Source organism: Spongiivirga citrea (assembly GCF_010671565.1).
In the GTDB taxonomy this organism is placed as follows: Bacteria; Bacteroidota; Bacteroidia; order Flavobacteriales; family Flavobacteriaceae; genus Spongiivirga; species Spongiivirga citrea.
The window spans coordinates 288358-519043 of record NZ_JAABOQ010000005.1 but is presented as its reverse complement, the minus strand read 5'-3'; the positions used below and the strand labels follow the sequence as shown (position 1 = coordinate 519043).

Below are 230686 nucleotides of genomic sequence, written 5' to 3'. Positions count from 1 at the left end.
TTTGGCAAGCGAAAGTTGTTTGAGCGCATTTCACCTAAAAAAACAGTAGAAGGCTTTTTAGGCGGTCTTATTTTTAGCTGTATAGCAAGTTATTTTATTGCTAACTTTACGGAGACCTTAACCGTTAATCTTTGGTTAGTAATTGCTGTTATCATGAGTGTTTTTGGTACAGTAGGCGATCTTATTCAATCAAAATTTAAGCGTCAGGCTAATGTAAAAGATAGTGGTAATATTATGCCTGGTCATGGTGGTGTTTATGATAGGCTAGATAGTGTTATTTTTGCAGCGCCGTTTATTTATTTATTTCTTCATATCTGGATATATGTTTCATAAAGAAGGTTACAAAATTATTTTCATTACCATGCTCATCGTTGCAGGAATCATTTTTACTGCGGATGCGTTTATTGATATATTTTGGCTCCAGAAAACGCTTCAAGTTGCTGGATTAGTATTATTGATATTGATTCTTCAATTCTTCAGAAACCCGAAAAGAAATACCCAGCTTAACGAAGCTCATATTATTGCTCCCGTAGATGGTAAAGTCGTTGTGATCGAAGAGGTTTTTGAAAAGGAATATTTTAAAGACCAGCGATTACAAGTATCTATTTTCATGTCGCCAATAAACGTTCATGTAACACGTTATCCAATTAGTGGTGAGGTAAAATTTAGTAAATACCATCCAGGAAAATATTTGGTTGCTTGGCATCCAAAAGCTTCTGAAGAAAATGAACGCACTACGATTGTAGTTGAAAATGAAACTGTAGGTCCGATTTTGTATAGACAAATCGCCGGTGCACTAGCAAGGCGAATAGTTAACTATGCAGAGGAAGGCAGGCAAGTAGTCCAAGGCACTGATGCTGGTTTTATTAAATTCGGATCTAGAGTTGATGTTTTTCTACCTGTAGGCACCAAAGTGAATATGCAGCTTAATCAAACCGTAAAAGGAGGCGAAGATATTGTTGCAATAATTGAAGGTTGATTATTCCAAACCGAATTTTGAATAGTGATACGTTAAATACCGAATTTTTAAATGCTGTGGAAGCACTAAATAATAGTGAAGGTCCATTTCCTGCAGACTTTTTGTTACGTGCGTATGCATATTACAAACGTGCGACTCAAAATCAAGATCGTCCAGGCAGTAAAAAACCTTTAGTCAACGCTTTCAAAGCAAATGCGATGCTTCAAATTAAAGACATGAGCGAAGATGAAGCAAAACAAGCTTATATTGAATTGGTTGGTGAATATCTTAAAAAGAAATAGCTTTTTTCTCCTCTACTTACTCCTTCTTTCTTCTTGTGATGAAGGTACTAGAACCACCAACCAAAAAACATCCTATTCAAATTGGTATACCGCAAGTTTTGAGAATGACTCCATTCCAGGAATTGGATTAACTAAGGCATATACACTCCTCAAAAAAAGTACTGATCCTGTTATTGTAGCCGTAATTGATACTCCAGTTGATTTAAACCACCCAGTTTTCAGTAACCGACTCTATATTAATCATGATGAAATACCAGGAAACAATCTTGATGACGATAACAACGGTTATGTTGACGACATAAACGGATGGAATTTTGTCGGTTATGACAAAAACAAATCGGTTTACTTTACTAGCTATGAAATCGTTCGGCTTATTCGTCATTTGGAAAATCAAGACGAGCTTGATTCACTTCAACTAAAAAAATTAATTGAGGCCCATCAACTTCAAAGAGAAACAGCTCAAAAACGTTTGACGAAATCCAATAATGACTTGAAGGCCTTTTACAATGCTAAGAAGGTTTTTCCGCATGCTATTAGATCAAATGGAACTATTGATACTGTTGCTTCAAAAGAAATAAATCCGAAAGACGAGGAAGAAACTAAACTAAAGAAATTTCTAACCAGATATGGCAGAATCGGACTTTACGAAAAACAACTAATTCAATTTAAAATAGGAGGAGAAGGCGAAATAAGTAAATCGCTCAATTTACAATATGATGATCGGAGTATTGCAAAAGGCCATGCCATTATAAATGATATTGAGAATATGTCTCAACATGCTACTCAGGTTGGCGGATTAATTGCAGAAGCAACTAACGGAGTAAATTTTAACCGACCCGATATTATTGATATAAAATTGATGTTTTTAAGCGTTTCTGGAGTTGGAGATTATCACAATAATGATCTTGCAGCTGCTATTCGGTATGCAGTTGATAATGGAGCTAGTGTCATCAATTTTAGCGACAGTAAACCTTATTCTGTTGGTGAAGAAAAAGTAACTCAAGCAATAAAATATGCCGCTAAAAACAATGTCCTTATGGTCACCTCGGCAGGAAATAACAATCTAAACACTGATGATAATAAGTGGTATCCGCTAGATTATCGAGATGACTTCAATGAATTTTTAGACAATTTATTAGTAGTTGGTGCTAGCACCAATAAAATAGATAAGCTAAAAGGGAGTTTTTCTAATTATGGACAACAAACAGTAGATATTTTTGCCCCTGGATCAAAAATAACCATCCCAAACGGAGAAGTTGATGTCCCCTATATCCGGTTAGGAGGCACTTCTTTGGCCTCAGCTTTAACGTCGGCATCGGCAGCTATTATAATAAGTCAGTATCCTGACTTAAAAGCAGGAGAAATAAAAGAACTCCTTCTTCAAAGTTCAACCAACATTGAAGAAGATACGTTTAAGTCATACTCCAAATCAGGTAAGGTCTTAGATGTATATAAAGTCTTAGAAAAGCTGAAAAATCGACACACGAAGCATTAAAAAACCTACAAGGTTCTGAAAACCTCGCAGGTTAGAAGTAGGAATTTAATTCCAATTATTGTAATCCAGCCAAACTCGACTTTATCGTCTCGATTTTAGCAAGGGCATCCGCTTCCTTTTTCTTCTCGCTAGCAACAACTGAATCCGGCGCATTATTTACAAAACGCTCATTAGACAGTTTCTTTTGAACCGATTTCAAGAATCCCTCTGTATAATTCAACTCCTCAGTAAGTTTTGCTATTTCATCTTCAACATTAACAGCTCCCGCCATTGGAATGAAGTATTCGTTGGAACGTATAATAAATGATAATGAGGCTTCAACTGGATTAGTAACATAACTTATGCCACTCAAATTACCCAGTTTAATGATTACCGAATCAAAATCTCTAGTAACATTCTTGTGTTCTATTATTGACAGATCGATAGACTCTTTAAACGATATATTCTTGTCTTTTCTTATTTTACGTATTCCGGATATAACCTCCGAAGCATAATCAAAATCTGATATTATTGAGAAATCTTTTTCTTCAATTTTCGGCCAATCAGCTATTATTAAGGCCTGACTTGGCGTTCGTTCTTCAATTAACTGCCAAATCTCCTCAGTTAAGAAAGGCATAAAGGGATGCAAAATTCTCAATATGTTCTCAAAGATAGAAATAGCACCATTATAAGTTTCTTGATCAATAGGTTCTCCATAATTTGGCTTAATCATTTCGAGTAACCATGAACAGAAATTATCCCATATTAGCTTATATGTGGTCATCAAAGCGTCACTAATTCTATATTTGGAAAAGTGATCATCTATCTGAACTAAATCTCTTTGAAATTCTGCATTAAACCACTCTAATGAGATTTTACTTGATTCAGGCTGTTTAATCGTATCACTTACCTCCCAGCCTTTTATCAACCTAAAGGCATTCCATATTTTATTAGCGAATTGCTTTCCTTGCTGGCACAAAGCTTCATCAAACATAAGGTCATTTCCTGCGGCTGAACTTAACAACAAGCCAACTCGAACACCATCAGCACCAAACTCTTCAATAAGTTTTAGAGCATCAGGGGAATTCCCAAGAGATTTTGACATTTTGCGGCGTTGCTTATCCCGTACAAGTCCAGTAAGATATACATTGTTAAAAGGTTTTTCTCCCTTAAATTCATATCCAGCAACTATCATTCTGGCTACCCAGAAAAACAAAATATCCGGACCTGTTACCAAGTCATTTGTTGGGTAGTAGTATTTCGCCTCTTCATTATCAGGGTTTCGGATTCCGTCGAATAGACTAATTGGCCATAACCAAGCCGAAAACCAAGTATCTACAACATCTTCATCTTGCTTAAGGTCACCTATTGTCAAACTTGCGTTTCCGCTTTTTGCTTGCGCTAGCTTCAAAGCTTCTTCCGCAGTTTCTGCAACTACAAAATCTTCTTTAGCATCACCGTAGTAATAGGCTGGTATTTGCTGACCCCACCACAATTGACGTGAAATATTCCAATCACGAACATTTTCCATCCAATGACGGTAGGTGTTATTAAAGCGTTTTGGAAATAACTTTACATCTTCTGTCTCTAAAACTGCTTCTAGGGCTGGTTTTGCCAGGCCTTTCATGCTTAGAAACCACTGATCAGAGAGCCTTGGCTCGATCACAGCCTTTGTTCGCTCTGATGTACCTACCTTATTAAGGTGATTTTCAGTTTTTATAAGAATCCCTAAAGATTCTAATTCCTTTGCAACATTTTTTCTCGCAACAAATCGATCTTGACCTTCAAATTGCAATCCGTAGCTATTTAAGCTTGCATCGTCATTAAAAATATCAATTACTTCAAGTTGATGTTTATCACCTAAAACTTTATCATTTTCATCATGTGCTGGTGTTACTTTTAAACAACCTGTACCGAACTCAACATCTACATATTCATCTTCAATAATAGGCACTACCCTATTACAAATAGGAACAATAGCCTTTTTACCTTTTAAATGAGAGAAACGTTCATCAGTTGGATTGATGCAAATTGCAGTATCCCCAAATATTGTTTCAGGTCGTGTGGTAGCAATTGTTAATGTCTCATCACTACCCTCAATTTTATATGATATGTAGAATAACTTTCCCTGTTTTTCTTCATAATTCACCTCTTCGTCAGACAATGTTGTCTTTGCCTCTGGATCCCAATTTACCATACGGTAACCACGATAAATCAATCCTTTTTTGTACAAGTCAACAAAAACCTTGATCACAGCCTCTGACATATCGTCATCTAGCGTAAATTTAGTCCGATCCCAATCACAAGAGGCACCTAACTTTTTTAACTGTTCTAATATGATACCACCGTGCTTATCAGTCCAATCCCAAGCGTGTTTTAAGAACTCTTCTCTCGTAAGATCACTTTTGTTAATGCCTTCATCCTTTAACTTAGCAACAACCTTAGCCTCTGTTGCTATACTAGCATGGTCCATACCTGGTACCCAGCAAGCGTTATATCCCTTTAAACGGGCACGTCGTATTAGTACATCTTGAATGGTATTATTCAACATATGCCCCATATGTAGCACTCCAGTCACATTTGGTGGCGGAATTACAATCGTATATGGCTCTTTTTCATTGGGAACTGAATGAAAATAATTATGCTTCATCCAGTAGCTATACCACTTATCTTCAACACTTAACGCATCGTATTTTGCAGGGATTTCCATAGTTTGGAACAGTTTTTGTCCTAAGAATGGCAAAAGTACTTATTATCCATAAAACTGTGAAAGAAAACGAATATTTTGCAGATTGGGTTAAAAGTACCTAAATTTGAAATTCACCTAAATCTGTTAGAAGATGAAAAAGTATGTAGCTTTTATGCTAATCGCCTTTGTTGCTTTTGCAGCAAATGCACAAGAAAAGATGGCCAAGATCGAGTTTAAAACGGAAGTAATCGATTATGGCGATATTGCAAAAGGAAGTGATGGACTTCGCACTTTTGAGTTTACTAATACGGGTAATGCGCCATTAGTAGTTACCAAAGTAATTTCAAGCTGCGGATGCACAATTCCTAAAAAACCGGAAGCGCCTATCGCACCAGGAGACACTGGTGTAATTGAGGTTAAGTACAACACTCAAAAAGTAGGGCCAATACGAAGAACAATTACTGTTTTATCAAATGCTGACGAACCAACGAAGGCATTAAAAATTAAAGGAAAAGTTCTTCCTGCTGAAGGAGAAACGAATAAGAGTTAAGAATTAATTTTCTGAAAATAGAAGACCCTGACATAAATTGTCGGGGTTTTTTTATATCAAAGATTTAAGCACTAGGTCAAAACGCAATTTAACACCGTTACGCTCAACCAACAATCTGACTTTTTTACCAGCCTTACCTTGAAGCATATTGGTGACCTCTTGCAAGTTGTATTGATGAGTAGACCGATTATTCACTTTTAAAATGATATCTCCCTCTTGAAGTCCTGCAAAATCGGCTGGAGACCCTTTTCTTAGGTCTACAACTTTAAAATTAGGCACTTGATTTAACCGAAGTACATCTCTAAAATGAACAGTGATTCCTTCACTTCCCTTATCAGAACGTTGCGGAGCTCGAGCCAAGGCAGAAGTAATTTCTTGAATAAGTCGGCTGCCTCGATATTCAATTTCAATGCCGCTCATATTGTACTGAAAAGGCTTATTAAAAAGGCCATTCTTCCTCAAAGTAAGTGTACCACCTTGGTAGTCATAAACCAAATTAAAACGTTTTAACACTTCGCCGCCCACGCTACCATTTCTTTTAATATTTGTGCGCATTAAGGTAGTGGTAGCCGAGTCAGGAAATGCCACTTTTGCACCATGTAACTTGCTTCCTGCTAAGTTTAAGTAAGTAAGCTTTGCTCGCTCACCATAGATAGAGCCGCCCAGCCCCTTACCCAAAAAGTCTGTGTATTTTTTTTGTGGTACGTTTATATTCTTTCCTTTATCCTTAAATAACCAAACTGCGTCACTACTGCCAGTATCTACTAACAGATGCGCTGGCACTTCTTCGCTATTTTCAATAACTACCTTAGTATCTACATAAGGCTTATTCTTGAACAGGGTGAGTGGAATTTCTTCGCATTTTCGGCATTTTTTAGACTTGTATGTTTCTCGATTATGGAACTTCAATCTTTTTCTTGAATAATTCACCTCAACGATAAAATCTTTGAACAAGTCGTAACCAATAATACCATGAATGGTCATTCCTAATCGAGCTGAAAAATTAATACTCTCGTCTAAAACAACGTAAAGTTCCTGACTAGGATTATATAGCCCTTTTAGTTCAAACGTATTATTAAACGACTTAAGAGCCTCCACTGGTTTGTCGCTACCCAACCCTCTAATGCTAATTGGTGTTATATCATTAATTTGGATAGAATCTTTATCATTTAAATTAAAAAGAATTGGCTTACTAACTCCTGTATCAAGGATAAAGGACAAGCTGGTACCATTCACTTCAACAGGTATAACGATAAGATTATTTATTAATTGAAAAGGTACAGTCGTACTTTTTTGATTTTGGGTAATACCGAATTGAGTTTGGGCACTGATTGAAAAGAAACAAAGCAATCCTACAAATAGAAAAATGCGCCTGTAAAACCGATAATTTTTCATGATTATAGCTGTTTGATTCCTTTTAAAGTTAGGAAATACCCTTCTTCCCTGCAATAATTTAACACGAGCTAAAGAAATCGGGGATTCATTATTGATATTTTAGGTGGGGATTATTAATATATTTCGCAATTTTGCGTACATAAAAATTAAGTAATGCCACGATTATCTAATAAAGGCCTACAAATGCCTGAGTCGCCTATTCGTAAGCTGGTTCCTTTCGCTGAAGCTGCAAAAAAATTAGGCCGCACCGTGTATCATCTAAACATTGGTCAACCCGATATTAAAACTCCAGAAATTGCCTTAAATGCGGTAAAAAATAGTACAATCGATGTACTTGCTTACAGTCGATCAGAAGGTTCTGAAGTATATAGATCAAAAATTGCAAACTACTATAAATCGCATAATTTACATGTTGATGCTGATGATATTATTGTAACAACCGGCGGTAGTGAAGCATTGTTATTCGCTATGGGAAGCATTACTGATCCGGGAGATGAAGTTATCATTCCAGAACCATTTTATGCCAATTATAACGGATTTGCCACGGCATCGGGTGTTAAGGTAGTCCCTGTTGTTTCAAAATTTGAAGACAACTTTGCCTTACCTCCTATCGAGGAATTTGAGAAGTTAATTACTCCAAAAACGAAGGCAATTTTAATCTGTAATCCAGGAAATCCGACAGGGTACTTATATACAGAAGATGAGATGGCCAAATTATCAGCCATCGTAAAAGAACATGACCTATTTTTAATTTCAGATGAAGTTTATCGTGAATTTGCCTATGACGGATTACAACATCATTCCGTTTTAAAAGATGACACTTTAAAAGACAATGCAATTGTAATCGATTCAGTTTCGAAACGTTATAGTATGTGTGGTGCTAGAATTGGGTGTATTGTTTCTAGGAATAAGAATTTAATTCAAACGGCATTAAAATTTGCACAAGCGCGTCTAAGTCCACCAACATTGGCTCAAATTGCTAGTGAAGCAGCATTAGAAACACCACAAAGCTATTTTGATGACGTTAAAAGTGAATATACTGATCGTAGAAATACATTGGTTAGCGAGTTAGAAAAAATAGAAGGTGTAAAAGTAGCTAAGCCCAAAGGGGCATTTTATTGCATTGCGCAATTGCCAGTTGATAATGCTGAGGATTTTGCACGCTGGATTCTGGAAGACTTTCATCATAACAATGAAACCATCATGGTAGCGCCAGCTGCTGGATTCTATTCCTCAAAGGGAATGGGAAAAAATGAAGTGCGCATTGCTTATGTTTTAAAAGAAGCTGATTTAGTAAGGGCGGCTGAGATATTGAAGGTGGCTTTGGAGGAATACCCTAATTAAATAAAAGCAGTACTAGGGAAAAACGTACATTTGAAATGGCATTATTTGCTAATTAACACCCTCACCCAACCTCTCCCTCAAGGGAGAGGAGTTTTACTTTTAATCTCACATACTATTGGAATTGAACATCCAACAAAATATATCCCTAAAAAATTATAACACTTTCGGCATCGATGTGCTAGCTAAGCATTTTGTTTCTGCACAAAGCGTTGACGAACTTCAAGAGGTTTTAAAACTCACAGACTACTCAGACAAATTTATTCTTGGTGGCGGTAGCAATATGCTTCTAACCAAGGATATTGATGCTTTAGTTGTACATATAGATATCAAAGGAAAAGACATTGTAAAACAAGATGCAAATCATATTGAAGTGCAATGCATGGCAGGCGAAAACTGGCATGAATTTGTATTGTGGTGTATCGATCATGATTTAGGTGGATTAGAAAACATGTCGCTCATTCCCGGAAATGTAGGTACAGCTCCTATTCAAAATATCGGAGCTTATGGCGTGGAGCTAAAAGACACCTTTGTAAGCTGCGATGCGATTGAGGTTAGCACAGGCAAAATCAAAACCTTTACTAAAGAAGATTGTGGTTTCGACTATCGAAATTCTGTTTTTAAAAACGAACTAAAAGGCAAGCACATCATTATTTCAGTTAACTTCAAACTGACAACAAGTAACCATAAGATAAAAACATCATATGGTGCCATTAAAACGGAGCTTGCCGAAAATGGCATTGTAAATCCTTCTATAAAAGAGGTAAGTGATGCCGTAATCGCGATTCGTCAATCAAAACTACCGGACCCAAAAGAACTTGGGAATAGTGGCAGCTTTTTTAAAAACCCCATAGTTTCTAAAGAAGAATTCGATGCATTCTACAAATCAAATCCTAATGCACCTCACTATATAGTATCTGATACGGAGGTGAAAATTCCGGCTGGATGGTTAATAGAACAAGCTGGTTTTAAGGGAAAGCGATTTGGTGATGCCGGCGTGCATAAAAATCAGGCTTTGGTATTGGTTAATTATGATAATGCTTCCGGGACTGAAATTTGGGAATTAGCTGTGCAGATTCAAAAAACGGTTAAAGAACAATTTGGAATTTTGATTGAACCCGAGGTGAATGTGATTTGATTTTTTGAATATGAATAAATACATCTTCTTTATAGCTTTAATTTTCGGAATCAATTCTTGTAAAGAAGTCGAAAAAACAAAAGCTAAATCTCAGCAAATAAAAGAAATCTCAACTGATCTTCAGGTTGATCATTTAAACATTTGGGTTGAAAATCCTGAACTAACAAAAAAGAAATTAAACGAAATTGGATTCACTTCGCTTCCAGATTCTCTTTCTCCAATTCATCATGGCCAAGGAACAACAGGAAGGTATTTTAATTTTTTAAATAGTTATCTGGAACTTATTTTCGTTTACAATCAAAATGAGCTAGAAGAGAATAACAATAAAAACAAGGACCTGGATTTTACCGTAAGGGCTGGAAACAGAATTAATGGAGCCTCACCATTCAGTATTGCATTAAAAGTAAAAGATTACCAAGTTGATAAAATCCCTTTTCAAACAGTCTTATATCATCAAGACTGGATGGAGGAAAACATGAATATACATTCCGCTAAAAGTTCTAAAACCAATATTCAAGAACCATCTGTTTTTGTAGTATATCCTAAAATAGAATCAGATCAGTTTGAGACTCTGGCTGACTTAAAAAATATTCCGGAAGAGTATGCGATTTATCGGGAATTCTTCAAGCATAAAAATGAAGTAAAAAAACTAACAAACATTGTAATCACCTCAACAGATAAGGAGTTAGGTACTGATACGATAAAGGCTTGTAATAAAATTCAAAATCTTACTATTGAAAGCGGACCAGAACATTTAATGGAGTTGTTTTTTGATAATCAAGTGCAAGGAAAAACATTTGATTTAAGACCTGAATTGCCACTTGTGATTTATTTATGAAAGGAACAAAACTTCTCACATCAATCACTTATAAGTTTTGGACATAAATAAAAATCCCCACCAAAAGGCGGGGATTTTCCAACTAAACTAACCTAAAACAAATTATTCTGGAAGAACAACTGCGTCGATGACGTGAATTACTCCGTTAGAAGCAACCACATCTGTTTTGGTAATGATGGCCTTACCACCTTTGGTATCGGTTAACACTGCATTCCCATTTTCAAGAGAAATGCTTAGCGATTGTCCGTTTACCGTCATGATATTATAGACACCATTATTATCTTCTAAAGCTTTGACCAAATTAACAGCGAGCACTTTTGTTGATACTACATGATAGTTAAGTACCTTTCTAAGTTGCTGTTTATTCTCTTGCTTTAATAAATTCTCTACTGTACCAGCTGGCAATTTGCCAAAACCGCTATTTAGGGGAGCAAAAACCGTAAATGGACCTTTCCCTTTCAAGGTTTTATCCAATCCACTTGTTTTTAAAGCGGTAACTAGTGTACTAAACTCATCGATGTTTGAAGCAATATCTACAATATCTAAATCTCGTTTTACCGGATACACCATTGCAAGATCAGTACTCTCAACATCATTATAATCTATCTGTGCCGATAAAGGCACACTGAAAACGAAAGACATAGCCACTATCAAAAAAGCCCTTACTTTCATAATATTAGGTTTTTAATTAATAAATTTGGCTAATACTCGTTTATATAGATACGTCTGAGAAAACGTATTTGGATTTTTCACGAGGTATTAATTTTTTGTTAAGATGTTTTTTGATCATCTTTTAACCAGAACAAGTGCTTGGCATTGGAGAATATCAGTTATTTTTAAGCACTTTTAATATATAGACATTTTAAATATGAGCACATTTTTAGAAGCTCACATTGTACAACTTTTAGGTGAAGAAGACGAGCGTGCTGTCGGACTTATCTATGATAATTATGCCGATACTTTATACGGTGTTGCTTATAAGATTACCAAAGACGATGCGCTTGCCCAAGATGCGTTGCAAGAAAGCTTTGTGAAAATCTGGAAAAAAGCAGCTTCTTATGATGCAAAAAAAGCAAAACTTTTCACTTGGTTATTCAGAATTACTCGCAATACAGCCATAGATAAACTACGAAGTGCAAATTTACGCGATGATCGGGAGATCCAGATTGATATTTCGGACGTATATAATTTAGGTACAACCAGCCTTAAACCAGAACATTTAGATGTGAAAGACCACATCGGCAATCTTGATGAGAAGTATCAAGAGGTGTTAAATGCCTTATTTTTTGAAGGCATGACGCACCAAGAAGCTAGTGAAGCACTTGACGTGCCATTGGGTACAGTTAAGTCTAGACTAAAAATTGGATTAAGAGAACTTAGAAAAGTTTTTAACTGTTTTGTATTATTAATAATACTTGTATTATGAAAGAAAATATTACTACATTTTTGGCGAGTGACGCCTTAGAAAAATATATGTTAGGCACCTGCACCGAAGCAGAGGCCAAACAAACCGAGCATTATATTGATACCTACCCAGAGGTAAGAGATCATTATAACAGTATGCAAGAAAGCCTTGAAAGCTTCGCACAAATGCATGCAATGGAGGCTCCTGCTGACCTACGTGAAAAAGTATTAAGTGATATTCCTGTTATTAAGGTTGTAAAGAAAACCTACTGGATGCAAATAGCAGTTGCTGCTAGTGTCATTTTTGCAGCTTTATCAGTATTCTTCTTTGTTAAGCAAAACAATTTGCTACAAGAAAACAATACTATTTCTCAGGAAATGAGAGATCTTAAACTTTCTATTGAGCAAAACAATTCGCAAATAAGCTCATTGCAAAATGAGTTAAACATGCTTAACAATCCTGATACTAGAAAGTATGTCTTAAACGGGAATGAAAAGGCACGTGAACTTCAAACAGTTGCTTATATAAATACTAAAGAACGTTTATCTTTAATTAACGTCTTAGATTTACCAGATCTTCCTGAAGAAAAATGCTACCAGATGTGGGCAAATGTCGATGGTGAAATGGTAAGCTTAGGTATTTTAGAGATCAATAATAATAAGTTGCTTAATCTACCTTATAAAGAGAATGCACTTAGCTACAATATTACGATCGAACCTAAAGGAGGTAACAAGAAACCTACTGAGGGAAGTACCGTAGCTAACATTGCTTTTTAAGACATAATTAGCGAAAACATTATTGCTGTTTTAGTACCTTTGCATCAAATTATCGGAAGATGAAGTTACTTTTAATTACAACTGTATTACTAGGTCTTGCTTTTGCAGGAATAGCTATAAAAATTTGGGCAAAAAAAGACGGCAAATTTGCTGGTACTTGCGCTAGTCAAAATCCTTTTTTAAATAAAGAAGGAGAATCATGTTCGTTTTGTGGTAAATCTCCTGATGAATTTGATAGTTGTGCAAAGCCTCAACATAATTAGTTAGAAAACATTTTAATAAACCATAAATAAACCCTGATTCCTCAGGGTTTTTGTTTGCAATATTATTTCATCTATTTAGTTATCTTTAACCACTTACGAGGGTAAATTAAAACTATTGGAAGTAACCAAAGCTATTAAAGACGCAAAAAAAGGTGACCAGATCGCCTTTAATTTTCTCCTAGATTCCTATTGGAATAGCGTATACAATTATCAGCTAAAGCGCATTAAAAATGAAAATGATGCCGAGGATGTAACCATCCGAACATTTTCAAAAGCTTTTGATCGCATCGAGACGTTTGATGAGCGCTATAAGTTTGAAACTTGGCTGATTACGATTTCTAAAAATGTGCATATCGATCTTCTGAGAAAGCAGAACGCTTCCATCAATATCGAAACTACGGAAGAGCAGGAACTTAAAGCCTTAGAGGTTATCGATGGCTCCCCTACTCCCGAAGATAAATTGATCACCGAACAGAATCTTGCTCAACTACTTCAATTTATTAAGCAATTAAAACCTGCATATCAGCGTATTATTAATCTTCGTTATTTTCAAGAGCGCAGCTACAAAGAAATTGCTGAGATCTTGAACGAACCGATGAACAATGTAAAAGTGAAATTACTAAGGTCTAAAAAATTACTAGCCGAGATTATCAATAATCAAAAAAATGATTAATCAATTAAAGAAGCTTGGCCCAGGATTACTTTTTGCCGGTGCAGCCATCGGGGTATCCCATTTAGTCCAATCTACTAGAGCAGGTGCCGATTTTGGTTTTGGTTTAATTTGGGCATTGTTACTAGTCAACTTATTTAAATATCCTTTTTTTCAATTCGGTCCACGTTATGCAATGGCGACGGGTGAAAGTTTATTAGATGGTTATAAAAAACTAGGCCGCCCAACACTTATAGCCTATGCATTACTCACTTTAGGAACCATGTTTACAATACAAACAGCAGTCACCATTGTGACGGCTGGCATTGCTGTAAATTTATTTGGTTTTGGTAACCCTGTACTGTGGAGTGTAATCATTACATGTATTTGCATGGCTATCTTACTAATAGGAAAATATAAGCTACTGGATAGCGCTATTAAAGTCATCATTATTACACTAACAATAAGTACGATCATTGCCGTTGCAGCGGCATTAATAAAAAATGACTCTCCCATTTCTGTAACACAAATTTTTCCAGCAGAAGAGGCTGGTATCATATTTCTTATTGCATTTATGGGCTGGATGCCCGCCCCACTTGACATTTCTATTTGGCATTCATTGTGGGCTGTAGAAAAGAAAAAAGATCAATCCGACTTCTCGCCTAAAAATGCCTTATTCGATTTTAATTTGGGCTATATCGCCACAGTCATCTTAGGAATTGGTTTTGTTTCCCTGGGCGCATTAGTAATGTACGGTAGTGGTGAAACATTCTCAGATAAGGGAGGTGTTTTCGCTGGTCAGCTCATCAACCTATACACTGAAAATTTAGGAAGCGGACTCTACATAGTAATAGCTATTGCGGCATTTACTACAATGTTCAGCACTACGCTAACGACTTTGGATGCTTCACCAAGAGCAATGAATAAAGCAATTAGTTTGTTATCAAACAAAAGCTTTAAAAAAGGATATTTGTTTTGGATAGTTGTTCTTGCTGGAGGCACAAGTGTTATTCTTAGCTTATTTTTATCCGATTTGCTTGTCTTAGTAAAGATTGCTACCGTTCTATCATTTATCACTGCACCATTTTATGCCATTGTTAATTTCATTTTAATTAGCGGAAAACACACCCCAAAAGAATGGCGACCTTCATTGTTAATTAAAGTATTGAGTTATTCCGGTATTGCCTTTTTGATAGGATTTAGTATTTGGTATACAACGACCATCTGATATTTCTCTTTTCGATTAAAGTGATTATAGTTCCCATTCCGAATTCCTTATCTTTGTAGTATAAAAATTGTTGTATGAGTACTGATACACTTCAAAGTGTTGCACCACCAAAAGGGAAACCGAAATGGCTACGTGTAAAACTTCCAACAGGAAAGAAATATACTGAGCTTCGTGGACTTGTTGATAAATACAATCTACATACTATATGTACTTCTGGTAGCTGCCCAAATATGGGAGAATGCTGGGGTGAAGGTACTGCAACCTTTATGATCTTGGGTAATGTTTGTACCCGTTCATGCGGTTTTTGTGGAGTCAAAACAGGAAGACCTGATACCGTAGATTGGGACGAACCGGAAAAAGTAGCTCGATCAATTAAAATCATGAATATCAAGCACGCAGTAGTCACTTCCGTAGATCGTGATGATATTAAAGACATGGGATCGATTATGTGGGCAGAAACGGTGAAGGCGATTCGACGTATGAACCCTGAAACTACTTTAGAAACTCTTATTCCAGATTTTCAAGGTGTAGAACGAAATATCGATCGAATCGTCGAAGTAGCTCCCGAAGTGGTTTCTCATAATATGGAAACTGTTAGAAGATTAACCCGCGAGGTTCGTATTCAGGCGAAATATGATCGTAGTTTAGGTGTACTTAAATACTTAAAAGATCAAGGCGTGAATAGAACGAAGTCTGGAATTATGTTAGGTTTAGGAGAACAGGAAAAAGAAGTAATCCAAACATTACATGACCTAAAAGATGCGAACGTTGACGTAGTTACGATTGGTCAATATTTGCAACCTACTAAAAAACACTTGCCTGTAAAGCAATTTATCTTACCCGAACAATTTGAAAAATATAAAGAGATTGGGTTAGATCTCGGATTCCGTCATGTTGAAAGCGGAGCTTTGGTTAGATCATCATACAAGGCACAGAAGCATATTTTATAAGCTGTTTTATTTTCCTCCTTCAAACTGTAAACTTCAATTTTGCAATAATTAAGTATGGGCACTCCTATTACAATTGCTATTAATGGTTTTGGTCGCATAGGTCGCACACTGTTTAGAATTCTTCAACAACATTCTGAAATTGAAGTTGTCGCGATTAATGATCTAGCAGATACGAAGACCATGGCGCATTTATTAAAATACGATAGTATACATGGTGTTCTAGATGCGGATATATCTCACGACGAAAATCACATCATCGTAGAAGGAAAAAGTATTCCGCATTTGAATCAAGCTTATCTTACATCATTAGATTGGAGCCAATATGATGTAGATATTGTTGTTGAAAGTACAGGAAAATTCAAAACAAGAGAAGCTCTTCAAAATCACATAAAAAACGGAGCGAAAAAGGTGATTTTATCAGTACCACCAGCTGATAATTCTATAAAAATGATTGTTCTGGGTGTAAATGAAGACATTTTAACTGGTGATGAAACAATCATTTCCAACGCGTCATGTACCACAAATAATGCGGCACCAATGATCCAGATCATTAACGAACTCTGTGGCATTGACCAAGCATATATAACCACTATTCACTCATACACGACTGATCAGAGCTTGCATGACCAACCCCATCGCGATTTAAGACGAGCACGAGCCGCTAGTCAATCTATCGTTCCTACGACAACTGGGGCCGCTAAGGCATTAACTACTGTATTTCCTGATCTTGCTAAAGTTATTGGCGGCTGTGGCATACGAGTTCCCGTTCCTGATGGTTCGTTAACTGATATTACTTTTAATGTAAAACGTCCTGCAAGCATTCAACAAATAAATGAGGCATTTAGAAAAGCTTCCCAGAGTTCTTATAAAGGAATAATTAGTTATACAGAAGACCCTATTGTCTCTATTGATGTAGTAGGTAATTCGCATTCTTGCGTTTTTGATGCGGGAATGACATCATCAATTGGCACTATGGTCAAGATCATTGGGTGGTATGATAATGAGTTTGGCTATTCATCTAGAATTGTTGATTTAATCAATTTAGTTTCAAAGAAATAATTATATTAGACGATTATTGTAGTGCAAATGCGGGCCCTTGTAATAAAAATCTTTATTGTCTTGTCTCTTTTATCTTACAGTTTAGGATTGAGTCAAGAAGTAACTGTTGCTGATAGTATCGACGTGCTTATTCAAAATGCGTATGAACTCAAAAATCAGTCATATGACAGTAAAGCGTTCCGTGCCATAGATCAAGCGAAAGAGCAAGCAGAACGTGCTAATGACGAACTCAGACTAGCGATTTGTTACAACCTCTATGCATCTTTGTACCTTACCTATGATGAAAATCTAAATAAAGTCCCCGATTTACTTCAAGTTGCTTCTGATCTTCTTTTTAAAGTAAAAGATAAGGGCAATCTAATTATCAATGATCGTTTATGGGCTGAATATTACCTTAAACTTGGTAAATACGAACAGGCGGACACCTATATTGAAGACGCAGCAACACATATTGCAAACGATAGTTTGACAGATTTTCTTGGGGGCGTCAAACTTGCCCGTGGTCAATATTATCTTGAAAAACAAGAATATGATGAGACAATAGAGACGTTAAAAAATGCCCTTCCCATTATCGATCCTTACGAGGGTGGGTTCTTAAATGCGCTAGCCCATGTAAGTATGGCTTCAGCATATAATGCGCTAAAAAAAACAGGGGAGGCTGAGCAACATGCAAAAAAAGCGTTGCAAATGGCAAGTCGTGATGCTGACTATCCTTTGATAAAAATTGAAGCTAATAAATTACTAGGTGATATTGCCAAAACCCAAAATAATCTAGTCGATGCTGTCTTTTTTCTTGAGAAGCATTATTCTCTCAAAGATTCCATTCTAACCATAGAAAAAGCCCAGGCGGTTAATCGTGCTGCCAATCGTTCTGCTCTTGATTTGGCGGACACCCAGTTAAAACAGAAGGATGAAGAATTAGAAAAAAGTAAAGAAACTACCGACCGGCAGAACATGACTATTATTCTCAGTTCTGCACTGTTGATCATTATCTCATTATTGACGATTTCCTTATACCGAAACAACGTTATAAAAATTAAAACCAATAAGCTACTTCTTAAGAAAAATAGCGAATTAGTGTTGGCAAAAGACGAAGCTGAAGCTGCTTTAAAAGCAAAAGCTAATTTCCTTTCTACCGTAAGTCATGAATTGCGAACACCCCTCTATGCCGTAACTGGGTTAACTCGATTGCTTATGGAGGAAGATCCTAAAGAACATCAAAAAGAATATTTAAAATCACTGAAATTTTCAGGCGATTATCTATTGGCGTTAATAAATGACATCTTACAGTTAAATAAGATGGAAGCGCAAAAACTAACGGTTTATCAAGAAGACATTAGTTTACGCGAAGTGGTAAAGGAAGTTAGTGATAGTATGGCGCAAACTTCAACGCAAAATAGAAACAAAATCACCATTAATATTGATGATGCAGTACCGGAGTTTGTTGTGGGTGATAAGATAAAACTATCTCAGGTTCTTATTAATCTAGTTGGTAATGCACTCAAGTTTACCAAAGATGGCGAAGTACAGGTCAATCTTAAATATCTAGAAGAAGGCAAACGCTCACATACCATTTATTTTGAGGTACGTGATGATGGTATCGGAATTTCAGAAGAGAAGCAGAAAACGATTTTTGAAAGCTTTTCTCAAGGTTCTAAACAAATCAACAGAAAATATGGTGGTACTGGCCTAGGGCTATCAATAGTAAAGAGTTTACTTGAGTTAGTTAATAGTAATATCAACCTTGAAAGTGAGCTAGGTAAAGGGAGTGCTTTTTCTTTTAGTATTAAGTTCAAAAAATCTAAAAAACAGACGGTGACAGCTACACCCAAAATAGAATTTAAACCGTCAATAAACCCAGCCTCTATAGATAACGAAAGCTATCAGGGAATGCATATTTTATTGGTAGAGGACAACAAGATCAATCAGGTTATCACTAAGAAAATGATAACCAAAAAAGGGATGACTTGTGATATTGCCAATAATGGTTTTGAGGCCATAGATCTTATTAAGGCAAACCATTACGAATTGGTTTTAATGGATATCCATATGCCAGGAATGGGTGGCGTAGAAGCAACCACTAAGGTACGCGAGTTTAACAAAGAGTTACCAATTATTGCACTTACCGCAGTCGCAATCGACGAGAATATGGAGGAATTTATGGATGTTGGTTTCAGCGATGTAATTAGCAAGCCATTTAAACCTGAGGACTTTTATCGAAGTGTCAATACCTTCTTGATTAAGGACGTTTCTTAGTACTTTCTACATATTTTTTTAGCGAATCATCAAAAATTTTGGCATCTCGACCTAGAAATTCTGTTTTAATCTCAAGATAAAAAAGGCTTGCTATTTCATTTTTCAAACGAACAAAATCTTTCTCTGTAGTTAATAAAACATACTCTTTATTCAATTCCTTAAGCGAGCTAATCTCCGTCTCAGAAAAATGATGATGATCTGGATAATTGAGGTGTTGTTTTATAGTGATTTTCTGTTCTTTCAAAAATTCAACTAGCGGTTTAGGATTTGCAATTCCTGTAATTAGTACAACTTCTTTTTGCCCTAATTCAAACAAACTAAATTCTTCATCGAGCGCGTTTGTTACTTTATTACTATATATTATCGCACTAAATACTAGTTGTTGATTAGGATTAACATGTAATGATTTTATAATTTCCTCTCGTTTGTTTTTCGAAAGGCCTTGAGGACATTTGGTTACCACGATTATATCGGCTCGTTTAGCACCACTTCTTGGCTCTCTTAAATCCCCTGTTGGGAGCAAAATGTCATTACTATATAAATTTCCATAAGCAGTCAATAAGATATTAAACCCGCCGTGCACCTTTCTATGCTGATAGGCGTCGTCCAACACAACCACTTCTGGTTTAATTTCACCTTTAAGTAATCGGCTAATTCCATTTACCCGGTCGGCATCTACAGCAACCAATACTTCACTAAATTTGTTGTAAAACTGAAAAGGCTCATCACCCAAGGTTTTAGCAGAATCATTTTCCGTTGCTAGGATAAATCCATGTGTTTCTCGTTTATAACCCCTGCTCAAGATTGCGAGCTGGGCATTATTTTTCAACAATCGTACAACATACTCAACCATTGGAGATTTACCCGTACCACCAACATTTAAATTACCTACTACAATTGTCGGAACATCGAAGTGCGTACTTTTCAAAATTCCTATATCATACATCCAATTTCTCATCCAAGTAATCAGGTAGTAAATAGGCACAAAAGGCAGTAGTAATTTTCTAAATAGCCGCATACGGGCGAAATTATACTATTTTTATCTTTATAAAAAATAAGGACTAATGACCATTAAAGAGGTTAGTACAATTATAGAAATACTTGCACCCCTGCCATACGCCGAAGATTTTGATAATGTAGGTTTATTAGTTGGCCAATATCAGACAGAAGTCACTGGTATTCTGGTTGCACACGACGCATTAGAAAGTGTCGTAGACGAAGCCATTGCTACAAACTGCAATCTTATTGTTAGCTTTCATCCAATCGTATTTAAAGGCATCAAAAAGTTTAATGGCACCGATTATGTGCAACGTGTGGTCATGAAAGCCATTAAGAACGATATCGCTATCTATGCAATACATACAGCACTTGACAACTGTATTGAAGGTGTAAACGCAGCTATATGCAATGCACTTGGATTAAACGATAGACAAATACTTATTCCACAAAAAAACACTGTCAAGAAATTAATTACTTATGTTCCCGTTTCAAAAGCGGCTGACCTGCGAAAGGCTTTATTTGATAATGGTGCTGGAGCAATTGGTAATTATGACGAATGCAGTTTTAACGTTCAAGGTATTGGTACCTTTAACGGGAACGAAGCCTCGAACCCGACAGTTGGTGAAAAAGGAACTACCCAATATGAAGATGAAATTCAACTTGGCATTACTTTTCACAAACACTTAGAATCTAAGATCATTAAAACTTTAATAGAAGAGCACCCTTACGAAGAGGTTGCATATGAAATTACTACCCTAGAAAACACCAATCAACATATTGGTATGGGCATGACAGGTTTACTTGACGTAGAAATGGATGAAAGCACCTTTTTAAGCCATGTAAAAAAATGCCTTCCCACAGGATGTATTCGACACAGCGCTTTGCTAAACAAAGCGATTAAAAAAGTCGCTGTTTTAGGAGGATCAGGTAGTTTTGCAATAGCCAATGCAAAACGTTCTGGTGCACAAGCATTTATTACTGCCGACTTAAAATATCACGATTTTTATCAAGCTGAAAATGATATTCTTTTAGTTGATGTAGGCCATTATGAAAGTGAACAATTTACAAAAACGATTTTAGCTGAGCATCTTACCAAAAAAATTGCTAATTTTGCACCTGCCTTAGCGGAAGGCAAGATTATTATTTCAAAGCAAAACACCAATCCGGTCAAGTATTTTTAGAGTATGGCAAAAAAAGAAGTTACTGTTGAAGAGAAATTACGTGCACTGTTTGATTTACAGCTCATTGATTCTCGTGTTGATGAAATTAAAAATGTTCGTGGTGAACTTCCTTTAGAAGTTGAAGATCTAGAAGATGAAGTTGCAGGACTAAATACTAGAATGGAAAAGTTGAACGATGATCTTTCTCAAATTGATGATAATATCAAAGGGAAAAAGATTTTGATCGAAGAGGCAAAGACCTTGATCAAAAAATACAACGATCAGCAAAAAAATGTTCGAAATAATCGTGAATTCAATTCACTATCTAAAGAAGTAGAATTCCAAGAGCTAGAAATTCAATTAGCTGAAAAGCACATAAAAGAATTTAAAGCGCAAATCGAGCAGAAGAAAGAAGTAATTAGCGAAACAAAAGAGAAGTTAACTGAGCGCCAGACGCACTTAAAGCATAAAAAATCTGAGCTTGACGATATTTTAAAGGAAACTGAGAAAGAAGAGCAAGCTTTGATCGCAAAGTCTGAGGAATTTGAAAAACAAATTGAAGAACGTTTAGTAAATGCATATAAGCGTATTCGTGGTAGTGTGAAAAACGGACTAGCAGTAGTACCAATCGAACGTGGTGCAAGTGGTGGTTCTTACTTTACTATTCCGCCTCAAGTACAAATGGAAATTGCTGCAAGAAAAAAGATTATCACTGATGAACATAGTGGCCGTATTCTAGTAGATCCTAACCTTGCGAACGAAGAACGTGAAAAAATGGCAAAAATATTTAGTAAGATTTAATCTTATCAAAATAGTTCATATCAAAACCCGCTCGAAAAGCGGGTTTTTTGTTTTAAGACAACTTTAACAGCGCCTACATTGTAATAAAATCCAAAGTAGTTCGTCTAAACGTATATAAGGTATCCAATCCGCTATATGCGTCTATATATTCTCACCGGCCTCTTGCTCTAGTAAGGGGCTTTTTTATTTCTTTATAGGAATATCACTAATTTGTAAGGACTCATTAAAAAAAAGACCAATCTTTCATGACGAAAGAATTTAACCAATTTACCACTGATGCTATTTTTAAATTAGGAGATGAAACCTTGCTACAAAGTTTTAAAAAAAGTCAAAAACTTCCACTCTTTACATTTATACGTACAAAAGAAAAGCAAGCTTCGCTCTATATTGATGACGTTATTACCACTATCCCACCCAATAGTATTTTGTCATTAACTCCTAATCATTTTATTAAAGTTGTCGACTTACGCAACGTCATTATATATCAATTCAATAGGGAGTTCTACTGCATAAAGGACCATGATAAAGAAGTGAGCTGTGTAGGGGTTTTGTTTTATGGCCATCACCAAAAACCAATTATTGAACTAAATAAAACTGAACTGAAAAAATTTAATGTCTTACATGATATTTTTTTAGATGAAATGGAAACTGAAGATACTATTCAAGCAGAAATGTTGCGAATGTTAATGACTCGCTTTATCATTAAAACGACTCGGCTTTACAAACAAGGCAATCAATTACCTGAGACAGAAAAAATCGATCTTTTAAGGCATTTTAATGTTCTAGTAGAAGATCATTTTAGAAACGAGCATTCTGTAAAGTTTTATGCTGACAAGCTCTTTAAGTCTCCAAAAACGCTATCTAATAGTTTTGCTAAATATGATCGATCTCCACTACAGATCATACATGATCGAATTGTTTTAGAGGCAAAACGCCTATTACATTATACTGATAAAAGCGCTAAACAAATAGCTTTCGACCTTGGTTTTGAAGACCCCTCGCATTTAAGTAGATTGTTTAAAAAACATACTGGACAAAGCCCATCGACAATTAGAGGAAGTAAGTAGCGCAATTACTTTTTCAATTTCAGTATGTTGTATCTTTAAGCTACAAATAAAGCTGAAGTGTCATATAACAAATTAATAATTGAAGAACGAAGTCGCGATATTGGTGATTTCTTAGTAGGAAGATTAATCCCATTTCGAAAAAAACGAATGGTTGGTCCATTCGCATTTATTGATCATATGGGTCCTTCCGAAATAGGAAATGGAAAATTCTTAGATGTAGATCAACATCCACATATCGGATTAGCTACATTAACTTATTTGTTAGAAGGGCAAATTCATCATAATGACAGTATTGGCACTTCGCAAATTATTACACCCGAATCTGTAAACTGGATGGTCGCTGGAAAAGGTTGCTCGCATACGGAGCGAACTCCAGAAGCACTTCGTGAAAATGGGAATCACAAATTACATGGTTATCAAATTTGGATTGCACTTCCCAAACAACTAGAAGATATCGATCCTGAATTTCATCATATAAAAGCAAACCAATTACCCAACTGGAGCGATGGAAGCACCAGTTTTAAATTAATTGCTGGAAAAGGGTTTGGCAAAGAATCCCCTGTACCCGTTCACTCACCTCTTTTTATGGTAGAGATTAAAACTAAAGAAGCCTATCGTTTTTCAGCAAAAGGAAAACTTCAAGGTGAAATTGGAATATGTATTGTTTCCGGAGGTATAAAAGCGTGTGATGAAAGCATCAAGGAAGGTAATATGCTTATTAGTAAAACCGAAGACATTTGCGACATACTCATTCAACCCGATACCCATTTATTGCTTTTTGGCGGTGAGCCATTTCCGGAAGAACGCCATATATTTTGGAATTTCGTATCCCATTCCAAGGAAAAAATAGAAGAGGCTAAGACAAATTGGGAAAATAGAAATTGGCCGAAAGTTAAGGGAGACGAAACTTATGTACCGCTCCCGAAACCTCCTCAATTTAAATAACTCGTTACTGGTTTTAAGCGATTTGAGTCAGGTATTTACTCAAACCTTCAAATACACCGCCCCAACCGTTCATGGCGCCCATATCAAGTTGTTGCTTTGCATATTCGGGTGTAGGGTGAACAACTTTAAATGTAAATTCAGTTTTATCACCCGCTTCCATAAAGTCGGCAACCAAAGTCACTCCATCGGTCATAGGCAAAAAACTTGCTGTTGTAACGATTCGATTTTTAGGACTGATTTCAACATATCTACCTTTGGCGATAAATTCATTTCCATTATCCATCATCATACTATATTCCCAGTCACCTTCTACTTCAAAATCAAACTTTTTAATGTCCATAGTCATTGGTCCAGGTGACCACCAGTTGGCTATATGTTCCGGCTTCGTCCAAGCTTCCCAAACTAGATCTAGAGGTGCATCAAAGGCTCTCTCAATTGTTAGCACACAATTAGCAGGTGCATTTTTATAATCCATAATTTATTGATTTTTACGTTTAAGTTCTTCTAGATAATTCTCGAAATTATCCAGTTTATTATCCCATAATTTTCTATACTTCTCTAGCCAGTCAGCCACCGTCATTAATTGCTTGGGCACAATCGTACAAATTCGTGCCCGCCCATCCTTTTTAATATGAATCACCTCACATTCATTTAAGATCTTAAGGTGCTTCGAAATAGCTGGTCGACTTATTTCAAAATTCTCTGCCACCTCATTTACAGTCATATCCTCTTTACTCAACAACTCAATGATATCTCTCCTAACCGGATCGGCAATGGCCTGAAAAACATCTCTTCTCATAATCATGTAACTAATCGGTTACAAATATATGTGTAATCATTCGGTTACACAAATTTATTTAATAAAACCATCAGTTTAGGTATTAAATACAGTATCCCTACGTACACATACCGTATGCGAACCCATCTCCCACTAATTTTCTTCATAGGATGAAGACTCCGGTATACATTCGCAGTCAATAATCAATAAATCATATTTAATAATGAAGATCAATTTAAGAACTACAGTAGGCTTACTTTTTCTTTTTGCGGCAATGTTTCAGGTTACAGCCCAAAACAAACTACATACGCTAAGTTTTAAAAAGGGAGAAGTGCTTGATATTTTATTACTATCAAACAACCCTGATATCAACACTTTATTTGACAGATACAAGAAGACTGCCTTTCCTGTAGCTTCAAAATATTCTTATCAACCAATGCCTGGTTTTAGAATTAAAAATACCACTAAGGGAAATAACGAAGCCAATACTTTTGTATTTGGTAAATGGAACTCTCTTGAAAAAAGAGAAGCCTTTTTAGATGCTATTGTTCCAGCTGTTCCAGATTTTCATGAACAGCGTAAAGCAATTTTCAAATATTTTGTGCTTGCATATCACGAAATGCCCGCCAATACAACATTCACAATAGATCGTAATAAGTATAATGTTGTGACTTCCTATTGGAGCAAGAGCAAAAAGGAAAAGCAGTTTCTAAAAAATCAAAAATCGAACATCGCTAATTATGGCGGAAAACTAATTTTAGTTCTGCAAAACGGAAAAACCCCAGAAGGATATGAGTACGATCCTACAGTTACCATCATTACACAATGGGAAAGTCAAAAGGCATTTGAAAGATACCAGAAAAAAACTGAGAAATCGTTGTTAAAGAGTATAAAAAACACCCATCAATTCGTCTTGAATTAGCTAATTTGACCGTTTAAACAATTCTATGCAAACCTTATTCAATCAACTAGTATATTTTGCATTTTTCCAATGCCTTTTGCTATTGGGTGTCTTCTTATTCTCAAAAAAGAATAGACGAAACATCAATGCATTTCTAGCTATTTTAGTTATAGCATTATTCCTAGGGTTGAGTGGAAGGGTATTATATGCCGCCGGAGTTTTTGGAGGAAACTGGCGCTTAAATTCTGTATCGGAATGGGCAGCAATGCTTTTTGGTACTACGTTGTATTTATTAACTAGGTCATCTTTACAAAACAGAAAACTGAACACTCAAGATCTATTGCATTATATACCGAGTATAGGATATATGACTTTTATACTTATCTATTTTGTCCTAGCTAGTGATACAGTGGTGACAAATCGTATTCAAACGGGTGAACTCAAACGAGTAGTTTGGGCCTGTCATGCGCTGGGTTTAATAGTTAATATAACTTATTGGGGAATGAGCTTGAAAGTCTTAACCGATTTCAAAAAGCAAATCAAAAACGAGCTTTCATATACTTTAAAAACTAATTTCTTCAAATACCTTCATATTATTATGGGGTTAGGTTTTTTAGTGTGGCTCACCTTATATATGATTAGTTTATTTGGCTATGATATGATCGAACGTGATGCGCGGCCATCAATTTGGATGGCAATGGCGTTTATAGTCTTGTTTATAACCTATTATGGTATGATTTCTCCTGAAGTCTACCGGATTACACAATTAGAAATTATCCAAAAATATGCTCAATCTAAACTTTCAACAACGGATCTTGATTTAATGAAAAAACAACTCGATCAGCTAATGGAAGAGAAGAAACCATATTTGAATAACAAACTGCTTAAGGCTGAACTTGCCGAAATGCTCGGCACCAGTAATCCTGAATTAGCACGATTGTTAAACGAGAATATTGGCATGAACTTTTTTGAATATGTAAACTATTATCGGATTAAGGAATTCGTAGCACTAGCCCGAACAGAAAAAGCCCAAAATCTCACTTTTTATGGTCTTGCTCAAGAAGCAGGTTTCAATTCAAAAACCACATTTAATAAATCATTTAAAAAACTGATGGGTGTCTCGCCCTCAGAATATTTTAATAATCAAAATATAACATCATGAAATTAAAACTATATGCACTAGTGCTTGCTCTTTTCATAGGATCACTTTCTGTACAAGCACAATTAAGAACACCTGCACTAAGCCCCGGATCGACGGTAAAACAAACAGTTGGTTTGACCGATATTGAAATTACTTATTCGCGTCCAGCGGTAAAAGGAAGAACGATTTTCGGTAAAGATGGCATTGTACCCTATGGAAAGTTTTGGCGTACCGGGGCGAATGCAGCAACAAAAATTAGTTTTACCAGCGATCTTTCATTTGGTGAGGCAAATTTGCCTAAAGGTGATTACACGATTTTAACTAAACCTAGTAGCACTTCTTGGGAGGTATTTATTTACAAATACGATAGTACCAATTGGTCTTCTTATGTTGAAAAAGATCCAATTGCTATCTTAGATATTTCTATTCAACAACTAAATGCACCAATAGAATCATTAGAATATGCAATTCAAAATGTCACGATGGATGGTGCAGATTTGGAAATAAGTTGGAATCGAACCAGCATTCAAATTCCAATACAAATAGACACAAAAGCTCAAGTTCTTAAAAACATAGATCACGCAATGGCTGGCCCAAGCATTTTTGAAAATTTCAATGCGGCCCTGTATTTACACGAAAATAAGATTGAATTACCTAAGGCATTAACGTATATTCAAAATGCTACTAAAAGTAAAAATGCCCAGTTTTTTATGGTGTATAGAGAAGCATTAATTCTAAAAGACCTGGGAAGAAAGAATGAAGCACTTACAGCTGCCAAACGATCTCTTGAGCTTTCAGAGAAGGCAAAAAACGACGATTTCATCAGATTCAGTAAAAAGCTAATAGCGGAATTATAGCGAGCCTTATCAATCTTTATTCGATACTACAAATGCAAGAATCTTCTTTTAAAGAATGTTCTTGCGTTTATCTTACTACGCTAGTTTTTTCTTGGTAATCTTGTAGAATGCATCATTTGCAATTTCCAACCACTATCCGTTTTTATTGCGATGACACTTTCTAACCACTGCATTTTAGATTCGCCTTGACTACCTTTAAATGTCGCATAGTTGTGGTATGCCATCCAGATGCGATCGGCCGTTTTTTCTGTTTTAAAAAAATCAAAACTATTAATTCGCTCAACGCCTTGATCTCGTTTGGCCGCACGCACACACCAGTCGGCAATTGTATCATTCGTCCACACCTCGCCATGTTCTAATATGATAAAATCTTTGGTATGATACTTATTAAGTGTTTCTTTTTTATAGTCAGACCAAACATCATCAAATACATCTTGCACTAATTGCTGTACTGCCTTGATATCAGGATCAGTTGTTGTTTGTGCCTTGGAAAAATTGACACCAAATAAGATAATTACTAAAACTGTTATTCTTTTCATTTTCTATTGTTTAATTGATTGATAAAATCCTCATTTACGCAGCCAGGTATCTGGATCTAAATAAAACATTTTTCTATATCCTTGAATGGCTTCCGGATCCCGTAACCACCAATAAGGAAATGGAGTGATAATAGCATAATGTAAATGTGATGGTGTATTAATGGCATTCCCTGTATTTCCGACAGTCCCTAATTTGGTGCCAGCCTTGACTGGTTGCAAGGGAAAAGCATCAATTTCGTTTAGATGCGCATAATAATGAAAACGCCATTTCGGACCGAGAACCATTACACTCTTTCCTCCTTTTCCGCCTTCATAGGTATAAATGACAATTCCGTGCGTTGATGCTATAACATCAGTCCCTTTTTCCTTAAAAATATCAACTCCCTTATGAGTAATAGAACTCCCCCATGGATAGGCCCAAAACGAATTATCATCCCAATCGGCTGTAGTTGCCCCCTTTACAGGAATAATCATTTTTTGTGGAAGCAGAAAGCCTATAATTATTATAACTAGCGGTACTAAAGTATACTTTCGGGTTCTTCTGTCTCTAAAGAGTCGACCCATCCAGCCAAAAAGCCAAACTAAAAATCGTTCTGTAGTGCGTGTAATCATTCGATCTTAAAGATACAAATTCATAAAAAAGTATCATTAGGGAAAAATTGACATGCACTAAGGAAATACAACCATTCTCTAAGGTCTATTTCAAACGCATCTTTGCACTGTTATTAATCATCAAGTTGATTTTTTCAATTTGAACAAAAAAAGGAAATTATGAACAAGTCCATATTTAATTTAATAGACATCTTTAGAAGAGGAAATAGAAAAATTTTGAATACGATTTCTCCAAAATCGCATTGTTCACAAAAAGGTCATCATGATTTCTATTGTGATGCTGAAAAACCATTTATCACCAAAGAAAATATCATTTAGGAAAAATTGACATGCACTAAGGAAGATTGTTCATCGTATTGCACGAAAGCACATCCGACATTTGCATAAGAATTTATAAATCACACAAACCTCCATATTAACGGAAAATAAAAATTAAAATTATGAGCACATTTAACGTACCAAACAGAGAAGAAGTTAGCAGTAACAATCAAGCTATTTTTGACAAACTTAAAAACCAACTTGGTTTTGTACCTAATTTATTTGCAACCTATGCGCATTCAGAAAATGCACTAGGAAATTATCTAACACTTTCAGGAGCAAAGACGTCACTAAGCGCTAAAGAAAAAGAAGTAGTCAACCTTGCTGTAAGTCAAGTTAACAATTGTGCATATTGTTTAGCCGCACATACTGCAATAGGAAAAATGAATGGATTCAATGACGAACAAATCCTAGAAATAAGATCTGGTGCGGCAACATTCGACACTAAGCTGAATGCCCTAGCAGCATTGGCCAAGAACATTACTGAAAATAGAGGTGAGACTGATGAAACTGTAGTTAACAATTTCTTCAAAGCTGGATATACTAAAGAGAATTTGGTAGATACAATCGTTCTTGTAGGCGATAAAACAATCTCAAACTACTTGCATCGAACAACTCAAGTCCCAGTAGATTTTCCAGCTGCATTGGCTTTAGAAACAGTAGAAATTTAATCAATAAATAGTAATTAACATTAAACAAGTATCCGTCTAAGCGGAAGCAAAAATTCAAATTATGAAAAAAGTAATCTCAGTATTCGTATTAGTATTCGCAGTAGCATTTTCAACAAACGCTCAAGAGAAAATGATGAAAGACGCTGCTACTAAAACCATTGCATTAGAACAAACAAAAGGTGAGTTCACTCAAAAACAAATTACTGTAGCGCCTGGTTCCTACATTTTTGAGATCTCAAACAATGCCGTAGGACACAATGTAGGTTTTGTTTTAGTAAAAAAAGGGCAGGATATATCAAAACCCGAAAATCATATTAAAACAGCCTATGTAACCCAAGCGGTTGCAACAGGCACCTCGCAAAAGTCAAATGTTGTTTCCTTAGAAAAAGGAGAATACGTATACTTTTGCCCCCTGAACCCTACCTCGACAGACAATACTCTTATTGTCAAGTAAGTCGAACCTATGGGTAAGCCGAGGCCTCCAGAAATGGAGGCCTTTTTTTGCTGAAAGTGGTCTTCGACTGCGCTCAGACTGACATTTTAATATTGTTTAACCGCATTCAACTCCTCAAAAAAGAAATCGTCATTGGGTACTTCAAACTCAATACCTTTTACTTTATGGTTATTATCGGCCGTAAATTGAACAGTACCAAACGAAAACCATGGCTGATCTTTTTCCCAATGTATTTGATAAGTATCATAATGCCAATGAGAAAGTGTCGCTTTTAAATCTGGTGATCTTGTAAAATCAAGTACTAATTTCCCATTTTCCTCAGATACTTTAATCTCCCCATAACCGTCTGCTATGTAAGTCCCCGAAATATCATTCTTGGTAAATGAAGCTTCTGTGTCGGGTACTCTTTTTGCCTTTAGGTCTGCTATTCTGGTATCTCCGTTATAAAATCTATCGCTCCCGACTTTAAAGAAAGAAGACCAATCTTTTTCAGCTCTACCCAAATACCGATCAAAAACATAATACGCAATTGCACTAGTAGGAACCTTCACGCCATTAGTAAGCACCACTACTCCCAAATCAAGATCGGGCAATAGATTTACTGTCGATATCATCCCGTCATAACCGCCACCATGGCGCACCATATATTTACCTTGGTAATCTCCCAAAAACCAACCGAGGCCATATCCGGCCCAACGATTTCCAAAATCATTCTTGCCAACATGATTTCTTGTCATTGTGGTATGTGGCTTCCACATTTGATTACGACTTGCTTTACTAAAAAGTGTATCGTTCTTAATCACACCATGATTTAGGTTTGCCGCAATCCAAAGTCCCATGTCATGAACACTTGACAGCAGCCCTCCAGTTGCTTGTACATTATCCCAAGAAACCCAGGGCGTCGGTCGGTGCTTACCATTATCCCATTTATGTGGATTGGCATAATTACCTTTCGAATCTAGCTTTGCAACACTGGCAATTGTTCTGGTCATTCCAACTCGGTCTAATAAGCGTTCTTGAACATTTTCCTCCCAGCTTTTTCCCGTAACCTCTTCAATCACTTTTCCAGCCGTAATGAACATTAAATTAGAATAGCCGTAACCACTTCTAAATGGATAGGTTTGTCGAACATGCTTAATGTTTTTGATGATTTCCTCTGAAGTGAAATCACTTCGATACCATGTTACATCACCATAAAAAGTGCCTAAACCAACTCGATGACTCAGCAGATCCCTAATGGTCACCATACCTGAAACTGTCGGATCATACACTTCAAAATATGAAATATACTTTTGTACGGGATCATCCCATTTTAGCTTTCCTTCCTCTACTAACTGTGCCACCATAGCACTAGTAAATGCCTTTGTATTGCTTGCTATTGCATACAAGGTATGTTCATCATTCTTCTCAGGTTCCCCGAGTTCCTTCACTCCATATCCCTTTTCAAAAACGATTTCACCATCTTTCACAATGGCAACGCTAAGCCCAGGAACACCCCATTCCTCAACAGCGTTTTCAATGTATTTATCTAACTTTTTGAGATTAACCTTTTGTGCCTGAACTCCAGATAAAACAAGCAGACAACAAATGGAAATTATAACTCGTATCATATTAATTGTATTAAAAAAGAAAGGCTCCCGAATTGGAAGCCTTTCTATATCTTTTCTTGATTTATTCCAGAATACCATCAACAATACCGTATTCAACAGATTCTTGAGCATCCATCCAGTAATCACGATTAAAGTCTTTCATAACTTTTTCGAAAGACTGTCCGCAATTATCCGCTAATATTCGAGCACTAAGCTCTTTGGTTTTGATAATCTCTTTTGCCTGAATCTCGATGTTAGATGCTTGCCCTTGTGCACCACCGCTAGGTTGGTGAATCATTACTTTGGCATGAGGTTGAATAAAACGTCTCCCTTTTTTTCCAACAGACAACATTATTGAGCCCATAGAAGCGGCCAAACCTGTACAAATGGTAGACACTGGACTTTTCAAGCTTTTAACAGTATCATACATTGCAAAACCAGAAGTAACATATCCACCTGGACTATTAATGTATAATTGAATTTCCTCATTACTCACACTATCCAAATACATCAAACGCTCTACCACATGTTTTGCAGATTTATCATCTACCATTCCCCATAAAAATACCTTGCGTTCTTCCAGCATTTTTAAGTCAATAAGATCCTGTATTTTATTCTTTTTTTCTTTCATTAGTATCAATCGTATTTTACTGTATAAAAATAAGCAATATTCAACTACTACACTATTAGCACATGCATTGGTAAATTCTTATTTTTATTGTCTCAAGTAAGAAAGCATTACAATGAAAAAAATAGCTGTTATCCTCTTAAGTATTAGTTTATTTGTCGCTTGTAAATCAAATAAAAAAGACGAAGCAAATCCTGAAACTGCCATTGACGAGCGAAGTGTTCAGGAAAAAATTGCCGATGCCTACGGAATAAAAAACTGGCATAAGGTTGAAGAGATTCGGTTTACATTTAATGTTGATAGACCTGACAATCATTATGAACGCGCGTGGTCATGGAAACCAAAAACTTCTGATGTTACTGTGCAAACTGAAGAGGGAGATGTTAGTTTTAACACCAAAAATTTAGCTGAGGGAGATCAAGTTTCTGATCAACGCTTTATAAATGATAAATATTGGCTACTTGCACCCTTTCAGTTAATCTGGGATAGCACGGCCAACATAACCACTAAGGACAGTATTCAATCTCCTATTGGCGGAGAACTACTAGGAAAATTGACCATTACCTACCCTGCTGAAGGAGGATATACACCAGGAGATGCATATGATCTTTATTATGATCAGGATTATTTAATAAAGGAATGGGTTTTTAGAAAAGGAAATGCATCAGAACCAAGTATGATAACCACCTGGGAAAAGAATGAGGACTTTAATGGCATTACACTATCCACAAGTCACTATTCTCCCGATCGTGAATTGCAATTGTATTTTACCAATGTGGAAGTGATTATGAATTAGCCTATTGGGCTCAATGCTAATAAAACTGTATTTAAATTGGATTAAACTGAGAAACACCTCACCCCCGCCTCTCCTCAAGAAGAAGAGCCTTACCTTAAAAAGTGGAAAAAATCTATTTCTGCATTCTTGCTTCTAAAATATCAATCAATCACCTTAGTAATAGGCTGACCAGTGGCACCATTGGGAAATGCAATTCCTAACAAACTTGAAATTGTTGGCGCTATATCGGTAATACTTGTTTTATGTGTGGTGCTTCCTTGATTAATACCTTGCCCAAAAAATAATAGTGGTACATGGGTGTCATAAGTCATACCAGTCCCATGGGTTGAACCCGTTCGCGAATATAAAATTACTGCAGGATTCATCACATAAATAACATCTCCGGATCGCATTTGATTATATCCATTCTTAAGTGATACTTCTAACCCTTCGGTAAAGTCTCCTTCCATTAAATTTTCAGCACTATAGGCATTATGAATAAAATCATACTGCAAAATATGACGTACTAAAGCTTCTTGAATTTTTTCCTCATCAAGTCCCATTTCATCCACCAGATCATGATCTAAAAACAACTGATTGTTCGACATATTGATGAGTAGTTTTTCTGAACCGAACTTAGTTTTTAAAAACTCTTTGATCCTATTTCGAAAATCGGTGTTATTATAATACCCAGCTGGTATTTTTAGCGACTGCAAATAAGAAGGTACATGTACAGCACCATGATCCGCAGTTAAAAATACTGTGTATTTTCCTTTGCCCACTTTTTTGTCTAGCTCTTTAAAGATACGTTCTAAATCCTTATCCAAGCGTAAATAGGTATCCTCTATTTCAACGGAATTCACCCCAAAATTATGTCCTACATAGTCAGTACTAGAATAACTCACTACCAAAAAATCGGTTTCACTATCCATACCCAATTCTTCTTTATCTAATGCTTCAAGAGCAAAGTCAGTCGTTAGACTATTACCAAAAGGTGTAGCCCTTAAAATACCATAATTCCCATTTTCCTTACTTAACTTTTTAAGATTGTAAGGAAACGTAGCACTCTCTTTTCCTTTAAAACCGCCTTCAAAATTATTTTTGTCAGCACCACTAGCGGTATAGGTTTTCAAATCATATAAGGTCTCCCAAGTATCAAGGTATTTTTCTAAACTGTGTTTTTTGTTAAATTTCTTCACCCAATCTGGCAACTCTTGCATATAATACGTACTAGTAATCCAATTGCCTTCATCCCCACCAGTAAACCAATAGGCCGCATTAGCAGAATGTCCCGCAGGCAATATCGAGCCCCGGTCTTTAATTGCAACCCCAATTGTTTTGCCACGCATCTGGGTATGAAGTCTATTTTGATCTGCCACCGTAGTGGTAAGCATTCGGTGCGGGCTCATTTTACCTGCATCAGTTTTAGAACCAACACTATTATAACGATCATCTCCTGCACAATAAACCATTTTATCATTACGCTTATCATAAAAGTTATTGCTAATCACCCCGTGAACACTTGGTGTAGTACCTGTATGCACCGATGCATGTCCAGGACCAGTATAGGTAGGCACATAGTTAAAGTGATTGTTTTTACAATTGAATCCCTCGTTGACCATACGTTTAAATCCACCATCTCCGTAACGATCCCAAAAGCGAGTTAGGTAATCATACCGCATTTGGTCAACTACAATTCCTACTACCAATTTAGGGTTTTCAAAAGGAGCTTTTTCTGATTGACCCTTAATAGATATACTTCCAAAAACCAACAATACTGCCAACAAATTCTTAACCATGATGTCTGATATAATTTTGTATTTCAAAAATAATGCATTTTGGTTGACGGGTGATGATTATAATTAAAGTGATTGTTATCATTTTGCTTTTGTCTATTCAATTTCTAGATGATAAACCCTATTTTTATCCTATGATTTATATTGAAAATCTAGGCCGCTATTTTGCTATGCTCCGAAAAGTTTTCAGCAAGCCTGTAAAGTGGTTAATTTTAAAGGATCTTATCCTCAAAGAAATGAATGATCTTATCAATAACTCCTTAGGTATTGTTGCATTTATTTCTTTTTTCGTTGGTGGTGTAGTCACTATACAAACGGCACTAAATATTGACAACCCGTTCATTCCTAAATATCTTATAGGTTTTGCAACAAGGCAGTCTATCATATTAGAGTTTGCACCCACTTTTGTATCCATCATCATGGCAGGAAAAGTTGGCTCGTTTATCACATCGAGTATAGGCACAATGCGAGTTACGGAACAAATAGATGCACTAGACGTAATGGGTGTAAATTCACTAAACTATCTTGTTTTTCCTAAGATAGTCGCTATGTCTTTGTATCCCTTTTTAATAGCAATAGGAATGTTTTTAGGCATTTTAGGAGGTTGGACAGCAGGCGTTGTCGGTGGATTAACTTCTAGCGAGGCTTTTACGACTGGACTGCAAATGGACTTCAAGACCTATCATATAGCATATGCTTTTATTAAAACAGTAGTTTTCTCATTTGTACTAGCCACAGTTCCTGCTTTTTATGGCTATTATATGAAAGGTGGCGCCTTAGAAGTAGGCCGCGCAAGTACAACCGCTTTTGTTTGGACAAGTATCGTAATCATCGTGCTTAATTTTATACTAACACAATTAATACTTGGTTAATGATAGAGGTCAATAATTTACATAAATCGTTTGGCGATAATCATGTTTTAAAAGGAATCTCTACCACTTTTGAAAAAGGAAAAACAAACTTGATAATTGGTCAAAGTGGCTCGGGAAAAACGGTTTTTCTAAAGTCTTTACTCGGTATTTTCGAACCAGATGAAGGAACTATCTCATTTGATGGAAAGATATATTCTGAATTAGAGGAGAATGAAAAAAGAGAATTACGTACAGAGCTAGGAATGGTATTTCAGGGTAGTGCGTTATTTGATAGTATGACGGTTGAAGAGAATGTAATGTTCCCGCTAAAAATGTTTTCCAATCAAAGTAAAAGCGAGATGGCAGATCGGGTTGACTTTGTATTAAAGCGTGTGAACTTGTTAGATGCGGAAAAGCGTTATCCATCGGAAATATCTGGAGGAATGCAAAAAAGGGTTGCCATTGCTAGAGCAATTGTTATGAACCCTAAATATTTGTTTTGTGATGAACCTAATAGTGGTCTAGACCCTAAAACGGCCATTTTAATTGACAATTTAATACAGGAAATTACTGACGAATATCAAATCATTACGGTAATTAATTCGCATGACATGAATTCGGTAATGGAAATTGGCGAAAAGATCGTGTTTTTAAAAGATGGAATAAAGGCTTGGGAAGGCACCAACAAAGAGATCTTTAAAACCGATAATGAGGCAGTCACTGATTTTGTATACTCATCCAATCTATTCAAAAAAGTAAGACAGGCCTATATAGACGAGAATTGATTATTGGATTTAAGTTTTTCTGAAGAATTCGAAATGCCTTTAAAAGGAGTCCAATATCATTTTACGACAAACACTTGGCAACATGATGCTCCTGGGGGTTGGTTTTTTGTAAGCATCCCGAAAGAAATTTCAAATGAAATAAGAACAATGTTCAAAAATGAAGAGGAAGGATGGGGACGATTAAAAGCTACAGCACAAATTGGAAAAACAGAATGGAAAACGGCAATTTGGTTTGATTCAAAATCCAATGTCTATCTGCTTCCGCTAAAAGCAGAAATCCGAAAAAAGGAAGGTATTTCAATTGATCAAGAAGTAGCTGCTCGTATTTGGATTTAAGGAAATCACATTTTCCTTTTCAAGCTTCAATTTATCCTTTAGCGAACTCTCCAAAATGCCATAAAATTCCGCTTGGATCATACAAGAAACACTCTCGTCCCCAATCATTATTATGAATATGTGTTAGCCTAACTCCATCGTATTTTTGATCCAGCTGTAACTCGGATAATTCTTTATGATAACGATCGACATCATCAACCTCTACAAATACCATAGTATTATCAACCCAGTCTTTTGTGTAATAATCCTGAAGGTAAAAGCCGAAGCCATCATTTCCGAAATACGACATTTTACCAAGTCTTACTTCTTCAAAACCGAGATCCTTATAGAAGCCTCTTGAAAGGTCAAAATTCTTAGCCCCGATAAAGGCTCTTATGGATTTGATGTCATGCTTCATCTATTCTAATCTCTTTGAATTACAATACTATCTTTTTTCAAACGGGTTTCGAGCCATTTTTTTAGTTTACGTTGCTCTGCAAAAGATTTTGAAATATCCATAGAATCTTTCCATTTTACTGTAAATAGCAACGTAGTGTCCATTTTACTAAAATTAGATTTTACTAAGCGAGCATAACCCATTTCTTTTAGGTCTTCATAATTGATCTTTGCCTCTGATATAACTGCTTCAAAGTCGACCTCATCTTTCAATTTACTCAACTCTGCAACCTCATCTTCCAGTAATTGGATTTGCGCTTCTTTTGAGGAAAGCTGTGCTTTTTTGTCCTGATATAATTCAGTTATATATTCAAGCCTCTCTTGATTATCATCTCTACCGCCTTGAAAAATTGTTAATTTTGCTTTGGACAATGCACCATTACTTGACTGCGCTATTTGCGACTTCCATGTATCTTCGACAGTTTCAGGAATACCTTCATTTCCAACAAACACAAGTTCTATTATTGGTTCACCTCCATTGTAATCTTTTTCGCTTAAATCATCAACATAGCGGCCACCTTTGGAAAATTTATAGGTTTTTACGTAATCATTAATAAACGTATTCAAGGCACTATCAAATCTAGATTCTTGTAATGCGTTATAAAAAATATATCCAGCTGGAATCATCATGACCAAACCGACTAAAGATGCTACTCTAGCAATAAATCTTCTTTTCGCAGAGTTTGCATAACGAACCATCGGGAAACGAAGTAATTTGAGAACCAAAAAAGTAGCCAATCCGATAAAAATAGTATTGATTAGAAATAAATACATTGCTCCAATGGCGAAGTCAAAACGACCGATTGCCAAACCAAACCCCACAGTACACAAAGGTGGCATTAAAGCTGTAGCAATCGCCACACCAAAAATAACTGAAGCAATGGTTCCTTTTTTAGCACGAGCAATTACCAAAGCAAGTCCCCCAAAAAAAGCAATCAAAACATCACGAATATCCGGTTTCGTTCTTGCCAGAAGTTCAGAAGGATTATCACCAATTACCGGAAATACATAAAAAAACAAAAAGGCAGTAAGTATACTTAACACTACCATCACCAAGAAGTTCTTAACGGATCTTCGTAAGGTATCAATATCATTAATAGCCAAAGACATACCCATTCCTAAAATGGGACCCATTAATGGTGAAATTAACATCGCCCCAATTACCACTGCCGTACTATTGGCATTTAAACCAACAGATGCAATAAAAATGGAACAGACTAGAATCCAAGAAGTATGCCCTTTAAACGGGATGTCCGCCACAATAGCTTCAATAGTTGCTTTTTGGTCTGTGTTACTCCGAATATCCAGTAACTCGCGCAAGAATTTTTTTAAACTCCCCCAGGCATCGCCAAACTCTTTTTTTACTTCGTCTTTTGAAACTTCTTCGTTTAGGTCTTCGTTTTGGTTAGGTGTGGTGTTCTCCATAAATTATCCGTAATGTTCTCCAAAAGTGTCTTTAACTTGATTCAGTACTTTTTTAATATCCTGCTCTTTCTTTTTAGGATATATTAATAAAACTTCCTCTTTGTCAACTACAATATAATCATTTAGTCCATCAACAACCACCAGTTTTCCTTTGGAAGTTCTAATCATATTATTTTCAGCGTTTAACAGCAAGGTTTTTCCGTTAACTATCGCATTATCAGATACATCCTTATCCAACTTATCATAAAGCGACCCCCAAGTACCTAGGTCATTCCAGTCGAAAGTTGCTGGCAACACCTTAACATTGGTCGACTTTTCCATGATTCCGTAATCAATAGAAACATTCTCTGCCTTTGGATAATTTTCCAGGATAAAAGCTGATTCTTCACTTGTGTTGTAGCTGTCCATTCCTTTATCAAAAAGATCGAACATAGCAGGTGATAAATTTTGAAACGCTTTTACAATGCTATTTACAGACCAAATAAAAATGCCCGCGTTCCACAAGTAATTTCCTTGATCTAAAAACGATTTGGCTGTTTCGTAATCTGGTTTTTCAGTGAATTGTGCTACCATTTTTACATCACTTTTCGTTCCTTTTTCATATTGAATATAGCCATAACCTGTATTTGGAAAACTCGGTTTTATACCCAGAGTCATTAAAACATCTTCGCCTTCACAAGTATCAAAAGCTGTTTGGATATTGTTGGTAAACGCTTGTTCATCCTCAATCCAATGATCGCTTGGTGCTACGACCATCACAGCATCGGGATTCTCTTTCTGAATTTTTAGAGCTGCATATAAAATACAAGGTGCCGTGTTTCGCATGGCCGGTTCTAACACTACTTGTCGTTGTGTAATACCGCCTAATTGTTCGAAAACAAGGTCATTGTATCGCTCATTCGTTAGAATGAAAATATTTTTAGCTGGAACAATCTTCGAAAGTCGGCTAAAGGTTTTTTGAATCAGGGTCTCCCCTGTCCCTAACATATCGTGAAACTGTTTCGGGAAGCTACTTGTACTTACTGGCCAAAAACGCGATCCTACTCCTCCTGCCATTAGTATGGCGTAATAGTTTTTATTCATTTTTTAAATTTTTATTTAATCGAATGTCAGTTCGAGTGATTGTATGTAACCCTAAGGGAACATAGAATTGTATCGAGAACCTTTACCTCACTATTAATATGACAGTATACTTAATACGACCACTTTTGTAAAGTGGGGTCTCGATACTATTTTTTCTTCGTGCCTCAAAAAAATCACTCGACCTGACATTTTGGGCTAACTCAACAACTCCACCTCCACATTGGGATTAAAAAGGTATATTTTTCCTGTTTTCACCTCAACGCATTCGTACCGTTTTACTCTTTTATTTCCTTTTTTAAAAATGCGACCGTTGTGTATTCTAAATAATTGACCATCTCTAATTTCAAAAACATAGTTTTTATCATTTTCTGGGTCATATTTTTTGAGTGCTACCGATAAGTGTGCGTCAGTATCACTACTGGCTTTTGGGTTTCGAAAATGCTTGGCAATTATCGGCAATAAATTTGATGGAAAAATAGTGGGATTTATAAATGGAACCATCAACTTCTGAAAGGTCATTTTCCACTCGATACCATGAGGCTTAATTCTTCTACCAAATTTTTCAAAAGCTAATAAGTGCGCTATCTCATGAATCAGGGTAATTAAAAACCGATATTTATTCAAACTGGCATTTACGGTAATTTGATGTTGCCCATTTGGCATTCTCCGATAGTCACCATGTCGTGTAACGCGCTCGCGAACAATTTTAAGGTGAATTTCGTTCAACTTTATCAACTCAAAAACTGGTTCAATTGCCCTTTCAGGAATGTATTGTGCTAAGATATCCTTCACTGTTTCAAAAATAATGGATTTACCAAATAAGAAGTGCCTCATCCTCTCCCTTTTTATTACAGTTTATTCAACAAAAAACGAAAATTGTAACTTCACTTCTCCAACTAAACCAACAGACTAATGAAAAATCGAATTCAATCGATCGATATTTTAAGAGGCCTTACCATCTTTTTAATGATCGTGGTCAATACACCAGGGTCATGGTCCCATGTATATGCACCCCTTTTACACGCTAAATGGCATGGCACTACTCCAACTGATCTGGTTTTTCCTAGCTTCTTATTTATCGTTGGTATGTCAATGTTTATCTCTTTCAAAAAGGCGAGTTCAAGTAATAAATTACTCTTTGGTAAAGTATTAAAACGAGGGCTACTCATTCTTTTAATTGGACTCGCTTTAAACTGGTTTCCTTTTTATCATCAGAATATTGTTGATTTAAGAATTTTTGGTGTGCTGCAGCGCATCGCTCTAGCATTTTTGTTGGCAGGTTTTATTTTGAGTTTTATTAAAAAGAGAAATCATATTATAATCGCATTTGTCGTATTACTTCTTGCTCATTGGGGAATACTGTATTTCTTTCCGGTTGGAGCTGATCCTTTTGCGCTAGATGGAAATATTAGCGGTCCTTTAGATATTATATTAGTCGGCGAAAAACATGTGTATGGCGGTTTCGGAATCCCATTTGACCCAGAAGGATTGCTAGGAACCTTATCATCAGCGGGGCAGGTTTTATTGGGCTACTTAGTCTGTCGATATTTTATGGAATCGAATGCTTTGGTAAACGGTAAAACACGAAATCTACTGTTTTTCGGAATTACTGCTATCGGTCTGGGATTACTATGGAACATAATCTATCCAATAAACAAGCCTCTATGGACTGGCTCTTATGTCTTTTTTACCTCAGGAATCATCACTTTAGTCTGGGCGCTCTTAATTTGGGTCATCGATATTATGAAACTTGACAAATGGGCTTTTGTTTTCAAAGTATTCGGCAGGAATCCGCTGATTAGTTATGTACTATCTATAGTTGTTGTAAAAATATTGATGCGCATTATAAAAATCGAAGAGAGTAACGGATATGCGCTTTTGTATCAAAAGGTATTTCAACCTATTGGCGATAAATTAGGCAGTCTTTTATTTGCATTGAGCATTACAATGTTGGTTTGGCTGTTTGCTTATTGGTTGTACAAGAAAGGGAAAGTTATTCGGGTTTGAATCTTGGGTTAAGGGTAAAGGTTAGTGGTTGATTCTCAATCTCTATTGCCCTTTATCAAATTACCAATTAGAGCTTGAAAAATTCTCATTCCGGTTTCTAGAATTTCCTCTGGAAAATCGTAATCCGCATGATGTAAAGCCGGGGTATTTAAGCCAGAACCTAATCCGAACATTCCGGTTTTATAGTCTTTTGTAAACCAGCCAAAATCTTCACCAAATTTAAATGGATATGGTCGATGTTGGATATTGAAACCGCTTTGTTCAGCAGCCTTTTTGATTTGATTTACACAATCGGCATCATTTTTTGAAGCGGGGAAGTGCTCAAACCAATTGATTTTGTATTCAAGCTGATGCGCACTTGCTATTGTTTTGACAGTCTTGATAATTTCAGCTTTTAAACCATCCATCATCGCTGTATTCCAAGTTCGAATGGTATAATGAAGTTCTCCTTCTGCAGGAGAAATACCATAAGCTTTCTCGCCCATCGTAAGATGAACAGGAGTCAGAACAGCAAAATCATTATCATTCGGATTATTATTATTCATTTGTGTTAAAGCTGACAATAATTCCGAAATGGCTTTGGCAGGGTTTATGGCATTTTCAGGCTCTGCTGCATGGGCTTCCTTTCCTTTTAAGTGAATTGACAAGCTTTGAACTTCTGCTGAAAAATTAGAATCCATGACAATAATTTCATGCATTGGCTCCCCGGGAATATTATGTAAGGCAAATACATAGTCAGGATTTAATGATTGAAAACGTTTGTCCTGTAAAACGGCATAAGCCCCTTTTCCAGTTTCTTCGGCTGGTTGAAAAAGCAGTACAATCTTACCTCTGTCAAAATTCTGCTCTTTAATCCAAAAAATAAGCCCTGCGACGATTGCCATATGACCATCATGTCCGCATTTGTGCGAAACACCGTCAATGTTGGATCGATAATCAATCGTATTAGTTTCTCGAATAGGTAATGCATCCAGCTCGCATCGTATAACTATTGTAGGTCCTTTATCTGAAAAATCATATACGGCTGCAAGTCCACCATTTCCTCCCAATTTATCGATTATGAAAGTGGGTTCATGATGTTTAGTTATGAAGTCTTTAATTCTTGTTGAAGTTTGATTTTCAAAACCAGATAGTTCTGGATGTTGATGAAGTTCTTTGCGTAAAGTTTTAATTTCTTCAATCATAAAAAGGGAAACAACATAATTATAAATTCAAGTTAAGACATTTCTAATAGTTGCAAGGCACGCTATTGTTTTATATGTTTAAGAAATAACTAATACGACAACCATGAAAAAAGCAGCTTTAGCGATCAGTTTTTTACTGATTTCATTTATTTCGCAAGCCCAATATGAAATCAAATCGATTGAAGGATACTCACCAAATATTGGAGTACTTATTACAATGTTAGATGACCTGAAGGAACGTGTCACTTCATCGGTTAGAGATCTTAATCAGGAGCAAACTGATTTTCTATTAGATGACAATGCCAACCGAATTGGCGCAATGATTTATCATTTAGCGGCGACTGAAAAATATTATCAGTTATACACTTTTGAAGGAAGACAGTTTAATGCAGAAGAGCAAAAAACCTGGGGCCTGGCTTTAGGCTTAGGTGAAAGCGGTAGAGATTCTAAATTATTAAAAGGAAAACCAATTAAGTACTATCTAGACATATGGGATGACGTGCGTGCTGACACTAAAAAGATGCTTAAGACTAAGGATGATGCTTGGTTAAACACCAAAGCTAGCAGAATGAACTATCACTGGGCATGGTATCATGTGATGGAGCATCAAGCGAATCATATGGGGCAAATTCGCCTGATTCAGAAACGAGCTGGATAACGGTTTAGAAAACTAAAGTAATTTATCAAGTAGGTCGGTTATTTGTCGCTTTGCTGATACATTCCCGCTAACAAATTGAATGACGCCATCTTTATCTAATATGATGTTCATTGGGTAGGCATTAACTTGCATTTCATCTAATTGAGTTCGTGCATCAGTAATATGAGTAAAATCGAAATCTTTGATTTTTAAAAATTGTTTAACCTTTTCCTGGGTATCAAAAGTGATTGCCAGAAAATTCACCTGATCTCCATATGCTTTTTTTACCTCATTAAATAGAGGTATTTCTTTTATACACGGAGGGCATTTAATAAACCACATATTAATAAAGGTTGGTTTTCCAGCGATATCAGTCTTGTCATAGAAGCTTCCATTCGGTTTTTTGAACATACTAATATCAAAATGTTCACCTATCTTTTCCTTATGCTTAGTAAAAGGATCAAAAGAAGATTTTTTGGTGGATGTACTAGTTAATTTAGCTTTTCCTTTTTTTAATTCTAATATTTCTACAATATTGATGATTGAATCTTTTTTTACGATTCTCTCTTTGATTTTCATTTCAAAGACACCTTCGTTTTTGAATTTTTTATCAAATATATCGAACACCTGTTTCGAAAAAATTTGGTTGTCAGGCATTTTATAATAGGTCTTTTGCGCGCTACATACAATTGGAAGGAATGCAAGTAAATAAAGAAATGATTTCATTGAATAAAAATTATAGTGTTTTATTAAAGACGTCATAAATAACCCACTGTGACAATGATTTAAATGTAAAATTGAGTAATAGTAGTTTTACTAGAAGTAGGTGTTTTTCAAGATGCTTTAATTTAAAAGCTATGTTACCTAACTATTTCAACTAGATATACAATTCCAAAAATCCAACCCATATATAAGATGGTATAGCTCAGCGCATACATCGCTGAAACACCAATATCTCCAGCTGTTTCCTTTGACTTGCTAAAAACCAATTTTAATGCACGAAAGAAAACCCAGTACAAAGTAGCAAGTAGAATAAAAATTGAAATCCAAAATAGGGCTTCAAGTAGTAGAAACAACAAGAAAAAAAGAATCGTCATTCCTATCCACAATAAAACAGAAATAACAACTCCTTCGCAGCCATCTCCCACATCTGTTGTAATATCAATATTTGTGCTATCTGGGGTAAAAATATCTGGTAGTAGATCACCCCTCTTGAACAACTTAAACTTCGGATAGTCATCTTGCAATCCTAAGCCAACGTATAACCCATAGGTCATAAACAAAAAAAGTAACGATCCAATGATTGACAGAGACCAATAAAAGTTAGCAGTAATCGAACGATGTGATTCTATTCCAGTAAAATAAACAGTCAATGAAGTCGTAACGATTACAAGAATGGAGACTATGAAAACTGATTTTCCTTTAAGGTATGGCGGTTTTGGTTTCAAATGGAAAAATTCATTTATTTCTTTATTTCATAACTCAACTCCACCATCCCATCTTTAAAGGCGGTGATATCCTTTAAATGCAAAGGCAATTCTTTACCAACATAATCAAAAAACAATATTCCATCACCCAGAATAATGGGTATGATTGATTGCACGATTTCATCAGCAAGATTTAATCGAAGGAATTCTTTGGTGGTCTTCGATCCTCCCACCATCCAGATATTTTTGTAATTGGATTTTAATTGTCCGTTTACCAACTCAGTAAGATCTCCTGAATAAAAATTGACAGTTTCTTTATCTTTTTTATGTGCTTTATGACTTAGCACTACAACAGGTTTATCTCCATAAGGCCAACCCAGTTCTAGGGCATGTTCATAGGTACGTGCGCCCATAACATAACAATCAATCGATTTTAAAAATTCAGCGATATATTCTTGGGTAAGAGCTTTACCAGCTGCATAGGTATCATTGGATTGCATCCAAGAAACACTCCTGTCTTTTTTGGCTATAAAGCCATCAAGACTGGATACCATATGGATTGTTATTTTGGAATTCACTACTTACAACGAAAATTGAAAGTTGTTAAGTTAAGTATTTATTGCGGAAATAAAATGAGCAGAATTTAGTTATGGACACTAATAAACAAGTCTATTTATAGCCTCTTCAATATTCCAAATCCAACATTTAAAGTCCGAAATCCAAAATCGGAATCCTTTAAGACTTTTGAAATGCTTCTATTGTGATCAACTTTAAGTTGCAGAGCTAGTCGCTGACTAAAATTATATTCAACTCCAGCTCCAAGTTTTAATCCGAGTACGTAGTTATTTACTCTTGCATCAAGTTCAAGATTATTCAAGGCGAACAGGCTGTTAAGTCCGGCTTCACCAAATAATCGAGTTTTATTTGGAAGGAAATAGTACTTCATTGTCATGGGAACTTCAATATATCTAAAGTCTGAAGTTTCTGGGTTTGGTGGTTGGATAAAATCACATACGAAGCAAAAGTATGTACCTGTAAAGTCTTTATTGGAATAGTTAATTGCAGTATTAATTGTAAAGTTGCTATTCAAAAAATACTCTAAATCAGCGCCAATCCTATAATTAAACTTATCATAATCAGCAGAGAATCCAGTAACATCGCTAAAAAAGATCATTTCTGAACTCAAATTACTTTCTAAACTTGCGGATATTCCAATCCTAATTTTGCTTGGGTCAGCATCCTGTGCCCGAAGTATTTTTGAGTTTAAAAACAGGCATGTAAAAAGCAAAATCAGTAGCGAATTTTTCATGAGTTCTAAGATATTATCCGATTTTAAGATGTGTGCATTTTAAATACGTTGCGTCTTAAAAAAACTCGTTCTAATCTTTAACATTAAATTGCACCTAAACCCCTTTATATAATTATCTCGACGTCTTCAGAAAGTTTTATTGCTCTTGATGAAGTACCCACTTGTATACGATATATTCCTTTCTCCAATTCCCATTTTGATGTAGTCTCTGACCAATAACTCAGTTCCAAAACAGGAATCTGAAAATTCAAATTAATTGATTCACCAGCATTAAGGTTTTTAGTTTTAGTGAATGTCCGCAATTCTTTTACAGGGCGATCGATAGTTGCATTTGGTTTAGAAGTATAGACTTGCACCACCTCTTTCCCTGCGAGATCACCCGAGTTTGTAATATTAACTGATATAGAAATCGTATCATTTTCTATCTGAACATTCAAATCACTATAATTGAAGTTAGTATATGACAAACCATAACCAAAGGGATAAGACACTTTTAATTCTGCCTTATCAAAATGGCGATATCCCACATAAATACCTTCTTCATAATTTGTATAATCCTTGTTTTTTATTTGTTCATCTTCCGGCTTTTCTTCCTTGCTAGCTGTAAGCATTTTAATAAAGTCGATTGGTTCCCCATCTAGTGGAAAGTTCGCATTAGAAGCATGATCATTTAAATTTACAGGAAAAGTCATTGGTAATTTCCCGCTTGGGTTGACTTTACCACTCAAAATATCAGCAACGGAGTTACCGCCTTCCTGTCCCCCTTGCCAAGCCAATAAAATGGCATTGGGCTGAGCTTTCCAAGAAGCTGTTTCAATGACACCGCCTACATTCATAACCACCACTACTTTTTTACCAGCTTCTCTAAATGCCGAGCATACATCGCTTATCATTTTTTGCTCGGTATCTGATAATAGAAAATCATCTTTTTCTACACGGTCGCCACCCTCTCCACTATTTCTTCCAATAGTGATTATACCCACATCAGCGCTTTTGACAATATCAGCTAAATCTTCCTTAGAATAGGCCATTCTTGGCGGAAAGTATGGATTGGTCATCGCATCTAAGCCTTCCGGTTTGACAAACGCTTCTTCGTTAGTTGCTTTATGTGATTCAAAGAGATCTTTTGCTTTTTTATTGATAGTGTAACCAGCATTTTCAAGTCCTTGTTCTAATGAGATCGTGTATGCTTCATTCACATCGCCCGAACCCGTACCGCCGGCAATAAAGTCGTATGAGGTTACCCCCAATAATGCGATATTTTCGGCATTCGCAATTGGTAATACCTGCTCATTTTTTAACAGTACCATTCCTTCTGCGGCAGACTGACGTGTAATCTTCGCATGCGCATCTAAATCGGGATTGTTAACATATTTATAGTTCTGCATCTTTTTAGATTGCATCACCAACTTCAGAATGCGTCTAGTTGCGGTATTAATTGCCGTTTCAGAAAGTGTTCCCTCTTCAGCAGCTTCTTCCAAAGCTTTCCATTGCTTTTTTGTACCTGGTTCTAACAAGTCATTTCCTGCTGCAATCATTGCAGCCGCATCATCGCCACCAAACCAATCAGTCATTACAAGGCCTTCAAATTTCCAATTATCTCGGAGAATATCGGTTAAAAGATCTTTACTTTCGGGTACATAAGTCCCATTTATCTTGTTGTAAGAGGACATGATGGTCCAGGGTTGCGATTTATTTACGATAATCTCAAAGCCTTTCAAATAAATCTCGCGCATGGCTCTGTCAGAAACAATGGCATTATTAAAATTGCGATCAGTTTCCTGATTGTTCGCCACAAAATGTTTTACTGCAGTACCGATGCCCTGAGACTCAATACCGTTAATCATTGCAGCACCAATAAAGCCCGTTAGTACTGGGTCTTCAGAATAGTATTCAAAATTTCGGCCACATAATGGATGGCGATGGATGTTTGCACCCGGACCCAAAATCACATCTATTCCATATTCTTTAGCCTCTGTACCCATAGCAGTCCCTACTTGGTTGACTAAATCAGTATTCCAAGTAGAAGATAATAAAGTGCCTATTGGAAAAGCCGTGCAATAATAGGTACGCTCTTCTCCTTCGCGCTTAGGAGCAATTCGCAATCCTGCCGGACCATCGGATAAATAAATCGTTGGTAAGCCCAAACGCGGTGTTGGAACAATTGTTCCTACCGCACCTGGCACAGCAGTGTCGCCTCTACCTAGAGCGGAGTTAATTCCCGAACCTTTAAGAAGGTGTATTTTTTCTTCTAAGGTCATTTGCGATAGTGCATCAGCTACCCTTTCATCTGTGGACTTTCGGTTATCTTCATAAATATCCAATTTCTCATTTCCGTTTCTATCTAAAAAGGTATGACCGTCGATGGTTAATTCGTTGAACACAGTTTTTTCTGCATAATCCTTTTCAAAATTTAGGAAGGTCGAATTGACATACCACCAGCCTACTAGGGCTAATAGTATTAATAAAAGAATAAGGATACCGATTGCTTTTAAGGATACTCGAACTGCTTTTTTCATCTATTCTAACATTAGAGTGGCTAGTTATCATAAATATACGATAATGAGCAATCAATTGTTAGCCTAGGTTATAGATGGAAGAGCCATAAACGGGTTATGAATGACTACTGCAACTGAAAAAAATACTTCTCTAGAAAATAAGAATTGGCTCTAGGGTATGTTTTAATTCAACATAGCTGGCAAAATAAACGCCTGCAAAATATCTCTAGGTTGGTTACCTTTTCTATTTCTAAAGTTTCCGGATGTAATAACAACTACTGATTCTAACTCCGGAATTATGAAAATAAACTGCCCACCAGCGCCCCTAGCTTCAATAGTCTCAATCGATTTTCCATTCACCTCATAGGTGTCGTGCCACCACAAATAGCCATATTGATTTTTATCTCTTACATCTTGTAACTGCATGTGTTTTTGAAAGGACTCTTCTACCCATTTTTCAGAAATAACCTGGTTACCCTTCCAATTGCCTTTATTTAAAAACAACTGCCCGAATTTGAGTAGATCCCGAGAGGTTAACAACATACCGCCACCAAAATAAGGTGTGGTTTCAGAATCGTCTGTCTGATTGATATAATTGGTAATACCCAAAGGAGCAAAGAGTTTTTCGTGCATATACTGTTCGAGCGGTATGTTTAAGCGTTCGTTTAAATATACACCCAATAAAAAGGGATTTGCAGAGCCATAATCGGCATAGGTTCCTGGAGTTTGTATCATTGGGGCTTCTAGCACACTTTGAAGCCATTTTTTACCCTTGTTTGTATTAGGGTTTTGATAATAGTCCTCAGAAGCTAAATTGTTAACGTCAAGCCCGGAGCTCATAGTCAGTAAATCTTTAAGCTTGATATTCGCCTTTTTTTCGTCTTTAGTATATTGATAGGCAGCAGGTATAAAATCATATAACTTCTCATCAACATCCTTAATTATTTTATCATCGATTGCAATACCAATCATAGCTGATGAAATACTTTTGGAAGCCGAACGTAAATCGTGGGGAATTTTGGCGTTATGCCCATCAAAGTACGCCTCAAAAACCAACTTATTCTCTTTGGCAATAAGTACACTGTGTGTATTGACCAATTTGTTGGCTTTAACACTATCTATTAATTTGTTTAGTCCTTTTTCATTAATTCCCAATTCATCAATATTGGCTGTTGTCCAGCCATCATTTAATTCCTTTGGTGTGCTTGTGTTTTGTTGCTGTTTTATGGGATTTTGATTGTATTCCCATCCATTATCAGTATGTGTTAAGCTTGTTTTTGCAATTAAAACATCAGACAAGAACATCTCGAGTTCTATACTACTATCTAATAATGCAGCGCGAAAATTAAGTCCGGTCATGCTATCCCGAAACAACAATGTTTCTCCTTCTTTTTTAAATTCACCAGTCCACATTCCTCTAAATCGTTGATCGCCAAAAAAGGGATAGGCCACCATCCCGCCATCATCAGTATGCTCTACATACAGATTAATATCGTCAGATTGCAAACCATTATCTACCATAAACGGATTCCATACGCCAACAAACGCACCATCAGCTGTTTTAGGAAAGTTAACATGGTATATCAATTTTCCAGTTTTAATAAATCCGCTAATTAGCTGTTTATTAGCATCATATTTCAAATTGAAAAACAACTGTTCATCAACACTAAAAACAATGCCTTCATCGCTCGAAGATGCCAATTGCTCATCAATAACTACTTTATCATTGGCAATGGTAAGATGATATGTATTCGATTCTAATTTTTCTATTGAAACTCCAAAGTTGAAACTGTTTTTATTGGGTAAAAAGCCTATCCATTCCCCTGAATAATCTTGCTTGTTACGTTGTGCACAACTTGTAAATGTATTGATAGTGATTAATAGTAGAATTACGAGGTATTTATGCATTATTTATAAGATTTAGAAGCAAAGATATCAGGTCAATAGCATCAAAAATTGTATGAGATTAACATTAAGCGTTCTTATTAATCATTTTTCGATACTGACTAGGATTGATATTAAAATGAGATTTAAAAACCCGATTAAAATGGCTTTGGTCAGAAAATCCGACTTGATAGCCAATTTCAGTTAGCGAAATTGATGAATCTAATAATAGGGGAAGAACGTTTTTGAGTTTCTGTTTTCTAATATAATTACCAAGACTCATCGAGAGGTATTTTGGCGCGGCCCTAGATATATGAACCGGATGTACATTCAGCTCTTTAGATAAATACTCTAAACTTAAAGTAGCTGTATCGTAATGTAGTAGTTCTTTTAAATGATCAACCCAAATAGGATAGTCAAGTGAACCTATCTTCTTTACATCGCTTAGAGTGTCACATATTTGAAGTAATAAAAGCTCGACTGACAGCGTGCTAAAACTATCAGAAAGTACAAATTCGCGATACAAATTTGCAAAAAGAACATGTAATTGGGGATTATGAATAAGCTGACTCCCTTCCCATAAATTCAAGGAGATTCCCTTTTCTTTAAGCCATTTTTTTTCAAATTCTAAATGGAAGCCGCTAGCGTTTTCTGAATGTTTAGACCCGTAATGTGGCTCTTGCCAATTATTAAACATCAAGCTACCTGACGGACACAGTGTTTCAACTTTCGTATTGCAGTCCTTCATATTGCCCTGCAAGACATACATAAAATATGGGTTTTCATGATAATGCCAATCCGTTCTCTCTGCGGTGTAGGTGTACTGCGATAGCAAGACACCATTGAAAGCGTTTTCTGAATTTTGATTTCCGTAATACTCTCCTCGAGATAAGATCTTCATCTTTTAGTATGATTGTGTATTGCTCTAGAATATTTAGCTATGAAAAATCAACTAATCCTATTTGAAAGCCTTTCAATATTAAAGTTTTTTAAAAGATATTCTAAAAAGTTAAGTAAGCCAAGGTATTTCGAAGAGTTATTTACTTCCGAAAATTAATTGTTTGAAGTGCCCTTGGCGCAATTTCTATATTATGGGTTTTAGATTTTAAAGTTAGTTGCAGTTCCAGGGGATCTACAGTGCTATTAAAAACAACTGCAGTAATAGACCCATCTGTGTTCATTGCAGCCGTGTAGGTTACACCCTCCAGTTCATCACCCTCAACTCCTATTCTGTTTGCTCCAGGTCGTATAAACTTACTAAAGTGGCTTAAAAGATAATAAAGAGGGGTATAAGTCACTTCGTCAGTAACTGGGTTAATAAGTACCGGTGCGCTATTAAAATTGTCGTACGGATTTGGTTGCCCTTTATTACTAAGGGTCATACACCACTCAATGTAACCTTGGGCTCCGTGGTTCATATCTGTGATTATATCATAGGCGTAAGTGTCGAAAGGAACAAAAACGCCTGCATAATCCGTACTTTCCCTCCAATATTGACCTATCGGATCGTCAGCATCAATATCAATACTCGATTCAGTATGAATCATTCCTTTTCCGGGCCAAGTTGTTTTCAAGGTATCCAGCGCTTCAGCATACCAATTGTTTTCTTCAAGTCCAGAGCTAGCGTACCAATGAAAAGCTGTACCCCATGTATATTTGGCAGCCTCAGGATCGTTATATGTAGCCTTGACGTAGTCGTTCATTGTAGACTTATTATGGTCATAGATTAACACGCGCAAGCCAGCGTTTAAATCATCAAGATTCAGGTGACCATCTTCGACAAGTTGAGGCCCTAAATGATCTCTTAAAAAGTCACGCCCCTGATCAGGAGTAAACCCATTGCTATCCCAACGAGCATCATGTGCATGTAGCGGTTCATTTTGTGGTGTAATTCCCCAAAGATCTATACCTTGATAAGCATAGGCGCTTACGTATTTTGAAAGATATTTTGCCCAAACACCATAGTATTGAGGGAGTAAAGTACCATTGGTCATTTCTGAAGTTTCTCCCGTTTTCATCCAGGAAGGCGGACTCCAAGGTGAGGCAATGATATTAAAATCTGCTCCAGGAATACTATAGGCTTCTTGTATCATTGGGATGATGTCATAGCCAGGTGTTAGCAATTCAACTCCCCTTACCTGATCATTTTCGTCTCCAGTAAAACCTTTCATGTCTTCCTGTATACTGAAGCTGGAAAGACTCTCATCTCCTGATTCAACATAGGTATAATGACCATTCGAATAATCACTGCTATTGATATGCGTTCTCATAAGGGAAAATCCTGCACCTTCGGTTGGGCTGAAAAGCTGTGTTAGTACTTCCTTACGCAATGGTTCTGGAATAGTCGCTAAGTTCCATGCAGAGGACTCGGTAAAAGAAGCCCCAAAACCGACATACTCTTGGAATTTTTGGTCAGGATTTAGCTGCAACCTAAGTTTTTTACTTTTGACTGCCGATAGTTCAGTTGAGCTTATGGAAATCAGTTTGAGATTGTCTCCAGATTGTGAAGTTTGATATATATCGACTACAGAATAATCATTTTTAGGAGCACAGGAAGCAACTAAAATTGATATAATTAGAATTTGTAAACGTATACTATTCTGTTTCGATAGTCTAAACATTGATTGTTAGTTTATAATTACTGTTCAAGGTAACTAATTGGCTGTAAAAGCCAGTTTGGAGATTAATGTTCTTACTTATTGGGTTAAAACTGGTACTAGCAATTGTGACTAACAGTTTACTGTCTTTGGTAACTTCTATTTTTGCTTATTTCGTTTCCTTTCAAATTCCTCCGTTCGCTTTATTTGCTCTTCGAGATTCCACTCAAAATCAAATCTATTTTTAAGAAATTCGGCAATTGGCCCAAGTCCGATTTCAGCTCTTCTTTTGTCAACATTTACAGGGTCAAATACTGGCCATACATTAAAACTTTTTGTTTCAGGATAATACTTCATTTGTCCACCATAAATTTGTGGTTCTCCTTTTTCAGTGGCAATTCTATCTTCTGCTCTTACTAAAAATCGAGGCTCCAATTTTTTCTCTTTTACAGCTTGTCTCATTAAAGGAAGATATTGTATTCGCGTTTCATTATCTGAATGTTGTATAACATTGCAAATCGTTAAATTGCCTTGTTCTCCAATCATCTCTTTAGTTGGCCACCCATATTTGTCTAAAATGTTTTTTACTTTCTTTTCATTGACGATATGGTTTTTCTTGTAGATTGCTTGCTGTTCCTTCACTAATTCGGCTTCCGCACCGTATAGTTTCATAAGCGAATCTCTTAATGTAATTGGCCTTTGTTCCGTTTCCCAAACGGTATCAAGAACTGCAATGAGGTTTTCAGAGCTTTGGGTGGTCGTCAATGTTTCTTTTGACTTGTTCGTATTTGAACAACTTATAGCTATTAGAAAACTGAATAATAAAATGTATTTCATTCTTTGGTGAATTTCAGCTTTTACTCTATATCGGGTGGAATTACTACCAACAGTATCTTAAATGATTTATTTTCAGAACCTTCCACAAGGACCTTTTCGTATTAACCGAAGATAAGGAAATACTAGAATTCTTTTAGAAACAAATAAGTTCGAAGTTGCAAACTTAGAAAAGCTGGGCATGAAATTAATATTTAGTTTATCTTTTCATAAGCCTCACCGTTAAAATAAACTGATGTAATTTGTTGATTCGAGTCTAATAAAATGGCTAATTTCTGTTCCCCGTAAGGACAGTCTGCTCCAGTCCAGAGTTCCCCATCAATTATTGTAAGAGACCAACTAACTCCCGCATCATTTTGCCAACGTAATAGATCATTATTAAGCACTATTTCAACTTCATGCCATTGGTTTTGTATTGGCCGTCGTTCATATTGGCCAACGACGATAGATGGGTCTGTAATTTCAAAATCTCCTTGATTGCTCGCCTTTAATCCCGCTGCAAGTGTGGGAGATGCGGTAAGTAACCTTTTATTTATAGATTCGATGTAGTAGTCAGATTCCCATTTTCCAATAAAATCTGATGGCCAAGTTGACCGATCAAACCATTGATGTCCAGCATCTTCCAGGCCAAATTCATTCCATTTCCTATATAAATGGTGCATAAATTCATGTTGAAACCATTGGGGTTGATAAGCTCTTATTTCAACTTCATGATATGTACCAATACCTAGGTGTTCAGGCTTACGAATAAACCAAGCATCATCTGATAAAAATAAAGGTAAACCTGCACCATAGCCGCCCATACCACCGGTAATAAAAAATCTATCATAACCTGCTCCGTTACCAGGCACTCCCGAAGGAGCAATTACCCACCAGAAGTCAGTATCTTTTGCAATATCATTGGGTACAGCATCGATCATAGACTGAGCATCTGGATAGCTTACGATTACGTCTCCATAATCTGTGTAATCTACAGTAGTACATTGGTTTAAGATATGAACTCTCAAGTTTACTTTTACCCCACCTGTGATAGCTTGAACCCATCTTCGAAACAAAGCAGTAGAAACATGTAAAAGTTGCCCATTATTTTCTGTAATTTCTGGTGCGATATTTAAATTAACCGTCTCAGGAGTGTAATTTGGTAACGTAGGACGATTTACTTCTGCACACGGTGCTATTACAGCTGTCATTGTAAGCGATTCAGAACCTTCAGGGTCGCCCAGTGCAACAATTTGTTCTAACATTCTAAGCCCATAATAAGCCGTAGGACTACCAAAATTAAATGAACAACTGGAACAGTGAGAATTCGAAGAAATATCCTCCCAATTAGAATCAGAAAACGGCATTTGAGTAAAAATGCTATCAATCTTTTCTTGAGCTTCTTCTAACCTTCCTGCTTCTATATCCTCTTGACTCAGTAATAATGTTTCCAAAGCCATTAGCTGATTAGATGAAAATGCGCTTTCGCCTCCATTTTCATTAATAAAGGATTTCAGGAGTTCATCAGCCGTTGATTCTTCATTAGTTGACCCCTCATCAATTGGCGCTTCATCAGTTGGTACTTCATCAGTTGGCACCTCTTCTGCTGATACTTCATCAAAAGATTCTTCATTACAAGAAATAATTAATGAAATAAAAACTAAACAAGCGTAATAAATAAAAGAATGGCTTGATTTGTGTGACATTATTGTAAGTTTAATAATTTTTTCTATTTGGTTATAATTACCCTCAACAAGTTTGTATCAAGAACTAAACTTCATTAAGCCCAAAAATAATCCGAGATAGCAGCATTTTTTTTATGTTCTAAAATACCGATAACAAGAATACTACCAACGAGAATTCGATAGGTGCGGTATTTAATCGGTGTAGTGATGTAGTTGTCAGTTGATAGTTGTTAGCTGGAAAATCTCACTATTGACTTAGATTAAACAAGTCGCAATGGATGTTATACTATGTTGGCGGCTAAATTTATACTGTTTGTACTTTGTATTAACAAAAAGCTTAGAAGAGCTGGAAAATTTATCCCTTTTGTAGTTTGTACCAAAAAAAGCTTCGAAGTTATAAACTTCGAAGAGCAAGGGAGTCATTGTTGTAAAACGCTTTTTATTCAGTTCCAATTACTACAGATATTTTGACAGCATAGCTGTTAGCTTAAACAAAATCCTAGATAATAAAAAAGCACCTCGATTAAGGTGCTTGGTGGTAAGTACATAATCTAATTTTTCTAGAAAATTTGATTTATTCCATTTGTAGGAACTCGAAATGTAAAAGACCAACCTCGTATATTAAAATTAAAATTTCCAGATGATATACGACCTTCATAGACTCTAAAAGAAGCACTACTTCTTCTATGCCTTCCAACAAATGAATATCTTCCACCACCACCTGATGGCACATGAGCGCGAATCCATGTACTTTGACCGACTTTTCTAAATTCAGTATAATTACTAATTGAGCTAATTAAATCATATCTAGTAACAGGGTATGGGTAAAACCTGTTTCCAACTCTTGCCCAAGTAATGAATCGACTAAAATAATCATACCTCCACCACCAATTAGAGCGATTTCTTGCTCTTCCAGCATCATATGATACCAAAAAGAAATTATACCTGTAACCTATTATTCTTATAACACTCCTCGGATATGTAGGATTACTATTTCTTGAAGTGAATTGATTAAATGCTTCTTCATAATTAGGACTATCTGTTGTGTATTCATTTACATCAACTAATTTGCCATCAATTTCCAACTCTCCTTTAGAACTAATTAATTCAGCCATAGGCTCTTCAAAAATAGTATGTACACCAAAACTCGACTTTGTCAGATATTCTTGATACATATTAGTCAAACTACTTGCCTTTTTCGGATCAATAAGCTCTAAACTATTTATTTCATCCGCAATGCTTTGAATACTCGTAAAACCTAATGCGCTTCTCAATTCATAAACACTAGTCAATAATTCTTTATGAAACTCTGTTACACTAGCTTTTACAGCCTCGGCAGTATCAATAACTTGTAATGATCTAAAGTTAATTTGATCATTTAGTTTCTCTTTAGAAAAGAATTCCACAGTAGCAATTTGATTATACTTTTCTTTTAAGGCTAGAATTTCGTCAATCTTTTTACCCGCTTCCTCTACTGTAGATAATCTTAGATAATTTAGCTCAGTGGAGTTTGTTCCATCCCCAAAAGATTCATCAATATCCGAACAGCCTAAATAAAGTATGGGTACTATAAAAACAAATAATAATCTTTTCATTGTTTTGATTTTTAGGTTATTACGTTCAAGTTACAAAACTTTTTTTGCTTACCACTATGTCAAAGAACTTTTATCTTTTTTTATAGTAGAGCAATTAACTATAGGAATTTGTAATTTAACTTCTTCTTCATTCACCCAAGCAGGATACCATTCGGTTAATTCAATCAGTAACTCCTTGTACTTGATTTTGAATTTCATATTCTACAAAATTTCCCTCAATCTTAACTTTTTGTCCGAAAGCAAAATTTACTATATCAGTACTATAACTCGAATTCTTAATGTTCGGTACAAATGTTTTACAACGGGATTGGCTATGAACCGTTGCGCTTTTTGAGACGGATCGTGTTCACTTGGTTTTTCCACTTAACCTTTGCCATTGGTAAGCATTTAGAAAACAGATAAGAAAACTACCCGCCCGGAAACGCAAAGTTTCTAGCTTGTTAATTAGTTTAAAAGTAAGAAAAGTTTTGATTTTTACTGATTCAGTTGTAATCGTTTATAGGTGTTGTTAGGAAAAGTTATTTATAATTTATTGTTTCATTAAATCCCACTGATTTAGCGCCAGCAATTATCATTTTTTGAATACTTGAAATTATTAAGGTGGCTCCAAAGTCACATAAGTCAATTAGTTTCAAGTTATAATCGTCAATATAATCTTCTCTCAGGAACTTATCACCACCAAGTCGCATGATTTCCATATCTCCATGGACGAACTTGCTCCTGTAATCGTAAAATTCATTAATCTTCTTGTTTACTTTTTTTGGTTGCGATGTTTGTCCTAAATGCAGAAAAATTCTATTTTTTAAAGCTTTAATAATCGAATCATTGGATGAAATGCCATAGAAAGATTCTAATGCCTGAATAATCCATACTATTAATGTTGGATTATATCCAGAATATGTGTCATGGCAAAAATATAGGGCTGAAAATAATGCTCTCTCCATATTATTTTCTGCTTTGATTTTCAAACCAACTTTTAGTGAATCATACCATTCGACAACATATTTTATTGGAATTATTCTAATTTCAGGCCAGCCACCAAACTTGTGAGAAACTGTGGTTGCACACTCAAAATAAACACCAGTAAGATTAATTTCTTCTATAGATCTATCATTTAACTCAATTGAAGAGCGAATATTCATCGAGCCAGGATATGCAAAATTCATGCATAAAAATAAAACGTCAATATAGCCTAAAATGATGAAATTTTCTATGTTTTTAGTGCTATTGGAATTGTTGCAAGAAATTTTCATTTCGATGATTCCTCCCCAAAATGAACCTTTATTTTCTGCTTTCGTAAAAATGTCGCTGAAATCAGAGTTTACAGTATAAGTAGAGTCTTGATAATCAAATTTGTATGATTTGAATATTTCACTCGCTTCTCTCCAATGTTTGATTAAATCAATATCATTTGGGGAATGTTCAAAAACAAGAGAATCTATTTCTAATTTAAAAGTGATATTTTAATCTTTAAGGTTAATTTTTGTAACATGTTATATCAACACTAAAAGTTCTGTTATCACGAAAAATAATCCAGAATAACAGCACCTTTATTCCTTTGTAAAATACAGATAACAAGAATACTATATTGTAGAATCCGACAGTTGTAGTATTTATTCGTTGTAGTGAGAAGATGAGTAAAGGGTGATGGGTGATGGGTGATGGCAAAAAAATAAATTTGGTTTAATTGCCAGCAAAAGGTGTCCCGAAAATACCTACACTCAATTCAGCCCATATTAGAAATAACACTATTATAATTAAGGCAATAATTGCAATCTTGCGATATTTTCTTTGCTTTAAGTTTCCCATTTATGCGTTCCTATTTAGATTACTACTTCTCCCTAATTCTAAAACTACCAATACTACTAAAAAAATACTCGGTAATCCAATTACCATAAACTAAGGAAAAAACGCATCAAATAGCTGCAGGATTTTTAATTGCTATTCTAAAACGGGCTTCCCATCGACACATGATACAGTTGAAGGTTGAGGAAGAATTGAACAGTCACTGATGACTCCCCACTTTTCGTTAAATTGTCGTTGTGCGGTTTTATGCGCTGCTATTTTTTCAAGAAAAAGAGCGGTATCAATGGTTGTTGGATATGCTATATAACCACTAGGACCTCCGCAAGCTTTGCTTCCATAGTCTGTAAAAGTCCATTCTGATGCATCAGTACAATCTACGCTAGCTACCAAACCTTCTATTTCAGTAAACATTAGAAGTAGGTTTTGGGCTTCTTGTTCCTGAGTTAATTCATCATCATCATTACAAGAAAAGCATACAAGGCTTAAGAGTACGATCGCCACAAATTTCAAATGTTTCATAATTATCTTTTTCGTATGATGCAAGAATTTCATTTTGGCTGCGTCTTGTTTTACAAAAAGATTGAACTAACAATCTTATTTTGCAGCCGTTTTAAAGTCGATAACATAGGAATGCAACATATCGTCATTATCGGTACGGTAGCCATTTTCTAGCATGATTTGATAACGCTTGTTGGGCTCTAACTTCACCTTGTAGGTAACCGACATCGCATCCTCAGCAAAGTCGATACTTTCTACTTTCGGGAAATAATCTTTTCCCAATTCACCAAAACCGGTTGACCGTATTCCTGTATTCATTTTCATGGAAAAGACCGCGGTGATTGTAGTTAGTTTAGGACTCACCGTTTGGCTACCATTTTCAAATTCTTTAATCGCCACCACTTTCGGTCTACCCGCTTGGTAGCGTTCAAAAATTTCGTCAACAGAGCCGGATAAATAGTTCGTGCCATCAATAAGTGCCTCGACCTGATCTTCGTTGTTATAATCCAATTCGATCAATTCTTTTATGGCTAGCGTTTTATCATCCGCCTTATCGTAATGTGCCTGTGCGATATTATAGCCCACTTGATAACCAACATCACTCACCCCAAATTGGTTGTCGGCACTATTCCAACGCCATTCCCGGCCTTTTCTAAAATTAAAAACCTGTTTTTCAAATAAGGCTTTCACTTTCGGCTCATTATTCTTTACATAATTTACATAGGCAAAAGGACTTTCTTTACCTGTTGCTTTAGTCGCCGCGAAATCAGCGATGCCTTCAAATAACACTTCTGATAAAATGTTGTTTACAATCTCTTTTTGCTGGGTATGTACATACTCATGAACATTCAAGAATTGGATATTCTCCGTCGGGTTGGTCTTGTAATAGGTTTTGATATGATTGTAACGTTCAGGAAACTCTGAGCTGTTGGTGTTTACATCACCTAAAGCAAATTCACTGCCTATTAACACCAGATCATCGAAACCAGTCCCCGGTGTTCTAAATACGCCCATCGTATAATAAATGGTCGACTGGGTCAAATCTGGATAAACAGCTCGTAGCTTGTTGACACCTTCTTTCATTTCGTCATTAAAATCGGCCGTATTTAAGGTGTTTTCTCGTATGGAATTCCAAAATTTAGGATAGTTAGTAATCGCTTCTATATATTCTTCTGGCTGGTAGCGTCGGTTTTCAAAAAGGGCCTTTTGACCTCTAGAGGCTTTATTAATAAATAACTCATCCAGGTGTTTTCGTTGGGTAGCGCTGTCCTTTGTAGCCTGTATTTTGTCATACGCTTCCCAAAAATTAGCAATGTCTTGTGATACAATTTCTTGGGGAATTGATTCCGTTTTTTTACAGCTTTGTAAACTAAAAATAACAGCAGCAAGCAACAAAAGTAGCTTGCCTACTGGTCGAAGCGCTTTAATAGCCATTGATTAGCCTTTTGATTGAACTCTAAAGTACTAAAAACAAATTGCTTGGTCAGAAAGTCTTGATTTCTCAAGACAGTTTAATCGTATCCGACTTCCTTTTAATCCCGAGATCGCTCTCTAGCGTCATTTGGTATTTAAAGAATATAAGGACATCCTTTACTAAAACACTTCCTTCACCTTTACTAATTTCATCGGAATGTCTGGAAATCTCCAATTTTCTTGAGATGTGATCATACAATTCTCCACTCAATTCATTTGAAAATGCCTTCTCGTCTAACAACACATCATCCCGATAAAAATTGAAGGCGCCATACTCAGCAAATGTCCATTTCACGATGAGCGCATGTTCTTTTAAAAGATTAGTTATATAGGATTCTAATTGCGGACTTACATCACTTATCTCTATTTCATAAGCCTCTACGCTGCCAAATTGCTCATGGGTTTTATTGTATTTAATATTGATTCCGCTAGAAGCGCTTCGTGGATCATAACTTGCTTCGATGGTTCCCCATAAAAAATCACGTTGCGTACCTAGTTGGTCTGTAAGCCAATTATTAAATGTTATTGCTTTTTGTTTTTCGCCTTCTTCATTAAAATTATCCCAGCCTTCATTTTCATCGGCTAGTGTTGATCGAAATACGAAAGAAACGAGCTCTAATTGATCTTTAAAAAACCCAAAAGAAAACCGAAAATGATAATCCCTAATTTTTATGTATGCTAGCCTAAGCCATTTCCATCCCGTCTCCATATCATCAATATGATAGGCGCTCCCGAACTTAAGGGCCGTTACCGAATTTAGCGAACAACCCGGAGGAATGACTATTTTGTCAAACTGAATGAATCCATTTTTTTTATCGATCATTTTAAATACAAGTTAAAAAGGATTCCTCCTGATTCTTCTAAGGCGTGGAAGAAGATACCTGTAGCATTTTACCGTTATAATATTTATTTCCGGTTGTAGCAAAATTAAATATGTAGTCTGCCATTTCTTTAGGACTTAACGGAGCTTGAAAACCAGGGAAGGCTTCTTCTAACATTTCGGTTTGCACGGCACCTAATGCAAGGGTGTTAAAAGAAGGTCCGCTTTCTTTGTATTCTTCCGCTAACAATTCCGTCAATGTGATGACAGCGCCTTTGCTAGAGCTATAGGCTGCAAGTCCTGGGAATTTCATACTTCCCTGCACTCCGCCCATACTACTTATGGTCACTACATGACCGTTTTTAGGCATAAAAGGAAGTATACGACGTGTCATTTCAGCAACACCAAACACATTAACCTTGTAGATATGTTCAAAGTCGGCTATGGTAGTATCGGCAAATGGTTTATTCAATAAAGCGCCAGCATTATTGATTAGGATATGGACTTTTCCATCCCATTCCGCAGCAACAAAATCGGTAACTCGATCGAGATCTGCTTCATCACAAATATCAAAAGGAAAAGCAGTGATTTGCTCGTTGTTAAGGTTTTCTACTGGTTTGCTATTACGAGACAGTGCTAGTACTTTATGTCCTTTTTCCGCAAAAATTTGTGCGGTTTCGAAGCCTATACCTCGGCTGGTTCCTGTGATGATTATGTTCATAGTTGCCCTCACCCCCGGCCCCTCTCCCTCAGGAGAGGGGAATTGGAGTATTTTTAATTTATTTTATTTCTTTAGTCGGTGTATTAAACATCGTTGCAAGTACTGGGATCATCTCATTGACTACTTTGGTCATATGAGGAATATCCATTTGTGATACTTCGTCATCTACATGGTGGTAGTAGTCGAAATTGGTAAAGTCGAAAGTACAAACCGTATGCGACGGCACTTTAAATTGATTGTAGAATGGATAATTGTCCGACCGCTGAAACAAATTATAACCTGCTGCTGTAGGTAAATATCCAATTAATTTTTTACCCGCATAAGCATTCATAGCATCGGCCATATTGCTCTTTTTATATCCAGTGATATAGGCTAGATAATCCTTTCCTTTCATCGGTACTCCGATCATTTCAAAATTGACCATGGTGTACAGATTGATATTCTGTTGCTTTAGTCTCTTAGCTAAATGTACTGAGCCTAGAAGGCCTTTTTCTTCAGCAGAAAACAGTGCGAAAATGATACTGCGTTTGTTGTTTTTTACCTGTGAGAAATATCGGACTAGTTCTAATACTGCAGTCGTTCCCGCGGCATTATCATTAGCACCATTGGCAACAGTATCCCCATTGACTGATTTTCCCTTTCCAATATGATCGTAATGTGCACCGATTAGGATGTATTCATTTTTCAATTTTGCATCGGTTCCCGGTAACATCCCTACCATATTAAATGCTCCGTTAAAATTAGATAGGTCATCGCGATAGGATGAGAAATAGGGTACAATTCCGTTTGATTTGAATATGCCTTCGATGTATTGAGCGGCTTTTTCAATTCCCGGAGAGCCGGCTTCGCGACCTTGAAGTTCATCAGACGCCAAATAAGTGATCGTCTTTTTCACATCCGCTTCTTTAGCAAAGTAAGCGGATACTATTTTTTCAGGGGTTTTGGTAAAAGTGGTATTTTCTGAATTACCATTGGTCCCGTTGTTGTTAGATCTGTCAATATCGACTACCGTAACCGTCGGTTCTTGTTGTGACGCTTTTTTGGCTGCCTCTTCGTTAGTGCTGACTACTTGAGTTGATCCGCAAGAAGCCATTAAAAATGCCAATGCTACTACTAGGTAAATTCTTTGTATCATGTTTTGAAATAGTTGAATTTTCAAATTCTGGTTATAAAATACTAAGGTAAAAAAAGCATACATACCTTATGAAATAAAAAACCAGCATTCTTTAAATAAAAGAATGCTGGTTGCCTATGCTAAACCTATATAATAAGTCTAAATACTTCTTAGTTGCTACTGATTAAACAATAGTAGCACTTTATACATAATGAATACTACGCCAATCAAACCTGCTAACAAGAATAGTACTCTCACAAATTCTTGCGCAGAATAATTACTGTTGTTTGTTACATTTTTCATATTTACTGTTTTGCCCGTTTATTTAAAATCGTGGTTAAGTGAAAAAAAGTATATCATTAACATTGAATTAATACTATTTAACTTTTTCTAAAACTAGATGTAGGAAATACGAAATCGTTGCCTGCTTAAGATGTTAAAAAATAAAAAAGCAGCATATAATCCCATATGCTGCCTTTGACTACTAATCTAAAAACTCAATCAATAAACACCAAATTACTTTGCTACGCAAGAACTTAAGGCCCACCTAGAAAACTAATTATTCCTGTTTCTAATAAAATAATTACCATCCCAAATAGCACCAAACAAAGAAGTAATACTAATAAAGGCATGTAATATTTGTTTCTAGAAGATTGCATTGCCAAATACATACATAATATAGCATAGCCAAAAGACTAATGCCATGGCCGTTATGATCGACATCAGATCGAAAACGGCATGAATAATCTTATCTTTTTTAATTCTTGATTCCATTATAAGTTAAATCGAAGCAGTACCTCATGAGATCCTCTGCTATAGTCACCTATGTTGGTGGTTGCTCTGTCATAAGCATAGCCAAAGGCCATCCAATCAGCCATCTTTACAAAGGCTAGTCCACTCACTGATTCATTCAATCGGTAGTTCAGTCCTAATTCTATTCTGTTGTAGATATCAAAAGTCCCTGTTAGATCGATTGTAGTCGGACTGCCTGATACCATTCTCACCATGGTCGATGGTGTGAACTGTAGATTGTCATTCAGGCTTATGTGATAACCACCACCTGCAAAGAAGTGTAACTCATCCGTCGCCTCGGTTGCAATACCTGCTTCCTTTTCATATCTGTCGCTCTTTAAGAGCTGTGGAGCAGAAAGTGTAATGTAATAATTGTTTGTTCTTAGTAAGGCTCCGATACCGATATTGGGATTAAACGTACTCACGTTTTCTGTGAATAATGGATCGTTTGTGATTTGTAGCGAGTTTAAGTCAATGTCTACAAAAGAGCCTCCCGCTTTTAGTCCTAAGTATAGCTTGGTGTTGTCTGTTAATTGTAGCTTGTAGGAGAAGTCGATATACGCATCAGTCTCATTCAGGACAAACACTCGGTCGTTTACTACCGATGCTCCTATACCTATCTTATTATTAATCGGAATGCCTAAGGATAGGCTTTGGGTCTCTGGGGCGCCTTGTAAGCCCACCCATTGACTCCGAAAGTTTACATTGAGTTGAGTTTGTTCTGTGCTCCCTGCAAAAGCCGGATTGATCACATTCATATTGTAATTATACAAGGTATAACTAGGGTCTTGTTGGGCTATTGTTGTTCCGGGTAGTCCTACCAATAGCAATACTAATAGGCTGATATATCGTAATTCTTTCATCTTTATCTTTTCTTATCGATTTGTTTTTTAGTTGATATTTTTTGATTCAAGCATAAGACACAGCCAAGCCCTTACAACCATGATGTTTCTCTTTAGAGAAAAAACCATTTACCCAGCTGCGCCTTCTTTGTATGGGGATTGATTAATAGTTAATGTATATCCACCCTTGTTTAGGTGGGAAGTCAGGATCGTTTAGTTCTATTACATATAGATAACTACCCGCTGGTAAGCGGTTACCACTTCCTGCTTCTGTAGAAGTACCATCCCAATCATTCTGATAATTATTAGCCTCAAACACCTTTTGACCCCAGCGGTTGTAAACTGTCACCTTGCTATTTGGAAAGTCATCGATATTCTCGATCACCCAAGTATCGTTGATGGTATCTCCATTAGGAGAAAAACCTTGTGGAGTCACTATCTCTTTACTCTCACAATCATCTGCAACACCATTGTTATCTTCATCTGTTGCAGTAATGGTTACAGTGGCTGTTCCTGTGGCTGTGTTACCTTCATTATCGGTGACTGTTAGGGTCACTGTTACATCACCTAAACCGGGACAATCAAAATCAGTAATATCCAAACTTGTTGATGCAATACCACTACAATCATCTGTAGAACCATTATCAATATCGGCTGCAGTGATACTGGCTTGTCCATTTGTATCTAATGAAACAGTGATGTCTTGAGTCACTACCGTTGGGGCTACGTCTTCTGTTACCGTTACAGTAGCTGTTCCTGTTGATGTGTTTCCTTCTGCATCCGCGACCGTTAGTGTTACCGTATTGGCTCCTAGATTAGAACAATCAAAAGTGGTCGTATCTAATGCATAGATCAAATCAGCATCGGCTGTACAATTATCTGTAGAACCGTTATTTATATCAGATGGAGCAATGCTCCCATCACCATTGGCATCTAAAGTCACCGTAATATCTTGAGTGGTCACTGTTGGAGCTAGGGTGTCTTCGACTGTTACCGTAGCAGTGGCGATGCTTGAATTACCAGAGTCATCGGTCGCAGTAAGAGTCACTGTGTTAGCTCCTAAAGCAGAACAGTCAAAAGTGCTGGTATCGACTGTAAAAGTCAATGTACAATTATCAGTACTTCCATTATCAAGATCTGAGCCCTGTATGGTAACCTGTCCGTTTGTATCCAACTGCACCGTTATATTTTGAGCAATAGCAGTTGGGGTACTGTTGTCCTCCACTGTTACCGTGGCGGTGGCTGTATCTGTATTTCCGCTAGCATCTTCCACTGTTAAGGTTACGGTGTTCGCTCCAAGATCTGTACAACTAAATGTTGTCGTATCGAGACTTCTATTTGTAACTGAGCAATTATCTGTTGATCCATTATCTATTTGAGCAGCTGTAATGCTAGCATTACCCATTCCGTCTAGTTGAACCGTTATATCTTGAGCGAGTGCTGTTGGAGCAACTGTTTCTGAAACCGTTACTATAGCAGTTGCTGCACCTACATTGCCTTCGGTATCTGTAACTGTTAGTGTAACAGTATTGGCTCCTATATTTGAACAATCAAAACTGGTGATATCTAATGTTTGGGTGGCTATACCACAATTATCACTGCTACCATTATCAATATCGGCTGCTGTAATACTGGCCTGACCGTTGGTGTCTAATTGAATAGCTATATCTTGAGTGACTACTGTGGGATTTAAACTGTCTTCGACCGTTACAATAGCAGTAGCTGTTTCTGTATTTGGGCCTTCTGTGACTGTTAGTGTTACCGTATTCTGGCCAATGTTTGAACAATCAAAATTTGTTGTATCCAGACTTAAAGTGATATTACCGCATCCACTTCCTGAGCCATTGTCGACATCTTGTGGTGCAATGGTCGCTTGACCATTAGCATCCAATTGTACAGTAATGTTTTGAGCAACCGCGGTTAATGGCTGATTATCTTCTATGGTCACAATCGCTGTGGCCGTATCAGTATTACCACTGGGGTCAGTTGCTGTTAAAGTAACTGTATTAGCTCCCAAATTAGAACAATCAAAGGTCGATTGGCTTAATGATAAGGCCACACTACAATTATCTGAACTACCATTATTGATATCTTGTGCAGTGATTGTTGCTTGGCCGTTAGCCCCTAACTGTATAGTGATATCTTGCGCAATAGCTATTGGGTCGTTATCATCTTCCACAGTCACTATAGCTGTAGTAGTATTTATATTTCCAGAGGTATCCGTAACTGTCAATATTACCGTGTTGGTTCCAATTTCAGTGCAATTAAAAGTTGTTTTGTCTACTGTTACATTTGCAATCCCACAGTTGTCAGTACTCCCATTATCTATGTCAGCCCCTGTAATTATAGCTATGTCATTCCCGCGTCCTCCTAATTGTACCGTAATATCCTGACTAAGAGCTATAGGATCAACATCATCTACAGTTGCAATAGTCACTTGGGTTGCCGCTGAGTTTGGAGCGTTAGAACCATCTATCATTACATTAGCTGGCACATCTATGGTAATGTTCGTACCGCAAATAGAAACAGGTGTAATTAAAGCTTCATACTCATCAGGACCACTAATAGCCGTAAAACCACTTATACTGGCATTGGTTAACACTACGTCACTAGCAGTAAAACCGGTTACGTCTCTATCAATATTAAACGTTACTGTAAATGGACCAGAAGTTGATGCAGGTGCGTTATTTATAGCAATAGAAGGTCCGCATGAAAGTGCATAATTTGCTGTAGCATCTTTAGTCCAATTGGTATTGGCATTAGCCACTGCAACATCACTGACTATAATACAGGATAAATTTGTATTCCCAGAAGTATTTATAGTTGTAGAATTGGTTAAATTAGAAAGATTTAACTCTGCTAAGTTGCCATTCCCAACACTTAAATACGTTAAATTAGTATTTGATGATACATCTAAACTGGTAACCCTAGAAAAGTCTAAATCTAATTCTTGCAAGCCTGTATACAAAGAAGTATCTAAGCTAGTTAACCGAAAACCACCCAAATATAATCTCGTAAGGGTATTTGTTGCTGGAACATCAAAACTGGTTAAGGGGTTAGCATTTGCAAATACATCAATTATTGAAGAAGAAGTGATATTAAGACTGGTAATAGTATTATTGGTACAGTCCAAATCTTCTAAGTTGGTAAACCCAGATACATCAAGAGATGTTAAGCTATTGTCGCTTACGTTTAGTACTCTTAACGTTGAACTAGATGGTAATATTAAATTTGAACTTGTTAAGCTATTATTACTCGCATCTAAAACCTCTAATAAAGAAAGTGCAGATACATCTAACGTATTCAATGCAGGGTTGTCCTTTATGGTTAAATTTCTTAGCGACGTAAAATTTTCGATACCAGTAGCGTCACTAATATTTGCATTAAGCAAACCTAATGAGGTTACTCTTGCAGCTTCATTAAATTGTACTTCTCCGTCACCGTTTATATCTATCCCTGGATTAATAATTACAGCCGCTTTCATATTGGCATCTGGAAAATTTATAAAAGGGCTACATGGGTTGGTGTCCGAATAGGTTGTAAAAGCATCTTTTGTAAAATTTGTATTGGCTGCGGCTGCGGCTGCGTCATCCACCTGAATACAAACTAAATTCGGGTTGTTAGAGGCAAACATTGCATTAAAGTTTGAATTGTTCCCATTCTTTATGTTTAAACTAAACAAATCATTATCCATACAATCTAGGCTGGAAAGCAAGGAAAGTGAAGAAATATCTAAAGATGTGAGTGCATTTCCACCGCATGCGAGATTCTGTAGATTGGAATTAACTGCAAAACTCAAATTTGTTAAGTTATTATCTCCGCATTGAAGCACCTGTAGTGCTGCATTTGATGATACATCTAGGCTTGTTAGCGCATTACTGGTACAAACTAAAGCTGTTAATGCCGTATTTGAAGAAACATCCAGACTTGTTAATCCTCCTCCAGTCAAACTAAAAGCAATCAAATTTGTATAAGGCGTAAGATTAATACTCGTAAGTAATGTATTATCTCTTCCAGATATACTTATCAAATTAGATCCTGAAGAGGGAAGAGTTACTGATGATAAATTAGTGCAATCTGCAAAGAAAAGACTCTCCAAAGCCGTATTGTCAAAGACATTTAAAGTAGTAATGGGGTTTGCGGTTACTGCAAGAAGCCTCAAAGCTGTATTGGATGAAACATCAATACTAGTTAGGTTGTTTCCATTAAATCTAAGCGTAGTTAGCGATGTAAAGAATTCGATTCCTGTGGCATCGGCAATGTTTTGATTACTTAAATCCAATGCGGTAGGTACCAGCGCTTCGCTTTGCTGTATTTCGCCATCAGTATTGGTATCCACCCCTAAAGCAATTAATCTTGCCTTAAAATTAGCATCCGGAAAATTAATGATTTGGGAATAGCCATAAGAACTGCATAGCAGTATAAACGCAATTAAAAGTCGTTTCATAATTTATTTGGTTAAATGTTCAAGCCAAATGTAATTATGCCACTATGTTAGTTGGACTACATGAATGATGTAGATTTTAAAGAATACTATTAGATGTTGTAGTTGAGATACTAGCAATAGCTAATTCCAGAGGAAGAAGTTAACAGTTAAATAAGCCTTTGATCATTTGCCTTTTTAATGGCATCTTCACGACTACAAACCTGCAACTTATCGTAAATGTTTTTTACATGAAAGCGAATAGTATTAACGCTAATAAACATGGTGTCTGCAACACTCTTATAGCTCTTTCCAGATGCCAATAAACTAAGTACTTCAGTTTCACGATCGGACAAAATACTTTCAGGTGCTTTTCGAAATGATTGTACCACCATTTTTGCTATATGTATACTCATGGGTGCTCCCCCCTTCATAACCTCATCTAAAGCATTGGTAATTTGTTGTGGAGTTGCATTTTTAGTTAAGTAACCAGAAGCTCCAGCGCAAAGCGCATTAAAAACGGTTTCTGAATTTTCATAAACCGTAACAATAAGAATGTTGATATTTGGATATTTTGCCTTGATCTTTTTTGTTCCTTCAACTCCATTCATTCCAGGCAATTCAATATCCATTAAAACAATTACTGGTTTGTCTACTTTTAGGTTTAACAAAGCATCTTCACAGTTATCATAGATGTTTACCACCTCATAATCGTCTGTTTTATCAATATGCTTTTTAAAACCCTTGCTAAGTGGCACATTATCTTCTACTATTATAATTCGGTGCATCATGAGTTTTGGTTATGCCAAAAATAATTGTTACCACAATTAGTTGTACTACACTACTAGTGTAGTTTTTCCATTAAAGGTTACTGAGGTTCCTTTTTCTTTTAGAGAGTGAATCAATAACTCCCCTCCAATTTTATTTGCTCTCCGTTTCATATTATTTATTCCGCGACTTGAACCTAATAATTCTTCGTGAATACCAATACCATTGTCCTCGCACTTTATAATCAATCTATCCGATTTAAAGCTAAAACTTAATTCAATTTTAGAGCACTTCGCATGCTTAGCAACGTTGGTCATTGCTTCCTTAAAAATAAAGATCAACTGCTTACTCCAATAGTAGGGAAGTTTGGTGTTTTTAGCGATGCGTTTGTTAACAACAAAGTCGATATTAAACTGTCTAAAATAATCTTCGCCAAAATCTGATAGATAAGTAATGACTTCTTCTAAATAATCACTTTCTGATTTTAAGGAGAAAATAAAATCACGGGTGCCCTTGTATAAATAATCAGCATCGGTATTAATCTGACCAATTAATTCTTGATCACCTTCATCTATATCATTATTATTGGCTGAAAGTAGATTTGAAAAAATAGAAATACGTGCTAATCGATTACCAAGATCATCATGAAAATCTCTTGCCACGTTTTCGCGAACATTACTCAGTTCTTTTTCTAATTCTTCCTTGCGTTCAATAGTCAATTGAAGAGACTTATTGCGTTGTTTAGTTTTTTGAAGCTGTTTGCTAACAATGGTAATTACACCAATGAATACGATACTAGTAAGCAGTAAGATATATCGCCAATCTTTCTGCCACGGAAGGGTAACCGAAAACGTATAGCTTTTAGAATACTTCCAAGCCCCGTCTTGTTTCTTTGCTCGCAATTTAAATGAATGATCCCCTGTACCAAGTTTGCTAAAATCGAGTACTCCCTTTTTCTCTAAGACCCTAGTCCATGTCTCATTGTCTATTTGATACTCAGTAACTAATGAATTTGATCTGTTATAAGAAATCACATTGTAACTAAACGAATTCTTCATTTGCTCAATGATTAGTCGTGGAGGTGATTGCAACTTTAGTCTAGTTTTATTGTTAATTATTGTAACTCCCTTATTACCCCCTATCCAGATATTGTGATCTGAATCTTCAAGCAAGGTTTCTACATATGGCGATAGTAGTCCGGTGGCTTCAGTAATATTAACACACTTGTTTTCTTTAAGTATGGAAATTCCTTTTTGTGTACCAATCCAAAGATCTTTTCTATGATCAATTAATAAAGTATTTACTTGATTATCGATCAATCCGTTTTTTGTGGTAAAGGATTTTAATCTATTTTCAAATAGCAAATCAAGTCCTTTTGTTGTCGCAATCCACAGGCTATCATTTTGCTTCAAAAACTTTTTTATTTGTTTACTTGACAATGTTTTTCCATTGATAGTCTTGTTAATTAAGCTATTGGTTTTATAATCATAGTAACTAGGTCCAGTACTTGTTGCGAACCAAAGTGTATCTCTAAAAAACACAGCATCAAACAATATCCTATTCTCATAAATTGCCTTTGTTTTAAGAGAAGGGATTTTAAGACTATCGGCCTGTATTATATAATCAAGGGAATCGACCATAAATGATTTATAACTCTGATTTTCTATCAAAAATGGGTGTCCTGAATTACTTCCTTTACCTAAGAAATTAATGGATATTTTGTCGCCATCTAGTTTAAGCAGATGTTTACCCATTCCTTTTAAATTGATCTCACTTTCTTTTTCAAAATTTCTAAATGAGAAAAGGTGGTTGGCGGTTAAAACAAAGATTTCTCCATTTAACTCAACAATTCCTTTGATATTAGTGGCATCCCGTAAATGGGAATCATCTAAATAAGTGAAGTCTACATCTTGGTTAATAACACAGTAGACCCCATCACCATGCGTCGTTAACCAAACATTTCCTTCGTGGTCCTTAAGAATATCAGAAATTGGAGCACTTATGGAAAGGCCTATGGACAAATCAACCGTAGTATCTTTCACCAAATTGTAATGAAATGCCCTTTTAAAACCATTCCCTCCTTTTGTAAGCAAAAGGTATTCATTGTCTCTAGTTTTAATGATTTTTTTAATAATCCTACCACCGGTCGGAATTACTTCTGTATGCTCTATGGACTCTCTATTAAAAAAGTATACTGTATCGCGTTGACTGGCCACGAACTCATTTAGTCCTACTTTTGAAACTGAATGAATAATTTTATCATTTAAAAAAGGAAATAATTCTGTGGTTTTTCTGTCAACATCCACGCTGTATATGCCATATAATTTTTCGTCATTAAACTCAACAAAATAAGAACCATTAAACAATACCATCTTTCCGTCTAAGGTCCCGATTTTACCATTTGGTCTTTCAAAATCTTCTGGTCTTTCGAGTATATATTTACCATCATTGGCCATTTTTGCGATTAAAGTTTCACGGTGATAACCTCCATTTGTTTTATGATAAACATAATTACCACTTGAATTTTCCACCAGAATCATTTCCTTATGAAAATCAATATTGTTTATCTTCTCTAAAGAATCATTTGGTATTTTGGGAAGTAAAACCGAGTCGTTTTTTATTAAATGTACTCCACCTCCCCAGGAAGCTATGCCCAGAGTACCGTTTTCGTTCTGCGCTATGTCAATAACATAGTTCGTTCGGAGTCCTTCATTGGTTGTAAATACCTTGAATTTCTGCCCATCAAACTTGGCTAAACCATTGTCTGTACCGATCCATAAATATCCTTCCGTATCCTGATAAATACCATACGTGATATCATGAGGTAAACCATCAGCTGTAGTATAATGGATTCCCTTTTCCTGGGAAAACACTATAAAAAAGGAAAAAAGAAAAGGATAAATTAAATGTCTCAACGGCAAACAATATGAGTTGGAATATACAAAAAGACATAAAACCACTACCTACATAGATCATGTAGGTATTTTACTGGGGAAAAAGAAACCCCAAGCATCAACTTGGGGTTTATAAAACCTAAGAGAAGGTTTATATTTTTTTATAAGCCAGAAATTACACCAACATCGTCACCGGATTCTCAATATACGACTTTAATGTTTGTAAGAACTGTGCTCCTGTTGCACCATCAACAGTTCGATGGTCGCAAGCAAGTGTAACTTTCATTGTATTTCCAACTACAATTTCGCCGTCTTTTACAACTGGCTTTTGTACGATCGTACCTACCGATAAAATCGCCGAGTTTGGCTGATTGATAATTGAAGTAAATTCTGTAATACCAAACATACCAAGATTAGAAACCGTAAAAGTACTGCCTTGCATTTCTTCAAGTGACAACTTCTTATCTCTTGCTTTTCCCGCTAGATCTTTTACTTGTGCACCAATTTGACTTAATGTAAGGTGATCAGTAAACTTCACTACTGGAACAACTAATCCGTCGGGTACTGCTACTGCAACACCTATACTAATATGCTTAGCATATTTGGTAGCATCATCAGCCCATACTGTATTTACTTGCGGGTGTTTTCTTAATGCCATTGCGCATGCTTTAACCACCATATCATTGAATGATATTTTAGTATCCGGCAATGCATTCATTTGCTTTCTAGAGGCCATTGCATTGGTCATATCTAACTCTACCGTCAAATAATACTCTGGCGCAGTGAATTTTGATGCGGATAAGCTTTTTGCAATAGCCTTGCGCATTTGTGAATTTTTCACCTCTTCGAAAGACTCCTCGCCTGCTGGAACAAATGTGCCTATACCTGAAGCGCTTCCAGATGAAACCGGAGCAGCACTTGAGGGTGTGAAGTTCTCTATATCTGCCTTTATAATTCGTCCATGATCCCCTGTACCTTGAACTTCAGCAAGATTAATGCCTTTTTCTTCGGCTAATTTCTTAGCTAATGGCGATGCAAAAATGCGTCCGTTTGAAGAGACTGTTGCAACTGGTGCTGATCTTTTTTCTTCTGTTTTTGCTGGTGTAGTTTCTACAACTGGAGCAGCTCCTGCTTTTGGTGCTTCTGCTTCTTTTCCGTTTGAAACTCCATGACCTCCTTTAGAAAAATTAGCTGCTATTCCAGAAACATCAGTGCCTGCAGGACCAATTATTGCTAAAACGCTATCAACTGGTGCAGTCTCACCCTCCTTTAATCCAACGAATAATAAAGTACCTTCATTAAAGGACTCAAATTCCATTGTCGCTTTATCGGTCTCTATTTCGGCAAGGATATCTCCTTCTTCAACCTTATCTCCAACTTTTTTTAACCAAGTGGCCACAGTACCTTCTTCCATAGTATCAGAAAGTCGAGGCATTGTGATCACTTTTACACCTTCGGGTAATTCCGAAGAACCAGAACTTGCTACTGGAGCAGTTTCTTCTTTAGTTTCTTGTTTTGGAGCTTCTTTAGCTGGAGCAGCTTCTGCTTTTCCGTTTGCAGCACCGCCGCTTAGCAATGCCGAAATATCTTCTCCCTTATCTCCCAAAATGGCCAACAGTGTATCTACGGGTGCCGTTTCTCCCTCTTGAACGCCAATGTGCAATAACACACCTTCATTAAAAGATTCGAACTCCATCGTCGCCTTGTCAGTTTCAATTTCCGCAAGGATGTCTCCTTCTTCAACCTTATCTCCGACTTTTTTTAACCACTTAGCAACAACACCTTCTTCCATGGTGTCACTTAGTCTGGGCATATTTACTATCTGTGCCATTTAATTAGAGTTTATGAGGTATAAATGGATAATCTTTTTGTTCGTATACTGCATCGTACATCAACTCCTTTTCTGGGAATGGTGAATCTTCAGCAAATTGCTCGCATTCTTTTACCAAAGCCTTTACTCTAGCATCAATTTCATCAATCTGCTTTTGAGTTGCATATTTTTTTGATTTAATCACATCTAAAACTTGAGTGATCGGATCTATTTTCTTGTATTCTTCAACCTCATCTTTTGTACGATACTTTTGCGCATCGGACATTGAGTGCCCTCTATATCTATAGGTTTTCATTTCTAGGAAAGTTGGCCCACCACCTTTTCGTGCTCTCGAAATGGCTTTATCCATTGCTTTGGCAACCGCAACAGGATCCATTCCATCACAAGGTTCGCTAGGCATTTCATATCCAAGACCTAGCTTCCAAATATCTTCATGGTTTGCAGTACGAGCAACAGAAGTACCCATGGCATAACCATTGTTTTCACAAATAAATACTACAGGCAAGTTCCATAACATCGCCAAGTTGAACGACTCATGTAATGAACCTTGTCTTGCCGCACCGTCACCAAAATAACACAAGGTAACCGCATCACTATTATTATACTTATCACCAAATGCCATACCAGCACCTAACGGAATTTGTCCACCAACGATACCGTGACCACCGTGAAAACGTTTTTCTTTTGAAAAAATATGCATCGACCCACCAAGACCATGAGAAGTACCTGTTGCCTTGCCATATAACTCAGCCATTACTCGACGAGGATCGACCCCCATACCAATTGGCTGAACGTGATTACGGTAGGCTGTAATCATACGATCTTTACCCAATTCCATTGCATGTAAAGCCCCTGCAAGAACTGCTTCCTGACCATTATATAAATGCAGAAATCCGCGTACTTTTTGTTGTATATAAACTGCTGCTAGCTTGTCTTCAAATTTCCTCCATAACAACATATCCTCGTACCATTTCAGATATGTTTGTTTCGTAATTTTTTTCATTCAGTTGATCGATTTTGTACTTGTCAATTTGTGAAAAGTGCGAATAACAAAAATACTATATAATTGATTAACCAAAAAAGGGTAGTTCGGTTTTGTTAGATTGATAAAAAAGGTCGTTTTAATTTCATATTTCTCAATGAGAATTCGAATAGGGTGAGTTCTGTTTAATTAAGAATAGCTCCCTAAATCCCTCTTCAAAAGACTGTTTTCCAAAAAATAGCAGCTTGCTCCCTTCCCTAGAGGGAAGGGTTGGGGATGGGTGTCCGATCTAGACCTAAAACCTCGCTATTTAAGTAGGTTAAATTCAATTCATGGTGAACACCCCTCTAAATCTCCCCTCAAGAGGAGACTTTTCTTACTCTTTTTATAAATTCGAAAATCTCCTTTAAGGGATAAGTTCGGGCCAGATCTATGCTGCCCGACTATTCGGCAAAAGGACAAAAAGTTAGTTGTCAAAAGCTTTCATTTATTCAAAACGAATTCAACTATGGACGTCTAAATTCATTCAACAAAATAGATGTCGCCATTGCTACATTTAAACTTTCGGTTTGCTGTAATTTTCCAAAGCGTGGTATGGTGACTAGGTGCGTTGATTTTTGTTGAATTTCAGAGGAAATTCCATTCGCTTCATTGCCCATTATTAGAATTGCGTCTTCTGGCAAATCGCCTTTATAAATAGACTCTCCGTTCATTACAGATGCATATATGGGTCGACTTTCTGCTTCTAAAAACTGAGGAAGATTCGTATATATGACATCTACTCTAGCAATCGAACCCATAGTTGCTTGTACTACTTTCGGGTTGTAACAATCAACAGTATTATCACTGCAAACAAGTTGCTTAATACCAAACCAGTCGCAAAGGCGAATAATTGTTCCTAAATTACCTGGATCCCGCACATCGTCAAGCACTAACGTAAGTCCTTTCGTATCGATTTTAGCTTCCTGGGGAATTTCAAAAACAGCCAGTGCCTTATTTGGAGTTTTCAAAAAGCTTATTTTTCGCAACTCAGCATCGGTGATTTCAAAAATTTCATCAGCATTAAAATCTAAATCATCAACAACTGTAGTACATATATAAGAGAGCTTATATCGCGATCGTATCAACTCATTAATTACCTTTAAACCCTCGGCTACGAAAAGCCCATTTTTAGTTCGGTACTTTTTTTGCTGTAAACTCGCTATTAACTTATACCGGCTTTTGGGTAACATACAAATAGTGTATTTTTGAACGGGTTATTTCTTTTACGTAAAATATTGAAGCTAGGCATCACAAAAATAGGAGTATTAATTGTAATTAGTATCCTATTCTTTTCTTGTAATACCATTAAAAAAGTTGGTGAGGAAGAACTACTCCTTACTGATAATACCATTATAGAAAATGGTAAAAAAATAAAAGACGATGCCATTGAAAGTCTTTTCTACCAAACACCAAATAGTAAATTACTTGGTACACCTGTTCGACTTCACATTTTTAATCTAGCGCGTGACAATCGTGATTCTATTTTCAAAGCTTGGGTTAACAGTAACGAAAAGCGCAAAAAAAGATTGTTTAGACGTTACTCTAAAAAACAGATTAATGAAATTGGCAATTATGCAATGGGGTTTAATCGCTGGCTGCGAGAAACCGGAGAAGCGCCTGCTATTATAGACGAATCAAAAACAGAGAAAACAAGAAAAAAGATAAAATCTTACTATGATAGTAATGGCTACTTTAATAATGTAGTGACCGACTCTTTAATAAAAGGAAAGAAACCGCAGCGTGCTGAAATCTTTTATAGTATAACTACTGGAAACCCATATTTTATAGATTCTATCACAGTTACTATTGAATCGCAGCAGCTTGATTCCGTTTATCAATTACACAAAGACAAAGCCTTTGTACAACAAGGCAAACAATATAAAAACAGTGATTTTGTTAGAGAGCAATCCCGATTGAATGAGCTTTTTAGAAATAGTGGTTTTTTTACTTTTCAGAAAAACTCTATCCACTTTTACCCTGAACGTGATACCATACCTGAACACGATGATTATTTAATGCCAACAGAATTATATATTTCTGATGGCTCGGTTAGGGATGCCGCAGATGGAGAAACAAGGCCTTACAAAGTACACACTATAAGGCGAGTGAATATTTTTACCGACAATAAATCGATAAGCGAACGAGAAACAGCAAGTGACAGCATTGTCAACAGTAATTATCATGTATATTCTTCAGGCGAATTAAAATTTAGACCCAAAGCACTTACTGACGCTACCTTTATTATACCTAATGATATTTATAGTGATAAGGCTAGGGTACAAACTAACAGATCGTTTAATAAATTACAGACCTTTCGCTATCCTAATATTGAGTATGAATATATAGGTGATTCTGACACCGATCTTGAGGCAAATATTTTTCTTATTCCTAGAAAACGATTTTCTATAAGACCTAAAATTGAATTTTCGCATTCTGACATTCAGGATTTTGGTATTTCGGCCGGACTCGATTTTACGGCACGAAATGTTTTTCGAGGGGCAGAAACACTCCAATTATCGCTAAGCGGAACCTTAGGATCGACTAATGATCCTGCAAACAATGACAATCGGTTTTTTAATATATCGGAAGTTGGTGGTGACTTGAAATTAGATTTTCCGAGATTCTTTTTTCCCTTTAATACCGAAAAGATCATCCCTAAATATATGTTGCCAACTACACAAATATCTCTGGGTGTTAGTTTGCAAGAGAATATTGGGCTAGACCGACAAAATTTTACAGGTATATTAAGGTATAACTGGGAGGCCTCGACCATAAAATCACACGCGCTCGACCTTATTAATATTCAGTTTGTAAATAACAAGAATATTAATAATTATTTTGAAGTATATCGAAATTCATATAATGAGCTAAATGGCATTGCGCAGGATAATATTGGCTTGGTAAATCCAGATCAATTAAATACTGATGGTAATTTGATCATCCCATCGGGTACCGATAGTTTTATTGATGATGTTGTTAATGGCAGTACTGCACTTTCAGTGGCAGAAGAAAATGATGTACGAAACATCTTAGAGCGTAAAGAGCGTCTTACGCAAAACAACTTGATTTTCGCCTCGAGCTACACCTTCACCAAAAACAATCGACAAGGATTTTTAGACAATAACTTTTCTCAGTTTAGAACGAAGATAGAGTTCGCTGGAAACTTACTCTCTGCAGTTTCAGGGGCCTTCAATTTTGAAAAAGATGGCGACCAAGCAAAGGTATTTGATGTTGCTTTCACCCAATATGCAAAAACAGAAATAGATTATATAAAATATTGGCAATTATCAGCAAATGATGCATTAGCTTTTAGAACTTTTGCTGGTGTAGCAATTCCATACGGAAATTCGTCTAACATCCCATTCGCTAGAAGTTATTTTGGTGGTGGTTCAAATGATAATCGTGCGTGGCAGGCCTACTCACTAGGACCAGGTAGTTCTGGTAGCCCGAATGAGTTTAACGAAGCAAACTTAAAACTCGCTGCTAACTTAGAATATCGTTTTAAACTATTTGGAAAAGTGAATGGTGCATTTTTTGCGGATGCCGGAAACATCTGGAATGTTTTTGACGATACTCCTGATGAAGCTGCACAATTTAACGGCTTCTCATCTCTTAAAGACCTCGCCTTGGGTAGCGGATTTGGGATACGTTATGATTTTGGGTTTTTAGTACTGCGATTAGATACCGGCTTTAAAACTTACGACCCAGCGCTGCCAGAAAACGACCGCTGGTTTCGCAACTTCAATTTTAGCAATGCGGTATATAATATTGGTATTAACTATCCATTTTAGGGTGATTATTATTACATTTGTCCTCTTATAACAACCACAAAAAACTTTAAATGGGGCACAACATTAAACCCGGAGTAGCAACCGGAGATCAGGTTCAAGAAATTTTCAAACTTGCCAAAGAAAAACAATTCGCATTACCAGCAGTCAATGTTATTGGTTCAGACACTATCAATGGTGTTTTAGAAACTGCAGCAGCTTTAAATTCTCCCGTAATTATTCAATTCTCTAACGGAGGTGCTCAATTTAACGCAGGTAAAGGCTTATCAAACGAAGATCAGAAAGCGGCTATTGCTGGATCCGTAGCTGGCGCGCACCATGTTCACTTGTTAGCCAAAGAATATGGCGTTCCTGTTATTTTGCATACAGACCACTGCGCAAAAAAATTATTGCCTTGGATTGATGGTTTGTTAGATGCAAGTGAGGCGTTTTACAAGCAAAACGGAATTCCTTTATATAGTTCTCACATGATCGACCTTTCGGAAGAGCCATTAGAAGAGAATATTGAAATTTGCAAGCGCTATTTAGAGCGTATGAGCAAAATGGATATGACATTAGAAATCGAGTTAGGTATTACTGGAGGCGAAGAAGATGGTGTAGATAATACCGATGTTGATGACTCAAAACTATACACACAACCAGAAGAGGTAGCATACGCATATGAGGAGCTAATGAAGGTTAGTCCTAAATTTACTATTGCTGCTGCTTTTGGAAACGTTCATGGTGTTTATAAGCCAGGGAATGTAAAATTGACTCCGAAGATTTTAAAGAATTCTCAAGAATTTATTTCAGAAAAGTATGGTGTACCACATAACTCTATAGATTTCGTTTTTCACGGTGGGTCCGGTTCTACAGTTGAAGAAATTAGAGAAGCTATTGGTTACGGTGTAATCAAAATGAATATTGATACTGATATGCAGTACGCATTTATGTCGGGTGTAAGAGATTATATGGGCAGCAAAGCGGACTACTTAACAAAGCAAATTGGCAATCCTGATGGGGACGATGTGCCGAACAAGAAATATTACGATCCGCGCGTTTGGCTACGTGAAGGAGAAAAGACATTTGTAGAGCGTTTAAAAAAGGCATTTGAAGACCTTAATAACGTGAATACATTATAAAGTAATACTATTAAAAGCTGATGTTTTAAACAACGTCAGCTTTAATTTTTTTTATATGGCTTGGTTTAAACGAAAAGAAAAAGGTATACAAACAGCGACCGAGGACAAAAAAGATGTCCCTGAAGGTCTGTGGTACAAATCGCCAACAGGTAAGGTAGTCGATTCAGAAGAGCTGGCAAAGAATTTTTATGTTAGTCCTGAAGATGGTTACCATGTTCGCATTGGTAGTAAAGAGTATTTTGAAATCTTATTTGACGACAATAAGTTTAAAGAGTTAGATGAGAAACTGTATTCCAAAGATCCGTTGAAGTTTACCGACACTAAAAAATATACAGATCGTTTAAAAGCAGCAAAAGACAAAACCAACTTAAATGATGCGGTTCGTTGCGCTGTAGGAAAATCAAAAGGGCGGGATGTTGTCATCGCTTGTATGGATTTTGCATTTATTGGTGGATCGATGGGATCGGTAGTTGGAGAAAAGATTGCTCGTGCTGCAGATCACTCATTAAAAAATAACATTCCGTTAATTATTATATCAAAATCTGGAGGTGCCCGAATGATGGAAGCGGCATTGTCTTTAATGCAGTTGGCAAAAACTTCGGCCAAGTTAGCACAATTAGCAGATGCTAAAATTCCTTATATCTCGTTGTGTACTGATCCTACTACAGGCGGTACAACAGCTTCATTTGCGATGTTAGGTGATATTAATATTGCTGAGCCTGGAGCATTAATTGGTTTTGCAGGACCTCGTGTAGTAAAAGACACTACAGGTCAAGACCTACCAGACGGATTTCAAACATCGGAGTTTTTGTTAGAACATGGCTTCTTAGATTTCATATCACATAGAAAGGAATTAAAAAATAAGATCAATCAGTATATTGACTTAATCGGAAATCTACCTCTTCGTGAGTAAGTTATAATTCTGACTTTATAGAAAAAACCTCAACTGTATAAGTTGAGGTTTTTCGCATTATATCCTAATGTTAATTTTTATGTTTTTTATCGATTATTTAATACTTTTTATCTATTAATCGAATTAATTATATATTTTAGCGTTATCAAAATAGCTAACCCGAAACACAAATTAATTTGATATGAAGACGCATTATAGCTTGTTGCTATAGTCATGTTGTTTAGTAGAAAGTCCACCTTAGGTCAAGGTGGACTTTTTTATTCTCAATGTCAGCAAAGGCATAACCACAATTGCAGCAATGCCTTTTGACTAACAAAGAGCGGACTTGCCTCGGTTTATAATACCATTCATAAAGTCAACTTAAAAATGATACGAACAATCACCCTTCTTAATTCCCGAGGTTAAATCGTCTTAATCTTACTTCTTCGCTAGTACCGTCAGGATATGTAAGTGTTCCAAAAGCATCGCAAGTGCCGTCTCCAAAATCTAAATTAGCTGATTGATCCTGACGCGTAATTTGCAATACCCCACTTACAATAAATCGGCAAGCCCATTCTCTTCGCAAAGGCGTAAGTACTTCTTTTTCATATGTAAACCCGTTGCGATTGGTAAAGGTCCAATTACCCGTAATTAAGAACACATTATCACCCCAAAATCCGGTTCCAAATCCTTCTATCCATTCACGAGTTTTCGATCCGCCTAAAACTGCCGATGTTCCATCTGGCCAAGTCGCAGTAATATCTCTGGTTACATTTCCTTGCGGATTTCCATTTTCGTTACTTCTAACCCTAGTTACTACTTTACTTCCCTCAATCGCAACATCATTAAAAGTGAAATTTTCAAATGCAACACTCATTGTCTTCGATGCGGCTGTCAGGTCTTTTGAATAACTAAGATTAATAATACCGGCTAGTACGTTTCCTCCACGAAGTTCACAACCATCACCAAAATCGATGGTTTTTTCAATGCTTGTGCTGGTTTCAACCGTTGTTACAGTTACACAATCAGGTAAAAAATCCGAAATATAGCCTTTTCCTGTAGCTGCGGCCTCATCAGAAGCATACACATCGTCTACTACATTTAAGACATCTTCCGACATGGCATCTGCTTCGTCACTAAGACTTACTTCTTCAATGGTTAGTTTTTCAACCGATAATTCATCGGTAACTGTTTCGTCTTTGTTACAACTTGTAACCAATAGCATACTTCCTATGACCCATAAGTAAGCATGCATTTTTAGATTTGATCTCATAATTAAAAGGTTTAATGTTAATGCTACTATGACTTGACAGAAATAAAAAGGTTTAATATTGTGTTAAAAAAAATGAATTTAGTTACAAACTTGATGCTTTTATTAAGGTGCTTTGCCAATTGTTGCAATGACTATTTTCGCGTTAGGGATTGCAGTGGTTACCCCACAGGGGTTACCATAAGCAAGACCGAGAAGTATGAACTTAAAGCCCGACCCTCTGGAGCTTAAAGTGCAACGAAAAGCCAAGGAGGGAAGCACCCAAATCATTTTTTTTAATTCTTATTTTTTAATTCTTATTTATAATGATATCTTTGCACGCTGGTACGAAAAACGTATCAATACATAATAATCATTTACATAAATATTAGCATGTACTTAACAAAAGAAGTAAAAGAAGAGATTTTCGCAAAGCACGGAAAGTCAGGAAGTGACACCGGTTCGGCAGAAGGTCAAATTGCGTTATTTACGCACAGAATTAATCACTTAACTGGACACTTGAAAAAAAATCATAAAGATTTTAATACTGAGCGTTCGTTAGTAAAGCTAGTAGGTAAGCGTCGCTCATTGCTAGATTACTTGGCAAAGAAAGATATCATGAGATATCGTGCCATAGTGAAAGAATTAGGATTAAGAAAATAAGAAAAAAGAGGCCTCGCTGCCTCTTTTTTTATTTTATATAGTTGCCCAACTTAGGTTAGGTATTTTTAAGGAAAAAGCTTTTTTCGAGTTTTTCATTGGTCTCGCGACGAGTTCGCACACAACTACAACACAACCCTGCCCGTCCAGGAAAGGCGGAGACCAAAGTTTAACACAGTCTTGTTATGGACTGTAATTAATTATTTATGATTCCACAAACTTATAAAGAGGTCATTGACCTTGGAGACGGTAGAGAAATTTCTATCGAAACCGGAAAACTAGCAAAACAGGCACATGGATCTGTTGTGGTGCAATCAGGAAAATGTATGCTTTTGTGTACGGTTGTATCAAATTACAAACAAGCAGATGTTGATTTTTTACCACTTACGGTAGACTATCGTGAGAAATTTGCTGCTGCAGGTCGTTATCCTGGAGGTTTCTTTAAAAGAGAGGCCCGCCCAAGTGATGGAGAAGTATTGACCATGCGTTTGGTTGATCGCGTATTACGCCCATTATTCCCGAAAGATTATCACTCTGAAACACAAGTGATGATACAATTAATGTCTCATGACGACGATGTAATGCCAGATGCAATGGCAGGATTGGCAGCTTCTGCGGCTATCCAATTATCCGATTTCCCATTTGAATGTGCGATTTCTGAGGCACGTGTAGGACGTGTAAATGGTGAGTTCGTTATTAATCCATCAAGAGCACAGCTTGCCGAATCTGACATAGATATGATGATTGGTGCATCTGCAGACTCTGTAATGATGGTTGAAGGTGAGATGGACGAAATCTCTGAAGAAGAGATGACAGAAGCTATTAAATTTGCTCACGAAGCGATTAAAGTACAGTGTGCTGCACAAGAGCGTCTAGCCGCTGCCGTTGGAAAAAAAGAAGTTCGTGAATACGAACCAGAAAGAGAAGATGAAGATCTTGCGAAGAAAATTCATGATATGGCATATGATAAAGTATACGCCGTAGCAAAAGGAGGTTCATCCAAACAAGAACGTGGTGCTGCTTTCGGAGAAATTAAGGAAGAAATTCTCGCTACTTTTTCTGAAGAAGAATTAGAAGATATTGGTGATCTAGTATCTAAATATTACCGCAAAACGGAAAAAGAGGCTGTACGTGATCTTACCTTAAACGAAGGCCTTCGTTTAGATGGTCGCCAAACAACTGATATTCGCCCAATATGGTGTGAAATAGATTACTTACCATCAGTACATGGTTCATCTGTTTTTACACGTGGAGAAACACAAGCACTTGCAACAGTAACATTAGGTACATCGCGTGAAGCCAATCAAATAGATATGCCGTCGCACGAAGGAGAAGAGACATTCTATCTTCACTACAACTTCCCACCGTTTTGTACAGGAGAAGCACGACCAATTCGTGGAACTTCTCGTCGTGAGGTAGGACATGGTAACCTAGCACAGCGTGCACTTAAAGGAATGGTTCCTGATGATTGCCCATATACAGTTCGTATAGTATCTGAAGTATTAGAATCAAACGGATCATCATCAATGGCGACTGTTTGTGCGGGTACAATGGCAATGATGGATGCTGGTGTTCAAATGAAAAAGCCAGTTTCTGGTATTGCAATGGGATTAATTTCTGATGCCGATTCTGGAAAATATGCAGTTCTATCTGATATTTTAGGAGATGAAGATCACCTTGGTGATATGGACTTTAAAGTAACCGGTACTGCCGATGGTATTACTGCTTGCCAGATGGATATTAAGGTAAAAGGTCTTTCATATGAGATTCTTGTAAATGCATTACAGCAAGCGAGAGATGGCCGTTTACATATTCTTGAAAAACTAACTGATACAATTGAAGCACCACGTGAAGATGTAAAAGATTACGCTCCGAAAATGGTAACTACACGTATCGCGAATGACTACATTGGTGCTCTTATCGGTCCTGGTGGAAAAGTGATACAAGAGCTTCAAAAGGAAACCAATACGACCATCGTTATTAACGAAGATCCTGTTACTGAAGAAGGAATTGTTGAAATTTTAGGTACAGGACAAGAAGGTATTGATGCTGTTCTTGCTAAAATCGATTCGATTACATTTAAGCCAGAAGTTGGAAGCGTATACGAAGTAAAAGTAATCAAGATGTTAGATTTTGGTGCTGTTGTTGAGTATTTAGAAGCTCCTGGAAATGAAGTATTATTACACGTATCTGAGCTTGCTTGGGAGCGTACTGAAAATGTATCTGATGTGGTAAACATGGGAGATGTATTTGATGTGAAGTACTTTGGTATTGACAAACGCACTCGTAAAGAGAAAGTTTCTAGAAAAGCAATTCTTCCTAAACCGGAAGGTTATGTTGAGCGTGCGCCACGTGAGCGCAATGACAGAAACGATCGAGGCAGAGATAACCGTGGTAGAGACAATAGAAACCGTGGTGACAGAAAGCCAAGAGAAAATAGAGACTAATTGTTTTTATTTACAATAATCAAAAACCCGGCAAAATAGCCGGGTTTTTTAGTTTGTATCGGTAATTAATCCCCCCGCCACGTATTGCCATCTAGATCATCAAACCCAATGAACCCGTATTTCTTATCATAATATATAACATTCACGTTTCTATCTAATCCAAACCAACTTCCCGCTATTTCATTTTTAGGCGAGTTAAAGGTTAAAACATCACTATATTCCTTTACATTAATTACCATCTTAGAGGTGATTGCCTCAAAATCAATATTAATTCTCTCCGGAAGGTTAGAAGACTCATCCAATGGCTTGTTCCAAAGCTCAAAGTAAATACTCCCAACCAACGAATTCGTTCTTGTTTTCGAAATGTCTATTACAAAGGTTGCAAAGGGGTCTGGAACAGCTACAAATTCCATCTCCACGCGTTGCGTATCAAAATGATATAACAAATAACCTCCGCCACCAGAAAAAGTTCCGCGCGTATATGCACCCTCCCTCCCGTTCTTGCTCATTTGCACCCTTAGTGATATGATCTCCTCATTTTGATTTTTAAAAACAACAATATCATTTGTTTCGGGTACTTTTACGAGTAATTGGTCTGTATCTAATTCATTGAATTGAAAGTACTCATAACCTTCTATTTCTGATTGCCTATCTGAGCATCCAACAAAAAGCAACAGCAGTATTGGTACTATTTTAAAAAACAGATTTTTCATAATTTATTTCTTTAAAAAATTAAAATCGTTTTCCAAGGGTGACTCCCACTCTTGGTACAAATTCAAATAGATCATTATTACCAAAATTTCTACCAATTCCTCCGTAAACTTCAGCTACAAAACCTTTTCGTGATAAAAATTTGCCTCCTATCGAAAAGCCAAGCGCAAAACTATCTTGAACAGGTGGCTCAACAGGCATCCCTCCTAGTCCAATATCGAAAAAATCATTGTCTTGAAGCCGATTATACATGGCGAAGCCTTCAACAAAAAAACCTGCAGCTGGTTTTTCACCAAAATACAGTCTGTAGTATGGCGTTATTAATAATCTCAGGAATTCTTCTTCCTCTACTGCAAAAGCTAATGAAACTCCTATCGCAGATTCTTCATTGAGCAAGCGCTCATAGCCAAGTTCAGCCACACCAGCAATAAGGTATGCTGCGTTTGCTTTAAATTCATTTTTCTTTGTTGGGGAAAACGATTGTTCTTGACTGTAAACCATTGCAGTCAATAGCATGATGACCATGCCCATTGTTTTCTTCATAATAAATGTATTTAAATGTTGTGCTTTCTAAATTAGTCGAGAACCTGGATTATTAGTCCCATTTTAGTTGATTTGGATAATCTCGGATTCTTTTTAATCAAGTTTTAACACCTCAATATATGCTCTTGAAAACAAAAAAGCCTTCCCAAATTAATGAGAAGGCTAAAGTTTGTTAATCCGTATAATATGACATTTGGCTAATTAGAAAGCTAATGATCAATTACATGGTTTTCGATTAACAAACCCCCCAACAATACGCCGATGTTTTGATCACAGTCAGCAAGCTATTGAAATCTTCAAAAGCAATACTAAAAGTGAAACAACGACGCAATAAATGTAGGATTCCTCTTAACTATGAGTGTCCGAGATTATCCAAATTCTTAAAACTCGGACAAATTAACTATTCACGTTTGCCCTATAAATAGTGGGTGTCTGCCCAGTAAACTTCTTAAATGCAGCATAAAAGGTAGAACGTGAGTTAAATCCACATTCTAAACCAATAGAAAGAATTGTGTATTGTTTGAACTGCGTATCCGTTAGTAGCTTCTTTGCCTGATTAACGCGATAATTATTTATATAGTCAGAAAAATTAAAGTCGCTAAACATATTAATATGAAGCGATAATTGACTTGTACTCATGCTCAATTCTTCCGCCAATAATTCTTGATTCAATTTTGGATTCAAATAACATCTACTATCCTTAACAAAATCATTAATTCTTTTAAACACAGATTTCTGCGTTTCTGTAGCCTCGACTTGCTTCTCTGCGATAATCGAAGTACTTGCCTCTTTAGCGACCAACTTCTTGATACTATCACTAACCGATATTCTTTTACGAAGCGCCATACGATCACGAGTAAGAATGTATCTAAACATTCCCTGATAGCCAATCCAATACAACAAAATAGAACTACCTAAACGCAACGGATAATATGAATGAGGCGCACTAATACCACTTACTGTATTATTCATAACAATAGCCAATAACCAGGCGCCAACGATCACCCCGCCAAGCTTAACAAAATTCTTAATCCATTTTATGTCGTCATATTCTAAAATATGCTGGTATAGGTTTTGTTTCTTAAAAACTACTGTCAGCGCCTTGATAAAAATGAAAACACAAAAGATTGCGTTAATAATTTCCTCGACATTGTTGTACTGTTTCATTAACGATGCGGCGCCTTGCTCATCACTAAAATTATATAAATAGGTAATTACTGAGAACCGAACGACCAACTCTATCGCAAAAAGTGTCATTGTAAATATTAAAAAGGTTTTCAATTTCTTTTCAATATTGAGGTAGTTTAATAAAAAGACATAAAACATTGGAAACATTGGCATATACCAAGGCACCAATAAGTACTTAATAAAAAAGTTAGAAGATACATAGCCGCTTTCGATAAGCCATGCTTGTAAATTGTTTAGAGATAGAAAAAAAACGACTAGATTAAGGTATAAAACCGTCTTACCACTCTTCTTATCTGAAAAGAAAGAAGCGATATTAAATATAAAGCCCTGAACAGCTCCCGCTATTAGTAAAAATTTAAAAAAGGTCGTTCCCACAGTTAGTTTAAGGCAATAAATGTAAGTTTTTTTATATCATATTCTAACAACTATCATTTTTAAAATGAAACATTTCACAAAATATTAGACTGTTTATACACGTATTTTTATAATCGACACCTAATAAAAATTAGGATATCAATTCGTTAATAGAAAATATAACCTATAAGGTTAAACGCATTAATCTAAGCTTTGATTAAATAGCATCACTCCTAACCATAATAATGAGTAATTCTCGATAAATAGCACTCGCTCAAGAACAAACCAACAAAACCCAGTTAAGCCACTATAGTCTAATTATAAAAAGAATTATAGCCGAAAAATTTCAGACACCTGATTTTTATTTGCAACCTTTTACTTTTTTCAGGTCTTATAAATAAAACAGGAGCTTACCTATCATGAAAAATGCAAAAAATCACCTATCTGTATATGTTTTATACCTATTCATATTCAGTATTTCAGGATGTAATCAAGACAGCACAGAACAACCACTAGATAGTAAATTTTTAATAGGAGAAACTGGTCCTGGGGGAGGAATAATTTTTTATGACAAAGGTGAGATCTCCAGAGGATGGAGATACATCGAAGTTGCTCCTTCGAATTTAAGAATATCAGAATGGGGATGCTTCAGCGCGCCAATTACCGATGCCCGAAATCTAGAACTGGGAACAGGTCTTGCCAATACCGAGGCAATTGTCCTTTTTCACGATGCATTAAATGATTTTTACAATAATCCTTCGGTATGCAGCGAAGAAAGCAACGGTACCGTAGCTGCAAAACTATGCCAAGAATACAGCAACAATGGCTTCAATGATTGGTTTTTGCCCTCTGAAGAAGAATCTTTTTTAATGTACAAGAACTTACATTTAAACGGAATAGGAGGATTTGAAGATAATTTGTATTGGACCTCTTCTGAACACGACTTTAATACCGCCACGGCCACCGATTTTAGCAATGGTGACCAAGGCTGGCTCTGTAAACAGTGTGGCATAGCAATTGTAAGGCCCGTACGGTATTTTTAAAACAAACCATAAGCTTAATTTCTAATTGAATAATAAAAACCATAATCATGTTTAAAACAAAGCACCAATTTTTAATATATAGCACTATTCTATTTTGTCTGTCTTTTTTGGTTTCTTGTAACAATGACGACACCATTGAACCACGGGCGGAAGAAGTTTGCGATCTTGCTGAGATTGCAGCATACCCAGGCACCAGTTGTTGCCCTGCAGGTTTTACGGAAGCCCGACCAAATGAAGAACTTAACTATTCGATTCATACCAATATCACTAACCCAGAGTTTACATGGTCGGTAGTATCGGGGTCCATAATACTGATAGAAGGGCAAAATACAGAAAACGCTGTTTTTAGATTTGGCAGTGGTTTTACTGGTGGTATAATTAGAATAAGTAGCTCTGGAGATGATAAAGTTTGTTCAACAACTATCTCGATTGTCAGAATATAAGAATTACCTATTTTACCTAAAAAACAATCAGGACCATCCTGTATGTTTTTATAAAACCATCCAAACAAAGCTTTGCTTTTGACAATAGAAAAATTAATTTCTGAGTGTAAAAAAAATAACCCAAAGGCACAGGAATCCCTGTTCGTGAAATACAAACAGGCATTATTTAACCTTTGTCTTAAATATGCCAAAAATCAAGCTGAGGCAGAAGATATTTTACAGGACACTTTCCTAACCATTTTTAAAAAAATAAAAACCTATAAAGGTCAAGGTTCATTTGAGGGTTGGATGAAAAGAATAGCAATAAACAAATCCATAGATCGATACAAAAAAGACCTATTTGTATTTACTGATATCAAAGAGGAAATAACAGATGACACAGCAATCGACCAAAATGAGGTTTTGGGCATGTCTCTGGATACCATATTGGGTTTTGTACAAGCCTTACCCTCTAAATATAGGTTAACCTTCAATATGTATGAGTTGGATGATTACTCGCATAAGGAAATAGCCAAGATATTATCAATTTCTGAGGGCACCTCAAAATCTAATCTTCACAGGGCTAAGGTAATGCTCAAGGAAATGATAATGAACAACAAAGAAAGCAAAACAGTGAGATGATGGAGAAGAAAAAAGATTTAGGGTCTATTTTCAAGCAGCATTTATCCGCTTTGGATAAATCACCTAGTGAATTCGTTTGGAAAAATATTCTTAAGGAGAAAAAAAGAAAAAAAAGAAGATTTTTCTTCTTACTTTTTTCTGGTATTACCGCAGTTATTATAATGATGTCATTTATTGGAATACAGCTTAACCAAAAAGACGCCGAGTATGAATTACCAACTATTAATACTGTTACAACCAAGGATGATAATTGTATTGATGCTATACCTGAAAGTGAAGATAAAATAGTTAATATAGAAGATGTAACGGATAATGCGAACAGCGTTGCACCTACAAAAGATATCGATATACGTACTATTAAAACAAAGCAGGACGATGCGGGCTTAAATCAGAAAAATACGATCCCTGTACCTAACAGCTCAACACGTCAAAGCCCTTTTAAATCAAATAAGAAGAAAATTACCCAGACATTAAATAATACTATAAATAGTGATACTGATAACATTTCCAAAGACGCTTCGGAAGCTACTTACATAAATAGCCCTTCTACTGAACAATCAATACACAAAACCAACAGCATTACAAATGACAATGAACCACATGAGAATGGCATAAATAAAATCGTAGAACAAGATTCTCTGCAACAAGAAACCGAACTCCCAATCAAAAAAATAAAAAGTGAATTAGAACCCAAGAAAAAAGAAGAGGAAGAAATAAAAAGACCGTTTAGGATCTTTGTGCATGCTTCTCCAACATATTATAATGCTTTCAGCAATTATTCTATTATTGATCAAAGTTTAGATGAAAACACCAAAAATGGCGGTATATCCTTGAGTTATGGTGTGTACCTAACCTACCAGCTATCAAATAAAACGAGTCTCAGACTTGGTGTAAACATGTTAAATGCTGTTTATAACACCAACCAGGTCATATCTAATTCACCCAATACATTATTGAATTACTCCTTTATTGACTACGCAAGCCAAATACCATCAGCCCAACTCAATACAATTTTTGAAAACAATACTAAAATAACGTTGAAACAAACCATAAAAAGTGTGGAGATCCCTATTGAAATGAGTAACAAAATCTATTTCAACAATCGCTTTAAGGTTAATATCATTTCAGGAATTAGCTTGTCTCGTCTAACAGATTCTTCTGTAGCGGTTATCCAAAACGATTTACCTTCGATACTACTTGGTCAAACAACCCAATACCCAAGAGTTTTCTTTACCGTCAATGTTGGTATCGGACTGCAGTATGGGCTGACAAAAAATATAAGGTTTCAGGCAGAGCCAATCTTCAAATACCAAATGAACTCATTAAATAACCGTCCGAGAAATTTCAATCCCTACTTTATTGGTATACAATCTGGAATTAGCTTCATCATAAAGTAAACCAATCTTGGATGCATAAACCCCCTCTATACGCTAGGGGGTTTTGTTTTGCAGTAACAGCGAATAACAAGCTCACTATCAGATATACAAAAATATATTTCTTATTTAATGTAACATTTAGGTAACATTGTACGTATAATATATTGCCGACATAATCTTCACAACGATTTTGCCGTGCTTAACCCAAAATAATAGGAGAAAAAATTCATGAGACAGCTTAAAATTACAAAGCAGGTTACCAACCGTGAAACCGCGTCCTTAGACAAATACTTACAAGAAATTGGTAAAGTTGATCTAATTACTGCTGATGAAGAGGTAGAATTAGCACAGCGTATTAAAGCTGGTGATCAAATTGCCTTAGAAAAACTTACAAAAGCGAACCTACGTTTCGTAGTATCTGTTGCAAAACAGTACCAAAACCAAGGTTTAACATTACCAGATCTTATTAATGAAGGTAATTTAGGTTTGATAAAAGCGGCACAACGTTTTGACGAAACTCGTGGATTTAAATTTATCTCCTACGCTGTATGGTGGATTCGTCAATCTATTCTTCAAGCATTAGCAGAGCAATCACGTATTGTTCGTTTGCCATTGAATAAGATTGGATCTATCAATAAGATTAATAAAACATTTGCTTTCCTTGAGCAATCTCATGAACGCGCACCAAGTGCCGAAGAGATTGCAAAGGAATTAGATATGACTGTGAATGACGTAAAGGAGTCTATGAAGAACTCTGGACGTCATGTATCGATGGATGCCCCTCTTGTTGAAGGTGAAGACTCAAACCTTTATGACGTTTTACGTTCAGGTGAATCACCAAATCCTGATAAAGACCTTTTACATGAGTCTTTGCGTACTGAAATTGAGCGTGCTTTAGAAACATTAACTCCTCGTGAGGCAGATGTAATTCGTTTGTACTTTGGTTTAGGTGATCAACACCCAATGACCTTAGAAGAGATTGGCGAAACCTTCGATTTGACTCGTGAACGTGTGCGACAAATCAAAGAAAAGGCAATTCGTCGATTAAAACATACATCTCGCAGTAAAATATTAAAAACATATTTGGGATAAACCAAAAAGTCGGTTATATTTACCTGATTACAATTTAGAAAATTGTTAGGTTCATTTTTTAGAACCGACTATTATAGTAACAACAGTTTACATAACTGTTCGTTTTTTGATTGATGAAAGAAAACCCCGGCTGATTACCGGGGTTTTTGTTTAATTAATAAACAAAAAGAATGAAGTGAGTTCTAAATCTTGTAAGCAACTAATATAATACCCCCCTGAAGATGATACATTCTTTATGTTATTTTAGTACAGCCGATTCTTCTCTTGGCACCAATGATTTCGAAGAACTATTTGAATATGTTGTTACAAAAAACACTTCCCAAGAAATTACGGGCGTATTAGTCTATGGTCAAGGCAATTTCATGCAAATTATGGAGGGCCCTAAAAAAAAGATAATCTCTATTTTTAATCGTATTAAGGAAGACAATCGCCATCATAATGTCATTAAAGTAATTGAAAAGGATTACCCAGACCGAATTTTCGGAAAGTATGATTACGGTTTTAAAGTAGTCAAAGATCTAACTAGTCTTAAAGAACTCAAAAACTATATTACATTACTTAATAATAATCCTTCAAAACATACGTCTAAATTTATTAGTCTAATTGAACATTTCCTTAAAAACACATAAACCCTAATTATACACTCACCAGGCCCTGTAGTTATGCTAAATTCGATTTTGAAAAATAACTTTCATTCGATTCTTTTTTTGATTTTTGTTCTAATTTTGGCTGGATGCAGCTCATCTAAGTTTAAATCTAAATGGCTCCAAACAGAATCTCCTCAATATTTTAAAGCCGTTTTTACAACCACTAGAGGTGATTTTGAGATCAAGTCTTACCGCAAGTGGTCTCCTCAAGGAGTAGATAGGTTATATCAACTCATTACGTACGGTTATTTCGATTCAGTTCCTGTATATAGAATGATTCCTAATTACGTTGCCCAATTTGGAAAGCCTGATAGTATTATTAATTCGCAATGGGGTCAGAAAAAGGTATTAGATGAACCTGTGATCGAAAAAAATGTTTTTGGTACTATGGCGTTTGCCAGAGATACAATAAATACTAGAGGATTACAGCTTTTCATAAATCTAAAAAACAATTCTCCACGCTTAGATACGATTCATTATTCCGGAGTAACAGGGTTTCCCGTTATAGCAAAAGTCACTTCTGGAATGAAGAATGTAAAAGCCTTTTTCTCTTATGGAGCGAAGCCAATGAATGACTATGACTCCATTTCAAAGGACAATCTTTTTATAAGAAGAAAATACCCAAAAATCGATTATATTTTGAAGGCCGAGATAACTACAGTAAAGGAAAAATAATGAAACTATTTCTTACCCCCCTTTTCCCTCAAAACCAAAAATCCATTTACAAAAATCCAGCAAATCAAAATATCTAGGGTTAAGTTTTCAGGAAACCAACCCCAATTAGTATCAGGGCAATCTACAATAAACTCATGATAGTATCTAAAAGGAAAACCAATCGCTAATTCACCGTCATTATCATAACCAGTAATCGGGGAATTAACAGAATTAAGAACCGTTATAAATGAAATAGTAGCAAATAGGAAAACGGAATAAATTGTACCTTTTAACAATGTTTTTCTCATCTAATACACCTTATACAACCAAACCCTAGAAACAACTAAAACCCCAATAAGCATCACATTAATCAACATAATAACAAAAGGATCTTTATGTGCAGCATGCGCGACTATCGCTGTCACAAAAAATAAGAATACTCCAGCATACGCCCAATCTTTAGCTACTAATGGAATTTGTGGGATAAGAATAATTAGAACAGCAATCACTTTTAAAACAGCTAGCTGAACTCTAAAAAAATCAGGAAAGCCCAATTCCTTAACACCATCTATTGTCGTCTTGCTAAATATATAGGTATAAGCACTCCACAATAAAAACAAACAAAGTAGTGCTGTTGAAATCCAGTAAACTGTCTTCATATTAGTTAATCTCAGGCGTATCCAATTGAGCCAACGAGGCCTCAATCTCTTCCTTGGTTATCTCATGTTTTACAATCTTACCTGCAAAATAATCTTCGTAAGCCTTCATATCAAAATTACCATGACCACATAGGTTGAATAATATGGTTTTAGAAACACCTTCTTCTTTACATTTTTTAGCTTCAGCTATTGCAGTTGCTATACCATGGGTAGCTTCTGGTGCAGGAACAATACCTTCTGATCTAGCAAATAGCACTCCAGCTTCAAAAACCTCTAGATTATCGTGGGCTACTGCCTCTATCAATTTATCTCGTAACAACTGGCTCACAATTACACCTGCCCCATGATAGCGTAAACCACCTGCATGAATTGGTGCTGGAACAAAGTTATGCCCCAATGTGTACATTGGCAATAAAGGGGTCATTCCCACGGTATCCCCAAAATCGTATCGAAAAACACCACGGGTAAGTTTCGGACAGGAAGTAGGCTCACTAGCTATACAGCGGATATTTCGACCTTCCTCAAAATTAAGTCGTAAAAATGGGAATGAAAGTCCAGCAAAATTTGACCCACCACCAAAAGGAGCAATTACAATATCAGGCATGTCTCCCGCTTTTTCCATTTGTTTTATGGCTTCCTGACCAACAATTGTTTGATGCAGTTTTACATGATTTAGCACACTACCTAATGCATATTTTGTGTCCTCATTAGTCGCAGCTCGTTCTATTGCTTCAGAAATTGCAATCCCTAAAGATCCAGTAGTATTAGGATCCTGTGCCAATATCTTTCGGCCGGCTTCTGTTGCATCAGAGGGCGAAGGAAATACTTTTGCGCCCCAAGTATTCATCATTGTTTTTCGATAAGGCTTATGATCGTAAGACAACCTTACCATATACACCTCACAATCCAATCCGAAATGGTTACAAGCAAAACTCAATGCGCTACCCCATTGTCCCGCTCCAGTTTCTGTGGTAATTCTCTTTACCCCTTCTTTCATATTATAATATGCCTGTGGCACTGCCGTATTTGGCTTATGCGAACCTGATGGACTCGTACCTTCATATTTATAATAGATTTTGGCTGGAGTATCTAATGCCTTTTCTAGTCCATAAGCACGGTATAAGGGTGTTGGCCTCCACAATGAATATATATTACGAACCTCATCAGGAATTTCAACCCACTTATCCGTTGTTACTTCTTGCTTAATTAATTCCATAGGAAACAATGGCGCTAGAGCATCTGGCCCAATAGGTTCTTTTGTTCCAGGATGCAAAGGCGGAAGAGGCTTATTAGGCATATCAGCTATGACATTATACCATTTTTCTGGAATTTCTTTTTCAGTTAGAAGGATTTTTCTGGTTTTCATATAGTAGTAAGTTATTTTTCAGTCTGATTCAACACCCCATTTCAATGGTCTTTTGAATCATTAAATTGCCAAAGAACGTTTACAATTTGCCACTTTCCGTTTAATTTGACAATATGCATATAATCAATCCAATCGTCTGCTATCAACTTAACCGAAGCGGTTTTATCGAATACATCAAGTATAATCACTTCTTTCTTTGGATTCTCAGGAAATTTATCTCCTTTTATATTATAGGATTCCGCAAGTAGAATCATTGCGTCTGTAAAAGTTTCTCTTAGGTATTCCTTTTTGGTTTTCTTATTGGTCCAAAAAGTTCTTTTTACCATTCGCGGGTGTGCCGAACGCTCAAACTTCTCCGGCTTTACCTCATGTTGCGACTCAATGTAATCTAATGCAGCCCGTTTTATTGCTAAAGAATCTTGTCGAGATTGGGCACTAATAGCGCAAGAAAAGACACAAATCAAGATAACAATTAAAGATTTCATAATGATGAAACAAATGGAATGATAGATTACATAAATATAACCATATCCGACTTAAATTCCTTTGCGAATAAAAATTCTAAGTTCTCATCAAACCAATTATCTTTGTAAAAAACCTATTAAATGAGTTCTACCATGATTGCCCCTTCCGTTTTAGCAGCCGATTTTGCCAACCTACAACGCGATATCGAAATGGTTAATGAAAGCCAAGCCGATTGGTTTCATATTGATATTATGGATGGTGTTTTCGTCCCCAATATCTCATTCGGAATGCCAGTCTTAAAAGCAATAAGTGAACACGCCAACAAAACAATCGATACTCATTTGATGATCGTAGATCCGGACAGATATATTAAAACATTTGCTGAACTAGGCAGTAATATCTTGACTGTTCATTATGAAGCATGCACGCATTTGCACCGAACATTACAAGCCATTAAAGCAGAAGGCATGAAGGCTGGAGTCGCACTTAATCCGCATACAAGTATCACTGTATTAGAGGATGTTATCCGAGATATTGATATGGTGTGTTTAATGAGTGTGAATCCTGGTTTTGGTGGACAAAAATTTATAGAACAGACCTATGAAAAAGTTCGTAAACTAAGAAGAATGATCAATGACAATGATGCGAACACCATGATAGAAATAGATGGAGGAGTAACTGATGTGAATGCAAAAAACTTAGTTGACGCTGGAGCGGATGTTCTAGTTGCGGGAAGTTTTGTCTTTAAAAGTGCCGACCCGCTTACTACTATTGCCGATCTTAAAACCATTTCTAATTTATGAGTTACGACCTCATTATTGTTGGTGGTGGCCCAATAGGTATAGCCTGCGGATTAGAAGCTCAAAAACAAGGTCTAAATTATCTAATCATTGAGAAAGGTTGTATTGTAAATTCATTGTACAATTATCCTGAGGGGATGACCTTTTTCTCGACTTCTGATAAGTTAGAAATAGATGATATTCCATTTATTAGCAAAAATGCAAAACCCTATAAGGACGAGGCGCTAGAATACTATCGTCGCATTGTGACTAACAAATCACTGAATATTAATCTTTTTGAAAAGGTACTTTTATTAAAGAAGGAAAATGAGCTTTTTGAAGTAACAACCGAAAAAGATTCATATTCCGCAAACAACCTAGTGCTATCAACGGGATTTTATGACATTCCTAATCTACTAAAGGTGCCTGGAGAAGATCTGCCTAAAGTGAAGCATTACTATGACAATGCTCACTACTATGCACAACAGAAAGTTATTGTTGTTGGTGCAAATAATAGCGCAGTAGATGCCGCTTTAGAAATTTATCGAAAAGGTGGTGATGTCACGATGATTATTCGAGGTGAAGGTGTTGGAAAACGAGTGAAGTATTGGGCAAAACCAGATATTGAAAATCGGATAAAAGAAGGAAGCATCAAAGCTTTTTACAATAGTACAATTAAGGAAATAAGAGAGAAAGATTTGGTAATTACTACCGATAAAGGTGAAGTAGTTCTAGAGAATGATTATGTATTAGCACTTACTGGATATCAGCCAAACTTCTCATTTTTAGAATCGATTGGGGTCTCATTATCTGAAGACGGAAAACGAATTCCACAATACAATCCGGATACTATGGAAACCAATATAAGCGGACTTTTCCTAGCCGGTGTTGTTTGCGGAGGTATGGAAACCCATAAATGGTTTATTGAGAATTCTCGTATTCATCCTGGCATGATCATGAATACAATCTTAAAAAGCGATCACAAGTGAATTCACAGATTATGAAATCAAAAAAAGTAATTTGCATATTTCTTTTGATGATAGGCTTCAATTTTAGTTGTCAAAATTCAAAGAAAACGGATACCAATACAACTGCAGAAAAAACTCTAGTTGTAGAACGAGGTGCTTTTCATTATGACGTCTTCACTATTAAAAATGACTCTATCTTTTTTGAACCAAAACAGATTAGAGAAGGTGCAACTTCAAGGTATTATACCCCTTTTGGAAAAAAATTATCTAAAGAACGTCTAGATGCATTTTTTAGCTTGTTAGATAGCGATAGTTTTATGATGTTGAATGATCATTACGACAGCAACAAATCAGATAATAGCATTCTTGTAGTTACTTACACGTTTGGTGATAATAGTAAAACCATTACCTGTGAAGATTTTGAAAGAAATTGCCCTAATGTAATGCAATATATCGAGCAGCATATGATTCGACTTTCGGGCAAAGATTTAAAACGTATCAATTTACCAGGTTAATTATGCCGATTGTAGATTTTTGCCATATCCAAATTCAGCATCAATCGCACGCGATCATATAATTCTGGAAGTTTTTGCTTAAACTCCTGCGGCGTTTCAAAAAAGCACTCAAAAACTACCGACAAAAACTCGTACTGATTTTCGAAAGCATAGTCACGAAAATATCCCAATTTAATTACCCGATCTTTAATCTCTGGCTGCGCCAAGGTTTGAAGTAAATTAGTAAACTGTCTCGCAAAAAGCTGACAACTTATTGTTTCATTAATTTTACAACTAAAAAACAAGGCGTGGGTAAATTCGTGAACGCCAAGATTTCTATTATCATCAATTATCTCAATTCCTTTTTTAAAATCCTTCCAGGATAACACTACTACTCTGGCCGCTGGATTGTGTTCTCCTTTATGATATTTTTCAGTGATATTTGAAAAATATTCGTCGGGATTAACAATAATACTGTCTACACTATCATATAAATAACCTCGCATACCAAACGTTAGCATTACCGGTATTGTCGCGATCAAAACCTTCTTATCATGCGACATTTCGATGTTATTACCGATAAATCGATGGTTCTTAATAAACCGTTTTAGGCGATAATCAAAAAAACGCTTTTCGCTCGCCGTTAGTTTTGAATAAAATAAGCTGTTTTGTGCAATAAAAATCTTCCATCGTTTGGGGAGCACTTCAGGGGTATATGGAAAATGAACAAAAAACGGCTTGTTAAAAATTCGAATATAAATTCGCTCCAAGAACAAGGGAGAAATTAGTACAATTGAAGCTCCAATTAACCAAGAAACAGCGGATATTTCCATACTTGCAGAAAGATAGAAAAAATGAAATACTAATAGCTATATTTAGTAATCTTTAAAATCACACGGATGAATCTTTCAATGAGTATTCCAGCATTATTATTTCCTGCAATCTCGCTAACAATGCTGGCATATAATGCACGTTATTTGGCAATAGCGGCTTTAATAAGACAACTTCACAATGAATATCAACAGGAGCTATCGGCTAATGTCGGGTTACAAATTAAAAATTTACGTAAACGACTAAGGCTTATTAAAAATATGCAGGCTGTGGCCATTATCAGTTTTCTAACTAGTGTTATCACAATGTTCCTATTATATGTTGAGAGTATGGATCTAGCCAATATTGTTTTTGGGATTAGTCTTATCTGCTTAATGGTCTCATTATTCTTATCCTTGGTTGAAGTACAGATATCAACCAAGGCTTTGTCCATACGCTTAGACCGTATTGAGGAAAGAAAGTAATTTCTTCTTATATTCAACTAACAAATAACCAGACCTATAGTCGTCCTATCGGTATTTTATGAATAAAACCGTTTTTGTCATTTTATCCATTCTATCAATAATTAGTTATATAATTGCTGGAATACTACTTACCATTTATTTCACAGAAGAAAGTCCTGGCATGATCATGATTTTTTTAATCCCCACATTACTTGCTGGGCTTGTATTTGGTGTTATTGCTTTCTTTTTAAAAAGGAATAAGAAGTTTATAACCAATCCCTTTTTAAATGGATTATACTATTTGAATATTGCACTTATGGTCGTAGGACTGGCTGCACTTGTATATACATTTTTAAACTGATACTATAAAACCCTTTTAGTGTTCCTGGCAGGAGTTATATATCCTTTGGAGTACAGGGTTCCAAATAAGAAACCATACAAAACTACCAGACGGTAGCCTTGTGTTTCAAAATCGCTTATAAAAGCTTGACTTTGGATTATTTGTATTGGGCAGGATTACATATCCTTTGAAGTACAATGTTGCAAATAAGAAACCATACAATGCCTACGCATTGAGGTTTTGCGTTTCAAATCGCTTACAAAAGTTGGCACTTTTGACGCTCTTTGAAACACAAAACCATGCTTCTTCGAAGCATGGTTTCTTGAGTGTCGTGACCCCGGCAGGATTCAAACCTGCAACCCTCAGAGCCGAAATCTGATATTCTATTCAGTTGAACTACGGGGCCGATTTCGCGACTAGGTGCGAATCCTATTTAATTAGAAAGCTTTGCTTTCACAATGTTTGATATGGTCTTTCCATCGGCTTGGCCAGCTAGTTCTTTATTAACCAGTCCCATTACCTTACCCATATCTTTCATGCCTGTTGCTCCTACTTCATCGATAGTCGCGACAACTACACTTTCTATTTCTTCTTCTGTTAATTGTTGTGGTAAAAACTGCTCTATCACACCAGCTTGTGCTAGTTCAGGATCAGCAAGATCTTCACGACCTTGTTCGCTAAAAATAACAGCACTATCCTTACGCTGCTTTACCAACTTTTGCAATAACTGAATCTCTTGAGCTTCTGATAACTCTTCCTTAGCACCACTTTCTGTTTGTGCTAACAAAATAGCCGACTTTACAGCACGAAGTGCAGCTAAAGCCGTCTGGTCTTTCGCCTTCATTGCCTCCTTCATCTTTGCCATGATATCTTGTTGTAAGCTCATTTCTTTAAATTTTAATGAGTGCGAAGATAGTATTTTGAGTGGGAAAGTTCAAAAGAATGGTTAAGACAATTATATCAATATGGAAGAAGGGTCTCGATACAATTTTTGTAATTCAGATTTCATCTTCATTACAAAAATCACTCGACCTGACATTTTGATTTACAGTTGTCAGGTCGAGTGGTTTTTAGATGAACGATAGTGAAGCTAAAAATTGTATCGAGACCCTTTTTACATACAAAAAAACCCGGAACAAAAAAGTGGCTGGTTCCGGGTTTTACATCAATAAACTAACTACTAACTAATCGACATTGTCGTGCAAGAACGAGTTGTTAGAACGCAATTGAAGATCATCGTTTTCATCGGTTCCTAAGGTCGTTCTTGACGGGCTAGGGTCTTCATCAGATGGCACTGAATCGTCAAGATCAACCCCCATACGTTTATAGGCCGGAATTTTTTCAATATCATCAATTTTCGATGCATTGGTCCGGAACTTATAATTAAAGTCTTTCATTGTTTTTTTGCGCTCGTTAGCGCGCTCCTTCATCAAATCAGAAATCGAACTGTTAAATGGATCAACTTCGTCAGTTTCTGACGCTTCCTCTTCAATTTGTTCAGCAACAACTTTCTTTTGTATTGCTAGCTCCTGATCTACTTCTTCTTGAGTCACCTCAGCCGACGCACTATTTAAAGTCGACTCCACTTCCATATAATCTTCAAGACTATACCTAGTTTCATCTCCTACTTGAACAGGTTGGGCTACGACTTCTTCAGCATCTACCACATCCATATCTTTTACCTCTTCTGACAAATCAAATCGAAGTACTTCTTCCTCTGAATCGTCGCTAGCTGCGGTATCAGATAATGGTAAATCAAATGTCAAGGTGAATTGTTCTTCATCCCCTAACACCTTCGGCTCATTCACTTCAATCTCATTGACTACTGGTGTGATAATAAAATCATCTTCCTCTTCAGCAATAGGCTCTGGTGTTTCGAATGTGATTTCTTCCTCTACTTCCTGAACTGCTTCTTCTGCAACAACATCAATTACTTCTTCATAAACCACATCTATATTTCGAATAAGCTCAGTGGTCGGGATCAAATCCATTTTTGATTTCGTCGACTCAGCAGGCTCAGGCTCTTCATCTTCTTCCAACAATACGTGACGCACTATTTTAGGCGTCTCTTCTTTTACTTCATTAGCTTCAGAAGGCGATGTTAATGGCTTAGGATCGAATGTCTTTTTAGGATTTAAATCCTGAATAGCTCCTTGCTCAGCACCTAAAGTATGAATGATCTTTTTTGACTCAGTATTTACAATCTCATCTTGTTGCTCTGCATTAAACCCTGTTGCAATAATCGTTACAGAAATGGCATTATCTAACTCTACATCCTCGCCAACACCCATGATGATATTCGCGCTATGTCCAGCTTCCGTTTGAATATGATCGTTAATTTCACCAATCTCATCAATCGTGATTTCCTCAGTGCCAGAAACAATTAGTAACAAGACATTTTTAGCGCCTTTTATCTTATTGTCATTTAGTAAAGGTGAATCTAAAGCTTTCATAATAGCTTCGTTCGCACGGTTAGAACCTGACGAACTAGCAGATCCCATGATCGCAGTACCACTATTAGAAAGCACTGTTTTAGCATCACGTAAATCAATATTCTGAGTGTAATGATGTGTTATTACTTCAGCAATTCCTCGTGATGCAGTTGCCAATACTTCATCAGCCTTAGCAAAACCAGCTTTAAAGCCAAGGTTACCGTATACTTCTCTTAGTTTATTATTATTGATTACGATTAAAGAATCAACATGCTGGCGTAAGTTCTCAACGCCCAACTGCGCTTGTTCATTTCGCATTTTTCCTTCAAACTGAAATGGAATAGTAACAATACCTACCGTTAAAATGTCCATCTCCTTTGCCATTTTTGCAATTATCGGTGCAGCACCTGTACCCGTACCACCGCCCATACCGGCCGTGATAAAGATCATTTTGGTATTTGTGCTCAACATTGCTTTAATGTCTTCATAACTCTCCACCGCCGAACGCTCTCCTATTTCAGGATTTGCACCCGCGCCTAATCCTTCAGTAAGGGATACTCCTAACTGAATTTTATTTGGAATCGAGCTATTTTCTAATGCCTGAGCATCGGTATTACAGATCACAAAATCGACCCCTTTAATACCTAACTGAAACATATAGTTAATTGCATTGCTACCACCCCCGCCAACACCAATAACCTTAATGACGTTAGATTGGTTCTTCGGGAGATCGAAATCGATGTTATTTTCGAATTCTGTAGTGCTCATATTGTTGCTTTACTGGTTTTTGTTGTTTTTACTTTAATCTTACTGTCACTTCGAGTGATTTTGATTGATCCCGAGAATTCGGGAGAAATCAAAATAGTATCGAGAAGCTTCTGGATGCCTTAAATGATCTCGATACAATTCCTCATTCTTCGGAATCACTCGATCTGACATTGGCTGCATCCCTACTCCGCGTTATCCAAAAAGTCCTTCAACTTTTCAGACCATTTATCTAAAATCGACTTACGTTCTGTTTTTAGACGTGTTGTCGATGGTGCTTCTTTTCGTTCTTCGTTTCCTTCTATTCCCTCAGAAACTTCTGACTCCATTTCATCATATATCTCATCCTCTGCAAATGCTCTGGACTTCTTTTCCAAGGCATTCATGAGTAACCCTACAGCAGTAGCATACATAGGACTAGCTGTATCTGTATCAGAATCTCCCGCCAAATGCTCGTTAGGATAACCAATACGTGTATCCATTCCCGTGATATATTCTACCAACTGCTTCAAGTGCTTTAATTGAGAACCTCCTCCGGTTAAAACAATTCCTGCTATTAGCTTCTTTTTTTGTTCCTCGTGACCATAATTTTTAATCTCTAAGAATACCTGCTCAATGATCTCTACAACTCTTGCATGAATGATCTTTGACAAGTTTTTCAGTGTGATCTCTTTCGGCTCTCTTCCTCGTAATCCGGGAATTGAAACGATTTCATTGTCCTTATTTTCTCCTGGCCATGCAGATCCGAACTTAATCTTCAAAAGCTCCGCCTGCTTTTCAATAATCGAGCAACCTTCTTTAATATCCTCGGTTACTACATTGCCTCCAAAAGGAATTACCGCAGTATGTCGGATAATCCCATCTTTAAAAATTGCAAGATCGGTCGTCCCACCACCTATATCGATTAACGCAACACCCGCTTCTTTTTCTTCCTGACTTAGCACAGCATCGGCAGAAGCAAGTGGCTCTAGCGTAATTCCACCAAGCTCTAAACCTGCGCTTTTAATGCACCGACCAATGTTTCTAATTGAAGAAACCTGACCTACAACCACATGAAAATTCGCTTCCAAACGGCCGCCATACATTCCAATTGGTTCAGATATTTCGGCCTGACCGTCTACCCTATATTCTTGTGGCAACACATGAATGATTTCTTCACCCGGAAGCATCACCAATTTATATACTTGGTTGATTAACTTCTCGATATCATCTTCATCGATAACCTCATCTGCGTTCGGTCTAGTGATATAATCACTGTGTTGTAAACTGCGAATATGCTGGCCAGCGATACCAACAACTGCTTCGTCGATACTAAAATCCGAAACGCTTTCCGCTTCTTGAACAGCTTGTTGAATTGACTGAATTGTCTGCGTGATATTATTCACAACACCCCTGTGTACACCTAAACTTTTCGATTTTCCAATACCAAGCACCTCCACCTTACCGTAATCATTTTTACGACCTATCATTGCCACAATTTTTGTGGTTCCAATATCTAATCCAACAGCCACGTTCGTTTTTTCCATGATCTATTTTTTGGTACAGACTACCTGGTTTTCGAATCTAAGATCTACTTTGTTGTAGGTAACCAGCATACTATCTTTTAATGCTTTTTTATAAAAAGCCTTTAAATTTTTAATTTTTCTATCCAACTTATCAGTATCTCCAAAAACCACTCTCAATTCATTAGTTCGAAATCTAAATTCGAAACCATGCAACGCATTTTTGTCGATAGTGATTACTTCTTTCTTCAAAAAATCATCTTCTCTCACTTTCATCGCCGCTGTATAGAGTGATTCTATATCTGACTCCAAGATATTTCCACTAATCAATGGTACTCTTGCTGAATATTCGGGTGACAATGGCATTTTTTGCCCTTGTATATCGATGTAATATGATCCATTTTCAACAACTCTAGCAATCGGTGTTCGTTGCTCAACTTTTGCCTTAAGTATACCATTTACTGACACATAGACTTCTGCATTTTGAATCATTTTGTCAGCGATCAAATTCGCCTCCATCTTACCCAAAACTAACCTATCTTTAAACATACTCGTAAGCCCTTGTTCATTTTGTATCAACAATTTATTAACGGTCGTTTCAGATATAAAAAGATTATCATGCTTCTCATCAAATGAGACTTTTACATCGCCTATTTTTTGGGAATCATGTCTGATAGAAGTAAAAGCGTACAAACTTGAAACCACCATAACCATTAGGATTATCCGTATGTTCACCCAATTAAACTTCATTTAATATCGCTTCTTTTATTTTTGGAACTTCAACACCGATGTCTCCTGCACCTAATGTCATTACGATCCGTGCGTCGCTACTCATTACTTCATTTATTAACCAACTTTTGGGTATTAATTGCTTGCGCTGATTTTTGATTTTTGAAAGCAACCAACTCGATGTTATTCCGGGAATAGGCTCTTCCCTTGCTGGATAAATATCTAACAATAACAGCTCATCAAACTTGGATAAACTGACAGCAAAATCATCAGCAAAATCCTTGGTACGACTGAATAAATGTGGCTGAAAAATTGCCAGCACTTTTTCATCAGGATACATCTCCCTCACTGCCTGGTGCGCCGCATTAATTTCCGTTGGATGGTGAGCATAATCGTCGATAAAAACACGCTCTTTTCTATTTACTTGATAAGAGAATCGTCGATAAATTCCTTTAAAGTTTTTTAATCCTTTCTTTAGAATCTCAACATCCACTCCATAATGATATGACATCGAAAAAGCGGCAAGGGCATTTAATAAATTATGTCTTCCTGGTAGGCTTAACTTGAAATTTGAAAAGGTCTCCTCAGGTGTTTTAATATCGAATACATAAGAACCATTATCAACACGAATATTAAGTGCCTGATAATCCGATTTATCTTCTAGGCCATATGTCAAAATTTGTATATGACCAGGATTACCAATAGGGAAATCAAGTCCATATCTAAGAAAAAGCACGCCACCATTAACTATCTTATTAGCAAATTCCTTAAATGAATCTTGTAAACTTTCTGCATTTCCGTAAATATCTAAATGATCAGCATCCATAGAAGTAATGCAAGCGCTATCTGGGAAGAGCCTTAAAAAAGAACGATCAAACTCATCAGCCTCTACTACCGAAATATCATTTCCTTTTAAAATAAGATTGGAATTGTAATTTTCAGCTATACCACCTAAAAAAGCAGTCATTTTTAGATCAGTTTCAGCCAATAAATGCCCCAATATTGTACTTGTCGTTGTTTTGCCATGAGTTCCGGCAATCGCCATGCAAAAGGTGTCTTTGGTAATAAAACCTAATACTTCTGATCGTTTATAAACTCCAAAAGCATTTTCTATGAAATAACATAGTTCAGAATGTGAAGCTGGGACAGCAGGTGTATAGACCACCAAAGTATTCTCTTTATCAAGAAACGAATCAGAAATAAGATTTACATCGTCTTCAAAGTGAATGGCAACATCTAAATCTTCAAGTTCCGATGTTATTTTAGAAGGTGTTTTGTCATAGCCGGCTACCTCTTTACCTAACATCTTGAAGTACCGCGCAAGTGCACTCATACCGATGCCACCAATACCTATAAAATAGACGTTATGTACCTTATTAATTTCCAATTTTTCTTTTATTCACCCATTTTGCAACTTACACCCCTCTTAATCTCCCCTCAAGGGGAGAAACTTTACTTACTAATTCCTAATTTCAACAACTTCTCAACCTCATCAACTATATCACTTGTCGCATTGGCCAATGCCAATTTCTTAATATTAGATTCTAGCTCTTTTTGCTTTTCTTCAGATGAAAGCAGGCTTTTAAACTCATTTTCAAACCTATCGTCTAGTTCATTTTCTCTAATCAAAATCGCAGCGTTTTCCTTTGCAATTGACTGCGCATTTTTTGTTTGATGATCTTCAGCTACATTGGGGCTTGGAATGAAAATTACTGGCTTACCCACTACACATAATTCTGACACTGAACTTGCTCCTGAACGAGAAATTATGACATCAGCAGCTGCGTATGCCAAATCCATTCTGTCTAAAAAAGTATGGACTTGCACGCCTTCATTCTCAGTATATCTGCTATATTCCTCAATATATAATTTACCGCATTGCCAAATTAACTGTACATCATTCTGTGAGAAGAAATCTAATTTCGATTCAACAAATCGGTTGATGGCTCTTGCTCCTAAACTTCCTCCTAGCACCAGAACTGTTTTCTTGTTAACATCCAGCTTAAAAAACGAAGCTGCCTCATTGCGCTTACTGTCAATTGTCAATAAGTCTTGACGTATTGGATTACCCGTTTTTATAATCTTTTCTTTAGGAAAAAAGCGTTCCAAACCATCATAAGCAACACAAATAGCCTGCACCTTTTTACTTAATAACTTATTTGTGATTCCCGGAAACGAGTTTTGTTCTTGTATTAAGCTAGGAACCTGCTTTCGTACCGCCATTTGCAATAGTGGACCACTAGCAAAACCACCAGTGCCAATTGCAACATCAGGTTTAAATTTGCGAACAATACGTCTCGCTTTCCATAAACTAGAAATCAACTTAAAAGGAAATAGTAAATTTTTTAGGGTCAGCTTACGTTGCAGTCCAGCTATCCACAAACCCTCAATCTTATAACCAGCCTTTGGCACCTTTTCCATCTCCATACGATCACTGGCACCCACAAATAAGAATTCAGTGGTTGGATATCTCAATTTTAATTCATTTGCAATCGCAATGGCCGGATAAATATGTCCGCCTGTTCCACCGCCTGATATAATAACTTTATACTGCTTCACTTAACACCGCCAACGGATTTTCGTTTCCGTCTTCATCATATAGTTCTAATTCCTTAATCTCTTCTCTTTTTGCACTTACGCTTAGCACAATTCCCAATGCCAAACAGGTCATCCAGATAGAACTACCACCCGAACTTATAAGGGGTAATGTTTGGCCCGTTACTGGAAATAATTCTACAGCAACCGCCATATTAATAAGCGCTTGAAATACAATCGGCAGCCCTACGCCAATCACCAATAATTTCCCAAACACAGTCGGAGCTTTTAAGGCCGCTATAACTAATCGAAAAAGCAGCATCATATATAGAAATATGATTGTAAATGCGCCTAACAACCCCCATTCCTCAACAATTATTGCGAAAATAAAATCAGATATAGACTGCGGTAAAAAGTTCTTCTGTACGCTTTTGCCGGGGCCTTTACCAAGTGGCCCTCCTGTAGCGATTGCTATTTTAGCTTTTTCAATTTGATAATCGGCTTCAGTATCTTCACCATCAACAAAATTATCGATACGACTTATCCATGTATCGACACGATTTGGAAAGAGATCCGGAAATGCTTTAGCCGTAAGCAGAAATAAGCTCAGCCCTAATAAACCAGCTCCCAGAATAATTCCTAAATATTTAATGGGATATCCTCCTAAAAAAGTTAACATCAAGACCATTGCAAAAACAATAGCTGTAGTAGAAAAGTTAGCTGGTAGTATAAGTGCCAAAATCACAAAAACGGGTAACCATAGAGGCACCAAGGTCTCTTTAAAGGTTACTATTTTATCTTTTATTTTGGATAAATACCTCGCTACATAAATCATAAGCACTACCGATGCCAAAGATGACGTTTGGAACGTCATCCCGACGAAAGGAACACGAATCCATCTACTTGCATTTGCCCCTCCAATTGTGTTGCCTTGTGCCATTGTATAAATAAGCAACACCACGACTACAGGAAGCATCAAAACCGATAAACCCGAAAAATAATGATAGGGTACTTTATGAATAGCATATATAACAATAAAGCCCAGTAACAGTAAAACACCGTGCTTTATTAAATGACCCATTGTGGTACCGTTGCCAACTACGTATACCAAATTGGTGCTTGCGCTATAAACTGGCATAAATGAGATAACAGCGAGTAGTCCGACTACCGCCCATATCACTTTATCACCTTTTATATTTTGAAAAATACTATTCACTACTTCCTATTACAAATTGCGTACTGCTTCTTTAAATTGATTGCCTCGATCTTCATAATTGTCAAACAAATCGAAACTTGCGCATGCAGGTGACAACAATACATTATCTCCTTTTTCAGCAAACTCATAAGCAGCTCGCACGGCTTCCCTCATGGTTTGTGTCTCAACCATGATGTCAACCACACGACCAAAATTTTCAATGATTTTGTCATTGTCAACACCAATACAAATAATGGCTTTTACTTTTTCGTGTACCAGCGGAAAAAGTGGCGTGTAGTCATTACCTTTATCAACACCGCCAATAATCCAAACAGTTGGAGCTGACATACTTTCTAAAGCATAAAAGGCCGCATTAACGTTGGTTGCCTTTGAATCGTTAATGTAGGTTACATTTTGAATTTTGAGCACTTTTTCCATACGGTGTGGTACCGCCTGAAAATTAGAGAGCGACTCTCTAATAGTTTCTTTTCTGATACGGGTAAGCTGTGCTACGGTGGAGGATGCCATCGCGTTTTTGATGTTGTGCTTTCCGTCTAATGAAATAATGTCTGTTGGCATTGTAAATTGTTGTTTGTGTACTGTTATTACTATTTGATTGTTTTCTAAATATGCGCCTTGATCTACTTTTTTTGTAAGCGAAAAAGGCAATAATTGTGATTTTACAGGATGCTTTTGAAGCCAGTCCTCAATGATCGGATCATCTGCATCGTAAATGAGATAATCCTCCTCTGTTTGATTCATCGCTATCCGAAATTTGGATGCGGTATAATTTTCTAGTTTATAATCATATCGATCTAAATGATCTGGTGTGATATTGGTCAATACAGCGATGTGCGGTTTGAAATCTACAATACCATCTAACTGAAAACTACTGATCTCCAAAACATAGAAATCATGATTCTTTTCCGACACCATTTTTGCAAAGCTGTCACCAATATTCCCAGCCATTCCTACGTTAAATCCTCCTGCTTTAAGAATATGATTAGTTAACTCTGTTGTAGTGGTCTTGCCATTACTTCCCGTTATTCCAATGATTGTTGCATCTGTATACCCAGCCGCAAATTCAATTTCCGATATCACCGGAATTCCTTTTTCAACCAGCTGTTTTACCAATGGTACTGTATCTGGAATTCCAGGGCTTTTCATCACTACATCTGCATCCAATATCTTAGCTTCGGTATGTTTACCTTCTTCCCATAAAATCTCAAAATGTTCAAGAACGTCTTTGTACTTTTTTGCTATTTGCCCCTTATCAGATACAAATACTTCGTAGCCTTTTTGTTTTCCTAGAACCGCAGTTCCAACTCCACTTTCTCCTCCACCAAGTATGACCAGCTTTTTCATTTCTGATACTTATCTCAGTTTTAAAGTGACCACTGTTAGGATCGCCAAAAGAATTCCAATAATCCAAAAGCGCGCTACTATTTTACTTTCGTGATATCCCTTTTTCTGATAATGGTGATGCAAGGGCGACATTAAAAAAATGCGTCTTCCTTCACCGTATTTTTTTCTGGTGTATTTAAACCAGCTTACTTGCATTATTACGGATACGTTTTCTGCTAAAAAGATTCCACATAAAATGGGAATCAACCATTCTTTTCTTACTGCGACTGCCAGTACTGCAATTATCCCGCCGATGGTAAGACTTCCTGTGTCTCCCATAAATACTTGCGCTGGGTAGGTGTTATACCATAAGAATCCGATTAAAGCTCCCGTAAAAGCAGCGATATAAATCGTAGTCTCACCCACATTAGGGATATACATGATATTGAGATAATCGGAGAAAATAATGTTACCCGAAACGAAAGCAAATATGCCTAGAGTCAACACCGCTATAGCCGATGTACCAGCCGCGAGACCGTCGATACCATCAGTTAAATTGGCGCCATTTGATACTGCCGTAATAATGACAATGACAATTGGAATAAAAATTAACCAAGCGTACTTTTCATAACCATCGCCTGCCCACGTAATAAGATCAGCATAATCAAACTCATTATTTTTAGTAAATGGAATAGTAGTTTTAGTAGACTTTTCATCCGACTGAAACTCCCTTGCCGCAGGGCCATTTACTACAATCTCTTGATTAGAATTCGGAGATTTAAGCTCTTGCCGAATAGTAATATCCTCATGAAAAAACATCGTTGCACCAACTAGAATGCCAAGTCCTATTTGACCAAGAACTTTGAATCGTCCTTTTAACCCCTCCTTATCTTTCTTGAATACTTTTATATAATCATCAACGAAACCGATAATACCCATCCAAACAGTAGAGGCCAAAAGCATGATGATGTAGATATTATCTAGCTTAGCAAATAGCAGTACAGGTATTAAAGTTGCGAGAATAATAATCACACCACCCATCGTCGGTGTACCAGCTTTTTCGTTTTGACCTTTCAGCCCTAAATCACGAACCGTTTCGCCAACTTGTTTTGCTTGTAAATAGTTGATGATACGACGACCATAGATCATTGAGATCAGCAATGAAAACAGCACAGCCATTGCCGCCCGGAAAGTAATAAACTGGAAAAGCCCAGCTCCAGGGAATTGGTAATGTTGTTCTAAATATTCAAATAAATAATATAACATATGCCTTTTATTTCTCCTCCTCTATCGAAGAGGAAGCCAAGCTTATTTCTTTAACTTTTCCATTAATTCTTGTGCGATTTTGAAATCATCAAAATCGGTTCGTTCTCCTTTTATTTCCTGATAAGTTTCATGACCTTTTCCCGCAATGAGAATAATATCATTTGCCTGAGCTAATTGAATTGCCGTTTTTATCGCTTGCCTTCTATCTGTAATTGAAAGAGTTTTTTTATAATTCTGAGGTTCGACACCAGCTTCCATTTCGGCTATAATCGTATCAGGATCTTCACTTCGCGGATTGTCGCTAGTAAAAATTGCCTTCGTACTTAAAGCTGATGCTATATGCGCCATTTTAGGACGCTTGGTCTTATCTCGGTCTCCACCACAGCCCACAACAGTTATTAATTCCTCATTTTTCGTGCGGATATCATTAATCGTTTCCAATACATTCTTAAGGGCATCAGGTGTATGAGAGTAGTCGACTATGGTCGTTATCTTATCGTGATTTACGAAGTATTGAAAGCGACCTGAAACACTTTCTAATCCGCTAATTATTTGAAGGATTTCAATGGACTCTAATCCAAGTAATTCTGCAGTTGCGTAAATAGCAACCAGATTGTAGGCATTAAAACTCCCTATAAGTGTTGACCACAATTCTTGATCATTCAGTTTTAACAGCAATCCGCTAAACTGATTTTCTAACACCTGCCCTTTATAATCAGCATAGGTTTTTAATGCGTAGGTATATTTTTTAGCCCCAGTATTCTGAAGCATATATAGTCCGTTTTTATCATCAATGTTTGACAATGCAAAAGCCGACTTAGGAAGCTCATCAAAAAACACTTTTTTCACATCGCGATACTCAGCGAATGAATTGTGATAGTCGAGATGATCATGCGATAGATTGGTGAAAATTCCGCCAGCAAATGTCAATCCAGCAGTTCTTTTTTGATGAATGCCATGTGAGCTGACTTCCATAAAACAGAACTCAACCCCTTCCTCACTCATTTCTTTCAAATACCGATTAATCGTCAAGGAATCTGGAGTGGTATGCGTTGCTTGGTGAACTTTATCGTTAACCAATACATGTACTGTAGATAACAACCCTACCTTAAAACCAGCATCTTTAAACAGCTGATACAACAGAGATGCAATCGTGGTTTTTCCATTTGTGCCGGTAACACCTACAAGCTTTAGGTTCTCAGAAGGCACCTCATAGTAGTTAGAAGCCATTAAAGCCAGTGCCTGATTACAATCATTGACCTTTACATAAGTTACACCATTCACCAAATTATCAGGAAGCTTTTCACAGATAACAGCCAAAGCGCCCTGGGCAACAGCTTTTTCTATATAGTCATGTCCATCGACCTGCGTTCCCCTTATTGCTACAAAGGCATCATTTAAAGAAACTTTTCTAGAGTCAAAACAAATATTATTTATAACAATAGTTGTGCTACCCACTATTGAGTCCAGAGATACCCTATATAATATGTCCTTTAGTTGTAGCACTTTAATTGTTATTTTAACTTTTCAATTCGACCAGTTTTACTCCTTCAAGCTTTACTCCTGGTTTTATCGATTGATTTTTGATCTTTCCCGTTCCGGTAAAATTTACTTTTAGCCCCATATTTTCTAAAAGAGCTACAGCATCCATCACCACCATTCCTTTTACATTTGGCATTGTTTTTTGATCTCCCTGCGCTTTTTCATAATACTCCTCAAAATCTTCACTACTCATTACATTATCGACCACCAAGTTTTCAATCTCATCAACTGAAGGGGTTTCAGCATATATTTTCATAGCAATATCCTTGAAAACTGGCGCAGCAACATCGGCACCGTAATAACCAATCTCCTTATCAGGTTGATGAATTACTACTACACATGAGTATTTTGGCTCATCGGCTGGAAAATAGCCTGCAAATGAGGAAATGTATCGACCAGACTCTATCCAATAATTATATTGACAAGTCCCGGTTTTACCTGCCATCGAAAAGTTAGAATCATATATATTCTTAGCAGTACCACGACGCACCACATTCTTCATCATCTGCTGCGCTTTAAGTGCCGTTTCTTTGCTACAAATAGCTGCGTCAATGACCTCTGTTTTGTATGATTTGTAAGATTTATTCCAGGCACGCACCTCTTTTATAAATCGAGGTTTTACCATTTTACCATCATTGGCGATGGCATTATAAAATGTTAGTGTTTGCAAAGCAGTCATCGAAACTCCATATCCATGCGTCATCCAAGGCAATGAAGTTCCTGACCAATATTTATCAGTAGGATGCGGAATACTCGGATTGCCTTCACCTAAAATGGGAAGTCCTAGCTTTTCATTCAACCCCATATTATATAGACGGTTGACAAAACGCTCTGGCTTTTGCTTGTATTTTTCATCAATTATTCTGGCAAATGCGACATTTGATGACAGCTCAAATGCTTCGGCCATTGAGATTTTTCCGAATCCGCCCCATTTTGAATCTCGCACGGTGCGATCATAAAATTTGTAGCGACCATTTCCCGTATCGACCATATCACTGGTATCAATAACTCGATCTTCTAAAGCGGCGACCATGGTCATTAACTTAAAAGTTGAGCCAGGTTCATGCGATTCACCTACTGCATAATTTAAGCGCTCATAATACCCGCCTGCTTTAGCCTTTCCTAAATTAGAAATGGCTTTAATCTCGCCAGTTTTGGTTTCCATCACCACCACCGTTCCGTGATCAGCCTTATAATATTCCAGTTGTTTTAGTAATGATTGATGTGCGATATCTTGCATGTTCACATCAATAGTAGTCACTACATCATATCCGTCCTTTGGCTCAACCTCATTTGCATTATCGATCGGTTTCCACTGACCTTTTGCTATTTTTTGTTTGAGCTGATAACCTTCACTACCTCTTAAAAATTCACGAAAAGCACCTTCAATACCAACTCTACTATAATACCCTTCTTCGTCTTTTCGGTCATGGCCAATCGTACGCTCCGCCATTTTACCAATCGGGTGCTCGCGAATCGTTCTTTGCTCAACAATAAGTCCGCCTTTGTAGGCCCCTAAGTTGAACATTGGAAAGCTCTTTATACGCATATATTCAGCATAACCCAAACCTCTCGTTATCAATAGATATCTATTTTTTGTACTGCGAGCTTTCCTCAATTTCTGTTGGTAGTAAGATGATGGTTTACCCAGCATTACAGAAAGAGAATCTGAAAGTGGCTTTAAGTTTTCATTAAAATTTCCCAGAGATACGGGTGCCATTACATCAACCCGGATATCGTATTTAGGCATAGAAGTGGCCAGCAAACTACCATCAGCCGCATAAATATTACCCCGATTAGCGACAATAGTATCACTCTTGAAATTGCTTATTTGTGCAAGTTCCTTATATTTCTTCCCCTCTGAAACTTGAATATTGACAAGCTTAACGGCCACTCCAATAGCGAAGAGGAACATACATCCTGCTACAAAATACAATCGGTTCAATATGTTCTTTTCGTTAACTGGCAACCTAACTTGTTATTCGTTTTTAACTTTAATTTTTACTGGTGGGGTTTCTGAAGGAAAAACCTCCCGATACACCATATGTTTTGCGATCTGAGATTCCATTTTAAGCACCATTAGGCTTTTATGTAAATCGATATATTCTGATCGTAACTCTTTAACTTCAGCGCTCAATCGCGCTATTTCATGTACTTTTTTTTCTGCTCTGTGCGAACTGGCAATCATTATCAGCGCCAATAGCGCTGCAAATAGGATAAAACGCCAATTTTTAAAGGCATCTTCGTTTATCAAAAACTTGCCTTTTAGTATATCGTATATCCCTTTTTTAATCATTATAACTTTTTAGCTATTCGAAGTTTTGCACTTCTTGCTCTGTTATTTTCTTTTATTTCTTCTGCCGATGGAACAATCAATCCCCCAACTTTTTTAAGTGGGACATCAACATTACCGAACATATCTTTTTCAGGTTCTCCTTCAAACATTCCACTTCGAATAAATCGTTTTACCAATCTATCTTCAAGGGAGTGATATGAAATAACAGACAATCGCCCATCCTTTGACAACACTTTAGGAACCTGTTCTAAAAACTCTTTTAGCACTTCAATTTCCTGATTTACTTCAATACGAATTGCTTGATAAATCTGCGCTAACAACTTATGCTGTTTATGCTGCGGCAAATGCTTTTTTAAAACAGTCTTTAGCTGCTCGCTGGTTTTTATCGTCGCATCTGCTCGACCAATTACAATGGTTGAAGCCAATTGCCTTGCATTTCTCAATTCACCATATTGAAAGAACATACTTCTAAGCGCTTCCTCATCATATTCATTAATGACATTGTAGGCGCTTAAAGCCCCTGTTTGATCCATTCGCATATCAAGATCTCCTTCAAATCGAGTAGAAAAACCCCGACTTCCTTCATCAAATTGATGCGATGAAACACCAAAATCTCCCAAAATACCATCAACCTCCTTTACACCGTAAAACTTCAGATATCGTTGAAGAAATCGAAAGTTCTGATTGATAAGCGTAAAACGATCATCATCTATATCATTTTCTAAAGCGTCTTTATCCTGATCAAAAGCATATAACTTTCCTTTCGGACCAAGTCGGCTTAATATTTCTTTAGCATGACCTCCACCACCAAAAGTGACATCGACATAAATTCCATCCTCATTAATCGCCAGACCATCAACTGTCTCCTTTAGTAAAACCGGATTATGATACATCTTCTTCATCATTTCCCATTACCTCTTCTGCCAACTCCGCAAAATCCAGAGCAGCATCGTCAATAGCTTTTTCATAGCGATCCTTATCCCATATCTCAATGATATTTACCGCTGATGACAGGACTAAGTTTTTGCTAATTCCTGCAAAAGCGACAAGGTCTTTCGGAATCTGAAGTCTTCCCGTACTATCAAGTTCTACTGGCTTAACCCCTGCAGAAAAACGACGGATGAAGTCATTATTCTTTGGCTTAAACCTGTTTAACTTTCCAACTTTTTGCATCATCTTCTCCCATTCATCAATTGGATACAACTCTAAACACGGCTGGAACACAGCTCGTTTTACCACAAAACCTTTTTCAATGATCGGACTCAATTGCTTTTTCATGGCAACTGGCAACATGACGCGACCTTTCGCATCAACCTTACACTCGTATGTTCCTATCAATGAGTTCATCACAAAATGACTTGGGGCATTTGTTTAAAAACCAAATATATCGAAAAATATACCACATTTTACCACTTTATACCACTTTGTTGATAAGTTCTACTACTCGATCCCAAAAAACTCCATTTCTTTCGACCACCTACAAAACTTTATTCTTTAATTTTCAAGCAAAAAAAACACAAGAAAAAACCTATAAAACCTGAGTTTTAAGGCTTTAATTTTAAACAAGATTGATAATTCCTAAATGCCTATATTTGCGGTTGATATTTGCGAATCCCACGAATGAAAAACCACATAAAGAAGGAAGGAAAATTCAGTTATTTAGAACTAGGTGAAGGAACACCAATTATCATCCTACATGGTTTGATGGGCGGGCTAAGCAACTTTGACGGTGTCACCAATTTCTTCGCTCCGAAAGGCTATAAAATTGTAATTCCAGAACTTCCTATTTACGATATGTCGCTTATAAAAACGACCGTAAAAAGTTTTGCTACTTATCTTGAAGAATTTATCGAGCATAAAGGTTTTGATCAAGTTATTTTATTAGGAAACTCTCTTGGAGGTCACATTGGACTTTTGCATACGAAGCTTTTTCCTGAAAAGGTAAAAGGCCTGGTAATTACAGGTAGCTCTGGTCTTTACGAAAGTGCAATGGGCGATAGTTACCCAAGACGTGGAGATTATGAATTTGTGAAGAAAAAAGCGCAGGATGTTTTTTACAATCCTGAGGTTGCTACAAAAGATATCGTTGATGAAGTCTTTGCGACTATTAACGACAGAAATAAGCTGGTTAAAACCCTAGCTATTTCTAAAAGTGCCATTCGTCATAATATGTCGAAAGATCTACCAGATATGCATACTCCAACATGTATTATTTGGGGAAAAAATGACACTGTAACGCCACCAGAAGTCGCGGTAGAGTTTGAAAACTTATTACCAGATGCCGATTTGTACTGGATTGAAGAATGTGGTCATGCACCAATGATGGAGGATCCAGATACTTTTAACGAGCATTTAAATGCTTGGCTAACCAAGAGAGGTTTTTAAAACACTTAGATCGCTACGTCTCTTTGACCAGAAGTAGGGCGTTATTAATTTTCGAGAAAAAATGAAGATCACTTCAGCCAATTTTGTGATAAGCAATAGTGAGGTTAGTAAATGTCCTACAAATAAGCTGCCCGAATATGCTTTTATAGGCCGCTCTAATGTAGGTAAGTCCTCATTGATAAATATGCTGACTAACCGAAAGAATCTGGCAAAGACTTCAGGAAGACCTGGAAAAACTCAGCTTATTAATCATTTTATCATTAACAATAATTGGTATTTAGTTGATTTACCTGGCTATGGGTATGCACGTGTATCTAAAAGTGCTAAAAAAGTATTCCAAAAATTTATTACTGAATATTTTGAACAACGTGCACAGCTAGTTTCGGCATTTGTATTAATTGACATCCGTCATGAACCGCAAAAAGTTGATATGGAGTTCATGCAGTGGATGGGCGAACATCAAATACCATTTTCCATTGTTTTTACTAAGGCTGACAAATTAAAACCAAAAGCTATTGAGCGAAATGTAGCGGACTATAAAGCTAAAATGCTTGAAGATACCTGGGAAGAAATGCCAAATTACTTTATTACCTCCTCATCTTCGGGGATTGGTAAAGATGAGCTACTTAGTTATATTGGAGAAATTAATATGGAGATTAACAAAAACGCTTAAATCCGTTTCTTAAGAGCGTTTATTAACTCATCTACATTTTTTAGCGATCTTAACTGCTCATCATTTAATAAAACAGAAAAATATCCTTCCGATTCTGCTGCTACGATGGGATAAGAAAATTTATCCTCAAGCTGCTCATACTCTTCTTCAAACTCGTCGATATGTAGAAACTCAAATTCAATTGACGAACTTTCTCGAAACTGCCTCCATACCCCTCGCTCTTTAAAGGCACCATGCGTCAAGCTGCATAACGAGCACTGATATGTTTGCGGGCTTAGTAATTTATGACCAGCATCAAAAAGCCCGTGTATAAAGCCTGATTTCGCATTATATACCAATATAATTTTCTCCACCTTCGTTTCCATAAACTAAAAGTCGATCAATTAGCATCAACTTACAAGTTTGTACCAATTATAATTATCTTGCGCCTCGTAAAATTTTTCATTCATAATGATTGGTCGTATCAAAAAAGTCATTTTTAAGCTCTTTCAAAACCAGCTTTTCCCTGGCTCTAAAGATTATTGGGAAAAACGTTATTCTAAAAAAGGGAATTCTGGCCCTGGATCATATAATCGTCTTGCCACTTTCAAAGCTGAAGTATTAAATGATTTTTTAGCTAAAAACAACATACAATCTGTCATGGAATTTGGATGCGGAGATGGCAATCAGCTTACCCTTGCCAAATATCCGTCATATTTAGGCATTGATGTTTCAACTACCGCAATCTCATTATGCAAAGAGCTATTTACAGAAGATTCAACTAAAGAATTCTTCACCTATACTGATACAGAATTTAGATCGAAAAAGGTAGACCTCACTTTATCGCTTGATGTTATTTATCATTTAATTGAAGACGCAGTTTTTAATGCACATATGAGTGATCTTTTTAATCATAGTTCAGCATATGTGATCATCTACTCAAGTAATTTTGACAAAAAACAGACGTTTCACGAGCGTGACCGAAAGTTTAGCAACTGGATCGATCAGCACCAACCAGAGTGGAAATTAGTTGAAACTGTTAAGAACAAATTCCCATTTGACCCAACAGATCCTGATAACACCTCTAAAGCGGATTTCTTTATTTATAAAAAGTCATAAAAAGAAAAAGCCGCTTTTAGCGGCTTTCCTTTCCTAACAACGGATATTATTTAATTAATAACAACCTTCTTTTTAATCGCCATTCCGCTTTTCGGCTCGTCTATAGTAATTATATAAATTCCTGAAGGAATATTACGCACATTAAGATTTGCTGAATCGCCTTTTGGCACTTCTTTGCTAATAACAACATTACCAGTAAGGTCATACAAACGCACACTAGCATTACTTGATAATTGTCTGTCGAACTTCACGTTTAATGTTGCTGATGCTGGGATTGGAAACATTTTCGCACTCATACGCCCTGTAGCTTCAACGCGTTCTACGGTAATAGAATTTGATAAATCAAAACAACCTTGTAGATCATTTGCATTAGCATCTACCGCTAATCCACTAATCTCGCCATAGTAACGAATATACCAGATTAAGCATGTACCAGGGCCTGCTGCATCAAAATTCACCCCACGCGCATCATCCAGTGTTGGTGGCAGACCTAGTATTTTTCCGTCTAAATCAGTAACGATATAGCTAAAGCTCTCTCCACGACGCTCACCAGTAATATCTAGTCCTGAAGCGAAATCAGCTGTACCATCAACAGTAAAAGTATACGGCCCACCAGTTAAAGTCCCAGCCAGTGGCTCTTGTCTATACACTCGAATGTTATTTGAAAGATCAAAATCTCCTTGAAGATCATTGGCATTTTGTCCAACTTCAAGTCCACTGATATCGCCATTGTAACTCAAGTGCCAGATTAAACAAACTCCTGGGCCTGCACCGTCAAAGTTCACTGCCTCCGGGGTTGGTGGTAAACCAAGGATTTTTCCTTGCTCATCAGTTACCACATATTGACTATTGACTCCTGCATTACCAGATAGAGTAACACCCGATACATTATCAGCCTGACCATCGCCTACACAAAAGGTATACGGACCACCTGTTAAAGTACCTCCATTAGCTACAACTGGTGTTCTTTCAATTAAAATAGAATTAGAAAGATCGAAACAACCTTGTAAGTCGCCCGCATTAGCTCCTTCTTCTAAGCCAGTAATATCTCCGTAATAGCGTACATACCAGATCAAACAGTTTCCGCCTCCAGCTCCATCAAAATCAACATTCCTTGCAGCCTCTAAAGTTGGTGGTAATCCAAGAATATTGTTATCCGCATCAGTAACAATATAACTGAAACCATCACCTCTTCGTTCTCCGGTAATATCTAATCCAGAAGCCATATCAGCAATACCATCGCCTACCGTGAACCAATATGGCCCACCTGTTAAGGTTCCTGCTTCTGGTTCTTGTCGATACACTCTTATATTATTCGATAAGCTAAAGTCATCGCCTTGTAAATCGTTTGCATTAGCACCAGCTTCAAGTCCACTAATATTACCATTGTAACTTAGGTGCCAAATCAAACAAACACCCGGACCTGCACCATCAAAATCAACTGCACTTGGCATTGGTGGTAAACCAAGAATATTTCCTTGTTCATCAGTCACAATCCATTGGCTATTCACCCCTGTATTTCCTGATAAAGTAATACCTGATACATTATCAGCCTGACCGTCCCCTGCACAGAATGTAAATGGACCACCATCAATAGTTCCGCCATTTGCCACCGTTGGAGTTCTTTCAATTAAAATAGAATTAGAAAGATCGAAACAACCTTGTAAGTCGCCTGCATTGGCGCCTTCTTCTAATCCAGCAATCTCTCCATAGTAACGTACATACCAGATCAAACAGTTTCCGCCGCCAGCTCCATCGAAGTCAACATTTCTTGCAGCCTCCAGTGTCGGCGGCAAGCCTAGGATTTTTCCATCGGCATCCGTAACAATATAGCTGAAACCATCGCCTCGACGTTCTCCAGTAATATCTAATCCTGTAGCCATATCGGCAACTCCATCACCAACCATAAACCAATATGGCCCGCCTGTTAAGGTTCCTGCTAGTGGTTCTTGTCTATATACTCGTATGTTATTCGACAATTCAAAATCTCCTTGAAGATCGTTTGCGTTTTGACCTGCTTCCAACCCGGTGATATCGCCGTTATAACTCAAATGCCAGATTAAACATACCCCTGGACCTGCTCCATCGAAATTAACTGCACTTGGCATTGGTGGTAAACCTAAGATTTTACCCTGCTCATCTGTCACTACCCACTGGCTTGTTTGGCCAGAGTTTCCACTTAAAGTAATATCAGAAACAAAATCATCTTCGCCATCACCTGCGCAGAATGTAAATGGACCTCCATCTAATGTTCCCCCAACGACAGGAGGTAAGTTTCTTGTTACTGTAATCGCATTTGATAAATCAAAACAACCTTTAAGATCGTTTGCATTTGCATCTGCTTCCAGTCCAATGATATCTCCATAGTAACGGATGTACCAGATTAGACAAACACCTGCTCCCGCTCCGTCAAAATCTACATTTCTAGCAGCCTCTAAAGTAGGAGGCAAACCAAGAATCTTACCATCACTATCGGTAATGATATAGCTGAAGTTGTCTCCACGACGTTCTCCTTCAATATCTAGTCCGGATGCCATATCTGGTGTGCCGTCTACGGTAAATGTATAAGGGCCTCCTATTAAGGTTCCTGCTAGTGGTTCTTGTCTATATACTCGTATGCTATTTGATAATTCGAAATCTCCTTGAAGGTTATTCGCATTTTGTCCTGCTTCCAATCCTGTGATGTCGCCATTATAACTCAAATGCCAGATTAAGCATACACCTGGACCAGCACCATCGAAGTTTACTGCTTCTGGAGTTGGTGGTAAACCAAGGATATTTCCTTGTTCATCAGTTACTACATATTGACTGTTTTGTCCTGAATTGCCACTTACAGCAACTCCTGACACATTATCAGCCTCGCCATCACCTACACAAAATGTAAATGGCCCACCACTTAATGTACCGCCTACTACAGGTGGCAAGTTTCTAGTTACTGAAATGGGATTTGAAAGATCATAACAGCCCGCAAAATCGTGTGTGTTTTCACCTGGAGTTAAGCCTGTTAAACCGTCTTCATATCTAAGATACCAAATCAAGCAAACGCCTGCTCCCGCTCCGTCAAAATCAACTCCTTCAACGTCACTAATTGTAGGAGGTAAACCTAAAATATTTCCTTTGTCATCAGTAATTACAAACGTAGCATTTGTCCCACTACGATCTCTACTAAGCGATATTCCTGAAACAAAATCAGGTGTACCATCAACCGTAAAGGTAAATGGCCCGCCGCTCAATAAGCCTGCATCAGGCTGGTTGCGATATACTCGAATGTTATTAGATAAGTCAAACGTACCAAAAAGGTCAGTAAGTGCATTATTACCTACTTCAAGTCCGATACAATCATCTTCAAAACTCAAGTGCCAGATCAAACAAACTCCCGCACCTGCGCCGTCAAAGTCGACAGCTTCTGGTGTAGGAGGCAAGCCTAGAATTTTTCCTGTTTCATCGGTTACTACCCATTGCGAAAGACTTCCGCTTTCGCCTTCAAGAGTAATCCCCGATACATTATCAGCTTGGCCATCACCAACACAAAAAGTAAATGGTCCTCCTGAAATAGTTCCACCATCAACCGCTGCCCCGGGGTTATTGGTGTTAGGTTCAATGGCATATGTAAATACAGCCATTAGCATTAGCGCCAATCTCAGCAAATTAATGCTAATGCCACGCCAGTAATACGAAGATGCATTCGCAAATCGTAGAGATGTTTTCATTTTAATGGAATTTAGTTAATAATCAAAAAATTGATTGGTAAAACTAAACCCAGAGCATAAAAAAAAGTGTTAGCCAGCTAACACTTTTAATATATGTAATAAGGTATATTTATTCTTTTAAATTATTTCAATTCTAATTTCTCTGCGAAGTACTCGCAAAAATCTTTCATTGTTTCAGTCATTTTCTCATCTTGAGTAGCACGATGAAAAGTATCTGTCATAGATACCATTGTTTGATAAAAAAACATTTTCATATCATCAACTGGCATATCTTTCGTCCACAAATCAATTCGTAAGCTCTCTTTTTCTTTAGCGTCCCAGACAGAAAGCATCATTGCTTTTGCTTCTTCTTGGTTTACCCCACCATCTTCAGCGGACCAAAATAGCTTTTCGGGCACTCGGTTTTCATCTAAGCCAACCTTAATTCTAATTTCACTTTCTTTTACTTTAGCCATTACTTTTTTTTCGGTTTGTAATTTGAGTTTTTAAAGATTTCATCAGCAGGAGTGATCATTAACTCCTGTAACGAAACCTCGTTAGTATTCATGTACGCTCGTACAATTTGCCAACCTAGCCATTGCCCGATTCGGCCAGGTGATTCTTGGTCTATTTCTTTAAAAAATTTTGAAAAAGGTGCATTTAGTAAAAAACGCCTTACCAATTCCTTATCTGTACTAAATAACATTTCATTATCAATAAAATAACGCCAAACTTCCTCTTCATTTACCTCGCACCATTCAATTTGACTTGTATCATATCCTATTTTCACTTCATCTGTAGCACATGGTATTAGTTTATCTTTTAGATAAAGTCGTTTACCAAAATATAACATTTGCGCGATGAATGTTCGATTTTTGGGCGAACTAATATATGGCTTCGAAAACTCATTAATAACATCCGGTATTAGCTGTGTTTTATTTAAATTATTGCGCTCAAACTTAGAAATACCTTGATAAAGTTTATTTTCTTTTCCTAAATAGGTGTCGACCGCTATTGCCAATAAGGTATCAGAATAAAAGACCTTGTTATTTCTATCAACATCCGAAATTGCGGTAACTACCTTAGGGATTTTTGCTTTGGGAAAATAATACTTAATGTGTTTAAAAAGATTCCTTAGTTCAACTGACTCTTTTTCAAAATCGGGAAACACTAGGTTTACCTCTGCCATTATTTCTTGACGCAAAGTATCATTCATCCGAGCAATCCAAACGCTATCCGGAAGTTGTTGCTGAAACATATATGGATATTTCATCTTTAAAGATGAAAAGTCACTCGGGTTAGTCTTGTCAAATTCTTGATCGAATCTGTCAATAGTCAAAGTCAACGATATTTCTGCAATCTCTGGAGCAACTTCCTCACAATTCTTTTCTTCATTGCAGCTCAAAAGGCTGATTATGAGAAAGGAAAAACATAGCAATTTTCTAATCATAGGTTATTTAAAACGTCAGTTTTGTGTATATTTTACATCACAAAACGAAAGCTTATCTTTGTGACAAAGATACATTTTTACATTATAATTGGACACCCACTATGCAAACTGAAAAAGTAATCGATCATATTGTTAATTGGTTAAAAGACTATACCGAAAAAGCCCGAGTAAATGGTTTTGTTGTGGGTGTTTCTGGAGGAATTGATTCTGCAGTTACCTCAACCCTGTGTGCTAAAACTGGTTTACCGACGCTATGTATTGAAATGCCTATTCATCAAGCAGCTAGTCATGTTAGTCGTGCGCAAGAGCATATTGCTCAACTAAAAGATAGATTCGAAAATGTATTAGACACACGGGTTGATCTAACTCCTGTTTTTGATCAAATGACCCAGCAAGTTTCTATAAAGGGTGATGCCGATCGTGACGAACTTGCTTGGGCCAATACACGAGCGCGATTACGCATGAGCACCTTGTATTACCATGCAGGATTATTAAATAAATTAGTCGCTGGAACTGGAAATAAGGTGGAAGATTTTGGGGTAGGTTTTTATACCAAATATGGTGATGGCGGTGTTGATTTAAGTCCGATAGCAGATTTGATGAAAAGTGAAGTATATGCCATTGGGAAAACGCTACAGGTTCCCGATAGTATAATGGTAGCGGCGCCGTCCGATGGTTTATGGGGTGATACACGAAGCGATGAAGACCAAATTGGCGCTTCATACCCAGAGTTAGAGTGGGCGATGAATATGGAAGATGAAGGAAAAAGTGTTTCTGATTTTGATGGCAGAAAAAAAGAAGTTTTTGAGATTTACCAGAAATTTAACAGGGCCAACAAACATAAAATGATACCAATTCCCGTTTGTGATATACCAGCCAACTTAAAGTTATAAACTACTATTTATATAATAGTAAAAAGTGCTTTCTGGGCATTTTTCGGTTTTTTTGCTTACTTTTACCAACAGCCTAACTGTCTGTTTATTAAGCAGTACAGGTACACATTGCCCCGAATAACCTAATACACTTTGAGACCCGGTTTTAACCACTCAAAACAATAAAAAACATGCTATGATTAAAGTTGTTATTGCTGACAGCCATCCTATTATTCAATTCGCAATTGAACATCTTTTTAGATCATCATCTGAAATTAATATCGTTGCTCAGGTGAGTAATACAACCCAACTATTTGAATTTTTAGAAAGAGAGACAGCACATTTGGTGTTGTTAGAAATGGATATTCCTGAAGTAAATGGAATAACTGCGCTTCGTAAGATGAAAAAAGAGCATCCCGATGTAAAGACCATTATGTTTAGCGGCCAGCCTGAAGATGTATATGCTATTAGCGCATTAAAGGCAGGAGCCGCAGGCTATTTGTCAAAAACTGTCGATCCTAAAATCATTAGTGAAGCTATTTTGAAAATCGCAAAAGGCGGTATTTATATAAGTAATGAACTAGCCCAGCGATTGGCTTTTGATGAAAGCACCAATAGACCAAGGCGATTTTTTAGACGTTTATCAACCCGAGAGGTTGAAGTACTAAAACTAATGTCAACCGGAAAACGAAATAAACATATTGCCGAAGAGCTTGGTCTCAATGAAAAAACCGTAAGTACATACAAGGCAAGGTTAATGAGAAAATTGAATGTTGATAATTTAGTGGATTTATTACAGCAAGCTAAGGCATTAGAATTGTATTAGCTATCGAAATCAAACCTCATAATACCACAAAAAATGTTGATACGAGCCACTAGACTGGCTTGTTGTAATACTAACTATTTCTAACTTATTGGCATTTGCATTTGCAAATTCAAGTAAGTGTTTTTTTCGGCTAAACTCCGTTACTTTCAATTCTTTCTTCATAAACTATATTCATTTCTTACAACTAAACAACCCGATTCAATTTCCTAGCTAACAACATTTTTAGACTATAATAGTTCATCACTTCTTCAAGTACTTCTTTATTATCATCTTTTTTATCGACCGTTTCTTGTTGTAATTCTGATACTTTTTGCTGAATTAAAAAACAACGCAGACTTAAAATCGTTTCGCTCGCTAGTTGGGCAACGGTTTTGTCTTTAGCTTTTACGTAAATGTCTTTTTCATCCCATTTGGCGAGTTGGTATTTTTCATCATCCATTAAAATACTAGTGACTATTGACGATAACTCAGAATTTAAGGTATTTACATACTGATCAATCTTAAATTCTTCTTGTTCATTCAGCGCTTCTATTAATGAATAATAAACTGCTTTAAACTGTTCATTAGCCAACTCTATTTCATCTTGTTGTAGGTCGAGATAAATTTTTTCGAAGACCTTAGCCTTATGAATTTCAGGCTCTAAAATCAACTCCCCTTCCTCATTTTCTTTTAACACTAGATCTTCAAAATCTTCTTCTTGATGTCCGTACAGCAACAATATCTGAATGATTTTTTGCTCGAGCTCGAATAAGGCATCAACCTTTTGAGTGGCCTCAGGAGTTTTTACAACAGTAAAAGCTTGTTCCTTTTGCTGTTGTTTGTACTTTTTGTTTGCATCCGCCAGCTCTTTCTTCCCCATTTGGGCCAATGTGCTGAACAATACATCTTCGGAAACATCCATAATTCGCGAACACTCACGAATATATATTTCAGTCTTAATCCTATCAGGAATTTTAGAAATACTAGTCACCATATCGCGAACCAATTCCGCCTTTTTAATCGGATCTGACTTCGCGTCCTCCATCAATAAAGAGGCTTTGAATTGTATGAAATCTTTGGCGTTTTCTTTCAGATAATCCGAAAGCTCTTCTAAACTATTATTCTTAGCAAAACTGTCTGGATCTTCACCATCAGGAAAGGTGCAAACCTTTACATTCATTCCTTGTTCTAAGATCAAATCAATTCCTCGAAGAGAGGCTCGCAATCCCGCTGCATCCCCATCGAATAAAACAGTTATGTTTTTTGTAAGTCGATTAATCAAACGAATTTGATCTGGCGTTAAGGCAGTTCCTGAAGACGAGACTACATTTTTAATTCCGGTTTGATGAAACTGAATAACATCCGTATATCCCTCAACCAAATAGCAGTTATCTTCCTTAGCAATGCTTTGTTTCGCATGATAAATACCGTAAAGCACTTTGCTTTTATGGTAAATATCACTTTCAGGGGAATTTAGGTATTTGGCTGCTTTTTTATCATTGGTCAAAATCCGACCACCAAAGCCCAAAACCCGACCTGACATACTAAGAATCGGAAACATAACCCGACTTTTAAATCGGTCAAACTTCTTTTCTTCCTTTACAATAGTAAGTCCGGTGCTTTCTAAAAATTCTAGTTGATATCCTTTCTTAACTGCCTCATCAGTAAAAGCAGTCCATTGATCAGGCGAATAGCCTAATCCGAATTTTTTTATGGTTTCGTCAGTAAAACCGCGCTCCTTAAAATAACTAAGACCAATAGCTTTTCCTAGCTCAGTTTTTGTGAGTTGATTTACGAAATAATCCTTAGCAAACTCAGATACTAGATACATACTTTCACGAGCAGATGCTTCTTCTTTTTGCTCATCAGTCTGCTCGGTCTCTTCAATCTCTATATTGTATTTTTTCGCGAGGTATTTAATAGCTTCAGGATAGCTAAAATGCTCATGTTCCATTAAAAAAGCAACCACATTACCGCCTTTCCCACTACTAAAATCCTTCCAGATTTGCTTTACAGGCGAAACCATAAAACTTGGTGTTCGCTCATCGCTAAACGGGCTCAAACCCTTAAAGTTGCTACCCGACTTTTTAAGCTGCACAAAATCACCAATCACCTCTTCGAGACGTGCGGTTTCATAAACTTGATCTATGGTGGTTTTGTGTATCAACTAATTAAAATTTATATGGCGGATAAAGATAAAATAAAAAGTCTTCAGTCCGCAGTATCCAGTTTGCAGTATAACTGAATACTGCTGACTGGCTAGTGCTAACTTTTTCCACTACCTTTGCACATTATTTTTTTGATATGACATTTACTGAACTACAGCCTGCAGTTTTAGCTATTTTAAATAAAAAAGAACGCTCATTAAACGAACGCCTTTATGAGATTTGCAATTTACTACGCGAGGAAATTGCTCATTATGACTGGGTCGGATTTTACTTTAGCAATGCTAACAAAAAAGAATTGTATTTGGGCCCTTATGTTGGTGCACCAACCGATCATACCGTAATTCCTTTTGGGCGTGGCATTTGTGGCCAAGTGGCAGTTTCAAATGAGAATTTTGTAGTTCCCGATGTGCATGCCCAAGACAATTATATTGCTTGTAGCATTACTGTAAAATCTGAAGTCGTTATCCCATTATTTGTCGACGGAGAAAATATCGGGCAAATCGATATTGACTCCAATACGATTGACGCTTTTAATGAAAAAGACGAGCAGTTTTTGACCTTCGTCAATGCAGAAATCGCTAAACGCTGGGAACGTTAATAAACGGTTAACTACTTCAGTTAAAATTCCACACTTTTTTTCATCAAAAAAATTACATTTGCGCTAAGTGCGATGTCGTACTTATTACAAACAACAACACAACGCAAATGAGTTCATCTAAAAAAGCCCAATCGGCTTTAATTTCTGTTTTTAATAAAGACGGATTAGCACCTATTGTAAAAAAGTTAGACGCACTAGGCGTTACTATTTATTCTACCGGAGGTACCGAAAAATTTATCAAAGAACAAGGTATTAATGTGGTTCCTGTTGAGGATATCACTTCCTACCCTTCTATTTTAGGCGGGCGAGTAAAAACACTTCATCCAAAAGTATTTGGCGGCATTTTAAATCGTCAAAACGTCGAAAGCGACGTTGCTGAATTGGCTGAATATGAAATTCCACAATTAGATATTGTAATCGTCGATTTGTACCCTTTTGAAAAGACCGTTGCAAGCGGTGCTTCAGAACAAGACATTATCGAAAAAATAGACATCGGTGGTATTTCATTAATTCGAGCTGCTGCCAAGAATTTTGCTGATGTATTATGTATTTCTTCAGTGGATGATTATGCTGATTTCCTTCAACTTTTAGAAGAGAAAAATGGGGCTTCGACAGTAGCAGATCGCAAGAAATTCGCTACCAAAGCATTTAATATCTCTAGTCATTATGACACGGCTATTTTCAATTATTTTAATGAAGATGAGCAGGTGTATAAAGCTAGTATTACAGAAGGTAAGAAATTGCGTTATGGCGAAAACCCACATCAAGAAGGTTTCTTTTTCGGAGAATTCGATAAAATGTTTGACAAACTACACGGAAAAGAGCTTTCGTATAACAACTTATTAGATGTCGATGCTGCAGTGAATTTAATGGGAGAGTTTGTAAATGACGATCCGACTTTTGCCATTTTAAAACACAATAATGCTTGTGGTATTGCAACAAGGGCAACTGTAAAAGAAGCTTATGTTGATGCATTGGCGGGTGATCCTGTTTCAGCTTTTGGTGGAATTCTTATTTCGAATACAAAAATCGATGCGCCAACCGCGGAAGAAATTCACAAACTATTTTGTGAAGTGGTAATCGCACCTGAATTTGATGCCGATGCTTTAGAAATTTTAAAAGGCAAGAAAAACCGAATTATGTTAGTCCAAAAACAAGCTGCTTTACCAAAACAAACGGTTCGCACTTGTTTAAATGGTGTTTTAGTGCAGGATAAAGATGCTAAAACCGATACCGTTGAAGGACTGGAATACCGAACAAACACCAAACCATCAAGTCAAGAATTAGAAGATTTAATTTTTGCTTCTAAGATTTGCAAGCACACCAAATCAAATACGATCGTTTTAGCGAAAAATAAGCAACTTTGTGCTTCAGGAACTGGACAAACAAGTCGAGTTGATGCCCTGCGACAAGCAATTGAAAAAGCTACCTCTTTTAAGTTTGATTTACAGGGTTCTGCGATGGCAAGTGATGCTTTTTTTCCGTTTCCTGACTGTGTAGAGATTGCAGATAAGGCAGGAATTACCACTGTAATTCAACCTGGAGGATCTATAAAGGACGAATTATCAATAGATTACTGCAATAATAATGGTGTTTCGATGGTATTTACGGGCACTCGACATTTTAAGCATTAATTTTAGTACATTTACCAGAATATAGCGCAAATAGCACCCTAACACCTTTTAAATTCAGTAAAATAAATGGGATTTTTTGATTTCCTGACCGAAGAGATCGCCATTGATCTTGGAACAGCAAACACCCTTATCATACATAATGACAAAGTAGTAGTTGATAGTCCGTCAATTGTTGCACGCGACCGAACCACCGGTAAGATTATTGCCGTTGGTAAAGAAGCCAATATGATGCAAGGTAAAACTCATGAAAACATAAAAACCATCCGACCTTTAAAAGATGGTGTAATTGCAGATTTTGATGCTTCTGAGCAGATGATCAGCAAGTTCATAAAGAACATTCCTTCCTTAAAGAAAAAGATATTTACGCCTTCGCTACGTATGGTCATTTGTATTCCTTCTGGAATTACAGAAGTTGAAATGCGAGCCGTTCGGGAATCTGCCGAACGTGTTAATGGCAAAGAGGTATATCTTATTCATGAACCAATGGCTGCAGCTATTGGTATCGGGGTTGATATTATGCAACCAAAAGGAAATATGGTAGTCGATATAGGTGGTGGTACTACCGAGATTGCAGTTATTGCTCTTGGCGGAATTGTATGTGACAAGTCCGTTAAAGTTGCAGGTGATGTATTTACCAACGACATCGTTTACTATATGCGTACCCAACACAACTTGTATGTGGGTGAGCGTACTGCAGAAACAATTAAAATTCAAATTGGTGCTGCAACCGAGGATCTAGAAACTCCGCCAGATGATATGTCTGTTCAAGGACGAGACTTATTAACTGGTAAGCCAAAGCAAGTTCAAATCTCATTTAGAGAAGTAGCAAAAGCACTAGATAAATCAATTCTTCGTATTGAAGACGCGGTAATGGAAACATTATCACAAACACCTCCTGAATTGGCAGCTGATATTTACAATACTGGTATTTATTTAGCTGGTGGTGGTTCTATGCTTCGAGGACTTGACAAACGACTTTCTCAAAAAACAGATCTACCGGTTTATATTGCTGAAGATCCACTTAGAGCAGTTGTACGAGGAACGGGTATCGCCCTTAAAAACCTTAGCCGTTATAAAAGCGTACTAATCAAATAAACAGATTAGGTCATGCAACAGATTTTTAATTTTATTTTTCGGAATAAAAACTTCCTGTTGTTCCTGCTGCTTTTTGTACTATCGATGATTTTCACTGTGCAATCACACTCATATCATCGCAGTAAATTTGTTAACTCAGCCAATTTTTTATCTGGAGGTATATATAGTGCCTTTTCTAATATTGATGAATACTTCGCACTTAAATCGACAAACGAAGAACTAGTCGAAGAAAATTTAAGGTTACGTAAAATGCTGTTCAATCCCTCAGATTCTTTAGCAAATCAAATCACCATAGATTCTACCTCATTTGATAAGAACTATATACTTGTTTCAACCAAAGTCATCCAAAATGATTTTACAAGAAGAGATAATTTTTTAACCATTAAGAAGGGAAGCTCTCAAGGTATCGAACCAGATATGGGCGTCTTCAATTCCAAAGGTATAGTGGGTATTATTGATAAAACTTCTAGTGGATATAGCACGGTTATTTCGATTCTAAATTCTACCTCTCAGATTAATGCAGAAATCAAAAAAACACAAAATTTTGGGACTTTAAAATGGGATGGCAAATCACCATATACTGTTCAATTAGCTGATGTGCCTAAACGAGCAAGAATTGCCATTGGAGATTCTATAATCACAGGAGGGCGATCTACCATTTTTCCAAAAGGAATACATATTGGGGCTATCAAAGATTTTAAACTAGATGGATCGGAAAACTACTATGAAATTGAAGTAGAGCTATTTAACGATATGACAAAATTGAATAATGTCTACGTGATAAAAAATAAAGATGCTGAGGAAATAAAAGCATTACAAAATTCAACCAATGAATAATGTAGTTTTTAAATTTATCGGTCTGTTTATACTGCTCGTATTGACACAGGTTCTCGTATTTAATAATATTGACTTCGCTGGTTATATCGATCCGTATCTATACATCATTTTTATTTTGCTTTATCCTTTTAAAAGCAATCAAACCTTATTTATTTTTATCAGTTTTCTATTAGGTTTGACTATCGATATGTTTTTAAATTCTGGTGGAATCAATGCTGCGGCATGTTTATTAATTGCCTATGTTCGCCCAATTGTTTTAAAACTGTCTTTTGGTACTAGTTATGAGTATCAGTCTATCAAAATAGAAAACACTTTTTTCTCTGAGCGATTCAAGTACTTTTTGTTCATGATCACCATTCATCATTTGGTGTTATTTGCACTTGAAATTTTTAACATAGCTCAGATACTTTCCATATTGAAAAAAACGTTGTTTAGTGGTATATTCACGCTAATATTAAGCCTATTGGTCATCTCTTTATTTAGCAGAAAGAAAGAATCATGAGGAAACTACTACTCTTTTTCTCGATTGTTTTTATTGGAGTTATCTTCTTAGGAAGACTTTCGTACTTGCAGCTGTTCGACAATTCGTTTGAAGCGCTTTCGAACAAAAATGCCATTAAAATTATTTACGATTATCCGGAGCGCGGATACATTTACGATCGTGATGGAAAATTGTTAGTATCAAACCAACCGGCTTATGACGTGATGGTAATTCCTAGAGATCTCAAGGCTTTTGATACGCTGGAATTCTGTTCACTTTTAAAAATCACAAGAGAAAAATTCGATAAAGAACTAGCAAGAGCAAAACGATATTCTCCTCGACTACCATCGGTAATCGTAGCGCAGCTTTCAAAAAATGACTACGCATTTCTTCAAGAAAAAATGCGCAAATATCCCGGCTTCTATATTCAAAAACGATCCTTACGTGATTACCAAACCAATATCGGTGCTAACGTATTGGGGTATATTGCGGAAGTAAATCCAGATAACATAAAAAATGACTCATACTACCAATCTGGGGAACTACTAGGCAAAACAGGAATTGAAAAATCATATGAAGACTTACTTCGTGGAATAAAAGGAAAAAAGTACATTCAAAAAGATCGATTTAATCGAGATATCGGTCCGTATAAAGAAGGCGTCTTTGATACACTCCCAGAAAAAGGAAAAGACATTACAGTAACCATTGATGCTGAGCTGCAAGCTTATGGCGAACTGCTCATGCAAAATAAACGCGGTGGTGTTGTTGCTATTGAACCCGAAACTGGCGAAATCTTGACCATGGTCTCAGCACCTAATTACAATCCCGATTTATTGGTGGGTAGACCACGTTCTGCCAACTATATGAAATTGGCAAAAGACACTATCGCAAAACCATTATATGACCGTGGCTTATTGGCTGAATATTCTCCAGGATCACCTTTTAAAATTTTAAATGCACTCGCAGCTCTACAAGAAGAAGTTATCACACCAGAAACTAAATTTACTTGTTACGGTGGCTACACTTACGCGAGAAACACAAAACCGTTGGGTTGCCATTGCTATCCAGGTGCACGAAACGATATGAATCGAGGTATTTATGAGTCCTGTAACGCCTATTTTGGTCAGACATATCGGAAAATCATCGAAAAATTTGATGATCATAAAGAGGGAATAGACAATTGGGCTGACCATATTAAGAGTTTTGGTTTAGGGAATTATCTTGGTTACGACCTTAGTACAGGAAGAAAAGGATTAGTCCCTGACAGTAAATTTTACGACAAATGGTATCCTAATGGTGGTTGGCGCGGTGTTACTACAATAAGTAACTCAATTGGTCAAGGCGAGGTACTAGCAACACCCATTCAATTGGCAAACATGACTGCAGCAGTTGCCAATCGTGGATATTATTATACGCCACATATCATCAAAAAAATAAATGATGAACCAATAAACATAAAAAAGTACACCACTCCTAGGAGAACTACAATCGATGCCAAACACTTTGAACCAGTTGTTCAAGGAATGTATGATGTATATAGAAGACCCGGTGGAACGGCGTATTATTCTCAAGTAAAGGGAATCGATATTGCAGGAAAAACGGGAACTGTTGAGAATTTTATGATTATTGACAGTGTCAAAACCCAGCTCGACGATCATTCCGTATTTATTGCATTTGCGCCTAAAGACAAACCAAAAATCGCACTGGCCGTATTTATTGAAAACGGCTACTGGGGAGGACGTTGGGCAGCGCCAATTGCCAGTTTAATGATTGAAAAATATATTCGTAACGAGATTACTAGAACCGATCTCGAATATCGAATGTTAAACGGATCCCTGGAAGAAGTGTACGCAAAACCCTATAGCGGAAAACCATTTAGGATTAATGAGTAGAAGCACCACCGGAAAATTAGATTGGGTAAGCATACTGCTATATTTTTTACTGGTAGGTATTGGGTGGATCAATATCTACTCCGCTTCCCTATCCGAACAATCAACCTCTCTTTTAGATTTTAATCAACCCTACGGCCGGCAGCTTATTTTTATCATTTGTAGTCTCGTTCTCATCGTACTTGTATTATCTATTGAAGCGAAGTTTTATGAACGGTTTGCAAGTATATTTTATATAATCTCGCTGGTTTCACTACTAGGATTGTTCCTCTTTGGGAAAAATATATCTGGTGCGACTTCATGGTACTCTTTTGGCGGTATGAGCTTGCAACCATCAGAATTTGCAAAAGCAGCAACCGCACTAGCGCTTGCAAAATATATAAGTGACATCCAGACCAACATGAAATTACTAGGGAGCCAACTTCGTGCTTTCTTGATCATATTTTTGCCCGCTTTATTTATCGTTCCGCAACCCGATCCTGGGAGCGCACTCGTTTTTGCTTCCTTCTTTTTTGTGTTGCACCGCGAAGGGGTTTCCGCCAATTATCTTTGGTTTGGACTGTTAACTGTATCACTTTTTATTGGAACCCTGCTCATTGGAAGTTTGTTAGTTAGCATCGTTGCAGCTGTAATTTTAATCATTGCATTTTTCATTTCTAAGAGGAAAAACAAGCGCAGAAAACTAGCGCCATTTTTAATAGCCATTGTGTTTACAACTGGCTTCGCCTACGCCTCGAACTATATTTTTAATGATGTATTCGAACAACGCCACCGCGATCGCTTCAATATCGTTTTAGGAAAATCAGTTGACACCAAAGGAATTGGCTATAACACCAATCAATCTCAAATTGCGATTGGATCCGGAGGTTTTACCGGAAAAGGGTTTTTAGAGGGCACTCAAACAAAAGGAGGCTTCGTCCCTGAACAGCATACTGATTACATTTTTAGTACGGTAGGCGAAGAATGGGGCTTTTTGGGAAGTACGCTGGTTGTCGCTCTTTTCATCATCTTACTACTACGGCTTATTACACTTGCCGAACGGCAAAAATCACAATTTAGTCGAGTCGTCGGCTATGGTGTCGTCTCCGTATTATTTATTCACTTCGCAATTAATATTGGGATGGTTATTGGATTACTACCCACAATTGGTATTCCGCTGCCATTTTTCAGTTATGGAGGCTCTGGACTTTGGGGTTTTACGATTTTATTGTTTATCTTTTTAAAATTAGATAGCAATAGAATTAATGAATGGTAAATCGTGGTGTTTTTAGCCGATTGATTTATCTGAATTATTCCAAAAATAACCATCATGAAAAAACTGAGAAAAGAAGATATCAAACAAGAAGTATTCGATTTGTATGATGATTATGCGCATGATCGTGTAAGCAGAAGACTATTCCTTGACAAATTGGGAATATATGCCGTTGGCGGACTCACAGTTTCATCTTTATTAAGTTTTATCTCTCCTGATTACGTCAAGAAAATTCAAATACAACAGGATGACAAACGTCTAAAATCAGAATACATCAATTATGATTCTGCCAAAGGTGGAGGCTCTATAAAAGGCTTACTTTCCCGACCTGTAAATGCAAAAACGAAACTGCCTGGCATCATTGTAGTGCATGAAAACAGAGGTTTAAATCCGCATATCGAAGATGTTGGACGACGCGCAGGTCTGGCTGGGTTTATATCATTAGCGCCAGATGCACTAACTCCGCTAGGTGGCTATCCCGGAAATGATGATGCTGGTCGAGAACTGCAACGAAAACGTGATAGAAATGAAATGTTGGAAGATTTTATTGCAGCCTTTAATTATTTAAAAAATCATCCCGAATGTTCCGGAAAAGTAGGTGTTGTCGGTTTTTGTTTTGGTGGCTGGATATCGAATATGATGGCCGTCAAAATTCCGGATCTAGGGGCTGCTGTCCCATTTTATGGTGGACAACCTAAAGAAGATATTGACAAAATCAAAGCTCCTCTGCTACTTCACTTTGGTGAATTAGACAAACGAGTGAATGCCGGATGGCCCGCTTACGAGGCTGCTTTAAAAGAAAACAAAAAAGAGTATCAAGCTCATATCTATAAAAAAGCTAATCACGGTTTTCACAACGATACTACTCCGCGATATGATAGAGAGGCCGCCGAATTAGCATGGAAAAGAACAGTGGAATTCTTTAAAGAGAAGCTGGGATAAGAACATTTTCGTCTTCAATTCGATTTTGAGTTTATCCGTCAAGAAAAATTAGGAGTAAATTAACATCTCATTGCATTGTGCAAAAGCCTGTATTTTGGTAGTTTAGAGGCAAATAAACTAACCAATGAAATACTTTTTTCTGTCGCTTGTAGCGACCTTTACTACAATTGTATCAGCTCAAGATAATCCACAATGGCTACGTTACTCATCGATCTCTCCTGATGGGACGCAAATAGCCTTCACTTTTAAAGGTGATTTATACAAAGTCAGTGCTTCCGGAGGAAACGCAACGCAACTCACCTTTCATGAGGCTCATGATTATATGCCCGTTTGGAGTAAAGACGGAAAACAGCTTGCCTTTGCATCCAATCGCTACGGGAATTTTGATATTTATGTAATGGACGCAATGGGTGGAGCGGCAAACCGATTGACATTCCATTCTAACAACGAATATCCATACACCTTCAATACAGACAACAGTAAAGTATTATTTGGAGCGGTACGACAGGATGATGTTAAACATCGCCAATACCCAACAGGGTCTATGTCAGAATTATACTCAGTATCTACAAATGGTGGACGCGTTGATCAAATTTTGACGACTCCAGCCGACTATGTCCAACTATCATCTGATGGAAACACCATGTTATATCAGGATAAAAAAGGCGGTGAAAATGAATGGAGAAAGCATCACACTTCAGCAATTACCCGCGATATCTGGACCTATGATATGACAACCAAAAAGCATCAGCAGATCACCTCATTTAAAGGAGAAGATAGACAGCCTATTTTTAGTGCAGATGAAAAGAGCATGTATTATTTAAGTGAAGAAAATGGCACTTTTAACGTTCACAAAAAAGCGATAACTCCCGGAGGAAGTTCAGAGCAACTAACCAATTTCAAACTACACCCAGTGCGCTTTTTAAGTATGGGTAATGGTGTTCTATCCTTTGGATATGATGGCGAATTGTATACCATGAAAGAAGGAGAGCAACCTAAAAAAGTTTCCGTTAGTATAAGAACACAAAATATTAGTAATGCCGATAAATTCATCTCCATAAATGGCGGCGTCAATGAAATGGCGATCTCACCAAACGGGAAGGAAATCGCGTTTATCGCTCGTGGTGAAGTATTTGTAACCTCAGTAGAAGAATCATTTACAAAACGCCTTACAAATACTCCGGAACGCGAACGTTTTGTTAGCTGGGGACCCGAAGGAAAGTCGGTTGTTTATAGTAGCGAACGAAATGGAAAATGGGGTATTTATAAAACAGAAAAAACAAGAAAAGAAGAGCCGTTTTTCTTTGCTTCAACATTGATCAAAGAATCACCAGTCATCGCAAATGACAAAGACAATTATTTAGCCGAATACTCTCCAGATGGAAAGAAAATGGCATTTATAGAAGATCGACGTTCGCTTAAAGTGATCGATCTTGCCACTAATACAACGACTACCCTACTAACGCCAAAAGAGCTCTTTCATATGAGCGATGGTGATAAGTATTTTACTTGGAGTCCCGATAGCAAATGGCTATTGATCGATTGGAGCATGACACTTAGCAATAGTGAGGTGTTGTTAATGGCTGCAGATGGTTCTAAAAAGGTGAATCTAAATGAAAGTGGTTATTATGATGTTGCTCCAAAATGGGTAAATAAAGGCAAGCAAATGATCTGGTTTAGCAATCGCAACGGACTAAAATCATATGCGACTAGTGGCAACTTTGAAATGGATGTGTATAGCATGTTCTTTACTCAGGAAGCTTGGGATAAATTCAATTTAAGCGAAGAAGACTTCAAACTGCAAAAAGCGATTGAGGAAGCTTCAAAACCCAAAGAGGAGGAGAAAGATGATGATAAAAAATCGAAAAAGAAGAAGAGTAAGAAAGACGACAAATCTAAAGAGAAAAAGGCAACTGCATTGACCTTTGATTGGGATCAAATGAAAGAACGCACCAAACGTTTAACCATTCACTCTTCGCGTTTAGGCGATGCGGTGCTTTCCAAAGATGGGGACAAATTGTATTATTTAGCCCGTTTTGAAGACAAAATGAATCTTTGGAGCACAAATCTTCGTACCAAAGAGACCAAAATGACTATGAAATTGGGCGCACGATCGGGAAGTTTAGTTTGGGATAAGGAAATGAAGAATCTATTTTTATTGAGTTCTGGAAAGATTTCTAAGATAGATCCTGAAAAAAGCTCGAACAAGCCGGTTAAGATTAATGGCGAAATGGAGTTTGATAAAAAAGCCGAGCGTACTGCCATTTTTGATCATGTTTGGTTGCGAACCAATGCCATTTTCTACCACCCAGATTTTCATGGTATCGATTGGAAATTAATGCGTACTGAATACGAAAAATACCTGCCGAGCATTGGGAATTCCTATGAAATGACAGAGATGTTATCGGAGATGCTAGGTGAGTTGAACGTCTCACACGCTGGAGCAGGATATCGAGGCAGCAGTGTATCGAATGCTGATAGAACTGCATCATTAGGAATTATTATGAATTTTAGTCATCAAGACGATGGTATTTTAATAGATGAAATCTTAAAAGGTGGACCACTAGATAAAGCCAAATTCAAGATAAAAGCGGGAATGATCATCGAGAAGATTGACGGACAAATCGTATCAAAAGATCAGGATATAGCCAAATATTTAAACCGTAAAGTCGGGAAATTTATGTTGCTTGATATCGTTGATCCAGCGACTAAAAAACGTCATACCATTACCATAAAGCCGATTAGTTTAGGCGCCGAACGTGGACTTTTATACAAACGTTGGGTAAAGAAAAACGAAGAAGAAGTAACCAAATTAAGTAATGGCCAAATTGGATATGTACATATTCCTGGAATGAGCGATGGGCCGTACCGAAGTATCTATCAAGATATGATGGGTAAATATTTTGACCGAAAAGGGATGATTATTGACACTCGATTTAACGGTGGTGGTGACCTTGTAGGTGATCTTGCGATGTTCTTTACCGGCACACCTTTTATTAGCTATGAAACCGAAGCAAAGGTCGTTGGTGGCGAACCTGTTTCTAGATATACCAAACCAACATTGGCGATGATTAACGAAGCCCAATATTCTGACGGGCATTGTTTCGCTTGTGGATATTCCGATCTTAAAATTGGAAAAACGGTGGGAATGCCAGTACCCGGAACCTGTAGTTTTGCAGGTTGGGAAGGCTTACCTGACGGATCGTATTGGGGAGTCGTTCCTGTAAGCGCCAAAGACAAACAAGGCCAGTGGATGGAAAATAACCAAACCGAACCGATGATTAAAGTTAAAAACATGCCAGGTGTAATTGACCAAGGGCGAGATCAGCAATTGGAGCGGTCGGTTGAGGAGATATTAAAGGATGTGAAGTAATTTATAATTGGAAATGTTTTGGATATGCTGTTATCTAAAGGTTCTGAGTCACCTAAAAAATAAAGCTTAGTTACACTATGGGATTTTTAAATCGACTATTTGGTAAAAAAGAAACACCAATTGAAAAAGAATTTACGGAAGAGGAACATGAAAGAGATTATGAATTAAAATCCGAGGGGCTTGAAAATATACTAGGGAAAATGCACAATCTTGTTGGGCATGCAATAATACCATTTGCCATTGGTGGCGCGGTTGATATGTATTACTTCCCAAACCATATCAAAGGAACTGGATTTGCGACAATGGAATTATTAGATCCAGACGGAAATGGCCCAAAGAAAAACCGTATAGGAACTTATGAACTAGTTGCTTTTACCAAATATGACTATAACACAGAGGAAGAAACGCAAACACCATTTAACTTGATAGAAAGAAAAGCCTGTAGTTTTTTAACTGCAATTGGCATGTATTCCTCTCAAGCAGTTCTGAATCCAAAAGAGACAATAGAAATTCCAAATGGAGAAAATGAAGAAAATACCTGTTTAGTTTTTGACTTGTATGAACCTGATCGAAAGAAATTTAAAATTGGGGATAGAGCACATCATTTGTTGCTTTGTATGCAAATATTCAGAAGTGAAATGGACTATGCAAGACAGAATGGAAGTGACGAACTATTTAAAATATTAAAGGAAAAAGGAATTTATCCATATAGCGATTTGGATAGAGAACCCATGATATAAAGGGCCAAATATAACCATGAACCGAAGAAATTTTGTAAAATTAAGCTCAGCTGCAGGCTTGGCATCTTGCCTTCCTATTTCATGTTTATCGATGCAATCATCAACCAAATTTAAGTTAGGATATCAGCTATTCTCGATACGTGATGAAATGGCTAAAGACCCAATAGCAACACTAAAGGCGTTGAAAAAAATGGGCTATCAAGATTTTGAGCATTTTGGCTTCGATGCGGATAAGGCGAGTTATTATGGCATTCCCACTAAGGAATTTAAAAAAATGTTAGATGACCTTGAGCTAACGTTTAGCAGCGGACATTATCCTTTTTCTGACTATTTGTTAAAGTCAGATGACGAACTAAAACGGTATACAGACAAATGTATAAAAGGAGCGCTCGAAATGAGTAGTAATTATATTACATGGCCTTGGATTGCTCCTTCACAACGCACTGTTGATGGATTTAAAAGACTGGTATCAAAACTTAATATGATTGGCGAGCAAGTTTCTAAAGCTGGACTTGGATTTGCATATCATAATCATGGATATGAATTTGATGATCTTGATGGAACTACTGGATATGACATCATTCTTAATGAAACAGATACTTCTACCGTAAAACTTCAATTAGATATGTATTGGGTCATGCATTCAGCTAACGCAACACCAAGGGAACTAATTGCAAAACAACCGGGGCGCTATGTCATGTGGCATATTAAAGACATGCATAAAACATCCAGAGATTATACGGAATTAGGAAATGGCTCTATCAATTATCACGACATCATGCCCGATCCAACCACCTCTGGACTTGAATTTTATTATATAGAACAAGGAGGTAATTACACAGAAAACTCTCTAAAAAGTGCTGAAACAAGTGCTAATTATTTTAAAGAACAATTGGCTCAATATCTTTAATTATGAATTGGCAACTTTAGTCAAACAAGAACTAATTAACCGTATCCTTTTTCTTCTTTTTCTTTTTAAAGAGTCCGCCTAAAATATTGGTTGCTGCATCTTTTACGGGATCCTTTTTGGCAATAGAATCTGATTTAGTTTTAGTACTGTCGGTTTTCTTTTTAGTACCCCCTAGTATTCCACCGACAACATTTTGTAAAACATCAGTAGCATCATTGGCTGTTTTCGTGCTATCTGTTTTTTTGTTGTTACCAAGCACTAAATCATGAAGTAAATTCTTGCCCTTGTTCTTCAACTTTTCCTTTTGAATTTGAACCAGCTGATTCGTCAAATTTTCCACAGCATTTTTAAGATCAGTATTAACTTTTGGGATTGTAAAGCTCCCCGTTAAACTAGCTACAACTGGTACGGTCAGCTCATTTGTTTCAGGGTCGTTTAATTGATTTAAGAGCTTATTGACCTCACTACCTAAGTATTTGGCTGGTACATTTAGGGTCGCCTTATAATCCATCGTTCTATCAAAACCATGTGAACCTGCCACTTGAATATCGATATCTTTATATTTTAGATTGAAAGGCGATACAGCCACTTTTCCTTTATCAAAAGCAAGTTTAGTGCTAATGTCTTTTAAATTGATTTTTTCCTTTTCTAAAAAAGAAAGATTGGAAGTCAAGGCACTCAATAAAGGTGAATTTTCGGTATTAACCTGCTCTGTAAATAGTTTTGCCAAGGCAGTACCACTTACTGATTCCAATTTCGGAGAAAAATCATTGTTCAGCTCACCATTGATATTCAAAGTAGTATTTAATTTTCCGGTAATTACTTTCGCAATAGGTGCTAGCTTTTCTAACATTTCCATTCCTGCAAAAGACTTGGCGATATCGAAATCTTCAATTCCCAATTGCATATTGTAAACCGGAATTTTTTCGCCCGTAGCAACATCACCTCTTAACACGATACTTCCATCAAAAAGTTTGGATTTCACTTCTTTTAAAATAGCTTTCTCATCTTTTAATTGCACTGTTCCGCTAACGTTCTTAAGATTGAGATTATCATACACCACCGAATTGGCATTTGCTTGCAATTCCACATCTAAAAAAGCCGGTATTTTTAAATGATCTAGGGATTCCTCCTTTTCAGAATCGGAACCAGAATTCTCACTAGTTGTAGCTTCTTCATCTGCAACCATAAAATCACTCACCACAAATTTGTTAGAATTAATAGTGAAATTTCCTTTCAGCTTTTTATCGCTAAAAAGATAACCGTATAAATTATCAATCGAGCCTTTTGCACTGATATCACTACTCCCTGAAGTGGCATTAAAAGAAGCTAACTCATAGTCAGCATTTTTAAAATTAATCGTTGCATCTTTAATGGTAATGGGATTGACCACATCATCCGAAGCATATAAAAAATCACTCACCTCAGCCGTTCCTTGACTTTTTATGCGTTCGTATTGCCCTTTTTCAATGGCATTCATATCAAAACTGGTAGAAAGATCAGCCCTGATGCTTCCTTTTAACTCATTATTTTCAGGCATTGGGTATGCCTGAGCTATTTTATCAAGATCGATCTTACCTTTTAAACTAGCAATGATAAGTGGATTGCTTAGCAATTGTTTTATTGTCCCTTTTGATGTAAAGCGGTCGGCATCGATAGAGAAATCCAGGGCACCGATTCGAACATAGGTATCTGCCAGTTTTCCTGTCTCATTTTTGACCGCCGCATCAATATTAATATCTTTTACCGTTTTGGGTAAATCTGGATACTTAAACGAGGCGTTACTGGACTTCATTGAAATATCCATTTTAGGAATGGTCTTATCATCAGAAACTCCTTTAATCGATCCTTCTAATTTAAAATCACCTCTTGTGCTTATTCCCTCAATATTTTTCGCATACTCCTTCGGGATTAAAGCGAAGAAGTTTCTAAACTCCGATTTAGGTGTAGAAAACGTAATATCTATTTCCTGATTATCATCATTAACATCAACAAAACCATCAAATTTTAATGGCAGCTGATTAATCATCATTTGATTTTCTAAAAAGCTGTATTTACTATTTTTTAGATCTAGCCCAATTACAGCATCCAGATCTATTTGATTGTTATTCAAGTATTGTGTTTCATCTAACCCAAAAGACGCTATTGCAGTTGTTTTAGTATCTAATTTTGATTCATTTTCGGAAAAAGAGCCTTGACCGCTATGGTTAAAATCAACTAAATCAAGGCTAATGTGACTTACCTTATCGTAGTAATGAATACGACTGTTTTTTATCTCATAATTTTCAATGTCAAAAACAAAAGCTTCCGATGAAGTTGACTCTGTTTCCTGTTCGATATCCGAAGCACTTGTTTTCTTAGCAATATCATAATTCGCATTTCCAAGGCTATCTACTTTCACATTTACAAAAGCTTCATCTATGTGTAAGGTATTTACCTTAATCTGAGATGACGCATCTTTAAATAATTGCATCAATCCCATATCGATGGAGATTTCTTTAGCAGCAATTAGTGTATCCCCTTTAAAGGGTTCGAAATTGGTGAGTGCTACATCTTCAAGACTTAATGAAGCATTGGGAAAACTGCTTAGCAAACTCAAGTCAACATCTACAAAACTTAACTCGGCGTTTAAATTTTTATTGATGTTATCCTTAACAGCATTCAGGATTTTATCTTCGAATGCAATTGGAATTATGATGAGAGCGGCAAGTACAATAACCAGCAGGATACCAAGTATTTTTAATACTTTTTTCATGAGATTGGGTGTCTTTAGTAGATATACGCTAAAGTTACGCATTTAGCTGTTTTCAGCCTTTAAAAATGGGAATTCTTGACATTTTTTTAACCTGAATAGTGATTGGTGATTTTATCTAAATAAGATAATGCAGCTATGTTTTATGCGAACTCCTAGATTGTAATACGGAAGTCTCCCCTTGAGGGGAGATTTAGAGGGGTGTTTGCCCAGAACTTATTTAAACTCCCTCTCTTTTGATATTTCAACACAGAAAAACACCCATCCCCAACCCTTCCCTCAAGGGAAGGGAGTTAAACTCCTTCAAAATTTAAAAAATCACCTAATCAATCACAATCTCCTCAGCCCGCTCCAATTTAAATCGTCTTCGAAAAATGTAAACCCCGGCGTATAACAAAGGTGTATCTAGAGCTGCGACTATGATCTTAAAAATGATACCACTTACTAATAGACCAAGAAACTTATCCCATGCGATAATATTGAAGCTGCATAAGAGCAGTAATACAGTCCCTGTATCTATTATTTGGGAGGTAAAGGTCGAGAAATTATTTCGCAACCAAAGATGTTTTCCTTTGGTTAATTTTTTCCAGAAATGGTATACGTGAATATCGACATATTGCGCGAATAAATAAGCCATCATACTGGCAAAAACAGCAAGTACCGTATTGCCAAATACAGTACTAAACATCCCATCATCAACTCCGGACCAACTTGTCGCCGGCACTGCTGCAGAAACATATACGATTAACAGTGAAAAAAACGAAGCGAAAATACCGGCCGTCACAACCTGATTAGCCTTCTTCTTGCCATAGATTTCTGATATTAAATCAGTAATTAAAAAGGTGATTGGGTATGGTAACAGTCCAACTGAAATCTCGAATAACTTCACCCCAAAAATCTCGACATTGAAGGGATACCAATAAAAAAACTTTTGAAAAATAAGATTGGAAACTACTAGTGAAGTTATAAACAGTGCTGCCAAATACAAGTAGATATTTTGCGCAAGTTTCTTGTCTTTTATTTGCATGAAATTGATTTCTGATGCTAAAGATAAAGGAATATTGGGGTTTTTGAAGTCGACTCATTATCCCAAGCCATTTCCTAAAAAGATCATTTTACTCCCTTCCCTTGAGGGAAGGGTTGGGGATGGGTGTCTGCTGTTTGTGGTGAGTTCATACTGATCGGTATTGTGATATTTCCCAAAAGTACACCCCTCTAAATCTCCCCTCAAGGGGAGACTTTAATGTTATTGAAAGGTTATACTGCCAACTGAATACTAAAAACTGCGGACTATTCCCTAAACCATCCAGAATACTTCACATAATTATTGGCAATACGATCAATTTGATCGGAGATGAGTTCTTGGGATATATCTTTTACTTTTTTTGCTGGCACTCCAGCGTAAATACAGCCTGATTCGACAACCGTATGCTGAGTAACAACTGCACCAGCAGCAATGATCGAATTGCTATGCACCACACAACCATCCATCACGATTGATCCCATACCGATAAGCACATTATCATGAATGGTACAACCATGAACAATGGCATTATGACCAATAGAAACATTATCGCCCACAGTAGTTGCGAATTTTTCATAGGTACAATGAATCACCGCTCCATCTTGTACATTCACTTTGTTACCAAGCTTAATAAAATTAACATCACCTCGCACAACGGCATTGAACCAAAAACTACAATCGTCACCAGAGGTTACTTCGCCTACGATTGTTGCGTTTTCTGCTATGAAATTGTTTTTGCCGAATTGTGGAGATTTACCGTTTACTGGTTTAATTATCATTTGGGTTGGTTTTAAAAGGTTCTCGATACAATTTTTGTTTTCACTCTCGTTCAATCAAAAACCACTCGAACTGACATTTGGATGATTTCAGGCATATTTTCTCTATGCTCTATTATCAAATTCTATTTAAAATGAGAAAGTAATTGGGCTTTTCTACTTGCAGATACCATGATCTCTTTACCTGTATTAAGGACTACACTTCCACCCTTTCCTTTTTTGTATTTGGCAATCGCATTGATATTTACCAAATATGACTTATGTATGCGCGCAAAAGGAAAATCCGATAAGGAGTTCTCAAAATATTTTAAGGTTTTGCTTACCACCTTTTTCTTGTTACCAACATAAATTTCAGTATAGTTATCATCGGCTTTGCAATACAAAATATCAGCAATTTCAACCACTTCGAATCCATCTTGTTGAGGGATAGTGATTTTCCCATTCACATGATTTAAAACGGGGGTTAAAACACGCTCTTGCAATTCGTTTTCTTTGGTTTTTATGGCTATAACATGGTCTACCGCCTTTATTAATTCGTCAATAGATATTGGTTTAAGCAAATAGTACGATGCATGACTATTTAATGCATCAATTGCGTAATGATCGTATGCTGTAACAAATACTGTTTCAAATTCATGATCGCCCACTTTTTCCAAAAGATCAAATGCATTTCCATAAGGCATTTCCACGTCTAAAAACAATAAGTCAGGCTCCTGTTTTTTTATTAAAGCAAGTGCATCGGTAATATTAGATGCTTCGGCAAGCACCGTGACTTTTGGGCAGTATTTTTTGAGATAATTCTTTAAAATTTCTCTACTAGTTTCTTCATCTTCAACTATAATGGCTTGTAATTGCATCTTATTTGTTTAGTGTTAGTGTAACTAAAGTTCCAGACCCGTCTCCATTTATATCATCAACCTGAACAGCAACTTTGTCTTTATACATATCATTTAAAATGGTAATACGTTTCTTTATATTTCCCATTCCTTTTGACTTATTCTTTAATTGATTTTTAGTCTTTAAAGCCGCTGAGGCTTTTCGTCCAATGCCATCATCTTCTATAGTAATACAAATGCTATCTGCATCAATATTTTTTATGTTAATGAGCAAACTCCCCTTCTCTTTTTTATATCGAAGCCCGTGCCAAATGGCATTTTCGATATAAGGTTGCAGTAGCATCGGTGGGATGGTGTATGCCTCGACATCGACTCCAGGATCTATATTAATGTCATAATCAAACTTATCCTGAAAGCGAGAGTGCTCAAGCTTTGTATATAGTTGAAGTAATTCGATCTCTTTGCTGAGTGGAATAAAATCCTCATCAGAGTTTTCCAATACGGAGCGCATCAAGGTGGAAAATTCCGCTAAGTATCTATTGGCATTTCGTTCATCATTACTGGCGATATAGCTGTTTACCGAGTTAAGTGCATTAAAAATAAAATGCGGATTCATTTGCGATCGTAGTGAACGCAAAGCCAACAAATTATTGGCAATTTTCTGCTGCCTGATACTACGATACATAAAAAACCCTGCAACCACGAGCAATAAAATCCCAGCAATTAGGCCATATATTGTTGTTTGCTGCCGTTTGTTAGCTTCTGTTGTGAGCTGCCTTTCTGCAGAAATCAAATCCATTTTACTTTCGGTAAGCTCGCGATCTTTTTCAAGACTAGAAATCCGACTTTGCTGTTCGGTAATATTTTTGCTAAATCGAGCAGCTTGCGATATTTGTTGTTCTTTTTTAACCACTAAGGTATCCACTAACTCGACATACTCTCTATAGGTCGTATAGGCTTTGTTATAGTCACCCAAATTTTCATATACTTCTGACAATCGTCTTGTAGCGTCTTTTTTTACAATGATATCTTCACTTTTATCTGCCTCTGCAATACTTTCTTCTAAAAAAGGAATGGCCTCATTAAACTTCTGCTGATTTGCCAGTGCTGCACCAATTTTATAATTGGTTTTTTGACGCGTGATCGCCTCGGGTGCATCATCTTGAGTAATAATACTATCATTTATTTTATCGATTACGTCCAGATTCTGTTTTCTCAATTCAATCTCCTTATCAAACTGATTATTTGCACTGTAAAAATCCGCTACCTTCTCCTTTTGTACGGCAGCTCTTTTCAAGTTCTCTCCTTCCGCTGCTTGAATTGAATTTTGAAATAAGCCTTCTGCTTGCTGTAGCTCCCCTGAAGCCGCAAATAACTCTCCCAGCTTGGAATTCAGATCGGTAATTTTGGGTGTTACCTTATTGTCTTTAGCCAACTTTAAAGCACTGTTATAATTACTTTCAGCAGCCGATTTTTCGTTTAAGGCTTTGTTGGCATCGCCCAAGCCTTCATAAACCTCAATCTTTTCATAAATAGAAAGTCGGCTTTTTAACAAACGATTAAAGCTTGATTTTGCTTCTTGTGGCTCATTATTACTTAAATGAGCTCTTGCTAATTTCAACATCACCTCATCAGAAGAAACAGAAGACAAAGATGTTTTATAGTTGCTTACTGCGAGATCATATTGCTCCCAATACATATACGTATCTCCCAACACTCGAAATGCCTGTGCTTGCCTAGTATTATCTCTTCTTTTTCCTAAAGTTTGCAAGGATTTCTCTACAAACTGAACACTTTTAGCAACATCTTTTCTTTGGTAAAACTTTGCGGAATCGAGTGCATCATCAAAACGAAAAGCAACTGATGGGGTCCTGCTTGACGTTTTCATTTTCTTACTCTTTAATTCTAGTGTGCGCGCTTCTTCTTTTTCACTATCCTCAACCCCAACCCCATGGGCGTTCTCATCTACAAGCAGCTTTATATCTTCATCATCTTTAATGACATAGTATTTTGTTTCAATATCCTTATGCTCAAAAACCAACTCATCATTAGCACTCGCTTTAATTAAAAAACTACCATCAGGAAGCGTATAGGTCGATCTACCCCCAATGATGTAAACATGTACGTTTTTAATGGGTCTTCGCGAGTCCTTATACATTACGACCCCTTTTAAATTAAAAGTCGGCTTGCTATCAAAAGTAGTGCGCTGGGCCTTAGTAGTGAGCGAAAGACATAGGAAAACAACTAAAATAATGGCACTCTTTATTTTCATAATAACCAAACTTACAACCTATAAATCGTTTAGAAAAATGGCGTTTCTGCTAAAACACCAAATTGTTACGCTTTTTAAGTACTAAGATTCCCGTTCACTCAAAAAATGGGGGCGTTTACTCAAACAAACAGCTTAATGCCTTATTCTGACTATTTTGTTTTCGGTCTCAAACGTAGTTTTATCCCATCAATTTAAAATAATACATCATGAAAAATCGAATTACTTATGTACTCATGTTGGTTGGACTGCTGCAAATAAATAGCTTGTTTGGGAACCATTCACCAAGACAGAAAAAACTACATAAGCCAGTTGTCGAAGAAAGCTATAAGCAAACTATTCAAGTGGCTTTATTATTAGATACTAGTAATAGTATGGATGGCTTGATCAATCAAGCTAAAGCGCAATTATGGGAAATCGTAAACCAGCTTTCGTATGCAAAATGCAGAAGTGTGCAACCCAATCTTGAAATCGCCTTGTATGAATATGGTAATGACAGGCTATCATCTAGAGAAGGATATATAAAACAAGTAATCGGTTTTAGCAATGATCTTGATGAAATATCAGAAAAGCTATTTTCATTAACTACTAATGGCGGTAGTGAATTTTGTGGACAGGTAATTAATACGTCGATCAAACAATTAGATTGGGGTAAAAATGATGATGACCTTAGAATGGTATTTATTGCAGGAAATGAACCATTTAATCAAGGTCGTTTAAGTTATAAAGATGCAATTACCGATGCTAAAGAAAAAGATATTGTTGTAAATACTATTTACTGTGGTGACTACCGAAGTGGTGTACAAACCCATTGGAAAGATGGCGCAGATCTTGGCCGAGGTGATTATATGAATATTGATCATAATCGCGCTGTTGTTCATATTTCAACACCATATGATGATATTATTATTCAACTGAATTCAAAATTGAACAACACCTATGTTCCTTATGGAAGCTATGGTGTTGCAAAGTCTATAAAACAACGAGCGCAAGACTCTAATGCGGCAGAACTTGATGAAGTAGTAAGTGTTAAACGTGCAGTGACTAAAAGTGGTCGACTTTATAATAACAGCCAATGGGACTTGGTAGATGCAGAAAAAGAAGATGACTTTAGTTATGCTAAAATTGAAAAGAAGAAGTTACCGAAAGAACTACAGGATAAATCAACAGCTCAGCTAAAAGCGTATGTAGCAACAAAAAGTGCTGAACGAAAAAAAATCCAGAAAGAAATTCAGGATTTGAATAAAAAGCGAACCGTATTTATTGCTGCCAAACAAAAAGAAGGCACTGACAAAGCTGATCTAGAAAATGCGATGATTAATACCATTAAAAGACAGGCTAAGACTAAAGGATATCAATGGTAGCCTGCTGCTATTGAAATTCCAAAAAAAGTAAATTCCAAATTCCAAAAATATCGCTTTGGGTTTGGGATTTTGGTTTTGAAATTGAAATTCTCTGTGAATCTCTGTGAATCTCTGTGAAAGCTCTGTGCGACTCGTTGAAAAAACCTAGGGAAAAACTGTTCTTCAGAAGGGTTCTCGATACTATTTTGATTTCCCTGTCAGTCAATCAAAATCACTTGAACTGACAACTGTTCAAAGTTGGGATTTGGAATTTTAAATATTGGAAGTTACTACGAGAAGAACTGCTTACTGCCACTGCCTACTGAATACTAGTAATTCACAGCTGGACAGTTACAATCGTAAGGCTCTTTGGCTTTAAATAAATCGAAACCGATTGTTATTTGATGAAAACCACCGTTATCGAATTTTAGATTTCCCAGTTGATTGGTATAGGTATAAGCGAACATAAAGCTGTTATAATTTATACCTACTATTGGTGAAACCCAATTTAAACGTTGATTATCAATTTGGTTTCCGTTAATGAACTCAGCTCCATTAAAACTGCTTCGGTATGAAAGTCCACCCCAAAGACGACCCCAATCGAATTTGCGATATGCCTTTAAATTCGCATCGATCGCTTTTTCGGTTGTAAATTCTCTTAACTGAAATAACACAGATGGTTCAAAATTCCAAAGGCTTGAACCTCCAAAAACATATCCCATGGAGAATAAATAGTTTCGCTGATTGTTCGATTCGAATTCACCATTAATATTTCGATTTCGAAACAATGCATTTTTTACAGCAACGTGCGCATAAAAATCAAGATAATGATAGGACATTCCGAAATCGACATTATAGTATCCAGTACTTTGCTTAATACCTGCGATAATCGGATCGAAATCTAAAGGATCAAAATTAGTTTCATCTAATTCACTTTGTATCACACCTGCACTTAAACCAAATGAGAGTTGATTCAAATCTAAATTAGATCTAGAAAAGCGCAAGTGATGCGCGTATGTTAGATAAAATCCTTTTTGAGAATGAAATCCGTTTTGATCATTAAAAATAATTCCCCCAATTCCCGATTGGTCATTTACACGATAATGGGCATTTATAGTCTGCAATTCTGGTGCATCTTCAACATCAAACCATTGCTTACGGGCAGTCGCTCTAATTTTTAAGCCATTACCAGCACCAGCCATCGACGGATAAACCAAATAATAGTTATCAGCAAAATAGTCTAAATAAACGGGAACACCTTCTTGAGCATAGGTAAATTGGGCTATTAGAAAAGCAAAAACAAAGTAGCGTTTTTTCAAATTCATAAGTTATGGCACTTATTTAACCAGCCACATTTAAAACCAGTTGGGAAATAAGATATGAAATGTACCAATGCAACATAAGCCTGCAGTTTAAGCACCTTTCAAATATATTAAATTTAGTTAATTAGCTTCTTAATTCCTTTTAACAAAAAAAGCAATCGAACCTTATAACGACAATAGTACCTATTTTGTTGTTTTAGTAAAGAATAAATAAGATAAAACAGTCGAAATAGTCCATTAATTGTTTGATCATCCCCTATCCCTTTTTCTTATCTTTGCAAAAAGAAATTTGCAATGAGTAATTACACCATTACGGTATCTGAAACAAGTAACCCTGCAATTGTTAAGTTTGAAGCCAATCATTTTTTAACAAAGCATACCAGTTACGAGTATAATAATATAGACGAAGCCCAAAATTCACCATTGGCGCAACAGTTATTTTACCTTCCTTTTGTAAAAAAAGTATATATCTCCGGAAACTTTGTTGCTGCGGAGCGATTTAACATTGTCAATTGGCCAGATGTGCAAGATGAAGTTGCTCAGCAAATAGAAAAGTATCTAAATGATGGTGGCACTATCGTTCAAGAAGCTATACAAGGGAGTAAAAAGAAAATTCCTGTTACTGTGTATGCTGAAAGCACACCCAACCCCGCTGCGATGAAGTTTGTGGCAAACAAAAAGATAGTAGTCAAGAATATCGAATTCAAAAGTATTGATGATGCGAAGTACGCTCCCATGGCTACAGAGTTATTTAGTTTTCCTTTTGTAAAAGAGCTATACTTTGATGAAAACTATATTTCAGTCATTAAATATGATGTTGCCAATTGGGATGAAGTAACTATTCCGCTAAGAGAGTTTATTAAAAACTATCTTGAAGATGGCAAGACTATCATAGCAGAAGACGCACCTGATCTTCAACCCGAAAAACAAGTTGAGCAAAAAAAGCAATTCGACAACTTAAGTGATACCTCTAAGCAAATTGTTGAAATATTAGATGAATATGTGCGTCCTGCAGTCGCATCTGATGGTGGTAATATTGAGTTTCAAGAATATGATGAGGCAAGTAAGACAGTAAAAGTAGTATTACAAGGAGCTTGTAGTGGTTGTCCTTCTTCCACCTTCACTTTAAAAAATGGAATTGAGAATATGCTTAAACAAATGATGGGGGATAAAGTGCAAACCGTTGAGGCCATTAATGGTTAATTCGTATTCGTTGCCTCCTTGCTTCTTTCTTAAGTACAAAAGCCGTAACTTTATTTTTTATTAACTACTTAAAAACCAGAAAAATGGCAGTATTAAAAGTAATAGAAGTCTTATCAAATTCAAATAAAAGTTGGGAAGATGCAGCTAAGAAAGCTGTAAAACAAGCTTCAAAGTCGGTTAAAAACATAAAGTCTGTTTACATTAACGAGCAAAGTGCTGCAGTTAGTGGAGATTCAATAGTTGAATACCGAGTAAACGTAAAGATTACCTTTGAGGTAAAATAATTTCACTTTTCTTTTTGAAAAAATAGGCGCTGGTTGTTACAACTAGCGCTTTTTATTTTAACATAAATACGAAGGAAAACTAATAATTCAATGTCAGGCTATTCCTTATATTTACAGGTATGATTAAGCGCTTTACATACTCTCTATTTTTACTATTATTTGCCTGCAATGGGCAAAATAAAACTACTATGTTCAATCCTAACACCAATGATCTCCAAGACGAGACCAGTCCATATTTATTACAGCACGCTCAAAACCCAGTGAATTGGAAAGCCTGGAAAGAAGCTCCCTTAGAATATGCAAAAGCAAACAATAAATTGCTATTGATAAGTGTAGGCTATGCCGCATGCCACTGGTGTCACGTTATGGAACATGAGAGTTTTGAAAATGAGGAAGTGGCAAAGATCATGAACGATAATTTTGTAAATATTAAAGTAGATCGCGAAGAACGACCTGATGTCGACCAAGTATATATGAATGCAGTACAGCTCATGACCGGCCGAGGTGGTTGGCCTTTAAATGTCATCGCATTACCTGACGGCCGTCCAGTTTGGGGCGGCACCTATTTTCAAAAAGAAGAATGGACTCGAACTATCAATCAGATATCAGAATTATATCAGAAGGATCCGGATAAAATGATCGAGTATGCCACTAAATTAGAAGAAGGAATAAAGAGTCTAGATCTAATTGAACCCAATCCTGAGGAAGCAAACTTTACTCTGGATAATATCAATACAGCAGTCGCCTCCTGGTCTCGTTCTTTTGACAATAAAAAAGGTGGATTGAATCGTGCTCCTAAATTCATGATGCCAAATAACTACCATTTTTTATTGCGCAAAGCATATCAAACGGATGATAAAGAGCTTATGAGTTATGTGAATTTCACCCTAACCAAAATGGCCTATGGTGGTATTTATGATCACGTAGGAGGTGGGTTTTCTAGATATTCAGTTGATGATAAATGGCATGTACCTCATTTTGAGAAGATGTTATATGACAATGCGCAATTGGTCAGTTTATATGCTGATGCTTATCTTTTAGGTGAAAATGAACTTTACAAACGAACTATCGAAGAAAGTTTAACTTTCGTAGAACGCGAATTAATGAGTGATGAATTCGCATTTTATTCTTCATTAGATGCTGATAGCTTAGATGAAAATAATGAGTTAGAGGAAGGTGCATTTTACGTTTGGAAAAAGGATGAATTAGAAGAGATCTTAGGTTCATCATTCGATGTTTTTAAGGACTACTACAACATTAATAATTATGGTTTCTGGGAAAAGAAAAACTATGTATTGATTCGTGATGAAGATGAAAAAGAGATCGCAAAAAAACACAATATTACCGTCGAAGAATTACAGGACCAAATTGCAACTGCAAAAACAAAATTATTCCATATACGTGCTAAAAGAAATCGTCCTAGGTTAGACGATAAAAGTCTTACTTCATGGAATGCCTTAATGCTTAAAGGTTATGTCGATGCGTATCGCGTTTTTGGCAATGAGCATTATCTAGACATTGCTATAAAAAATGCAACCTTTATAAAAAACAAACAGCTACGCCCTGATGGTGGACTAAACCATACGTATAAAGACGGAACAAGCTCGATAAATGGTTATTTAGAAGATTACGCGGCAACTATTCAAGCTTTTATCGCTTTATATGAAAGCACCCTCGACGCACAATGGCTAAATCTTTCTAGAGATTTGACCAATTACGCATTCGATCACTTTTACGATAATAAAAGTGGGTTTTTCTTCTTTACTTCAAATGAAGACGCCGCGCTTGTAAGCAGAAGTATCGAACAGCTTGATAATGTAATTCCAGCGTCGAATTCGATTATGGCGAAAAACCTATATGATCTAGCATTGTATTTTGGTAATAAGCAATATAAAACCTCGGCGGTTAATATGCTTAATAGTGTGAAACCAAATATCGATCAATATCCAACGAGCCATTCCAATTGGTTAGATCTTATGCTAAATTTTGTCGGGGAATATTACGAAGTGGCCATTGTGGGAGAAGATGCGAAAAAGCGAATAGCTGAATTGAATAAAACCTATATCCCAAATAAACTTATTGTTGGTAGTAAAGGCGAATCAAATTTGTACTTACTAGAGAACCGATATACTGAAGGTGAAACAATGATCTATGTTTGTGTAGAAGGTGCTTGTAAATTACCAGTGACAGAAGTGGATGCTGCAATTGATCAACTAGACATAGTTTTGAAATAATATAGTTTTTCGTCTTCCGTTGTTATTAGAGAGCGTTCTCTTTTTTGTAACTTTCTAAAAACCTAATTTGCGTAAGAATGGATAAATGGATTGAAAAAGGAATTGATTTAATTTCGGAGTTCGGCCCAAAATTAGTTGCGTCAATAGCAATATGGGTTATTGGATCTTGGATCATAAATAGGGTTATTCGAGTTATTGGTAAAGTAATGAGTAAGGCCAATTATGACGAAAGCCTTCAAAGGTTTCTATCAAATTTACTAGGTTGGATTTTAAAAGCACTAGTGGTTATAGCCGCCTTGGGAACTTTGGGCGTAGAAACCACCTCTTTTGCTGCCATACTTGCCGCAGCCGGCCTAGCCGTTGGATTAGCATTACAAGGCTCGCTTGCAAATTTTGCCGGTGGTGTACTAATAATGCTTTTTAAACCATTTAAAATTGGTGATCTTATAGAGGCACAAGGGGAACTTGGTGTAGTAAAAGAGATTGAGATATTTACAACCAAAATAAATTCGCCTCAAAACAAACTCATAATTATCCCTAACGGTTCATTATCTAATGGAAATATTATCAACTATTCTGCCGAAGGAAAATTACGAATCGATCATGTTATTGGTGTAGCATACGATACTGATATGAAACAGGCTAAAGATGTACTTCTAAAAGTGCTTACTGATCAAGAAAAGGTTCTTACCGATCCGGCTCCGGCGGTTACAGTTACTGAGCTTGCTGACAGTTCCATCAACATGGCAGTTAGACCATGGGTTGCTGTAGAGCACTATTGGGATGTGTATTTTGACACCTTAGAAAATAGCAAGAACGCTTTAGACGCTGCTGGTATTGAGATTCCGTATCCAACATCAGTCGAAATAGAAAAGCAAGGTTAGGCCTTTTTCTTACCTGCAATGAAATCTTTTAAATAATAAGGTTCGAAATAGGCCACATCTTCGAACTCCTTATTTTTATATTTTTCATAGGATATCGACACCATTTCCTTAGCAGTAGGTTCTAAGATGTTATTATCAAAAATGGCATTTTTATGCGTGATAACACCTTGGCATTTCGTTGCGCCATTACCAATAAAAGATACTGTTCCTTTGGCTAAGTATTCAGCAAAAGAAGTCTCTTCGATTATCTCGGCAGTTGTTTCTTTTAAAGGGGTTTTATTTGTATCATGTACTTGGGCATATACTTCCATTCTTCTAGCATCGAGCATTGGGATAATAAAGTCAGCCGGATTGTTATTTTGATGGGCCATCGATGTTAATGTCGTCACAGCTATTAAGGGAATATCCAGCGAAAAAGCCAGTCCTTTTGCAGCCGAAACACCAATACGCAATCCGGTATAAGAACCTGGCCCTTTACTTACAGCAATTGCACTTAAATCGCTTAAATTTATCCCTGCCTCTGCAATAGCCTGTTTAATAAAAACGTGAAGGTTTTCAGCATGAGAATACTCTTTCTCATTCAACTCCACAAGCGATTTCAGCTCACCATTTTCTCCGACAGATACTGAACAATTAGTTGTTGCTGTTTCAATATTAAGGATGTATGCCATACGGTAAAATTAAAGGAAAATAAAGACCTAAACATAAAATACTTTGAAGAAAACTAATCCATTATTTCTGAATAGATTCACAATAATCTAAAATGAAAAAACTGATCCATCAGAATTAGAACCGAACTTAAAAACATTACGATTAAGGTAGTTATCCCAAGAAACTTCCTACTTAATTGGTACTTTTTACTGATTACGAAAACCATAGAAAACAAAAGCCCACTAACTACTATTGGCAGAGTAAATGTGCCAATTTCTAAATATTCACTAATTCGAGCTTCATCGTTTAGCTTAATTATATTGATAATTCCTGCTAAGAATCGCATATAAAAAGCCACGAACAAGCCTAAAAACAAATACTTGTTCCAGCTCTTCAATTTTAAAAAAACAAATATTATTGCACCTTGTAAAATAGTTATTAAAGGTCCTGCTGCGGAAACTATAGTGGAATGTTCAATAGTTGGTTTTTCATAGCTTTCATAAAAAGTACCGTTTAAAGTCATTATCGCATCGTAGCCAAAAAACCTGCTAGTTAGCCAATGAGCAAATTCATGAATAATCCAGGTAGCCATAACAACAACTACTGCAACAATAAAATAGCGTGCAGTAGTTCTCTTGTCCAGCATTCTGAAAAGAATTTAATGGTATTTTAAATAGCTTATTTCCTATTTACTATCGTATATCCGTGATCGGTATACCGAAGTAAAATTCTAACACCTTCGTTAAAAAGATATAGTTGTACTTAGTACGCACTACTTCAGCTTCTGCTTGAATAAGGCGTTGTTTCGTTTGATTAAAATCAAAAGAATTTAATAAACCTACATTGAAACGCTCTTGTGAATATTCAAAAGCGGTTTGTCTTGCTTGTAAGGTTTTTTGCGCTGCTTCAAAAGCTTTTCCTGCTCCCAAAGCATCGTTATAAGCTTGATTAACCGTAGTTTCTAAGTTCAATTTTTCTTGTTCAAAATTGAATTTTGCTCGTTTCAAAGCAATTTCACTTCGCTTTACACTATTTCGAGAACGAAAGCCATTTAAAATAGGAATACTTAAACTTGCGCCAAAACGGTGACCGTCGTTACGACTAAATTGATCAAAGTAAGGATCAGCTTTTTCGGTAATTGGCGATGCAATAAAGTTAGGGGTTATCACATTTTGTCCAGTACCTTCCACCGTACCAATCGTTTGTGTTGGGTTTGTAGGATCTACTGTTAAATCAGTACCTACTCGAATATCATTATTAGATGCTCTCGTATCATAGCTATAAAATGCATCTAAAGAAGGTAGCATGCCCCCTTTTGCAATTTTCACATCTTTCTCTGCAATCTGGACTGCCATTTCAGAAACTTTAATATCGTTTCTAAACGTCAAAGCCTTTTCGTAAATCGACTTAGGGTCGTTATCGAATATAACGGTTGTTGGCACAAGATAGTCGTCATCCGAGATATCAAAATTCTCATAATCCGTAATCAACAAAGCTTGAGCTAACGAAATTTTCGAAAGACGTAATGCATTTTCAGCATTAACAATGCTTTGTTCTAAGGTCGCGGCAGTAGCTTCAATTTCTAACAAATCACCTTTTGGCACTACACCAGAATCAACTAACTCTTTTGTACGCTCTAGGTCTTGCCTTGTAGACTCGAACTGAGCATTCTGAACTTTTAAAGACTCCCGATTAAATACTACTTGTAAATACGAGTTTGCCACTAATAAGCGAATATCATCCTTTATATCATCTAACTGGTATTGATTAGAAAGAATAGCCAAATTAGCACGATGCAACCTATTTACATTTTGTAAGCCACCAAAAACATTCACTCCAAGGTCCATTCTTGCCGACGTAAATTGGGTCGTTAGATTTTCAAGTAAACCCGTTGTAATATTTTGGTTCAGACCAATATTCCAAGAATGTGATGCGGATGCATTAAGGCTTGGTAAAAAGTTGCCTACTGCTCCTTTTTTATCAACCTCAGCACCTTCAACATTCAATTCTGATTGTTTTACGGTAATATTATTTTCTATTGCGTAGTCAACACATTCCCTCAAGGTCCATTTCTTTACCTGAGCTTGAATGGTCATTGTTAAAGAGAGTGCTAAACCTGCACCTATTAATTTAATTTTCATTGACTTGATTTTTATGATTGATTTGATTGATGATACCCTATTCAACCTTTTAAAAAAGGTCAAACAAAGTTTTGGTTATTTAGTTTATTTATTTTGTCCTATCGAATGATTAATCAGCTACTTCTTCGCCTGCTTCATCATCATCTTCACCTTCTTTCTTCTTAGGTTCAGTTTGATTCCAAACTTTAATCTTATCGCCTTCTACAAGACCTTCTAAGACTTCGATATTAACTCCGTCAGAAATTCCTGTTTTAATATCACGACGTTCAAAAGTTTGATCACCTGTTGAGATTTCTACGTAAGGCTCATTAGTTTCTTTATCGAATTGTAACAATGCTTCTTTAATAGCAAGCACATCTTCTTTTTTATCAAGTACTAAAGATGCATTTGCACTATATCCGGCACGGACATAAAAATTTTCTTCTAGGTAAACATCCCCTTCAATTCTGAACTGAACTGCACCTTGCTCTTCATTACCTTTAGGAGCAATGAACTTTAACTTTGCTTCAAATTCTTGATCTTCGATAGCACCTAAACTCACTTTTAAAGGCATTCCTACCTGAAGCTTTCCAACCTCTCCTTCATCAACTTTACCTTCAAAGATCATTTTTTTCATATCAGCAATAGTTGCAACCGTAGTACCTGCATTAAAGTTGTTACTTTGTATTACTTGGTCACCTTCCTCAACCGGAATCTCTAAAATTGTACCGCTTACCGAAGCGCGAATGTTAGTGATTGCCTGAGCTCCACCTGTTGATCCTTGACGAATAATTTGCAGATCATTACGGGCATTTTGAAGTTCTTGCTTGGCTTGATCATAGCGCAACTGAATATTCTGGAAATCTTGTTGAGAGATTACCCCTTTATCGAAAATATCTTTATTACGATCAAAATCGATTTTCGCATTTCTAAGTGTTATTTCAGCATTACGAACTCGACCTCTAGCACCATTTAACGATTGTTCATTAGGCACTACTTTAATTTTTGCAATAAGATCTCCCGACCGAACCTCTTTTCCTTCTTCAACAAATATTTTTTCAATAATACCCGTAACCTGAGGTTTTACCTCAATTTCTTCTTCAGGAACTACCTTACCCGTAGCGACTGTCTTTTGTTCGATATTTGTTTTAAAAGGGCTCTCTGTCTTAAATGTAATAGGTGATTTGCTATTAGACTTTATAAAAAAGGCAGCGGCAAATAATGCTCCTAAAACAAAGACTGCGATTAATATGTATTTTAAAATTTTCATTGTATTTGTTTAATTATATAAGGTTGTTATCTAGTTTACTCTTCTCTTAATGCATCAATTGGCTTTATACTCACGGCACGTTGGGCGGGGATCAATCCGATTAATGTGCCTAAAATGATCATTATTAAAAATGCCCCTACCAAATAAGGAATCGGCACCGTTGGATTAGTATAAGGGAAATCAGATCCTGCTGTCTGTTTGTCGATTATCCATAACGTGAAAGCTCCCAAAATAATTCCCATAATACCTGCTAGTATTGTTAATGTAACAGCCTCCATAAGTATTTGACCTCTAACCTCTGACGGTGTTGCGCCTAAGGCTCTTCGAACTCCTAGTTCTTTAGTACGTTCTTTTACTGATATTAATAAGATGTTACCGATACCTATTACTCCGGCCAGGATACATGCAATACCTACTACAAGTGACAGGAAATTTATTCCTTTTGCAAAACCGGTAATTCTGTTAAATATCTCCCCTAAATTAAAAGTGCCAAATGCTCTTTCATCATCAGGATGTACTTTGTGAACACTTTTTAAAACAGCTTTTATTTCTTCTTCAACAGCCACAACATCAGCATCATCATAGGCTGCAATTGAAAACCAGTCGACATTTTGCCCTGTATTATACAATTTTCTATACGTTGAGAAAGGAATAAACACATCGCTATCACTTTCAAATCCACCACCAGGAACGAACTTATGTACACCAATTACTTGAAAATATATGTCATCAATTCTGATATACCCTCCTACAGCTTCTTCATCCTCATCAAAAAGTTCGCGCTGCGTACGTTCTCCGATCACACAGACTTTTCTGTTGTTTTCTATATCTGAATCATTAATAAATCGGCCTCCATCATAAATCTTCTTGGTTGCTATTTTTGTAAATACAGGAAAATCTCCATAAATCGTATAATTACCCGTCTTTTGACCTCTTACAACTTGAGCTCCTCCACTGCCATCAAAAACGCCTTTCGCATTTCTTGGTGCGACATATTGAATCTCTGGAATTCTATTGGTTAATGTCGTAGCATCTTCCATCTTTAAACGAAGTGGTCTTCCTGTCTTAAAACCAGCATGTGGCATACTTGTACTTTGCGCCCATGCGAATAAACTGTTCATCGCTACATTCTCGAATGCTCTTTCAAAACCATTGTCCATTCCTTTTGCAGCACCAGAAAGTCCGATGTAGATAAAAACACCCCAAAGAACTCCCACAATAGTGATTGCAGTACGAAGTTTATTCTTCCCTATTGAGGCAAAGATCTCACTCCAAACATCTCTACTAAAAAGTAACTTCATGATTGTCTTTATTTAGGTTATTATTCATCTCTTAATGCTTCTATTGGTTTAATTCTAGCAGCTCTTCGCGCTGGTATAAAACCTGCAAGTGCTCCAAAAAGAATTAACAAAATGGTTGCAAAAATTGCCGTTCCCATTCCGATATAAGGATTTTTAATAAAATATTCATCCAATGAATCCTTTATGCCGCTCAACACTCCAATGCCTAAAAACATACCGATATAGCCAGCAATAGTTGTAATAAACACTGCCTCCTGTAGTACCATATTTATCACCGATTTTGGTGTTGCGCCTAATGCCTTTCTAATACCAAGCTCTTTAGTACGTTCCTTTACCACAAACAACATAATCGTACCTACACCTATCATTCCGAAGACGAGTGTTCCAATCGCAATCGTACCAAAAATATATTGAAGAACGGTAGCAAATTGTTGATTCTGCTTTAATTGATCAGCTACATTTCTGATAAAAATACCACCTTGATCATCAGGTGCAATATTCTTTTTATCCTTTAAAAACTTTGATAATGATCTTTCAAATGCAAGACCTCCTTGGTGACCCAATTCAGGTTTAAAAGCAACGATAATTTGACCTAGCTTGTCATTATTCTTTTCAATTAGTTGTCTTGTTGTATAGGATAAATAGATATATCGTTCTTCATTATCACCTCCATCATCTTGAAAAACTCCAACTACCTTCCAGGCAATATCTCCCATATCGATATACTTACCAATAGGGTCTTCCCCTTTAAAAAGGTCTTTTGCAACTAGTCGGCCTATTACTACATTTTTAGTTCGTTTTTCAATATCATATTCATTGAGATATCGTCCTTTCATCATAATCGTCTTTTCGACAAATTGATGTCCGGGTGCAACTGCTCTAGTGGTATAGTTATTTGATTCGTTCTTATATTTTACAAAGGCCCCTCTAGTAATTCTTGGAGTGATATACTGCACAAACATTGGGAAGTTCTTTTTGATATCTTCCAGATCATTGTTTTCCCACTGTATAAATCGATTTGACTTAAAGCCCTTATATGGCTTTGTTGTTTTACCTGCAAAAAGAAATAATGTATTGGTAGCATCATCAAGAAAAAACTCCTGAAAGGTATTTTTCAATCCGTTTCCAAAACCAACAAGTACTACAAAAATGAAAATACCCAAAGCAACCGCAAACCCAGTTAAAAAGGTTCGTAGCTTATTCTTTGAAATCGTTTGAAATATTTCCTGCCAGCGGTCGCGACTAAACATACTCTGATGCTCTAACTTGTTCTATTTTTTCGTCTTTCTCTATAATGCCATCTTTTAAATGCACTATACGTTTGCACATTTTAGCAATGTCCTCTTCGTGTGTTACCACCAAAATGGTATTTCCTTCATCGTTAATTTTTTGAATCAACTCCATTACTTCGTATGAGGTAGTACTATCTAGTGCTCCAGTAGGCTCATCTGCGAGTAATACTTTAGGCTCAGATGCCATTGCACGTGCTATAGCAACACGTTGTTTTTGTCCACCAGAAAGCTCACTAGGCAAGTGTGTTGCCCATTCGGCTAAACCAACCTGACCTAAATATTTTAATGCTTTCTCTTGACGCTCTTTTCTTGAAACTCCTTGGTAGTATAATGGCAATGCGACATTTTCCATTGCCGTTTTATAGTTAATAAGGTTAAAGGATTGAAAAATGAATCCTAAAAACTTATTGCGATACTGCGCTGCCTTTTTTTCATTCAAATTTTTAATAGGAACGCTGTCTAAAGTATAGCTCCCTTCGTCGGCAACATCTAACATTCCTAATATGTTAAGTAAGGTTGATTTTCCAGAACCTGAAGAGCCCATTATGGCAACAAGTTCTCCTTCTTCTACATTAAAATCGATTCCTTTTAAAACATGTAGGGAGTTACTCCCCATTATATAAGACTTATGAAGATCTTTTATTTCAATCATGGTCAGTTATTTAGTTAATACAAGATTACACATTTGTATTCTTGAACTATATTAAAACTATGTTAAGCGTTTGGCGTAGCACCGTTTATGGTATGTAAGACTATTGGGTTAGCGTTATGTTACAAGCTGCTATGTGAATGTTTTGTTAAAGTATTTAACAAGTTGGGAATAAACTAAGTTCTAGTTATCATTCTCCTCTTCTGGCTCTTCAATTTCATTCCACACTTTTATTTCATCACTTTCGGAGATACCGCTTTTTATTTCAAGATATAAACCATCACTAATACCAATTTCAATATCCTTCCGCTCAAATTGCTGAGGCCCCGAAGCTACTTCTACAAAAGGCATCTTTGTTTCCTTATCAAATTGAACTAATGCTTCTTTTATTGCTAGCACATCGTTGGCTTTTCCTAAGATGATGCTTGCATTGGCACTTAATCCGGCACGTATAAATGTTGAATCTTGTTTTTTGAGCGTTCCTTTTATTTCAAATTGAATAGCTCCATTCTCCAACTTTCCCTTAGGCGCTATATAATCTAACACGGCATCGAAGGTGGTGTTTTCGATAGCTCCCACAGTAATTTCTAAAGGAAGCCCTTCTTTGATCTTACCAACCTCAGATTCATCAACTTTACCTTCGAAGATCATTTTATTTACATCTGCCAACGCGGCAATGGTTGTACCTTCATTAAAGTTGTTGCTTTCAATGACCTGATTTCCCTTTTCGACAGGAACTTCTAAAACCATACCTGCAACGGTAGATCGTATTAAGGTATTAGCAGAACTTCCCAAGCCTTTTGTACTACCAGTCTTCACAATATCGTAACGCTGATTTGCAGCATTATAGCCTTGTAATGCTTGTTTGTAAGTAACTTCAGCTCGCTCTAGGTCTTGCCTTGAGATGACACTTTTACCAAATAACTCTTGTTGGCGGTCATAATTTCGCTTTTCATTGTCTAAGGTAATCTTAGCAGTGTTTATGCCATTTCTAGCCTCATTTAATGAGTTTAAATTAGGGATTACTCGAATCTTAGCAAGTAAATCGCCTTCCTTCACATAATCTCCACCTTCCACATAAACTTCCTGGATTACACCAGAGATGTTTGGTTTGATGAGCACCTCTTCTAAAGGAAGAATACTTCCTGTGGCAACCGCCTTTTTCACAATATTGCGAGTTGTCGGTTTTTCAATTTCATAAACCACGGGGTCTTCATTATTTTTTGAATACAAATAGTATAAGGACCCACCAAACAACACTACAATTAGGAAGAGGATGATAATGGTTACTGATTTTTTCATTTTGGTTACTGTTTAAAATTGATTTTGATTGATGATTATTCTGTTCGTAATGCCTCTACAGGCTTTATTTTTATAGCATTTTGAGCGGGAATAAATCCAGCGAACAATCCAGCGACTATTAAGATAGTTAATGCAATGGTTACTACGCCTAAGTTAACACTAGGATTCGCAAACATATCTACTGGTCCACTTGCATCAAGCAGGCTGTTAATTGCATAAATAAATAGTGTTCCAAGAATAATTCCCGTCATACCCGATATGATCGTTAAAAATACTGATTCGGTTAAAATCTGCGAGCGAATATTAGATGGAGGCGCTCCAAGTGCTCTTCGAATTCCAATTTCTTTAGTGCGTTCCTTTACAACGATTAACATAATATTGCTAACACCAATAACTCCGGATAACAACACCATAATACCTACGAAATATGCGATAAATCGAATACCGCCAAACAAGCTTTCTACTCTCCCATATTCTCGATGTAAATCGAAATGACCTATAGCGCGTTGATCTTCGGGATGAATCTTATGATTTTTTCGCACTACCTTAAAAATATCTTCTTTTATAGAGGTAATAGGAACACCATCCTGAGCAGTAATTGCCATCCAACCTACCGCTTGACCCATATTGAAGGCTTGAGAAAATGCAGTAAATGGTGTGTAAATTTCTTTTTGAGCACCTTCATTACCATCACTATTGACCTTTTTATAAGTCCCCACCACCATAAAATTCACTCCATTGATCTTGATATAAGAGCCTAAAACTGATTCATCCTTTTCGTATAAAATCTTTTTAACTCCTTCACCAATTACAGCTACCTTTCTTTTTTCATTGATATCGTTGTAATTCACAAAGCGGCCGCTTGTAATTTTCATCGGCTCCTGTTTGATGATATCCGGATAATCACCATATACATCAAATGCACCTGTTTTCAGACCCCGTACTACGTTATCATTGCCTTCAAAATCACCTATTTGATTTCTTGGTGAAATGATATCTATACCCTTTACACTTTCTCTTATATCTGATACATCCGTGATTTTGTAATTAAACCTTCTGTTCTTAGGCATACCCATATAAGGTTTAGTGGCAGTGCGGGTCCACATAAATATGGTGTTTGTAGCTGTATCGCCAAACTCTAAATTGATTCCATTTTCAAAACCTTTACCAGCAGCTAGCAGAATGATCAAAATGAAAATTCCCCAGAATACTCCAAAGGCTGTGAGTACTGTTCTAAACCAATTAGAGGTCAGTGTTTCTATTATTTCTTTCCAACGATCGCGATTAAACATCTTTTCTAGTCTTTTGTTTGAGATTATTCGTCACGTAATGCTACAATTGGTTGAATTCGCGCTGCTCTCCAAGCTGGAAAAAACCCAGCTAATGCACCTGCAAAAATTAATACAAATACCATTGTAAGTGCTGTATTAAAATCAACTGATGGGTTTACAATGTAATCTACCTCGATACTTGGGCCAACTAATTCAAAAAGCCCCATGCTAAATATAAGTCCAGTAAAGCCAGCTAGTGCCGTCACAAAAATTGATTCGTGAAGGATCATTCCAACCACTGCCCATGGTTTTGCCCCTAGAGCCTTGCGAATACCAATTTCTCGCGTTCGTTCTTTTACTACAATTAACATGATATTGCTTACCCCAACAACTCCAGCGATGATTGTACATATACCGACAAACCAAAAGAATAAGGCAATATTACTCGCCAAACTATAGTAGCGTTTTGCTTCTTCTAAAGCACTAAACACTCTAATTGCACTTTCATCATTTGGTGCGATTGTATTTACCTGTTTTAAATAGGTTTCATAGTCTTTAACGAACTCCTTTGACCGAGCCACTGCTGCGTCAAAATCAGCATCCTCCTTTAAGGTAAATGCAATATTATTTACTCTGTTTTGACCGTTAAAAACCGTCTGTGCGGTAGTTCTTGGTATGTAAACACGATTTTCTTCTCGCTCGCCCCCATTGTCAATAAATACTCCTATTATTTTAAAATTAAAACGAGAAAGTTCTAGATACTCACCAAGTGGATCTTCTTCCTTATCCATCATTTCGCGATACACTTTATTACTAATTACAACCACTTTTGCATTAGAAGCCATATCAGCTTGATTAATAAAGCGCCCCATAGTCATACTAACATTTTCTATTTCTTGATAGTCAGGCGAAATCCCTTGAATGCCATAGGAACCAGACTCCCCTTTATAAGTAATTGTAGCGCGAACACGAGAAACACCTGAACTTGTCTCCAAATATTCATCAAGCGCATCATTAGCGTAATCTATATTTTCATTTTTTAACCAAATAGAGCGACCTGGATTAAGACCTTTAAATTCTTTGCTTGTTGGATTTGTCCAAACCCAAACACGGCTAGTCGCATCGGCTTCAAACTCATGGCGAATGCCATTTTGAAATCCTTGACCAAAACCTAATAAAATAACAAGAATGAATATACCCGAGGCAACGGATAAACCTGTAAGAAACGTACGGAGTTTGTTTTTGCGTATAGCATCAAACAATTCCTGCCAACGATCGATATCGAACATGTGGTTACTGCTTTTTGATTGATTAGTTTTGAGACGTAAATCCCATGTGGGTGATGAGGCCACGCTTAATAGACTACTATGTGATTAAAATGTTACAGAAAAAACGAAAAAAAATAAATTAATTTTTGTCTGTTCAATATCACCATAGGTATTTGCAAAAGTTTAAACGGTATTATTCTTAGATTTTTTAACCATTCTGTAAATAAGATACCCCACTACAGCTACCAAAATATAAGGTATCGCCATTAGGAAAACAATGCCATTATTAATGCCCTCTGCTAGTCCATTATCTCCTGAAGATTCTAGTGCAGCGCGACACATAGCACATTGGGCGTTTGTTAAGGATGATGTAATTAGGGTAAAAGCTGTTAGTGTAACTAACTTTAAGCTCTTGAACCTCTCCACCCTACTGGCACCAATCCTTAAAAAGGAGAGGAATTCATTGTTTGTTTTTATGTTTTTTTGGCGGTTACGCATAATATGGTGATATCATTAGATACACTATTACTCCAGTTACGGCAACATATAACCAAATAGGAAATGTAATTTTTGCTATTTTTTTATGCCGTTGATAATTCCCCGCTATTGCCCGAACATATGTAATTAGAACAAAAGGTATAACACCAATGGATAACACTATATGTGTTAGAAGAATAAATAAATAGATGTATTTTACCATTCCCTCTCCGCCAAATTTGGTCGATTCTGATGTCATGTGATAGGCGACATACATTGCTAAAAAGGCAACCGAACATGCGATAGCCGTTTTCATGATATTTTCATGAAGCTTTCTATTTCCTTTTTTGATAACCACAACGGCGCAGACCAAAAGAATTGCCGTTATACCATTTATTGTTGCGTAAATAGGAGGTAAAAATCGTAAAGGCTCAACATTTGGAATCTTAACTGTAAATAACACAGCCACCACTAAAGGGATAGCAATTGATAGTACCACAATCCATTTATTGTACTTCTTTTCTTTATCTAGATTTAACTCTTCGCTCATTACTCTTTCAATAACTTTTTAATGTCTTCAATTAAAATTGAGATTTGCTCGGGTTCGTCGTCTCTATTTTCTCCTTGCTCTCGAGTCACCGTTCCGCGATAATACACGATAGGGTTGGCATATTTATCTTTTCTTGATCGTATAAAACCTTCCTTGTCGATTAATGCGAAAAATCCGGAATGCTCAAAACCGCCAGCTACATTTTTATTTTCTTTTGCAAAGATGTTGAAGCCAGTATTTGATAGTTCATAAAGACGCTCCTTATCGCCTGTCATGAAATTCCAGTTCGGATTGTCAATCTTATATTTCTCGGCATATTTTTTTAGCATGAGAGGTGTATCATGCTCAGGATCGATGGTAAATGAGGCGAAACCTAAGTTATCATTCCCTTTGAATTCATTTTGTATTTCTACCATATTGGCATTCATAATCGGGCAGATAGACGGACAACGTGTAAAGAAGAACTCTACTAAATACACCTTGCCTTTATAATCATCATTAGTGATATATAAACTATCCTGATTAACAAATGCGAACGCTGGCACTTTCTTAGGAACTCCGTTTACTTCTATGTATGACAAGCTTCCTTTGTTTGCTTGCACTTCAGCCGACGCACTCATTCTATCATTACGAATGACATCGTTCTTTTGTATGCGATCTACAATTTTCGGAACGAAGATGATTCCAAATACCAAGATAACTAACGCAACACCTATATATGAATACTTTCCTTTCACGAGGTTCTATTTTTTTCTGTTAGCACTATTCTTTTTTAACGCCAGTCTATACTCCGCCAGAACTATTTTTACGTCATCTTTCATCTTATCTCCTAATTCTTCAATCGAATTTGGATTATAACCATACAATGTACCTACATCTTCATCGTCATTACGACCACGTAAGTTTCGTTCTTTATCGATAATAAAAATCTTGCTACATGCAAGGTTATTATCTAATACCTGATCTGTTTTTAAACTTGAGAAAAAACTAGTTATCGCTTCATCTGCTCCGAATACAAACTTCCATCTAGATGTGTCACCATATTGACCGAGCTCAGTCAAAATTTTATTAGCGGCATCTTCTGTTCCCTTAGGCAATACCATAACAAACTGAAAGTCTTTAAACTGATAAAAAGGCTTATATATTTTTTCGTTTAAGTTGAATGCTAGTCCGCGTTGCTCGAAAGCATCTTTACCCAAAAATCCCAATATTGAGATATGGGTGTCTAGTGTTATTTTTTCAGCTGAAAGCCCATTGAAATTATCAAGCTCACTTACTTGTGACGAAAGCACTGGTAGTTTATAAAAATTGTTTACCCCCGACAAAAAGAAAAGATAGACTACCAAAGGCAAAATGAATAATGAGCCAAGTACAAAGTACTTTTTAAACTGCATAGCGTGTTTATTTTACTGCAAAAATACGACCCGATCGATGCTTTGGCAAAAACAATATCATAAAACAACAGGATATAAAAAAAGCAGCCATAAAGCTGCTTTTATATTGTTTCACCAAAGATTAGAAATCCCATGCTGTATGTCCATTTTCCCAAACATTACGAATGTAATCGCCTTCTACCAATAGAATGGTAATAAGGTATACAATCAAGAATACACAGGTCCATACAATTGCCCTGCGCAACCATTTTGTCTCATCACGCAGGTGCATAAAGTCCCATGCAATATAATATGCTTTTACTAAAGTTAGGATGATGAATATCCAGTTAAGAGCTTTCATTCCTATTGGACTAAAATCCATCAAAAATGCAGGTTTGTAAATACCTAAAGCCACCTCGATTGCCGTAACAATAGTTAGGAAAATTAATACTCCCCAAATTTTCTGTACGTTATTTTTAAACTTTAATGTTCCTTGAAATATTGCTAATTTATGTTCGTGTCCCATTTGTTAAAAGGAATTTCTTTTTATTCAATAATAATTAAACTAGGTAGAAGAATGTAAATACAAATACCCAAACTAAATCTACAAAGTGCCAGTACAATCCGACTTTTTCAACCATTTCATAGTGGCCTCGTTTCTCATAGGTACCTATAATCACATTAAAGAAAATGATTAAGTTAATGAGTACTCCCGAGAATACGTGGAAACCGTGGAAACCTGTAATAAAGAAAAAGAAGTCAGCAAATAGTCGAGATCCGTATTCGTTATGAACCAAATTTGCTCCTTCAACGGTCATTACACCTTCTTCAATTTTCTTCATTGATTCTGCGCGTGTCAAAACTGTTTTTTCTCCTTCTTCGTTAATAACTTGTGTACGAATTAATACGTCATCATTGGCTAAAAAACCAGCTTTAACATCAGCCATTGTGTAGGTTGGCAAGGTACCTTCATCTCTAAACCACAAGCCGTTTTTGCGCTCATGTGCTGTTCGTTCTGTTTCTGAGGCTGTAGTAAAGTCTGCCAGCGCGACTCGTTTACCTTCGTTATCAACAAATTGAAGTATTTGTCCACCACGTGTTTCAACAGCTCCAAAATCACCTTTAATAAAAGTTGCCCATTCCCAAGCTTGAGAACCTACGAAAATTGCTCCTCCTATGATGGTTAAGAACATATACCAAGCTACTTTGTTTTGTTGCATTTTATGACCCGCATCTACCGCTAATACCATTGTCACAGATGACATGATCAGGATAAAGGTCATAAAAGCTACATAAATCATTGGTTGGGGATCACCGTGATAAAACGGAATGTGGGTAAATACCTCATCGGCAATTGGCCATGATTCGATAAATTTAAATCGAGAGAAGCCGTATGCCGCTAGAAAACCAGAGAAGGTAAGCGCATCTGACATGATGAAAAACCACATCATCATTTTACCGTAACTCGCTTTAAAAGGCTGATTTCCGCCTCCCCATGTTTTTTCCTCAGTACCGGTTGTTATCGCCGTAGAATCCATAAACTTTTTAGCTGTTTAAATAAAGGTTCAAATTTACGTTTTTTAAAATTATTTTAAGAAATAAAAAAACAGAAATAGTACTAGCCACATAATGCCTAAAAAATGCCAAAACTGTTCTCCTAATTCCATACCCAACATGCTAGTCGGAGTATATTTTTTTCTTAAATGTTGAATTGTTACTACCACTACAGCAATTAGTCCAGATAGTACATGGGCCAAATGAAAAGCAACAATAATATATAAGAATGAAATTTTCGCATTGCTTTGTGCTCCTGTAAAGTAATACCCTTCCGCAATGATTTGGCCGAAACCACTAAATTGAAGGAATACAAATAAGATCCCTATTAGCAATGTTATTGCAAGCATAAAACTTGCTTTACCATGTTCTCCTTTTGCAGTTAATTTTCTTGCAACCAAAAAAGTAATACTACTCGCTAAAGCAGTAAATAGGTTGATCACAAATGATGATGGCAATACAAAATCGGTTATCCAATCAGGGCGTGAACTACTTACAATGTAGGCACTGATTAATCCTGCGAATGCCATGATCATACTGCCAATCGCAAAATAAAGCATCATTTTTTTCGAACGACGTCTTTTTTCCTCGAAAGTTCCTTGTGTTAAATCCATTTAAGCTTGTATAAATTTGTCGACCACATACACAATTTGAATAAGTGTAATATATAGTACACTCGCCAGCATTAAACCACGAGCCGTTTTATTATCCATTTTACGATACAGCTTTATCGCCCAATACATCATATAGAATCCCAATCCCGCGATTACTATTGCTGCTACCACTGACAAATGCAGCGATCCTGTTAGACCTAATACTGGAAAAACTGATGCAATAATTAACCAAATAGTGTACATTATTATTTGCAGCGCCGTGGCTTTATCTTTTTTGCCCGTAGGAAGCATTATGAATCCTCCCTTTTTATAATCATCATCTAACATCCATGCCAATGCCCAAAAGTGTGGAAATTGCCAAAAAAATTGAATCATAAACAAAGTGCCAGGCTCGATACCAAAATCATTGGTAGCGGCAACCCAACCTAACATAAACGGAATCGCACCTGGAATAGCACCAACAAATACTGATAATGGCGTTTTTGTTTTCAGCGGTGTATAAACGCTTGTATATAAGAATATCGATATCGCACCAAACATTGCTGTTTTTGGATTGATAATATATAAGGTGAATAGGCCCAGTATTGTAAAACTGATTGCTATAAAAAGCGCCATAGAAACCGACATGCGTCCTGCAGGAATTGGTCTGTTCTTTGTTCGATCCATTAATACGTCCAGGTCTTTTTCAATGACCTGATTGAACGCATTGCTCGCCCCTACCATAAAATACCCCCCTATTGTAAGGAGTAACACCACTAACATATCAACCGAAGGTGCGCCTAAAAGATATCCTGCAACAGAAGAAAACACTACACTCAAAGACAAGCGAACCTTAGTGATTTGCTTAAAATCTTCAAAAAAAAGCGCAAATGAGAATGATTTTTCGGCAGTTTCCAATGCGGATTTGATATGAGACATGTGTCGTTTTTCTTACTTTATAGCAAAAGCGGTGCAAAGATACGATACACAGGGTTTTTAACCCAAAAACGAAAGCGTTAAATTAAAAAATTCCAAACTCCAAATTCCAAACTTCATTTTTTCAGCGTTAAGATTCCTATGAAAGATGAATTTGTAAAAGCTTAGCAGTTTGAATAATCAACTTTTCCAATCTCATATTCGTACCGTTGTACTTCGATATTTTTATTGTTAACACCGGAAACACGAAACATTATACATAGAAGAAAATACCTAATCAAAACTAATGACCAAATACAATTGCCTCATTTCCAAAATTTAATTCTTAGAGCTAGACCTTGGGATTTGGAATTTTCTTTTATTGAAATTTCAATTAACAACCAGTTCTTCTATTGAAATACCAAATAGTGATAAATTCTGTAAGGTTTAAGCAATTCTACCTACCTTTTACTCACCATTTAAAAAACCAAACAAAGACACTATGAAATATCTTTTCTCATTTTTTGTGCTAGCACTCACTTTCTCAATATCGAAGGCCCAGCAAAAAGAAGTGACCATTACCTCCGAAAAACTATCTGATAACACCTATGTGCTTTTTGGTCGTGGAGGAAATATTGGCATTCAGACAGGTGAAGATGGGGTTTTTATGATCGATGATCAGTTTGCAAATATCACACCGAAAATCTTGGAAGCTATTAGAAAATTAAGTGATAAACCTATTAAGTTTCTGCAGAACACCCATCACCATGGCGACCATACTGGTGGAAATGAAAATATAGCCAAAGAAGGTGCCATCATTGTTGCACATGAAAATGTACGCAAGCGTATGGCTAACAACACAAAAAATAGAGATGGGAGTCCGCGTGCAGTGATTAAGTCAGCCTTACCAGTAATCACCTTTAAAGAAGATGTTGCTTTCCATTTTAATGGAGAAGACATTATGGTTTTCCACGTTCATAATGCGCATACCGATGGTGATGCCATTGTATACCTGGCCGGAAGTAATGTATTGCATATGGGCGACACACATTTCAATGGACGATACCCATACATTGATATAAATTCAGGCGGAAGCGTTGAGGGATATATCAACGCAAACAAAAAAGCCCTAATGATCATTAATGATGATACTAAAATCATTCCGGGTCATGGCCCGGTTGGTAGCAAAACCTCACTTGAAGCTTATATTAAAATGCTTGAAGAAATTACTGCGAATGCCAAAGCTAAAATAGTAAGTGGAGCAAGTAAAGAAGACTTTATAAAAGATGCTTCGATTACTAAGAAATATGATGATAAAGGCTATGGGAGTGGATTCATAAACTCAGAACGAATGCGCGTTACGTTGTTTGCGAGTTTAACTGCGCAATAGCCCCTCACCTAAATCCTCTCCCAAAGGAGAGGACTTGATAAGGAATAAATCAGATTATTTCAATTGGAATGTAATCGGCATACTGAAGGTTACGTTTACATTGTGAATACCTTGTTTACCAGGAACCATTTTAGGAAGTTTACCAATGATTCTGGTAGCCTCTTTTTCTAATATTTTATGAGGACCTCTTAATTGTAAGTCTACAATATTTCCATTTTTATCAATGGTAAATGTTGTATAGACTTTACCTGACAAACCAAGATCAACGGCTGACCCTGGATATCTAAATGTCTTTCTTACATGTTCCTTCATTCCTTCTTCAAAACACATACGCTGTTCAGCTTCAGGCACATCAAGACATTCTTCGAACATTGGGACTTTCTCTACTAAGTCAGCAGGAATTTTAAAATCATCTCCAGGACCATTATCAACTATAACATTATCCGGATTAAAAGGTTCGCCAGTAGTTTCTGGGGCAACATCAAGATCTAGACCAGAATCTAATTTAGTATCATCCGGAACAATATCTAATTCTAATGGAATAACTACTTTCTTTTTCTGTTGCTTAACAATCTTCTCAGCTTGAACCTCTTCATAAATTTTAAACTCGGAAATTGTGTAAGTAACATCTTCATCAAGAACTTCGGGTTCATTTAAGGCTACCTCTTCTTTTGGCACCTCAACCTCAATCACAAAATAAACGGCTAGCAAGGTTAAAACCATTGCAATGGCGAAAGTGAGACCATTGTTTTTTTGTAAATTGGCATCATGTTTACTGTACTTCTTTGCAGGAGCATGACGGCCATCATGCTTCACTGCATTCTTTTTTGAACTCATAATAAAAGTGTTAATGTTAATATTATGAAAAGAACACAATAAGCATACCAAAAAACCCTGACGCATGTCGTCAGGGTTTTACTATTAGAAATAAAATTTTATCGCATAAAAAATCCCGTTTTAAACGGGATTTTTATATATCTAAGACTTAATGCTTATTGTAACTTAAAGGTGATAGGAATACTAAATGGTACTCGTACAGCACGTCCTCTTTGCTTACCTGGTGTCATTTTCGGAAGCTTATCGATAATACGTCTTGCTTCTTTACCTAAATTCTTATCCGGGCTTCTCATACGGATGTTTCCGATACTTCCATCCTTCTGAATTACAAAGTTTACATATACACGTCCTTGCACTCCCATTTCTTGAGCAATCTCAGGATAACGGAAATTCTTACGAATATGCTTTTGAATTTTTTCTTGGAAACATGCTCTGCGTTGGCTCTTTGCAACACCTTCGCAACCAGGGAAAATTGGCACATCTTCAATTACAGCAAAAGGAACGTCTACGTCTTCGAACTCCTCTTCTACCTCAACGTCTTCAACATCCTCTACAACCTCATCTTGATCACTTTCAGTATCATCAACAACAGTTTCTTCTACTTCTTCCTCATCCTCTACAACTTCAATCACTTCAGGTGCAGCTGGTGGCGGTGGTGGCGGTTGTGTTTGCAACTGCTCCGTAATTGGAATTTCTTCATCTAACTCTTCATCAACATTCATCATTCCAATAAACGCCTCGTCAGGATCATAAGTTTTATGCTCGATACCGATGTAAATAGCCAATAATGCTATTACCAGACCGATGGCAAAATATAGCCCTATGTCCTTGTTTAAATCTGCTTTTGGATTCTTCTTTGGTTCCATTTAATAAAATTTTGCTGTTTGCTAAAATAACTATTTACTTTAAAAAACGAATAACTATTTATTCTTTTTAACGCTTACCAACAAGCTTTGACCGTGAAATTATAAAACATGCGACCAAAATGCCTGTTGTGTTTGCGAGCGCATCTCGCCAATCTCCCGAACGGGTCGTGGTAACATTCGCCTGCAATATTTCAATTAAAACACCATACAGAAACGAACCAATTGCCACTACTGCAAGTATTTTTAAAACTTTATTTGATAGTTTTATTCCTTTAAAAAGCAACAAAAACCATACCGTAGTACAGCCAAAGTAAAAAATAAAGTGACCTATTTTATCAGAATGTGGTATATCGATAAAATCAATTCCATCTACATCTTCTAACTCATCAAAAGAAGTAAGACTTAAATAGGTAATAAGTACTGTCCAGCCAATAGCTAGTAACCAATACCCTATTTTACGCACCAATTAATTCCTTATAGGCATCTGCACTCAATAGTCCATTGACCTCAGAGGCATCGCTTATTTTAATCTTGATCATCCAGCCATCACCGTAAGCATCGGTGTTTACTTTTTCAGGCTCGTCTTCTAAAGCTTCATTAAACTCGATTATTTCACCTGAAAGTGGCAAAAACAAATCAGAAACCGTTTTTACAGCTTCGACAGTACCGAAAATCTCATCTTTATCAAGAGTTTCATCAACAGTCTCTACTTCTACATATACTATATCACCAAGTTCTCCTTGTGCAAAATCGGTAATACCTACCGTTGCCACATCTCCTTCAATCGACACCCATTCGTGGTCTTTAGTATATTTTAATTCAGCTGGAATATTCATTATTTATTATAATTTGATTAAAGCGTAAAAATAACAGGAAAGTTAGAAAGTTGCAATCTAGATATTGCCAAATTTTACTTCATCCTTTCACCTGTTAAAACAAAAAAAAGGAACGCACAAGTACATTCCTTTTTCAATATTATTATTTGGTGATTGGTTATACCCACTCATTCATGTGAGAACCATTTCCTATTCCGATCTCTCTAGCTGAAATCGTCAATTTCTCTGTCATTGGGTTTCTACCAGTAGAATCAAAATTCTCTACGTATTTAACTGCGTACGCATCAGTAAAGTTTAATTCTTTAGCAGTTGCCTCAGTATCTCTTTTTAGAAAAGTGATCGTTCCACTTCTTAATTCGAAGTTATTGAACATCCAATCTGAAAGGCTTGTGTCGGCAGTAGATTCTACCTCAATAGTAATCATACCACCTCTTGTTACCGATGATGGACGACCGGTTGCATCAGTTTCCTGAAGTAATCCGTAGTTGCAGTTAAGTATATTATACTCCTTACCACTTACTTTAAGTTTTGCTTTAAAAGACATAATGTAAAAATTAAGATTATTATAAGTTGTAAACGTACACAAAAAATAGTTGGCTGCAAAACAATGAGTTGGTAATTCCCGGCTGTAATTCCGCAATATTTTTTTATAAAAAACGCTTTGGTATTATAGTAATTGTTTTAAATTTGCACCCGCATTTGAAAGTAATAGTTCTTTTAAATCGTATTTTTGCGAAAGTAGCTCAGGGGTAGAGCATCACCTTGCCAAGGTGAGGGTCGCGGGTTCAAATCCCGTCTTTCGCTCTGAAATATATACCAAGTATGCTGAAGTGGTGGAATTGGTAGACACGTTGGACTTAAAATCCAATGGGCAGTAATGCCCGTGCGGGTTCAAGTCCCGCCTTCAGTACAAGAAAAGCCGAATCTTACGATTCGGCTTTTTTGTTTTCTAAACTGATTGTTTTTTGACTTTCTCTTTACTCACCATATTATTATGCGCAATGATATGATCAAAAAGGGCATTAGGATTCTTGTAGTTATCTATTTTTGCTAGCTCTTCTATTGGAAATTTAAAATGATAGTGTTTTGTTTCTTCACCTAACTGAATACTAGTTTTGAAAAACACATGCGATAATTCCTGCGATTTCTCATTAAAAAATCTGCTTTTATGTAGTTTACTCAAACTAGATTGAATTTGCTTTATTGACGCTAGAATAATTACATTTTGATAGGTCGAGCGATCTAAGCCCTCAATTTCTAAATGCACTTTAGAAGCCATCACAAGATCATTTTCTTTTACAAAACAACGATCGCCAGTTTTTGACATTTCATCATTTACTTCTAGAATGATATCATTTTGTTTAACAATTGAAGTTTGCGCGAAAGAACATAAACAACCAAAAAGTAGAATCAAATAACATAGTAGCGCTTTCATAATTTCGAGTATTGGGTTATAAATAAGACAATTACACCAACCAATACCCTACCTATTCATCAGCACATTAACAAAATAAAAGCATTAAAACAGTTTGATTAAATCATCTATTTACCGAAATTTAAACTATGATCAATAACCGAAAAACTTCCGTTACTGGACCAACCACTTTTACGGGAATCGTCTTAAGCGAACCTAGTCAATATGCCGCTGGATTAGCCGGGGTAACAGTTGCTTTAAAACATACTTTTAAAGAAATGGGAGTCACCAGATCGATGGGCGCTTTGGCAAAAATGAATCAAAAAGATGGTTTTGATTGCCCTGGCTGCGCGTGGCCCGATCCGGTTAAACCATCCAAGGTTGCGGAATATTGCGAGAATGGCGCAAAAGCATTAGCAGAAGAAGCCACAACAAAAAAAGTGGATGCCAATTTTCTTTCTAAACACTCGGTTGAGGAACTCTCAAATTGGACAGATTATGAGATTGGAAAATCTGGCCGATTAACAGAGCCCATGATCCTAAAAGAAGGAAGTCTATATTATGAACCGATTTCGTGGGAAGATTCATTTAAACTAATTGCTAATGAACTGCATCAATTAAGTAATCCCGACGAAGCCATTTTTTATACTTCAGGACGATCGAGTAACGAAGCCGCTTTTTTATACGGATTATTCGTGCGGGCTTTCGGCACCAACAATATGCCCGACTGCTCAAATATGTGTCATGAATCTAGTGGTGTAGCATTGGGCGAAACTTTAGGTATAGGAAAAGGATCGGTAAAATTGGAAGATTTTGATCAAGCTGAAGTGATTATTGTCATGGGACAAAATCCGGGAACCAATCATCCCAGAATGCTTACCGCCTTAGAAAAATGTAAAAGAAATGGTGGACATATCATTAGTATCAACCCACTTGCAGAAGCTGGATTAATACGATTCAAAAACCCGCAAGAAATTGGCGGATTTATTGGTTCTGGGACTCAGTTAACGGATATTCATCTTCAGGTAAAAATAAATCAAGATGTATCCCTTTTAAAGTTGATCATTAAAAAATTAGCTGCGCTTGACAAGGAAAATAAAGGCGTTTTTGATCATGATTTCATTTCTACATATACCTCAGGTTATGATTCCGTTTTACATGATCTCGATCAGAATTCAGACGAACAATTGTTAGAATTATGCGGAGTTCCAGAAGCAGAAATTGATAAAGCAGTTGAGCTTCTAGCTACTAAAAACAGGATTATTATATGCTGGGCAATGGGACTTACACAGCATAAAAATGGTGTAGAAAACATTAAAGAATGTGTCAACTTGCTTCTGTTAAAAGGTAGCTTGGGCAAACCAGGATCGGGTACTTGTCCAGTTCGTGGTCATAGTAATGTTCAAGGAGATCGCAGTGTTGGAATTATGCATCATGTTTCACCTCAACTGAATAGCGCTATCAAAAAAACATTGAATTTCGATCCACCAGAAAAAGAAGGATTAGATACTGTTCATTGCATCAAGGCCATGCATGATAAAAAAGCTAATGTTTTTATCGCATTAGGTGGGAACTTCTTATCAGCAGTTGCCGATACCAACTATGCAGCCCAAGCACTCCAGAATTGTTCACTTACTGTACAGATAAGCACGAAGCTTAACCGAAGCCATTTAATTACGGGAAAAACAGCTTTGATTCTACCCACTTTAGGCCGATCCGAAAAAGATACTAAGGACGGTAAGCAGCGTTTCTTCACTGTTGAGAATAGCATGGGAAAAGTGCATCGCTCTAAAGGACTTTTAAAACCAGCATCTGACCAATTAAAAAGTGAACCTGAAATTGTTGGAGGTATAGCGGATGCTTACTTTAATGGAAATCATGTTGTCGATTGGAAAACCCTAGGAATGGACTATGATTTAATCCGAGAGAAAATCGAAGAAATCATTACCGCTTTTAAAGGACTTAGCAAAGAATCTGAAGGCAGTGGTTTTTACCTACCAAATAATGTACGCAATCTCGATTTTAGCAAGTTACCTAATGGCAAAGCCCAGTTTAGCGCGTGCAAATTACCAGACCACCAAATAAATGAAGACGAATTTATCTTAATGACTATTCGATCTCATGATCAATTTAACACCACTATTTACGGATTAGATGATCGATATCGTGGTATAAAAAACGAACGTCGTGTTGTATTTATGAATAAAGATGACATGAAACAACGCGGATTACAAAAATTAGATGTCATCAATCTAAAAAGTAATTATAATGATACGGTTCGTGAGGCGGTCAATTTTTTGGTGATTCCTTATGATATTCCAAAAGGCAATCTAGCTTCTTATTTTCCAGAAACAAACGTGTTGGTGCCTTATAACCATTTTGCGGACAAAAGTAATACGCCGATTAGTAAGTCGATAGTTGTGACGGTAGAGAAAGTCTAGCTGAAGAACACAATATTTTATAAATTTTATCAAGTGTCAGGTCGAATGATTTTTCTGAGACACGAAAGAAAAATTGTATCTGGACCTCATTCTTAGAACGGGTATCTGCATTTATCTTAATATATTATTAAATCGTTGTTTATAAGATTGTTGAATGCGATAAAATCTTAACTTTCTAACCAAAAGTATATACATGGCCCTACCTAATAAAAAGGTTATATTCTTATTTCTGACTTTTTTCACCTCAGTTTTTTATGCTCAGGAATTAGAAGAAAATCTGATTATTGGGAAGGTGTTCTCAAAGGACAGTGTCGAAGTTTCTAATATTCACATTCTTAATTTAACTCAAAAAAAAGCGACAATAACTAACAAAAAAGGTCTTTTCAGCATACATGCTAAAATTGGAGATACTTTACTACTCTCTTCAATTCAGTTTAAGAAAAAAATAGTTATTGACACTCTTATTATTAATCAGAAAATCACAAAAATTTTAATCGCTGAAAACTCAATTGAATTAAAAGAAGTCATTGTCACCCCAAACAACTTATCAGGATATTTAATTAATGATATGGGAAATTTAAATTTACCTAAACTACCTACCGCTGCAAATTCTGGCATTCCTAATGCTCATGTTAAAAGAAAAACGCAAAATGAAAGAAAATTCTATACTGCCCGAACATGGGATTTCAGGTTAACCTCTGTAAAATTAGACCCTATTATAAATGCAATTAGCGGGAGAACTGCTCGAATGAAAAGAAGAGTGAAACAAGAAAAGAAAGATTCAGAATACCAATCTTATTATCTAGCCTTAGGTGATTCCTTAGTAGTCAAAGAGCTACAAATTCCGAAATACAGAATATATGATTTCTATTTTTTCTGCGAAGAAGATCCTAGTTTCGATTCCATTACAAAAATTAAAAGTACTTGGGAGGTATGGAAATTCTTGAAATATAAAAGTACTGAATATCGAGTTTTAAATAATTTAGAAAGGTGAAACCTAAGCCTTTTTCTTCTTTACCAACATCCGCTTGATCTCATTTAATTTCATTAAAGCTTCGACTGGAGTTAAGGTGTCAATGTCCGTAGTTAAAATCTCGTCTTTAATTTCTTCTAAAAGTGGATCGTCTAACTGAAAAAAGCTCAATTGCATTTCATTATCTGATAAGGTTTTCACTTTATCCGTTAGTTCTTCTGAGGAATGCGATTTCTCTAGTTTCTTAAGGATTTTATTCGCTCGATTCAACACTTGTTGAGGCATTCCTGCCATTTTAGCCACATGAATACCAAAACTGTGCTCGCTACCTCCAGCCATCAATTTTCGAAGGAAGAGGACATTATCTTTTAACTCCTTAACTGACACATTGTAGTTCTTGATTCGGCTAAACGTGTCCTTCATTTCATTGAGCTCGTGATAATGCGTCGCAAAAAGCGTTTTTGCTTTTGCAGGGTGTTCGTGTAAATATTCGCTTATAGCCCATGCGATTGATATACCATCGTATGTACTAGTACCTCGGCCTATTTCATCTAATAAAACAAGACTCCGCTTTGAAATATTATTCAAGATGCTAGCCGTTTCATTCATCTCTACCATAAAGGTCGATTCGCCCATCGAGATATTATCGCTTGCTCCTACTCGGGTAAAAATCTTATCGATCAATCCCATTTTCACCTCATCGGCAGGAACAAAACTTCCTATTTGTGCTAACAGTACAATTAAGGCCGTTTGTCTTAAAATCGCCGATTTACCCGACATATTAGGCCCGGTGATCATGATAATCTGTTGGCTTTCACGATCTAGAAAAACATCATTTGCGATATAGGCTTCCCCTGGAGGAAGCTGTTTTTCAATAACTGGGTGTCTTCCGTTCTTTATATCCAATTCGTAAGACTCATCAATCGTAGGGTATATATAATTGCTTTCCCCTGCTAATTGAGCAAATCCGCATAAGCAATCTAGCTGTCCAATCAAAGCTGCGTTCTGCTGCACTGGTTGGATAAACTCATGCATCCAGTTCACCAACTGATTAAAATATTGTTGCTCTAGAGCCAAAATCTTTTCTTCAGCACCTAGAATTTTGGCTTCATATTCTTTTAATTCTTCAGTAATATAACGTTCAGCATTAACCAAAGTTTGTTTACGAATCCACCCTTCAGGAACTTTATCTTTGTGGCTATTTCTAACCTCTATATAGTAACCAAATACGTTGTTTGATGCTATTTTAAGCGATGCAATTCCCGTTGCCTCACTTTCTCTAGCCAGCATTTTATCCAGATAATCTTTCCCTGAAAATGCTAATCCGCGAAGCTCATCTAACTCCCTAGAAAATCCCTCAGCAATAGTGCTCCCTTTTAATATATTAACTGGGGCATCTTCACTCAAAGTCTCTTTTATTTTGGCTCTAAGTGAATCGCATGCTTGTATTTTCTCTCCAATGATCTTTAAAGATTCATTTTTTGCATTCGCAGCCAATTGCTTAATGGGCACAATGGCTTCTAAGCTATTTTTTAATTGAATCACCTCTCGCGGACTCACCTTAGCAGTTGCTATCTTAGAAATAAGTCGCTCTATGTCTCCAATTTGTTTTATCTGATGTTGAAATTTAAGCAGTAACGAATTCTCATCCTTTAGATATTGAACAACCTCATGCCGAGACTTAATTTTCTCTGCGTTTTTAAGTGGTAATGCCAGCCAACGTTTCAGCAGGCGACCACCCATTGCGGAAATCGTTTTATCAATAACACTTAAAAGTGTAACCGCATTTACAGCATTAGGATTATAAAGCTCTAAATTTCTGATCGTAAATCGATCCATCCAGACATACTCATCCTCAGCAATACGGTTTATTGCTGTAATATGCTGAAGCTTGTTATGCTGGGTTTCTGACAGATAATGCAAGGCCGCTCCTGAAGCGATAATACCTTCTAATAAATGATCAATACCAAATCCTTTAAGCGTTTTAGTATTAAAATGAGTATTTAAAGTCTCATTGGCATAGTCCGTTTGATAGACCCAATCTTCAAGAAAAAAAGTATGATGATCTTTACCAAAAACCTCATTAAAATGAAGTTTCTGTTGCTTGGAAACAAGCACTTCACTCGGAGTGAAATTCTGTAATAACTTATCGATATATTCAGCTTGGCCTTGAGCAGTTAAAAACTCGCCAGTTGAAACGTCTAGAAATGAAATTCCGATTTGCTTTTTCCCAAAATGAACAGCGCATAAGAAGTTGTTGTTCTTAGCCTGTAAAACCTCATCATTTAATGCGACTCCTGGAGTTACCAACTCGGTCACCCCGCGTTTTACTATCTTTTTAGTTTGCTTAGGGTCTTCCAACTGATCACAAATAGCTACCCGTTGTCCTGCCTTTACCAATTTAGGCAGATAGGTATTCAAAGAGTGGTGCGGAAAACCAGCTAACTCCGTTCGTTCACCACCGTTATTTCTGTTTGTCAGAACAATGCCTAAAATACCCGCTGCCTTAACGGCATCTTCACCAAAAGTCTCGTAAAAATCACCTACACGAAACAACAACATCGCATCAGGATATTTCGCCTTAATAGTGTTGTATTGCTGCATTAAAGGAGTGACCTTTTTACTTTTAGTTGCCAATTAAAAAACAGTTTTGGTAGGCAACGAATGTACTATTTATTTAAGGTTTTTTAAAAGGAAGTTATTCAGAGTTTTCATCATTCTAACCAGCCAGGTGCTCCCTTATGGGAGGGGCGAGTATTTATGCTCCTTATAGATTTAACTCAAAATCTTAATAATGGTATGGAAATATATAAAACAAGACTTACAAGATTTGCAAAACCTCGCAGGTCAATACTTTTACTTAAAACTTCCAGCGATTTGCTTGATTAATGGATTCCATTTTTTCTTCAAGTGTATTCTCCATTTCGGGGAAAAAATCAATGCCAGTTAACGACTCGATCTGGTCAACGGTAACGACGAACTCTTTTAAAGGCTTATTAGAATCTTTATGAGGAATCAAAAATGCAATCATTTTCGGATTGCTATTAGACCGATCATAAATGATTTTATAAAATGAATTAGGAACGGAAACGTCTTCATCGCCGATTGTTTTCATTTTCCCTTTTAGAATACCACCTGTTATAACATATACGCCGTCATATCTTTTTGCCCAATAGCGTGTTTTCTTTTCTAGATCATTCCAAATACCAGAATTAAAACGATGTTCTTGCGGACTAATATTAGACGTCAAAAAAGTCTCATTAAAGGCATCTTTGCTATATCGTCTGTCGCCTGCTGGGCATAAATGACCACGATCATATCCCGACTTTTTATAATTACGCCAATGTGCTGCTCCACTTCTTACAGCAGGATCAACCTCAAAATATGGGCGTTTAAATTCGTTTTGCGAAAGGTGTTTTTTCTTTAACTCGTATGCCACCCATTCGGCTTGTTCATGCTGCTCATTATACGATAATGAGTAGCCTTCATGGTGCACTATTTGTCCAGTTGTAGATGTCGGCAAATAATTAGTGTTTGTATCTCTTTTTACTGTTTCACCCTGTTGAATAACCGCTTCACTTTCTGAATCTTTTTGATAGGCTTCAAAAAAGTAAACTCCGACTGCAATCGCTAAAGCGATTAATGTGTATATTTTTTTTCTATCCATATTAAGCTTTTACGTCTAAGGCATCTCGCAACGCATTCCCAATTAACATAAATGCCATTACTAGACTCATAATTGCCAACCCTGGAATAACTGCCAAATAAGGTTTCCCAAGGATGATATAATTATAGTGATCCTTTATCATTCCACCCCAACTAGGCGTTGGTGGTTGTGCACCGATTCCTAAAAAACTGAGTCCGCTTTCAATTAAAATCGCGCCCGCAAAATTGGCAGCAGCAATAACGATCACGGGAGCCATAACATTTGGTAAAATGTGTCTAGAGATGATTCTAAAATCAGTATAACCCAAAGCTCGGGCAGCAGTAACATATTGTAATTGCTTTGCACTCATTATTTGACCGCGTACTACTCTGGCAACCTCAACCCACATGGTGAGTCCGACTGCAATGAACACTTGCCAAAATCCTTTCCCAATTGCTAGTGTAATTGCAATAACCAATAATAAAGTGGGGATAGACCAAGCAACATTAATAATAAACATAATCGCGGTATCTACCTTTCCTCCAAAATACCCCGCTAGTGATCCCATTGTAATTCCGATTATCAATGAAATAAAAACGGCAATAAAACCTATGAAAAATGAAATACGAGCTCCAATAAACATTCGACTTAAAAGATCACGACCATATTTATCGGTACCTAGTAGAAAACGTTGTTTTGAAATAAAAGCCGCTTCAATTTCTTCAGAGGAACTGGCATTTGAAAATTTAGAAAAAGGAATTGATTTTTTAATCCCGTCCAATCCATCAGATGCATATTCTACAATTTGTAAAGTGTCATTAGCGAAACTATACGATGTTATCGGTGTCTCAGAATAAGCGGACTTTTTTCCAAATAGCAGATCAGAAAAAAAAGAGGAAGATAGCTCCTGTTCTAAGGGAATTTTAAGCATGGTTACTTCAAATCCTGGTTTCTTAGAATGAATACTTAAATGCATTTGGTTAGCATTAGAAGTATCATCTGGAGCAATAACATAGGCGAAAATTGCAATAAAACCAATCAAAACGATATACCAAAAACTCAAAACGCCCCAAAAATTCTTTTTAAATTTTTGGAGCGCTAATGATGTTAACGACTTAGATTTTTGCGTCATAAACTGGCTTAGCCTTTATTGATATCGGCTAATTTTCTATTCTTTCTATTTAGGTAATCTATTTTAAGGTCTTCTAATACGTTGAGCGCCTCTTCAATATAGGCATCACGGGCTAGTGCCTTGTGCCAGCGTTCTCTCTTATCAGCTAAAACACTATCTTTTTTCATTGCCTCAATTTCATATGGTAATGAGTTGAATGTAAGATTGTTTTTATACTCTGACAAAGCCTCAAAACGCTTTGTAAATTCTTTATTTTTCTTTGCTTCGTTAAGATAATCGTCATAGTTAAGCGGGAAACTAGAATCATCACGCTGCTCACTAATCCATTTGGCTTGTTCGTCGATCAACTTAAAATGATTGCTTTTCGCCATGCGCTCCTTACTACTACCAACTACTCGTTCAAGATCGATATAGTCATTCCAAGGCCTGTATGAAGCTGCGTCTATTTTATCCCATGGTAATGGATTGTCTTGATCTTTTTCACCTACATTAATGTATGTATATCGATCTGGAACAACCACATCACTTTTCACGCCTTCTAACTGCGTAGAACCTCCATTAATTCGGTAAAACTTTTGTGTAGTTACTTTCATCGCACCTACATCACCTAAAGTATTGTTGCTAACGATTCTATTAAGATCTACCACATTTTGTACTGTGCCTTTTCCATAGGTCTGTTGGCTACCAATTATTACCGCACGTTTATAATCTTGCATTGCAGCGGCTAAAATTTCAGATGCTGATGCCGAAAGCTCATTTACTAAAATTACCAAAGGACCATCCCATTGGATGCGAGCATCTTCATCCTTTAAAACTTCTTTACGCTCGCCAGTGGATTTTACTTGTACTATTGGCCCCTTCTTAATAAAAAGACCTGCCATATCAACCACAGTTTTCAACGATCCGCCACCGTTTCCACGAAGGTCTAGAACTAATCCGTCCATGCCTTGCTTTTTCAAACGCTCAATCTCTTTCGCTACATCTGTTGCTGCATTGCGTTCGCCGTAATCTTTAAAATCGATATAAAATTTAGGAAGATTGATTACTCCATATTTCTTATTTCCCTTATTAACCATACTCGTCTTTGCATAAGCTTCTTCAAGCTCAACCACATCGCGAGTGATCATTACATTTTTGATGCTACCGTCAATCTTTTTCTTGAGTGTTAACTCTACTTGAGTTCCTTTAGGACCTTTGATTAATTTTACAGCATCGTCCAGTCTCATACCAACTACATCTACTGGTAAATTTTCATCGGTTTGGCGTACTTTAAGTATAATGTCTCCAGACTCGACTTCATTTCCTCTCCAAGCAGGACCTCCAGAAATTACTTCAATAATATTGATATTACTGTTTCTTTTTTGAAGACGCGCACCAATTCCTTCCAGCTTGCCCGACATACTTGTATCAAATCGATCTTTATCTTCTGGTGAAAAGTAGAAGGTATGTGGATCAAATTCCAAAACAACTGCATTTAAGTAAACTGAAAACCAATCTTTTCGCTCTAAATCATCAAGATTATCAAAATTATCAGTGATGCTCTTTTTTACAGATTCTCTCGCCTCTTTTTCTAATTCTTTCTTGCTTCTTACTTTGTATTTAACGTCATCCTTAAGCTTGGTTTCATCTAATTTTAATTCAGAATCATATACACTTAGTGCAGAAAACTTTAATTGTTTTCTCCATCTTTCGACTAATTCTCTCTTATTTTTTGCATAAGGAAGCTTTTCAGTATCACTATTGTAGGTCTCATTTTTAGAAAAATCAAATGATTTACTAAGCACTTTAGGATACAGTTCTTTTGCTTCCTCAATACGCTGCTCTAAGCGTTCATGCGTTAAATTAAAAAAGGTGATTTCCGACTTTTTGAATTGGTCGTCTAATTGAAATTTATACTTTTCAAACTCTTCAATATCCGATTTTCTGAAATAACGTTTGTACGGATCCAGGCCTTGGATGTAGTTCATATAAACGTTTTCCGAGAACTCGTCATTGATGTCTCCTGGATTAAAATGCAACTGATCGATCACATAAGTAATCAGTTCTATTAGTAATTTATCCTTGTCAGGATTGTCAAAACTTTTAGCATTACCGAACGTACATCCACAAAAAATCGTGGCGCATAAAACCATAGTGGTTAGCACTTTATAATTCCTTTTCATAAATCCAACTATATTTTTCACCTTTATTTTCGACTAATTTAACGAAAAAACCATGCCAAAACGTATATCGCGTTACTAATTTTTTGTTAAGCCGAAAAAGAACAAAACAACATTTTTAAAATACGTAATTTAGCTTCTAACGAAAAGGAGATATATGAGTAACAAACCACTGATTCTTGTCACTAATGATGATGGCATTACAGCACCTGGAATACGAACCTTAGTGAGTGTAATGAGTGAGATTGGCGATGTGGTTGTAGTTGCTCCCGATAGTCCGCAATCGGCTATGGGGCATGCCATTACTATTAACTCGACTTTACATGTCGAAGAAATTACTGAAAATGGCAGTGCTATATCGGAATACGCATGCTCGGGAACACCAGCGGACTGCGTAAAATTAGCGGTAAATGAGATTTTAAAACGAAAACCTGACCTTTGTGTTTCAGGAATTAATCACGGTTCGAACTCATCGATTAACGTTATTTATTCCGGAACCATGAGCGCGGCTTTAGAGGCTGGTATAGAAGGTGTACCTGCTATTGGCTTTTCATTATTAGACTATAAGTGGGGTGCTAACTTCGAGCCGATAAAAAATCATGTAAAAAAAATAGCGCAAAATGTCTTAGAAAACGGACTCCCAAATGGTGTTGTTTTGAACGTTAATTTTCCAAGAATTTCTGAAAACGAAATAAAAGGCGTTAAAATATGCCGTCAGGCCAAGGCTTATTGGAAAGAAGAATTTGACAAGCGCACCAATCCAATGGGTAAGGATTATTATTGGTTAACGGGTAAATTCGTCAATGAAGATCATGGTGAGGATACTGATGAATGGGCGTTAGAAAATAATTATGTCTCTATCGTACCTGTTCAATTTGACTTAACAGCACATCATGCCATACAACAATTAAATACTTGGACACTAAATGATTAATCGTAAAAAAGAAATCTTAATAGGTATTGTAGTTGGCATTATCGCCACCTTTATTGGCATGTTCTTTTATTCGCTTTACTCTGCTAGCACTTCGAATTTGACACAAGAAACCGCAATTAAAGTTTTTTTTGAGCAGGGAAAACTCGGACATCTTATTTCAATGGGCGCCATTTTAAATCTACTTGCATTTTTTATTTTTTTAAAAAGAAAACAAGATTATCGAGCTCGAGGCGTTTTGTTGGCTACTATTTTTACTGCCATTATCGTGTTGATTTTGCAGTTTATTTAAAAGAATACAAATAGTGAAATATTATCTCATAGCTGGTGAAGCATCTGGAGATCTCCACGGATCGAATTTGATGAAAGCCATTGAAAAGCAGGATCCCAATGCCAATTTCAGGTTTTGGGGAGGCGATTTAATGGAAGCTGTTGGCGGAACGCAAGTAATGCATTACAAAGAGCGTTCGTTTATGGGGTTTTTGGAAGTTATTACCAATATCGGCACTGCACTCAATAATATAAAGCACTGCAAAAAAGATATCGAAGCATTTAATCCTGATGCATTAATATTTATCGATTATTCTGGATTTAATTTACGTATAGCAAAGTGGGCAAAACCCAATGGTTATAGTACGCACTATTATATTACTCCGCAAGTTTGGGCATCACGAGAAAAACGTGTTCAAGATATTAAACGCGATATCGATCATATGTATGTCATTCTTCCTTTTGTAAAAGATTTTTATCAAAATAAACATCAAATGGATGTGGACTTTGTAGGTCATCCTTTAATTGATGCGATTGAAAATAGAGATTCTTTTAATGCGGATGAGTTCAAAAGGAACTATCAACTAGACGATAGGCCGATTATTGCTTTGCTTCCCGGGAGTAGAAAGCAAGAAATCAAAAAAATGTTGTCGGTTATGCTATCGATGATACCACATTTTAACGAGTATCAATTCGTGATCGGAGGCGCACCGAGTCAAGAAGAAGCATTTTACAAAAGCATTATTAAATATGCCGATGTAGCCTTTGTTCCCAATAAAACTTATGATCTTTTAAGCGTGGCAAGAGCTGCCTTGGTGACTTCCGGTACTGCTACCTTAGAAACAGCTTTGTTCAAAGTCCCTCAAGTCGTCTGTTATAAAGGAAGTTGGCTTTCATATCAAATCGCCAAGCGCATTATCACCTTAAAATACATCTCTTTAGTGAACTTAATCGTTGATAAGCCATTGGTTACCGAATTAATACAAGGAGACCTCAATAGTAAACGTTTACGAAATGAATTAAATCATATTTTACAAGAAACCAATAGAATTGAGATCTTAAATGAATATGATTTGCTAATTGAAGAACTTGGCGGTGGTGGCGCAAGTGCGAAAGCTGCGGCATTAATTATTAAAAACATCGATAAATCTAAATGAAACAACTAATTGCTATTACCCTTTTCTGCGTGCTTTGTACCTCATGTGGTGCTAGGAGATCAGTAGGTGATGCAGGTAGACACGCCCAAACAAAAACAGTTGTTGAAGAAAATAAGCCTGTCATCACTGAAGAGAACCCGATTATTTCCACAGCACTAAGCTATCGCGGTACGCCCTATAAATATGCAGGTACTAACAACTCAGGAATGGATTGCTCTGGATTAGTTTTCGTAGCTCACAAAGCTCACGATATCGATTTACCACGCACCTCTTATTTAATGGCTGAGCAAGGGGTTCGAATTAAGAACAACGAAATTCAACCAGGCGACCTTGTATTCTTCCGCACTAGGAAAAACTATAGACGGATTAATCATGTTGGCTTAGTAGTTGAGTTGGTTAATGATGATGTACGTTTTATTCACGCAACTACTTCTCGAGGCGTTTTGATATCATCATTAGATGAGCCCTACTGGAAAAATGCCTACTCAGAAGCTAGGCGAATTCGCTAGGCTAAAAATTTGTTATATTCATATCGACTATTTACCATCTAAAACATGCGCCTTTTCGATTTTACGGTCGTCAAACTATGCTTATGCCTTATTGTAGGCATATTGATTGAGCGCTATGTTTCTTTTAATTCAATTTCCTTATTTGTTGTTAGCGGAATATTATTAATAGCCTTACTAATCTTCTACACACGATCAAAAAAACAATTTTTACAGCAGCCTTGGTTTGGTATATCAGGTTATTTACTTTTTATTTTAATAGGAATTACTTCAGCCCACATAAACAACCCATTACATTATCAAAATCACTATACCTCATTTCTTAAGAATGACAAACAAACCGTTGAACTAAGTATTCAAAAAGTATTAAAACCAACCACCAATAGTGATCGATATGAAGCTATCATTCATGAGATTGACTCCGCATCGAGTAGTGGCAAAATCCTTTTAGTAGTTGAACGGGATTCAACCGGAAACAAGCTCAAGGTTGACAATACTATCTTGGCTAAATCCATTTTACGACCAATTGCGAAAGCGACAAACCCACATCAGTTCGATTATGCTGCCTATTTAGCAAATCAATATATCTATCATCAATTATACTTAAAAAGCGCTCAGTATATTCAACTTGAGAACAAACAAAACACCTTGTCCGGTCGCGCCGCAAAGACTAGGAATTATATGATTTTAAAACTAAAAGAAAACGGATTTAAAGATGATGTGCTAGCTGTGATTTCGACTTTGCTTCTGGGGGACAGGCTTCAACTTTCAAATGAAATAAGAGAGGACTATGTAAACGCTGGAGCGGTGCATATCTTGGCAATATCAGGCCTTCATATTGGTATTATTTACTTTTTGTTACAACTAGTTTTTGGTGGATTTAAAAGGCAACAGTATCGATTAACAAGAACAATCTTAATTATTAGTTGCCTGTGGGTATTTGCATTTATTGCTGGCATGAGCGCCTCGGTTGTACGCGCTGTTAGTATGTTTACTGCCGTCGCTATTGCGGTTAATTTGAATAGGATTACCAACACTTCAAATATCCTGTTTATATCGATGTTCTTTTTGTTACTATTCAAGCCAACATTCTTATTTGAAGTCGGGTTTCAATTAAGCTATCTGGCCGTATTTGCTATTATTTGGACACAACCTTTAATAAGCAAACTATGGAATCCGAAAGCTTGGTTTTTAAAAAAATTCTGGGATTTAACTACGGTCACCATTAGTGCTCAATTGGGTGTTTTGCCGCTAAGTCTGTTCTACTTTCATCAATTCCCTGGTTTATTCTTTCTATCTAATTTGATTATTATTCCACTGCTAGGCCTAATCATCGGTTTTGGAATATTAATTTGTGTACTTGCAACATTGAACATATTACCTTCATTTGCAGCCAAACTTTATTCTAGTATCATAAATAGTCTGAACAATTATGTAGGATGGATTGCGGATAAAGAAGCATTCATTTTCAAGGATATTTCTTTCAGCCTTGAGCAGATGCTGGCTTGTTATATTATCATTATTGCCAGTTATCATCTTTTCAAAAAACCAAATAGCAGAAAACTACTCTTTACCCTAAGTAGTGTTGTTCTATTTCAGAGTAGTTACATGTTCAAAAAGACTACTACTTCGAGTGAAAATGAGCTTATTATTTTTGATCGATATGATGACAATATTATCGGAATTAAAAAAGGAAAAACTTTGCATCTCTATGCCCTTAAGGATTCAATAACCAACACCATTCGTGATTATAAAATAGGTGAACGCATTGAGGAAATTCATTTTCAAAAACCCCTACACTTTATAAAAGTTGAAGATCAAGGGATTTTAACAATCACAAAAGAAACAAAACAATTACCCGTCGACCTTAAAACTGATATTCTTATTCTGCATGATTCACCAACCAAAAATATCGATCGGCTAATTCGTGATCTTCAACCTAAAACCATAGTTGTTACATCTAGCAACTATCCGAGTTTTGTTAAGCGATGGAAGAACAGCGCTGAAAAAAAAGAGGTTGGGTTTTATTCTGTTAAGGAAAATGGGGCTTTTCGAATGAGTTTTTAGTTGATTCAGTTTGACTGCAAGAAGATACATCGAGAACCTATTTTCAAGTAAACATTTAGCCTAAGCGAAAAATCTCTATACAATTTTCATTTTCACTATTGTTCAAACAAAAACCACTTGACTTGACAGTTGTCAGATCGAGTGGTTTTTATGAGGCACGAAGCAAAAATTGCATCGCGAGTCTTTTATATTTACAATGCTATCTTGTCTTAAAAGTCGGTTTAAAATTACGCTGGTATTCGTCCCAAGCAGCTTTGTCTTTATTTACCTTTAAGTAGTCATCATTGGCGAACAACTTCAGATATAACTCCATTCCATTTGGTTTGATATACCCTCTAATAGGTGCTATTAATCCGCCTTTTTCATCAAAAAACACTACCGTAGGATAGGCACTTACTCGCAAATATTGCGTGAGTTGATGTGGATAATTACGTGTATTCTTCTTAGCAGGGTCATACTTAGGATTGCTAAATGTTTTGTCAGCGTAGGTAACTGTGCTATTTCCTTCACCATTAAATTTTACAGCATAGTAATTCTCATTTATATATGCAGCAACATCTTTATTTTGAAAAGTATTTTTATCAAGCAATTTACAAGGTCCGCACCAATTGGTGTACACATCCATAATAATCTTCTTCGGATTGTCTTTTTGAGCCGCTAGAGCTTCATCCAAGGTGATCCATTTTACTTGCGCAAAGGTGGTCAATACGCTTAATGTGAAAATGGAAAATAATAGCATCTTTTTCATGTCTCGTAATTTGGGTTCTTTCTTGTTAACGATGATATAGTCGCAACTAGTATGCCGTAAATTACAAAAAAGCCCCGATTACGGAGCTTTTTTGAACTATTTTAATAGATAATGGGTATCGTTCTAATGAACTTTGCCTAATAATTTTTTCATTAATGGCGAGAATATAAGAACTATTAAACCGGCTCCTATCGAGTATTTCGCGATAAGACTAAACCCATCAATATATACATTCAATGTATCTAGACCACCAACATTTGAATCGGTACTCTCAATTGCAAGTTGCTTTGAAATAAATCCAACTATCTGAAAAGCAAAAGCAGATGACAAGAACCAAACTCCCATCATGAAAGCGATAATTCTTTGTGGTGCTAAATCTGTTATTTTTGATAATCCGACAGGAGACATAAATAACTCTCCAACTGATAAAATAATGTACATGAATATTAAATAGTACATTGGAACCATCCCATTTCCATCTGCACTCCCTCCACTCATAGCTAAAACATAAAAACTTAAACCAGCTAATATTAATCCGAAACCAAATTTATACGGTGTTCTTGGATTAAGGTTCTTTTTAGTAAGATATACCCAGAGAAAGGATATAGGAATGGACAAGATAACTATGACTAAAGAATTTAAAGCATTTGTTTGACTTGCGTTCATACCCACTAAATTCACGTTTCTATCGGCAAATAATGTAATCACACTTCCTGAAAGCTCATGAAAACCCCAAAATATGGTCATGAAAAGAGTAATTAATACAGCCATGAAAAGCTTTTTCCTTTCTTCCGCTGTTGACTTAGCCATTATATATCCCATGTAAACCAATACACTAATTCCAATAAGCTTAAAAATAATATTTACGATATTTTGTTCTCCAAGAAAGGAATCTTCGCTAGTTACCGATTTATAAGAAGCCAACAAATAAGCTATAACAGGTGCTGCAGCGAAAGACAAAATGGGCACCAATGTTTTTTGAGGGATTCCAAGAATCTTTTTATCATATATTTCTTGGCTAGGCGGCAATCCTTTATCTCCAAATACATTTCGTTTAATACCATTCCAAAAGAAAATTAATCCTGTTAGCATTCCAATACCAGCCAAACCAAAACCATAATGCCACCCATAGGTTTCACCTAACCAACCGCATAACAACGGGGCGGCAAAACCACCAATATTGATTCCCATATAAAAGATGGTAAAACCGGAATCCTTTTTAGGGTCACCATATTTATATAATGAACCAACAAAAGTTGATATATTTGGTTTAAAAAAACCGTTGCCCACAACGATAAATGCTAAGGCTAAGAAAAATGCAATATCGTTTTCTATAGCTAGGACAAAATGGCCAATAGCCATCAAAATTCCTCCTAGGAAAATTGACTGTCGCATTCCTAGGATTTTATCGGACACGCGCCCACCAATTACAGTTGATGCATATACTAAAGAACCATACGAAGCATAAACCGCTGCAGCGGCAACGTCTCTTTCAGCCAATGCTTCAAAAATCTCTTTAGTCATGTAAAGCATTAATAACGCCCTCATTCCATAAAAAGAGAATCGCTCCCAGAGTTCAGCAAAAAACAGGTAGAATAACCCTTGAGGGTGTCCGAAGAGTTGTTTTTCTTCTACAGCATTTGTGTTCGTATCCATATAATTCTATTTAGTTAGGTTGTTTGTTTATCCTTTGATTTTCTCTAATGTAGATTCTTTTTCTACCGGTAGTGTGCGCTTAATAAAGTTGGTCATTTTAGTGTACAGTTGAAGTCTCGTTGCTCCTCCGTAAATCCCATGGTTTTTGTCAGGGTATAATGCCCAGTCGAACTGTTTATTGGCTTGCACCAATGCCTCAACCATTCGCATTGTATTTTGCACGTGTACATTGTCATCGCCTGTACCATGTATTAACAAGTAATCTCCTTTTAATTTCTCTACATGATTAATTGGAGAGTTTTCGTCATACCCTCCCGGATTTTCTTGCGGGGTTTGCATATAACGCTCGGTGTATATAGTATCATAAAAGCGCCAGCTGGTAACCGGAGCCACAGCAATAGCCATCTTAAAAACATCATTCCCTTTTAATATGGCATTACTACTCATAAAACCACCATAACTCCACCCCCATATTCCGATTCTTTCTGCATCAATATAAGGACGCTTCCCTAACTCAATTGCCGCATCAATCTGATCTTCGACTTCGTATTTACCTAATTCTTTATAGGTTACTTTCTTAAATTCAGCTCCTTTAAAACCGGTACCGCGACCATCTACACATGCAACAATATAGCCTTGCTGTGCCAACATATAATACCAATAATCATTACTCGAGTTCCAACGATTAGAGACTTGTTGGGATCCTGGACCGCTGTATTGAAACATGAATAATGGATATTCCTTATTCTGATTAAAGTCTTTTGGTTTAATCATCCATGCATTTAGCGCATGTCCTTTTTCGGTGGTTAAAGTGAAGAATTCTTTTGATGGTAAATTGTAATCAGCAACCTTTTGTTTCAACTCCTTATTGCCAACAATTTCCTTTACTACTTTTCCATTTTTCGACTCATGAAGTGTGTAGCTCGGCGGTGTATTCACATTAGAAAAAGTGTTAATGAAATAATCAAAACTAGTACTAAACGACGCGCTATTTTGACCAAGATTTGCGGCTAGTGCTTTTTTACCTTTTCCATTAATTCCGATGGTATATACACCTCTGTTGCTTGATCCTGTTTCGGTAGATTGGTAGTAAATGCGACCATTGCGTTTATTAAACCCATAATAGCGTGTAACTTCCCAATCGCCTTTTGTTACTTGCTTTAATAGTTTTCCTGTTTTATCATAATGATAAATATGATTAAATCCGTCTTTTTCACTTGTCCAAATGAAACTATTATTTGGTAAAAAAGTCAAGTTGTCGGTTACATCAACGTAGGCCTTATCCGTTTCACTTAGCACTACTTTAGATGCTACCGAATTCGCATCAATAAATAAAAGATCTAATTTATTCTGATGACGATTTAGTAGCTGAGCACTCAGTACATTCGTATCCTTGGTAAACTTAATTCTCGCAATATAGAAATCACTATAACTCGAAAGATCGACTGTTTTTAAGCTACTAGTATTCACATCAAAAATATGTAGTGAAACATCGGCATTTTTTTCACCGGCCTTAGGATACTTAAACACTTGTTGATCGGGATACAATGCTTGACCATAAACATCCATTGAAAATTCAGGAACAGTAGATTCATCAAAACGGATAAAAGCTATTTTATCTCCTTTTTTGTTCCAATCAAAAGCTCGTACAAAAGCAAATTCCTCTTCATATACCCAATCCGTGACACCATTAATTATGGCATTCTTTTTACCATCTGTGGTAATTTGAGTTATCTCATCATTCTCAAGATTTTTGAAATACAAATTGTTTTCAAAAACAAAACCTACTTTTTTTCCATCTGGAGAAAAAGTAGGTTCTTGAATTTTTTGATCAAAAATTAGCTTGGTCGTGCCACTTGTAATATCATGCACAAAATACATTCCTAAACGAGATCGTCTATAGACTTGTTCGACCTCTGTAGCTAAAATTAGTTTGGTTTCGTCAGCACTAAACTTATAATCGGTAAAGGTGCTTATTTCATTGATAGCATTACTACTAATTAGTGTTGCTACTTTTTGCTGGGTTTTATAGTCGTATTTATCTACAGCAGAAACTCCTGTTACTTTATCAAAATTTAGTACAGTATACTCCTTTCCGTTATTCATGGAGTGGAGTGATTGCATTCGCTCAGTTCGGAACTCGCCTCCCCAAATTTCTTCTAATGTTAGTTGTTTGTTTTGAGCTACTGTTAAACTCACAAAAAAAGACAGTATTAGTACTCCCCAAACTCGTAATTGCATGTAGTAAATTTTTAAAGTGTGCCAATTTTACTAATTATTTGGCACTTTTTTACGTATTTCCTGTTAAAGCTGGCAATATATCGAAATATCTTAAATGAGACGAATTTTTGATATTATTGAGAGTATGTAATGTGGAACAGCAGAAATTTTACTTAAGAATATCAGCTTAAGATTGCTCCATTAAGCATTGTGAGTAGAATTAGCATGATGAACAGCGTGATACCACAACCAATAATCACCCCACAGATAAAGTAGGGGTTCTTTATTATTTCCTTGGTAATCTTGTCCATCAGTTAATAAGCTAGTTTGCATTAGTAAAACAAACAGCGTATACAAAACCCTACTATTTTCGATGAAAAACCTCTTTTGAATTGGTCAAAAAAGCCAGAAATCAAGGAAAAAAGGCCTTGTCACACGCTAATTTTAATATTAAATGGCTTGAATTGATATCCTATGTGATATAAGCAATAACATCTTATCTTTGAGATTTAGATCTTAATTGAATGACCATACCGATCAACGGGTTTTCTAAACTTACCAAAGAGGAAAAAATTAGCTGGTTAGCTGATAACTACTTTAGTGATATTGAAACAGGAATTGCTACCATAAAATCCTATTGGAATACAGATAGCAAACTACAGCAATTACATGATGAATTTATAGAGAATACCATTACCAATTTTTATTTACCTCTAGGAATTGCGCCTAATTTTCTGATTAACAATCGACTTTATAGCATACCGATGGCAATTGAAGAAAGTTCAGTTGTGGCGGCAGCAAGTAACGCCGCTAAGTTTTGGTTGAGCCGAGGCGGGTTTCATGCAGAGGTAATTTCGACTACCAAAATTGGTCAAGTCCACTTTATTTTTAAAGGAGATAATGATAAGTTGAAAGCGTTTTTCAAGGTTACTAAGTCGAAACTTATCCAGGAGGCTTCAGAGTTAACTCGGAATATGGAGAAACGTGGTGGCGGTATTTTGGATATTTCGTTAAGAGATAAAACAGCCGATATGGAGGGCTATTATCAACTACACTGCAGTTTTGAAACGCTGGATGCTATGGGAGCGAATTTTATTAATTCGTGCCTAGAACAATTCGCAACTACGCTTAAAAAAGAGGCGCTTTCTTATGCTAATTTTAGTGAATCGGAGCAGCGTATTGAAGTTATTATGAGCATACTTTCTAACTATGTACCAGAATGTTTGGTAAAAGTTGGAGTAGAATGCCCAGTCGAATCGCTGTTTAGCGACCCTAAACAATCCGAGGCGTTTGCTGAACGTTTTGTAACGGCGGTTAATATTGCAGCAATAGAACCGTATCGTGCTGTTACGCATAATAAGGGAATAATGAACGGTATTGATGCTGTTGTGGTCGCTACCGGGAATGATTTTAGGGCTGTCGAGGCTGGAGTTCATGCCTATGCCGCCAGAAATGGTAATTATGCCAGCCTGAGTCATGCCAGCCTAGAGAATGGTGTATTCAAGTTTTGGATGGAATTACCGCTAGCACTAGGAACCGTGGGTGGATTGACAAAATTACATCCACTAGTAAAATTGAATTTAGATATGCTTGGTAATCCTACAGCAAAAGATTTGATGATGATTGTGGCTACAGCTGGACTTGCTCAAAACTTTGCGGCATTGCGATCATTGACCACCACTGGAATACAAGAAGGACATATGAAAATGCATTTAGGGAACATTCTTTCAGAATTAAAAGCCACTAGCCAAGAAAGAGATCTAGTAGAAGTCCATTTTAAAAATAACACCATATCTCATAGCGCAGTTGTCGATTTTGTAAACGAACTAAGAAAGAACTAATGAAGGTGTTTAAAAGCCAAGGGAAACTGCTGCTTACGGCTGAGTATTTAGTTTTAGATGGCGCTAAGGCATTGGCCATTCCAACAAGCTATGGTCAGGATTTGACAGTTATTGAAAATGGTTTTGATGGATTTAAATGGGAAAGCTTAAACCGATTTGGAACCTGTTGGTTTTACTGCCATTTTGATGAATCCCTAAAAATTACCAAAACGAATGATCAAGAAATTGCGGAACGATTGTTGCAAATTCTGGAAGTAATTAAAAAACTCAACCCTAGGACTTTTTCAACTATTGGGCTCCAGTTTACAAGCAAGCTGGATTTTGATCGAAATTGGGGTCTAGGCTCATCATCAACGCTAGTGAATAATTTAGCCCAATGGGCTGGCGTAAATCCATATGAATTATTAAATGAAACGTTTACCGGAAGTGGTTATGATATCGCTTGCGCATCAGCTAAAAATGCCATTTTTTATCAATTAGAAAATGAACAGCCCGTCATTGAGAACGCAAACTTTGATCCCGTTTTTAAAGATTCCTTATACTTCGTTCACCTAAATCAAAAACAAGATAGCCGAGCTGGGATTAAGCACTATCGTAGTAATAGAAAAGAACATTTACCCATCGACGAAATTAATGAGATTGGTAAACTATTTTGTGCTGCCAATACTTTAGGTGATTTCCAGAAACTCATCACGCAACATGAGAACATTATTTCGAAAACAATCGACTTGTCGCCTGTAAAAGATAAGCTTTTTAGCGATTATCAAGGTGCTATAAAGAGTTTAGGCGCTTGGGGTGGTGATTTTATGTTAGCCGCGGGAAACGACAATACCATGGACTATTTCAAGGAAAAAGGGTACGAGACAGTTATTAAGTATACCGAGATGGTGTTTCAAAAAGATTAATTACTATTTGTACCATATAAAAAGACCCCAAAGGTTACAAATACCTTTGGGGTCTTTTAGTTTATAAATACAAACTACTAGTAGAAAGTAGCGCGATTATCTTCAATTTCTGCAGCATCTTTAAGTGCGTTAAACACTTGCAAGTTTACCACATTGCGCTGTTGCGTTGTCAATCTGTTTGCGTTTGCGGAGTAGTTGTCCAGTTTAGGTGCTTCAGTTACTTTAGTAACCTTTACCATATACATTCCTTTCTCACCTTCTATCAAACTGCTGCTTTCGCCTTCACCTAATCCGAATGCATACCCGACAACTTTTGGCTCAGCACCTGCTCCTGAAATAGTTGGACTTTGCATGCTAATTGCATTTGCCGTACGAACAGATGTGCTTGCAGCTTTTGCCAACTCACTAATATCAGTTTGTGCATATTTTGCTCTGATTAATTCAGCTTTTTTCTGCTTTCTAAGTATTGGTAACACTTTGGCAGAAGCATCTTCTACTGATGAAACTCCTTCTGATGTTGCACCAGTAACTTGCGCAACTGCGTAGCCATTTGTCAAATCAAAACGGCGAATATCGCCCACCTCAGTATCTTCTTCAAAAAGCCATTGTACTAATCCTCTTTGATTTCCAATACCTGGGATATTTTCGTCAAACTCGCTAATTTTATTTACTGGTCTAGCCGTGTAATTGTTCTCTTTTGCAGTTTCTAAGAAAGAAGCTCCTTCTTTTTTAGCTGCTATCTCAAATTTAGTAGTTGTATTGAATACGTTACTTACTGTTTCTTCAGAAGCTTCTACAGCTAATCCTAAATTCGCAATTTTATACGCTTCTTTAAATGCTTTTTGATCGTCGATTCTAATAATATGAATACCAAACTTGGTTTCAACTACTTTGATATCTCCTTTATCATTAAAGAAAATGAAATCACTAAAGTCGCGATCAAAAGTATTGTCATTAATTGTGCTATATGTAGTCCAACTGATATCACCACCTTTACCTTTAGAACCGTCAGCATTAATGCTATCTGCTACCTCAGTAAACTTGGCTTTATTTCTTCTAACCAAAGGAAAAATACTATCGATTTTCTGTCTTGCCAATTCCTTAGTTAAGGCATTGGCCGGAGCACGTTGCGCACCAATAAAAGGAACAATGATGTGACTTGATTGAACAGAATCGGCGATTTGCTGCTTAGCTACCATCTTAGTAGCGATTACGCTATTTTCAAATACATATGGCCCAAATACATCTCCAACTGCTAGTTTAGTAACATCATCAGCAACTTCGGTGATCATTTGTGTCTTAAACAAGAATTTATCGTTGAATTGAATATCAGAATTCTCAGCTAAAAACTCTTCGTTATTTGTGGTGTTTCTAAAACCTACTATTGAATCAGCAGATACGCGTGTATCCAAACGATTCTCAATCATCTCGCTAACCTTGGCTTTCACAGCATCTTCATCCGCCTTAGAAGGGTTTTCATCAAAAAGCACATATTGAATATCTCTAGACTCTTCTACTTTGAATGCAGACTCATGTCCGTCGACATACGCTTGGATTTCAGATTTTGTGACAGTTACAGTACTATCAGCAATACTTGTAAAAGGTACCTGAACATATTGCATGTCTAACTTATCGTTTTCCATACGGTATGCGAATTCACCTTCAGAAAGTGTAGCCCCTACTCCTGCTTTAATTAGGTTAAAATATAATTGCTCGCGTGCAACCTCAGCAGTGCTTTGCTCAAAATTAATCCACGCTTGGTATTGTTGTGCTGCAAGAGGATCAGTACCAGAAGTTGCTTGAATTCTCGCTATGTATTCCTTTAGTTTTAACTCTTCAAAAACACCATCTTCATTTAACCACTGCGGATTTGATGTTATTTGCGGGTTAGAAACAATCGCACTCCATATTTGGTCTTTTTCTATGCTAATACCCAATGCTTCATACTGCTCTTCTAACAAAGTCTTACGCACTTCACGATCCCAAACGGAATTTACTGCTTGTGTCGTGCTTGAATTTTGTCTTCCTCTTCTTAAGTTTTCAACTTGAGTTCTAAAATCGTCTAAATCAATTTTTTCACCATTTACAGAACCGATTGAACTTAAATTATTTCCAGCACCCATTCCACCTTGGTCAAGAATACCAGTGAAAACAAAAGCTAGAAGCGCAAGTCCGATGATTAGAATTAGAAAAATACCTTTACTTCTAATCTTTCCTAAAATCGCCATTATATCAAATATTTATAAAATTCAGTGGGCGAAAATACAATTTAAAGCCGAAAGTTAAAAGGTAAATTGCAGTAATTATAGGGGGTTGAATTAGGTTTTAACAGTAGATTATTCTTTCTCTAACACCTCCAGCAAAACGGTGTCAATCTTCGTGTTTGAAACTTCAAGAATCGTAAATTGATACTCGGCTATTTGTATGATCTCACTTTGCTCAGGGATATTCTCAGTATGGCTAGTAATCATACCGCCAAGCGTTTCGTAATGTTCTTCTTCTGGCATGCTGAGCTTGAAGGTCTCGTTAATATAATCAACATCTAAACGTGCAGATAGTTTGAATTCATTTTCAGAAAGTTGCTCTTCAATTAAATCGATTATATCATGCTCATCTTCGATCTCTCCAAATAGCTCTTCAATAATATCTTCGACGGTTATCAAACCACTAGTGCCACCATATTCATCCAACACCACAGCGACACTTTTTCTTTTTTTAGTAAGTGCATCTAATACATCATTAATCATCATAGTCTCAGGAACAAACTCAATAGGCAATAGAATACTTTTAATTGTTTTTGGTTTTTTAAAGAGTTCAAAAGAATGCACGTAGCCGATAATATCGTCTATGGTATTTTTATAAACCAGTATTTTCGAATGCCCCGTTTCAATAAACAATTTTGTTAATACTGAAGGCGACTCGTGCAACTCCAAGGCAACAATTTCCGTTCTTGGCACCATCACTTCGCGGGCTTTTACTCCCGAAAATTCCAGCGCATTTTGAAATATTTGGATTTCGCTATCGACATCATCATGCTCATTAACGGTTTCCATTTGCTCAGTTATATAATCACCCAATTCAACCTTGCTAAATGCTAACTGAACCTGATCTCCTTCAGTCTTAAAAAAGTTTTTCAGGACGATATTCGATATCCAAAGAACAAACTCTGAAATCGGTGAAAAAATGAGATAGAATAGATATGCAGGTAATGCAAAAACCTTGACTAAAGTGTTGGCATAAATTTGAAAAAATACTTTTGGAAGAAACTCAGCTGTCAGTAAAATAATCAAGGTTGAAATAGCCGTTTGAATAAGTAAACTAGTCGGAGCATTGAGCGTGGAATATTGTTGTGTGATGAAATCCATCAACACATCACCCATATAAAAACCATAAATTACCAACGAAATATTATTACCTACTAGCATGGTTGCAATAAACTTGGAAGGTCGTTTGGTAATTTTATGAAGAATACTAGAAAGTAAGCCTGCTTGCTTTTTTTCAATTTCAATATGGATCTTATTAGCCGAAACATAGGCTATTTCCATACCTGAAAAAAAAGCGGAAAAAATAAGAGCAATACTAATTATCAATAACTGATAATCCATTTATCGTTGGTTGTTTCTGTCTTGAAGTTTTTTGGCAAAGCGGCGTTTAAAAAAGAACACAAAAACTGCAATTGCTGCCAAAAATAGCAGTGTGTACGATCGCGTACGATCACTATTCCAAACACCAATACCCTCGTAAATAAATAAGGCTGCAAACGCCAAATACGCAAATTGAAAATACTTGTAATATTTCATTTAATGTTCTTCTTCTTTATCAATTTCACCTATCGGTATCTCGCCACCATCGATATCGCCAAGGTGGATTTTTTTGAAATTCCGATCGGCATCTAAACCAGTTCCCGAAAGTGGTCCCTCTTCGCTTTCAAAGGTAAACCTTTTTTTAGTAAACATCCATTGATTGTTCTGATCCCAATATAGTTGCGAGGTTTTAAGAAGTCCGCCATCATGTGTTTTGATTTCTACATTGCCTTGCAGATCGATCAAGCTTGTCGCATCGTACAAAATGGCATAATCGCTAGTGACTTCGCTTTTATTTTTAGCATCATCATAAAACTCTAAATGAATCCCTTCAGGAAACTCACGATATCGAAAAGATTGATTGGAATAGTCAAGACTCAATGGACTACGAAGCACAACAACCACCTTACCAGAATCGGTATAGGTAAGTCGGATATTTTTACCCTCGCCTGAAGGAAATTTTGATGATTTTGAAAGCGCTTCGACCTCTTTAAAATCATTTTTACAAGAAAAAAAGAGTGCCATAGTAATAACTATGACACTCGATTTTATATAATATGATATGCGAAATCGCATCTTATAAGTTCGGTACTTTTACCGTTCTCCCAATCCAACATCCAATAGGTAATGACTTACCGCCCATACCTTTATTGAATATCTCTGACTTAGTAGGAACTCTTGCTTCATAAGATTTAGCCAATTTATTAGCTCTAGATCTTAACGCTGCATCTACAGAACCAGCTTTCCTTGCAGTCGAAGCTGCTAACCAGTATACTGCTTTCTTTTCAAAAGTATCAGTACCACACTGATTCGCACTAGAACCATATAAAGTAGCAATTAATAAATATGCTTTACCGTTTGATGGGTTTTCAGCTAATGCTTTATTACATAAACCTCTCGATTTTCCTTTTTGACCTCTTTTCTTAGCAAGATTTGCCATTACTAGGAATACTTTCGACTTATCGAAACTATCAGTATACATGTCGGCTGATTGTTGGTAATACTTTTCAGCATCAGTATATTTCTTTTGTTTTTCAGCTAACCTACCTAAATAGAATGCTGATCTAGCGGAAGGCTCAACAACGTTTAAGGCTTCTACTAACTTAAAGAACATAGGGTCTTCAGTACATTCTTTACTGTCCATACGACCAGCTGCCCTTTTTAACCAAACCGCATCACCTTTTTTGCTGTCAAAGTTCTTTTGATATAAAGGAATCAAGTTTTCACAAGTTGCCTTACTAGCAATTAAGGCGTCAAGATTACCTGAGAAAATACCAATGGCCTTCACATTTGTTTCCGCTCTCTTTTTAGTTCTTTTCTCTTTAGTAGTCAATGGAGTATTCGCATCTTCTTTTTGCAAGATTGTTTTTAATTGACTAGCCAATGACTTGCTTTCTTCCTCAAACTTTTCAGAAAGTTCTTCATACTTTGTAAAAAGATCTTCTAACGAGACTTTACCAGCCTCATGTTGCTTATATACTAAATCGAAATAGTTATATAAACTTCTTGGGTTTTTGAAGTTCTTTTTATCTTTTGTAAATGCTTCATCATAAACGGTTATGATCTCCACAGGAGTACCCATTTTATGCTTAATCATAGCATCCGCCGCCTTAGATTTAACATCTCCCATTTTTGTCTTAGAAGGAAAATACTTCATTCTATCATCATATACCTGCATCAACTCCTTTTTCAATGCCTCTTGCTCTGCACCAGTAGAGTTCTTAATCTTATCCTCTATAATCTTAGGACCATAGGAATATGTCGCTACGTGTAGATCAGGACACTCAGTATATACCTTTTTCCAAGGTTCATAAGCCGCCTTGTAGTTTTTCACTTTATAGTGTTCGCTAAAGATTGATAGAGATGTTTTACACTCTTCAACATTGCCTTGGGCACTGGTAAACTGAACCATTGCTAATAACCCAAGAACAAATAATGACATTTTCGCCTTCATCATAAAAATTTTAGTAGTTACGTTTTGTTTTAATTGTACTTTCTTCTAACAAACCATTTATCATTCAAAGATAAACTGATATTTATGTTAAAATAATTTTCTTTTATTCTTTTTTGGAAAGTCGTTCCTCTTTGTCCGTATTCAATGGCTACGTTAACATTAGAAAAATTCCTTACCGGTAGTCCTACTCCAAAAGACATGCCAAAGTCGTAAGTCCCTATATTATTAAGCCTTAAGCCTAATTCTTCATAGCGCACTCCAGCACGATATACCACACGATCCCAATAACTTGTAATACTACTATAATTAGGTATAAAGAATCCTCCCGCAGAAAAACGACTACCATCTTCATAAACCTCATTACCTACACGATTAAACGGATTCCCTAACTCTTCATTATCTAAAATACTATACTCTGCACCAAGAAACCACTTTTTTTCTTTTCCAAATCCGAGACCAAAAGTCATATTTTGAGGCAATTTACTAATCGTTTCAGCATTTGCTCCCAAGTCTGAAGTTACTGTTTCTACAGGAATTTCACTTCCAACTGCATTAAATGTTATGGTCGAAATTTCTTGTGTATTCTTAGAAGTTAGCTCCGCCTCTGGTCTAAAGACAAAAGAGGAGTATAACTTATAATCGTTTTTAAATGAGAGCTCGTAATTAAGGGCTAAATCAACGCTTAGACCTGATATTGAAGACTCTTTATCTTGTTTAGTTGCAAATTGAACTCCTTCGGTAATTCCAGTTTGGGAATTGGTGATCTTTCCAAAATTATAGTGGGCTGTCGCCCCAGCTGAAAAGCCTTTAAAAAGGTCTATACCATATGCAAAAAAGGCGCGATTGACCCCTCCTTCTCCATTAAAGCGGTTTACAGAAGTACTAGTTTCATTAACATCTTCAATACGATACCCAACAGATGAATATGGCATTACACCAAAACTAAATGCACCTAATTTATTTAGTGGTATACCCAAGGTCAAATAATTTAGTGTCGTACTAGTGGCATCTTCTTTTGTAGTATCATTTTCTAAATTGAAAAAATTCTGACCGCCAGCTACACCAAAAGTAGTAAGCTTCAGCTTACCTAAAGAAGCAGGATTATTAAGGTTTAAGTGAATACTATCAGAAAAGACCCCTAAGCCCCCCATAGCTCTGTTTTCTACTGTGCCTTTAAATTGTACATCACCAATGCCAAAAAAAGAATAAGGTGAAGCAGCATTATTTTGTGCAAAGGTAGAAGCACAAGCCATCATGGCTACAATTACAAATAGTCGTCTAATCATTGATTTTTATTACACTCAAGAATGGTATTTAATCCCTTCAAAAGAAAATTAGAATCCGCAAATATGCTATTTTTTAGGTATTCTGCAAAGATTTTCGCATCACCCCCTGTTAAAATAACTGTTAAATGTTTATAGCGTTGGCTATATTGGTTTATCACCCCATCAATCTCTTGCACCAAACCATTCATAACTCCTGAATGAATAGATGTTTCAGTAGAGGTCCCAATAAAAGAGTTTAATTTTTCAGGTGCCAACTTGGGCAAATTGGCTGTATAGTCATTTAAGGACTTATATCGTATTTGTAGACCAGGAGAAATAGCTCCGCCTATATATTGATTTTGATTATCCTTAAAATCATAAGTTACGCAGGTGCCAGCATCAATAACCAATACATTTTGATATTGAAAATACTTAGCCGCAGCACTTATTAAAGCAATGCGATCTACTCCTAATGTGCTAGGAGTATCGTATAAGTTGGTAAAATTGAGCTTACTTTCATGCGTTAACACGCTAATAGGTATTTTAGCATTAAGCCAATCAATCAAAGAATCTTCAAGTTGCGTAACCGACGAAACAATTCCCTGACCAATAGTAGGATGAGCAGAAAGAATGGTTTCAATCTCGTTTTTGAGCGAGTCGTATGATGCATGCTCTTTAATAAGAATTCGATCCTTATCAAATACTGCTAGCTTAGGCCTTGTATTTCCCGCATCAACAATTAAATTCATTTTAGGTAGAAAATTGGCCTAATGTACAAATACTGATCAAACCATAGTAACAAACGCTCTAAAATTAAGAAGGATTTAAATTTTGAACGCTTTCAATCTTATATTCAAGGCTTTGATCTTAAATTAAACTAAATATTTTAAGAATTTGTTTTGATACTAAATCAAGGTCATTCCCAAAAACCAACTACTTTTGCACTCTATTTATCAACCATGAACATACTTTTAACAGGAGCTACTGGAACTTTAGGATCCAACCTATTATACAAACTCTTACTTAGAGAGGATATTGAAAAATTATATCTTTTGGTACGAGATAAAAAAGGAACTACAGCCAAAGCGCGGCTCACCAAAATACTATCATCCAAAACCGCGCCAAAAGAAATAAGGAACTCCATACAAAAGCAGTTGCACAAAATAGCTGTATTCAATTCAGACGAATTTTTTAAACCTGAAAATTATATTGACACTTCAGCAGAAATCTTTTGTATTCATTCTGCTGGTTTTGTCAACTTGTCGACCAATAAGGCTCATAAAGACGAAATTTTTAGTGAAAATTTTGATTTTACAAAGCGAATATTCGAGTGTTTTAAACCCTATGTCTCAAAGTTTGTTTATATAAGCACCGCATATAGCATTGGTGATATAGGTGGGCTTATTCCAAATACATTTCACACAAAAAATGCAAAACCCAATTTTCGAAACTTTTATGAAGAATCGAAGTATTTGGCCGAACAGTACTTATTAAAGAATGCCAAAACCGCTAACATACAGTTGCAAATTTTAAGACCTAGTGTTTTAGGAGGCAATATTTTTGAAAACTCTCAATATTTCATTTCTAAGTATATGGTGTATTATTTGTTGGCAAAGTTTTTTCACAATAATCCTTTTGTAAATGACTCGATACGTATAGCTATTAATAAAAATACCGGGCTCAATATTATTCCTGTTGACTATGCCGCGTCGATTATTGAAAAAGCCTTTACTATGAATATCAAAGAGTTGAATATAGTGCACTCAACTAGCACGAATCTATTCAACGGGATTCAACGTATTGCGGAAACGGTTAATTTCAAAAAGTTGGAGATTGTTTCACCCTCCCTGAATATTTTAGAAAGTTTTTCTAGCAAATTGGAGACATTGTATTACAATAGTATTGGCATTCATTTAGAGCCTTATTTAACATCAACGCCTTACGAGTACGACACTCGTTTACTAGAGTCTATACTGCCAATACCGTTATATGATACGGTAGATTATTTAGAGCATACAGTGGCTTATGCTAAAGAGCGAGCGTTTCGAAATAAGCGATGGTAAATTTACTATCGGAAATGAGCTTATTACAATACTCACATCCAATAGCTATTGAGAGATTTAGAGGTATAACTTCTAAAAAAATGAAAACTCTTGAAAACAAAAAAACCTTCCTCAGAAGAGAAAGGTTTTAAAGTGGTACCTCCAGGAATCGAACCAGGGACACACGGATTTTCAGTCCGTTGCTCTACCAACTGAGCTAAGGTACCATGCTGTTAAGCGGGTGCAAATATAATTTGCTTTTTTGATTAACACAAAACAATTTCAATAAAATATCTTACTTAAATAAAAAGGAATTTCATCAATACGCTTTTTTCAATCATTATGAACCTGCCATCTTATTCCATCTTAATAAATTGTAGTAATATTACGCCATTTAACAACCAGCTATGGGAAGCATTAGCAAGTATATTGCCAGAAAACTTTTTATAAAAAACCGTGTAAAACCTACAAAAGGTGTATTACCGATGGTTATGACCAACGATCTAATTGGGCAAAGCATCATTTTAAATGGTTATTATGAAAAAGATCTAGTATCTACCATTTTTAATGCGTTCGATTTCGATCCTAGTAATTATAATTGCCTTGATGTAGGTTGTAATATTGGAAATCACGCGGTTCAATTTAAAGATCACTTTAAAAAGGTAAGCGGGTTTGAGCCGCAGAAACGTACTTTTAAAATATTGACACTAAATACCGAACATTATGACAATGTAAATGTCTATAATTTTGGACTTTCATCTTCTCCTGGTGAGTTCACATTGAATATCCCCTTCGCAAATTCAGGCGGAGGCTCTCATGTAGCTTTACCTTCAGAAAAACATTTTTATACTGAGAACATAGAGTTAAAAGTATACGACGATGAATTTGACGAAGAAATTGCCTTTGTAAAAATCGATGTTGAGGGTAACGAAGTTGATGTAATTGAAGGCATGAAAAAAACCATTGAAAAGTATAAGCCTATTATTTCATTTGAATATAATCGCGATCAAAAAAATGAGATTATCAAACTACTAAATACACTCGGTTACACTAACTTTTTTAAACCGAAATCTCATTTTATGAATAAGGTTATAGGATCGAACAACTTATACCCACCGAAAAAATTGGAGGAGATTAACATGCCATATAAGAAAGACTGTTCTCTTTTAACAACCTATCACAATGACTCTAAGTTTCGACTAAAAATTAATTAGTGTGTTGCAATGGTATTTTTAGACCTTCTGCGAAAGGAATACGGCTCATTTACTTGAGTTTGTTCTTTTTCAACTCTCAAACGAGCTAACATAAATTCAATTTTAGCCGTAATTTCTTGAAGATCGATAACTGGTTGCAGCGATCTAGTCTTTCCTAGCTTACTTCGTACTTCTTCATACCTAACAAAGACCTTTTTTCGTTTGTCTTGCAGAAAGTGAATCGTGTCGTCACATGCAATTTCCAAAGCACAAAATGCCATTAAAGCCTGCTCTTCTTTTTTCCGACCTACATATCTTTCTACAATTGCTTCGAAACTCGAATTAGATTGAAAAATATCTCTTGATGCATGCCTTAAGAGTTTATTGATTTCAACGGTCTCAAAAAACCTTTTTGAACGTAATACTAAATTCATGGTTAAAGTATTTGGGGTTAGTTGCTTATTATTAAAACAAACAAATTCTTTAAAACCCTACTTTAACTTATTAACAAAAGTAGCTTATCCCTATTTGTTGTATTTAGACAGAAAACACAAGCAAAAACTGGCTTCTATAGAATAGTATTTTTCATTTTCTTCCAGACACGCACTAATAAAAACCCTGCTAAAACTGTCATTACCGTTAATATTGCCGCTTTTTGAGTATTTCCATAAATCCAATTTCCAGCACTAAACAAACAACCATATACAAAGACGCAACCTAAAAGCATAGCTAAAATCCCATTTGGAACTGACCACTTCTCATTTTTCTCAATAATTGTTTCTCTTTTATCCGATAATGCCAACATTCGTTTCCAACCCGGACCTCCAGGTTGCGTTTGCTTGTAAAACCGCTCTAAGACAGCTTGCTCTTCTGGTTTGGTCAAAAACATCGTAATAATCCATACAATAGAAGTGATCAAAACTATCAACGGGAACTGTGCCCATCCAGGCATAATACCTTCTGTCTCAACTGGACCAGATGCCCCGAACAAATATACCCCAAATGAAGTATAGGTGAATATTAACGAAATAATTCCCGAAGAAAACATTGCAGATATTTCTGCCCATGCATTAATTCGCCACCAAAACCATCGTAGAATAAAGATGATACCAGTTCCTGCCCCAAACATCAATATCAAATTGAAAACCTGCAGGGCATTGGTTAGTGATAATGCCAAAACTGCACTAACTACCATTAGTAATACTGTTGAAATTCGCCCGACATTCACCATCTCCTTTTCAGAAGCTTCTTTGTTAACCTGAGTTTTATAAAAATCATTTACGATATACGATGCTCCCCAATTCAAATGTGTAGATATAGTACTCATATATGCCGCTCCTAATGATGCCAGCACAAGACCTAAAAGACCAGATGGGAGTTTTGTCAACATTGCAGAATATGCCAGATCTTGACCTAGTTTACCTTCTTCTATATTCGGAAAGGCCTCTTTTATACTTGCCAAATCAGGAAAAACTACTAAAGATGCCAATGCAACTAAGATCCATGGCCATGGACGAAGGGCATAATGCATTACATTAAAAAAGAAGGTCGCTCCTATGGCATGATTTTCATCTTTTGCTGCTAGCATTCGCTGTGCTACATATCCACCTCCGCCGGGCTCTGCCCCCGGGTACCAAGCACTCCACCATTGCACGGCGATTGGGATAATAAATATCATGATAAGCGCTTCTTTATCATCCATATCTGGTAAAATTGACAGTTTTCCAGATACGTTTTCATGATCTAATAAGTTAGATAACCCTCCTACTTCGGGAATATTCACTAAAAAATAAGCCGCTCCTATAGCCCCTGCCATTGCAACGAAAAACAATAAAAAATCAGTATATACTACGCCTTTAAATCCACCAACTGCGCTAAAAATTACGGTGACAACACCACCTATTAAAACAGTTTCAACAGGAGTTAACCCAAGCATTACTTGCCCTATTTTAATAGCTGCTAAGGTAACGGCAGACATCGCCATTATGTTAAAGATTATCCCAAGATAAACCGATCGAAATCCGCGCAAAAATCGCGCAGGTGATCCTCCGTAACGAAGCTCGTAAAATTCCATATCTGTATTTACATTCGATTTACGCCAAAGCTTTGCATACACAAAAACGGTTAATAAGCCAGTAAGCAAAAAGGCCCACCAAACCCAGTTTCCTGAGACTCCATTCGTTCGAACAATATCGGTTACTAAATTTGGCGTATCAGTAGAAAAAGTTGTAGCAACCATTGATAAACCAAGCAGCCACCATGGCATATTCCTACCAGATAAAAAGTACTCTGAGGTGTTTTTGCCAGATTTACGAGAAACGTAGATACCTACAAATAAAATAATACTAAAGAGCCCTATAATTAGGCTATAGTCTAAAGAAGAAAGTTTCATAAATGGTTAATAGAGTATCTTATAAAAATAGTATAATTATTATCACAAGCGGATATTTGACAAAATTCTACTTTAAAATGAACCTTTTGTGTAAGAACTACGTATAGGTTTCGACCACCTATTGGTGGATTCAGTTATCTTGATGAATACTGTATATTTACCGAACTAAAAACTATATAATAATGTCTAAATCATACTACGATCCTGCTGACCTGAGAAAATTTGGAAAAATAACCGAATGGAGTGAAGAATTAGGTACTTCATTTTTCGATTATTACGGCAAAGTATTTCAAGAAGGAGCATTAAGTGCAAGAGAAAAGTCATTGATAGCTTTAGCCGTTTCACACGTAGTAAAATGCCCTTATTGCATTGATGCTTATACCAAGGATGGCCTACAAAGAGGCATTACCAAAGAAGAAATGATGGAAGCCGTACATGCAGGTGCCGCAATTGAGGCTGGAGCATCTTTGGTACATGGCGTTCAAATGATGAACAAATACGAAAAATTGAGTATGTAATTACGATTAAGGATAGATGAGAAACGGATAAAAATTCGTTATTCCTAAATCGTAAATTTAAAATCCCTATATGGCTACAAAGTCGCTATTAAAAAGAAACAATGAGTTAGCAAATGCTAATCGTCAACTTGAAATTCTTTCGAACGGAATTTTTGCTGATGGTGAGTTGCCAACTTTCAAAGATAAAATTACCCAAACTGGTCAATTTCCACTTCGCCCTAGAAAGCTCGAAATTCTACAAATTAATGTAGGATACATGTGCAACCAAGTATGCGAGCATTGCCATGTCGATGCCGGTCCTGATCGTAAGGAGATCATGACGGTTGAAACAATGAAGCAATGCTTAGAAGTAATTAAAAATACTGGAGCGCATACACTAGATTTAACTGGTGGTGCACCCGAAATGAATCCTAATTTCCGTTGGTTTGTTGAAGAAGCAAGCAAAGCCGGAATTAAAGATTTTATCGTACGATCAAACTTGACGATCATTCGAGCCAATAAGAAATATTACGATTTACCTGAATTCTTTAAAAAACACAATGTTCATGTTGTATCATCTATGCCGCACTGGACCCGTGGTAAAACAGATAAACAACGTGGTGACGGGGTTTTCGACAAGTCGATAAAAGCACTTCAAGAATTGAATGCTGTTGGTTATGGTATGCCGGATAGTGATTTACGACTCGACTTGGTATACAATCCGTCTGGAGCCTTTTTACCAGGAGATCAAATGGCATTAGAGGCCGACTTTAAAAAAGGATTAATGGAAGATTTCGGAATCTCATTCCACAATCTTTTTGCAATCACAAATTTACCTATTAGTCGTTTTCTAGATTATCTTATAGCGTCAGAAAATTATGAAGATTATATGTATGCTCTAGTAGAAGCGTATAACCCTTCTGCGGTACAAAATGTAATGTGCACCAACACTATTTCGGTTAGTTGGGATGGTTGGTTGTATGATTGCGATTTTAACCAAATGCTCGATTTAAAAGTAGCAAGTAAGGTTAAGCATATTAGTGAGTATAACGAAGAAGTAATTCGAAATAGAGATATTATCATTTCGCAGCATTGTTATGGCTGTACAGCTGGAGCTGGCAGTAGTTGTCAAGGTACAGTTGCCTAATATGAAAAACTTCCTAAGCATAGCGCTGTTTCTATTTGTGATTGTTGGCAATGCCCAATCACTAGATAGCCTATTGCAGAAGTTGAATAAGCAAAACGTTCCATACATGACTATCGACTCATTAGCAAAGAATCAGGATGCCATATTATTGGATGCTAGAGAAGAAAGTGAGTTTTTAGTAAGCCGAATTGAAAATGCTGTGTATGTTGGTTATGATCAATTCAACTTACGAAAAACGAAAAAATCTTTAGTTGACAAAGATCAAAAAATAGTTGTCTATTGTTCGCTTGGCGTCCGATCAGAACATATTGCATATAAACTCAAAAAAGCTGGATATACTAACGTCTACAATTTATACGGTGGTATTTTCGAATGGAAAAACAAAGGAAATCCTATTTATAACAATCAAAAACTAAAAACCGATAGCATTCACGTATTCTCAAAAGAATGGGGCCAGTATGCTAAAAAGGGAATTCCCGTTTACTAATCTACACTTAACAATCTGTCAGTTCGAGTGTTTTTTCTAAGGCACGAAAGAAAAAATGTATCGAGAACCTTCAAACGACTTTAATTTGAAACAAAAATCAAAAAATTTACTCCTCATATTTACCCGTAACCCAGAACTTGGGAAAGTAAAAACGCGACTTGCCAAAACTATTGGTAATGAAGCTGCTCTCAATATTTATAAGTTTCTATTGGAGCATACCAAAAAAGTAACACAAACCATTGAAGTAGATAAACAAGTTCATTATTCCGTAAAGATTAGAGAGAATGATATTTGGGATGCGGCTACATACAACAAACGACTTCAAAAAGGTGAAGATTTAGGTAAACGAATGGCTAAGGCCTTTCAGGATGCGTTTAACGAAGGATATAACAAGGTGGTTATTATAGGAAGCGACTTATACGATCTATCAACTCAAGACATTTCTGAAGCATTCGATAGATTAGATACTAATCAAGTGGTAATTGGCCCAGCAACAGATGGCGGTTATTACCTATTAGGTTTAACCACTATGATACCAGAAATTTTCGAAGATAAAGCATGGGGAACCAGTACTGTTTTTAACGATACTTTAGCCAACGTACAAGATAAAAAATACCTACTTTTAAACCCTAAAAATGATGTAGATGTATATGATGACATTAAAGATATTGACATCTTCAATCAGTTTATATAAGAATTACGATTTATGATAAAATACTTAACCGATACGGTTGACTACTTAAAAAATAAAGGTTTCGAAAATCCTGAAGTTGGTATCATATTAGGCACTGGACTGGGACAACTTATCAATGAAGTTGAAATTGAGCAGGAAGTAAGTTATAATCACATACCTAATTTCCCAACAGCAACTGTAGAGTTCCATAAAGGAAAACTTGTCTACGGTTCGTTGGCAGGTAAAAAAGTTGTGGTTATGCAAGGTCGATTTCATGTTTATGAAGGTTACAGCCTACTAGATGTTACCTATCCAGTAAGAGTTATGGAACAACTTGGCATTAAGTCCTTGTTAGTATCCAATGCTGCTGGAGCAATCGATCTCAACTTTAATAAGGGGGAGATTATGATCATAGACGATCATATTAATTTACAAGGTGGCTCACCACTTGCTTTTCATGGTGTTGAAAAATACGGTGAGCGTTTTGTTGATATGAGTGCACCATACGATCAAGATTTGATCAAAAAAGTCGAGAAAATTGCAACAGATAATAGCATCGATATTCATAAAGGTGTTTATGCTTCGGTTGTTGGTCCGCAATTAGAAACTAGGGCCGAGTATCGCTATTTAAAAACCATTGGTGCCGATGCTGTGGGTATGAGTACTGTTCCAGAGGTTATTGTTGCAAATCACTTAAAATTAAAAGTGCTCGCATTGTCAGTTTTGACTGATGAATGCGACCCAGATAACTTAAAACCGATAGATATTAATGAGATTATAGCGATGGCTGCAAAAGCTGAACCTCACATGATCACATTATTTAAAGAGTTAATTAAACAATTATAACGTTAGAAGATTGTCTTTTCAATCTTAACTTTCTTTCAGAAAGAACAAACGCAAAAAAAAGAATATGAGTTATTTAGATGCTACTGTAGATGTATACCGCGAAGCAGCTTTAACCCCAGATGTTGGATTATGCTGTACAACCAACCCAATATGGGAATTACCGGGATTAAAAATTCCGAAAATTATGCAAGAAATGAATTATGGCTGCGGTAGCACCGTTCATGCTCGTGATCTTGTAAACAACCCTAAAGTATTATATGTCGGTGTTGGCGGTGGTATGGAGCTGTTGCAATTCTCATATTTTTCAAGACAAAAAGGCGGTGTTGTTGGTATAGATGTAGTTGATGAAATGCTGACTGCATCTAGAGATAACTTCAAAATTGCTGAAGAAGAAAACGACTGGTTTAAGTCAGAATTTGTCGACCTTAAAAAAGGTGATGCAATGAATCTGCCTGTTGAAGATAACAGCATTGACGTAGCAGCACAAAATTGCTTGTTCAACATATTTAAAGAAGAAGATTTACGAAAAGCCATCAAAGAAATGTATCGTGTCTTAAAACCACACGGTTGTTTGGTAATGAGTGATCCCACTTGCGAACAACCAATGAATGATGCACTAAGAAATGATGATCGACTAAGAGCGTTATGTCTTAGTGGAAGTTTACCAATAAAAGAGTATGTAAAAATGCTTACCGATGCTGGTTTTGGAACCATTGAAATTCGTGCACGTAAACCATACCGTATTCTTGATCCTGCAAATTATGAGACGGATGAGTTAATCTACATCGAATCTATCGAAGTCGCAGCGATCAAAGATCCAATGCCAGCTGATGGTCCTTGCGTGTTTACGGGTAAAGCAGCAATCTATTTTGGTAAAGACGAATATTTAGATGACAAAAACGGGCATATAATGCTAAAAAATCAGCCTTTGGCTATATGCGATAAGACAGCGGCAAATATCGCAGCCTTAGGAAGAGAAGATGTTTATATCAGCGAGAGTACGTATCATTATGATGGTGGTGGTTGCTGCTAGTTGAATCCCTTTACAAATGAATTAGAGCTATCATTGATGAAATGGTAGCTCTTTATTTTTTCAACAAAGCGCAGAAAGCGTTGAGAACGCCGCTATTAGATTTTTTTAATCATCGCCTTCCTAAATTCATGCAATATTAAAAACATACTGCACCAAACGGGATTCATGTTCAATTTAAACGCTTTCCCTTTCGACATGCGAATAATATTTCTGGCATAAAAACCACCTTCAGCACTGTCTTCAAATTGTGCAATTCCGGTTCGTAATACTTTGTTTTCAAGTTGAGATATCTTGCCATCTAAAAACCCAGAGATATCATCCTTATTGGTAATAAATGGTCTAGCCATCCCTATTAGATCAACTTCACCCTTCTCTAAAACCTCATTACAAAAATCATATGATCGGAATCCACCTGTCACCAACAATGGAAGCTTAGAAACTGCTCTGATCTTTTTAGCAAAATCAATAAAATAGGCTTCTCTACGCTTAGTACTCTCTTTAACTTCTGGCATATCATTCCCTTCTTCATTTAATAAAAAGAAAGCCAGTTTTTCATAAGTACCTCCAGAAATTTCAAGTAAATCAATTCCAGCTTTATCTAATAATTTAACGACTTCAATTGATTCTTCCTCAGTGAAACCACCTCTTTGAAAATCAGCTGAATTAAGTTTTACCGAAATGGGAAAGCGATCACCTACTACTGCCCTCACTTCCTTAACTATTTGAAGCAAAAGCCGGCTTCTGTTTTCTAAACTCCCACCCCAATGGTCGTTTCGAAGATTGGTATTGGGTGACAAAAACTGACTTAATAAATACCCATGTGCTGAGTGAATTTGCACTCCTGTAAATCCTGCCTGTTTTGCCAATTTAGCAGCATTGACAAAACCTTCAATTACTTCTTTAACTTGATTCTCGGACATTGCTTTTGGCTTAGCAAACAATCCCATTTTTTTAAGTTGCACCGCCGAAGGAGCTAGTGGTTTTCCTGTAACAAATCGGTTGGTTTGTCTTCCAGAATGTGATATCTGAACCCAGCAATGATTCCCATTTTTGACAGCGCTTTTAGCCCATGTTTTAAGCTTAGGAAGCATCTTTTCTTCATCAAAAACCACATTGCCAGCCGACTCCATATGTTTTTTATCTATAACTACATTACCCGTAATTAAAAGTCCAGCTCCGGTATCTGCCCAATCGCTGTAAAGTCGCTCATGTCCATTTGTTGGCTGATAATTCTTATTGCTAATACGCTCGGTCATTGCCGATTTCACCAAACGGTTTTTTAGGATCGCACCACAAGGCAGTTCTAGATTTTTGTTCAGCATATAGTATCCTTATTTAGCAACTTGCTTGTTCTCATTTAATATCATATCTGCAGCCTTCTCAGCAATCATTATCACAGGTGCATTGGTATTACCTGTAGTGATTTCAGGCATTATAGAAGCGTCTACCACTCTTAAGCTTTCTATACCATGCACTCTCAATTGATCATCGACAACGCTCATTTCATCATTTCCCATTTTACAAGTGCTTACTGGGTGGTAAATGGTCTCTACATATTTCTTAATGTGCGCAGCGATATCATCATCACTACTGTGTTCATTTATGCCTAAAAAGCCTGCATTGTGTTTAGTAAATTCATCCTGCTGCATTACTTCGATCGCTTTTTTACTTCCTTTGATCAGCTGCAATAAGTCCTCTTCTTCACTCAAAAAATTAGGTTGTATGATAGGCGGTGAATGTGGGTCATTATTTCTCAAACTAATTTCACCTCTGCTTTTAGGTTTTAGTAAGCATGGTAAAATAGTATAGCCGTCCCAGGTCGGGAGCGTTTTGGTGTCATACATATTGGCATTATCCCCAGCCCCCATATGAAATGGGGTAAATTGAAATTGAAAATTAACTCGATCTTCAATATCATTTGCATTAAAGAATGCATAGGACTCTAACGGACCGATCGTTAAAGCGCCAGACTTATTAATCATATACTTCGCCAATTCTTTTAATTTGTTCATTGGCTTCAACACGTGATTTAGACCTTTTTGTTGAGTTGCCTTACAGCTTACAAAACACATTAAATGATCGTGTAGGTTCCTTCCAACCCCTGGTAATTCGATTTTTAGCTGAATGTTATGCTTGCTCAATTCATCTTTGTCACCAACACCCGACAACATTAAAACTTGTGGTGAATTAATTGCTCCTGCAGATAAGATTACTTCCTTAACAACGGTAATTGTTGTGGGGCTTCCTTTATATAAAAATTCAACACCAACCGCCTTATCATTTTTTATGATTATTCTTGAAACCTGTACATTAGTGATAACCTTTAAGTTTGATCTCTTCAAGATTGGTTTCAAAAAGCCCTGAGCCGTACTCCATCGTTTTCCATTATTAATATTCATTTGAAAATCGCCAACTCCCAGTTGGTTTTTTCCATTATAATCGGCATTAAAAGGAATTCCCGATTTTTCTGCAGCCGCAATAAAAGCTCTCGAAAAGGGACTTTTATACTTCTTAGGAAAACTAATATGCAACTCCCCACCTTGCTGATGAAAACCAGCATCGACCTTTTCAATTTGATCAAAGTGTTCTGATTTTACGAAATAAGGTAAGACGTCGTCATAAGACCAACCTTTATTTCCCAATTTTTCCCAATCATTATAATCTTCTTTATTACCCCTAACATAAGCCATCGCGTTGGTCGAGCTGCAACCGCCTAGCACCTTACCTCTTGGAACATGCATTTTACGATTGTTAACAAAAGGCTGTGGTTCTGTATAAAATCCATAATTAAATTTGGTTTTATGAAGTTCGCCAAAAGCCCCCGGGATATGTATTTTACTGCTGGTATCCTTGCCTCCCGCTTCTATTAGCAAAACTGAATTAGCAGGGTTTTCCGAAAGTCTATTGGCTAACACACAACCGGCCGACCCAGCACCAATAATTATATAATCAAAAGTGTTTTGCATTTGCTATGAAGGGAAATGTCTTTGATGAAAGTTGAAAAAATGTTCTAACACCAGATCCGGTGCTTCCGTTTGCGGGTAGTGACCGATTTCAGTTAAATCTACAACTTCGCAATTTGGTATTAGTTTACGAACGGCTTCTGATAAATGAGCCCCTGAAATTGGGTCTTCATTTCCGTCGATTAATTCTAAAGGAACTGGACAATGCTGTAAAGCTCCAACCCAACGATCTCTATATTCCACTCGTTCTGCCATATATCTTATTAGCTTATGAAACACATATTTTCCTCGGTTGTATTCCATCAAGCTATAAAACTCATCTATTTCTTGTTCCGTTGGTTGTGTTTTACTTCCAAAAATATTTTGAAAGGATTTTCGAAGTTTTGATTTATTTAAAAAGGGAGTAATAAATAATCCTATCGGACTCATTAGTGCTTTTTGAATGGGTAGAGGCCTGTGCACACCTGCAATAATACCTCCATTTAATAAGGTGATAGACTTAATTTCTAATCCATACTCTTTCCCGTGTAATCGTTCGATATATCTCGCCAATAACTCCTGCAATACGGTATCCCCAAAATCATGTGCTAAAACATGTACCTTATCAATACCTTTTAGGCTTAAAAGTTGCTCAACCAAAGAAGCTTGATCACCAATAGTATAATTGTATTTTTTGGGTTTTGCAGAAAATCCAAAGCCGATATAATCTGGAGCGATTAAATGAAATTTTTGGGAGAGTGGTTGCCATATTTTGTTCCAGTCCCAGCTCGAAGTAGGAAAACCATGAAGTAGCAGTAACACTTCTTTTTCACTAGTAGTTTCCTGATAAAAAATGGGATAATTTTTATAAGTAAAATGCTGACCGCTATCGCGCCATGTTGATAATTTCAAGATAGTTTTTATTTATCTGCAGTTAAAAATGAACTCTAGTTCCCTAATTTACGTACTAATATTAGCAATGCAAATTGTAAGGAAAATTTTGCTTGTTAGACTTATAGAGAAATAAAAATTGAAAATGAAAATAGCCCAAATTATACTTATAGCCATAATGCTTTCTGCATGCGGAAGTTCAAAGAAAGTAGTGGACACCAGAGCAACAAATGAAGAAACTGTGGTTGAAATAGTCGAAACTGTTCAGGAAGAACCAGAGGTACAAGAAGAAATGAAGGAAGAAGTTGTTGAGGAGGTTATTGAAGATGTTGTTGAAGAGATGCCTGAAGACAATGATATTGAAGTAACAGAAACAAGCTTAGAAGCAATCGAAACTGCCTTTGATCATGATGTTTTTGATGCCTTGCTAAAAAAGCACGTTACCGACCAAGGTAATGTAAACTACAAAGCCTTTAAAGCCGATCGCACTGAGCTAAAAACATATTTAACGTCACTATCTAATAATATGCCCAAAGATGATTGGAAACGTGAAGATGTATTAGCCTATTGGATAAACGCCTATAACGCATTTACTATAAAGCTCATCATCGATAATTATCCCACAAAAAGTATTAAAGACATTAAAGATCCTTGGGGAGCGCGTTTCTTTAAACTCGGCAAAAAATGGTATAATTTAAATGAGATAGAACATCAAATTCTTCGTAAAATGGATGAACCGCGTATTCATTTTGCTATTAACTGCGCATCGGTTTCTTGTCCGCAACTTTTTAACGAAGCCTTTAAAGCTGACACTTTGGAAGAGCAACTTACAACGGCCACAAAAGTATTTTTATCTGACACATCTAGAAATGAGTTAACCGCAAATAGTATAAAAGTTTCTAAGATATTCAAGTGGTTCAGTAAAGATTTCAAAAAAGATGGCAACTTAATAGACTTTTTAAATAAGTATAGTGAAGTGGCAATTTCAAATAAAGCCAAGCTAAGCTATATGGATTACGATTGGAATTTGAATGAATAGGCCTGAAGGCAATTTTCAAAAAAACAAATTCCAAATCACAAAAAAAATAAAATTGAAAATAAGCATCATCATCCCGATACTCAACGAAGCGGACAATATTGTCCAGCTTCTCGAGTATTTGTATGAAAACTCTTCTGCAACAAATATTAAAGAGATTTTAATCGTGGATGGAGGAAGTACGGATGGGTCGCAGGAAATAATTAAACGATTAACTCAAGAAAAGGGTCTCGATATAATATTATTACATTCAAAAAAAGGTCGAGCACGCCAGATGAATGTTGGTGCTAAAAAGGCTAAAGGTGAGCTTTTGTATTTCTTACATGCAGATTCGATCCCACCTAGAAACTTTGACAAAGCAATTATTGATGCGGCAAATGACAATGCAAGTGCAGGTTGTTTTCGTATGAAGTTTGACAACGATCACCTTGTACTCAAATTTAGTCAATGGTTTACTCGTTTTAATTTAAGAGGTTGTCGTGGGGGAGATCAATCCTTATTTATTAAAAGGGAGTTGTTTGATACACTTAATGGCTTTAATGAGGACTATATAATTTATGAGGACTCTGAATTTATTGGGAGACTTTATGATCAAGGAGAATTCACCGTCATTCCAGATTATGTGACTACCTCATCAAGACGGTATGATGCCAACGGAACTTGGCGATTGCAGTATCACTTCACGGTCATACATTTAAAGAAGTTTTTCGGTGCTTCTCCTAACCAACTTTATCAGTATTACAAACGAAATATTGCTTCCTAGATAAAGCATCTATTTACCAACTAATTTTTAGTATATTCAAATTTCAATATTGAATAGTACACTAAATGAACACCGCCGAAGTCCTAATTGCCATCCTACTATCAATCGGGGCAGCACAGGGTATCGTATTTGGAATCGGGTTACTTAAAAGTAAAACAGAAAACAAGGTTGCTAACCAACTACTTGCAGCGATTTTGTTTTTGCTTTCCTATAGGTTGATTGTACAAATTCTACGCTTTTTTGGCTATGGCCGTTATGATAATTTTTATTACGTACTCATAGACCTCAACTGGGCTATCGGACCTTTACTCTTCTTTTATATAAAGGCATTAATTACACCTAATTTTAAAATGAATAGAAAACACCTTATTCATTTTATTCCTTTAGTTATTCAAATAGGGTTTAGCATTTTCGTTAGATTACAGAATTTATACTGGGAAGGAACACGAGAAAGTCTGAGTTGGCTAGGTTACTGGGGTTATGTTGTATGGATGAACAATGCCACCATTTACTTTGTAGCTAGTTTGCTCATTGTTATTTATTCTTTTAAAGCCCAAAAACTACTAACAACGGCTCCTCTAAATTTTAAAATTGATATAGACCGAATTAAATGGATCAAAAAAATCGTACTCGCATTTAAAGTCTATTTTATTTTGATGATGATTGTTCTTTTGGTCGATTTTATCGTCAACACTTTCTTTGGAAAAGGAACGATGAACTATTTCTATTTTGTGCGATTCTATTACTATCCGTTTTTTATAGGAATCTCCATACTTACCTACTGGATCGGTATCGAAGGGTATAAAAGAAAAGACCATAAAGGACTTATTATTAAAGAAGAACTTTCCGATGAAAAACGCAACCAACTAGATGACATAGCTACCAAATTAAGTAAGCTGATGTCCGAAGAAGCGCTATACAAAGATCCTGATCTGACCCTAAATAAACTGTCAAAAGCGCTCGATGTTAAGCCTTATTTATTGACCAAAACACTAAGTACGGTTCTTGAAAAGAAATTTACTGACTACATTAACGAATTACGTATTGAAGAAGTAAAAAGATTACTTCAAGATTCTAAAAATCAAAATTACACCCTACTTGCATTAGCGCATGAAGCAGGTTTTAATTCTAAAGCCTCTTTTAACCGCGCTGTCAAAAAGATTACAGGAAAATCTCCAAGTTTTCTTAAGTCCAACCTCTAGGTCTCATTTAGCTAATTGACACCAATTCTCGACTTAAAAAAGGTTTCATTTTTATAAATGGGACGATTTCCTGTTGTTTCTATTTGATATTTGAACTCAACATTTAAAAAATCAAAAAATGAAACATGTATCAAGTAAACTAGTAATCTTATTAATATCCTTTGTTGCCATTCAATGTGCAACAGCTCAAAAAAAGAACATTAATACTAACGAACTTATTGGGACCTGGAAACTAGACATGAGTCCTCAAGACAAAACAGATAGCAATTTCGCTATGATGCGTATCGACAAAATCAATAAGAGCTCTTTTGATGGTGTTTTTTATCGAGAAGGAGTTCCAATTAAGGAAGCACGAATAAACACCCAACGAGGTATTATATATGGCGCCTTGGTGTCAGGAGATAATAGCGGTGATTATAATACTAGTTTTTATTTAAAAAATGGCGTCCTATATGGTAGCACTCATTCCTTAAAAAAGGATTTTTTAGCCGTTTGGACAGCAACTAAACAATCAAAAAAATGAGAATACTAATTTTAATAACGGCAATGTTTTTAGGTTGCACCCTAAACGCTCAAAGAGATTGGTCGGGACCGACCGGGGGTGAACCTTTGCCTAAAAAACTTCAAGGTCTAGAAAGAAATATAGATGTCATTCACTTTCCTAAACAGAATGACCCTATCAAGATTGACAATGCATACTACTGGAAACACATGACCTCAATTTTATGTAAACAAAGTGACATAATCATTACTGAGTATGGCGCCTATTTGTTTTACAATGGGAAATGGAATCTTAGAAAATCCTATCCGTTAAAAGAACTAGATAAAACCTTCGGCACCAAAAAACAAAAAATGAAACAAGCAGAGCCTTATACATGGGCCAAAAATTGGCGTGTCGACACCAATCTATTTGGGGGTTGGGCTATGTGGTATTTTATAGGAACGGATAGCAATGGCAAAGCTGTTTGTGGTTACGAAACCATCAATACCACCAATAATCTTTTAAACAAATAAGAAATGAAATATCTAATAACAGCACTTATAGCCTTACTGCTTGCTCATTCAAGCAAAGCACAAACATTCGATCTTAAAAATAAAAAACAGCAACTTGAATGGACAGGAAAAGCAGCGTTTAAGGCTTATTCGTTAACCGGTACCCTTAATGTTGAAAAAGGAACCATTAAAATAACAGACAACACCATCACAAAGCTTGAAATCGTGGTAAATATGAAAAGTTTAGATCACGATAATGGCGATTTAAAATCTCATTTACGTGGTGCAGACTTTTTTAATGTCAATCGATACAAAAAAGCAGCATTTAGACTATCAAAACCGGTTAGTTTAGATAAGGAGAGCTCCGTACTTGCAGGAATGATGACTATTAAGGAGAAAACCCATGGGGAAAACATTGAAGTGATTATCTCGCGTAGTGAGAATACGATTACACTTTCATTTGATCATACTATGGATCGTACTACCTATGGTATTAAATACAATTCGCCTAGCTTTTTTAAGAGCCTAAAACAAAATGCCATAGCTGATGAGTTTAGTTTAAAAGGAAAGCTAGAGTTCAAGAAAGACAATTAGAAATATTGCCCGATACCAAATACAATACCTCTTGATGCACCTTCGGTAATACCATAACCATAGTCAATACGAAAAATGGCATTGTAGATGCGTTTGTGAATGAATCTGAGTCCAACACCTGGATAAACACGAACGTTATCTACATCCCAAAAATCACTAAAATCACCTCCAGGGTTACGCCAAGAGCCAGCGTCGACAAAAGCATTACCTTGTAAAATAAACCAGCCCTTCTCGATTAAAGTTTGTCGGTACTCCGTATTTAAAACTAATGAAGCAGTACCTCGATCGATAATATTACCTACACCGCGAATGTTTAAATTATTATCAACTGAAAATGGCGCAAACGGACTGTCTTCATTGCTAGCCACACCAAAGCGAAAACGGTTTGCCCAGTTTCCTTTTTTACCGATTCGTTTATAGTAGAAAAAGTCATTCCAAGCGATTACAAAATCTTCTTGAAACTCATTCGTAGAAGTTACAAATTGCAGGAAAACCTGATTCTTAATTCCGGAAAGATGATAGTAATCATATACCACATTATTAAACTCATAATTTAGTTTAACTAACCACTTATCGATCTTTAAGGACCTCGGCACTCGTGGATTGGTTTGCCCTTCCAAGTAATTATAAGTCTCCGAAAAATAGTTAAGACCTACTTTAAAATTATTATTAAAATTTAGCTCATATAAACCAAGAGCTTCAAACGATTTATTGGTGTATTTATATTGGGCTGATCCGTTTTCAAAAAACAAGGGTTCTCTACTCGACCAGTTTAAATGGTTTAATTCTAATCCAATTTTATTTGTAAATAAGTAGGGGGCTCTAAAACTAAGTCCGTAGGAATTGAAGCCGTTATTTTGATAAAAACCACCAATAGAAATGTTTCGTCCCAAAA

214 protein-coding genes and 4 tRNA genes (2 of these 218 running past the window's edge) are annotated in these 230686 nt (G+C 36.5%); 96 read left to right on the top strand and 122 right to left on the bottom strand.

The features are described from left to right. The 4 genes in view from GWK10_RS14335 to GWK10_RS14320 are tightly spaced (at most 17 nt apart) and all read left to right on the top strand, a layout consistent with a single transcriptional unit that may run on beyond the window. Positions 1 to 333, top strand: partial view of a phosphatidate cytidylyltransferase gene (locus GWK10_RS14335; protein WP_164033064.1) — the 3' portion only. 471 nt of this gene lie to the left of the window's left edge; the window shows 333 of its 804 coding nt (coding positions 472–804); its start codon lies beyond the left edge, outside the window; the stop codon is at positions 331 to 333. Next, positions 323 to 979, top strand: coding sequence for a phosphatidylserine decarboxylase family protein (locus GWK10_RS14330; RefSeq protein ID WP_164033063.1), 657 nt, complete (start codon positions 323 to 325; stop codon positions 977 to 979). Before GWK10_RS14335 ends, GWK10_RS14330 begins: the two co-directional genes overlap by 11 nt. A 17-nt stretch (positions 980 to 996) precedes the next feature. Beyond that, positions 997 to 1260 carry an acyl-CoA-binding protein gene (locus tag GWK10_RS14325; protein WP_164033062.1) on the top strand — a complete coding sequence of 88 codons (264 nt, stop codon included), beginning with the start codon at positions 997 to 999 and terminating at the stop codon, positions 1258 to 1260. Next, the gene (locus tag GWK10_RS14320) at positions 1205 to 2755 is read left to right on the top strand and encodes a S8 family serine peptidase (protein WP_164033061.1); all 1551 of its coding nucleotides are present in this window, start codon (positions 1205 to 1207) and stop codon (positions 2753 to 2755) included. The genes GWK10_RS14325 and GWK10_RS14320 overlap by 56 nt, the downstream gene beginning before the upstream one ends. Positions 2756 to 2810: 55 nt before the next feature. Here the strand turns inward: GWK10_RS14320 and GWK10_RS14315 are convergent, their stop codons facing one another. After that, positions 2811 to 5444 (bottom strand): valine--tRNA ligase, encoded by a 2634-nt coding sequence (locus GWK10_RS14315; protein WP_164033060.1) that lies wholly within the window; start codon positions 5442 to 5444, stop codon positions 2811 to 2813. A 130-nt stretch (positions 5445 to 5574) separates the two neighbouring features. Between GWK10_RS14315 and GWK10_RS14310 the strand changes: the two genes are divergently transcribed. After that, entirely contained in the window at positions 5575 to 5973 is a 399-nt protein-coding gene (locus tag GWK10_RS14310; protein WP_164033059.1) for a DUF1573 domain-containing protein, read from the top strand. Positions 5974 to 6024: 51 nt separating this feature from the next. On the opposite strand, the gene GWK10_RS14305 is transcribed toward GWK10_RS14310, so the two are convergent. Continuing rightward, positions 6025 to 7368, bottom strand: coding sequence for a PDZ domain-containing protein (locus GWK10_RS14305; protein ID WP_164033058.1), 1344 nt, complete (start codon positions 7366 to 7368; stop codon positions 6025 to 6027). Between the two features lie 153 nt (positions 7369 to 7521). Between GWK10_RS14305 and GWK10_RS14300 the strand changes: the two genes are divergently transcribed. The 3 genes from GWK10_RS14300 to GWK10_RS14290 all read left to right on the top strand — a co-directional run bounded on the left by GWK10_RS14300 (position 7522) and on the right by GWK10_RS14290 (position 10685). Continuing rightward, positions 7522 to 8712, top strand: a complete 1191-nt coding sequence (locus tag GWK10_RS14300) for a pyridoxal phosphate-dependent aminotransferase (RefSeq protein WP_164033057.1) — start codon at positions 7522 to 7524, stop codon at positions 8710 to 8712. Between the two features lie 121 nt (positions 8713 to 8833). Continuing rightward, positions 8834 to 9847, top strand: coding sequence for a UDP-N-acetylmuramate dehydrogenase (gene murB, locus GWK10_RS14295; protein WP_164033148.1), 1014 nt, complete (start codon positions 8834 to 8836; stop codon positions 9845 to 9847). Between the two features lie 10 nt (positions 9848 to 9857). After that, positions 9858 to 10685, top strand: a complete 828-nt coding sequence (locus tag GWK10_RS14290) for a hypothetical protein (protein ID WP_164033056.1) — start codon at positions 9858 to 9860, stop codon at positions 10683 to 10685. Positions 10686 to 10787: 102 nt separating this feature from the next. Here GWK10_RS14290 and GWK10_RS14285 read toward each other — a convergent pair whose 3' ends face one another. Next, positions 10788 to 11357, bottom strand: a complete 570-nt coding sequence (locus GWK10_RS14285) for a fasciclin domain-containing protein (protein ID WP_164033055.1) — start codon at positions 11355 to 11357, stop codon at positions 10788 to 10790. Positions 11358 to 11553: 196 nt separating this feature from the next. Here GWK10_RS14285 and GWK10_RS14280 point away from each other — a divergent pair, with 196 nt between their 5' ends. The 8 genes from GWK10_RS14280 (at position 11554) to GWK10_RS14245 (ending at position 19271) form a co-directional block, all read left to right on the top strand. Next, on the top strand, positions 11554 to 12111 hold the full coding sequence (locus tag GWK10_RS14280; RefSeq protein ID WP_164033054.1) for an RNA polymerase sigma factor: 558 nt from the start codon (positions 11554 to 11556) through the stop codon (positions 12109 to 12111). Beyond that, positions 12108 to 12866 carry an anti-sigma factor gene (locus GWK10_RS14275; RefSeq protein WP_164033053.1) on the top strand — a complete coding sequence of 253 codons (759 nt, stop codon included), beginning with the start codon at positions 12108 to 12110 and terminating at the stop codon, positions 12864 to 12866. The genes GWK10_RS14280 and GWK10_RS14275 overlap by 4 nt, the downstream gene beginning before the upstream one ends. 59 nt (positions 12867 to 12925) lie before the next feature. Then, positions 12926 to 13129, top strand: coding sequence for a membrane or secreted protein (locus GWK10_RS14270; RefSeq protein WP_164033052.1), 204 nt, complete (start codon positions 12926 to 12928; stop codon positions 13127 to 13129). A 115-nt stretch (positions 13130 to 13244) separates the two neighbouring features. Next, positions 13245 to 13802: an RNA polymerase sigma factor gene (locus tag GWK10_RS14265; protein ID WP_164033051.1), complete on the top strand. Its 558-nt coding sequence runs from the start codon at positions 13245 to 13247 to the stop codon at positions 13800 to 13802. After that, positions 13795 to 15006 carry an Nramp family divalent metal transporter gene (locus tag GWK10_RS14260; RefSeq protein WP_164033050.1) on the top strand — a complete coding sequence of 404 codons (1212 nt, stop codon included), beginning with the start codon at positions 13795 to 13797 and terminating at the stop codon, positions 15004 to 15006. The genes GWK10_RS14265 and GWK10_RS14260 overlap by 8 nt, the downstream gene beginning before the upstream one ends. A 74-nt stretch (positions 15007 to 15080) precedes the next feature. Beyond that, positions 15081 to 15956 (top strand): lipoyl synthase, encoded by an 876-nt coding sequence (gene lipA / locus GWK10_RS14255; RefSeq protein WP_164033049.1) that lies wholly within the window; start codon positions 15081 to 15083, stop codon positions 15954 to 15956. A 54-nt stretch (positions 15957 to 16010) separates the two neighbouring features. Then, positions 16011 to 17015, top strand: a complete 1005-nt coding sequence (gap, locus tag GWK10_RS14250) for a type I glyceraldehyde-3-phosphate dehydrogenase (RefSeq protein WP_164033048.1) — start codon at positions 16011 to 16013, stop codon at positions 17013 to 17015. Between the two features lie 60 nt (positions 17016 to 17075). After that, on the top strand, positions 17076 to 19271 hold the full coding sequence (locus tag GWK10_RS14245; RefSeq protein ID WP_164033047.1) for an ATP-binding protein: 2196 nt from the start codon (positions 17076 to 17078) through the stop codon (positions 19269 to 19271). Here GWK10_RS14245 and lpxK read toward each other — a convergent pair. Further along, on the bottom strand, positions 19255 to 20289 hold the full coding sequence (gene lpxK / locus GWK10_RS14240) for a tetraacyldisaccharide 4'-kinase (protein ID WP_164033046.1): 1035 nt from the start codon (positions 20287 to 20289) through the stop codon (positions 19255 to 19257). The two genes, GWK10_RS14245 and lpxK, sit on opposite strands and share 17 nt — an antisense overlap. Before the next feature lie 46 nt (positions 20290 to 20335). Here lpxK and GWK10_RS14235 point away from each other — a divergent pair, with 46 nt between their 5' ends. The 4 genes from GWK10_RS14235 (at position 20336) to GWK10_RS14220 (ending at position 24243) form a co-directional block, all read left to right on the top strand. Beyond that, positions 20336 to 21451, top strand: coding sequence for a Nif3-like dinuclear metal center hexameric protein (locus GWK10_RS14235; protein WP_164033045.1), 1116 nt, complete (start codon positions 20336 to 20338; stop codon positions 21449 to 21451). A gap of 3 nt (positions 21452 to 21454) precedes the next feature. Then, entirely contained in the window at positions 21455 to 22231 is a 777-nt protein-coding gene (locus GWK10_RS14230; RefSeq protein WP_164033044.1) for a zinc ribbon domain-containing protein, read from the top strand. Between the two features lie 245 nt (positions 22232 to 22476). After that, on the top strand, positions 22477 to 23298 hold the full coding sequence (locus tag GWK10_RS14225) for an AraC family transcriptional regulator (RefSeq protein WP_164033043.1): 822 nt from the start codon (positions 22477 to 22479) through the stop codon (positions 23296 to 23298). Between the two features lie 57 nt (positions 23299 to 23355). Beyond that, a complete protein-coding gene (locus GWK10_RS14220; RefSeq protein ID WP_164033042.1) occupies positions 23356 to 24243 on the top strand; it encodes a pirin family protein in 888 nt (295 codons plus the stop codon). 13 nt (positions 24244 to 24256) lie between these two features. Here the strand turns inward: GWK10_RS14220 and GWK10_RS14215 are convergent, their stop codons facing one another. Together GWK10_RS14215 and GWK10_RS14210 are read right to left on the bottom strand one after the other, a co-directional pair. Further along, on the bottom strand, positions 24257 to 24718 hold the full coding sequence (locus tag GWK10_RS14215; RefSeq protein ID WP_164033041.1) for an SRPBCC family protein: 462 nt from the start codon (positions 24716 to 24718) through the stop codon (positions 24257 to 24259). Between the two features lie 3 nt (positions 24719 to 24721). Further along, a complete protein-coding gene (locus GWK10_RS14210; protein ID WP_239540765.1) occupies positions 24722 to 25048 on the bottom strand; it encodes an ArsR/SmtB family transcription factor in 327 nt (108 codons plus the stop codon). Between the two features lie 196 nt (positions 25049 to 25244). Here GWK10_RS14210 and GWK10_RS14205 point away from each other — a divergent pair, with 196 nt between their 5' ends. Genes GWK10_RS14205 through GWK10_RS14195 form a run of 3 tightly spaced genes read left to right on the top strand, consistent with a single transcriptional unit; the run spans position 25245 to position 27920 of the window. Next, on the top strand, positions 25245 to 25943 hold the full coding sequence (locus GWK10_RS14205; RefSeq protein ID WP_164033040.1) for a hypothetical protein: 699 nt from the start codon (positions 25245 to 25247) through the stop codon (positions 25941 to 25943). A gap of 25 nt (positions 25944 to 25968) precedes the next feature. After that, positions 25969 to 27084, top strand: coding sequence for an AraC family transcriptional regulator (locus GWK10_RS14200; RefSeq protein ID WP_164033039.1), 1116 nt, complete (start codon positions 25969 to 25971; stop codon positions 27082 to 27084). Further along, positions 27081 to 27920, top strand: a complete 840-nt coding sequence (locus GWK10_RS14195; RefSeq protein ID WP_164033038.1) for a DUF2911 domain-containing protein — start codon at positions 27081 to 27083, stop codon at positions 27918 to 27920. The genes GWK10_RS14200 and GWK10_RS14195 overlap by 4 nt, the downstream gene beginning before the upstream one ends. 80 nt (positions 27921 to 28000) lie before the next feature. Here GWK10_RS14195 and GWK10_RS14190 read toward each other — a convergent pair whose 3' ends face one another. Continuing rightward, on the bottom strand, positions 28001 to 28459 hold the full coding sequence (locus tag GWK10_RS14190; RefSeq protein WP_204263140.1) for a nuclear transport factor 2 family protein: 459 nt from the start codon (positions 28457 to 28459) through the stop codon (positions 28001 to 28003). 30 nt (positions 28460 to 28489) lie between these two features. Then, positions 28490 to 29071, bottom strand: coding sequence for a M23 family metallopeptidase (locus tag GWK10_RS14185; protein ID WP_164033037.1), 582 nt, complete (start codon positions 29069 to 29071; stop codon positions 28490 to 28492). A 159-nt stretch (positions 29072 to 29230) separates the two neighbouring features. Here GWK10_RS14185 and GWK10_RS14180 point away from each other — a divergent pair, with 159 nt between their 5' ends. The 3 genes from GWK10_RS14180 (at position 29231) to GWK10_RS14170 (ending at position 30514) form a co-directional block, all read left to right on the top strand. Next, positions 29231 to 29389: a hypothetical protein gene (locus tag GWK10_RS14180; protein ID WP_164033036.1), complete on the top strand. Its 159-nt coding sequence runs from the start codon at positions 29231 to 29233 to the stop codon at positions 29387 to 29389. A 122-nt stretch (positions 29390 to 29511) separates the two neighbouring features. After that, positions 29512 to 30060, top strand: coding sequence for a carboxymuconolactone decarboxylase family protein (locus tag GWK10_RS14175; protein WP_164033035.1), 549 nt, complete (start codon positions 29512 to 29514; stop codon positions 30058 to 30060). A gap of 61 nt (positions 30061 to 30121) precedes the next feature. Beyond that, positions 30122 to 30514: a plastocyanin/azurin family copper-binding protein gene (locus GWK10_RS14170; RefSeq protein WP_164033034.1), complete on the top strand. Its 393-nt coding sequence runs from the start codon at positions 30122 to 30124 to the stop codon at positions 30512 to 30514. Between the two features lie 86 nt (positions 30515 to 30600). On the opposite strand, the gene GWK10_RS14165 is transcribed toward GWK10_RS14170, so the two are convergent. Both GWK10_RS14165 and GWK10_RS14160 read right to left on the bottom strand, forming a co-directional pair. Beyond that, positions 30601 to 32124: a serine hydrolase gene (locus GWK10_RS14165; protein WP_164033033.1), complete on the bottom strand. Its 1524-nt coding sequence runs from the start codon at positions 32122 to 32124 to the stop codon at positions 30601 to 30603. A gap of 61 nt (positions 32125 to 32185) precedes the next feature. Next, positions 32186 to 32734: a ClpP family protease gene (locus tag GWK10_RS14160; RefSeq protein WP_164033032.1), complete on the bottom strand. Its 549-nt coding sequence runs from the start codon at positions 32732 to 32734 to the stop codon at positions 32186 to 32188. 112 nt (positions 32735 to 32846) lie between these two features. Between GWK10_RS14160 and GWK10_RS14155 the strand changes: the two genes are divergently transcribed. Further along, positions 32847 to 33527: a hypothetical protein gene (locus tag GWK10_RS14155; protein ID WP_164033031.1), complete on the top strand. Its 681-nt coding sequence runs from the start codon at positions 32847 to 32849 to the stop codon at positions 33525 to 33527. Positions 33528 to 33667: 140 nt separating this feature from the next. Here the strand turns inward: GWK10_RS14155 and pafA are convergent, their stop codons facing one another. Next, positions 33668 to 35305, bottom strand: a complete 1638-nt coding sequence (gene pafA, locus GWK10_RS14150) for an alkaline phosphatase PafA (RefSeq protein ID WP_164033145.1) — start codon at positions 35303 to 35305, stop codon at positions 33668 to 33670. A gap of 131 nt (positions 35306 to 35436) precedes the next feature. Here pafA and GWK10_RS14145 point away from each other — a divergent pair, with 131 nt between their 5' ends. Genes GWK10_RS14145 through GWK10_RS14135 form a run of 3 tightly spaced genes read left to right on the top strand, consistent with a single transcriptional unit; the run spans position 35437 to position 37274 of the window. Then, the gene (locus GWK10_RS14145; RefSeq protein ID WP_164033030.1) at positions 35437 to 36174 is read left to right on the top strand and encodes an MlaE family ABC transporter permease; all 738 of its coding nucleotides are present in this window, start codon (positions 35437 to 35439) and stop codon (positions 36172 to 36174) included. Continuing rightward, positions 36174 to 36938 carry an ABC transporter ATP-binding protein gene (locus GWK10_RS14140; protein WP_164033029.1) on the top strand — a complete coding sequence of 255 codons (765 nt, stop codon included), beginning with the start codon at positions 36174 to 36176 and terminating at the stop codon, positions 36936 to 36938. The genes GWK10_RS14145 and GWK10_RS14140 overlap by 1 nt, the downstream gene beginning before the upstream one ends. A gap of 3 nt (positions 36939 to 36941) precedes the next feature. Further along, complete coding sequence (locus GWK10_RS14135) at positions 36942 to 37274, top strand: DUF1905 domain-containing protein (protein ID WP_239540764.1); 333 nt, start codon at positions 36942 to 36944, stop codon at positions 37272 to 37274. Positions 37275 to 37305: 31 nt separating this feature from the next. Here GWK10_RS14135 and GWK10_RS14130 read toward each other — a convergent pair whose 3' ends face one another. The 4 genes from GWK10_RS14130 to GWK10_RS14115 all read right to left on the bottom strand — a co-directional run bounded on the left by GWK10_RS14130 (position 37306) and on the right by GWK10_RS14115 (position 41051). Continuing rightward, on the bottom strand, positions 37306 to 37671 hold the full coding sequence (locus GWK10_RS14130) for a VOC family protein (protein WP_164033028.1): 366 nt from the start codon (positions 37669 to 37671) through the stop codon (positions 37306 to 37308). 5 nt (positions 37672 to 37676) lie between these two features. Further along, a complete protein-coding gene (locus tag GWK10_RS14125) occupies positions 37677 to 39134 on the bottom strand; it encodes a DUF389 domain-containing protein (protein ID WP_164033027.1) in 1458 nt (485 codons plus the stop codon). A gap of 3 nt (positions 39135 to 39137) precedes the next feature. Further along, positions 39138 to 40217 carry a mannose-1-phosphate guanylyltransferase gene (locus GWK10_RS14120; protein WP_164033026.1) on the bottom strand — a complete coding sequence of 360 codons (1080 nt, stop codon included), beginning with the start codon at positions 40215 to 40217 and terminating at the stop codon, positions 39138 to 39140. A 195-nt stretch (positions 40218 to 40412) separates the two neighbouring features. Continuing rightward, entirely contained in the window at positions 40413 to 41051 is a 639-nt protein-coding gene (locus GWK10_RS14115) for a SprT-like domain-containing protein (protein ID WP_204263139.1), read from the bottom strand. Between the two features lie 78 nt (positions 41052 to 41129). Here GWK10_RS14115 and GWK10_RS14110 point away from each other — a divergent pair, with 78 nt between their 5' ends. Next, positions 41130 to 42224, top strand: a complete 1095-nt coding sequence (locus GWK10_RS14110) for an acyltransferase family protein (protein WP_164033025.1) — start codon at positions 41130 to 41132, stop codon at positions 42222 to 42224. 35 nt (positions 42225 to 42259) lie between these two features. Here the strand turns inward: GWK10_RS14110 and GWK10_RS14105 are convergent, their stop codons facing one another. Beyond that, complete coding sequence (locus GWK10_RS14105) at positions 42260 to 43408, bottom strand: amidohydrolase (protein ID WP_164033024.1); 1149 nt, start codon at positions 43406 to 43408, stop codon at positions 42260 to 42262. 103 nt (positions 43409 to 43511) lie between these two features. Here GWK10_RS14105 and GWK10_RS14100 point away from each other — a divergent pair, with 103 nt between their 5' ends. Then, complete coding sequence (locus GWK10_RS14100; protein ID WP_164033023.1) at positions 43512 to 44066, top strand: DinB family protein; 555 nt, start codon at positions 43512 to 43514, stop codon at positions 44064 to 44066. 12 nt (positions 44067 to 44078) lie between these two features. Here the strand turns inward: GWK10_RS14100 and GWK10_RS14095 are convergent, their stop codons facing one another. The 25 genes from GWK10_RS14095 to GWK10_RS13980 form a co-directional block, all read right to left on the bottom strand. Beyond that, the gene (locus tag GWK10_RS14095; RefSeq protein WP_164033022.1) at positions 44079 to 44771 is read right to left on the bottom strand and encodes a TlpA family protein disulfide reductase; all 693 of its coding nucleotides are present in this window, start codon (positions 44769 to 44771) and stop codon (positions 44079 to 44081) included. Between the two features lie 134 nt (positions 44772 to 44905). Then, the gene (locus GWK10_RS14090; RefSeq protein ID WP_164033021.1) at positions 44906 to 45493 is read right to left on the bottom strand and encodes a hypothetical protein; all 588 of its coding nucleotides are present in this window, start codon (positions 45491 to 45493) and stop codon (positions 44906 to 44908) included. Between the two features lie 14 nt (positions 45494 to 45507). Continuing rightward, on the bottom strand, positions 45508 to 46050 hold the full coding sequence (locus GWK10_RS14085) for a dihydrofolate reductase family protein (protein WP_317164692.1): 543 nt from the start codon (positions 46048 to 46050) through the stop codon (positions 45508 to 45510). 95 nt (positions 46051 to 46145) lie between these two features. Further along, complete coding sequence (locus GWK10_RS14080) at positions 46146 to 46781, bottom strand: outer membrane beta-barrel protein (RefSeq protein WP_164033019.1); 636 nt, start codon at positions 46779 to 46781, stop codon at positions 46146 to 46148. 104 nt (positions 46782 to 46885) lie between these two features. Beyond that, positions 46886 to 49300, bottom strand: coding sequence for a beta-glucosidase (locus GWK10_RS14075; RefSeq protein WP_164033018.1), 2415 nt, complete (start codon positions 49298 to 49300; stop codon positions 46886 to 46888). A 162-nt stretch (positions 49301 to 49462) separates the two neighbouring features. Further along, complete coding sequence (locus GWK10_RS14070; protein ID WP_164033017.1) at positions 49463 to 51187, bottom strand: serine hydrolase domain-containing protein; 1725 nt, start codon at positions 51185 to 51187, stop codon at positions 49463 to 49465. A 64-nt stretch (positions 51188 to 51251) separates the two neighbouring features. Beyond that, on the bottom strand, positions 51252 to 52064 hold the full coding sequence (locus tag GWK10_RS14065; protein WP_164033016.1) for a helix-turn-helix domain-containing protein: 813 nt from the start codon (positions 52062 to 52064) through the stop codon (positions 51252 to 51254). 139 nt (positions 52065 to 52203) lie between these two features. Continuing rightward, complete coding sequence (locus GWK10_RS14060; RefSeq protein WP_164033015.1) at positions 52204 to 53784, bottom strand: glycoside hydrolase family 30 protein; 1581 nt, start codon at positions 53782 to 53784, stop codon at positions 52204 to 52206. A 135-nt stretch (positions 53785 to 53919) separates the two neighbouring features. Continuing rightward, complete coding sequence (locus GWK10_RS14055; RefSeq protein ID WP_164033014.1) at positions 53920 to 54597, bottom strand: DUF6624 domain-containing protein; 678 nt, start codon at positions 54595 to 54597, stop codon at positions 53920 to 53922. 191 nt (positions 54598 to 54788) lie between these two features. Further along, on the bottom strand, positions 54789 to 56279 hold the full coding sequence (locus GWK10_RS14050; RefSeq protein ID WP_164033013.1) for a hypothetical protein: 1491 nt from the start codon (positions 56277 to 56279) through the stop codon (positions 54789 to 54791). Between the two features lie 539 nt (positions 56280 to 56818). Continuing rightward, on the bottom strand, positions 56819 to 57853 hold the full coding sequence (locus GWK10_RS14045; RefSeq protein WP_164033012.1) for a hypothetical protein: 1035 nt from the start codon (positions 57851 to 57853) through the stop codon (positions 56819 to 56821). A 518-nt stretch (positions 57854 to 58371) separates the two neighbouring features. Continuing rightward, positions 58372 to 58995 (bottom strand): HEPN domain-containing protein, encoded by a 624-nt coding sequence (locus tag GWK10_RS14040; RefSeq protein WP_164033011.1) that lies wholly within the window; start codon positions 58993 to 58995, stop codon positions 58372 to 58374. 799 nt (positions 58996 to 59794) lie between these two features. Next, a complete protein-coding gene (locus GWK10_RS14035) occupies positions 59795 to 60178 on the bottom strand; it encodes a hypothetical protein (protein WP_164033010.1) in 384 nt (127 codons plus the stop codon). A 75-nt stretch (positions 60179 to 60253) separates the two neighbouring features. Beyond that, positions 60254 to 61591 carry a hypothetical protein gene (locus tag GWK10_RS14030; RefSeq protein WP_164033009.1) on the bottom strand — a complete coding sequence of 446 codons (1338 nt, stop codon included), beginning with the start codon at positions 61589 to 61591 and terminating at the stop codon, positions 60254 to 60256. Between the two features lie 67 nt (positions 61592 to 61658). Then, complete coding sequence (locus tag GWK10_RS14025; protein WP_164033008.1) at positions 61659 to 62453, bottom strand: hypothetical protein; 795 nt, start codon at positions 62451 to 62453, stop codon at positions 61659 to 61661. A 37-nt stretch (positions 62454 to 62490) separates the two neighbouring features. After that, positions 62491 to 63171: an SDR family NAD(P)-dependent oxidoreductase gene (locus GWK10_RS14020; RefSeq protein ID WP_164033007.1), complete on the bottom strand. Its 681-nt coding sequence runs from the start codon at positions 63169 to 63171 to the stop codon at positions 62491 to 62493. A gap of 58 nt (positions 63172 to 63229) precedes the next feature. Continuing rightward, on the bottom strand, positions 63230 to 64306 hold the full coding sequence (locus GWK10_RS14015) for a M28 family metallopeptidase (RefSeq protein WP_164033006.1): 1077 nt from the start codon (positions 64304 to 64306) through the stop codon (positions 63230 to 63232). 156 nt (positions 64307 to 64462) lie between these two features. Next, positions 64463 to 64588 (bottom strand): hypothetical protein, encoded by a 126-nt coding sequence (locus tag GWK10_RS18575; protein WP_262886664.1) that lies wholly within the window; start codon positions 64586 to 64588, stop codon positions 64463 to 64465. A 470-nt stretch (positions 64589 to 65058) separates the two neighbouring features. Next, positions 65059 to 65940: a PorP/SprF family type IX secretion system membrane protein gene (locus GWK10_RS14010; RefSeq protein ID WP_164033005.1), complete on the bottom strand. Its 882-nt coding sequence runs from the start codon at positions 65938 to 65940 to the stop codon at positions 65059 to 65061. 142 nt (positions 65941 to 66082) lie between these two features. Continuing rightward, positions 66083 to 70366, bottom strand: a complete 4284-nt coding sequence (locus GWK10_RS14005) for a gliding motility-associated C-terminal domain-containing protein (protein ID WP_164033004.1) — start codon at positions 70364 to 70366, stop codon at positions 66083 to 66085. 146 nt (positions 70367 to 70512) lie between these two features. Further along, a complete protein-coding gene (locus GWK10_RS14000) occupies positions 70513 to 71133 on the bottom strand; it encodes a response regulator transcription factor (protein ID WP_164033003.1) in 621 nt (206 codons plus the stop codon). Between the two features lie 45 nt (positions 71134 to 71178). Next, positions 71179 to 74025, bottom strand: a complete 2847-nt coding sequence (locus tag GWK10_RS13995; RefSeq protein WP_164033002.1) for a sensor histidine kinase — start codon at positions 74023 to 74025, stop codon at positions 71179 to 71181. Between the two features lie 154 nt (positions 74026 to 74179). Beyond that, complete coding sequence (locus tag GWK10_RS13990) at positions 74180 to 75835, bottom strand: pyruvate dehydrogenase complex dihydrolipoamide acetyltransferase (RefSeq protein WP_164033001.1); 1656 nt, start codon at positions 75833 to 75835, stop codon at positions 74180 to 74182. Positions 75836 to 75839: 4 nt separating this feature from the next. Further along, on the bottom strand, positions 75840 to 76838 hold the full coding sequence (gene pdhA / locus GWK10_RS13985) for a pyruvate dehydrogenase (acetyl-transferring) E1 component subunit alpha (RefSeq protein WP_164033000.1): 999 nt from the start codon (positions 76836 to 76838) through the stop codon (positions 75840 to 75842). Between the two features lie 485 nt (positions 76839 to 77323). Further along, positions 77324 to 78049 carry a TrmH family RNA methyltransferase gene (locus GWK10_RS13980; protein ID WP_164032999.1) on the bottom strand — a complete coding sequence of 242 codons (726 nt, stop codon included), beginning with the start codon at positions 78047 to 78049 and terminating at the stop codon, positions 77324 to 77326. Between the two features lie 45 nt (positions 78050 to 78094). On the opposite strand from GWK10_RS13980, the gene tamL reads away from it, so the two are divergent. The 3 genes from tamL to accD are packed head-to-tail and all read left to right on the top strand — an operon-like array spanning position 78095 to position 82681. Beyond that, positions 78095 to 80650 carry a translocation and assembly module lipoprotein TamL gene (tamL, locus tag GWK10_RS13975; RefSeq protein WP_164032998.1) on the top strand — a complete coding sequence of 852 codons (2556 nt, stop codon included), beginning with the start codon at positions 78095 to 78097 and terminating at the stop codon, positions 80648 to 80650. 50 nt (positions 80651 to 80700) lie between these two features. After that, positions 80701 to 81768: a class II fructose-bisphosphate aldolase gene (fbaA, locus tag GWK10_RS13970; protein WP_164032997.1), complete on the top strand. Its 1068-nt coding sequence runs from the start codon at positions 80701 to 80703 to the stop codon at positions 81766 to 81768. A 55-nt stretch (positions 81769 to 81823) separates the two neighbouring features. Further along, positions 81824 to 82681, top strand: a complete 858-nt coding sequence (accD, locus tag GWK10_RS13965) for an acetyl-CoA carboxylase, carboxyltransferase subunit beta (protein ID WP_164032996.1) — start codon at positions 81824 to 81826, stop codon at positions 82679 to 82681. A gap of 388 nt (positions 82682 to 83069) precedes the next feature. On the opposite strand, the gene GWK10_RS13960 is transcribed toward accD, so the two are convergent. Continuing rightward, on the bottom strand, positions 83070 to 83933 hold the full coding sequence (locus tag GWK10_RS13960; RefSeq protein WP_164032995.1) for a hypothetical protein: 864 nt from the start codon (positions 83931 to 83933) through the stop codon (positions 83070 to 83072). A gap of 369 nt (positions 83934 to 84302) precedes the next feature. Here GWK10_RS13960 and rpsO point away from each other — a divergent pair, with 369 nt between their 5' ends. Then, positions 84303 to 84572: a 30S ribosomal protein S15 gene (gene rpsO / locus GWK10_RS13955; protein ID WP_164032994.1), complete on the top strand. Its 270-nt coding sequence runs from the start codon at positions 84303 to 84305 to the stop codon at positions 84570 to 84572. A 203-nt stretch (positions 84573 to 84775) separates the two neighbouring features. Beyond that, a complete protein-coding gene (locus GWK10_RS13950; RefSeq protein WP_164032993.1) occupies positions 84776 to 87016 on the top strand; it encodes a polyribonucleotide nucleotidyltransferase in 2241 nt (746 codons plus the stop codon). Positions 87017 to 87081: 65 nt separating this feature from the next. Here GWK10_RS13950 and GWK10_RS13945 read toward each other — a convergent pair whose 3' ends face one another. From GWK10_RS13945 to GWK10_RS18650, 3 genes are all read right to left on the bottom strand, one after another. Then, positions 87082 to 87729, bottom strand: a complete 648-nt coding sequence (locus GWK10_RS13945; RefSeq protein ID WP_164032992.1) for a hypothetical protein — start codon at positions 87727 to 87729, stop codon at positions 87082 to 87084. Between the two features lie 19 nt (positions 87730 to 87748). Next, the gene (locus tag GWK10_RS13940) at positions 87749 to 88270 is read right to left on the bottom strand and encodes a DUF3575 domain-containing protein (protein WP_164032991.1); all 522 of its coding nucleotides are present in this window, start codon (positions 88268 to 88270) and stop codon (positions 87749 to 87751) included. 396 nt (positions 88271 to 88666) lie between these two features. Further along, the gene (locus GWK10_RS18650) at positions 88667 to 89833 is read right to left on the bottom strand and encodes a helix-turn-helix domain-containing protein (protein WP_164032990.1); all 1167 of its coding nucleotides are present in this window, start codon (positions 89831 to 89833) and stop codon (positions 88667 to 88669) included. A gap of 398 nt (positions 89834 to 90231) precedes the next feature. Here GWK10_RS18650 and GWK10_RS13930 point away from each other — a divergent pair, with 398 nt between their 5' ends. From GWK10_RS13930 to GWK10_RS13900, 7 genes are all read left to right on the top strand, one after another. Further along, positions 90232 to 90855, top strand: coding sequence for a DUF1566 domain-containing protein (locus tag GWK10_RS13930; protein WP_164032989.1), 624 nt, complete (start codon positions 90232 to 90234; stop codon positions 90853 to 90855). 47 nt (positions 90856 to 90902) lie between these two features. Further along, on the top strand, positions 90903 to 91298 hold the full coding sequence (locus GWK10_RS13925) for a hypothetical protein (protein ID WP_164032988.1): 396 nt from the start codon (positions 90903 to 90905) through the stop codon (positions 91296 to 91298). Positions 91299 to 91442: 144 nt separating this feature from the next. Beyond that, positions 91443 to 91919 carry an RNA polymerase sigma factor gene (locus tag GWK10_RS13920; RefSeq protein ID WP_394351664.1) on the top strand — a complete coding sequence of 159 codons (477 nt, stop codon included), beginning with the start codon at positions 91443 to 91445 and terminating at the stop codon, positions 91917 to 91919. After that, on the top strand, positions 91919 to 93316 hold the full coding sequence (locus GWK10_RS13915) for a hypothetical protein (protein WP_164032986.1): 1398 nt from the start codon (positions 91919 to 91921) through the stop codon (positions 93314 to 93316). The genes GWK10_RS13920 and GWK10_RS13915 overlap by 1 nt, the downstream gene beginning before the upstream one ends. Positions 93317 to 93523: 207 nt before the next feature. After that, positions 93524 to 94387: a sigma-70 family RNA polymerase sigma factor gene (locus GWK10_RS13910; RefSeq protein ID WP_164032985.1), complete on the top strand. Its 864-nt coding sequence runs from the start codon at positions 93524 to 93526 to the stop codon at positions 94385 to 94387. 221 nt (positions 94388 to 94608) lie between these two features. Continuing rightward, positions 94609 to 95016, top strand: a complete 408-nt coding sequence (locus GWK10_RS13905) for a BLUF domain-containing protein (protein WP_164032984.1) — start codon at positions 94609 to 94611, stop codon at positions 95014 to 95016. Positions 95017 to 95094: 78 nt separating this feature from the next. Further along, entirely contained in the window at positions 95095 to 95709 is a 615-nt protein-coding gene (locus GWK10_RS13900; protein ID WP_239540763.1) for a peptidylprolyl isomerase, read from the top strand. A gap of 5 nt (positions 95710 to 95714) precedes the next feature. Here GWK10_RS13900 and GWK10_RS13895 read toward each other — a convergent pair whose 3' ends face one another. The 4 genes from GWK10_RS13895 to GWK10_RS13880 are packed head-to-tail and all read right to left on the bottom strand — an operon-like array spanning position 95715 to position 98198. Then, positions 95715 to 95996, bottom strand: coding sequence for a hypothetical protein (locus tag GWK10_RS13895; RefSeq protein ID WP_164032982.1), 282 nt, complete (start codon positions 95994 to 95996; stop codon positions 95715 to 95717). Beyond that, positions 95997 to 96347 (bottom strand): DoxX family protein, encoded by a 351-nt coding sequence (locus GWK10_RS13890; protein WP_164032981.1) that lies wholly within the window; start codon positions 96345 to 96347, stop codon positions 95997 to 95999. It abuts the gene before it with no gap. Position 96348: 1 nt separating this feature from the next. After that, positions 96349 to 97713 (bottom strand): TrpB-like pyridoxal phosphate-dependent enzyme, encoded by a 1365-nt coding sequence (locus tag GWK10_RS13885; protein ID WP_164032980.1) that lies wholly within the window; start codon positions 97711 to 97713, stop codon positions 96349 to 96351. 41 nt (positions 97714 to 97754) lie between these two features. After that, positions 97755 to 98198: a nuclear transport factor 2 family protein gene (locus GWK10_RS13880; protein ID WP_164032979.1), complete on the bottom strand. Its 444-nt coding sequence runs from the start codon at positions 98196 to 98198 to the stop codon at positions 97755 to 97757. Positions 98199 to 98318: 120 nt separating this feature from the next. On the opposite strand from GWK10_RS13880, the gene rpe reads away from it, so the two are divergent. Genes rpe through GWK10_RS13865 form a run of 3 tightly spaced genes read left to right on the top strand, consistent with a single transcriptional unit; the run spans position 98319 to position 100440 of the window. After that, a complete protein-coding gene (gene rpe, locus GWK10_RS13875) occupies positions 98319 to 98981 on the top strand; it encodes a ribulose-phosphate 3-epimerase (protein WP_164032978.1) in 663 nt (220 codons plus the stop codon). Then, positions 98978 to 99946, top strand: a complete 969-nt coding sequence (locus GWK10_RS13870) for a YpdA family putative bacillithiol disulfide reductase (RefSeq protein ID WP_164032977.1) — start codon at positions 98978 to 98980, stop codon at positions 99944 to 99946. The genes rpe and GWK10_RS13870 overlap by 4 nt, the downstream gene beginning before the upstream one ends. A gap of 11 nt (positions 99947 to 99957) precedes the next feature. Then, the gene (locus GWK10_RS13865; protein ID WP_164032976.1) at positions 99958 to 100440 is read left to right on the top strand and encodes a hypothetical protein; all 483 of its coding nucleotides are present in this window, start codon (positions 99958 to 99960) and stop codon (positions 100438 to 100440) included. Here the strand turns inward: GWK10_RS13865 and GWK10_RS13860 are convergent. After that, positions 100437 to 101252, bottom strand: coding sequence for a zinc-dependent peptidase (locus tag GWK10_RS13860; RefSeq protein WP_164032975.1), 816 nt, complete (start codon positions 101250 to 101252; stop codon positions 100437 to 100439). The two genes, GWK10_RS13865 and GWK10_RS13860, sit on opposite strands and share 4 nt — an antisense overlap. 66 nt (positions 101253 to 101318) lie before the next feature. Here GWK10_RS13860 and GWK10_RS13855 point away from each other — a divergent pair, with 66 nt between their 5' ends. Both GWK10_RS13855 and GWK10_RS13850 read left to right on the top strand, forming a co-directional pair. Next, on the top strand, positions 101319 to 101714 hold the full coding sequence (locus GWK10_RS13855; RefSeq protein WP_164032974.1) for a DUF2721 domain-containing protein: 396 nt from the start codon (positions 101319 to 101321) through the stop codon (positions 101712 to 101714). A 58-nt stretch (positions 101715 to 101772) separates the two neighbouring features. Further along, on the top strand, positions 101773 to 102054 hold the full coding sequence (locus GWK10_RS13850; protein WP_164032973.1) for a hypothetical protein: 282 nt from the start codon (positions 101773 to 101775) through the stop codon (positions 102052 to 102054). A 311-nt stretch (positions 102055 to 102365) separates the two neighbouring features. Here the strand turns inward: GWK10_RS13850 and GWK10_RS13845 are convergent. The 15 genes from GWK10_RS13845 to mraZ all read right to left on the bottom strand — a co-directional run bounded on the left by GWK10_RS13845 (position 102366) and on the right by mraZ (position 118986). Next, positions 102366 to 102439 (bottom strand) — tRNA-Arg (locus GWK10_RS13845). 27 nt (positions 102440 to 102466) lie between these two features. Further along, on the bottom strand, positions 102467 to 102919 hold the full coding sequence (locus GWK10_RS13840) for a GatB/YqeY domain-containing protein (RefSeq protein WP_164032972.1): 453 nt from the start codon (positions 102917 to 102919) through the stop codon (positions 102467 to 102469). Positions 102920 to 103217: 298 nt separating this feature from the next. Next, positions 103218 to 105233: a cell division protein FtsZ gene (gene ftsZ / locus GWK10_RS13835; RefSeq protein ID WP_164032971.1), complete on the bottom strand. Its 2016-nt coding sequence runs from the start codon at positions 105231 to 105233 to the stop codon at positions 103218 to 103220. Between the two features lie 182 nt (positions 105234 to 105415). Next, positions 105416 to 106756, bottom strand: a complete 1341-nt coding sequence (gene ftsA, locus GWK10_RS13830; RefSeq protein ID WP_164032970.1) for a cell division protein FtsA — start codon at positions 106754 to 106756, stop codon at positions 105416 to 105418. Between the two features lie 3 nt (positions 106757 to 106759). Continuing rightward, positions 106760 to 107482, bottom strand: coding sequence for a cell division protein FtsQ/DivIB (locus tag GWK10_RS13825; protein ID WP_164032969.1), 723 nt, complete (start codon positions 107480 to 107482; stop codon positions 106760 to 106762). Then, positions 107472 to 108848, bottom strand: a complete 1377-nt coding sequence (gene murC, locus GWK10_RS13820; RefSeq protein ID WP_164032968.1) for a UDP-N-acetylmuramate--L-alanine ligase — start codon at positions 108846 to 108848, stop codon at positions 107472 to 107474. Before murC ends, GWK10_RS13825 begins: the two co-directional genes overlap by 11 nt. 65 nt (positions 108849 to 108913) lie before the next feature. Continuing rightward, positions 108914 to 110020 (bottom strand): undecaprenyldiphospho-muramoylpentapeptide beta-N-acetylglucosaminyltransferase, encoded by a 1107-nt coding sequence (gene murG, locus GWK10_RS13815; protein ID WP_164032967.1) that lies wholly within the window; start codon positions 110018 to 110020, stop codon positions 108914 to 108916. After that, on the bottom strand, positions 110007 to 111212 hold the full coding sequence (locus tag GWK10_RS13810) for an FtsW/RodA/SpoVE family cell cycle protein (RefSeq protein ID WP_164032966.1): 1206 nt from the start codon (positions 111210 to 111212) through the stop codon (positions 110007 to 110009). Before GWK10_RS13810 ends, murG begins: the two co-directional genes overlap by 14 nt. A gap of 9 nt (positions 111213 to 111221) precedes the next feature. Next, entirely contained in the window at positions 111222 to 112556 is a 1335-nt protein-coding gene (murD, locus tag GWK10_RS13805; RefSeq protein ID WP_164032965.1) for a UDP-N-acetylmuramoyl-L-alanine--D-glutamate ligase, read from the bottom strand. 9 nt (positions 112557 to 112565) lie between these two features. Further along, a complete protein-coding gene (gene mraY, locus GWK10_RS13800; protein ID WP_164032964.1) occupies positions 112566 to 113801 on the bottom strand; it encodes a phospho-N-acetylmuramoyl-pentapeptide-transferase in 1236 nt (411 codons plus the stop codon). Between the two features lie 42 nt (positions 113802 to 113843). Further along, a complete protein-coding gene (locus GWK10_RS13795) occupies positions 113844 to 115307 on the bottom strand; it encodes a UDP-N-acetylmuramoyl-L-alanyl-D-glutamate--2,6-diaminopimelate ligase (protein ID WP_164032963.1) in 1464 nt (487 codons plus the stop codon). A 13-nt stretch (positions 115308 to 115320) separates the two neighbouring features. Next, positions 115321 to 117312 carry a penicillin-binding protein gene (locus GWK10_RS13790; RefSeq protein WP_164032962.1) on the bottom strand — a complete coding sequence of 664 codons (1992 nt, stop codon included), beginning with the start codon at positions 117310 to 117312 and terminating at the stop codon, positions 115321 to 115323. 9 nt (positions 117313 to 117321) lie between these two features. Then, the gene (locus tag GWK10_RS13785; protein ID WP_164033142.1) at positions 117322 to 117636 is read right to left on the bottom strand and encodes an FtsL-like putative cell division protein; all 315 of its coding nucleotides are present in this window, start codon (positions 117634 to 117636) and stop codon (positions 117322 to 117324) included. Between the two features lie 2 nt (positions 117637 to 117638). Continuing rightward, on the bottom strand, positions 117639 to 118544 hold the full coding sequence (gene rsmH, locus GWK10_RS13780) for a 16S rRNA (cytosine(1402)-N(4))-methyltransferase RsmH (RefSeq protein ID WP_164032961.1): 906 nt from the start codon (positions 118542 to 118544) through the stop codon (positions 117639 to 117641). Further along, positions 118522 to 118986 (bottom strand): division/cell wall cluster transcriptional repressor MraZ, encoded by a 465-nt coding sequence (gene mraZ, locus GWK10_RS13775; protein WP_164032960.1) that lies wholly within the window; start codon positions 118984 to 118986, stop codon positions 118522 to 118524. The genes rsmH and mraZ overlap by 23 nt, the downstream gene beginning before the upstream one ends. A 273-nt stretch (positions 118987 to 119259) precedes the next feature. Between mraZ and GWK10_RS13770 the strand changes: the two genes are divergently transcribed. Both GWK10_RS13770 and yihA read left to right on the top strand, forming a co-directional pair. Beyond that, positions 119260 to 120024, top strand: coding sequence for an alpha/beta fold hydrolase (locus GWK10_RS13770; protein ID WP_164032959.1), 765 nt, complete (start codon positions 119260 to 119262; stop codon positions 120022 to 120024). Positions 120025 to 120085: 61 nt separating this feature from the next. After that, positions 120086 to 120697: a ribosome biogenesis GTP-binding protein YihA/YsxC gene (gene yihA / locus GWK10_RS13765; RefSeq protein ID WP_164032958.1), complete on the top strand. Its 612-nt coding sequence runs from the start codon at positions 120086 to 120088 to the stop codon at positions 120695 to 120697. Here yihA and GWK10_RS13760 read toward each other — a convergent pair. Then, entirely contained in the window at positions 120694 to 121062 is a 369-nt protein-coding gene (locus GWK10_RS13760; protein ID WP_164032957.1) for a GTPase, read from the bottom strand. The genes yihA and GWK10_RS13760 overlap by 4 nt on opposite strands. Positions 121063 to 121147: 85 nt before the next feature. Between GWK10_RS13760 and GWK10_RS13755 the strand changes: the two genes are divergently transcribed. Continuing rightward, positions 121148 to 121795: a methyltransferase domain-containing protein gene (locus GWK10_RS13755; protein ID WP_164032956.1), complete on the top strand. Its 648-nt coding sequence runs from the start codon at positions 121148 to 121150 to the stop codon at positions 121793 to 121795. Between the two features lie 50 nt (positions 121796 to 121845). On the opposite strand, the gene GWK10_RS18300 is transcribed toward GWK10_RS13755, so the two are convergent. The 3 genes from GWK10_RS18300 to gldB all read right to left on the bottom strand — a co-directional run bounded on the left by GWK10_RS18300 (position 121846) and on the right by gldB (position 126934). Next, on the bottom strand, positions 121846 to 125505 hold the full coding sequence (locus GWK10_RS18300) for a T9SS type A sorting domain-containing protein (protein ID WP_204263137.1): 3660 nt from the start codon (positions 125503 to 125505) through the stop codon (positions 121846 to 121848). Between the two features lie 122 nt (positions 125506 to 125627). Then, positions 125628 to 125960 carry a gliding motility protein GldC gene (gene gldC / locus GWK10_RS13735; RefSeq protein WP_164032955.1) on the bottom strand — a complete coding sequence of 111 codons (333 nt, stop codon included), beginning with the start codon at positions 125958 to 125960 and terminating at the stop codon, positions 125628 to 125630. Continuing rightward, positions 125960 to 126934: a gliding motility lipoprotein GldB gene (gldB, locus tag GWK10_RS13730; protein ID WP_262886663.1), complete on the bottom strand. Its 975-nt coding sequence runs from the start codon at positions 126932 to 126934 to the stop codon at positions 125960 to 125962. The genes gldC and gldB overlap by 1 nt, the downstream gene beginning before the upstream one ends. Before the next feature lie 101 nt (positions 126935 to 127035). Here gldB and nadE point away from each other — a divergent pair, with 101 nt between their 5' ends. Then, on the top strand, positions 127036 to 127827 hold the full coding sequence (nadE, locus tag GWK10_RS13725) for an NAD(+) synthase (protein WP_164032953.1): 792 nt from the start codon (positions 127036 to 127038) through the stop codon (positions 127825 to 127827). A 175-nt stretch (positions 127828 to 128002) separates the two neighbouring features. Continuing rightward, complete coding sequence (locus GWK10_RS13720) at positions 128003 to 128632, top strand: response regulator (RefSeq protein WP_164032952.1); 630 nt, start codon at positions 128003 to 128005, stop codon at positions 128630 to 128632. A gap of 9 nt (positions 128633 to 128641) precedes the next feature. Here GWK10_RS13720 and GWK10_RS13715 read toward each other — a convergent pair whose 3' ends face one another. Then, on the bottom strand, positions 128642 to 128794 hold the full coding sequence (locus tag GWK10_RS13715; RefSeq protein WP_164032951.1) for a hypothetical protein: 153 nt from the start codon (positions 128792 to 128794) through the stop codon (positions 128642 to 128644). 22 nt (positions 128795 to 128816) lie between these two features. After that, complete coding sequence (gene dnaG, locus GWK10_RS13710) at positions 128817 to 130778, bottom strand: DNA primase (protein WP_164032950.1); 1962 nt, start codon at positions 130776 to 130778, stop codon at positions 128817 to 128819. Between the two features lie 137 nt (positions 130779 to 130915). On the opposite strand from dnaG, the gene GWK10_RS13705 reads away from it, so the two are divergent. The 11 genes from GWK10_RS13705 to GWK10_RS13655 all read left to right on the top strand — a co-directional run bounded on the left by GWK10_RS13705 (position 130916) and on the right by GWK10_RS13655 (position 144530). Further along, complete coding sequence (locus tag GWK10_RS13705; RefSeq protein WP_164032949.1) at positions 130916 to 131377, top strand: GAF domain-containing protein; 462 nt, start codon at positions 130916 to 130918, stop codon at positions 131375 to 131377. A 107-nt stretch (positions 131378 to 131484) separates the two neighbouring features. Further along, complete coding sequence (gene purH, locus GWK10_RS13700; RefSeq protein WP_164032948.1) at positions 131485 to 133011, top strand: bifunctional phosphoribosylaminoimidazolecarboxamide formyltransferase/IMP cyclohydrolase; 1527 nt, start codon at positions 131485 to 131487, stop codon at positions 133009 to 133011. Between the two features lie 66 nt (positions 133012 to 133077). After that, positions 133078 to 134106: a rod shape-determining protein gene (locus tag GWK10_RS13695; protein ID WP_164032947.1), complete on the top strand. Its 1029-nt coding sequence runs from the start codon at positions 133078 to 133080 to the stop codon at positions 134104 to 134106. Positions 134107 to 134118: 12 nt separating this feature from the next. Beyond that, positions 134119 to 134943, top strand: a complete 825-nt coding sequence (gene mreC, locus GWK10_RS13690; protein WP_164032946.1) for a rod shape-determining protein MreC — start codon at positions 134119 to 134121, stop codon at positions 134941 to 134943. Continuing rightward, positions 134936 to 135445 carry a rod shape-determining protein MreD gene (locus GWK10_RS13685; RefSeq protein ID WP_164032945.1) on the top strand — a complete coding sequence of 170 codons (510 nt, stop codon included), beginning with the start codon at positions 134936 to 134938 and terminating at the stop codon, positions 135443 to 135445. Before mreC ends, GWK10_RS13685 begins: the two co-directional genes overlap by 8 nt. Further along, a complete protein-coding gene (gene mrdA / locus GWK10_RS13680; protein WP_164032944.1) occupies positions 135442 to 137316 on the top strand; it encodes a penicillin-binding protein 2 in 1875 nt (624 codons plus the stop codon). Before GWK10_RS13685 ends, mrdA begins: the two co-directional genes overlap by 4 nt. After that, positions 137309 to 138568 carry a rod shape-determining protein RodA gene (gene rodA / locus GWK10_RS13675; RefSeq protein WP_164032943.1) on the top strand — a complete coding sequence of 420 codons (1260 nt, stop codon included), beginning with the start codon at positions 137309 to 137311 and terminating at the stop codon, positions 138566 to 138568. Before mrdA ends, rodA begins: the two co-directional genes overlap by 8 nt. 54 nt (positions 138569 to 138622) lie before the next feature. Beyond that, entirely contained in the window at positions 138623 to 139507 is an 885-nt protein-coding gene (locus GWK10_RS13670) for a dienelactone hydrolase family protein (protein ID WP_164032942.1), read from the top strand. 124 nt (positions 139508 to 139631) lie between these two features. After that, positions 139632 to 142880 (top strand): S41 family peptidase, encoded by a 3249-nt coding sequence (locus tag GWK10_RS13665; RefSeq protein ID WP_164032941.1) that lies wholly within the window; start codon positions 139632 to 139634, stop codon positions 142878 to 142880. Between the two features lie 77 nt (positions 142881 to 142957). After that, positions 142958 to 143620, top strand: a complete 663-nt coding sequence (locus GWK10_RS13660) for a suppressor of fused domain protein (protein ID WP_164032940.1) — start codon at positions 142958 to 142960, stop codon at positions 143618 to 143620. A gap of 16 nt (positions 143621 to 143636) precedes the next feature. Further along, complete coding sequence (locus GWK10_RS13655) at positions 143637 to 144530, top strand: sugar phosphate isomerase/epimerase family protein (RefSeq protein ID WP_164032939.1); 894 nt, start codon at positions 143637 to 143639, stop codon at positions 144528 to 144530. Between the two features lie 31 nt (positions 144531 to 144561). On the opposite strand, the gene GWK10_RS13650 is transcribed toward GWK10_RS13655, so the two are convergent. The 5 genes from GWK10_RS13650 to GWK10_RS13630 all read right to left on the bottom strand — a co-directional run bounded on the left by GWK10_RS13650 (position 144562) and on the right by GWK10_RS13630 (position 152190). Beyond that, the gene (locus tag GWK10_RS13650; protein WP_164032938.1) at positions 144562 to 147285 is read right to left on the bottom strand and encodes an AsmA family protein; all 2724 of its coding nucleotides are present in this window, start codon (positions 147283 to 147285) and stop codon (positions 144562 to 144564) included. 319 nt (positions 147286 to 147604) lie between these two features. Continuing rightward, positions 147605 to 148309: a queuosine precursor transporter gene (locus tag GWK10_RS13645; RefSeq protein WP_164032937.1), complete on the bottom strand. Its 705-nt coding sequence runs from the start codon at positions 148307 to 148309 to the stop codon at positions 147605 to 147607. Positions 148310 to 148572: 263 nt separating this feature from the next. Next, positions 148573 to 149085, bottom strand: coding sequence for a gamma carbonic anhydrase family protein (locus GWK10_RS13640; protein ID WP_164032936.1), 513 nt, complete (start codon positions 149083 to 149085; stop codon positions 148573 to 148575). A 122-nt stretch (positions 149086 to 149207) separates the two neighbouring features. Further along, on the bottom strand, positions 149208 to 149939 hold the full coding sequence (locus GWK10_RS13635) for a LytR/AlgR family response regulator transcription factor (RefSeq protein ID WP_164032935.1): 732 nt from the start codon (positions 149937 to 149939) through the stop codon (positions 149208 to 149210). A 1-nt stretch (position 149940) separates the two neighbouring features. Beyond that, positions 149941 to 152190, bottom strand: coding sequence for a histidine kinase (locus GWK10_RS13630; RefSeq protein ID WP_164032934.1), 2250 nt, complete (start codon positions 152188 to 152190; stop codon positions 149941 to 149943). Positions 152191 to 152396: 206 nt separating this feature from the next. On the opposite strand from GWK10_RS13630, the gene GWK10_RS13625 reads away from it, so the two are divergent. Beyond that, on the top strand, positions 152397 to 153551 hold the full coding sequence (locus GWK10_RS13625; RefSeq protein ID WP_164032933.1) for a vWA domain-containing protein: 1155 nt from the start codon (positions 152397 to 152399) through the stop codon (positions 153549 to 153551). Between the two features lie 308 nt (positions 153552 to 153859). On the opposite strand, the gene GWK10_RS13620 is transcribed toward GWK10_RS13625, so the two are convergent. Beyond that, positions 153860 to 154855, bottom strand: a complete 996-nt coding sequence (locus GWK10_RS13620) for a PorP/SprF family type IX secretion system membrane protein (RefSeq protein ID WP_164032932.1) — start codon at positions 154853 to 154855, stop codon at positions 153860 to 153862. A 291-nt stretch (positions 154856 to 155146) separates the two neighbouring features. Between GWK10_RS13620 and GWK10_RS13615 the strand changes: the two genes are divergently transcribed. The 4 genes from GWK10_RS13615 (at position 155147) to GWK10_RS13600 (ending at position 159457) form a co-directional block, all read left to right on the top strand. Then, positions 155147 to 156055, top strand: coding sequence for a NifU family protein (locus GWK10_RS13615; protein ID WP_164032931.1), 909 nt, complete (start codon positions 155147 to 155149; stop codon positions 156053 to 156055). An 83-nt stretch (positions 156056 to 156138) separates the two neighbouring features. Next, positions 156139 to 156339 carry a dodecin family protein gene (locus tag GWK10_RS13610; RefSeq protein WP_164032930.1) on the top strand — a complete coding sequence of 67 codons (201 nt, stop codon included), beginning with the start codon at positions 156139 to 156141 and terminating at the stop codon, positions 156337 to 156339. Between the two features lie 188 nt (positions 156340 to 156527). Further along, positions 156528 to 158573 (top strand): thioredoxin domain-containing protein, encoded by a 2046-nt coding sequence (locus GWK10_RS13605; protein WP_164032929.1) that lies wholly within the window; start codon positions 156528 to 156530, stop codon positions 158571 to 158573. Positions 158574 to 158650: 77 nt separating this feature from the next. After that, complete coding sequence (locus GWK10_RS13600) at positions 158651 to 159457, top strand: mechanosensitive ion channel family protein (RefSeq protein ID WP_164032928.1); 807 nt, start codon at positions 158651 to 158653, stop codon at positions 159455 to 159457. Here GWK10_RS13600 and tsaB read toward each other — a convergent pair. The 18 genes from tsaB to cyoE all read right to left on the bottom strand — a co-directional run bounded on the left by tsaB (position 159454) and on the right by cyoE (position 176058). Next, positions 159454 to 160128 carry a tRNA (adenosine(37)-N6)-threonylcarbamoyltransferase complex dimerization subunit type 1 TsaB gene (gene tsaB / locus GWK10_RS13595; RefSeq protein WP_164032927.1) on the bottom strand — a complete coding sequence of 225 codons (675 nt, stop codon included), beginning with the start codon at positions 160126 to 160128 and terminating at the stop codon, positions 159454 to 159456. The genes GWK10_RS13600 and tsaB overlap by 4 nt on opposite strands. A 77-nt stretch (positions 160129 to 160205) precedes the next feature. Continuing rightward, a complete protein-coding gene (locus GWK10_RS13590; RefSeq protein WP_164032926.1) occupies positions 160206 to 160754 on the bottom strand; it encodes a hypothetical protein in 549 nt (182 codons plus the stop codon). Positions 160755 to 160800: 46 nt separating this feature from the next. Beyond that, complete coding sequence (locus tag GWK10_RS13585) at positions 160801 to 162249, bottom strand: TolC family protein (RefSeq protein ID WP_164032925.1); 1449 nt, start codon at positions 162247 to 162249, stop codon at positions 160801 to 160803. Positions 162250 to 162358: 109 nt separating this feature from the next. Next, positions 162359 to 163498, bottom strand: a complete 1140-nt coding sequence (locus GWK10_RS13580; protein ID WP_164032924.1) for an efflux RND transporter periplasmic adaptor subunit — start codon at positions 163496 to 163498, stop codon at positions 162359 to 162361. A gap of 35 nt (positions 163499 to 163533) precedes the next feature. Then, on the bottom strand, positions 163534 to 164799 hold the full coding sequence (locus GWK10_RS13575) for an ABC transporter permease (RefSeq protein WP_164032923.1): 1266 nt from the start codon (positions 164797 to 164799) through the stop codon (positions 163534 to 163536). 20 nt (positions 164800 to 164819) lie between these two features. After that, positions 164820 to 166049 (bottom strand): ABC transporter permease, encoded by a 1230-nt coding sequence (locus tag GWK10_RS13570; RefSeq protein ID WP_164032922.1) that lies wholly within the window; start codon positions 166047 to 166049, stop codon positions 164820 to 164822. Continuing rightward, on the bottom strand, positions 166042 to 166743 hold the full coding sequence (locus tag GWK10_RS13565; RefSeq protein WP_164032921.1) for an ABC transporter ATP-binding protein: 702 nt from the start codon (positions 166741 to 166743) through the stop codon (positions 166042 to 166044). Before GWK10_RS13565 ends, GWK10_RS13570 begins: the two co-directional genes overlap by 8 nt. Before the next feature lie 180 nt (positions 166744 to 166923). Continuing rightward, positions 166924 to 168042, bottom strand: a complete 1119-nt coding sequence (locus GWK10_RS13560) for an efflux RND transporter periplasmic adaptor subunit (protein ID WP_164032920.1) — start codon at positions 168040 to 168042, stop codon at positions 166924 to 166926. A gap of 35 nt (positions 168043 to 168077) precedes the next feature. Further along, positions 168078 to 169334, bottom strand: coding sequence for an ABC transporter permease (locus GWK10_RS13555; protein ID WP_164032919.1), 1257 nt, complete (start codon positions 169332 to 169334; stop codon positions 168078 to 168080). Positions 169335 to 169357: 23 nt separating this feature from the next. After that, positions 169358 to 170602 (bottom strand): ABC transporter permease, encoded by a 1245-nt coding sequence (locus tag GWK10_RS13550; protein WP_164032918.1) that lies wholly within the window; start codon positions 170600 to 170602, stop codon positions 169358 to 169360. 162 nt (positions 170603 to 170764) lie between these two features. Then, positions 170765 to 170923 carry a FeoB-associated Cys-rich membrane protein gene (locus GWK10_RS13545; RefSeq protein ID WP_204263150.1) on the bottom strand — a complete coding sequence of 53 codons (159 nt, stop codon included), beginning with the start codon at positions 170921 to 170923 and terminating at the stop codon, positions 170765 to 170767. 148 nt (positions 170924 to 171071) lie between these two features. Beyond that, positions 171072 to 171608, bottom strand: a complete 537-nt coding sequence (locus GWK10_RS13540) for a DUF420 domain-containing protein (protein ID WP_164032917.1) — start codon at positions 171606 to 171608, stop codon at positions 171072 to 171074. Beyond that, on the bottom strand, positions 171608 to 172345 hold the full coding sequence (locus GWK10_RS13535) for an SCO family protein (RefSeq protein ID WP_164032916.1): 738 nt from the start codon (positions 172343 to 172345) through the stop codon (positions 171608 to 171610). Before GWK10_RS13535 ends, GWK10_RS13540 begins: the two co-directional genes overlap by 1 nt. A 6-nt stretch (positions 172346 to 172351) precedes the next feature. Further along, positions 172352 to 173002: a hypothetical protein gene (locus GWK10_RS13530; protein ID WP_164032915.1), complete on the bottom strand. Its 651-nt coding sequence runs from the start codon at positions 173000 to 173002 to the stop codon at positions 172352 to 172354. 121 nt (positions 173003 to 173123) lie between these two features. Beyond that, the gene (locus tag GWK10_RS13525; RefSeq protein WP_164032914.1) at positions 173124 to 173507 is read right to left on the bottom strand and encodes a cytochrome C oxidase subunit IV family protein; all 384 of its coding nucleotides are present in this window, start codon (positions 173505 to 173507) and stop codon (positions 173124 to 173126) included. A gap of 34 nt (positions 173508 to 173541) precedes the next feature. Continuing rightward, positions 173542 to 174519, bottom strand: a complete 978-nt coding sequence (locus GWK10_RS13520) for a cytochrome c oxidase subunit 3 (RefSeq protein WP_164032913.1) — start codon at positions 174517 to 174519, stop codon at positions 173542 to 173544. Between the two features lie 48 nt (positions 174520 to 174567). Beyond that, the gene (locus GWK10_RS13515; RefSeq protein WP_164032912.1) at positions 174568 to 175149 is read right to left on the bottom strand and encodes a cytochrome c oxidase subunit 3; all 582 of its coding nucleotides are present in this window, start codon (positions 175147 to 175149) and stop codon (positions 174568 to 174570) included. Further along, positions 175150 to 176058, bottom strand: coding sequence for a heme o synthase (cyoE, locus tag GWK10_RS13510; protein WP_164033139.1), 909 nt, complete (start codon positions 176056 to 176058; stop codon positions 175150 to 175152). A gap of 487 nt (positions 176059 to 176545) precedes the next feature. Between cyoE and GWK10_RS13505 the strand changes: the two genes are divergently transcribed. Beyond that, positions 176546 to 177433 carry an MBL fold metallo-hydrolase gene (locus GWK10_RS13505; protein WP_164032911.1) on the top strand — a complete coding sequence of 296 codons (888 nt, stop codon included), beginning with the start codon at positions 176546 to 176548 and terminating at the stop codon, positions 177431 to 177433. Positions 177434 to 177487: 54 nt separating this feature from the next. On the opposite strand, the gene GWK10_RS13500 is transcribed toward GWK10_RS13505, so the two are convergent. The 5 genes from GWK10_RS13500 to tssD all read right to left on the bottom strand — a co-directional run bounded on the left by GWK10_RS13500 (position 177488) and on the right by tssD (position 180516). After that, the gene (locus tag GWK10_RS13500) at positions 177488 to 178270 is read right to left on the bottom strand and encodes an energy transducer TonB (RefSeq protein WP_164032910.1); all 783 of its coding nucleotides are present in this window, start codon (positions 178268 to 178270) and stop codon (positions 177488 to 177490) included. Positions 178271 to 178425: 155 nt separating this feature from the next. Further along, positions 178426 to 179136, bottom strand: coding sequence for an energy transducer TonB (locus GWK10_RS13495; RefSeq protein WP_164032909.1), 711 nt, complete (start codon positions 179134 to 179136; stop codon positions 178426 to 178428). Between the two features lie 67 nt (positions 179137 to 179203). Beyond that, positions 179204 to 179599, bottom strand: coding sequence for a VanZ family protein (locus tag GWK10_RS13490; RefSeq protein WP_317164695.1), 396 nt, complete (start codon positions 179597 to 179599; stop codon positions 179204 to 179206). Continuing rightward, positions 179592 to 179972 (bottom strand): glycine cleavage system protein GcvH, encoded by a 381-nt coding sequence (gene gcvH / locus GWK10_RS13485; protein WP_164032907.1) that lies wholly within the window; start codon positions 179970 to 179972, stop codon positions 179592 to 179594. The genes GWK10_RS13490 and gcvH overlap by 8 nt, the downstream gene beginning before the upstream one ends. 157 nt (positions 179973 to 180129) lie before the next feature. Next, positions 180130 to 180516: a type VI secretion system tube protein TssD gene (gene tssD / locus GWK10_RS13480; protein ID WP_164032906.1), complete on the bottom strand. Its 387-nt coding sequence runs from the start codon at positions 180514 to 180516 to the stop codon at positions 180130 to 180132. 188 nt (positions 180517 to 180704) lie between these two features. Between tssD and GWK10_RS13475 the strand changes: the two genes are divergently transcribed. Both GWK10_RS13475 and GWK10_RS13470 read left to right on the top strand, forming a co-directional pair. Then, positions 180705 to 180776 (top strand) — tRNA-Gly (locus GWK10_RS13475). Positions 180777 to 180796: 20 nt separating this feature from the next. After that, positions 180797 to 180882: transfer RNA gene (locus GWK10_RS13470), tRNA-Leu, on the top strand. 39 nt (positions 180883 to 180921) lie between these two features. On the opposite strand, the gene GWK10_RS13465 is transcribed toward GWK10_RS13470, so the two are convergent. After that, positions 180922 to 181407, bottom strand: coding sequence for a hypothetical protein (locus tag GWK10_RS13465; RefSeq protein ID WP_164032905.1), 486 nt, complete (start codon positions 181405 to 181407; stop codon positions 180922 to 180924). A gap of 128 nt (positions 181408 to 181535) precedes the next feature. Here GWK10_RS13465 and GWK10_RS13460 point away from each other — a divergent pair, with 128 nt between their 5' ends. Continuing rightward, positions 181536 to 183827 (top strand): FdhF/YdeP family oxidoreductase, encoded by a 2292-nt coding sequence (locus tag GWK10_RS13460; protein WP_164032904.1) that lies wholly within the window; start codon positions 181536 to 181538, stop codon positions 183825 to 183827. Between the two features lie 193 nt (positions 183828 to 184020). Then, the gene (locus tag GWK10_RS13455; RefSeq protein WP_164032903.1) at positions 184021 to 184821 is read left to right on the top strand and encodes a hypothetical protein; all 801 of its coding nucleotides are present in this window, start codon (positions 184021 to 184023) and stop codon (positions 184819 to 184821) included. A gap of 3 nt (positions 184822 to 184824) precedes the next feature. On the opposite strand, the gene mutS is transcribed toward GWK10_RS13455, so the two are convergent. The 4 genes from mutS to GWK10_RS13435 form a co-directional block, all read right to left on the bottom strand. Then, positions 184825 to 187437, bottom strand: a complete 2613-nt coding sequence (gene mutS / locus GWK10_RS13450) for a DNA mismatch repair protein MutS (RefSeq protein WP_164032902.1) — start codon at positions 187435 to 187437, stop codon at positions 184825 to 184827. A 223-nt stretch (positions 187438 to 187660) separates the two neighbouring features. Beyond that, positions 187661 to 188467, bottom strand: coding sequence for a DNA/RNA non-specific endonuclease (locus tag GWK10_RS13445; protein ID WP_164032901.1), 807 nt, complete (start codon positions 188465 to 188467; stop codon positions 187661 to 187663). Position 188468: 1 nt separating this feature from the next. Then, positions 188469 to 189578 (bottom strand): ABC transporter permease, encoded by a 1110-nt coding sequence (locus GWK10_RS13440; RefSeq protein ID WP_164032900.1) that lies wholly within the window; start codon positions 189576 to 189578, stop codon positions 188469 to 188471. A gap of 8 nt (positions 189579 to 189586) precedes the next feature. Further along, positions 189587 to 191740 (bottom strand): carboxy terminal-processing peptidase, encoded by a 2154-nt coding sequence (locus GWK10_RS13435; RefSeq protein ID WP_164032899.1) that lies wholly within the window; start codon positions 191738 to 191740, stop codon positions 189587 to 189589. 154 nt (positions 191741 to 191894) lie between these two features. Here GWK10_RS13435 and surE point away from each other — a divergent pair, with 154 nt between their 5' ends. The 5 genes from surE to GWK10_RS13410 are packed head-to-tail and all read left to right on the top strand — an operon-like array spanning position 191895 to position 196668. Then, complete coding sequence (gene surE, locus GWK10_RS13430) at positions 191895 to 192671, top strand: 5'/3'-nucleotidase SurE (RefSeq protein WP_164032898.1); 777 nt, start codon at positions 191895 to 191897, stop codon at positions 192669 to 192671. Then, positions 192664 to 192960, top strand: a complete 297-nt coding sequence (locus GWK10_RS13425) for a hypothetical protein (RefSeq protein WP_164032897.1) — start codon at positions 192664 to 192666, stop codon at positions 192958 to 192960. Before surE ends, GWK10_RS13425 begins: the two co-directional genes overlap by 8 nt. A gap of 13 nt (positions 192961 to 192973) precedes the next feature. Beyond that, on the top strand, positions 192974 to 194095 hold the full coding sequence (lpxB, locus tag GWK10_RS13420; protein ID WP_164032896.1) for a lipid-A-disaccharide synthase: 1122 nt from the start codon (positions 192974 to 192976) through the stop codon (positions 194093 to 194095). After that, positions 194092 to 194604 (top strand): C40 family peptidase, encoded by a 513-nt coding sequence (locus tag GWK10_RS13415; protein ID WP_164032895.1) that lies wholly within the window; start codon positions 194092 to 194094, stop codon positions 194602 to 194604. Before lpxB ends, GWK10_RS13415 begins: the two co-directional genes overlap by 4 nt. 45 nt (positions 194605 to 194649) lie before the next feature. Next, the gene (locus GWK10_RS13410) at positions 194650 to 196668 is read left to right on the top strand and encodes a ComEC/Rec2 family competence protein (protein ID WP_164032894.1); all 2019 of its coding nucleotides are present in this window, start codon (positions 194650 to 194652) and stop codon (positions 196666 to 196668) included. Between the two features lie 199 nt (positions 196669 to 196867). Here the strand turns inward: GWK10_RS13410 and GWK10_RS13405 are convergent, their stop codons facing one another. The 3 genes from GWK10_RS13405 to GWK10_RS13395 form a co-directional block, all read right to left on the bottom strand. Continuing rightward, positions 196868 to 197416, bottom strand: coding sequence for a thioredoxin family protein (locus tag GWK10_RS13405; protein ID WP_164032893.1), 549 nt, complete (start codon positions 197414 to 197416; stop codon positions 196868 to 196870). A gap of 123 nt (positions 197417 to 197539) precedes the next feature. Beyond that, the gene (locus GWK10_RS13400) at positions 197540 to 199072 is read right to left on the bottom strand and encodes a peptide MFS transporter (protein WP_164032892.1); all 1533 of its coding nucleotides are present in this window, start codon (positions 199070 to 199072) and stop codon (positions 197540 to 197542) included. A gap of 27 nt (positions 199073 to 199099) precedes the next feature. Then, positions 199100 to 201313 carry a S9 family peptidase gene (locus GWK10_RS13395; RefSeq protein ID WP_164032891.1) on the bottom strand — a complete coding sequence of 738 codons (2214 nt, stop codon included), beginning with the start codon at positions 201311 to 201313 and terminating at the stop codon, positions 199100 to 199102. Between the two features lie 503 nt (positions 201314 to 201816). Here GWK10_RS13395 and GWK10_RS13390 point away from each other — a divergent pair. After that, positions 201817 to 203133, top strand: coding sequence for a hydroxymethylglutaryl-CoA reductase, degradative (locus GWK10_RS13390; protein ID WP_164032890.1), 1317 nt, complete (start codon positions 201817 to 201819; stop codon positions 203131 to 203133). After that, a complete protein-coding gene (locus GWK10_RS13385) occupies positions 203133 to 204038 on the top strand; it encodes a GYDIA family GHMP kinase (RefSeq protein ID WP_164032889.1) in 906 nt (301 codons plus the stop codon). The genes GWK10_RS13390 and GWK10_RS13385 overlap by 1 nt, the downstream gene beginning before the upstream one ends. Before the next feature lie 77 nt (positions 204039 to 204115). Here the strand turns inward: GWK10_RS13385 and GWK10_RS13380 are convergent, their stop codons facing one another. From GWK10_RS13380 to GWK10_RS13350, 7 genes are all read right to left on the bottom strand, one after another. Continuing rightward, complete coding sequence (locus GWK10_RS13380) at positions 204116 to 206266, bottom strand: peptidylprolyl isomerase (protein ID WP_164032888.1); 2151 nt, start codon at positions 206264 to 206266, stop codon at positions 204116 to 204118. A 108-nt stretch (positions 206267 to 206374) separates the two neighbouring features. Continuing rightward, on the bottom strand, positions 206375 to 207643 hold the full coding sequence (locus GWK10_RS13375; RefSeq protein WP_164032887.1) for a hemolysin family protein: 1269 nt from the start codon (positions 207641 to 207643) through the stop codon (positions 206375 to 206377). Continuing rightward, positions 207644 to 207838 carry a hypothetical protein gene (locus GWK10_RS13370; RefSeq protein ID WP_164032886.1) on the bottom strand — a complete coding sequence of 65 codons (195 nt, stop codon included), beginning with the start codon at positions 207836 to 207838 and terminating at the stop codon, positions 207644 to 207646. Continuing rightward, entirely contained in the window at positions 207839 to 208366 is a 528-nt protein-coding gene (gene lptC, locus GWK10_RS13365; RefSeq protein ID WP_164032885.1) for an LPS export ABC transporter periplasmic protein LptC, read from the bottom strand. Between the two features lie 52 nt (positions 208367 to 208418). After that, positions 208419 to 209798, bottom strand: coding sequence for a tetratricopeptide repeat protein (locus GWK10_RS13360; protein ID WP_164032884.1), 1380 nt, complete (start codon positions 209796 to 209798; stop codon positions 208419 to 208421). Positions 209799 to 209824: 26 nt separating this feature from the next. After that, positions 209825 to 211081: a hypothetical protein gene (locus tag GWK10_RS13355; RefSeq protein ID WP_164032883.1), complete on the bottom strand. Its 1257-nt coding sequence runs from the start codon at positions 211079 to 211081 to the stop codon at positions 209825 to 209827. Next, positions 211078 to 211809 carry a type III pantothenate kinase gene (locus GWK10_RS13350; RefSeq protein WP_164032882.1) on the bottom strand — a complete coding sequence of 244 codons (732 nt, stop codon included), beginning with the start codon at positions 211807 to 211809 and terminating at the stop codon, positions 211078 to 211080. The genes GWK10_RS13355 and GWK10_RS13350 overlap by 4 nt, the downstream gene beginning before the upstream one ends. Positions 211810 to 212019: 210 nt before the next feature. Here GWK10_RS13350 and GWK10_RS13345 point away from each other — a divergent pair, with 210 nt between their 5' ends. Then, positions 212020 to 213123 carry an SDR family oxidoreductase gene (locus GWK10_RS13345; protein ID WP_164032881.1) on the top strand — a complete coding sequence of 368 codons (1104 nt, stop codon included), beginning with the start codon at positions 212020 to 212022 and terminating at the stop codon, positions 213121 to 213123. Between the two features lie 133 nt (positions 213124 to 213256). Here the strand turns inward: GWK10_RS13345 and GWK10_RS13340 are convergent. Continuing rightward, positions 213257 to 213329: transfer RNA gene (locus GWK10_RS13340), tRNA-Phe, on the bottom strand. A gap of 180 nt (positions 213330 to 213509) precedes the next feature. On the opposite strand from GWK10_RS13340, the gene GWK10_RS13335 reads away from it, so the two are divergent. Further along, complete coding sequence (locus tag GWK10_RS13335; RefSeq protein WP_164032880.1) at positions 213510 to 214316, top strand: FkbM family methyltransferase; 807 nt, start codon at positions 213510 to 213512, stop codon at positions 214314 to 214316. On the opposite strand, the gene GWK10_RS13330 is transcribed toward GWK10_RS13335, so the two are convergent. Further along, positions 214313 to 214729, bottom strand: coding sequence for a hypothetical protein (locus GWK10_RS13330; protein ID WP_164032879.1), 417 nt, complete (start codon positions 214727 to 214729; stop codon positions 214313 to 214315). The two genes, GWK10_RS13335 and GWK10_RS13330, sit on opposite strands and share 4 nt — an antisense overlap. A gap of 134 nt (positions 214730 to 214863) precedes the next feature. Next, positions 214864 to 216687 carry a sodium:solute symporter family protein gene (locus GWK10_RS13325; RefSeq protein WP_164032878.1) on the bottom strand — a complete coding sequence of 608 codons (1824 nt, stop codon included), beginning with the start codon at positions 216685 to 216687 and terminating at the stop codon, positions 214864 to 214866. Between the two features lie 182 nt (positions 216688 to 216869). On the opposite strand from GWK10_RS13325, the gene GWK10_RS13320 reads away from it, so the two are divergent. From GWK10_RS13320 to arsM, 6 genes are all read left to right on the top strand, one after another. After that, positions 216870 to 217205, top strand: coding sequence for an arsenosugar biosynthesis-associated peroxidase-like protein (locus tag GWK10_RS13320; RefSeq protein WP_164032877.1), 336 nt, complete (start codon positions 216870 to 216872; stop codon positions 217203 to 217205). A 70-nt stretch (positions 217206 to 217275) separates the two neighbouring features. Beyond that, on the top strand, positions 217276 to 218331 hold the full coding sequence (gene arsS / locus GWK10_RS13315) for an arsenosugar biosynthesis radical SAM (seleno)protein ArsS (protein WP_164032876.1): 1056 nt from the start codon (positions 217276 to 217278) through the stop codon (positions 218329 to 218331). A gap of 1 nt (position 218332) precedes the next feature. Continuing rightward, a complete protein-coding gene (locus tag GWK10_RS13310) occupies positions 218333 to 218818 on the top strand; it encodes a rhodanese-like domain-containing protein (protein ID WP_164032875.1) in 486 nt (161 codons plus the stop codon). An 85-nt stretch (positions 218819 to 218903) separates the two neighbouring features. Beyond that, on the top strand, positions 218904 to 219512 hold the full coding sequence (locus GWK10_RS13305) for a TIGR04282 family arsenosugar biosynthesis glycosyltransferase (RefSeq protein ID WP_239540762.1): 609 nt from the start codon (positions 218904 to 218906) through the stop codon (positions 219510 to 219512). Positions 219513 to 219524: 12 nt separating this feature from the next. Next, entirely contained in the window at positions 219525 to 220337 is an 813-nt protein-coding gene (locus tag GWK10_RS13300) for a purine-nucleoside phosphorylase (RefSeq protein WP_164032873.1), read from the top strand. A gap of 64 nt (positions 220338 to 220401) precedes the next feature. Further along, positions 220402 to 221370 carry an arsenosugar biosynthesis arsenite methyltransferase ArsM gene (gene arsM / locus GWK10_RS13295; protein ID WP_164032872.1) on the top strand — a complete coding sequence of 323 codons (969 nt, stop codon included), beginning with the start codon at positions 220402 to 220404 and terminating at the stop codon, positions 221368 to 221370. A gap of 95 nt (positions 221371 to 221465) precedes the next feature. On the opposite strand, the gene GWK10_RS13290 is transcribed toward arsM, so the two are convergent. Genes GWK10_RS13290 through GWK10_RS13280 form a run of 3 tightly spaced genes read right to left on the bottom strand, consistent with a single transcriptional unit; the run spans position 221466 to position 225224 of the window. Beyond that, positions 221466 to 222692 (bottom strand): NADH:flavin oxidoreductase/NADH oxidase family protein, encoded by a 1227-nt coding sequence (locus tag GWK10_RS13290; protein WP_164032871.1) that lies wholly within the window; start codon positions 222690 to 222692, stop codon positions 221466 to 221468. A gap of 9 nt (positions 222693 to 222701) precedes the next feature. After that, entirely contained in the window at positions 222702 to 224336 is a 1635-nt protein-coding gene (locus tag GWK10_RS13285) for a GMC family oxidoreductase (protein ID WP_164032870.1), read from the bottom strand. Positions 224337 to 224339: 3 nt separating this feature from the next. After that, positions 224340 to 225224: an alpha/beta fold hydrolase gene (locus GWK10_RS13280; protein ID WP_164032869.1), complete on the bottom strand. Its 885-nt coding sequence runs from the start codon at positions 225222 to 225224 to the stop codon at positions 224340 to 224342. A gap of 124 nt (positions 225225 to 225348) precedes the next feature. Between GWK10_RS13280 and GWK10_RS13275 the strand changes: the two genes are divergently transcribed. The 6 genes from GWK10_RS13275 (at position 225349) to GWK10_RS13250 (ending at position 229791) form a co-directional block, all read left to right on the top strand. Next, positions 225349 to 226242 (top strand): DUF547 domain-containing protein, encoded by an 894-nt coding sequence (locus GWK10_RS13275; RefSeq protein WP_239540761.1) that lies wholly within the window; start codon positions 225349 to 225351, stop codon positions 226240 to 226242. Between the two features lie 52 nt (positions 226243 to 226294). Further along, complete coding sequence (locus GWK10_RS13270; protein WP_239540760.1) at positions 226295 to 227002, top strand: TIGR04283 family arsenosugar biosynthesis glycosyltransferase; 708 nt, start codon at positions 226295 to 226297, stop codon at positions 227000 to 227002. A 65-nt stretch (positions 227003 to 227067) separates the two neighbouring features. Continuing rightward, complete coding sequence (locus tag GWK10_RS13265; RefSeq protein ID WP_164032867.1) at positions 227068 to 228204, top strand: helix-turn-helix transcriptional regulator; 1137 nt, start codon at positions 227068 to 227070, stop codon at positions 228202 to 228204. A 118-nt stretch (positions 228205 to 228322) separates the two neighbouring features. Next, the gene (locus GWK10_RS13260) at positions 228323 to 228727 is read left to right on the top strand and encodes a hypothetical protein (protein WP_164032866.1); all 405 of its coding nucleotides are present in this window, start codon (positions 228323 to 228325) and stop codon (positions 228725 to 228727) included. Further along, entirely contained in the window at positions 228724 to 229218 is a 495-nt protein-coding gene (locus tag GWK10_RS13255; protein ID WP_164032865.1) for a hypothetical protein, read from the top strand. Before GWK10_RS13260 ends, GWK10_RS13255 begins: the two co-directional genes overlap by 4 nt. Positions 229219 to 229221: 3 nt before the next feature. Continuing rightward, positions 229222 to 229791: a YceI family protein gene (locus GWK10_RS13250; RefSeq protein WP_164032864.1), complete on the top strand. Its 570-nt coding sequence runs from the start codon at positions 229222 to 229224 to the stop codon at positions 229789 to 229791. Here GWK10_RS13250 and GWK10_RS13245 read toward each other — a convergent pair. Beyond that, on the bottom strand, positions 229788 to 230686 hold the 3' portion of the coding sequence (locus GWK10_RS13245) for a POTRA domain-containing protein (RefSeq protein WP_164032863.1). 367 nt of this gene lie beyond the right edge of the window; the window shows 899 of its 1266 coding nt (coding positions 368–1266); the start codon falls outside the window, past its right edge; it ends in the stop codon at positions 229788 to 229790. The two genes, GWK10_RS13250 and GWK10_RS13245, sit on opposite strands and share 4 nt — an antisense overlap.

Coding starts and splice junctions, on each gene's coding strand:
- GWK10_RS14330 (WP_164033063.1), top strand. CDS start 323: ATGTTTCATAAAGAAGGTTACAAAATTATTTTCATTACCATGCTCATC.
- GWK10_RS14320 (WP_164033061.1), top strand. CDS start 1,205: ATGAAGCAAAACAAGCTTATATTGAATTGGTTGGTGAATATCTTAAAA.
- GWK10_RS14315 (WP_164033060.1), bottom strand. CDS start 5,444: ATGGAAATCCCTGCAAAATACGATGCGTTAAGTGTTGAAGATAAGTGG.
- GWK10_RS14310 (WP_164033059.1), top strand. CDS start 5,575: ATGAAAAAGTATGTAGCTTTTATGCTAATCGCCTTTGTTGCTTTTGCA.
- GWK10_RS14305 (WP_164033058.1), bottom strand. CDS start 7,368: ATGAAAAATTATCGGTTTTACAGGCGCATTTTTCTATTTGTAGGATTG.
- GWK10_RS14300 (WP_164033057.1), top strand. CDS start 7,522: ATGCCACGATTATCTAATAAAGGCCTACAAATGCCTGAGTCGCCTATT.
- GWK10_RS14290 (WP_164033056.1), top strand. CDS start 9,858: ATGAATAAATACATCTTCTTTATAGCTTTAATTTTCGGAATCAATTCT.
- GWK10_RS14285 (WP_164033055.1), bottom strand. CDS start 11,357: ATGAAAGTAAGGGCTTTTTTGATAGTGGCTATGTCTTTCGTTTTCAGT.
- GWK10_RS14280 (WP_164033054.1), top strand. CDS start 11,554: ATGAGCACATTTTTAGAAGCTCACATTGTACAACTTTTAGGTGAAGAA.
- GWK10_RS14275 (WP_164033053.1), top strand. CDS start 12,108: ATGAAAGAAAATATTACTACATTTTTGGCGAGTGACGCCTTAGAAAAA.
- GWK10_RS14270 (WP_164033052.1), top strand. CDS start 12,926: ATGAAGTTACTTTTAATTACAACTGTATTACTAGGTCTTGCTTTTGCA.
- GWK10_RS14260 (WP_164033050.1), top strand. CDS start 13,795: ATGATTAATCAATTAAAGAAGCTTGGCCCAGGATTACTTTTTGCCGGT.
- lipA (WP_164033049.1), top strand. CDS start 15,081: ATGAGTACTGATACACTTCAAAGTGTTGCACCACCAAAAGGGAAACCG.
- gap (WP_164033048.1), top strand. CDS start 16,011: ATGGGCACTCCTATTACAATTGCTATTAATGGTTTTGGTCGCATAGGT.
- lpxK (WP_164033046.1), bottom strand. CDS start 20,289: ATGCGGCTATTTAGAAAATTACTACTGCCTTTTGTGCCTATTTACTAC.
- GWK10_RS14235 (WP_164033045.1), top strand. CDS start 20,336: ATGACCATTAAAGAGGTTAGTACAATTATAGAAATACTTGCACCCCTG.
- GWK10_RS14230 (WP_164033044.1), top strand. CDS start 21,455: ATGGCAAAAAAAGAAGTTACTGTTGAAGAGAAATTACGTGCACTGTTT.
- GWK10_RS14225 (WP_164033043.1), top strand. CDS start 22,477: ATGACGAAAGAATTTAACCAATTTACCACTGATGCTATTTTTAAATTA.
- GWK10_RS14215 (WP_164033041.1), bottom strand. CDS start 24,718: ATGGATTATAAAAATGCACCTGCTAATTGTGTGCTAACAATTGAGAGA.
- GWK10_RS14210 (WP_239540765.1), bottom strand. CDS start 25,048: ATGATTATGAGAAGAGATGTTTTTCAGGCCATTGCCGATCCGGTTAGG.
- GWK10_RS14205 (WP_164033040.1), top strand. CDS start 25,245: ATGAAGATCAATTTAAGAACTACAGTAGGCTTACTTTTTCTTTTTGCG.
- GWK10_RS14200 (WP_164033039.1), top strand. CDS start 25,969: ATGCAAACCTTATTCAATCAACTAGTATATTTTGCATTTTTCCAATGC.
- GWK10_RS14195 (WP_164033038.1), top strand. CDS start 27,081: ATGAAATTAAAACTATATGCACTAGTGCTTGCTCTTTTCATAGGATCA.
- GWK10_RS14190 (WP_204263140.1), bottom strand. CDS start 28,459: ATGAAAAGAATAACAGTTTTAGTAATTATCTTATTTGGTGTCAATTTT.
- GWK10_RS14185 (WP_164033037.1), bottom strand. CDS start 29,071: ATGATTACACGCACTACAGAACGATTTTTAGTTTGGCTTTTTGGCTGG.
- GWK10_RS14180 (WP_164033036.1), top strand. CDS start 29,231: ATGAACAAGTCCATATTTAATTTAATAGACATCTTTAGAAGAGGAAAT.
- GWK10_RS14175 (WP_164033035.1), top strand. CDS start 29,512: ATGAGCACATTTAACGTACCAAACAGAGAAGAAGTTAGCAGTAACAAT.
- GWK10_RS14170 (WP_164033034.1), top strand. CDS start 30,122: ATGAAAAAAGTAATCTCAGTATTCGTATTAGTATTCGCAGTAGCATTT.
- GWK10_RS14165 (WP_164033033.1), bottom strand. CDS start 32,124: ATGATACGAGTTATAATTTCCATTTGTTGTCTGCTTGTTTTATCTGGA.
- GWK10_RS14160 (WP_164033032.1), bottom strand. CDS start 32,734: ATGAAAGAAAAAAAGAATAAAATACAGGATCTTATTGACTTAAAAATG.
- GWK10_RS14155 (WP_164033031.1), top strand. CDS start 32,847: ATGAAAAAAATAGCTGTTATCCTCTTAAGTATTAGTTTATTTGTCGCT.
- pafA (WP_164033145.1), bottom strand. CDS start 35,305: ATGGTTAAGAATTTGTTGGCAGTATTGTTGGTTTTTGGAAGTATATCT.
- GWK10_RS14145 (WP_164033030.1), top strand. CDS start 35,437: ATGATTTATATTGAAAATCTAGGCCGCTATTTTGCTATGCTCCGAAAA.
- GWK10_RS14140 (WP_164033029.1), top strand. CDS start 36,174: ATGATAGAGGTCAATAATTTACATAAATCGTTTGGCGATAATCATGTT.
- GWK10_RS14130 (WP_164033028.1), bottom strand. CDS start 37,671: ATGAAGCATGACATCAAATCCATAAGAGCCTTTATCGGGGCTAAGAAT.
- GWK10_RS14125 (WP_164033027.1), bottom strand. CDS start 39,134: ATGGAGAACACCACACCTAACCAAAACGAAGACCTAAACGAAGAAGTT.
- GWK10_RS14120 (WP_164033026.1), bottom strand. CDS start 40,217: ATGAATAAAAACTATTACGCCATACTAATGGCAGGAGGAGTAGGATCG.
- GWK10_RS14115 (WP_204263139.1), bottom strand. CDS start 41,051: ATGAGGCACTTCTTATTTGGTAAATCCATTATTTTTGAAACAGTGAAG.
- GWK10_RS14110 (WP_164033025.1), top strand. CDS start 41,130: ATGAAAAATCGAATTCAATCGATCGATATTTTAAGAGGCCTTACCATC.
- GWK10_RS14105 (WP_164033024.1), bottom strand. CDS start 43,408: ATGATTGAAGAAATTAAAACTTTACGCAAAGAACTTCATCAACATCCA.
- GWK10_RS14100 (WP_164033023.1), top strand. CDS start 43,512: ATGAAAAAAGCAGCTTTAGCGATCAGTTTTTTACTGATTTCATTTATT.
- GWK10_RS14095 (WP_164033022.1), bottom strand. CDS start 44,771: ATGAAATCATTTCTTTATTTACTTGCATTCCTTCCAATTGTATGTAGC.
- GWK10_RS14080 (WP_164033019.1), bottom strand. CDS start 46,781: ATGAAAAATTCGCTACTGATTTTGCTTTTTACATGCCTGTTTTTAAAC.
- GWK10_RS14075 (WP_164033018.1), bottom strand. CDS start 49,300: ATGAAAAAAGCAGTTCGAGTATCCTTAAAAGCAATCGGTATCCTTATT.
- GWK10_RS14070 (WP_164033017.1), bottom strand. CDS start 51,187: ATGCATAAATACCTCGTAATTCTACTATTAATCACTATCAATACATTT.
- GWK10_RS14065 (WP_164033016.1), bottom strand. CDS start 52,064: ATGAAGATCTTATCTCGAGGAGAGTATTACGGAAATCAAAATTCAGAA.
- GWK10_RS14060 (WP_164033015.1), bottom strand. CDS start 53,784: ATGTTTAGACTATCGAAACAGAATAGTATACGTTTACAAATTCTAATT.
- GWK10_RS14055 (WP_164033014.1), bottom strand. CDS start 54,597: ATGAAATACATTTTATTATTCAGTTTTCTAATAGCTATAAGTTGTTCA.
- GWK10_RS14050 (WP_164033013.1), bottom strand. CDS start 56,279: ATGTCACACAAATCAAGCCATTCTTTTATTTATTACGCTTGTTTAGTT.
- GWK10_RS14045 (WP_164033012.1), bottom strand. CDS start 57,853: ATGAAAAGATTATTATTTGTTTTTATAGTACCCATACTTTATTTAGGC.
- GWK10_RS14040 (WP_164033011.1), bottom strand. CDS start 58,995: ATGAATATTCGCTCTTCAATTGAGTTAAATGATAGATCTATAGAAGAA.
- GWK10_RS14035 (WP_164033010.1), bottom strand. CDS start 60,178: ATGAAACATTTGAAATTTGTGGCGATCGTACTCTTAAGCCTTGTATGC.
- GWK10_RS14030 (WP_164033009.1), bottom strand. CDS start 61,591: ATGGCTATTAAAGCGCTTCGACCAGTAGGCAAGCTACTTTTGTTGCTT.
- GWK10_RS14025 (WP_164033008.1), bottom strand. CDS start 62,453: ATGATCGATAAAAAAAATGGATTCATTCAGTTTGACAAAATAGTCATT.
- GWK10_RS14020 (WP_164033007.1), bottom strand. CDS start 63,171: ATGAACATAATCATCACAGGAACCAGCCGAGGTATAGGCTTCGAAACC.
- GWK10_RS14015 (WP_164033006.1), bottom strand. CDS start 64,306: ATGATACAAAGAATTTACCTAGTAGTAGCATTGGCATTTTTAATGGCT.
- GWK10_RS18575 (WP_262886664.1), bottom strand. CDS start 64,588: ATGAAAAATGTAACAAACAACAGTAATTATTCTGCGCAAGAATTTGTG.
- GWK10_RS14010 (WP_164033005.1), bottom strand. CDS start 65,940: ATGAAAGAATTACGATATATCAGCCTATTAGTATTGCTATTGGTAGGA.
- GWK10_RS14005 (WP_164033004.1), bottom strand. CDS start 70,366: ATGAAACGACTTTTAATTGCGTTTATACTGCTATGCAGTTCTTATGGC.
- GWK10_RS14000 (WP_164033003.1), bottom strand. CDS start 71,133: ATGATGCACCGAATTATAATAGTAGAAGATAATGTGCCACTTAGCAAG.
- GWK10_RS13990 (WP_164033001.1), bottom strand. CDS start 75,835: ATGGCACAGATAGTAAATATGCCCAGACTAAGTGACACCATGGAAGAA.
- pdhA (WP_164033000.1), bottom strand. CDS start 76,838: ATGAAAAAAATTACGAAACAAACATATCTGAAATGGTACGAGGATATG.
- GWK10_RS13980 (WP_164032999.1), bottom strand. CDS start 78,049: ATGTTACCCAAAAGCCGGTATAAGTTAATAGCGAGTTTACAGCAAAAA.
- fbaA (WP_164032997.1), top strand. CDS start 80,701: ATGGGGCACAACATTAAACCCGGAGTAGCAACCGGAGATCAGGTTCAA.
- accD (WP_164032996.1), top strand. CDS start 81,824: ATGGCTTGGTTTAAACGAAAAGAAAAAGGTATACAAACAGCGACCGAG.
- GWK10_RS13960 (WP_164032995.1), bottom strand. CDS start 83,933: ATGAGATCAAATCTAAAAATGCATGCTTACTTATGGGTCATAGGAAGT.
- rpsO (WP_164032994.1), top strand. CDS start 84,303: ATGTACTTAACAAAAGAAGTAAAAGAAGAGATTTTCGCAAAGCACGGA.
- GWK10_RS13950 (WP_164032993.1), top strand. CDS start 84,776: ATGATTCCACAAACTTATAAAGAGGTCATTGACCTTGGAGACGGTAGA.
- GWK10_RS13945 (WP_164032992.1), bottom strand. CDS start 87,729: ATGAAAAATCTGTTTTTTAAAATAGTACCAATACTGCTGTTGCTTTTT.
- GWK10_RS13940 (WP_164032991.1), bottom strand. CDS start 88,270: ATGAAGAAAACAATGGGCATGGTCATCATGCTATTGACTGCAATGGTT.
- GWK10_RS13930 (WP_164032989.1), top strand. CDS start 90,232: ATGAAAAATGCAAAAAATCACCTATCTGTATATGTTTTATACCTATTC.
- GWK10_RS13925 (WP_164032988.1), top strand. CDS start 90,903: ATGTTTAAAACAAAGCACCAATTTTTAATATATAGCACTATTCTATTT.
- GWK10_RS13915 (WP_164032986.1), top strand. CDS start 91,919: ATGGAGAAGAAAAAAGATTTAGGGTCTATTTTCAAGCAGCATTTATCC.
- GWK10_RS13910 (WP_164032985.1), top strand. CDS start 93,524: ATGAGACAGCTTAAAATTACAAAGCAGGTTACCAACCGTGAAACCGCG.
- GWK10_RS13905 (WP_164032984.1), top strand. CDS start 94,609: ATGATACATTCTTTATGTTATTTTAGTACAGCCGATTCTTCTCTTGGC.
- GWK10_RS13895 (WP_164032982.1), bottom strand. CDS start 95,996: ATGAGAAAAACATTGTTAAAAGGTACAATTTATTCCGTTTTCCTATTT.
- GWK10_RS13890 (WP_164032981.1), bottom strand. CDS start 96,347: ATGAAGACAGTTTACTGGATTTCAACAGCACTACTTTGTTTGTTTTTA.
- GWK10_RS13885 (WP_164032980.1), bottom strand. CDS start 97,713: ATGAAAACCAGAAAAATCCTTCTAACTGAAAAAGAAATTCCAGAAAAA.
- GWK10_RS13880 (WP_164032979.1), bottom strand. CDS start 98,198: ATGAAATCTTTAATTGTTATCTTGATTTGTGTCTTTTCTTGCGCTATT.
- rpe (WP_164032978.1), top strand. CDS start 98,319: ATGAGTTCTACCATGATTGCCCCTTCCGTTTTAGCAGCCGATTTTGCC.
- GWK10_RS13870 (WP_164032977.1), top strand. CDS start 98,978: ATGAGTTACGACCTCATTATTGTTGGTGGTGGCCCAATAGGTATAGCC.
- GWK10_RS13865 (WP_164032976.1), top strand. CDS start 99,958: ATGAAATCAAAAAAAGTAATTTGCATATTTCTTTTGATGATAGGCTTC.
- GWK10_RS13860 (WP_164032975.1), bottom strand. CDS start 101,252: ATGGAAATATCCGCTGTTTCTTGGTTAATTGGAGCTTCAATTGTACTA.
- GWK10_RS13855 (WP_164032974.1), top strand. CDS start 101,319: ATGAATCTTTCAATGAGTATTCCAGCATTATTATTTCCTGCAATCTCG.
- GWK10_RS13850 (WP_164032973.1), top strand. CDS start 101,773: ATGAATAAAACCGTTTTTGTCATTTTATCCATTCTATCAATAATTAGT.
- GWK10_RS13840 (WP_164032972.1), bottom strand. CDS start 102,919: ATGAGCTTACAACAAGATATCATGGCAAAGATGAAGGAGGCAATGAAG.
- ftsZ (WP_164032971.1), bottom strand. CDS start 105,233: ATGAGCACTACAGAATTCGAAAATAACATCGATTTCGATCTCCCGAAG.
- ftsA (WP_164032970.1), bottom strand. CDS start 106,756: ATGGAAAAAACGAACGTGGCTGTTGGATTAGATATTGGAACCACAAAA.
- GWK10_RS13825 (WP_164032969.1), bottom strand. CDS start 107,482: ATGAAGTTTAATTGGGTGAACATACGGATAATCCTAATGGTTATGGTG.
- murD (WP_164032965.1), bottom strand. CDS start 112,556: ATGAAAAAGCTGGTCATACTTGGTGGAGGAGAAAGTGGAGTTGGAACT.
- mraY (WP_164032964.1), bottom strand. CDS start 113,801: ATGTTATATTATTTATTTGAATATTTAGAACAACATTACCAATTCCCT.
- rsmH (WP_164032961.1), bottom strand. CDS start 118,544: ATGATGAAGAAGATGTATCATAATCCGGTTTTACTAAAGGAGACAGTT.
- mraZ (WP_164032960.1), bottom strand. CDS start 118,986: ATGAACTCATTGATAGGAACATACGAGTGTAAGGTTGATGCGAAAGGT.
- GWK10_RS13770 (WP_164032959.1), top strand. CDS start 119,260: ATGAAAAACCACATAAAGAAGGAAGGAAAATTCAGTTATTTAGAACTA.
- yihA (WP_164032958.1), top strand. CDS start 120,086: ATGAAGATCACTTCAGCCAATTTTGTGATAAGCAATAGTGAGGTTAGT.
- GWK10_RS13760 (WP_164032957.1), bottom strand. CDS start 121,062: ATGGAAACGAAGGTGGAGAAAATTATATTGGTATATAATGCGAAATCA.
- GWK10_RS13755 (WP_164032956.1), top strand. CDS start 121,148: ATGATTGGTCGTATCAAAAAAGTCATTTTTAAGCTCTTTCAAAACCAG.
- GWK10_RS18300 (WP_204263137.1), bottom strand. CDS start 125,505: ATGAAAACATCTCTACGATTTGCGAATGCATCTTCGTATTACTGGCGT.
- gldC (WP_164032955.1), bottom strand. CDS start 125,960: ATGGCTAAAGTAAAAGAAAGTGAAATTAGAATTAAGGTTGGCTTAGAT.
- gldB (WP_262886663.1), bottom strand. CDS start 126,934: ATGATTAGAAAATTGCTATGTTTTTCCTTTCTCATAATCAGCCTTTTG.
- nadE (WP_164032953.1), top strand. CDS start 127,036: ATGCAAACTGAAAAAGTAATCGATCATATTGTTAATTGGTTAAAAGAC.
- GWK10_RS13720 (WP_164032952.1), top strand. CDS start 128,003: ATGATTAAAGTTGTTATTGCTGACAGCCATCCTATTATTCAATTCGCA.
- GWK10_RS13715 (WP_164032951.1), bottom strand. CDS start 128,794: ATGAAGAAAGAATTGAAAGTAACGGAGTTTAGCCGAAAAAAACACTTA.
- GWK10_RS13705 (WP_164032949.1), top strand. CDS start 130,916: ATGACATTTACTGAACTACAGCCTGCAGTTTTAGCTATTTTAAATAAA.
- purH (WP_164032948.1), top strand. CDS start 131,485: ATGAGTTCATCTAAAAAAGCCCAATCGGCTTTAATTTCTGTTTTTAAT.
- GWK10_RS13695 (WP_164032947.1), top strand. CDS start 133,078: ATGGGATTTTTTGATTTCCTGACCGAAGAGATCGCCATTGATCTTGGA.
- mreC (WP_164032946.1), top strand. CDS start 134,119: ATGCAACAGATTTTTAATTTTATTTTTCGGAATAAAAACTTCCTGTTG.
- GWK10_RS13685 (WP_164032945.1), top strand. CDS start 134,936: ATGAATAATGTAGTTTTTAAATTTATCGGTCTGTTTATACTGCTCGTA.
- mrdA (WP_164032944.1), top strand. CDS start 135,442: ATGAGGAAACTACTACTCTTTTTCTCGATTGTTTTTATTGGAGTTATC.
- rodA (WP_164032943.1), top strand. CDS start 137,309: ATGAGTAGAAGCACCACCGGAAAATTAGATTGGGTAAGCATACTGCTA.
- GWK10_RS13670 (WP_164032942.1), top strand. CDS start 138,623: ATGAAAAAACTGAGAAAAGAAGATATCAAACAAGAAGTATTCGATTTG.
- GWK10_RS13665 (WP_164032941.1), top strand. CDS start 139,632: ATGAAATACTTTTTTCTGTCGCTTGTAGCGACCTTTACTACAATTGTA.
- GWK10_RS13660 (WP_164032940.1), top strand. CDS start 142,958: ATGGGATTTTTAAATCGACTATTTGGTAAAAAAGAAACACCAATTGAA.
- GWK10_RS13655 (WP_164032939.1), top strand. CDS start 143,637: ATGAACCGAAGAAATTTTGTAAAATTAAGCTCAGCTGCAGGCTTGGCA.
- GWK10_RS13650 (WP_164032938.1), bottom strand. CDS start 147,285: ATGAAAAAAGTATTAAAAATACTTGGTATCCTGCTGGTTATTGTACTT.
- GWK10_RS13645 (WP_164032937.1), bottom strand. CDS start 148,309: ATGCAAATAAAAGACAAGAAACTTGCGCAAAATATCTACTTGTATTTG.
- GWK10_RS13640 (WP_164032936.1), bottom strand. CDS start 149,085: ATGATAATTAAACCAGTAAACGGTAAATCTCCACAATTCGGCAAAAAC.
- GWK10_RS13635 (WP_164032935.1), bottom strand. CDS start 149,939: ATGCAATTACAAGCCATTATAGTTGAAGATGAAGAAACTAGTAGAGAA.
- GWK10_RS13630 (WP_164032934.1), bottom strand. CDS start 152,190: ATGAAAATAAAGAGTGCCATTATTTTAGTTGTTTTCCTATGTCTTTCG.
- GWK10_RS13625 (WP_164032933.1), top strand. CDS start 152,397: ATGAAAAATCGAATTACTTATGTACTCATGTTGGTTGGACTGCTGCAA.
- GWK10_RS13620 (WP_164032932.1), bottom strand. CDS start 154,855: ATGAATTTGAAAAAACGCTACTTTGTTTTTGCTTTTCTAATAGCCCAA.
- GWK10_RS13615 (WP_164032931.1), top strand. CDS start 155,147: ATGAGTAATTACACCATTACGGTATCTGAAACAAGTAACCCTGCAATT.
- GWK10_RS13610 (WP_164032930.1), top strand. CDS start 156,139: ATGGCAGTATTAAAAGTAATAGAAGTCTTATCAAATTCAAATAAAAGT.
- GWK10_RS13605 (WP_164032929.1), top strand. CDS start 156,528: ATGTTCAATCCTAACACCAATGATCTCCAAGACGAGACCAGTCCATAT.
- GWK10_RS13600 (WP_164032928.1), top strand. CDS start 158,651: ATGGATAAATGGATTGAAAAAGGAATTGATTTAATTTCGGAGTTCGGC.
- tsaB (WP_164032927.1), bottom strand. CDS start 160,128: ATGGCATACATCCTTAATATTGAAACAGCAACAACTAATTGTTCAGTA.
- GWK10_RS13590 (WP_164032926.1), bottom strand. CDS start 160,754: ATGCTGGACAAGAGAACTACTGCACGCTATTTTATTGTTGCAGTAGTT.
- GWK10_RS13585 (WP_164032925.1), bottom strand. CDS start 162,249: ATGAAAATTAAATTAATAGGTGCAGGTTTAGCACTCTCTTTAACAATG.
- GWK10_RS13580 (WP_164032924.1), bottom strand. CDS start 163,498: ATGAAAATTTTAAAATACATATTAATCGCAGTCTTTGTTTTAGGAGCA.
- GWK10_RS13575 (WP_164032923.1), bottom strand. CDS start 164,799: ATGAAGTTACTTTTTAGTAGAGATGTTTGGAGTGAGATCTTTGCCTCA.
- GWK10_RS13570 (WP_164032922.1), bottom strand. CDS start 166,049: ATGTTTAGTCGCGACCGCTGGCAGGAAATATTTCAAACGATTTCAAAG.
- GWK10_RS13565 (WP_164032921.1), bottom strand. CDS start 166,743: ATGATTGAAATAAAAGATCTTCATAAGTCTTATATAATGGGGAGTAAC.
- GWK10_RS13560 (WP_164032920.1), bottom strand. CDS start 168,042: ATGAAAAAATCAGTAACCATTATCATCCTCTTCCTAATTGTAGTGTTG.
- GWK10_RS13555 (WP_164032919.1), bottom strand. CDS start 169,334: ATGTTTAATCGCGATCGTTGGAAAGAAATAATAGAAACACTGACCTCT.
- GWK10_RS13550 (WP_164032918.1), bottom strand. CDS start 170,602: ATGTTCGATATCGATCGTTGGCAGGAATTGTTTGATGCTATACGCAAA.
- GWK10_RS13545 (WP_204263150.1), bottom strand. CDS start 170,923: ATGTGTCGCGCTGCACTAGAATCTTCAGGAGATAATGGACTAGCAGAG.
- GWK10_RS13540 (WP_164032917.1), bottom strand. CDS start 171,608: ATGAGCGAAGAGTTAAATCTAGATAAAGAAAAGAAGTACAATAAATGG.
- GWK10_RS13530 (WP_164032915.1), bottom strand. CDS start 173,002: ATGCAGTTTAAAAAGTACTTTGTACTTGGCTCATTATTCATTTTGCCT.
- GWK10_RS13525 (WP_164032914.1), bottom strand. CDS start 173,507: ATGGGACACGAACATAAATTAGCAATATTTCAAGGAACATTAAAGTTT.
- GWK10_RS13520 (WP_164032913.1), bottom strand. CDS start 174,519: ATGGATTCTACGGCGATAACAACCGGTACTGAGGAAAAAACATGGGGA.
- GWK10_RS13515 (WP_164032912.1), bottom strand. CDS start 175,149: ATGGATTTAACACAAGGAACTTTCGAGGAAAAAAGACGTCGTTCGAAA.
- GWK10_RS13505 (WP_164032911.1), top strand. CDS start 176,546: ATGAAATATCTTTTCTCATTTTTTGTGCTAGCACTCACTTTCTCAATA.
- GWK10_RS13500 (WP_164032910.1), bottom strand. CDS start 178,270: ATGAGTTCAAAAAAGAATGCAGTGAAGCATGATGGCCGTCATGCTCCT.
- GWK10_RS13495 (WP_164032909.1), bottom strand. CDS start 179,136: ATGGAACCAAAGAAGAATCCAAAAGCAGATTTAAACAAGGACATAGGG.
- gcvH (WP_164032907.1), bottom strand. CDS start 179,972: ATGAATATTCCAGCTGAATTAAAATATACTAAAGACCACGAATGGGTG.
- tssD (WP_164032906.1), bottom strand. CDS start 180,516: ATGTCTTTTAAAGCAAAACTTAAAGTAAGTGGTAAGGAGTATAATATA.
- GWK10_RS13465 (WP_164032905.1), bottom strand. CDS start 181,407: ATGAAAGCGCTACTATGTTATTTGATTCTACTTTTTGGTTGTTTATGT.
- GWK10_RS13460 (WP_164032904.1), top strand. CDS start 181,536: ATGATCAATAACCGAAAAACTTCCGTTACTGGACCAACCACTTTTACG.
- GWK10_RS13455 (WP_164032903.1), top strand. CDS start 184,021: ATGGCCCTACCTAATAAAAAGGTTATATTCTTATTTCTGACTTTTTTC.
- GWK10_RS13445 (WP_164032901.1), bottom strand. CDS start 188,467: ATGGATAGAAAAAAAATATACACATTAATCGCTTTAGCGATTGCAGTC.
- GWK10_RS13440 (WP_164032900.1), bottom strand. CDS start 189,578: ATGACGCAAAAATCTAAGTCGTTAACATCATTAGCGCTCCAAAAATTT.
- GWK10_RS13435 (WP_164032899.1), bottom strand. CDS start 191,740: ATGAAAAGGAATTATAAAGTGCTAACCACTATGGTTTTATGCGCCACG.
- surE (WP_164032898.1), top strand. CDS start 191,895: ATGAGTAACAAACCACTGATTCTTGTCACTAATGATGATGGCATTACA.
- GWK10_RS13425 (WP_164032897.1), top strand. CDS start 192,664: ATGATTAATCGTAAAAAAGAAATCTTAATAGGTATTGTAGTTGGCATT.
- GWK10_RS13415 (WP_164032895.1), top strand. CDS start 194,092: ATGAAACAACTAATTGCTATTACCCTTTTCTGCGTGCTTTGTACCTCA.
- GWK10_RS13410 (WP_164032894.1), top strand. CDS start 194,650: ATGCGCCTTTTCGATTTTACGGTCGTCAAACTATGCTTATGCCTTATT.
- GWK10_RS13405 (WP_164032893.1), bottom strand. CDS start 197,416: ATGAAAAAGATGCTATTATTTTCCATTTTCACATTAAGCGTATTGACC.
- GWK10_RS13400 (WP_164032892.1), bottom strand. CDS start 199,072: ATGGATACGAACACAAATGCTGTAGAAGAAAAACAACTCTTCGGACAC.
- GWK10_RS13395 (WP_164032891.1), bottom strand. CDS start 201,313: ATGCAATTACGAGTTTGGGGAGTACTAATACTGTCTTTTTTTGTGAGT.
- GWK10_RS13390 (WP_164032890.1), top strand. CDS start 201,817: ATGACCATACCGATCAACGGGTTTTCTAAACTTACCAAAGAGGAAAAA.
- GWK10_RS13385 (WP_164032889.1), top strand. CDS start 203,133: ATGAAGGTGTTTAAAAGCCAAGGGAAACTGCTGCTTACGGCTGAGTAT.
- GWK10_RS13380 (WP_164032888.1), bottom strand. CDS start 206,266: ATGGCGATTTTAGGAAAGATTAGAAGTAAAGGTATTTTTCTAATTCTA.
- GWK10_RS13375 (WP_164032887.1), bottom strand. CDS start 207,643: ATGGATTATCAGTTATTGATAATTAGTATTGCTCTTATTTTTTCCGCT.
- GWK10_RS13370 (WP_164032886.1), bottom strand. CDS start 207,838: ATGAAATATTACAAGTATTTTCAATTTGCGTATTTGGCGTTTGCAGCC.
- lptC (WP_164032885.1), bottom strand. CDS start 208,366: ATGGCACTCTTTTTTTCTTGTAAAAATGATTTTAAAGAGGTCGAAGCG.
- GWK10_RS13360 (WP_164032884.1), bottom strand. CDS start 209,798: ATGATGAAGGCGAAAATGTCATTATTTGTTCTTGGGTTATTAGCAATG.
- GWK10_RS13355 (WP_164032883.1), bottom strand. CDS start 211,081: ATGATTAGACGACTATTTGTAATTGTAGCCATGATGGCTTGTGCTTCT.
- GWK10_RS13350 (WP_164032882.1), bottom strand. CDS start 211,809: ATGAATTTAATTGTTGATGCGGGAAATACAAGGCCTAAGCTAGCAGTA.
- GWK10_RS13345 (WP_164032881.1), top strand. CDS start 212,020: ATGAACATACTTTTAACAGGAGCTACTGGAACTTTAGGATCCAACCTA.
- GWK10_RS13335 (WP_164032880.1), top strand. CDS start 213,510: ATGGGAAGCATTAGCAAGTATATTGCCAGAAAACTTTTTATAAAAAAC.
- GWK10_RS13330 (WP_164032879.1), bottom strand. CDS start 214,729: ATGAATTTAGTATTACGTTCAAAAAGGTTTTTTGAGACCGTTGAAATC.
- GWK10_RS13325 (WP_164032878.1), bottom strand. CDS start 216,687: ATGAAACTTTCTTCTTTAGACTATAGCCTAATTATAGGGCTCTTTAGT.
- GWK10_RS13320 (WP_164032877.1), top strand. CDS start 216,870: ATGTCTAAATCATACTACGATCCTGCTGACCTGAGAAAATTTGGAAAA.
- arsS (WP_164032876.1), top strand. CDS start 217,276: ATGGCTACAAAGTCGCTATTAAAAAGAAACAATGAGTTAGCAAATGCT.
- GWK10_RS13310 (WP_164032875.1), top strand. CDS start 218,333: ATGAAAAACTTCCTAAGCATAGCGCTGTTTCTATTTGTGATTGTTGGC.
- GWK10_RS13300 (WP_164032873.1), top strand. CDS start 219,525: ATGATAAAATACTTAACCGATACGGTTGACTACTTAAAAAATAAAGGT.
- arsM (WP_164032872.1), top strand. CDS start 220,402: ATGAGTTATTTAGATGCTACTGTAGATGTATACCGCGAAGCAGCTTTA.
- GWK10_RS13290 (WP_164032871.1), bottom strand. CDS start 222,692: ATGCTGAACAAAAATCTAGAACTGCCTTGTGGTGCGATCCTAAAAAAC.
- GWK10_RS13285 (WP_164032870.1), bottom strand. CDS start 224,336: ATGCAAAACACTTTTGATTATATAATTATTGGTGCTGGGTCGGCCGGT.
- GWK10_RS13275 (WP_239540761.1), top strand. CDS start 225,349: ATGAAAATAGCCCAAATTATACTTATAGCCATAATGCTTTCTGCATGC.
- GWK10_RS13265 (WP_164032867.1), top strand. CDS start 227,068: ATGAACACCGCCGAAGTCCTAATTGCCATCCTACTATCAATCGGGGCA.
- GWK10_RS13260 (WP_164032866.1), top strand. CDS start 228,323: ATGAAACATGTATCAAGTAAACTAGTAATCTTATTAATATCCTTTGTT.
- GWK10_RS13255 (WP_164032865.1), top strand. CDS start 228,724: ATGAGAATACTAATTTTAATAACGGCAATGTTTTTAGGTTGCACCCTA.
- GWK10_RS13250 (WP_164032864.1), top strand. CDS start 229,222: ATGAAATATCTAATAACAGCACTTATAGCCTTACTGCTTGCTCATTCA.